Raw genomic sequence first — 230,686 nt, 5'->3', positions numbered from 1 at the left:
GCATGCGGGACGCGCCGCAACGGGAATACAAGCTCGAGCTCAATGTCTTCCTCAGGGGCGTTGGCGCTCCGTTGCGTTCAGCGGCGGCCCTGCGAGCCGGTGTGACAGATGCAGCGATGCTGGCGGAGCTCAATGCACTGCCCAGGCTGGAGTTCTACATGCCGGTGTCCGCTCACCGGAAGTCATGGGACGGTGACAAGGACGTCATCGTCGCGACGCAACTTGAGGACACGGACGCGCCCATCGCATGGGATGTGAACGGGCGACGTGTATCCCTTGACCTGTCGACACCCCCACAGACTCCCGTGATCGTCATTGTCCCAGTGGAAACAGACTTCACGCGCGCTCTCCCGCCTTCGATCCTTGCGGCGCGCGGCGACGCACAGCGACAGACCATTGAGGATCCAGCGATGCCTCCCGGGTTTTCTTCCTATGCACTGGAATGCGACACCCCTGAGTGCGGTGGTGGCGGTGGTGGGAGCGGCTCGTTCCCTGCGGGCCTCTATATCACGTTTCAAAGGCTGGTTGACCAAGGTGAGCCGTGGACTCTTGGAGCGCCGGAGATCGAAGTCCACATCCATGGGCCGCAATCGAGCAGCGCGCTGCAGTACGGAGCTGACCTGGCATGTTCAGGAGATCGCGTCGGGTTCCCACGTGGGTTCAACCAGGACGCTGCATTCTGGAGCGGCGAGTCCCTTCTGTTCGATCAGTCACAGATCAACGCATACAATGCCATTCAGGCAAACGGGTTCAACGTGTCGGTCTGGGAGGACGACAACACCGTCTGTCAGATCAAGAAGGAAGACTTCAACCTTGCCGCGCGCTTCGCGGCGGTAGCGTCGGCAGCCGGTGGCTATGCGGCGGTGAGTGCCGCGACAGGCGTTGGGCCGACGCTTCTTGCAGCCGCGACGTTCCTGGGGACAGCCTACTCAAGCCTGACGTTCCTGTGGTCCAACGATGACTTCCTCGGAACCTACGTAAACGCGTCCGCGGTTGGCGTGTCGTACTCGGACGCCAATCACGTTCTCTACATCAACGGAGGGCAGGTCAATGGCCGCGCAATGCTCGTCACGCAGGCCGCCCACTAGTGGCCTGCAACTGAGGTGGGTATCCCTGAGGTTCACATGCTTCACATCCGTGTTCCTGGCGGCGTTGCTCCTACCCAGCCATGCGATTCTCGCGCAGCAGGATTCGTTGCGCGCCCGGCGCGCCGGCATAGCGACTGGGCCCAGCTTCTTCTACGGTGCCGAAGGGAACACGATCGGGGTGCACCTCGAGGGCAGCCTGGCACTGCGCATCAATGGCTCCAGGACGTGGCTTCGCACGGACGTGTCGTCGCACGTGTTTGGCGCACAGCGGTTATATCCGTGCCTGCTCGTGGTTCAGGGCTCCTGCTACTCGACATCGCGTCGGGCGGTCTTCGGCACGAGCGTGGGGATCGAGCACGGATTCGGCGGTGGAAAGGCGAATGCCACCCACGGATACTACGGCACGCTTGGCCTCACGGCACTCGTATCGGCTCGCACCGCGGAGCGGTACGCCGAATGCAACCCGGGGAGCGTCTGCCCCGATGAACCAATGACGCATGAGATCAACAACGTGGATCTGGGCGCAGTCGTGGGCCTCGGGCAGTCCTGGGCAGCGGGTTCCAGAGTGTTCTTCATCGAGTCGAGGCTGTATCAGCCGTTTGCGCAGAGGGACGACGCGGACCCCTACACGCGATTTCGCGTGCTGCCACTGACATTCGGGATTCGCTTCTGACGTGATCCGTCCACATAGGTGTGCGGGCGACACAGCCGCGTCCGCGCACCTCTCTCGCTACCTTCGGGGCACACCTCAATGCGAGTCGCCTGCGACCGGAGCCGAACGCCTCAGTGCTTCCGCAGGAACGCGATCACCGTGCTGTTGAACAGCTCCGGCCGCTCCCAATACGTCGAATGCCCGACCTCCGGCACGATCAGCGACTCCGCGCCCCGAATCCGCTGCATGAACAGCCGTAGCAGCGCCGGCGGCGTGTAGAGGTCCGCGTCGCCCGTGATCAGCAACGTCGGCGGTACGAGCGACTCGAGCGCGGCGAAGGTCACGCGCGTCCTCGCCGGCTGGGCCGGTGGCCGCCTGCCGGGTGCACGACTGAAGTGCTCGAGGTCGAGCCAGCGTCTGGTGCCCTCCGCGTTGGCGGCCCGATAGGACGGCCCCAGCTCGCGAAGGTCGGGCGGCAGCGCGCTGAACGACGACGGCAGCATACGGTCGAGCGTTGCCCGATACGATGAATCGCTGACGTTGCCGACGCTGTTCGCCACCGTGAGGCTGCGAAGTCGATGCGGAAACGACAATGCATAGTCGAACGACACGCCACCGCCGGCCGCGGTGCCCACGAGGTGAAAGCGATCGATGCCCAGGTGCAGGATGAGCGCTTCGAGGTCGCCGGCCGCGGTGCCCACGGGCCCGCCGCTGTCCACCGCCGTCCGGCCGTATCCACGCCGATCGTACGCGATGAAACGAAAGCCGGCTGCCGCGAACGCCGCGACCTGGTGCTCCCACACGCGCACGCTCCCGGTGCCGGCGTGCATGAACACCACTGGAACTCCACTCCCGCCTCCATCGAGATAAAACAGCCGCGCCCCTGGCACATCCGCATACCGCTCGACGACGCCGGGCAGTGGCGGCGGCGTGGGAATCTCGCGCTGCGCCGGCGTCGTGGCCGACTGTCCCTCGATCGCGCGCGACGTCAAGACACAAACGGCGGCAAGCAACCCGCGCGCGAGCATGCACCGGCGGCGATGTCGCGAGAGTGTCAGGCTCATTGGGAGGCGGAGTGGAGTGGCCGAAGTCGAGGGCGCCAACGTTAACGTTCCGCCGAGGGCCCGTCGATGGCCGGCTCCGCGGGAGGGCGGCTCGCGCCCGGCGCCGGCCCGATCGCGCGATACTCACCGGTCATGGCCTCCACCAGCACCGTGCTCCCCTCCTTCCGTCGCTCGACCAGCACATAGAGCAGGGGCAACACGAGGAGCGTGAGGACGGTCGACGTCATGAGCCCGCCGATCACCACCGTGGCCAGCGGCCGCTGCACCTCGGCGCCCGCGCCGCGGGCCAGCGCCATGGGCACAAAGCCCAGGCTCGCCACAAGGGCGGTCATGAGCACAGGTCGCAGCCGCGTCAGGCCGCCCTCCCGCACCGCGCCGATCAGGCTCGCGCCTCGTCGCCGCAGTTCATTGATGTAGCTCACCATCACCACACCGTTCAGGACGGCTACACCGAACAGTGCAATGAACCCGACGCCGGCCGAGATGCTGAACGGCATGCCGCGCACGAGGAGCGCAACCACGCCGCCCACCGCGGCCAGTGGGATGCCGGTGAAGACGAGTGCCGCCTGCCGCACGGAGTTGAACGCGGCAAAGAGGAGCAGGAAGATCAGCAGCAGCGAAAGCGGTACCACGATCGCCAGCCGACGTGTCGCGCGCTCGAGGTTCTCGAACTGCCCGCCGAACTCCGCCCGATAGGCCGTCGGCAGGGTGATCACCCTGTCATCGAACAACTGGCGCGCCTCTCGCACAAAGGAGCCGATGTCCCGCCCACGCACATTCCCCTCGACGATGATCAGGCGTGATCCGTTCTCGTGGCTGATCTCGGCGGTTCCGGTCACCTCCTCCACGCGGGCAAGCGTGCCGAGCGGGACGCGCTCGCCGGTGGGTGCCGTGATCAGCAGCGACGCGATCGCTTCAGGGGTGCGACGCGCCGCGTCAGGCAGGCGCACGGTGAGCGCAAAGCGCCGCTGACCCTCGAGCACCCGCGAGACCTCGATCCCTCCCAGCGACGCGACCGCGGTCATCACGTCTCGCGCATTGATGCCGTATCGGGCGAGCTGCGCCGGGATCACCGCGATCTGGAGCTGCGGCAACCCCTCCAGTTGCTGCGCCTTGAAGCCGGTGGCGCCCTCGACGCGCGAGACCGCGGCCACCACCTGGTTCGCGGATCGCGTGAGTTGCTCCAGGTCATCGCCGTAGATCCGGATGGCAAGGTCGCTCCGCACGCCGGCGATGAGCTCGTTGACCCGCAGCTCGATGGGCTGGCTGAAGCTCACGACAACACCGGGAATGCGCGAGAGCGCGCGAGTCATCGCCTGTTCGAGCTCCGCCTTGGTGCGCGCCACCTTCCAGCGATCGGGAGGAGTGAGCATGACGAGGACGTCGCTCACGTTCACTCCCATGGGATCGGTCGCGATCTCGGGGCGGCCGGTCTTGGAGACGACGTGCGTCACCTCGTCGGGAAAGCTGGTGCGGAGCACCTGCTCGATGCGCGTGGTCTGCCGCACGGACTCCTCGAGTGAGACTGATGGCAGTCGCATGACCTGCAGGGCGAACGAGCCTTCATCGAGCCGCGGAATGAACTCCGATCCGAGCAGGGGGACGAGGGCGCCACCGGCAACCACGGCCGCCCCGGCGGCGAACAGTACGCGTCGACCGTTCCGCAGCGTCCAGCGCAGCGCGGGTTCATATGCGCGTCGGGCCACGCGCATGAACCAGACGTCTCTCTCCTCGACGTGCGCGCGCAAGCCGAGGGAGACGAGCACCGGCGTGAGCAGAAAGGTGAGGAGCAGGGACCCGATCAGCGCGTACACGACGGTGAGCGCCATGGGCCGGAACATCTTGCCCTCGACACCCTGCAGCGTGAGGATGGGCAGGTAGACGACGATGATGATGCCAACGCCAAAGAGGATGGGCCGTGCCACCTCGGCACATGCATCGCGCACGGTGGCGAGAAAGGACTCGTCCTTGCGGCGATGCCCGAGCCGGCGCAGCGAGTTCTCGACCATCACCACGGAACCGTCGACCACGAGCCCGAAGTCGATGGCGCCGAGGCTCATGAGACTCCCGGCGATGCCCGCCTTCACCATCATCGAAACAGCAAAGAGCATCGACAGCGGGATCGCCAGCGCCACGATGAGCGCACCGCGCAGGTTGCCCAACAGCAGGAACAGCACCGCGATCACGAGCACCGCTCCCTCGACGAGGTTCCGCTGCACGGTGGCAATGGTGCGGTCGACGAGGTCGGTGCGATCGTAGAAGGCCCGCAGCCTGACGCCGGCAGGCAGCGTGCGTTGCGCCTGCTCGAAGCGGGCACGCGTGGCCGCGACGACCGTACGCGCGTTCGTGCCCATGCGCATCATCACGATGCCGGTGACGACTTCGCCGCGGCCGTCCATCGTCACCGCGCCCTGGCGGATGGTGGAGCCGATCGCCACGTCGGAGATATCGCCCACGAGCACCGGGGTGCCGCCGCGACTCGTAACGACGATGCTCCGGATCTGCGCGAGGTCCTGCACCTGACCCACGCCGCGGATCACCATCTGCTCCGCCCCCCGGGTCACGTAGCCGCCGCCGACATTCTCGTTGTTGGCGGCGATCGCGTCGAGCACGTCCCGCAGCGTGAGTCCGAACTGCACCAGGGCCTCGGGTCGCACCAGCACCTGGTACTGCTTCTCGAACCCACCGAATGCGTTGACCTCGGCGACGCCGCGCACGGCGCGCAGTTGAGGTGCCACGACCCAGTCCTGCAGGGTCCGGAGCGCGGTCGGGTCATCGCCCGGCGTGTCGCGCTCGATGGCGTACTGAAAGACTTCGCCCAGCCCGGTCGAGATCGGCCCCATCTCCGGCGTACCGATGCCATCGGGGATCTGGTCGCGCGCCTGCTGCAGGCGCTCCTGCACCTGCTGCCGCGCAAAGTAGATGTCGGTACCTTCGTCGAACACGATGGTGACCTGCGACAGCCCGAACTTGGAGATCGACCGAACCTCCTCGAGGTTCGGGAGTCCGAACATCGCCAGCTCCACCGGGAGCGTGACCTGGCGCTCAACCTCCACCGCCGACAGCGCGCCGGCGTTGGTATTCACCTGCACCTGAACGTTGGTCACGTCGGGCACCGCATCGATCGGCAGCCGCACGGCCGACCACGTGCCGACGGCGATCAGAAGGCCGGTCAATCCGAGGATCAGAAGCCGCTGCTGCAGCACGAACTGAATGAGGCGCTGCATTCCTAGTGCTCCCCGGACTGAAGCTCTGCCCGGGCCAGCTCGGACCGGAGGACGAATGCGCCGCGCACCACGACGCGCGCGCCGGCGACGAGACCCGACCTCACCACGATCCGTCGATCCACCAGCCGGTCGCCGACTTCCACGGGGACGACGCGAAACTCGCCCGGCGTGTCGCCAGGAACGAACACCGAAGGCTGGCCCTCCACGTCCTGCACGGCGTCGTCAGGCACGACCACCACGGCATTCGCGCCGGCCGGCACGGCGATGGTCGCCGTTGCGAACATCCCCGGCTTGAGCGCACCGTCGCCGTTCGGTATCTCCACACGTGCGCGCGCGGTACGCTTGGCAGGGTCCAGGACGTCCGCCACATAGACGATGCGCCCGGGAAAGCGACGGTCGACATATGCGGCCGTCGTGACCGCCACCGCCTGGCCGGGCCGCACCCGCGCAAAGTCGCGTTCGAAAATGTCCAGCTCGATCCAGACACGCGATAGATCCGCGATCGTGACGAGCGTGTCGGTGGGACTGGCCATCTGACCCAGACTCATGTTGCGAGTCACGACGACGCCGTCGAAAGGCGCGAACAGGTCGAAGTGCCCGCCGTCCCCGTGCCCGGCCCCAAGCACTCGCAGCCGGTCGGTGGCGCTGCGCAAGGCAGCCTCCGCGCGCCGAAGGTCCGCCTCGGCCTCCAGCAACTCCTTGCGGCTCGTGATGCCCTGCTGCTCGAGCCGGCGCTCGCGCTCGAAGTTCTCCCGCGCGATGCGCACCAGCGCTTCGGCCTGCTGCTCATCGGCGCGGATCTGGCCGACCTCGGGGCTCTCGAGCTCCACCAGAACCTGGCCCCGCCTGACGCGCGAGCCAAGGTCCACGCCAAGCTCTACCACGCGCCCGTCGGTACGCGAGCCCACGTGGCTCACTCGGTTGGCGTCGTACGTGATGGCCCCCGTGACCGACAGTGCCAGAGTGGACGTCGTATCGGCCACGCCGACTTCGATGCCGCCGAGCCTGACCGCGGCCGTGTCGAGCACCACGACGTCGCGTGCTGTCGGCGTGCTGCCTTCGGTGTCACGGGTCGACGCGGACGGTCCGCAGCCGAGGAGCATGAAACTGGCGACCAACACCGGGCGCTTCATCGGTCCGTCTCCTGCTGGCCGCGGGCGAGCGGTGCAAGGTCGTCGGCGCCGGGCGTCAGCGCGCCCGTCGCGAGGTCGAGCCTTACCCCGGCCTCCTGTTCGGCCAGCCATGTATCCCAGTAGCCCAGCTCCGCCCCCAGCAACTGGTTGCGGAGCAGGAGCAGGGTGGGAAGGGTGATCTTCCCGGCGCGATGGGCGGTGTCCAGCAGCGCGCTGTTTGTGCGCGCCGGCGCGAGCGCGGCGCGCGCATACACACGCCGAGCCTCGCGCGCAAGCGTGAGCGCTCGCACGGCTTCGGTCACCTCGGCGCGCACGGCGACCTCCGTGGCCGCGCGACCGCGGCGCGCGCGCTCAGCATCTGCGTCAGACCGAGCGCGGTTGCCCTGCTGCCGATTGAACACCGGAAGGCCGATCCCGACGCTGAGCCCGACTCGCGGATCGCCGGTGCCACGGTTGCGCTCTGCCACGGCGCCCAGGCGCAGGTTCGGGAGCGCGTCGCGCGCGGCCAGCCGCGCCTGCGAGCCGGCCTGCGCGATCTCCTCGCGTGCCGCGCTCAGGTCCGGGCGATCCCTCAGTGCTGCCTCGATCAACCCGCGCTCATCGAGTGCATTCGACTCGCCAGGCAGGGAGTCGATCACCACTGCGAACGGCCGCGCTGGCGCTTCGCCGAGCGCGCGTGCGAGCGACGCGGCATGTGTGGTCACCTCGCGACGCGCCGAGAGCACCTGCGCATGTGATCGTCCGGCCTCTACGGTCGCGAGCGTGGCCTCGAGTGCGCTGATCTCGCCTTCTTCGAGCTGGGTACGAACCGCGGCCGCCAGTGCGTCGTTGAGCCGCAGCATGCGCTCGGCGACGTCGAGGCGGGCCTCGGCAGCCGCGAGGCGGAAGAAGGCCAGCAGCGCCTCACCGATCACGAGGCGCGCGCGATCCCGGACCTCGAACGAGGTACGTGCGAGCCCGCGCTGCGCGGCTTCGACGCGCAGGCCTCGCTGACCTCCGATTTCCAGCTCCTGAATGAGCGACAGCTCAATGGGGCTCCCCTGGCCGGCCGGAGCCGTGCCCGGTGAAACCATCTGGAGTTCGGGATTGAAGGACAGGAGATGCGCCTGTCGGAGATCGCCGCGGGCGGCAGCAATCGCCAGGACGGCAGCGCGGAGATCAGGCGATCGGCTCGCGGCCCGCTGACGGACGTCGCGCGCCGAGAGAACGAGTGTGTCGCTGTCGGACGCACCCTGCGCGGGTGCGCGCAGGGGCGCTGCGACGCAGCAGAGCAGCAACAAACGGAGGCCAACATGTGGCCGAGGGCAGACAGAGACTGGCACAACCGACTCCCATGGATCGGTGGCCGAGCGGGCAGCGCACGCTGCGGGCCGGCCGGAGCGGCGGCCGATGTGCCGCGCGCTCCCGGACCGGGGCTCGACTCGTGATGTTGTCTGGGGGTCGCCACGTTCGTGGCGACAACGCGGGGCCACCCGAAATCGGGCAGCGCTCCGCGGTCGGCTCAGGCGATCGGCGGGCGCAACGCCGGCTCGCCAATTCGGCTCGGTGGCCGATGCGCGACGTGGATGGCGGGCGCCACGTTCGGCAGGCGTGGGGCGGCCTCAGAGGACGCGTCGGGTAGTGTCACGCCGTGACCGTGTCCATCGTGACAGACGTGACGCGTGTGCCCGGTCGACGCCGGGAGACCATGCTCGGCGGCCTCGTGTGCAAGCGCGGTCTCGCGGTCCGAGACGTGTGGGAGGCGGTCGTCAGCGCAGCCGTGTGAACCGCTGACCGGCGCCACGGTGGCTGGCGTCGCCGAGCGACCCATGTCTCCATCGTGCACGTCAGCGATCGCGTGCTCGGGCACACCGAGCACGAGAGACGACAGGAGCGCCAGGCCCCACCACCGTCGCTGCGACCTGCACGAGCGGATCATGTCTGCACGATATGCGTGTCGACGTCGACGTGCCACTGGGAGGACCGGCCCTTTCGACCGGATGCCCCCTCTTGGTGCCGCCGTCGATTCGCAGTGCGGCGCGGTTCCAGCCGTGCGGCGCGAACCGTACGTTGCAGCGTCTGACTTCGGGAGCGGCTTCGTGATGCAGTGCGCGCGCATTCTGCTGGTGACGGCCGCGCCGGGCGTCGATGCGGCGACACTGCTGCGGACGGTCGAGGAGCGCGGCGTGCCCGGCGCATCGTTTCACGCATGCGAGGCCACCGGTGTCTCGTCGTCGCACCTCATGGCACGGGACTACGAGAGCGCAGCGGCGGGAATGGCGACGACGATCGACCGATGGGTCGCATGCCTCGCTCGGCGCGAAGGACTCTGTGTGCTCGAAGGTCACGTGCTGCCCTCGACCGCCCGGGACGCATTCGCGCGCCATCACGTGGATGGTCACATCCTCGTGGTCGACGGCGCGCACGCCGATAGCGACGCGCCACTGGCAATGGGCGAACTGCTGAGCCTGCCCTCGGCAGACCGGGCGCGCTGGGCAACGGACCTGCGGACGGAGGCGCGCGCGCTCGAGCTTCCCGTGCTGGACCTGTCGCCGCGCGACATCGGGGCTGCGGTGGACGCCCTTCATGCACACATTGCGACGCTGGCCGCGGTGTAACGGGACGGCGCGGGCGCGCGCCATGGAGGAGGGACGATGAGCGAATACCAGAAGAACGCGCGCAACGCGAAGGCGCTGTTCACCCTTCGGGTCCACCGCGGCGACGGGATGTGCCTGCTGGCCATGAATTGGAAGCGCACCAGGCCGCCGACCGATTTCGTGGGCTTTGCCATCGAATACAAGGAGCCCGATGGCGATCGGTTCTACGCCCTCAAGAACCGCATCGCGTTTCCCACGGCCGCGGGCGACACGAATCCCAACCGGCTGTCCACGCGCCTCTCGCCGATCCAGAAGTTCCGGTGGGTCCACTTTCCGCGGAACGCGGAGCTGCCCGGCGAGTTCACCTATCGCGTGACGCCGGTGTTCATGAACGACCTCGATGAGCTGAGCTACGGCGAGCCACAGGTCGTGGAGATCGCGCTGCGGCGTGAGACGTATCCAAACAAGCTCAACGTTACCTTCACGCGCGGGTTTGTCTCGTCGCAGGCCTTCGTCGACAAGTACGTACTCGAGGGGCAGACGCCGACCGAGGCGGTGCGCATGCTGCTCCCGGCAAAGGCCGACGCCGGTCTGGAGTTCGTCCCCACGCACCCCAGGGCCAGTGCAGCGCTCGAGTGGATGGGCTTCGAGGCGCGGAGCGCGATCCTCGAGGTGCTCGACGAGGCCATCGCCGACCCCACCGCACAGGTGCGCGCGGTGCTCTACGACCTCAACGAGCCAGACGTACTCTCGCGTCTGGAGCGGCTCGGCCAGCGCCTGCGCATCATCATCGACGACGACGGGGCGCATGGAGAGGAGACCTCGGCGGAATCACGGGCCGCGGCGCGACTCGCCGGTACGGCAGCCTTCGTCAAGCGACAGCACCTGGGCAAGCTTCAGCACAACAAGACGATCGTGGTCGACGGCAAGCGCGTGCAGCGCTGCGTCTGTGGTTCGACGAATCTCTCGTGGCGCGGATTCTTCGTGCAGAACAACAATGCGATCGTGCTGCGGGGCGCCAGAGCGGTGCAGCTCTTTCGTGCGGCGTACGATCACTACGAAGCCAATGACACGGCAAAGGCGTTTGGCGGAACGAGCTCGGCTATGTGGAGCGACCTGCAACTCCCGGGCATCGACGCGCAGGTGAGCTTCTCGCCGAAGGTCAGGGAGCATTCGGCACTCGAGGCCATCGGCAAGGACATCGCCGATCAGACCACTTCGAGCCTCTTCTTCTCGCTGGCCTTTCTGTACCAGACGCCGGGCGCCATCCAGGAGGCAATCGCCAAACTGCAGGCGGACGATCGCGTCTTCTGTTACGGCATCTCAGACCACGCCGTGAAGGGCCTCACGAAGGACGGCGACCCCAAGGGAGACGCACTCGGCGTCAAGCTGCAAAAACCCAGTGGCCGCGTGACGCTCATCCATCCCGAGGCGCTGTCGAAGCACCTCCCGCAGCCGTTCAAGGCGGAGCCGACCGGCGGGGGCGGCACGCGCCTGCACCACAAGTTCATCGTGATCGACTTCGACAAACCCACGGCGCGTGTGTACACCGGGTCGTACAACTTCTCGAAGGCCGCGGATGCGTCAAACGGGGAGAACCTGCTCCTGATCCGCGACCGTCGCGTCGCCGTGAGCTACGTGGTCGAGGCGCTCCGCATTTTCGATCACTATCACTTCCGGGTGGCGCAGGCGGACGCGAGCAAGGCGCGCACGCGCCTGCACCTGAAGAGGCCGCCGCGAAAGCCCGGGGAGCATCCATGGTGGAGCGCAGACTACTCCGACCCCCGAAAGGTGCTCGACCGCGAGCTGTTCGCCTGAGCCCGGCGCGAGCGGGCTCGGCGGCACCGGTTGGGCTGTGGTAGGGCGCGCGCTGACGCGGCGTACTCCCTCGCCCGACTGACACATTCGTGTCCCCGGGGCCACCTTGTGAATACGCGAGACTGATCGAGCGATGAAGAGGAGGGCAGATCATGAAACGCGTCGACATTGCCATCGAGCAGGTCATCTTCGAGCACTCGCCCATCGGATTGCGCCCGCAACTGAGCCGGGTGCGTGGCGTCTCGAAGGTCGAGGTGGATCCCGGTGCCTACGTCGCGCACATCACCTACGACGACGCACAGCTCACCGTCGATGACGTGCGCTCGCTGGTGGACGGCTGTGGCTACGGCTACGGCGCCTGCACGGACCCGGTCGACCTCGAACACGTCTGACGAGCGGTTCACGTGCGCGACGTCAAACGGGCGTCGCGCACGTGAACAGGCCGGTGACGGCTAGGGCACGTCCGGCTCCACGCGCACGTGGCCCCACATGAGCCGCCACGCGATGACCAGGCACGCGACGGCGCCGAGGGCCAGCAGCGACTTGCCAAGAAGCTGTTGGTCGCCGAGGAGGTAGTTGCTGCACAGACGCTCGGGGGCGATCAGGTAGAGCCAGCCGAGTCGGAACGCGCTGGCCACGGCTTCGAGCAGGACCACCCCGCGCACGACGAAACCGGCCCGTGGCCAGCTCAACGCGATCGGCACGCCGACCAGGAGCGGCACGCTCATGAACTTGAGCGCGGCCGTCGCTGGGTCATCCACGGCGGCGTCCAGCATCCGTGGCAGCATCCATACGGCGCTGGCCAGTGAGGCAAGCAGCAGCCCGGGGACACCGCCTCCGTCCCATTGTGCCAGCGCTCGCTCCACGGGGGCCGGCACGGCGCGCGCCACCATCCAGCCCGCGGCGCCAAGCAGCGGAAGTTGCACGAGCATCTGCGCGGTCATCGTCGCCTCCAGCGCCGCGCGGAGCGGCGGCGCGAGGAGCGAGAGCCAGAGCACGCCGCCCACCAGCGCGAGCGGTGGCCGATGCGTCATGATCCGAGACGATCGGTCACGTATCGCGCCGCAGCCGGCGCGTCGTTCCAGTCCACGATGGTCACCAGTCGCCCGGCAGGATCGACGACAGCGATCGCCGAGTTGTGGACGAACCCTCCAAGCCCATCAGGCACGGCGGTGACGCCGAAGGTGCGCATGAGCGCCTCGAGACCCGTCGCCTCCGTGGGCCGCGCGGCAATCCACCCGGCGCCGCGATCGCCGGAGTGGTGCAGGTAGTCGGCGAGCCGCGCGGGATCGTCGTGCGCCGGGTCGAAGCTGACGCTCACGAGCATCACCTGTCCGCGGTTGATCGGTGCGGCCAGGCTGTCCTGGAGCCTGGCGAATGCGCCACCCTGGGCCACGCACCACGTGGTGCAGCGCGTGTAGATGAAGTCCACCAGCAGCCAACGCCCGCGCAGAGCGGTGAAGGGCATGCGGCTGCCGTCGGCCGATTCCAGCGCCACAGCGGGAACGGGGCGCGGGCGCGCACGCACGTCGAGGCGGCGCGCGGTCTCCGTCGTGAACGCGCGGAACCCGTCGGTGGCGAACGCCAGGACCGCGACGCCGGCCGCCAGGATCAGCAGGCTAGCCGGAACCGCCCGCCGTGCCGACAACTTGTCCATCCCGCGTCGGCAACCGTCCGAGGAGTCCGGCCGTGATGCGCGCGGCAAAGAACACCATGCCGAGCACCACGAGGATCGCCCCGACGGATCCGAGCTTGTCCGTGCCTGTCCACGCGGGCAGGTGCGTCGCCATGCGGCGCGCGACGCTCTGGTGGCCCGCCTGGAGGAACGCGAACACAAAGATCAGTGCACCGCCAAGGTAGACCAGCAGGCCCGCCCGGTCGGAGGCCGCGTCTGGTGCGGCGCCCACTCGGCTCCCGATGACGTGGAACATGAGCGCGAGCGTCATCGAGAGCACGCCGAGGAGCAGGTAGAAGTGAAAGTGCCCTGGCACCCATTGCGTGTTGTGCATCACGAGGTTGTTGCGCACGGTTCCGTCGAGGATGGCCGGAATGATGCCGGCCGCCCACCCAAAGAGCGAAAGCACGAGCAGGCGCGACGGCATCATCCAGCGCATGCCGGAGCGGTACACGTTGGTGAGCGCGCCGTACGTGGTCACGAGGAAGACGGGAAAACCGGCCATCCACGAGATCACCTGGCCCATGATGGTGAGCCAGCGCGGCTGGGCGAAGTCCATCATGAGGTGGTGCGGATACACGATGATCACGAACAGTGTGCTCGCGGCCCAGGACCACAGGAACGGCCGCGAGATGGGGTACGGCTTGCCGGTGTAGCGCGGCAGCAGCTCGTACACTGCGATCACGCCCATGTAGATCGTCGCGTTGATGTACATGTGCCCGAACCAGTAGGTCAGGTTCTTGGCGAGCAACGCGTCCAGCGTGACGCTCGGGACGAAGACGTTGATGAGGCTCATCACGAGCACCACGGCGCCGGCGAGAATGCCGAGCGAGTTGGCGATGATGACCATCGTGCTGGCGACGACCGTTTTGGGGTGGTCTGGGTCGATCGTGCCACTAAACAGCCACTGCAGGCCGAGCGCGCGTGCAAGGTTGCCGTGGACCCTGATGATCGCCGCGGCGGCGTCGAGGTAGAACAGGAGGCTCCCGACGCCGATCAGCAGGTACCCGAGGAAGAACAGGGCGGCGGTCTGCGTGCTCCAGAGGCCCATGCCGCGCACCGGCAGCGGATACAGGAAGGTCCACAGGCCGCCGTAGCCGCCGATGAAGATCGCGGCGATGATGCACAGCGCCCCGAGCATGAAGAGCACGTAGTTGGCGACGAACGCCCATCGGTGCAGCGGCACGTACTTGCGCAGGAAGAACCACATCACCGCGGTCGTGATCAGCGAGGCTGTGCCGACCATGCCCGCCCCGTGCATCGACAGGAGCTTGTAGAAGAGATCCGGCGGCACCGTGAGCCAGGTGGCCTGCGACATGCGCATGGTGAGGCCGATGAGCATCATCACCACGAACAGGGCCAGTGCGGTGACGACGTAGAGGTTGAACGCCACGCGGTTCGCGCCGTCGAGCCGTTCGTCCTCGGGGTAGAGCGTGAGTGCGGCCATGATCAATTGCCTCGTCGGGTCCGACGTCGATGGATCAGCGGTGGCGCGCCAGTCATTGCAGCATGGGCGCCGCCACCTGGAGGGTGACCAGCATCGGCGCGTGTCCCAGACCGCAGAACTCCAGGCACTGCACCGTGTAGGTGCCGGGTTCCTCGAAGCGGTAGCGCAGGACGTTGGTGTACCCCGGCATGGCCTGCGTCTGCGTCGCGATGTGTCCGTCCGGTGCGTAGATCGCGAATCCGTGGTTCACGTCAGCGCTCGTCACCCGAAACTCCACCGGGCGCCCCACTTCCACCGTATCCGGGTCGATCTTCCAGTACCACTGCCCGGCCGTCACGTCCACCACCTGCTGCGCGTCGCTTGTCGACCGCTGAGACGCGATGGGGAACGGACGGAGCGTGGCCCAACTGCCGACAGCAAAGACGGTCAGGAGGGCCACGAAGAGCAGTGTGCGCAGGCGATGTGCCGTGTGCGCGGATCGCGAGGCGGCGTTGGCGTCTGCCGGCTTGCTCGCCTGGCTGATCACGTACAGGAAGGCCAGTGCGACCAGGCCGATTCCCACGAGGGCAACCGCCCAGATCCTGTCCTGGATGGTCATGTCGATCTCCACGCTCCGGTGTGAACTTCGACTACATACGACGGGGGCCAGGTCGCGTCAATGCTCGAACTCGCTCCCTCCCGTGGCGACGCACTGGCACGCACGTCCTGCTGCGAACCCCAAGGAGTCTCGCGGGTGAGCCCCGACCGGCAGGCGGAGAATCCCCTCTTGCGGGATCGTGCGTGCGGCCCACGGGCCTTGCTGTCGCAGGTGAACGGTCGTTCGTTACCGGCATGAACCCCATGCGAGCCACGAACCCCTGATGAGCGACCCCAAGGAGACCTGGACGCAGGTCGATCGCTGGTACGAGGACCGTCTGCAGCTCAACGACCCGGTGCTCGACGCGGCACTGGCCGCGAGCAACGCCGCCGGGCTTCCACCGATCAGCGTCACCGCGGCGCAGGGCAAGCTGCTGCAGATGCTGGTTGCTCTGCGGGGCGCAACGCGGATCCTGGAGATCGGAACCCTCGGCGGCTACAGCACCATCTGGATGGCGCGTGCACTGCCGCCGAGTGGTTGGCTGCTCTCGCTGGAGATCAATCCTGAGCACGCGGCCCTGGCGCGTGACAACATCGCGCGTGCGGGCCTTAGTGATCGGGTGGAGGTGCGGGTGGCGCCGGCCGCGGAGTCCCTGGCCGCGCTCGTGCAGGCCGGGGTGGAGCCGTTCGACCTGGTCTTCATCGACGCCGACAAGGCGAGCAGCGATGCGTACGTGGCCTTTGCTCTGAAGCTCTCGCGACCGGGCACAATCCTCGTCGTCGACAACGTGGTACGTGATGGGGCCATCACCCAGCCCGCGCCCGCCGACGCCGATATCCGCGGCCTCCAGCAGATGCTTCCGCGCTTCGCCGACCAGTCGCGGATCGCGACCACGGTGATCCAGACGGTGGGGAGCAAGGGGTATGACGGCCTCCTGATTGCGGTCGTTGGGGGTTGACGACCTGGCGAGCGCGACCCGGAGTCGACGCGCTGCCGACGTCGCTGTGCCGACGCCGGGGCCCGTGGGTGCGTGCGCGAGCGGCTTCTCAAGGCGCCGCCTCGTGCGCGTTGTTGTCGCTCACGTGCCCCGTTGCGATAGCATGGGAGTCATGCTATCGTGGGTAGGTGATACGATCGTTCCGGGGTGCCGGCACGGAGGATGTCTTCAACGGTGCCGACACGAAGTCTGCTCGTCGAACCTGTGCGTCGGCGATCTGGCGGGTGGCGCAGCGCAAGCTGGAAGCCCTCGACTCGGCGGAGGACCTCAGCGATCTGAGGATCCCTCCAGGCAACCGGCTGGAGGTTCTGCGGGGTGATCGCGTCGGCCAGCACAGCATTCGCATCAACGATCAGTACCGGATCTGTTTCGTCTGGACCGACGCCGGTCCAAGCGACGTCGAGATCGTCGACTACCACTGACTGACCGCATCATGGTTCGCATCCCCACGCACCGCGCGCCCATACACCCCGGAGAGATTCTCCAGGAGGAGTTCCTCATTCCGATGGGCGTCACCCAGCGAGAACTCGCCGACGCCATTCGGGTGCCTTACCAGCGCGTCAACGAGCTCGTCAACGGGCGACGCGGCATTACCCCGGAGACCGCCTTGCGTCTGGCCAGGTACTTCGGCACGACCGCGGGGTTCTGGATGAACCTGCAACAGCGCTGTGCTTTGTATGACGCGCAGCTCGCGGCATCTCGCGAGTTGGCTCAGATTCACCGTCGCCAGGCCACCACGCGCCGTGCGGCACGGAGAGCGGTATGACGCTGTGTGGCAGCAGCTGAGAGTGCTGCTGATGGCGATGCCGCCTTCCCCCTGGCGTTGTGCATGGCCGAGCGCAAGCGGCAAGCAGTGAATAGCAGGGCGAGGCTGGTACCCCGTCTCGCGTCTGAGTTGGCGGAGCGGACGCTAGGGGCAACGCCCGACTCCTCAGAGTACCTCGACTGACGTGACGCGCGCCGGCCGGCTGGCGGCGCTGACGCACCGCAGGGAGACGATCTCCCCTTGGCTGGCTGCGGACCCTCTGGAGAAGCTCAAGGTGCGGGCGAACGGACAGGACGTCCCGTACCACTCGCTCCTGAAGGTCCAGCTGCCGAGCGCGTGGCCTCGGACCGCTGCCTTCGCCGGAGCCGCCGAGCGATGCGTGCCCGGTTGGACAACCTCTGGCGGCTCATCCGGAGGGCGCCGCACCTCCGACCCGCGCCCTCCGCTCGAACCAGCGCTCCAGCCTCCCGAGGTGGTGCGGCAGTCGCAGCACGCGCCTGGGCGTTGGCGCATGCTCGGGTGCACGTCGGCATGATCGCTCCGGCCCGAGACTCAACCCGGTTGGTACCGAAAGCGCAGAGGTGGTTTGGAGCCGTACAGTCGCAACTCGACGCGGCGGCATCGGGTGTCAGGCCCTTGCGAGCGCTATATCCGCCCGTATATATCGCGTGACGCGGCCGTCACCGTCGCGGCGCGGGGGCGAGGTGACGCCGGAGGTACTGCACGTCGGCGGCAGGTGCGCGACGACCTTCGTGATCTCGCGCAGGCTTGGGGCCGCGCCGACCTCGATACGCGCCACCGCGTGGTGGGCATGTTCGAAGCGAAAGGGCCATTTGGCATCGCGCTGGCCGCACGATATGCGGCGTCGAGTGGGCGGCCGTTCTCCCTGGTCGTCGATGGCGACGTCAACGGTGATGAGGCCAACGGCAACGATCTCGCTTTTCTTTTCGATCCCGACGACCCGGCCACCGACCCTGCGGTGGCGGCTTCGATGCGGCGGTTGCTCGCCAACCGGAGCAATCGGGCGCGCGCATACATCGCCGCGAACCTCGGCCGCATCGCCGGCCGCAACGTCATTGCCACGCCCTGGAACCACCGCATCGATGTACGAGCGCGTCGCGATGTCGTCGTCCTTGGTGGCTCGCGCCTTGGTGTCACGCTCGATGTCTTCAACGCGGCGAACCTGATCAACCGTCGGTGGGGCGCCCAGTACGTGCTCCCCATGGGGATCTCGTCGCAGAATCCCGTGGTCAATCGCATCCCGCTCCTCCGTGTGACCGGATTCGACCCCGCGAGTTCGACATTCCGATACTCGGTGAACGAGCAGGCGGGTGTGCTCGCGAAGGGCGGGGAACCGTACCAGGTGCAGCTGGGTCTACGCCTGGCGTGGTGAGTGTCGCGATCCGCGGGGCTCGCGGTGCTACGCTCGTTAGGCCGCCGCGCGCCGCTGCGACGGCGCCACCACGCCGACAACCTCCGCAGCGACAGCGCGGTCCCCGCCCACGCCAGCACGCACCCAACGGTACTGAACAGGGTCGCGAGCACCTGACCCGTCAGTGCGAACACCTCGGCCGTGTGCCAAGCGCGTGGTGGAGCGAGTGCGATAGCCTCTTTTCCAAGGCCGACTCGATCGGCCTGCTTCCCTGGTCCACTTGGGCCCACCGAGCGGGGATTCCCGACTCGTCTGCGTTCATCGATTGTATGGTTGACGCCCGAACTATCGCTCGCATCGCGGCGGATGTCGCAGATGCGCGCCGCCTGGCCGTGACTGGAACGCCGACTATACTTGTCGCAACGACCAGGTTTGAATCGAACCCCGGCTTGGAGCGAATGTCGGCGGTAGTTTCGGCGAAGCTCAAAGAACTCTCCCGCCGCTGATCGGCATATCTCAGTCTCCGCATCATGTCCATTCGAGCCTGTGCGCCAGTTCTCCTCGGCTGCCTGACGTTGGCCTCGGTGTCGGCCGCGCAGGTGCGTGACTACGGCAACCGGCCGGCGCCGCGCACGTGGCACCTTGGACAGCAGCCCGCGCTGAGAATCGACCCAGACGCTGTGCTGGAGGATCGTGTGGTCGGAAGCGTCTCCGGGATTCACGTTCGTCCGAACGGCGACATTGTTGTCGCTAGCGAGGCAGCCGGTGCACTTCTGATGTTCAACCGCCAGGGGACCTACATTCGGACCTTCGGGCGCCCGGGACCCGGCCCCGGCGAATTCGACAGGGTGCCGTGGATGCTCTTTGCCTACCGGGACACTCTTGTCGCCATCGACAACAGCGGAAAGGGACAGGTCTTTTCAACGAGCGGGGAGTTCGCCAAGCAGATCCCTCGCCCGCTGTCAACATCAGAACTGTTCCCGGAGATTGTCGGGGTTTTCGAGGATGGCTCGGTGATCGTCTCCGCCTACTCTCCCTCGTCTGCCACGGACGCGGATTCTACCCTCGTGGAGCGCGTTGTGTGGAGACAGCGCCCACGAGCAGACACCCTTGAACGGCTGCTGGCGTTTCCTGGCTACTATCGCAAGCGGATCGGAGGAAAGCCCGTCTCCGTGCGTTTTGACCCCAGCGGAGTCCTAGCCGTGGGTGCGAGAGCGCTGTGCATCGGATACACATCCCGCTACGACATCGGCTGTTTCGACGACTCAGGCAAGCCGATAGCGCGCGTTCGCCGCTCCGTGCCTCGAAGGCCGATCACTGAGGCGGACAAGGACTATCTCCGACGAGATCATCTTGGCTCCAATCCTCGCGCGTCGCGGCAACGCTTGGAGGAAGAGGTGAGGAGGACTCGCGTCGCAGAGTGGGCGCCGCTCTTCGGGAGTGTGAGAGTCTCAACGTCCGGTGAGCTGTGGGTCAGCGAGTTCGACCCATCGACATCGCAGCGGGGCGCTGGGCAGCTGCTCGCGCCATCCAAGCCGGTCAGGTGGGACGTTTTCTCGTCGCTCGGAGACTGGCTCGCTCAGGTGTGGCTACCCGCCTTCTTCTACCCGTGGGAGTTCGGCAGCGACTACATCGCCGGTGTCGCCTTCGATCAAGACGAGGAGTACATCGAGATACATCGGTTGCTGCGAACCCCGGTGCGTCGTTGAAGGCGGCGCCAATCACAGCGTGGTCGAGATGCAGCACGCGACGCCGCGCGAGCTACGCCGCGACGCCTGTGCGACGTCGCCACCACGCCGAGAACCGGCGCAGTGAGAGCGCGATGCCCGTCCACACCAAAACGCACGCCACGGCGCTGAACAGGGTCGCGAGCACCTGGCCCGTCAGCCCGAACACCTCGCCCGTGTGCCCAAAGCGCGTCCAGGCGCGGATCTTCCGGCTCGTGCTGAGCGATGAATAGTCGCGCACCTGCAGCACGGCGCCGGTGCCAGCATCCAGCACCAAGGTGCTTCGGAGGTCCGGTCGATAGGTGTTGCCTTCGGCGACAGCAACGAGAGCGGCGGTGTCACGTGCGGCGGCCGCCGTGATCGAGATGGACCGCCACTCCGGAACCTGCGCCGCGGCCTGACGCGCAAGAACGTCGAACGAGGCGCGCGCTGGCGCCGGTTCGGTGTCGCCAGCGGGTTCGCCGCGCCCTTCACCAGCACGTGCGCCGGCACCGGCGGCCCCTGCGGCACCTCGCGCGCCACCTGTGGGGCCGGGCCGCGATGCGGCAATGGCCGCCTCTCGCTCTTCCGGGGTGCCGGCAACACGATCGAGCCAGCGCCCTGGCCACTGGTAGGAGATGAACACGCCGGTCGCCGCAATGAGGAACAGCGGGATCGCCGACCAGAAGCCGAGTGAGTTGTGCCAGTTGAAATCGCGCGGCTTGCCCTGAAGTGACCAGCTGAACACGGTGGTGGACTTCACGATGGCGCGGGTCCATCGGCGCGGCCACCACAGGTAGAGCCCCGACACCGCGAGGAGCGCAAAGAGCAGGTTGGCTGCACCAGTGTACTTGCGCGCGGTGGCGCGCGCTTCGTCCGACGTCACGCCCACCCAGCGATGCCATCGCCGCAGTCCGCTGAAGAACGCCTGACCGTCCCCGCCAGGAGGGACGCTGATGTCCTCGCCGGTGTACGGGTTCATGACGAGCGGCGTGCGTTCGCGATCGCGAAACCGCACGGTGACGTTGTCGAGCGGATCGGCGCGGAGCGACACACTCGCGACATCGCCGGGCGCAGCGTGGTGAAGAGCGAGCAGTGAATCAATAGAGAGCCGCGGAGACGCGGGCGCCTGGGTCAGCCTCGGCGCGCCGTCGAACCAAAGGATCATCTGGCGCTCGAAACCGAGCATTACTCCGGTCACGGACATGAGCAGGACGAGCACGGCCGTGGCCACGCCGATGGCCAGGTGCGACCAGAACAGGACGGTACGAAGGGCCGCCGCGCTGCTCGTGATGAGCGCGATCGGCCCGGAGCGGCTACCCGGCATATGTGTGTTTCATGGGACTTGGTCGGCCTTCCTGGGAGGGCGGGATGTCGTCGCGCCAAGGGCTCGACGGTTTGGACGCAACGGGCTTGGAGCCCGTTAGCCCGCCCTTACAAGATCCGCGCCCCCTGTTCATGCAAAGTTTAGGACGAGGAGCAAGCTAAACCCTGAATGAACTACGGCTAGCCCTCCGCTCCCGGAGCGCGTGGGAACGGTCGCAGGGGCGAGGTCGCGCGCGGGGGCGCCCAGCGACTCCCACTTGGACGAACCTCCCCGATGGGCGCCCTCCCCGACCAGCCGGACGGCTCTGCAAGCCAAGGCCCCTCGCGCGACGGGCGGGCGAGGAGCCTTGGGGACTGAATGATCTGTCTACTGCGCGGTGTTCACACAGGTCCCGCCGGTGCCCAGCCCGACGGCAAAGCGCAGGACGATGAGCGCGTCCGCGGCATCGAGGCCGCCGCTGCAGTTGGCGTCGCCGTGCGGCATGCTCGTGAACGTCGCGGGCAGCCGAATCTGCGCGAGGGCCTGCTGGATCAGCAACGCATCCGCCGCGTTGACGATGCCGTTGCGGTCCACGTCGCCGCGCAGCACCGGCGGCTCCGTGGTGAGCGGGAGCGACCAGATACCGCGCCCATACGTGCCGGCGACGATCCGATTGGACGCCGCGTGGTACACCAGGTCGGTGACCGGCACGCTGGGGAGGCCCTGGGTGAGGCTCCAGCTCTGGCCGCCATTCACCGTCTCCCAGACTCCGACGTCGCTGCCGATGAAGAAGCGGTCCCGAGTCGGCGTGAACACCACCGCGTTGACGGGAATGTCCGGCAGGTTTGCCGAGATGTTGGTGTAGTTCAGGCCACCGTTCACGCTCAGCGCGACCTTTGGAGCGCTGAAGCCGGACCAGGTGATCAGGAAACGCAGTGGATCGTTGGGGTCGTAGGCGACATCGGAGACGGCGCGAGAGACCAGGGTACCGATGGCCCACAGCACACCGCCATCGCGGCTCAGTCCCACCTGCCCGGTGGCGGTGCCGATGAGCATGGTCTGCGGCGAGCCACGGTTGATGGCCATCGCCGTCACGTTGCTCTGGAACTGGGGCGACATTTGCGCCCAGTTGGAGCCGAAGTCGGTCGATCGCTCGATGGCGAGCGTGCCGGCGTACACGGTACGCGGGTTCAGCGGGTCGATGATGAACGGCGTGATGAACGAAGGGCGGAAGCGATACTGCGGCTGCAGGGGCTGGAACGACCGCGTGCTCAGGTCGTGGCGCTGCAGGTTGCCGTTCTGCGAGGACGTCAGCAGCAGGTTGGGGTTGGTGTAGTCCATCATCGCCCATCCACCGTCGCCGTAGCTGATGCCGGCCCAGTGCAGGGCCCCGTTGGACATCATGCTGCCGTTGTCCTGCGTGCCGCCGACGACGATGCTGGGGTTGGTCGGGTGCACCTGAATGCCGGGATAGAACTGCGTCGCGGTGATGCCGTTGTTGAGGCTGCGCCAGGTGTCGCCGCCGTTGGTCGACGTGAAGATCCCGCCGTCACACCCGGTCACGAGTCGTCGCGGGTCGGTGGGGTCAAAGGCGAGCGCGTGCCAGTCACTGTGCACGTTGGCCGCGATCTGCTGGAAGTTCTGGCCGCCGTCGCGCGACCGGAACAGTCGCACGCCACCGATGATCACGCGGTTCTCATCGTCCGGATCGACGCCGATCACGAGGTTGTAGCTGCTCTGCGTCCCGAAATCGATGAAATCGGACTGAAACATCACGCCGTTGGCGGCGAGGTTGACCCAGCTCTGTGTCACATCGTCCCAGCGCGACAGGCTGCGGAACTTCTCGTTCTGCGGGTTGGCCACGAGAGTCCAGAGCGCCGTCGGCCGCGCCGGGCTCACGGCCAGGGTGGTGCGACCGAGTGACGTCGGAGTGCCCAGCGACCCGGAGATCCGCACCCAGGTGAACCCGCGGTCCGACGATCGATAGACGCCGTTTTCGGTGGCGCCGCGGAAGGAACCGATCGCGGCGTAGAACACGGCCGGGTTGGTGGGATGCTGCACGACGTCGGTGACCTCGCCGGTGAGCACGCGCGTCCAGCTCGCGCCGCCGTCGCTCGAGTGCAGCAGCCCCACACTGGTGGCGGCAAGCACGGTCGTCGCGTTTGCCGTGCCGGCGGTGGCGCGATCGACCGCCATGCGATACACCACCGATCCGAACTGCGCGCCGAGTGACAGCAGCTGCGTGCCGACGCGCGTCCAGCTGTCGCCACCGTTGGTGGACTTGAGAATGCCGCAGCCGTCGGTGAGGCCGAGCCCCGAGGGGTCGAAGATCTCGCCCGTGCCGGCGTAGATGATCCGCGGGTCGACGGGGTCGAACGTGATGGCCCCGATCGACGTGGCGCACTCATTGTCGCTCACCGCTTGCCACGACGCGCCACCATTGACGGTGCGCCACACGCCCGCGCTGCCCGACCCGGCGACAATGTTCCGAGGGTTCTGCGGGTTGATCGCCACCGAGGTGAAGCGACCCTCGTCGGTCATCGGACTCGACGAATACGGCGTGTTCATGCTGATGAACCCGGACGGCCCGATGGGTTGCCAGCGCTCGCCGATGCTGCCGGACGCATAAGCCCCGGCGCGGACGTTGCCGCGCAGCTCACGCATTGCCGCCACCTTGTCGGCTGGCATGCGTTTGAATGGATACGCGCGCATGTTGACGAACCATTCGAGGCGCTCGCGATGACTGCCTTCGCGCATGTCTTCGACGCTGGGGCGCTGAGCCTCGGCGCGAGAGCCCGCCACCGCGGCGAGGAGCAGGACGGCGAGGCGTCCCAGGGCTCGGATGAAGGGCGTGGAGGTCATCGGATCATCGTCAGGGTGAGCGGGTTGCTGGCGCCACGTGAGGTGACGACGATGACGTCGTACCGGCCGGGGAGAAACCCGGATGGGCGTCCGCGGGATGCTGTATCCGTGTAGGTGAGCGGCAGCACGACGCGCATCGTGGTGCCGCTGCTGTCCGCATCGACGCCGAGGACTTCGGCGGGGCCGACGCGAACCGTGTTCCCACCGGCGCCAGGGGCAAAGCCGCGGCCGGTGAGCGTGAGCGTCGGAATCGCCCCCTGACCGATTGCGATCGTGTCAGGCGCGATGCGTTCGAGACTGGGCGCGACCGTTGCCGTCGACTCGGCGCGCGAACGTGCGCAGCCGGCGGCGATCAGCAGGAGTCCCGCCAGCGCGTGACGGTGCGTCATCGGTTGGGCTCCTTCTGCTGTACGCGCATGCCCTTGATGCCGCTCAACAACTCGGCGCGGCCGTCACGGATGTCGAGCGAACGCGTGAGCTCGGCGAATCGCGTGCTGTGCAACTCGTCGATGGCGAGGGCGATGCGGCGGAGCCCGCGTGGATCCTTCACCCTGGCCTTGACGCGAAAGAGCAGTCCCTCGCGGAGGCCGCGATCGCTCGCGCCCGCAAGTCGCCAGGCGCCGGTCACCGGGTTCACCGCACGCAGTGCACCATCGCCGGGCTCCTCGGCTTCCATGACATCGAGCTGCAGCGAATCGTAGAGCATGCGGGCCGTGAAGCTGCCGATCGCGCCACCCTCGGGGAGCGCCGCGTAGGCGGTGACGGTCACCACGTCTCCCACGCGCGCGGTGGAATCGGAGAGCACGAGTCGCGCGTTGGCCGGCACCGGTGGCGCGAGCGGCTGCGGCGGGGCCACGGTCACGCGGTCGTCGCACGCAACGATCAGGGCGCACACCGCGAGCGGGAGCAGGAAGAAGCGGGTCATGGACGTCATGGCACGAGGGGGATGTTCACGCCGGTGGCGCGACCGGCAAGGTTGACGAGGTTCACGCTCACGACTTCCTGCGGCGTGATGACGATCTCGCGGTCGACGAAGAAGTCGGGCTGGCCCGTGTTGATGCGTATCTTCGCGAGCACGACCTGCCCGGTCGCGCCCGTCGCGTTCACATAGCTGATGCGCAGCGTGTTGAAGCCCGTGTCGAACCCGATCTGCGTACCGGGCGAGCCCTGCCACGCGATGCCGCTGTTCTTGACGAGTTCCTGCGGCACGCCCACCAGGATGGTCGCCGCGCCCACGGTCGTGCCGCGCGTGTCGAGGACCAGGTCGAAGTCGTGCGAGAGGCCGGGCCGCACGACGATCGGCACGAGTTGCGTCGTCATGACGACGGGGCCGGTCGCGTCGCGCGGGACCGTCACGTACACCGAATCGCGCACCGACGGGGAGCCGGCGCCAAAGGCGCGGACCCACGCGCTGCCGGGCGCCATGGCACGGAGCGTCCCGTTGCTCGCCACGTCCACCACGGCGGCGTTGGCCGAGGTGTAGACCATCGGCACTCCGGGCATGGGCGCGCCACCGGGCCCGAACGCCGCGGCCGTGAGCGGCAGCGATGTGCCGGCGTCCATCACGTAGAGCTTGCGCGTGCTCGCGCCGTACAGCACACCCGACACGCCGGTGGGAACGGGGAGCTGAACGCCGACACTCCCGGTGGTGAGCACGGCCTGCGTGCCGCTGCTGAAGCGCAGCCTGAAGGCCGGTGGCAGCGTACCGGGGGCGAGATAGGTGAGCTGCTGATACGTGGCCACGCCGGCGGCATCGGTGAGTGTCGACTCGTTCAGCAGCTCACCAGAGGCGTCAAGGAGCGTGGCCCGCACGAGGATCCCGCTGCGCTTGATCAGGTTCCCCGAGGTGTCGGCGGCCTGCAGCACGGGCTGCTGCGCAAAGGGCACGCCGTGCGCCACCACGGGCGAGGGCGGCTGCAGCATGACGAAGCCGCGCACCGGTCCAGGGTCGAGCTGGATAGGCGCCGTCAGGGCGCTCGTGAGCCCGGCGGCGGCGAAGGAGAGCGTGCGCGGGCCCGAGAGCCCAACGATCTTGAGCAGGCTGAACGTGGCAACGCCGGCCGCGTCGCTCCGCACCGTGTTGGCGACGATGGCGCCACCGCCGGAGGCGATGGCCGCGGTCACGTCGCGCACGTCGCCGACGGCATTGCCAAATCGATCAGCGACCTGCACGCGGATGGGCTGTGCGAACGGCGCCGCGTTATCTGTCCGGGCAGGCTGGAAGGCAATGGCGAGCGACGCGGCCGGCCCGGCGAAGAGCGGAATGATGCCCGTGGTCACGCTGGCCTGGTCGGCCGAGACTCGCAGTCGTTTGTCACCGATCAGACCTTCGACGGCGAGGGCTGGAAAGGTGGCCTTGCCGGTAGCGTCGGTCGTGGCCGTGCCTCCGGCCACGCTTCCGCCACCCTGGGCCATGCTGATCGTGACCGCTGTGGACGGTTTGGTAAGCGCGTTGCCGAACGCATCGCTCACCGTGGCCTCGACGGCTGGGACGACGACGATACCCGCACGAGCGGTGGCCGGGACGTTGGTGAGCGTGATGGCGGAGGCCAGGCCTGGGTCGACGGCGATGGCGCCGCTCGCCACCACCGGCAGTCCCTGGCTGGAGAAGGCGAGCACCCGCGTGCCAATCGTGCCGCCGATCGACAAGCCGGTGAAGGTGGCAACACCCGCAGCGTCGGCTGTGGCCGAGCCGCCGGAGATCGTGCCGCCTCCGGTCTGGATCGTGGCGCTGACCTGCACCCCGGTCGTTGCGTTGTTGAACTGGTCGACGGCCCGAAGCGAGGGCGCGGGGTTCATGGGAACTCCCGCGCGCACGGTGGCCGGTGCGGCGGTCACGAACTCAAGCCGAACGGCCGTGCCGGCGCGCGCGGTCACCACGAGCGCACCGCTGGCCGGACCCGCGGTGGCGGTCAGCGTTTGCGTGCCGGCTGTCGTGCCCAGCGTCCAGGCGCCTGACGAGGCTCGACCGGCGTCGTCGGTCTGGGCGCTCGTCGAGGCCAGGGAGCCGGCCGACACGGAGAAGCTGACGCTGGCCCGCGCCACCGGGAGTCCGTCTGCGGTGCGAACGAGGACCGTGACGGCTGGCAGCGCGACCCCGACTGTGCCGGTTGCGGTGCTGCCGCCTTCGAACGTGACCGACGCAGGAACGCGGACTGGGGGATTGGTGGGGCCTGGGCCGGTGTTCCCATCCCCCCCTCCACCGCAGGCCGCGAGGAGTAGGAACAGGAGTGCTGCTGCCGCCTGCACGACGGTCGGTGAGCCCGGTACGCGCATCGATTGTCTCCCAAAGCCCATCGCGCCGGAGGGGCGAACGGGTCAGTCTGGCCCATGGTGGGCGTGCATGGAGCGCGCGCCGCGACCGGGACGCCCTCCGAAGGGACAGGCGCATTGCGGCGATCGCGCGGCTCACGGCCTTGCGACCGAGCCGCGGTCGGGTGCCATGGTTCGAGCAGGTACGGCGATCCGTGATCGTGCCGCACGATGTCGGTGCCGCGCACCACGCGGCGGTCCCAGGAAAGAGGGCACTGGGTGAGCGTCAGTCCGGTCGGTGCGGCTACTATCCATAGATGCGCTCATTCGACCTGTCCCGCGCCGCCCGACTGTCGGCGGCCGTGTTCCTCGTTGGCTGCGCCTCCGGGCGAGCCAACGTCGCCACCCGCGATGTCCCGCCGCGGCTCGTGCACGCGGTGATTCCCGCACCACTGAACACGGAGCCGCGCGGCGGCGAGCCGTTCGTGGTGGATTCCATGACGCGAGTGGTGATCGAGACCGACGCGAGCGAGGAGGTCGCGCGGGTGGCCGACATGCTCGCGGGAATGTTGTACCTGCATCCGGCCGCGGCGACGCCAGGCAGCGCACGCGTGGTGGGGCCGCGCCGTCCGGAGGTGACGCGATCGATCGCTGGCGCTCCGCAGGCAGCGAACACGGTGGCGCTGAAGTTGGTGGCCGATCGGTCGTCGATGCCCGCGGAAGGCTACGAGCTCGACGTCGGTCCCGACCACGTGACGTTGGTGGCCGTCGATGTACGCGGTCTGTTCCATGGTGTGCAGACGATCCGTCAGTTGCTGCCTCCGGCGGTCGAGCATCGCGACGCCATCGGGCGGCGATTGTGGATGCCGCCGGTTCGCATCGTCGACGCGCCGCGGTTCTCATGGCGGGGATCGATGCTCGACGTGTCCCGCCACTTTCTCGGGCCCGACGACGTCAAGCGGCACGTCGACCTGATGGCGCTCTACAAGCTCAATCGCCTGCACCTGCATCTCTCCGACGACCAGGGATGGCGCATCGAGATCAGGTCGTGGCCAAACCTCGCGCAGATGGGTGGGCGCATGGAGGTGGGCGGCGGCGTTGGAGGGTTCTACACGCAGGAGCAGTTCGCCGACATCGTGGCCTACGCGCGTTCGCGTTTCATCGAGGTCATTCCGGAGATCGACATGCCGGCGCACGTGAATGCAGCGCTGTCGGCGTATCCGGAGCTCAGCTGCGATGGGGTCGCGCCGCCGCCCTACACGGGGATACGCGTGGGGTTCAGCGCACTGTGCAGCGACGGCGCGGCCACGTGGCGTTTCGTGGATGACGTGGTGCGCGAGATCGCGGCCCTCGTGCCGTCCCCGTGGTTCCACATCGGCGGCGACGAGGTGGAGAAGCTCACACACGAGCAGTACGTGCGATTCGTCGAGCGCGCGCAGGGGATCGTGCAGGCGCACGGCAAGCAGATGATCGGTTGGGGCGAGATCGCGACGGCGAACCTTGCTCCCTCCACCGTGGTGCAGCACTGGCGAGCGGACTCGGCGCACGTCCACGCGGCGCGCGGTGGCAAGGTCATCCTGTCGCCCGGCCCGCGGATGTATCTCGACATGAAGTACGACAGCGCGACGGTGCTCGGGCTGCGCTGGGCCGGGCTGATCGACGTCCGCCAGGCCTACGACTGGGAGCCAGCGACGTTCCGGCCCGGCGTGAACGAGACGGCGATCCTTGGCGTCGAGGCGCCGCTCTGGTCCGAGACACTGGAGACGCTGGCCGACTTCGAACTGATGGCGTTTCCGCGGCTGGCGGCCGTGGCCGAACTTGGGTGGTCATCGCCGGCGGTGCGTGGCTGGGAGCAGTTCCGATGGCGGCTCGCGGCCCACGGCCCACGGCTGCAGGCGCTCGGCGTGAACTTCTACCGGTCGCCGCAGGTTCCGTGGGCTCGTTAGGCGCGAACGCTGAGGCCGCCACGCCGAGCGCGCTGCACCTTCCCCGTGCCCGTGCTGCTACTCGAACTTCTCCGGGATCTGGTCCCATCTGTTCGGGGCTGGAGTCAACCCGATTCCCTGAGAGGAGGCGTCCATGCGATCGACCCTGCTCACCCTTGTGTTCCTCCTGCCAGCGGCCTGCAACTCATTCATTTCACCGACGCGTGAGTCTCTGCTTTCCGTGGTTGGCGAGCAGGTCACAATCTCCTCGTCGGCTGGGCATACGGTGCTGGTCGTACCTGCGGTCCTGGCAAACTCCCTCGAGGAACCGATCTCCTTCTCCTACTGCGCCATCGTTCTCGAGCGCGAGACCGGCGAGAGGTGGGAGCAGGTCTGGGCGCCGATCTGCTCGCTCGGGACCGATACCAATGTTCGCGTTGAGCCCGGTCGCCAACTCCAGTTCGTCGTGACTGCGAGTACCGCAACCGCGCCAGATCCAACCAGGTGGGGGCCTGCGACGGTGGACGGCACCTACAGGGTTCGCGCGTTCGTGGCACGCCCGGGGGGAAGTCCGCCGCTCCTCCCTTGGTACAGGACGGTTTCGCAGCCATTCCAGGTGACGCACTAGAGTGGACTGTGGCACCTGAATGCCAAATGCGTTCGATCGACCGGGGAGACCCGGAGGCTCCTCCTGTGAGACGGTATGGGAGTCAAGGTGAAGCGCACGTCGTAAACGCCGGAGTGGCCTGAGTGGGCAATCGGGCGGACCACGACCCAGAGGTGCGATTTGCAGTTTGGCTTCGGTCACGTCGCTTGCCAGCGGTGGCCGCCTGCGCCGTATCCGCTTGACGATCTTGCAGCAAACCATAGACTGGAGACGTCACCGGAGACGACCATGCGAGCACACGCGCTTCGCCTCGTTATGCTGACGCTCATGTCGATCGCGAGCCGAACCGCCCGAGCGCAGGCTCGACCGGACCTGAGCGGCACCTGGAGCGTGCCGACTGCCGCGGCGCCCCGGCCCACCGTGGCCTCCACGGGTGACGCGGCCTTCCGGACGGGAGACATGGGGAGCGGGTGGGGCACCCCGCTCACAATCCGGCAGCGAGGCGATTCCCTGGTGCTCGAGTACCCCTGGTTCTCCACCTACGACCTGCAGCCACCGGTGCGTATGGCGGTAGCGCTGGACGGGTCCGAGTCGCCCAATACCCTGATGATCGGCCACGCCGAGGTCATGCACCGTTCGCGCGCTTCGTGGCAGGGCGGGGCGCTGGTGATCACGACCAGCTGGCCGGCGCCGGCGCTGGGCCGCGATGCGCGCGTGGAGGTGCGGCAGTCACTGCGCCTGCCGGCGACCGATACGTTGATGGTGGAGACGATGCGTGACGCTGCGAGCGGAGCCGCCGCCACCGTCACCCGCACCACGCTCGTGCGAATGCGCCAGAACGTGCCACCCGCCTAACGTCGCGGGGGCACCCAGGGGTCACGGGCGTTGGGCGCCACGTTGGGGAAACGCTCGAGACTCGCGGTGTATTCGGCGACGATCCGGTCGAAGGTGCCGGGCGCCCACGGGTTGGCGTCCTTGATGTCGGTCTCCTCGCGCGGGTCGGAACGCAGGTTGAACAGCCGCACGAGCGGAGGCTCCGTCACGCGAGGCTCCGGCATGAACGCGTAGTGGAACTTCCAGTCCTTCCATTTGACGGCGCGCACCTGCGTCCCGGTGAAATAGAGCACGCTCTCGCGACCTGAGGTGGAGCGCTTGCCCTCGAGGAACGGAAGGATGTTGATGCCGTCGATGGCGCGGTCGGTGGGAAGGGTCGTGATGCCGGCGGCCGCGGCGAGCGTGGGAAACAGGTCCATCTCGTGGACGATCTCGCTGGAGGTGCGGCCGCGGGGAAAGTGACCCGTCCACTTCGCTACGCACGGCGTGCGGATGCCGCCTTCCATCACGGTGTTGTAGAAGCCACGCCATGGGCCGGAACTGCCGCGCCACGGGCGCCGTCCTTCCGCGCCGTTGTCGGTGCACCAGAGCACGATGGTGTCGTCATCGAGCCCGAGACGCCGGATGGCGGCCGTGATGAGTCCGACGTTGTAGTCGACATCGGCCATGGCGTCGCCGATGTCGCCCGCGCCGGTCTTCCCCGCAAAGTCCGGATGCGGGAGCGTGGGGAAGTGCACCTGCGTGAGTGGATAGAACAGGAAGAACGGCTTCTGCGCTCGCGCATTGCGCTCCATGAAGGCGATGCTCCTCATGGCGGCTTCGCGGTCGAGTGTGCGGCGTGTCGCGAGATCGAAGACCTTGGCCTTGGTAGGCGGCCCGCCGGCCTTCTGCTCCCATATGTAGGGCGCCTCGACCTTCGACGCATCGTAGCCCGGCAGCGTCGTCGTCTGCGCCTCGTTGCTCGTGTTGGGGATGCCGTACCACTCGTCAAAGCCCTGGTTGATGGGCGTGCGCCCCTCAATCCAGTTCGTGCCACCGAGATGCCATTTGCCGAACAGGGCGGTGGCGTAGCCTGCGGACTGGAGCAACTCCGCGATCGTGACTTCCCACTGCGTGATGCCGCTGGGCTGCGTCGCCGCCGAGCGGATGGCGTACCGGCCGGTGAGCAACGCGGCACGCGACACCGTGCAGGAGAACTCGACGTTGAAGTTGTCGAGGCGTATGCCCTGGGCGGCGATGCTGTCGATATTTGGAGTCGGCACGCCGCGTACGCCGCCGTAGGCCCCCACCTCCCCCCAGCCAAGATTGTCCGGGAACATCAACACGATGTTCGGACGGCGTGGGGCCTGCGCCGCCGCGGGATCGGGCGCGGCGAACATCGGCGACAGCGCGAGAAGGGCTGAGACAATCCGTGGCAGCCTGGCCATGCGCGGGTCCTTGCGGAAGGCGACAAGAAGTTAGGTCGGCGCCGCGACTTCCGCAGCAGCCACCGTGCATGCTCGGTGGCGCACCCTGCGAGGCTGTTGTCGCGACGCAGCAAGGGCGTCAGACGCAGGAGGCCGGTCCGCTCCGTGGTGCGACCGACAGCGAGTCGAAACCAGCGGCCCGGCGCCGGATATGCGAACCGCCCTTAGAGGCCGAGGCCGCCCCGCGCGGCACCACGCACGACCTGTTCACGTGCGGCGACCGTCGCGGATGCGCTGCGCGAGGTTGGCGGTCTCGCGTGAGGGAGCGCCCATGCCCTCGCGCCGGAGCGTCGCCTCGAGCCGACGATAGTCGGCGATGGCTCCAGCAGAATCGCCGAGCGTGGTGCGGGCCGACATCAGCGCGCGCCACGCGCTCTCGCGCAGGGGTTCGCGAGCCACCAGCCTCTCGAGCACGACGATGGCCTCCGCGGGATGCTGGCCGTCGTGCAGCGCCGAGCCCAGGCGCTCTGCGGCATCGGCAAAGAGGCGCGAGAGGCGGTCGCGAATCTCGAGCTGCCAGTCGCCCACGCTCTCACCCTCGAGAAACTCGCCGTGGTACCGCTCGACCACGGTCCGCAGCGCGTCGACGTCGCCCTTCCCGCGGCGCGCATCGCGCAGTGCGGCCTCGGCGGACTGCTCGAAGGTCGCCGCGTCGAACGTGACGGTTCCAGGCACGTCGAGCCGATACCGATCGCTGTCGAATCGCACCCACTCGGGATGACCGATGCTCCGGCGAAGGTGGTGCAGCGCGACGTGAAAGTTGTTGCGTAGCTGTGTCGGCGAGGCATCGGGCCAGAGCCACACGCCCACCTGCTCCCGGCTGAGTCCGTCGCGGCGGACGAGCAACGCCACCAGGAGTTCGCGCGCCTTTGAGTAGGCCCAATCCCGCCGCGCCATCGGTACGCCCTCAACTCGAACCTCGAGTGCGCCCAACGCGCGCACGTCGAGGGCATGCACCGGTGTCAGCGGTCGTTCCACCACGCTGGCGCGGTACTCTCCGGTCTGCAGCGTGGGTTCGGGCTCCGTGGGCCCGCCGAGTCGCTCGCCCACTTCCATGGACAGGTCGTGCGCCTGGACGGCCGTCAGCGTTCGGCCGATCCCGAAGATGCGATCGTGGGCGGCGCTCCCGAGTGCCTCGCGCACGCGCGCGACGATCGGTTCGTGTTGCTGTCGGTCGATGCCCCACATCTCCGCACCGATCGCGTCACGGATTCCGCGGGCAGCTCCATACAGGCGTGCCGCGTCCTCGCACGCGCCTTCGTGCGCGGCGCTGGCCGCCAGCAGCTCGATCGCGCGCGCGGTGAAGAGCAGCATCGGGTCGCGCCGCATGGCGTCGAGCGCCTCGCGCAGCAGGGATCTGGCTCGTGGCCAGTCGCCGGTGGCGGCAACTACGTTGGCGAGCTGCTGCAACGCGATGCCGAGTTCGCGCGCCTGGCCGAACACGCGCGCTACGCGTACGCCCTCTTCGGTGACGCGAACGGCCTCGGAGAGTTCGCCACGCGAGGCCAGCGACTGGCCCTGCAGCAGGAAGTTGAGGCGCAGCCCATACAGGTCATTCGCCTCACGCAGCCAGGGCCTGGCGCGGAGGATCACCGCCTCGGCGCCGGGATCGCCAACGTGGTTGAGCGCAATGCCCAGGTAGTTGCGCACATTGGCCAGGAGCTGCCGGTCGCCCTCGCGCTCGGCGATGACCTCGGCTTCTTCGAGGAATCGCCGCGCCTCCTCACCCCGCGCCTGCAAGGCGGCGATCGCCCCCGCGGAGAACAGCAACGCGGCACGGTCACGCGTCTCTCCAGCGGCCTCGGGAAGAGAAAGGGCACCATGCAGCCATCCGGTCGCCTCGGGCCACAGTCCCGTGCCGAACCAGAACCAGTAAAGCAGGCCGACGAGTCGCAGATGGAGCTGCACGTCGCCTTCGCGCGTCCACCGCACCGCATGGCGCAGGTTCTCGATCTCGGCGACGAGCTTATCCATGGCCGCCGGTCGCTCGGGTGTTCGCAGGCGCGGTTCGAGTTCGCGCACCAGATCGACGAAGTAGCTGGCATGCGCGTGCATCCGATGCGCGACGTCTCCCGCCGTCGTCAGGCACTGCTCGCCGTACTCACGCATCGTCTCCAGCAACCGGTAGCGCGTGCCGAGCGGTGTCTCCACCACCTCCACCAGCGATTGATCGATCAATGCGGCGAGGAGGTCGAGCACATCGTCGCCTGCCACGTCGCCCCCGGCGGTGACGGACTCCGCGGCCTCGAGGGTGAAGCTGCCGCGAAACACACTGAGACGCTGGAAGAGCCGCCGCTCGGGCACGGCGAGCAGGTCGTAGCTCCAGTCGATCGCGGCGCGCAACGTTTGCTGGCGGGGCAGCGCGGCGCGATTGCCCGTCGTCAGGAGCCGGAAGCGGTCGTCGAGCCGGTTCGCGATCTGCATCGGCGACAACGCGCGGAGGCGGGCCGCGGCGAGTTCCAGCGCGAGCGGAAGCCCATCGAGCCGAGCGCAGATTTGCCGCACGGCGTCACGGTTGGTAGTCGTCAGGCGGAACGCAGGAACGACGGCACGCCCGCGCTGCACAAAGAGCTGCACGGCTTCGCTTTCTTCGGCATCGGTGCCGGCGCCCAGGGACATGGGGGGGACGAGCCACGCCGTCTCTCCCGTGACGCCCAGCGGGGCCCGGCTCGTGACGAGAACACGCATGCGAGGCTGCGCGCGCAGCAGCCCATGCACGAGCGCAGCGGTCGCGTCGACCAGATGTTCGGCGTTGTCGAGCACTAGGAGGTAGGGACGCTCACCGATTGCGGCGCTAATGCGATCGACGGCCGGCGCATCGGATTCGTCGCGAACGCCCATCGCGGCGAGCACCGTGTCGCCCAGGCGTGCCGGATCCGACAGCGGCGCGAGTTCGACCCACGTGCCCTCGATGTCCGTCGCAGCGGTCTCTCGTTCGACGACTTCGAGTGCCAGGCGCGTCTTCCCGCTGCCGCCCGCACCTGTGAGCGTGAGCAACCGCGTGGCCGACAGTGCGTCACGGACCGCGGCAATTTCCCGATCGCGTCCGACGAAGCTGGTGACCTGGATTGGCGCGCCACGGAGGCGGAGCGAGCTGGACTGGTGGGTCGAAATGGGCCGTTGTCGCCGATGGGGTGCTGAGCTGGTCCTTCCCGCGGCGTCCGCGGATGACCGGATCAGTGCTGACCAAGCCTAGTGGCGAGCCAATCAAGGTCAATGATGCAACAGGGTTCGATGGCGATGACGGAGCCCACGCGACCGGGAGACACGGCGGCGTAGGTGGAAATGGCGGCAAGGAGGGGTGTCGTGGCGAGCACCGGCCCTTCGATGAATCCGAGCGCATCAAGCACGCCGTCGAGCCACGAGTGGTGGGCCGCACCCTCGTCGAGCGGACCAAGCATCGACCTCAGGAACTCGGCGGGAACGACCGGCGCGAACACGCGAGCCACGCGACCCACCTCGCTCACGAGGGCCTCGTCGAGGGGCGGCTCCGCCAGAAACAGGAGCGGCCGGCCCGCCCCGGAAACCAGGAACTCCGAGGGCCTCCCGTTGGCGATCACGATCGCTCGGCGCAGGGTCGTGGTGAGGTCATTCATGCTGGACAACGCTGGGGCCTGCCGCATACCGCCCGCGTAAGTGCCCGGCCGTGGGACCCGATTAGGCGCCCATTAAGCGCCCCGGGTCATCGTTGCGTGTGTCCCAAACCAACGACTCGCGAGGTTCCATGTCGACCTTCTTGAAAGACTTCAGGCACGGCCGTTCGGCGCGCCCAGCTCGCTGTGCAACCGCTGCACTCCTGCTCTCGGTCCTCGTCGCGGCCTGCGCGGGCGGTGAAGGCGCTGGCCCGAGCCCGGCCCCGACCGTTGCGCAGGTGCTGGTGCAGCCGGCCCAGCATGCCCTCGTCGCAGGACAAACCGCGACCTACATCGCGCGCGCTCTCGACGCCCAGGGCGTCGAGGTGTCGGGTCGCGCCGTGGAGTGGACGTCGACCGATCCGGCCATCGCGTCGGTGTCGGTCGTGGGTCTCGTCACGGCGCTTACGCCGGGCACGACGACGATTCGCGCCACCGTGGATGGCAAGACCGGAGCGGCGGCACTGGAAGTGACGCAGGTTCCCGTGGCCGCCGTCGTGTTGGATCTCGCGACCGTTCAGCTGGTCCCTGGCGATACGCGCACGCTCGTCGCGACGGCCACGAGTGCCACGGGGGCGGTGCTCCCCGGCCGCATCGTCACGTGGGCGACCGGCGACGCCGCCGTGGCCACGATCGATGGCGCCGGTCGTGTCACCGCCGTCGCCGTCGGCGAGACACAGGTGAGCGCCACGATCGAAGGTCGCATCGCGCACGCAGCGGTGAGTGTGCGGCCAGCCCCCGTCGCCACCGTCACGATTTCGCCGACGCCGCTCGTGCTCGAGGTGGGTGAGAGACAGCAACTGACGGCGGTGGCCAAGGACGCGCGCGGCACGATTCTCCAGGGCCGCGTGGCGCAGTGGTCGGTAGACAACGCGACGGCGGTCACGACGCCGACGGGGCTCGTGACGGGCATGCGCCACGGGTACGCAACGATCACGGCGACGGTCGAAGGGGTGTCGGTTTCGATCGGCGGAACCATCATCGAGCCCACGCCCACGGATCACGACCTCGTGTACTATCGACAGTCGGTGAACGGCAGCGCCGAGCTGTTCGTGCTGCCGCTCGATGGCATTGCCGATCCGGTGCGCATCAATGCGGGCACGGTGTCGCGCACGCCCACCGCGTCTCCCGACGGAAAGCGCATCGCGTTCGCGGTGGTGATGGAGGAACTCGGCACGGGCACACGGGTGGACGACATCTTTGCGGTCGACCGCACCGGTCTCCACATGAAGCGCCTGACGAGTCTCGACGGATTCGACGACCTTCCGGACTGGTCGCCGGTGGGGAACCGGATCGCCTGGCATCATTGGGAGCGGGGCGGCCGCTCGGACATCTGGGTGATGGCCGCGGACGGGAGCGCGCAGGTGAACCTCACGGGTGACATGTCGGCGAATGGCTTTCGGAGCGCGCCCTCGTGGTCGAGGGATGGTCAGCGCATCGCGTTCTCGCAGTCCGAGAGCGGACCGGGCGGCACGACGGCCAGCATCTGGACGATGCGCGCCGATGGGAGCGACAAGCGCCAGGTCACGAGCACGACGACGGGATTCGACAGCTCGCCAACCTGGTCGCCAGATGGCCAGCGGCTCGCGTTCCTGCGCTACTACGGCGCCGAGGCGGACATCACGATCATCGACGTCACCACGCTGGTGTCAACACGCCTGCCGGTCCTGGGGCTGGAGTCGGGCCCCTCGTGGTCGCCGGATGGCACGCTGATCGCCTTCTCTCTTGGTGGTCGTGGCGATCTCTATACCTTGCGGCCCGACGGAACGGGTCTGCGACTGCGAACGGTGAACGCCGCCTGGGGCGGAGGGCTCGCGCCGCAATGGATCAAGCGGTAGTTGGGTGGGGGCTTTAGATGAACGGGCGGCGCTCGACCCGTCCATCAGCCTGCCTTCGATCTGTCGCCCGCAGCCGCATCAGAATGGCCGTGCCATTCATAATCGGCGCGTTGGAGGATGCATCGCCCGGAGTCGTCGTGATCGACGATGAACCGCGCGTTGAACGGCGGCGGAAGCCTAACGCCCACAGCTCACGGATAGCCAGCTTCAATCCGGCGCGCGATCTCCGACCCGACGTCGGCCGTTGATCGTGCGGGACGCTCCGCTGACGCGACGTCCGGCGTCAGCCACCCATCATCGAGCGCCGCGGCCACGGCCGCCTCTACCAGGCGTGCTTCGGCGTCGAGCGCGAACGAGTGGCGCAGCATCATCGCGGTGCTCAGGATCATGCCGATCGGGTTCGCGATGCCGCGCCCCGCAATGTCTGGCGCAGAACCGTGGATCGGTTCGTACAATCCGGCCGGTGGCCGACCATCGACCGCCTCACCCAACGACGCCGACGGCAGCAGCCCGATGGACCCGGCGAGCACCGACGACTCGTCCGACAGGATATCGCCAAAGAGGTTCTCGGTCACGAGCACGTCGAATCGGGCCGGCTCGCGCACGAGGAACATGGCTGCTGCGTCCACGTAGAGGTGATCGAGGGTGACGTCGGGGAACTCGTCGCGCATCACGCGCTCCGTGACCTGGCGCCAGAGTCGAGAGGTCTCGAGCACGTTGGCCTTGTCGATCGACGTGAGCTTTCGGCGTCGCGTAATGGCGAGCCGCGCCGCAACGCGCACGACACGGGCGACCTCCAACTCCGAATACCGGCACGTCTCCCAGGCCACGTCGCCCCCGCGATGCCGGTCGCCATAGTAGAGCCCCCCGGTCAGCTCGCGAACGACCACGAGGTCCACGCCATCGAGCACCTCGGCACGCAGGGGCGACATGCGTCGACCGGCGTCGAACAGCGGAACGGGCCGCAGATTCGCATAGACGCCCATGAACGCGCGCAGCTCGAGCAGCCCGGATTCGGGTCGCACGGGCGCCGCGTTCCACCGGGGCCCACCCACTGCGCCGAGGAGCGTCGCGTCCGAGGCGGCGACCACGTCGCGCGTTGCGGCTGGCAGCGCGGATCCGGTCGCGTCGATCGCGGCGCCGCCGACGAGCGCGGGCGCAAACTCGAAGCGATGTCCCGCGACGCGGCCGACGGCCGTCAGGACTTTCACGGCTTCGGCGGCAACCTCGGGGCCCACGCCGTCGCCGGCGAGCAAGGCAATGCGTGCGTGCATCGGGTCAGCCGGTGGTGGCGATCGTGGCCGGATGTCGTGCCTCGAACGCCGCGATCTCGGGAGTGGCACCGAGGAGGAATCCGAGTTCATCGACTCCATCGAGGAGGCAGCGGCGCGCGAAGGCCGGAAGCGTGAAGTCCCAGGACATCGCGCCCGCTGACACGGTCATCGTGGCCAGATCGACGCGGATCTCGCATTCACCATTGAGTCCGATCGCGACGAGCAGGGAGGCATGATCCTCGTCCGTGAGCGCCACGGGGACGAGCCCGTTCTTGAGCGCGTTGCTCCTGAAGATGTCGGCGAACGATCGGGCGATCACCACACGGAAGCCGAAGCCGGCGATGGCCCACGCGGCGTGTTCGCGCGAGGAACCGCATCCGAAGTTGCGGCCCACGATGAGAATGCGCGCGCCGGAATGCGCCGGGTGATCGCGATCGAACGGCGCACCGGACGGTGGCGTCGTTCGCCAGTCGGCGAACAGGTGGCGACCGAGTCCTGCCCGGGAAGTCGTGGTGAGGAAACGGGCAGGAATGATCTGGTCGGTGTCGACATCGTCGCGCAACAGCACGACCGCGTGTGAGGTGAGTCGGGTGAAGGGTTGCATCAGCTGAGGGTCCTCACGTCGGTGATGCGGCCGACCACGGCCGACGCGGCGGCGGTGAGCGGGGATGCGAGAAAAGTTCTGCCGCCAGCGCCCTGTCGGCCCTCGAAGTTGCGGTTACTCGTGCTCACGGCGTATTGCCCGCGATCGAGCTGATCGCCGTTCATCGCGATGCACATCGAGCAACCGCTCTCCCGCCATTCGGCGCCCGCTGCCGCGAAGACCTCCGCCAGCCCTTCGTCCTCGGCCTGTCGCTTCACTGCCTGCGATCCCGGTACCACCAGCATGCGTACGTTGCTGGCCACGCGACGCCCGTGCAGGACAGACGCGGCCGCGCGCAGGTCGGAGATGCGGGCATTCGTGCAGCTGCCCACGAAGACGACGTCCACGCGCCGTCCCAGCATTGGCGTGCCTGGCTCGAGGGCCATGTACGCCAGGGCGCGTTCGAGTTGTGCGCGCTCGGTCTCGTCAGGCACGCCGCTCGGTTGCGGGATGCGTCCGTCGATGGGGATGGTCATGCCCGGGTTCGTGCCCCAGGAGATCATCGGTGCAAGCGCCGTCACGTCGATCGCGACCCGGGCATCGTACACAGCCCCGGGGTCTGTGCGCAGTTCTCGCCACGTGGCGACGGCTGTGTCCCACGCGGCACCACGAGGCGCATGCGGTCGTCCGGCCAGGTACGCAAACGTGGTGTCGTCGGGCGCAACGAGCCCGGCGCGCGCACCCGCCTCGATCGACATGTTGCACACCGTCATGCGGCCCTCCATGTCGAGCGCGCGAATGACGGAGCCAGTGTATTCGATCACGTGGCCCGTGCCGCCACCGACGCCCAGTCGCGCGATGATCGCGAGGACGAGATCCTTGGCCGTGACGCCGGGCCCCGGCGTGCCCTCCACGTGGACCTCCATCGTCCGGGGCCGCGCGAGGAGCAGGGACTGCGTGGCCAGTACGTTGGCCACCTCGGACGTGCCGATGCCAAAGGCGAGCGCTCCAAACGCGCCGTGCGTGCTGGTGTGGCTGTCGCCGCACACGATGGTCATGCCTGGGTGCGTGAGGCCGAGTTCGGGGCCGACGACGTGCACGATACCGCGACGCTGGTCCTGCATGTCGAGGAGCGGCACGCGATGCTGCCGAGCGTTTGAGGCGAGGCGCTCGATCTGCGCCAGTGCGGGCGGAGCTGGCTGCGCGAGCTGACCGGTCGCGGCGTCGCGGGCGGTCGGTGTAGCGTGGTCGAGCGTCGCCATGGTGCGCTCGGGCCGGCGTACTCCAAGGCCGCGCGCCTCGAGTTCGGCAAAGGCCTGCGCCGACGTCACCTCGTGTACGAGGTGCAGGTCGATGTAGAGGATATCCGGTGTGTCCGTGGTTGCGGCGCGGACGACGTGAGCGTCCCAGATCCGGTCCACGAGCGTGCGAGGCCCGTTCATGCGGCACCTTCCGCGGCCGGTGTGTCCGGGACCGGAGTCATCAGTCTTCGCCGGGTCCGACGCAGGGTATTCATGGCCGCGACGTACGCCTCGGCCGTGGCCACGAGAATGTCGGTGTGTGCGGCAAACCCGGTGGCCTGCAGCGGTTGACCTTTGTCCACTGGTTCGCTCTCCGTGGTTTGGCGCAGCTTCACCGTGACGCCACCGACCGCGTTGATCCCTTCGGTCACCGCATCGACGGAGAACTCCACGAGTTCGGCGCCATCGCCCATGACCAGGTTCACTGCGCGGCAGATGGCGTCGACCGGTCCATCGCCCTGGGACGAGGCGACCGACATCGCGCCGTCCGGCCCACGCAGGCGGACCGTCGCCGTCGGAATCGCGTGTGTCCCGCTCGCGATCTGCACCTGATCGAGGGTGTGTGCTGCGATCGGCCGGCGCGTCTCGGCGGCCACGAGCGCTTCGATGTCGCGATCGTCGACCGACTTCTTGCGGTCGGCAACGTCCTTGAATCGGGTGAAGACCCTGGCGAACTCGTATTCGTCCAGGTCATGACCTGTGGCCACGAGGTGCTGGCGCAACGCGTGCCGCCCCGAGTGTTTGCCCAGTACCAGGCGGCAGCCCTCCGCACCCACCAGGCGCGCGTCGATGATCTCGTACGTCAGGCGGTGCTTGAGCAATCCGTCCTGGTGAATGCCTGCTTCGTGCGCGAAGGCGTTGGCGCCGACGATGGCCTTGTTGGGCGCGACGCGCGTCCCGGTGCATTGTGCCACGAGCCGCGAGCTTCGGCCGATCTCGCGCGTGTCGATGCGTGTGCGAACGCCGAAGGCGGCCTGGCGCACGTTGAGCGCCATCACCACCTCTTCGAGCGCCGCGTTGCCCGCTCGCTCCCCGATGCCGTTGATGGTGCATTCCACCTGCCGCGCGCCGGCCCGAACGCCAGCGAGCGAGTTGGCCACGGCGAGGCCGAGGTCATCGTGGCAATGCGTGCTGAGCACGACGTCACGGGCACCCGGCACGTTGTCGCGGATCGCGGCGATCATCGCGCCGTATTCGTCAGGCGTGGCGTAACCGACCGTATCCGGGATGTTGAGGGTCGTCGCACCGGCCTCGATGGCGGCGGCGAGCACGTCGTGGAGGAAGGCGCGGTCGGAACGGGCCGCGTCCTCAGGCGAAAACTCCACATCGCGGCAGCGGCTGCGCGCATAGCGCACCATCCGCGACACGGTGTCGAGCGCCAGGGCGCGGCTCAGTCGAAGCTTGTGCTCGAGGTGGATGTCGGACGTAGCGAGGAACGTGTGGATGCGGCTCCGGCAGGCCGGCGCGAGGGCCGTGGCGCAGCGGTCGATGTCGGCCTCGGTGGCGCGGGCCAGGCCGCAGATGATGGTGCCGTGAGCGGGATCGCCCAGCTCCGAGGCGATGGCTCGTACCGCCTCCCAGTCGCCGATCGAGGCCGCGGGGAACCCGGCCTCGATGATGTCGACGCCGAGCCTGACGAGTTGTCGCGCCACGAGCAGCTTTTCGGTGCGCGTCATGGTGCACGAAGGCGCCTGTTCGCCGTCGCGCAGCGTCGTATCGAAGATGCGGACCGTCTCGTCGGTGTCGGTGGTCACGCGGCGCCCTCGCCCGGCCGGACCTCACGCGGCTGGATGAAGGGCATCATGCGGCGCAGCTCGCGACCCACCTGCTCGATCTGGTGTTCGACGTCGGCCCGCCGGGCCCGATCGAACATCGTGCGCCCGGTGCGGTTCTCGCGGATCCAGTCGCGCGCAAACGAACCGTCCTGGATGCGGTGCAGGAGCTGGCGCATGGTCTCGCGGGTCGCGTCGTTCACGATCTGTGGGCCGGCCACGTAGTCGCCCCATTCCGCCGTATCCGACACCGAGTGGCGCATGTAGTTGAGGCCACCCTGGTACATGAGGTCCACGATGAGCTTGAGTTCGTGGAGGCACTCGAAGTACGCGAGTTCAGGGCGATAGCCCGCCGTGGTGAGCGTCTCGAAGCCGGCCTTCACGAGCGCCGAGACGCCGCCGCACAGCACGGCCTGCTCGCCGAACAGATCGGTCTCGGTCTCCTCGCGGAACGTGGTCTCGAGCACCCCGGCCCGCGTGCAACCGAGCGCGCGCGCGTAGGCGAGCGCGTCGGCGGTCGCGTGTCCCGACGCGTCCTGATGGACGGCGAACAGGGCCGGCACGCCGCCGCCCTGGACATACAATTCGCGCACGCGGTGCCCCGGGGACTTGGGCGCCACCATGCTCACGTCCACGTGCGCTGGCGGCACGATCTCGCCGAAGTGGACGTTGAACCCGTGGGCGAACATGAGCGTCATGCCTGGGCGCACGTGCGGCGCGATGCAGTCCTCGTACACCGTGCGCTGCACGTGATCGGGCACGAGCAGCATGACGACATCAGCCTCGCGGGTCGCCTCGGCGACGCCCTGCGTGCGCAGGCCGGCTGTGCGCGCCCGTTCCCGGCTCCCGGAGTGTTCGCTCAGGCCCACGCGCACATCGACGCCGCTGTCGCGCAGGTTGAGGGCGTGGGCGTGGCCCTGGCTGCCGAAACCGATGATCGCCACGCGGCGAGCGGAGAGCCGATCGAGCGTCGCGTCGGCGTCGTAATAGAGTCGGGTCATGTGCGGCGTGCCCTGGGCATCGGGTGGAGGGTGAGGCGCGTGAACACCGGTCGCGAGGCTACGCGGCCTCGTGATCGAGCGCGCCGTCTGCTTGCCACGTGTAGGGTGCGTCGGTGGATGGTGCCGCCGATGGACGCCCGGGCGTGGGGATCCCGGCGACGGTCATGGCCACGCGTCCCGAGCGCGTCAGTTCGAGGATGCCGAAGCCCCGCAACCGCTCGATGCAGGTACTGACCGACTCCGGCGGCCCCATCACGGCGATGAGCATGGCCTGCGGCGCGGTCTCGACCACGCGCGCGTCGCACTCGTGAACAATGCGCAGCAGCGCGCCGAGCCGGCTGCCCGGCGGGGCGAGCCTGACGAGGCAGAGCTCGTGCGCCACCATCGGCTGGTGCGTGACATCGCGCACGGACACGACGTCGACCAGCCGCTCGAGCTGGCGCACGACCTGTGCGACGTCGTCACGCCGGACCACGAGGGTCATCCGCGACAAGCCGGACTGTTCCGTGGTGGCCACCGAAAGCGAGTCGATGTTGAAGGCTCGGCGTCGGAACAGGGAGACGGCGCGATTGAGCACGCCGGGACGATCATGCACGAGAGCGATGACGGTGTGTTGCATGGGAAGGTGTGGGTTCATGAAACGGGCCCGGTGAGCATCTCGCCGATCGAGCTGCCTGCCGGCACCATGGGGAACACGTTGGCTTCACGCTCAACGCGAAAATCGATGACGACGACGCCGTCGTGGCTCCACGCGTGCGTCAGAACGTCGGACACCTGCTCGACGCGATCCACGACGACGCCGTGGTGGCCGTAGGCCCGCGCGAGCATGGCGAAGTCCGGGGCGGAGAGCGGCGTGCCGCTGTAGCGCCGCTGCTCGAAGAGCTCCTGCCACTGCCGCACCATGCCGAGGTAGCCGTTGTTGATGATGGCGATCTTCACGTTGCGGATGCCCTCCTGCTGCAGCGTAGCCAGCTCCTGGTTGGTCATCTGGAAGCCGCCGTCGCCAACGACCACCCAGATGGTCTCGTCCGGTGCGGCGAGCGCCGCGCCAAGGGCGGCCGGGACGGCAAAGCCCATCGTGCCGGCACCGCCCGACGTGATGTGGGAGCGAGGGCGTCGCCAGTCGAGCAACTGCGCGGTCCACATCTGGTGCTGCCCCACGTCGCTGATCACGCGATACTGACCGTGTGACGCGAACGACGCATTCAGGGCGCGCAGCACATCGTAGGGCATGAGGCGCCGCTCTCCATCGCGCCGAGCGTAGGTCTGCCGCGGCTGGTGCGTGGCCTGCATCTCGCGCACCTCTGCCCGCCAGGCGTGGTGTGCGCGTGACTCGAGGCGGGGCAGCAACGCCTCGAGGACCTGCCGCGCGTCGCCGCGAATGCCGACGGTCACGGGGACCAGCTTGCCGATCTCCGACGCATCGACGTCCACGTGGATCACGCGCGCACGCGGCGCGAACGTGGCGACCTTGCCCGTCACACGATCGTCGAAGCGACTGCCCACGTTGAGCAGCACGTCGCACGACTGCAGCGCCCGGTTGACGTGGACCCAGCCGTGCATCCCCGGCATCCCCAGCGACAGCGGGTGGTCCTGCGGGAACGCGCCCAGCCCGTGCAACGTGGTGACGACGGGCACACCCGTGCGCTCGGCGACCGCCATGAGGACGTGGTGGGCCCCGGACTGGATCACGCCGTTGCCTGCCAGGATGAGCGGGCGTGCCGAGACGTTGAGCAGTCGGGCCGCGTGTCGCAGGAGACGGTCGGCCGGCGGGGTGCCGTCCATGCGACCCGCATCCGACGATGCCGGCCACTCGGGCACGAGGCGCGTCTGCTGGGCATCTTTGGTCACGTCAATGAGCACCGGGCCCGTCCGGCCGCTCGATGCCAGGTGGAACGCCTCACGAATCACCCGTGGCAACTCGTGGGCGTCGGTGACCAGGTACGAGTGCTTGGTGATCGGGATGGTGATGCCGGTGATGTCGGTCTCCTGGAAGGCATCCGTGCCGAGCAGCGCGCTGTGTACCTGGCCGGTGATCACCACCAGCGGCGTGGAGTCCATGAAGGCATCGGCAATCGGTGTCACGAGATTGGTCGCGCCCGGGCCCGACGTGCCGATGCACACGCCCACGCGCCCGGAGGCGCGCGCGTAGCCCTCGGCGGCGTGCCCTGCGCCCTGCTCGTGGCGGCACAACACGTGATGCAGGCGATCGCGGTACTCCCACAACGCGTGGTACAGGGGCATGATGGCGCCGCCCGGGATGCCGAAGAGCACCTCGACCCCTTCGCGCACGAGCGCTTCGCAGATGACCTGCGCGCCGGAGCGGGTCTGGCTTGACGAAACGGTCATGCGAGCACCGCGCCGTGACTGGCGTTGGTCACGAGCCGGGCATACCGACCCAGCCAGCCGCGTGTGACGCGTGGGGCGCGCGGCGTGACCTGCGTTCGTCGCTGCGCCAGCTCGTCGGGCGAAAGGCGCACCGACAGGCACCGGCCCTGGAGGTCGATGTCGATGATGTCGCCGGTGCGCAGGAGGCCGATGGCACCGCCCTCGGCAGCCTCGGGCGACACATGGCCGATGCAGAGTCCGCGTGTGCCGCCCGAGAACCGACCGTCCGTGACCAGCGCGACCGACGCGCCGAGCGGCATGCCCTTGAGCATGCTGGTGAGCGACAGCATCTCGCGCATGCCCGGTCCACCGCGCGGCCCTTCGTTGCGCACCACCACGACCTCACCCGGCTGGATCAGCTGGTCGACCACGCCGCGCGTGGCGTCTTCCTCGGACTCGAACACGCGCGCCGGGCCCGTGAACATCATCTCGCGCTGATCGACCGCGCCCACCTTCACCACGGCGCCATCGGGGGCCAGGTTGCCGAACAGCGCGCACAGCGCTCCGCGTTCGGCGTGTGGGTCGCGGGCCGCACGGATGCACTCGGTATTGCGGCTAGCGGCATCGCGGATGTTGTCGCCCACCGACCGCCCGGTGACGGTCGGCGCGTCGAGATGCAGCGTGCCGGGAACCCTTGCCAGTTCGGCGAGGATCGCCGACACCCCGCCTGCCTCGTGCACGTCCTCCACGTGCCACTGCCGGTTCCCGTCCCACGCCGGCGACACCTTGGCGAGGTGCGGCACCCGCTCGGCGACCGCATTGAGTCGGGCGAGCGAATAGTCCACGCCGGCCTCACGAGCCAGCGCGAGGACATGGAGCACCGTGTTCGTCGAGCCGCCCATCGCCACATCGAGCGCCACCGCATTGTCGATCGCTGCCGCCGTGACCACATCGCCAAAGCACAGGCCATCGCGAACGAGTCGTATCACTGTGCGGCCGGCCTCTTCGACCAGCGTGCGCCGCGCCGGATCCACCGCGAGCACGGTCCCGTTGCCCGGGAGCGCAATGCCAAGCGCCTCGCAGAGGCAGTTCATGGAGTTCGCGGTGAACATGCCGCTGCAGCTTCCGCACGTTGGGCAGCCGGTCTCTTCCAGCTCGAGCAGCCGTTCGTCGTCGATCGTGCCGGCCTCACGTGCGCCGACGCCCTCGAACACCGAGATCAGGTCGACCTTGCGTCCCGATCGATCGCGTCCTGCACGCATGGGGCCGCCGGAGACGAACACCGTCGGGAGGTTGGCGCGCGCGGCGCCCATCAGCATGCCCGGCACGATCTTGTCGCAGTTCGGGATGCAGACCATGCCATCGAAGCAGTGCGCGGTGGCCATCGTCTCCACGCAATCGGCGATCAGCTCGCGCGAGGGCAGGGAGTAGCGCATGCCTTCGTGACCCATGACGATGCCGTCGTCCACGCCGATGGTGTTGAACTCGAATGGCACGCCACCGGCGGCGCGGATCGCCTCTTTGACGATGCGGCCGAGCTCCTGCAGGTGCACGTGACCGGGCACGATCTCGACGAACGAGTTGCAGACCGCGATGAACGGCTTGTCGAAGTCGGCGGCCGAGCGCACCGCGCCCGTGGCCCGAAGGAGGGCCCGGTGCGGAGCACGGGTAAAGCCACGCTTGATCGTGTCGGAACGCATGAAGGGCGCGGTCGGTGGTGCGTTGCGTGAGGGGGGGAGATGCAGGGCGCGAAAAAAGGCCCCATCCGCGAGGGAGGGGGCCTTGGTCGACTCGAACCGCCGTCAGGGCGGGACTGCTGCTACGCGAAACCTATCGCTCGAGTTGTTCGACAAGACCTCTCCTCCCGTACTACCGCGCTAATAAGCGCGATAATAAGGCTGAGACCAAGAAGTCGAATCGAGACGAGCGCGAGGTGCGTCACGTGCGTTGGTTCGGTGCTGGTATCTTTTGGTAGTTTGGCCGACGTGGAGCCTGGTCAGGCAGCTTACCGATCCCTGGTGAATCACGCAAGGGCCAATCACGGATCCGGGTCGGCGTGTACTGACGAGGCGCGGTGGGCTGGCGCAACGGACGGCCCGCCGCGTGAGGCGCTCCGGTCGTAGGCAGCGATCAGGCCTGGTTGCTGGCCGTGCATGATGGGGTCGCTTGCCGGGAGTCGCCGTACTGGCCGTCGTCCACGAGGTACGCTGCACGTATCGCGCGGCCGACTCGCGCCGCATGCAACCGAGTCCTTTCCGCGCCCGGGCCTCCTCGGCAGATTGTGACACGGCGCAAGGGAGCGCCTCCGGTCCGCGGAAAGGGCAGCGCCCACCCCGACAGTCTCGTACAGCCGATACGCCCTCTTCGGGCCGATCGTGCGGACGCCGGCCGATACGAAGGAGGCGCCATGGCATCCCCGTACCACCGCACACTCCCCGCACGCCCGGACCTCGACCAGCAGAAGGCGCAGGCGAAGGAACTCCTGCAGGCCTTCGTTGGGGAGGATCCCGAGGCCATCGCCCGCGTTCGCACCGAACTGCCCGACAAGGCGTCCGTGGTCCTTGCGGACGCGCAGTTCGTTCTCGCGCGCGAATACGGGTTCGCGAACTGGGCGGCACTCAGGGCCCATATCGAGTCCGTTCGCGCGGACGATGAGTCCGTACGCAGGCAGTGGCACACGGCCGTCGGGCGGCGCGATGCGCGTGCGACACGTCGACTGCTCGAACAGCACGCGAGCGTTCGTGCCCACATCAACGACCCCGTCTTTGCCTTCGACGCACCGGCACTCGTCGCGACGTCGAGCGACGCGGCGATGGTCGAGGTGCTGCTGGAGTTCGGCGCTGACCCCAATCGCAGGAGCGAGTGGTGGGCGGGCGGCTTTCACGCCCTGTACGGCGCCACGAGCGCTTCGGCGGAACGCCTGGTTGCCGCCGGTGCCGTCATCGATGCGTGTGCCGCGGCACACCTCGATCGCGGCGACGTGCTGGCGCGTCTCATCGCGGAGAACCCGGCGTGCGTCCACGAGCGCGGTGGCGACGGGCAGACTCCGCTGCACTTCGCACGCTCCCGCGACATGGTCGACCGGCTACTCTCCAACGGCGCCGACATAGACGCGCGCGACGTGGACCATCGCGCGACGCCAGCCGAATGGATGCTCGATCGGTTCCGCGGGCGAGGACGATACGAACTGGCCCGCTACCTCGTGGAACGCGGCGCCTCCGTCGACATCTTCCTCGCCGCAGCACTCGGCCTCACCGAGCGCGCAACGGCGATCGTCGCTGACAACCCGGCCGCGCTCGATCTGCGCACCGGGCAGGGCCAGTACGCGGAGCAGCCGCCGAGCAGCTATCACATCTACTTCTGGACGATCGGCGGCGGCTGCTCGCCGATCGAGGTCGCGGTGCAGTTCGGGCACGAGGCGACGGCGCAAGCGATGCTGGCGTTTGCCTCGCCGTTGCAACGCCTGCAGGCCGCCTGCGCCCGAGGCGATGAGCAGGCCGCACACGCCATCGCGCGAGAGCATCCAGGTCTCGTCGCCTCCATGGCACCCACCGATCACCTCCCGCTTCCGAACGCGGCGTGGCATGGCAACGCGCACGCCGTGGCGCTGATGCTCGACCTCGGTTTCGATCCGCGCACACCGGGCCACGATTCCGGAACGGCGCTGCACTGCGCGGCCTGGGAAGGGTCGTCGGAGATCGTGGGTCTCCTGTTGCGCCACTCCGCGGCCGCCGAGCTCGTGACGATCCGCGACGCACACTATGGTGCGACCGCGCTTGGCTGGTGTTGCCATGGATCAGTCAATGGCAATCGATCACATGATCACGCGGGCGTGGCGCGTCTCCTGGTCGCAGCTGGTGCGCCACTCGGGCAGGATACGAGCGGAGGTTCGCCTCCGGTGGAGGCGGTGCTCGCAGCGGCGCGCCGGGCCGCCGGAGCATAGCAGGGCGCCCGCATGGCGGCGTGCTGGCGGCGGTCGGCTTTGGAGCGCCGATCGCTGCCAGCAGCCACGCCAGCGCTGCCTAACGCATCGCGCGTGACCGTCGGAGCATCCAGCCGTAGAGCCACACGATGGCGCCGACGAACGCGAGCACGCCCAGCCATGGCGCGGCCACGAACTCGTCAGGCACGAGGCGGACCGGTGCGTCGCTGCTGAGCGCCACGATGAGCCCGGCATTGAGCACACCCCAGAGGCTCTCGCCCACGATCAGCCCCGAGGCTACCAGCGTCCCCAGGCGCTCGGCGCGTTCGGGGTCGGCCATCGTCTTCGTGCGCCGGTCGTACCAGTGCGAGAGCACGGCGCCCACGACCACCGCGAACGTGGCCGACATCGGCAGGTAGATGCCGATGCCCACGGCGAGCGGTGGGATCCGCAGCTTGTTCATGGCGCCGAGCCCGAGGTCCATCAGGATCAGTCCGACGCCCACGAGCGCGCCGATGCCGATCATCTTCCATTCGAGGTTGCCGCCGATCACGCCCTGTGCGAGTGCCGAGATCAGCGTGGCCTGTGGCGCGGGCAGCGGGTTGGGCGCGAGCACGCCCACGTTGGCGGCCCCGGCAAACCCGTAGGCGCGCGCCAGCAGGTTGAGCACCGACGGAATCACCAGGGCGCCGGCACCCACGCCCACGATCAGCGCGATCTGCTGTCGCATGGGCGATGCGCCGACGAGCTGACCGGTCTTGAGGTCCTGCAGGTTGTCGTTGGAGATCGTCGCACAGGCAAACACGATCGCCGTCACGAAGAGCGCGAAGGCCACGAGCGCCGGGCGCGTCGCGTCGGTCGGATGGACGACCACGATGACCGCGGACGCGCAGATCACGATCGACAGGATGCCGACGCCCGAGATCGGGCTGTTCGACGCGCCGATGAGCCCCGCCATGTACCCACACACGCCCGCGATGAGGAATCCGACGAGCAACACGAACGGCACCGCGAGGAGCGTGAGTCCGGTGGCGTTCCCGGCGAGCACGGTCGATTTGGCGAACGACCACGCGAGCCACCCGGAGATCGCCATGCACACCGCGGTGAGTACGAGGATCCACGTGGCCGACAGGTCACGGTCCGTGTCGTCGACCGCGGTGGCGGCTGCTCGCGAAGCCTTGAGCGTGCTCGCGAGTCCGGCCAGCACCGGTCGCGCCAGCCGGGCCAGCGTGAAGATCGCCGCGACGCCGATCGCGCCCGCGCCAATGAAGCGCACCTGCGTCCGCCAGATCGCCGTCGTATGAGCGGCTAGCGAGACGCCCTCGGCGGCGGGCTGCATCGATGTGAGGATCGGGACGCCGATCACCCACGCGATGATCAGCCCCGTGAGCATCGCCATGCCGACCGAGAGTCCGACGAGGTGGCCCGCGCCCAGCAGCGCGAGGGACCAGGCGACGTTGTAACCGCTCGACGCCAGCGCGCCGAGCTTGAAGAACCCGGCCAGCTCGACGGCTGCGATGCGCGTGGCGCCAACGATCGCGAGCCCGGCCGACGCAACCGAGCCCAGGATGACTGCGACGAGCCCTTCGCGTGAGGCGCCGCTCTCGTCCTTCGTTTCGCCGCGTGTGCCCGAGCCAACCTTGAGCACCTCAGCCGCCGCGACGCCTTCGGGATACGGCAGGTCCGAGTTGGTGACGAGCGCGCGTCGAAGCGGAATGGTGAACAGCACGCCCAGCACGCCGCCGCTCACGCAGATGAGGAACGATTGCCAGAACGGGAACGTCGTCCACCAGCCGACGATGACGAGTCCGGGGAGGACGAAGATGATGGCGGACAGCGTGCCCGCCGCGGAGGCGACGGTCTGCACGATGTTGTTCTCGAGGATCGACGAGTCCTTTACCGCGCTCAGGATCGCCATCGAGATGACGGCGGCGGGGATCGAGGAGGCGAAGGTGAGGCCGACCTTGAGGCCGAGGTAGACGTTGGCGGCCGTGAAGACGGTCGTGATCAACGCGCCGAGGACGAGGCCGCGGATCGTGAGTTCCCGTGGTTTCATGGGGTCAAACCTGTCCCGCATTCCAAGCGGCGTCGAGTGTGTTCCGCTGGCCCGCCCCGGCAGCCTCAGGGGACGGGCCGCCGTCGCCCCGGTTACTCCGTCAACCATCGTGATCGATACGCACACGGTCGCTCATCGACGCCTCCAGTCGGCGTAGCCCGTGGGGGGCTTCTCTCTCGTCTCGAGTGGGGAGTGGTGGCTCGCCGAGCGTCGGAGAGTACAGGCGAACGTCTGTGACAATGACCGATCCTGGGCCCGGCGGAGTGACCAACGTGTACACGAGGCCCTGATGTCGTAGGTGACGTGCAGGGGCCCCACATGCGCCTGCCAACGAGGTTGAGAGTTGTCACGCACTGGGCGATCGGCGCCGCACCGTGGCCAGTCGTCTCACCCTCTGTAGACGCTCAGCGCAGTGAGGAGCCAGCCTGGCGACCTGCGCGCCACGCACCAATGCTCGCGGGGGTCAAGTTCGCCGTAGCGTATCTGCCTGGAGCGTCCCTCGATTCGGCCCGCTCACGATCGACGCCGCGGCGTAAGGCATGTGGCAGACGCGGCAAGAAGGCATCTCAGTCGCAACGGCGCTCTCGGAGCACTGAAAGGCGGAGCCGCCGTTGCACGGCTGGGCATACCTCAGAAGCGTTCAGGACGAATGTGACTGGCCTCCCGCGCCATCAAGAAGTAGTGCGCGCCACACGGATCCGACGATGGGATGCCATGAAGCCCTGCTTCGAGCCAGACCGGTCCGATCCCGAACCGGTGAACCCGTCAGACTCCGTCGGTCGGTGCCGTGGGCCGTGCGAAGGTGGCGTGCCTGACCTGTCAACTCGCTCGAACGCTAGATGGATGAGGGATTCAGTGTGGCACAGAGTGCCCTGGACACGCGTGAGGCGTCAGTTCGGTGCTCGTAGTACTCGATCGCGGGCATTCGGTTTACTTCAAGGGCCAGCCAGCGGTGCTGTTGCACATGCCACTTCAAATCCCAACCACTGAGCCACAATCCCAGTTCGGAGGCTGCCTCGATTACGCTGTCTCTCAAAGGTCGCGGGATGTCGCACAAGCGGTAGTCTGCGCCTCCAGGCACTTCACGGTAGTCGAGCGCGTTCGACCGGATCTCGATGGACTCCGCGTACTGGCGAACAACGTGGACACGACAGCTACTCCCACCCAGGAGCTCCTGCAGGATGACCGGGCAGTTCGCGAGAAGGTGCAGCCGAGAAACATCGCTCTCAGCAAGCGCTCGCACGATAGATCTCCTGCCGCTGACTGGCTTCACGACAACGGAGCCCACCTCTCCAAGGAAGTCACGGGCGGCGTGCGCGTCGTTTGTCAGTAGAGTCCGGGGTACGGCAATGCCTCTTCGGCTGAACCACATGAGCTGACTCGCCTTCGACAACGCGATAGCAGCTGCCGATGGGCTATTGATCGTGTTGGCCTCACGCCTTTCAAGCGCCCGGAGCACACCGCGATGTCTGGCCTTCAACAAGACCGGATCAGCACGAGGCGTGTGCAGCGCGATGCAGCGCGCGAAGGCGACTGGAGCTTCCTCGATTACCTCCAGCGCACCTTGATACGTCGCGTCGCTGGTCGAATTGTCTCCACACATGGCAAGGTCAACATGTCTTGACCGCACGCCTTCTTCTCTGAGAACGGATGCTACGTGGCGCATCGTAGTATCACCCGGGTGTCCCACGAGGACCACCTCTGGTCGCCTGCCTATCGCTGCCGCCTTCTTGGCCCACGAGTGCGCGCTCCCCGCCCGCGCCAAGAGTGCCTCCACCAGGCCCGGGTGACGCAAGCCCATGGAACTCACCCGCCCCGCAAAGGGCACTACCGACCGCTCGCGCGACTCGAAGTAGACCGAAGTCGGAAGAGTCGGTGACGGCTCAAGCAGGTGCTCGCGCACTTCAGGTGTTCCACTAGCACCGTGAAAGAAGCACTGTCGATCCGCAAACACGCAGTGCGCGATTCCCTCAGCCGCCAAGCCCGCGAACAACGCGGCGCCCTTGTGCCCTCCGTATTCGTTCCAGTCCAAGGCAACATCGGACAGGCCAGCGGCCAACGCGTGCCACCGCAAGACAAGATTGGGCTGCACGAGCTGCAACAGGGAAAAGAGCAATGCGTCGCATTCAGCTGCTTGAAACGCGAGGTCTTCCGCAGCCACAGCAGGCAACGTTGGGCTTGCAACAAGGATTGCGCCAGCGATGTCCTGTTCTCGCAGCTCCGCTTCCGCATCAAGCGCAAGACGTAGGCGGCCTGTGTCCGGGCGAATGGAGACACGGCATGCAGTCCACGCGTCGAGGTAGCGCGGTTGCCAGCCGCGCGCATGGCAGCTTGTTTCGAGTTGCGACGAGCGCCCAGCGCGCTCAGCTCCCACGACCAGTAGGACCTTTGACATCCGTGCTCCCAGGCTCGCCGCGCGCTCCAGCCTGCTCACTGCATTCAGGGCAGATCACCCACCGGGCCCGCGGGATGTCTTCCGGAATATGCGTAACCCCTTCCCGGAGAGCCCGCGAAATGAAGAGCTCTTCGGCCAACCGGGGCACGCCTTCCCGGGCTTGCGCTGCGCCTGTCAACGCACTAGTCGCCCGGAAGGATTCGCCCATGGCCGCATCTCGAGGTACTCCAGATCATCGCGATCGCGGACGGCAAGAAAAGCGTGACGAGGCCCAAACCCAATCAGCCGTTCTCCAGGGCCAACTACGAGCCGGCGGTGGTCCGAGTCTACTCCCACGAGCTCGTAGACCTCGGACGAATCGGCTGCAAGCCGGAGGCGTCGGATCGCAACCTCACCATCCGGAGTGACGAAGAGCGCATCATTGTGAAAAGGGGGAAGCTCAGTCGGCCACCCTGGGACCTGTTCCGAGGAAATGCCGGCACGCAGCGCTGAAGCTCGAAATCTCGCAAACAGCTGGGCGCGTGCAGAGCGCGTGAGAGGCTCGGCTTCCGGGGGCAGCAGGGTACTTCGCCGTAGGCGACCCGACGCGTCGTACCACTCTACGCGAAAGGGAGAAAGTCGTGCTACCGCGAATCCCCCATCCGGCAGGATGACGGCCTGTTCCTGCACATCGAGCGGATTGCCAACCTCCCACAGGACCTCTCCCCCCCCGGGCCCGCCACCCCGCTTGACGCGCCCAATGCCGCGAAATCTTCCACGTAGCGTCACCAAAGTGTCCGGGCGTCCCTCATTGCCACGCTGCCAGGCAACGACTGAGAGCGAGTCCGCGTTGTTGAGCGCGCGATATAGCCGCTCACGCTCGGCGCTCGCAAAGCTGACGGCGTGAGTCTCGAATATCCTGTTGCCATGCGCGCCGAGGAGGGACGGCGTTGCACCGGCCAACGTTCCTTCACGACGCCGATTGATGGACCCCACAACCTTGCCCCCGTGCAAGAGAAGCCACCTCCCGTTCCCGCGCGACTCCACCAGAGTCGAGTCGGCGGTCATCGGCACAAGCTTCCCGACTCCGCGGTAGTCGCCTGGTCCATCGCCCACCCGGCTGATGCTCACCACGCTCCCGTCCTGCAGGATGTGAAGCAGCCGGTCCTCCTTACTGTCCACAGCCAGGATCGATCGGTCTGACAGTTGGCGAACGCTCGCAAGTCGGCTGAATCCCTCTTGCGTCACTCTTCTGCCAGCCGTCAGAACCAGCGAAGGCCGCGCCTGAGCATGGCCCACCGCTGATATTGGTCCGACAAGGATGGCAGCGTGCAATACCCTCGAAGCCATCGCGCGCAGTCCCAGTACCTCTGAAGGTGCAGTCAAGGCTTATCCCTTCGCAAAGGCTGTAGCCCTGCGAGAATCGTCTCCACTGTCTGCGCGAGCAAGGAGTCGTCAGGCGCGCGACTAAAGCGCCAGCCGTTGACGATGACGGTTGGCGTTACTCGGACGGAATGTTGCTGAGCGGCGGCTACTCCGGCCTCAACAAGGGGCAACCTGACAGTGTCGGCGACGCAACGCCTGAAGGTCACGGTGTCACCGACCTTGGCGTCAATCGCGTAGTCCACCCACGACCGAAGCCCAAGGGAATCCTGCTTTGCGAAGACCGCCGAAACAAACTCGTAGAAACGGCCTTGGCCGCGTGCGCATTCAGCAGCTCTGGCAGCTGGCCGTGCAAAGCGATGCATGGGAAGAGGGAAGTATACATGCACAAATGCGAGCGAGTCGCCGTATCGAGTACGGGCAGCCGACAACGTCTCATGAAACTTCTTGCAGAACGGGCATTCCAAGTCACTGAACTCGACAACCGTGACGGGAGCTCCCGGGTTGCCGACAAACACGCCCTTCTCAACGAGCTCCTCCCAATCCGCCAACTGCGTGGGCGGCGCTGGTTCAGTGGACTCGCAAATGGGGCTGGGCGACGACCAGAACTCCCGCTTCACGATCGCGACAGCGATAGTAACAGCTGCGACGGTCAGGACGACTGATGCGGTGTTCTCCAAGCGTGTTGGCATTGAGCCAACCTCCGCAGTTAACCGTCAGCGGCTCGCTCCGCAACGTCCGGGCACGCCGTCGGCACTTTCAACTTGGGGTCGGTCTTCACAGCCTGGGGATCTCAGAGACGCGACGGAGAGCGCGCGGTGTCGTGACAAGAGGTTCGCGACGCCAGCTCCAGCCGAGTAGCCCAAGCGAGAGGCCGCCTGCGTCAAGGAATACCTGGCCAGGAGGAGGCGCGCATGTTCACACCTCCCGAGGGCGAGCATCTCTCGCACTGAAAGCCCCGTGTCCGCTCTCATCCAGTCGAACATCGTTCTGCGATCGCGACCGAAGCGCTCGGCAACTCTCGCGCAGACCAGGGCGAGGAAGCCGTTCCGGACGCACCAGAGAGAAGGAGCGAGCATCTTTCGTCGGTCCAGCAGCGCAGCAACCGCGGCCAGCGACACTTTCGGCGGCGGAGCCAACAGTCGACGCCGCACCAGCTCCGAGAGACCTGCCGTGCCCTCCCGAGTGCGGTACTCCCAGTCCACGCCGGCCCAGGCGCGGTCCGCCGCGCCTTTGCGACCCGTCGAATCGGAATGAAACAACACGACGGACAGATGCGGTAAGGTGCAACGAAAGTCGCCCAGCTCCGATAAGAGTCCGCGATCGGCGCTACCGGCCTCACCCAGAATGATAGCCCCGGCGCCTTCAGGTGTTCGCGGCTGGAGCTCCGTAGATCGGAGGTCGACTATCGCACACTTGTGCGCGGCGAGTGCACCTCGTACCAGACCGAGGTTGGAACCCAGGCTCGCATCGAGGAGCACATCGGCCGCGGCAGCCGCCGAATCGAGTATAGCGGAGTTTGACATACGTCAGCCGCCTCGCGGCCGGAAGACACGCTACCTACTTGTGCCATGCAGTCAAGCCGCCGCTAGGATGGAACGCACACACGCGCTGATCGGCGATGGTCGTCGCAGATTCCATCCGCCGACGTTCATGGTGTGGCCAGGACTCTGCGAACTGCAGGCTCCACCGTGGTCGTCGGGTTGTTCTTTATGGAACGATCGTCGGGCGGGATTCAGTGATCGGAAGCGAACGGGGGCGCATGAACACTCAACCGGGCTCGGTCACCGAGCCTCTTGTGGCCGATGACAGTCTGATTTGCGCGACACGCGCCGCCCGGCACTTGGCCGCAGTGCGCGTGGCTCCGGGGAGGTCGCCTGGTGAGGATGTGAGCAGTTGGCGACTGCGCCTACCCCGATCGGCACCAGCCGCCTGCGTCACGCGGGGTTCGCGGCCCCCTGCGCCATCAAGAAGCAATTGGCGCTTCACGGAACCCGACCATGGGATGCCATGACGCTGCTTCGCGCCTGACGGGTCCAGTCCCGAATCGGTGAACCCGTCAGATTCCGTCAATCAGTGCCGAGTGGCCGGCAGCGCCACAAACGCATCGCGGCGTCTGATCCCCGTGTACGCGTCCCGCAGGTCAGGTCGTTTGAGACCCGTCCACGCGCCGTCGCTACCGATTCGCCGTGTTGTCCAGCTGCGGCCGGTTCCCCGAGGTCGTCGACGTCACCGTCATGTCGCCACGCGCACCGATCGTGTACACCCGCCCCGCACTGAACGAGACGCCAGTCCGAACGATCGCATTGCTCGTCGAACCCGTGACACGCACCGCCAGATCGTACAGGCCGTTAGGCACGTTCACGAACGCCCCACCGGCCTTGTAGGCCACCGCCGCACCGATCGCGACCTCCTGCCCCGTGGTCTGATGACGCGCGTACAACGTCATGGCGCTGGAGTTCGAGATCGCGTTCACGAAACGAACCGTCGCCACACTGTAGTCGATCGTCGCCGGAACGGGATCCTCGACCACGAAGCCATCCACGCTCTTGGCGGTCGCGCTGTAGATCCCGCTCATGAAGAACGAGTACTGCTTGCCCGCCGCGAGGTTCGCGTTGAGCGTGGCGATGGCCAGGTCCTTGTCGGTCGTGGCGGCGATGCGACCGGTGATGGCGTAGGTCCCGGGCGCGATCGTCGCGTAGTAGCCGCCGGAGCCCACGCTGCCATAGGCGACCCCGTTGGTGGACTCGACACCGGTGGCCGACGAGATCGCGGTCATCTTGGTGGTGTTGGCATAGAAGTTCACCGCGGGCGCGCCAACGCCAAAGTTGAAAAACCGGATACTCGTCGCGAGGGGCGGTCCCGCGATGTCCTGCACCGCATTCTTGTCGCAGGCGCCCAGGAGCATGGCGCCGAACAGCGCCGCAAGCGCTCGATAGGAAGTCATGGTCGGGGCCATTACGGGGTGATGATCCACATCGGCTTGGTGTGATAATCGGGGGCGAGTCCGCCGATGGTCTCGAGCGCGGCCCGGTTCCAGACGTACTCCGAGTTGAAGCGCGGGCGGATGCGCTCCACCGCCTTGCCGCCGTTGTCGGGGTACAACGACGTGGGCAGGGCAAAACCGGGGTACACCTGCTGGCCGCTCGCCGGGTCGACGTCGGTGTAGTGATACCGGCGCATGTCCATCCAGATCTCGTTATGCCCCCAGCCCCAGAGCGCGATGTACTTCTGGGACATGATCTGCGTCAGCGTGAGCGCGGCGGCGCTGGTCGGCACGATGGCCGGGCTCGCGAGGAACGCGTTGCGCTCGGCGCTCGTGATCTGCGTCGGCGACTGACCGTTGTCGGAGTTGCGGGCGTTCACCCAGTCGAGGTGCGCGCCGACACCCGCGGTGTAGGCGCTCAACGCCAGGCCCTTGTTGCCCATCCGGTACGCCGCTTCAGCCTTGATGAACTGCAGCTCCGCGTAGGTGATCACGGGCAGCTTGGCCTTGTCGTCGAAGATGTACCGACCGGGCTGCTGGGTGCCGCCGGCGTCAGCGTATCCGTGGAAGTTGTTTGGCCGCTGCGCCGTGGTGAGTGCGCCAAAACTCGTGACATTGGGATCCAGGCCGCGATACTGTCCGTCAGGCGATGGCGACAGCATCCGCGAAAGACGCGGGTCGACCACACCACCAAACACAGTCCCGTTGAGCAGGCCGAGCACAAACCGGGTCTGTCGGTAGTTGGTGATGTTGCCGCGCGTGCGGCCCCAGAAGTTGATGTCGTCGTTTTGCGTGGCGGGGTAGGGCAGCAACAGCTCGTCGGCGTTGCTCGCGAACGACTTGTCCACCGCCGCGATCACGTCGGCCGGCTTGTAGGTGCCCTTGTTGGTGTAGTGATTCAGGTTCACGGCCATCATGGCCCAGGCCAGCTTGGTCCACCTGGCGCGGTCGCCGCCGTACAGCCGGTCGGTACGCGCGAGGTAGGTCTGGTCCACCGCGCCGTCGGTGCGGGCGAGCAGCGTGATGGCCTCGTTCAGGAGCTTCTGGATCTCCTGATAGGCGTACTCCTGCGTGTCATAGTTGAAGCTGAACTTCGACTGATCGATGGCTTCCTTGACGATGATCTCGCCGTGAAGGTCGGTGGTGACCTGCCAACCCCAGGCCTTGAGGATCTTGCCGACGCCCAGGAGATCCCAGCGCTGCTCCGCTTCGGCCTTGCCCATCATGTCGACGAGGTTCTGGCCGAGCGTCCAGTACACATCGCGCCACTGCTGCGCGCCGTTGTCGCTGCTCGGGTCGTACCCCATGCGATCCCAGGTGCTGACCACCGTCCCGGGCAGGGTCCACTGTTGCGTGTACCGTCCGACGAACCGGCCATCATACTGGGGCGCGGTCACCATCCAGTGGAGCATCGGCGCGAGGTACAGGTTTGCCGAGACCACCTGCGGAGCGTTGGGGTTGGTGTTGACGTCGAGGAAGTCCGTGCAGCCGCTGGTCGTCAGCGCAGCGGCGAGCGCGGCCACGCGCACGACGCGGGCGCGGGTCGACAGAAATCGCATGGGCGTCATGGTCAGAACCCCACCTTGAAGCCGAAGTTGAATCCGCGCGGCATGGGGAAGTTGCCGTAGTCGATGCCGGAGGCGCCCGAGCCGCCAACGGCGGCGGTATTGCCGTTCACGATGGGGTCGAGGCCGGAATAGTTGGTGATGAGGAAGAGGTCCGTGCCCGTGATGAACACGCGCGCGTCGCGCATCTTCGCAAAGCCCTTGGGCAGCGCATAGGAGAGCGTGACGTCGCGCAGCCGCATCCAGTTGATGTCCTGCTCGATGAACAGTTCCTCGCTGATGCCGGTGTAATACCCCAGCTGCGTCGCCGGAATCACCACGATGTTGTTGGGCGTCGGTGTCGCGCTGTTCTCCTTGCCGTCCCGCAGCACGCCCTTGATCACCCGGGGTTGCTCACGATCGAGTGTCCGCATGCTGAGGCCGCGCGCCGTGAGGTATTGCTCGGTGGCGTTGAACACGTCGCCGCCCCGCCGGAAGTCCAGCAGGAAGCTGAGCTGCATGTTGCGCCACGTGACCGTGTTGGTGACACCGAGGAGCCACTGCGGCTGTCGATCGTAGCCCGCGTCGATGAAGCTCGCCGAGCGGAGCGGCAGGCCGGTGGTCGGGTCGATCAGCAGCTCCCCGTTCTTGTTGCGCTGGTAGAAGAGGCCGGTGAGCGAGCGTGTGGACATACCCGGCGACGTGCCGTTGCGCACGTTGCCGAAGAGCCAGGTGTCCGACACGTAGGACTCCGGCAAGGCGTTGGGCAGGGCCAGCACGCGACCCTTCGCTCGCTCGAAGTTCGCCTGCACGTCCCAGTTGATGGCCGACGTCGCGACCGGCACCGCGTGCAGCGTGACCTCGGTGCCCTCGTTGCGCGTCACCGCACCGTTCAGGTTGAACAGGATGAAGCCGGTCGCGTAGCTGCCGCGGATGTCGTTGACGATCTGGTCCTTGGTCTGCTTGCGGTACCAGGTCACGTCGACGCCAAGGCGCTCGTCCAGGAACGTGAGCTCGGTGCCAAACTCGTAGGAGCGCGCGAACTCGGGCTTGAGCGCCAGATTCGGCCCGGTGAAGCCGTACCCGTAACCGCCGTACGACGTGGTCTTGAACTCGAGCGACGGTCGATAAGCGTACGGACGCGCGTCCTTGCCCACCTCGGCGTACGCAGCGCGCAGTTTGCCACTCATGAACTTCCCGATCGAGGGAAACGCATCCGAGAAGATGAAGCTGCCGGAGATCGACGGGTACACGAACGAGTTGCGGTCCGTGGGGATCGTCGAGGTCCAGTCGTTGCGCGCAGTGCCGGTGAGGTAGAGGTAGTCCCGGTAGCTCAGCGTGGCGCTGCCAAAGAGGCTCACCAGCCGGCGCTGCGAGGTGGTCGTGCGGTTGGTGCGCAGGTTGGTGTTGTTGACCGATACAAAGTTCGGATCGAGGAAGTCCTGGCCCTTGAGCGCCGAGGTCACCGACTTGAAGTCCGAGACCTGGTTGCCGAGGAGCCCGCTGATGCTGAACCCGCCACCCAGCGTGCGCTCGGTGATGTTGAGCACCGTCTGCGCATTGAGGTTGCGAACGACGTCGTTGGCCTCGTCGATGACACCGTTGTAGGTGAAGCCGAGCGCGCTCTCCGGATGGCGGAGGATCTGGTTCTCGTTGGTGTAGCCGTCGAGGCCGATGTTGGTGCGCAGGCTCCCCCAGGTGAACGGCGTCACCTGCAGACCGAGGTTGGTCACGATGCGCCCGTTGCGCGAGTTGACGCGGTTCTTCTCGAGGTTGAAGTAGGGGTTGTCGATTTCGCCCGCCTCGGCGAGCGACGTGATGCGCCGCCGACCGCCGGCGGGCGTGAGCCAGTCGCGGGCATCGTCGTTCTGCGGCCAGAGGAGAAGGCCCATCAAGGGGCCAAAGTTGCCCTTGTACGGCTGGTCGTTGTCAGCCACGGCGTAGGCCATGGAGAGGTCGGCGCGCAGCCAGCGGTTTACTTGCGCCTGCGATGCGCCGGTCAGGTTCACGCGGCGATAGTCGGAGTTGCGCACCACACCTTCCTGGCGGTTGCCGGCCAGGGCGAGCCGGTAGTTGATGCGGTTGTCGCCGGTGGCGCCGTTGAACGACAGGTTGTGCTGCTGCGAGAGCCCGGTGCGGAAGAAGCCGTCGACGTTGTCGTAGAACTTCGTGCCGGCGGCGTAGGGCGCTCCGAAGTACGAGAAGGAGTTGAGCAGCTCACCGGTGATGCCGGTAGGTCCGTACACGCGCTGCAGCTCGGGCTCGGCGCGTGTCTTCTCCATGCGGAAGCTCGTGCTGTATTCGAACCCGCTGCTGCCGGCGCGGCCGCGCTTGGTCGTGATCACGATGGCACCGTTGGCCGCGTCGATGCCGTAGAGCGCCGACGCCTCGGGGCCCTTGAGCACCACCAGCGTCTCGATGTCTTCCGGGTTGATGTCCGCCGCACGATTGGTGAAGTCCACGCCGCGGTTGCTGAACGCGGTCAGCGAGCCCGGTGCATCGGAGGCGAGCACGCCGGTGTTGAGCGTCTTGTTGTCGATTGGCAGGCCGTCGACGATCATCAGCGGCTGGTTGCTGCTCGAAATCGAGCTGACGCCGCGGATCGTGATCGACGATGACGCGCCGGGCACGCCGGAACTGCTCGTGACCTCGACGCCGGCCACTCGACCCTGCAATGCGTTGATGAAGTTCTCTCGCCGCGTGCCCGCGATGTCGGCGCCAGCCACCATCTGCTGCGAGGTGCCGAGCGCGCGTTGCATGGTCGATTGCCCAAGCGCGGAAATCACGACCGCGTCGAGCTGCGTCGTGACTTTGGCCAGTTGCACGTCGATCGCGCCGTCGGCTGCGATGGTACGCTCCGCAGGCGAATAGCCAAGGAAGCGATACACAAGCACCTGGCCCACATCGGCGCGCACGGAGTAGCTGCCGTCGGTGTTGGTCAGGGTGCCGCGATTCGTTCCCTTGATGATGACCTGGACTCCCGGCAGGCCGCCCGCTTGCGCGTCGGTCACCCGACCGGTGACCGTGCGCTGTTGGGCGAACGCCGTGGCGGCGAAGAGGAACGTGCCCAGGAGGGAGCCGACGAGACGTCGTTTCATGGGATGCTTCCGAGCGGGGAAGGTGGTGGCGCGCGACTCCGCGCTGCCGTCGGGCGAAATGACTGGATGACCAAGCACCGAGCTCGCAGGGCAATACTACGCACGGCGATCACGGGACACCAGATCACAAGGGGACGGTCAGCCTGTCAGGGATCCCCGGTGGAACCCACGCACCACTACTCGTGCCGGATCGCGTCGATCGGAGAGAGCCGCGCGGCACGCAGTGCCGGAAACGTGCCGAAGGCCACCCCGACCACGACGGCGGCAACCACTGCAGTCAGCAACGTCGGGACGGTCACGGTGGCGCGCAGCGGCGCGAGCGGGACCATCGCGCGCACGACCGCCGACAGCGAATACGCCGCTCCGAGGCCAAGCAGCGTGCCGCATGCACTTCCGAGCGCGGCGATCGCCACGGATTCGGCGAGGAACTGCAGCAGCACGTCGCGGTGGCGCGCGCCCAGCGCCTTGCGTACCCCGATCTCGCGCGTGCGCTCGGTCACGCTGGCCAGCAACACGTTCATGATGCCGACGCCGCCAACGAACAGCGCGATACCGGCCAGGCTGCCCATGACCAGCTTGAAGACGAGCATTGCCGTCTGCACTTCGGCAATCCGCGCGAGCTGCGTCGTCACGCGCACGCGCTGGCGCCAGTTGCGGTAGCGCGTGGCGAGCCACTCCTCGATCTCGGCCTTCACCGAGTTCACCGCCTCGAAGCGCGAGGCGCGCACGACGAGCGAAGGCTTGAGCGCGCGCCCGCCGCCGAACATGGACACGGCGCTGCGCACGGGGATGTAGACCTCATACCGCTGCTCTCCGGTAAACGGCGGCATGATCCCCACGGCCACGAGCGGGCGCCGGTGTACGCGAATCGTGCGTCCCAGCATCAGCGTCGGGTCGCCCGTTGGGGACAGTTCGCTGGCCAGCTTGTGCGAGAGTACGACGACCGACGCGCCGCGCGCCGCTTCGCCATCGGTGAAGTAGCGTCCGGCCTGAAGGCTCCGTCGGCCGAAGTCCAGAAAGTTCGCCAGCGTCGCGGTCACCTCCGCCGCGCGTGGCGCGGTAAAGGCGCCACTCACGATCGCGCGCGCGGTCGCCACCATGGTCACCTCGGCGCGTTCCATCATGGTTTCTCCCAGTTCAGCTGCGTCGTGGGTGTCAAAGACGACGTAGCCACCGAGCGGAAAATCAAAGCCGTCTCGGTTCTCCGTTGTCCGCGACGCCACCGTCACGGACTGGACATCGGTCCGAGCGGCGAGCTGTTCGCGCGCGTATTCCTCCAGCCCATCGGCGAGTGTGAGGGTGGCGATGACCGAAGCGACGCCGATGACGACACCGATCGTCGAGAGCGAGGTCCGGAGCGGGTTGACGAAGAGGCCGAGGAGCCCTTCGGTGATCGAAGCGACGGAGGGAGATGCCATGGGGCCAACCTTAGGCGCCTGGGAGTCTGTCGCGGCATTGGACGTTGGTTGCTGCCGACCTCCAACTTTCGAAGGATGCCGTCGTCGATCCGGCAGGCCGTAGCTTCCGTGGCCTGTGGTGCTCCGTCATCCCGAGCCTCTCGTCGTCCGCCATCTCCTTGCCGTCGCCAGTGCCTCCTGCCGCGCTCGAACCGCTTTTCGCCCACAACGCCCAGGCGTGGCTGAGGGCGTGGGTGGGCGCGCAGGGCGTGGCGTTGAGCATCGCCACGCTCGTGGCGCTCGACGGCAACGGCGTCGGTGCGCGCGGTACCACACCGGGCGCGATCGCGGCCTTTGCCGCGGTGGTCGCGGCCCTGCACGCCCTGGGGTACGCGCGGTACCGCGCGATCCTGCAGCGTCGGTGGCGCGTGATCGTCTATTGCGGGCTCTGCTGGAGCACGCTGCTGTTCGGGCTCCGGCTGCACGGTCTTTACAGCATCATGATCCCCGGGGCCGTGCTTCAGGGCTTTCTCTTTCTGCCGTTTGCCTGGGCGGCGGTGACGCTGACGCTCCTCGGCAGCGGCCTCGTGGCCCTGACCGTGCGTGCGGCGCGGGATCAGGGGCTGCCGGCCATGCTTACGCGGGTGGCAACGTCGCTGACCGCGACCCTGCTTCCCGGCGCGATCATGCTCTACATCCATCGCGCCAACCGCGAGGCCGCGCTTCGGCGCGACCTGCTGCAGCAACTGGAGGCCGCGCATCGCGATCTCGCGGCGCGTGCGCGCGAAGCGGGCGTGCTGGCGGAGCGTCAACGCCTGTCCCGCGACCTGCACGACACGCTGGCCCAGGGCTTTGCGTCGGTCGTGCGGCAGCTCGAGGCCGTGCAGCTCGCGCTGCCCGACGGTGCCGCCCTCGATGACGCGCACCGGACGCGCATTCTGACGCACCTGGGACACGCGCAGGAGGTGTCGCGCGCGAGCCTGACGGAAATCCGTCGGCTCGTGCTTTCGCTGCGGCCGACGGAACTCGCCAATGCGCCGATCGTCGAGGCCCTCGAGCGCGTGGTGGCGCAGTGGGGTTCGGCGCACGGCGTCGCAACGACGTTCACCGCCGACGAGATGCCGGCGCTGCAGGGCGACGCCGAGGTCACGCTGCTGCGCGTTACGCAGGAGGCGTTGAGCAACGTGGCGCGTCACGCCCGTGCCGCAGCGGTTCGCGTGGCGTTGAGCTGCGTCGACGAGCTGGTGATGCTGGCCATCGAAGACGACGGCCGGGGGTTTGTGCCATCCGACGACGGTGATGGCGAGCACCTCGGGCTGCGCGGGATGCGCGATCGCGCGCGCCGGCTTGGCGGCTACGTGCTCGTCGACAGCGCGCCGGGGGACGGGGTCAGCGTGACCCTGGCGCTGCCGCTGTCCGTCGTTGGTGAGAGCCCGCGGGTGGAACCCACATGACGACGCCGATCCGCGTCCTCGTGGCCGACGACCACCCGGTGGTGCGCAGCGGCATCGCGAGCGTGCTCGGGACGCAGCCTGACTTTTCCGTGGTCGGGGAATGCGCGGATGGCGAGCAGGCGGTGCAGGCGGCTGTCTCGCTTGCCCCCGACCTGGTGCTGATGGATCTGCGCATGCCGGTGCGCGGCGGCGTTTCGGCGATCGAAGAGATCGGCCGGCGTGCGCCCGCGATCCGGGTGGTGGTGCTTACCACATACGCCACCGACGGCGACGTGCTGCGTGCCATCGAGGCTGGTGCGGTGGGCTACTTGCTGAAGGACGTGCCGCACGAGGAACTGTTCCGTGCGCTTCGGGCCGTGGCACGCGGCGAGCGGTATCTCGCGCCGGGCGTCGCCGACCGCCTGGTATCCAGCTGGACCGCCCGACCCCGGAGCGCCCTGACCAAGCGGGAGGCCGCGATCCTCGCGCACGTCGCGCGCGGCGCGTCGAACAAGGAGGTGGCCGCCGCGCTCGGCATCACCGAGACCACGGTGAAGGCGCACCTCGTCCATGTCTTCGAGAAGCTCGGCGTCGACAACCGAACGGCAGCAGCCAGGGTGGCCCTTGAGCGCGGGCTGGTGGGTGGCTGACTGCCACTCGAGGGTGCACACTCCCTTCCATGGCGAGCAACGCAGGCATCAAATGGGGAGGATGACGTGGTGCGCCCTGGTGGCGCTCGCGTGTGCGCAGAAGCGCGAGGTGACGGCCGTCGCACCGGAGCAGGTGATCGAGGTCGTTGGCACCGAATACGCGTTCGTCACGCCGGACAGCGTGAATGCCGGGCGAACCGTGTTCCGGTTGCGCAACACCGGGAAGGTGCTGCACGAGATGATCATTCTCCGACTACGTCCCGGATCATCGGTGCAGGATCTGCTGCGGGCGCGCGAGGCCGGGCGCAGCACGCAGCCCTTTCTTGATGGCGGAAGTGCCGTGCTGTTTGCGCCGCCCGGTGAGCTTGGCGACCACGAGATCACGGTGGATCTCGAGCCAGGGAGAACGTACGCGCTGTGGTGTCAGTTCAGTGACAGCGCCGGGCGGCCCGAGCACTACACGTTAGGCATGTTCAAGCCACTGCACGTGCGCAACGGCGTCGCCGGAGCCGCGCCGCCGGACTCGGCGCGCGTGGTCCAGGTCGGGGCCACGGACTACGCCTTCGACGTCCCCGACACGATCGACGCCGGGCTTGTGCGACTCGCGCTGCAGAATCGCGGCAAGCAGCGCCACGAGCTCTCGTTCGGTCGCCTCACACCCGCGGTGCAGGGACACCAGGTACTCACGGACTACCTCGCAGGCAAGCCGATCGACTACGCCCTTGGCGACGACGGCGCGGTCCTCACGGCGCCTGGCGGCGATCCGAATCCCTTCTACATCCGTGTGCGACTCGCCAGCGGCGAGCGGTACATCATGCTCTGTGAGTTTGCCGACACGACCGGCGCGCCCGAGCATGTGAAGCTCGGGATGTTCAAGGAGCTCGTCGTCAGGTAACGCGTCAGCCCAACGGCGTGTCAGGGCACGCGATCGGTGTAGCCGTCGCCCAGGTACATCCGCACCACGCGGCCGTCGCGCTCCACGAACCGCACCACCTCGCCGACCGCACCACCGCCCGACGGGAACACCACGCGGAATCGGCCCTCGCCCAGTGGCTCCAACGTCGTCGGCGTGTCCACGTTGTCGGCGTTAGGCGTGATCAGCACGAGCTTGTCCTTGAGCGCGACGACCTGCTGGTCGCCCCAGTCGCCGCGATAGAGCCCGGCAAATCGCGCCCACGACGGATCCCACGCCACCGTGACTGACTTCGGCGTGGTGAGTCTTGCCACGGCCTCGCCCACGGTGTTCATGAGCTGGCGCGCAATGCCGCCGGGGTCGGAGTCATTCGTGTTGGTCAGCACGATCACGCCCACGCGGCTGTCGAGCTGGATGAGGGTGTTGGTGGTGTTGCCGAGATATCCGCCGCCGTGGCCGACGTAGACCTTGTCGCGATAGCGGTTCACGCCAAAGCCGATGCCCGTGCCGTTCGCCCAGGAGTTCTCCAGCGAGCGCACGCGGTGCATCTCGCGGAGGGAGCCCGACGAGAGGATGCGTGGCCCACCACGTGCGCCCTTGCGGAACTGCGCCGAGACGAACCGTGCCATGTCCTCGACGTTGGAGGTGAGCCCGGTGGCCGCGCCCATGCCGCGGGCGTCGATGAACGGAATGATCGCGCGCGAGCCGTCGGGCATGCGTCGCCCGTAGCCGACCGTCAGGCCGGGCACTTCACGGTCCACACTCGACGAGGACATGCCTAACGGGTCAAAGACGTTGGACTGAAGGTATCCCGCCCAGGTCTGACCGCTGGCCGCCTCCACCACCATGCCGGCGATGGTGTACGCCAGGTTCGAGTACTTCCAGCGCACCGATGGCGCGAAGGACGCCTGGCGGTCCCCGATCAGCTGCTTGACCTGCTCTCCGGTCGGGAAGTTGTTGCTCGACCAGTGGTCGCCGGCCTCGCGCGGAAGGCCCGAGCTGTGACTGAGCAACTGCTCCACGGTGATCGGGCCGTCGTCGTCGCCGGCCGGCTTCACGTGGAACCATGGCAGGTGCTTCGACACGGGATCGTCCAGCCGCACCTTGCCCTGTTCACGGAGCTGCATGATCGCCGTGGCCGTGAAGAGCTTGCTGTGCGACGCCATGCGGAACTTCGTGGCCGGTGTCATCGGCACCCGGTTCTTCACGTCGGCCCAGCCGAACCCCTTCGACCACACCAGGTCCTGGTCTGCCACCACGCCCACTGCGACGCCGGGCAACCCCTTGTATGCGATCTGTCCTTCGAGCCACGCCGAGAAGAGCCGGGCCGCGCCGAGGACGTCGGGGTCGCTGGCGATGGTCGAGCTGCTCTGGGCGCTGGCCGGCGTTGCCGCAACCATACCGCCGACGAGGACGACACCGAGCCGCGCACGGAGGGCTCGGGAGATCAGGGAACGTGGTGACATGGCGGCCTTCGCGATGGGGTCGGGCCCAAGGCTCGCCGCCGAATGCCGGGCCGTCAAGACGCCGACGCGGACCGCTCGTCTCCGCTCCTAACGACCCGCGGCCGAAGGCGGCGGCAGGGGCTTTGCTCCCTTTCGCGGCACCCGGACTCCTACGGGCCCCACATACTCGTCAAGCCGGCGCCGGTGCCATTGCAGGCCCGCGCTGTCCGCGCTGGCGAGGTTGTGCGCCTCGAAGGGGTCGGTCCCGAGGTCATACAGCGCCTCGCCCCCGCGCGCATCGATGATGTAGTGCTGCCGCGGGGAGATGACGGAATACATCGGCCCCCACGCCGTGGGCCAGTAATCGTTCTTCTCGCTCGCCCAGCGGTGCTTGTCCACGATCGCGGCGCGCGTGCTGTCGCCCATCGTCACCGAGTCGGGCAGCGTGGCCAGTTGGTTGAGCGAGGTTCCCTCGAAGCCGTGGGCAACACCGGGAAAGGCGAGATCGGCCACGGTGGCCGGAATGTCCCGGATCGACACGATGTCGCGGCGTCGACCCATGAGCCCCGGATTCCGCGGGTCGACGACCACCAGCGGCACCTGGAGCGACACGCGATACAGACTGCGGTTGTGCCCCAGGAACGTCGGGCCGCGCTCGCCGAACTCTTCCCCGTGGTCCGACGTGACCACGAGGACCGTGTTGTCGGCCAGGCCGCGCGCACGCAGCGCCGCGACCAGCTCGCCTAACGAATGGTCGTCGTAGGCAATGCCGCCGTCGTACATGTCGCGCAGCTGGTTCAGCACCGCGGACGGGGCCGAACGCAGGGTCTCGTCGGCCCAGTAGCGCGTGCCCCGTGGCGCAAACGCGGTGTCGAACGGTGCCGGCGCCGCATACGGCTCGTGCGCATCGAAGTAGTTGAGCACCGCAAAGAACGGTCGGTCGCCGCGCCGGTCGAGCCACGACAGGAACGAGGCGTTCACATGGGTGGCGCGCCGGCGGAGCAACGTATGGTGCCGGCCCAGCATCACGCCGACGTTGAACACGTTGCGGCCAAGCAGCTCCCACGTGTGCGCGATGACCGGGGCATGGATCGGTGGGCGCGCGTCGTACGTGGCGAAGCCGCGATCGATGCCATAATCCGGCGAACCGTAGAACAGGTTGGCCGTCATGCTCGCCGTGGCATACCCGCGCGCCGAAAAGAACTCGGCGATCGTCGGCGGCACGGTGTCCAGCGGGATCCCCGACCCGACGCTCAGGCGATCGGGATAGAGGCCGGTAAAGATGCTGGCGTGCGAAGGGAGCGACCACGGCGACGTGGCGAAGGCATGCTCGAAGACCAGGCCGCGCGCCCCAAGGCTGTCGAGCACCGGCGTCGTGCGCCGCGCGTAGCCGTAGAGCGACATATTCTGCGCGCGCGCCGTGTCCCAGATGAGCACGACGATGTTCGGCGACCCCGCAGGGGCCGGGGCGGTTGGCAGCGCTGCCGCCTCGCGTGCGTGTCGGCGCCACGGCACGACGATCGCCGTCAGCAGCGCCGTCGCGGCAAGCCCGAGACTCGTGGCGCGCGCGATGCGACCGATGACGGCGGGCCATCCATCAAAGAGCCGCTGCGCCGCGACCGCGACACCGGCCCCGAAGATCACCTTGGACCAGGTCCCCAGTCCGAGAGACATCGCGGTCACCAGTCCGTACGTGGCCACTCCGGCGGCCAGGGCCACCGCCCAGCGACGCAGGCCCCATTGCGTGGGCACGAGCGCGCTCACGCCGAGCCACAGCGCCACGACCAACCCCAGGGCAACGAGCGCGGCGAGTGGCGTCATCCAGAACACCTCGCCGGCCACGTATTGCCCGATGGGCAGGTGACGCACCCGGTTGCGATACACAGCCACCGTCGCTTCGGCGAAACCCGAGGTCAAGGCAATGGCCGCGCACGCCCAGAGCAGGTTCGAGAGCCGCGCCGTCGCCGGCAAAGGGGCCGATGCTGTCACGAGGGGGAGGTAGGAGTCACGTCGTGCGACCATATCGCGAGACGAGCGCGCGCGCCACTCGTCACCGCGACCCGGCGTCGGGTCGACCGCAGCGACCACGGCGGAAGTCCGTCGCCGTGCAGGTAAAGTACGGAGTCGCCCAGAGGCCGGCGGAAGCACGCCGCGCATCGTCCGCCGCGCCGCGCAGCACGGCGGCGTACTTCACGTTAGGCGGGAGAACGTACACCGCAGCCAGCCCGGCCCGGATCACGGCAACGTTTACCATGGTCGTGTCGTCGCGCCACACCCAGGCGAGCAGACGACCATACCGATCACGCTCCCGCACATCGAGTTCCAGACCCACCAGCGCCCCGACCGGCATCGTGCGCTCCACGAACTCGCGCGAGCGCTCGCCGTAGGGTCGTTGCGCCAGCTCCGGGGCGTCCACACCGAGCAGGCGCACGCGGTGGGCCGCACCTTCGCGCGTACACTCGAACGAATCGCCGTCCACCACCCGAGACACGCGACACTCGAGTCCGGGCACCTGGCGCTGCGCGGCTGCGCCGCACGCCCATGGCAGGGAGAGCGAGGCGGCGAGCAGGAGTGGGGAAGCGAACGCGCGAAGTCGCCGCATGAGAAGTCGGAGCCTACGCCCTCCCGCCAGCTGCCGTCAACCGCGAACATTCGTGGACCTGAACCGGAGACAACCATGGTCCTGCGGTCGCTCACGATCGCCACGCTGCTGGGCGCGTCTTCCCTGGCCGCGCAAGCTCCGTCCCGTGCGGCGCTGGTCCAGCGGCTGGATTCCATTGCGGGCGCACCTGTCGCGGCGGGCAGCGTGGCCGGCATGGCCGTCGCTGTGGTGCGCGGTCGCGACACGCTCCTGTTGAAGGGGTACGGCCTCGCCGACCTCGAGAACCAGGTTCCCGCCACCCCACAGTCGGTCTTCCGCATCGGTTCAGTCACCAAGCAGTTCACCGCCGCCGCCGTGATGCAGCTCGTCGAGCAGGGCAAGGTAAGCCTTGATGACGACATGGCGAAGTTTCTCCCCAGGTACCCGACGCGCGGCAAGCGCATCACGGTGCGTCACCTCCTCAATCACACGTCGGGCATCCCGAGCTACACCGATGTCGGCGCCACCTTCGGCGCCGTGATTCGCTCCGACCTCTCACACGATTCCCTCGTCGCGCTCATCGCGCCGAACGCGCTGATGTTCGAACCCGTGTCACATTTCTACTACAACAACACCGGGTACTACATGCTCGGCATGCTGATCGAACAAGTGACCGGCAAGTCCTACAGCGACTGGCTGGCCGCGCAGATGTTTGCGCCCCTCGGCCTGCCCGGGACCACCTACTGCGACACGCGCAAACTCATTCCCCGGCGAGCGCACGGCCATGATCGCGGAGCGCAGGGGCTTGTGAACACATCGTTCATCAGCATGGACCTGCCGTACGCCGCGGGTTCGCTGTGCTCCACGGTCGTGGACCTGGTGCGATGGACTGACCACCTCGCCTCGGGCCGTGTGGTGTCGTCGGCGTCGTATGGCGCGATGACCTCGCCGGTTCCGCTCACGAGCGGTCGCCCCATGACCTACGGGTTCGGCCTTACCGTCGATACGCTTGGCGCGCACCGCGTCGTTTCGCACGGCGGCGGCATCAACGGATTCATCTCATCGCTCGTGCACCTGCCGCAGGACTCGCTCATCATCGCGGTGCTCGCCAACACCAGTCCGGCGCCCGCGGATCAGGTGGCCATGGCCCTCGCGCGCGCGACGCTCGGCCTGCCCCCGGCCACGCCGCCAGGCCCGCCGAAGGACCTGGCGATCGCGGCCGCCGACCGAGCGAAGTTCGCGGGCTCGTACGACCTCACGCGACCCGATGGCACCCGGAATCCCGTGCGCATCTTCGAAGAGAATGGGCAGCTCATGATCCAGTCCGACGGGGAGCGCGCCGTGCGCCTGATGAGCCAGGGTGGCGATGTGTTCATCGCGCCCGGCGTCGGTCGTGTGGCCTTCGATGTTGCCGGGGCCCGCGTCACCGGCTTCGTACTCGGCGGCGGCGCCCGCAGGTTGGAAGCTGTCCGCCGCTAGGTCCTCTGCTCACCATCACCACTCAGAGTCACCGACCGTGATCACTCTCCTCGCCGAGTTCAGCGTCAAGCCGGGTCAGGCCGACCGGGCGCTGGCTCTTGTGAACGCCGTGGCCGCCGACGCGCAGGCCAACCAGCCCGGCACGCTGCTGTACTATGCGCACCGGGTGCTCAACGGCGCCGGCCAACCCACGAGTCGCCTGGCGTTCCACGAGTGTTACGCCGATCAGGCGGCGCTGCAGGCGCACCTCGCCTCGCCGTCCTGGCAGGCTCTGGTGGCGGTGTGGTCCGAATGCTTCGAGGGCATCCCGGCCGACGTGGCCGTGACGAGTCTCGATCGCCTGGCCGGCTTTACACGTTAGGCGCTGGCGGCCCCCGGTCAGGGGATCGCGGCAAGGCGCGGCTGCACCACCTCCCATGCCACACGCTGCAGCTCGCGGGCGAGTGACACGGGCAGGGCAAGGCGGGGTGCCCCGGCCGGTGGCCCCGGCCTGGGCTCGTCCAGGGTGCGCCGTGTGGTCGGGGGGAGTCCAATCGGCGAGGTCCGGAACAGTGTCGAGAAGAACACGACCGCGGCGAGGTAGGTGCCCGCCGGGCTCGGGTGCGAGCCGTCGGCGTCGAACAGCGACAGCTGTGCCTCGCGCAACGCCACGCCTACCGCCGGGTCAGCCCGCGCCCGGCGCCAGGCCTCGCCCACCGGAACGATCAGTGCGCCGGTCGCGGTCGCTGCGGACGTGTAGGTCATGGTGAGCGTGTCCTGCGACAGTGGCCGTGCCTCGCGCGCCCACGTGAGGTACAATGCCAGCCTCGCCCCGACCGCCCTGGTCTCGGCTGCCAACCTTGGCACGTCACGCAGGGTCGCCGAGGGCGCGTCGATCGGGCGCGTGCTTTGCTCCTGCAGGACGACCACGTTCCACCCGCCACGCCGGATCGCGGCGAGCGCATCTCCACGGGCGAGGTGCATTTCGAGCGTGTGGCCGCCGAACAGTACCTGCTCAGGAGCGACGCGTTGCGCTTCCCGCGACGCTCGCGACAGATCGGCGACGACGGAGGGCAGGTCGTTGTAGTACGTGTAGCTGTTGCCGACGAAAAGCACGTGAAGTGCCGTGGTGTCACGGGCCGTGGCTTGTGCGCCGGTGTAGCGCGGCAGCGCGCCGAGCCCGACTGCCAGGAGCGCGATGCGGGCGACGTGGCGGAGCGTGACGAGCGGTTTCATCGACGATGACTGGCCGAGGTAAGGTGCACCATCATAGCGCGCCAGGGACCACCGCGCACATGGACATCGGCTGCGCACCGATACAACGTCCGTCCAGGGCCGGCGCACGCACGTTCACCGTGGCACCGACCCCCATCGAGATGAATCGGGCCGACATCGTTACCGAACTCCGTCAGCTCGTGCTCCCGCGCATGCACTTCGTCGTCGTGGGTGGCGCGGCGATGACCCTGCGCGACTTGCGGGAAACCGACGACATCGATCTCGTCGTGAGTCGCGAGCTGTTCCAGTCTCTCGAGCGCGAAGGCTGGGCCCCGGGCGCGCGTCCCGACGGAAAGCCTGCGCTCGGTCGCGGCCACGTCGAGGCGTGTCTCGACCTGAGCTGTGGCGAGTTCGAACGCACCAGCGAGTGGCTGCGCACGCATGCCGACACGCTCCACGGGCTGCCGGTGGTCGACCTGCTGACCCTCGTCGCCTGCAAGTCGGCACGCGGCCAGCCGAAAGACGTGGCCGATGTCGCGCTCATCCGCGCCCGCCATCCCTCGCTCGTCGCAAAGCTCGACGCCAACCGCACGTGACGGGCGTCGCGGGGGCCGCGGCGCCCGGGTGATGGTTGCGCGGCCGACGCCTCCGGGCGGCCGCGCGCTCCTGGTGACGATCCCGACCGCCTAGCGCTTGCGGGCGCGCCCTCGTCGCAGCGACCGCGTCGAGTGCCCTGCGACGCGCTGCGCGGACTTCCGGGTGGCGGCCCTGGTCGTCGGGCGGGCGGGGCGCTTCGTCGTCCTGTGCAACGCCGGCTTCGTGGCCTTGCGGGCCGTAAGCTTCGTGCCCTTGCGGGCCGTCAGCTTCGCGGCCTTGCGAGCGGTCGGCTTCGCGCCCTTGCGAGCGGTCGGCTTCGCGGCCCTGCGGGCTGACGGCTTCGCGGCCTTCCTCGGCCGGTTCCTTGCCGCCGACTTCGCGGCCTTGCGACCCGCTGGACGCGATGATGCCGTGACCTTCTTCGCTGCCTTCTTCGCCTTCGTGGCGCCCGACCCAGTCGCGGCGCGCGCCTTGCCCTTTGGGGTCGCCTTTGCCCCCTTGCTGGCCGCCTTCAATCCGGTGGCCTTCTTCGCGGCCCGCGCGGGCGGCGTCGCGGAGGAGCGAATCGGGTTCAGGTGGTGCAGCGCGAACGCCGCGCCCTGAGGATCGTTGAGGACCGCGATCGATCCATCGGGGATGTCCATCTGCGGTCGCACCACGGTCGCACCAGCCCCGGTCGCTCGCTCAACACCTTCGCCAACGTCCTTCACGCACAGGTACACCAGCCAGCACGACGGCAACTGCTCCATGCCCGGAAGCTTGTCATACATGCCGCCGTACATCGCCGAGCCCTTGCCGAACATGGCGTACATCAAGCCATCCCCCATGTCACTCTCGGTGATCGCGTCCCATCCAAAGAGGTCACGATAGAACTCGAACGCCGCCCGGCGGTCAGTCGTCATGAGTTCGTGCCACGAGAACCGACCGACGGCCGCGGTGCCGTCCCACGCGCCCGATGCATGAGCGGACCTGTACACGCCGAAGACCGCGCCCTGGGGATCCTGCACCACGGCAAACCGTCCCGTGCCGGGAATCTCGGCGGGCCCATGAAGGGTCCTGGCGCCGAGTGACACCGCGCGTGCCACGGTGTCGTCGACGTTGCTGCTTTCGACGTATGGCATCCAGTTGGGTGGCACGCCGTGGCCCGCCATCTCGTCGCTCAGCCGAAAGATCCCGGCTACCGGCACGTCTCGGTTTGTGAACAGCATGTAGTCCCCATCGAACGTCTGAGTGCCCCAGCCGCTCAAGGTCGGGTAGAATCGCGTCGCCGCGCCCACGTCAGGTGTCGTGAGTTCGTACCAGGTGAATTGCCCGTGCATCGTGTACCGTCGTTGTGAGGGAGGGTGCCGCCCTGTAAACGGCAGACGTGAGGGAAGCCTGTCCAGACGCAGCGTGATTCGACGGCACCGCCTCGATGCAGAACGGGGGCGGCCGACATGCGTCGTCGGCCACCCCCGTCTTGGTCCTGCATCTCGCGGCCGGGCCATGGACCGCCTCCCCGTCGCCCGGCCCGCGATCCTCGCGGCCAACCACAACAATACGCTCGTCGGCACCCTCCTCGTGGCCGGCGTAGCGCCGGACGCGACCGTGTGTTCAGGCTCAGGGCCAGGGCAGCGGGATCACCGTGAACCGTGAGCGCCTGGCCGGATCGTCGTCGCCGTCGAAGTACGCCTCGATTTCCCGTCGCGCGGCAGCACGCAGGGCCTGGTCGGCCGCCGAGCCGCCCGTCATGGCCTCGAGTCGCTGATCCAGCTTCTGCAGTTGCCATTCCGCGCCCTGTCGGACCTCGGCCAGCGCCTGGCGATCCCCGGCCCGGTCGAGCAGGGTGTTGAGCACCACGCGCTGCACCGTGCGTCGCAGCGCCTGCGCATTCCCGTCAGTGGCGGGCGCGGCGCCCCAGGTGCGGTCGACGATGGTCGAGAGCACCTCGTCGAGTGTGGGGAGCGACGCGTCGCGCGCGCTGAACTGCACGACCCGCGCGGCCCGCTCACGGTGCAGGAGTCCCTCGATCACCTCGGTGGCGAGCCCACCGGCGAGCGAGATCTGGTCGAACGACGTGCCGCCCGCCGACCCGATCCATTCGATGGCGTCGTCGCCGCCGTATGGCACCGGCGGGATCAGGGCCATGACGCGCTCCGGCACGGCCAGCTGCGCGGGCTCGAGGGCGTCGAGCGCCATGCCTAACGCGCGCCGCTGCGACGCGGCCGGCAGGATCGTCGTCGGTACCTGCCCGTCGCCGCGCATCGCGTAGCGGAAGTCCATCCCGCCCACGTACTTCACCAGGCCTTCGAGCGAGTAGCGGTGGTGCAGGTACACGTGCGCGAAACGCATGTTGAGCAGGTACATCGGCTCGCCTGGCTTGATCGCCTGCTCGTTGAACCTGTCGATCGCCACGCGCCGCACCGCCGAGGTCCGCTCGACGGCATCGAACATCGTCTTGCCCTCGACCCAGCGCGTGACTTCGGGGATCGAGCCCGCGGCATCGGCGTGCTGGTCGGCGACAAAGCGCACGTCACGATCGAGGATCTCCTTCACGATCTTCGCGAGCCCGGCCTTTTCGCTCGCCGCGTCGGGATACCACGTGTGCCCGTACCGGATCGCCAGCGAATCCCATGCGCCGGCAAACGGGGCGTAGGCCTTCGTGAGGTCAAGCTTTCCCTGCGCATCGACCGTGATGAGCGGGAACGGATAGTCCATCACGCTCGTGCGACCCTGCGCGTGCGCGATGTAGTTGTGCGACATGCCGAGGGTGTGCCCGATCTCGTGGGCGACATGCTGGCGCCGCCGGCTCATCGCGAACTGCTCAGCGCTCACGCCCAGTCCGGCCGCACCGGCGGCCGGGAGGAGGCCTGCATAGATGTTGTAGTCGATGAGCGAGCGCCACGAGTCCATGCGCACGACCGTGCGCAGGATCTCGCCGGTGCGCGGGTCGGAGAGCGACGGGCCGACCGAGGGGCCCGGGCCGCTGCGGTGCACCCAATAGATCATGTTGTAGCGCGCGTCCATCGGATCGGCGCCGGCCGGCAGGTCGCGAACCTGGAACGCATTCCGCCATCCCGCACCCTCGAACACCTTGTTCCACCAGCCGCCGCCCTCGCGGAAGGCGGAGCGGTATGGCTCAGGGATCGCCGGGTCGAGGTAATACACGATCGGCGTCACCGGCTCGGTGAGCTGCCCGCGCTGGTAGGCGGCGGGATCCTTCGGCACGAGGCGCCAGCGCGCGGTGTTGCCGCCACGATACGTCCCGTCAAAGCCCTGTCCGAAGTCGCTGAACGATCCACCAAAGAGCCCAGTCCGCGAATCGGCCACCCGCGGTCTGAAGCCGGCGGAGTCGGGGAGCGCCACGAGTGAATGGTGTACCTCGAACGTCGGAGCGGAGGCGTCTGGCGCCGCGCGCCGAAGCGCGAAGCCGGGGTTGTCGACCGCGAAGGTCAGCACCGCGTGGATTTCGGTGTTGCGCGGGAACGCCTTCGTGCGCGCCGGATCGATCCAGCTGCGATTGGCGTCCACGCGCCCGGAACCCTGCTGGCCGCGCCGGATGCTTTCGGCGATGCCATACGTATCGGAAAGGAACAGCGTCGTCGCGTCAGCCACGATCGTTCCGTTCGTCTCGGATTCGATCGGGAACGACGCGACCACCGACGTGGCAAAGGCCTCGGACGCACCACGTTGAGCCGCGGCGTCGGCGCCGATCGCTCGAACGCTCCAGTTGTCCCGCACGAGCACGACTCGTTTGCCGCGCTTCTCCAGGCGGACGACGGCGCTGCCGCCGGTCTGTCCACGGTCGAGACCGAGGGATGGTACGCCGGCCCCGGTGGCCAGCACGCTCTGGTGCAGGAAATCCCGGTTGAGTCGGTCGGGCGCGATCTCGAGGAGCACCTTGTTGCGGTCCTGGTCGACGCGAACGCCCAGGAACGGCGTTTCGGCGCCCTGGGCCAGGGCTGGTCGGCTGGGCGTCGTGGCTGCGACCAGCACGGCAGCCAGGGCAAGATGAATTCGCATGTCGGGACGGGTGAGGTTGCTGCCCCGGCGCGGACGGCGCGTCGCGCTCGGCGGCGCGGGGAAGGTAGCCTCAGGTCAGGTCGACGCCAGCCGGAGGCCGTCACGAGGAACCTCCCGCCGGTCCCGGGACTTCTCGGGGCAGGCCACACCACCCGGAGGAGGGGTATGCAGAACTGGCACGACATCCTGGCGATCACCCGCGGCACCAACGCTGCTCCACCGCGCCGCGTGGAGCGTACCGAAGCCCAGTGGCGCTCGCAGCTGTCTCCGGAAGCGTTCCGCGTGACGCGCCAGCACGGCACGGAGCGCGCGTTCTCCTCGGACATGTGCAGCCTCTTCGAACCGGGACGCTACGCCTGCGTGTGCTGCGGCACGGTCCTGTTCGACTCAGCGGAGAAGTTCGAGTCCGGCACGGGATGGCCGTCGTTCACGCAGCCGGTGGCGACCGACGTGATTGCCTATCGCGCCGACACCTCGTACGGCATGCTGCGGGTCGAGACGCTGTGCAACGTGTGCGACGCGCACCTCGGGCACGTGTTTCCCGACGGGCCGGCGCCCAGCGGGCTGCGATACTGCATGAACGCGGTGGCGCTGGCGCGGCACTCGGCGGGCGCTGGCGCGGCCTGAGCACGTTTCACCGGCGGGCGCGCGTGGCCCGGCGGGCGCCTAACGATCCAGCCGATCCAGCATCGGCTGGGTGATCAGCACCACGCCGCGATCCGTCCGGCGGAAGCGTTGCGCATCGAACGCCGGATCTTCGCCCACGACGAGGCCGGGCGGAATCCGCACGTCGCGGTCGATCACCACGTTTCGGAGCCGCGCGCCGCGCCCGATGTCGGCGTAGGGCTGCACCACCGCCGCCTCGAGCTTCACGTAGGAGTGCACCTTCACGCCCGTGAAGAGCAGGCTGCGGTGCACGTGCGACCCCGAGACGATGCACCCGCCGGACACCAGGGAGTTGAGTGCGGTGCCCCGGCGGCCGTCCTCGTTATGCACGAACTTGGCCGGTGGCACGATCTCGGCGTAGCTCCAGATCGGCCACGTCTGGTCGTAGAGGTCGAGGGACGGGGTGACCGTGGTGAGGTCGATGTTCGCCTCCCAGTAGGCGTCGATCGTTCCGGCATCACGCCAGTAGGCCTCCTGCTCGGTCGCCGCCTTGACGCAGGACTGGTCGAAGCGGTGGGCGACGGCTTTGCCGTGCGTGACGACGTACGGGATGATGTCCTTCCCGAAATCGTGGCTCGAGTCCGGGTTGCCGGCGTCGCGGCGGAGCAGGTCGAACAGAAAGGGCGTCTTGAAGACGTAGATCCCCATGCTCGCCAGCGCGAAGTCCGGGTTGCCGGGGATGCCCGGTGGATCGGCAGGTTTCTCGACGAACGTCACGATCCGGTCGGATTCGTCCACGTGCATGACGCCGAACCCGGTGGCCTCGAGCCGCGGGACCACGAGGCAGCCGACGGTCACGTCGGCGTCCTGCTCGACGTGCTGCTCGAGCATCAGCTCGTAGTCCATCTTGTAGATGTGGTCGCCGGCGAGGACGACCATGAACTCCGGTGCGTAGGGCTCGATGATGTCGATGTTCTGGTAGACGGCGTCGGCCGTGCCGTCGTACCACTGCGTCTCGGAGACGCGTTGGCTGGCCGGCAGGATGTCGAAGCTCTCGTTGCGTTCGGGGCGCAGGAAGTTCCAGCCGCGCTGCAGGTGCCGGATCAGGCTGTGCGCCTTGTACTGCGTGGCCACGCCGATGCGACGGATGCCGGAGTTGAGCGCGTTGGAGAGCGCGAAGTCGATGATGCGCGACTTGCCGCCAAAGAACACCGCCGGCTTGGCGCGGCGATCGGTCAGCTCGTGCAGGCGGGCCCCGCGGCCCCCGGCCAGGACATAGGCCATCGCGCTCCGCGCGATGTTGGTGGAGCGTCGCGTGGACATCATGCGTGAATCGCCGGCGAGCGTGACATGCAGCCTCCGGGCAGGTGGGGCGGTCCGTCGGCCCAACCTGTGCCGGTGCCACGCGGCGCGTAAGAGCCCCGGGTGCGGTAGATTGGCCGGACCGTCAGGCATTCGCCTTGTCCCCGCCGCCATGAGAGTCCTCTTCGTTGCCGCGGAAGTGGCACCGTTCGTGAAAACCGGTGGTCTTGCCGACGTCGCCGGTGCCCTGCCGGCGGCCCTGCGCGAGCGCGGCCTCGACGTGCGTGTGGTCATGCCGCGCTACCGCACGATCCGCGAACAAGGCGTGCCCGCCGAAGGGCCGATCGCCGCGGCATTTCTCCCGCTCGGAGAGAAGACGGAGGAACTGCGTGTCTGGCGGGCGACCAGCACCGCGGTGCCTACGTGGTTCCTCGACGTGCCGGCCGCGTTCGAACGTGCCGCGATCTACGGCGAGCCTGATGATGCGCGTCGGTTCATCCTGTTCGCACGCGGCGTCGTCACGCTCATGCAACACCTGCGTGAGGTCGAGGGATGGCAGCCGGACGTGGTGCACTGTCACGACTGGCACTCCGCCCTCGTGCCTAACTACATCCGAACGGTGCTCGCGTACACGTTTGGCCACATCGCCACCGTCTTCACGATCCACAACCTTGCGTACCAGGGTCAGGTGACGCCGGCCACGGTGGGTCTGGCCGGGCTCGCCGAGGGCGGTATGGTGGAAGACAGTGTGGGTCCGGGCGTCGCCGGCACGTTCAACTTCATGGCGCGGGGTATCGGGTTCAGTGACGTGGTGAGCACCGTGAGTCCCACGTACGCCACCGAGATCCGGACGGGCGAATACGGCGAACGGCTCGATGGTCTGCTCCGGCGTCGCGCCGATCGACTCGTCGGCATCCTGAACGGCATCGACACCACGGTCAACGACCCGTCGACCGATCGACACATCGCCGCGCACTACAGCGCGGACGACCCCTCGGGCAAGGCAGCGTGCAAGGCGGCGCTGCAACGCGAGTGCGGATGGGCCGAGGACGCCGGCCGTCCGCTCCTCGGCATCGTGTCCCGACTCGTCGAACAGAAAGGGCTCGACCTGCTGGATCGGGTGGTCCCGTGGCTGGTGGGTCGGACCAATGCGCAGCTGGTGGTGCTTGGCTCGGGGCAGGCGCACCTGGAGGCGACCTTTCGACAGCACGCGAAGGCGTACCCGGCGCGCGTCGCGGCCCGCATCGGCTTTGACGCCGCGCTGGCGCAGCGCATTTACGCCGGTGCGGATGCGTTCCTCATGCCCTCACGTTTCGAGCCTTGCGGCCTGGGCCAGATGATCGCGATGCGCTACGGCACGATCCCGATCGTGCGCGCCACCGGTGGGTTGAGCGACACGGTACGCGAAGGATGGGACGGCAACGGCTTTCGCTTTCACCCGCCCAACGCCCAGCACCTGGCCGAAGCGATCGATCGCGCGCTGGCGGTGTGGCGCGACCCGAAGAGCTGGGCCATCCTGCGTGACCGAGGAATGCGCGAGGACCATTCCTGGGGATCGGCCGCGGGCCAATACGCAACGCTCTACGAACGGGCGATCCGGAGTCGGCGCGGGTAACCCATGATCGCTTGCGCGCACGTCGATCAACAGCTGAACGCACCAGCCCTCCCTGCCGCCACCGATGATCACCACGGCACCCATCACCCTCGAATCCAACGGCGTTCGGCTCGAACCGCTCGCCACGAGCCACCGCGAAGGTCTCGCCCTCGCGGCGCAGGACGGCGCGCTCTGGGAGCTGTGGTATACCTCGGTCCCCCGGCCGGAGGAGGTCGAGGCCTACATAGAGACAGCGCTCGCGGGCCAGGCGGCGGGACACATGTTGCCATGGGCAGTCGTCGACACCGCAAGCGGGCGCGTCATCGGAAGCACGCGATACCATGACATCGTCCCGGCGATCGACCGCGTCGAGATCGGCTGGACGTGGTACGGGCACAGCTGGCAGCGGAGCCACGTGAACACCACATGCAAGCTCCTCCTGCTGGGCCACGCCTTTGAACGCCTCGGGTGCGCCGTCGTGGGTCTGCGCACCGACAACTTCAACTTTGCGTCGCAGCAGGCCATCGCGCGGCTTGGGGCGCAGCGCGATGGCGTGCTCCGTCACCATCAGGCGCGACGCGACGGCACAGTGAGGGACTCGGTGATGTTCAGCATTCTGGCCGCGGAATGGCCAGACGTGAAGCGGCACCTGGAGCTGCGGTTGCAGCGCGGCAACCGCACGGCCATCGGATAGCCGGACGGCTCAGCCCGTCACCCGCCACGCCGCCCGCTGGTCTTGGACTTCGTTGGCGGCTTCTGCGGCTGGTTTGGATGCGGCACCGGCGCCTTGCCTCCGGCGGGGTTCGCCTTGGCGCCCGGCGCGGGGTGCTTTCGCGAGAAGTCCGGGATCGTGCTCTTTTTCATGAATCCTCCTTGAGCGACCGCAGCGAGTCGCCGGGCAAGCGGTGATCTGAGGCAGAAGATACGCCCGCCGCGCGGCGCGGACCACACGCGAGACCTCGGGCAAGTCCCAGTTGTACCGCCGGACCCTGCGCGATAACGTGGGGGTCGCGAGGACAGGAGGGTTGGCGTGGCGTTCGAGTTGCAATCGCAGGCGTGGCCGGAGCGGCGGGCGATCCTGCTGATTCACGGCATCGGAAACGCAACGCGGGGTGACTACGTCGAGCTGCTCGCCGAGATCCGCACGATGCTCGGCGCTGCCGCGGACACCACCGCCATCTATCAGCTCTGGTACGACCAGGTCAACGACTGGTTCCAGGGCAAGACCCAGCTCGGCGACCTGCTGTCGCGCGCCATGGGTGCGATCTCCGAGCGACTGGCCGATCCCCAGCTGGGGCCTGCAGTCAGCGAGTCCATCGGGGACATCCTGTGGCCGGTGCTCGTGGCCGATGCACGCACCGCGGCGCGGGAAGCGTGCATCGCCCAGCTCAAGCAGATCGTACAGGACGGCGTGGCGAGCGGCGTGCCGGCGCGGCGCCAGCACCTGACGATCATCTGCCACTCGCTGGGGTGTTTCCATACGTACGAGGTGCTGCACCACATCGCGAAGTTTCCCTCGCACGGCCTGCAGCCCGGCCGCCACGAGGTGCAGTTCGCCAACGTCGTCTTCATGGCCTCACCGGTGCAGATGATCCGCACCGTGGCCGACGCCATGGGGAGTCTCGTGCCCAACAAGCGCTGGCTCTACTGCGTCCAGGGCGACAGTCTCACAATTCCTTCGGAAACCACCGTGTCCGGCATGGTGGTGCCTTCGGTGAAGCGCTGGGTGTCCATCACCGGCAACCTCGACCCCGTGGGCGGGTTCTTCTTTCGCAATCGCGCACCGTGGGCCTACATGGATGTTGCGGGTCAGGTCTCACGCATCGACGACCAGCAGGCCCTGAACATCGGCAGCAAAGCGGAGTTGTCGCAGCGGCTCATGGCTTCGCTGCGGGAGCGCGAGCGCCCGCAGATCGGCCCATCCAATCCGCACAGCTGGGAGCAATACGTCATTCGCAACGCGCCCGAGTTGCGGGACTGGTGCACGACATGAAGCCCGATCGCCTGGTCGCCGTGATGGCGTGCGCGTGGGCCGCGGCCGCGCACGCGCAGCCCACGACTCGGGGCGTGCGCTTCGACACCGCCGTGGTGCGCACCCTCACGGTCGATGCCTTGCTCGCGGCCGCGCGGGCCGAGGTGGCGCTGTATCGTCAGGTGTCGCCCAACCCCGCGCTGGCGGCCGTCGTCGACACTCTGCTGATGCGGCTCGATCGACCCGCGGTCTCGCGATTGCCGCTCCGCGTGGTCGCCGAAACGTTCGCCGCGCCTGGCGCGCCGCCGCAGGCGAGCTTTGGCCGGATTGCACGGTTTCGTCGTCGGGCTCAGGCGCCTGGGCTCGGCGCCGGCGATGCCGGTGCGCTGGATTCGCTGACCGGTTTCATGCCTGACATTCGCCGGTTGGTCGAATCCGCGCGGCCCGGCGCGCTGGAGGACTCCCTGGACCGCATCCTCGTGCCGCTCGATGCCATGCATTTTGCACAGCGCGTGGTATCGATCGGGCACAGTCTCGAGAAGCTCAATCGGTTCGAGCGCAAGTACGGGCCCGCGTCGCCGCAGCTCAACGCCGTCGAGGTCGGGCTCAACTACCTGGCCCAGTGGGTGCCGATGTTTTCGCCCACCGGCGAGGGGTGGCCCTCGCGCCTGGAGATCGTGAGCGCGTACGTGCCCGCCTATTTCACTGCGGCCGAGTCCAGGGCGCGCGCCGTGACCATCGCCGAGATCGGGGTGCGCAGCTACATCTGGCGGACGGGGTGGGGCGGAGCGGAGGGCGGTGTGCTGCGTCCCGGGTATGTGTCATTTGGCGTTGCCGTGGCCGGGGAGCGGGATGGCGTGTTCACGTCGCCGTTGCAGGGCAAGTCGCGCGTGGGTGCGTTCTTTGGTTGGGGGCAGGCCAAGGTGGCGTTCATCGGGGGCAGAGATTCACGCGTACTGGTGACGCGCCAGTTCCAGGCGATACCCTGGGTGTTCTGACGTCGCGCTTCGATGTGGTCGTTGAAGTCGCTGGCGGGGGGGCGCGTGGAGGTTGGAGGGCGAGGGGAAGGCGGGAGTGGCGGATGAAGAATTCATGGGCGGAAGGAAACGTCGCAGGTGCCGCGCGAGTCGGGGGAAAGGTGAGCAGCCGCACAATGAGAGCGAAGCTGATGTGCAGTGTGCTCGTCGGGAGCACAACGTTGGCAGCATCCTGCACCTCCGGCGCAGTGGAGCCCGTACCTTTGCCTCTCTCGATTGGCATCGAAGTGCCGCAGATTGCCGTGGGTGACGCCGCGGTGATCCTGCGGCTCATCGTCATCAACGAGTCCCCCGACACTGTGCGCTTCGTGACGCAGACGGACAACGTTGCGTTTCGAGCCTTCGTGAGCGATGCCTCCGGGAGGCAGGTCTGGGACAGTCAGCTCCTCCAGGTTCGAACCGAACCTGCCAACGCTATTGCCATTCCAGGATACGGCCGCCGTTCGTTCCTGACGCCGTGGGATTTTCGGGACAATTCCGGGGCTCGGCTCCCGGCGGGCGAGTATCACCTGAGTGGCGAGGTGGCGGACGCGCTCGCGCCCGTGTCGGCAACCGGTCAGTCGGTTTCGTTGAGATTGCGCGCGGTCCCCGTCAGGCTGTTCCTGCCCGGCTAAGGTCGGGCAGGGCTTGAGCGGCATCACGAGGCACTCACCTGAGTATCAACTGATTTCCGGATGCCCCCACCAGGAACGTACGCTGCCGACTGAGGGAGACTCACCGGGATGAACACGCGTGAGCTGTTGATCGACACGCACTCGCACCTGGCGCCCGCCGCCGTGCTTGCAAACCTGACACCGGAACACGCCTGTCGTCGCCCGGCGCACGCACCGCATTCCATCGCGGAGATCGTAGCCCACATGGCGTACTGGCAGACGTGGTTCACCGCTCGCATCGATGGGCGGGCAGAACCGATAGCCCGGTCGGCGAGGATCGGTTGGCCTGCGGTTGGCGAGGACGACTGGCTGGCCACGCGGACCCAATTTCTTGCCGGCTCGGACGAACTGGTGAGGGCGGCGTCGCGTCACGACCTCAGCCTGCCCGTCGACCCCGTCATTGAAACACCAATGATGGCGGCCTACACCTATCGCCATGTGTGCGAGCACGTTGCCCTGCACAATGCCCATCACCTTGGCCAGGTCGTGCTCCTGCGGCAGTTGATGGGCCTGTGGCCACCCCCGGAAGGCGGCTACACATGGTGAGCGGGCGACCGGCCGGTGCCCGAGGACGAAAGTCACGTGCTGGCTCGGAACATGAGCCGGTGGTCTCCCACGATCCGGTGCCGGAGCGTTTCGGCCGCGTTAGGCGAACATCGGGCAGCCAATCCAGGGTGGCACGCGGTGGAGGAGCGACAGCATGAGTCTCAGGGGCCTGGTCATTGCCAGCGCAGCGGTGGTGCTCCTGTCGAGCGCGGAGGCCTGGCACGTGGTTAGAGCCCCGGGTGGCGGATGCTTGCCGCCGACGTGCCGAGAGGGGCAGTGGCCGATGGCGACGCCGGTGGTCGTCCACGGGGATCGCTTCGTCATGATCGGCGACGGCGCAGACCCTCTGCGGATCCATGAATCCACCGACGGAGCGCAATGGCGGACGATGCGCACCAACGCGGCGTGGGGAAGCCGCTACCAGTCCGCCGACGCGTCATTTGGCGGTGTCTTGTGGCGTACGGGAGGATTCGAGTCCCGTGGTCAGCAGCGGACCTATTTCAACGACGTGTGGAGCTCGACGGACGCCGTGAGCTGGCACAGGGTAATCGCCGAGGCGCCTTGGCCACCCACGGCTGGCGCACACTTGATCCCCTTTCGTGACTCCCTCTGGCTGATAGGTGGAGAACGAGGCGACGGCACCGTGTGGAGCACCCGCGATGGCGTGACCTGGGTTCCGCATCGCGCGACCGGCTTGCCCCCTGCGCCCCCGTCGCGGGTGATCGTCTTCCAGAATGCCCTGTGGATCCTTGGGCATGGTCGTTGGGAGCACGCGACGAATGACGTGTGGACCTCGCCGGATGGTGCCCATTGGCGACGGGTACAGGCGGCAGCGCCGTGGTCAGCGCGGACCTATCCGGGCGTCGGCGTTGCGAGAGGCCGCATGTGGGTGATCGCGGGCGTTGGACTACGCGACGTGTGGTCCTCGTCGGACGGAGTTCAGTGGAGCCGCTCGAACGCCGAGCTTCCCGGTCCTCCGCGTGCAGCGAATTTTGTCGTGTCCCATCGCAATGCCGTGTGGGTCTTCGGAGGGAAGACGGGCGGCTCTGGCGACACTGGCTTCTGGGACGGCATTTACGCGTTGCGTTGAAGGCGGGCGGAGTCCACGCGGGCAGTCCGGCAACGAGGGGGTGCCTTCCCGCTGAGCTGCCGCGCGATGGATCGCGCGGAGGCGGTGGCTGGCTAACCAATAGTTGCAGCCGGCGTCGGCTGGCGATATGGTTGGCGGCGCGGCGCCCGTGCAGCCAGTGTGCTCGCGGACGGCGCAGAAGGACCATCCTCGTCACGCCGCGACCCAACGCTGGCGCCATCCGCCGGGGACAATCGCATCGCCATCAGCCCGAGCGCTTCCAGGAGCCTACCATGATCCCTCTGGACGCAGTCATCGCGTACGAACGCATATGGTGCGAGGGTATCAATCGCGGCGATGCATCGGTCGCGGATGCAGCCTTCGAGGAGGATTGCATCGTTCATATCACCGGGGCTCCCGAACCGTTGCGTGGGGTCGGCTCGTGGAAGGAGTTCGTCACGGAATTCCTGCGTGCCTTTCCCGATCTGCACTTCACGATCGAAGATCAGGTGGTCCAGGGCAGCGTCGTGGCATTCCGTTGGCGAGCCACCGGAACCCACACCGGACCGCTCGGCCCGGCTCCTGCAACCGGCAAGCGAATCGCGATCGACGGGCTGATCGTCGACCACATCGTGGATGGCAAGGTGAAGGAGCGCTGGGAGCAGTTTGATCAGCTGCTCATGCTGCAGCAGCTTGGGCTGACCTGATTCGGCGCGCGGCCTGTGGCGTCAAAGCCTTCGCTGCCATCGACGATGCTCGAACACCGCGTTGACGGGCTGAGAGAGAGGAGCTGACATGGCAACGCTCGTGTTCGGAATGAATCAATCGCTGGACGGCTACGTTGACCACACGGCGTTTGCGCCCAGCCCCGCGCTCTTTCGCCACTTCATCGAGGAGGTGCGGAGACAGGCGGGGAGCCTCTACGGGCGGCAGATGTATGAGGTCATGCGCTATTGGGACGACGACCACCCCGAATGGGGTGCAGACGAGCACGCCTTCGCCGCGGCGTGGCGGAGTCAACCGAAATGGGTCGTCTCGCGCTCGCTGACGTCGGTCGGCCCAAACGCCACGCTCGTCGGGCACGACCTTGCAAGCGCGATCCGCAGGCTCAAGGCCGAGCGTGACGGGGAGATCGAAGTGGCGGGCCCGGACCTGGCACAGAGCGTCGCCGAGCTTGGCCTGATCGACGAGTATCGGATCTACCTGCACTCCGTCGTGCTTGGTCACGGCAAGCCTTACTTCGCCGGACCTCGGCCGCCACTCCGACTCGTGACCCATGATCGGGTGGACGAGAGTGTCGTCAGGCTGACCTACGTGCCGGCGTGACAGCGCTTCCGATCGCCAATTGCAACGCGCGCCAGTGGGGCGTCGCGACGGCGACTGATACGTGGGCGTTCACTGCCGACGGCTCGTGGACGTTTGAGGCCAGCGCGGCACGGCACTTCGGCACGACGCGGCGCGGACGATACCTGCTCGAGGCCGACGCTCAGGGCGCGGCTACCGACCCGCCTACGGCAGAGCATGTGGAGGCGCACCTGAGAACACGCGGGTCTGGGTGAACACCGGTTCTCGGGTCTACCACTGCGCCGGGACTCGCTTCTATGGAAACACCAAGCAGGGCCGCTCTATGACGGAGGCAGAGGCTCGGCGTGCCGGCAATCGATCAGCTGGAGGTCGGACGTGTTCGTGAGGAGGCGTTCAGGGGCCGGGCCGAGGCCTGACGAGAACGCCGCCCGGGGAGCCACTGAGCGGGAGTAGTGGACAAGCGTCGGCCCGCGCGTTGATTGCGGTCGCGACGCTGAACGGGAAACACCTGGTCGCGCGCGGTTCGAACAACCCGCGTAAGAGCGTCGGAGCCAGACCGGCTCGTCCACCCGAGCAGTGAGCCCGAAGAACCGCATGCAGGAGACATCAGACAGGCCGGCCGCCACCGCTCGCCAGGCCGAGGAGCTCGACACCGAGTTCCATCGGGGCCTAGGACTCTATGATTCGACGATGGTGGTCGTCGGGTCCATGATCGGTTCCGGCATCTTCATCGTGTCAGCCGACATGGGCCGCGTGCTCGGCGCGCCGGGCTGGTTGCTGGCAGCCTGGGTTCTGACCGGCGTGCTCACCGTGCTGGGTGCGCTGTCGTACGGCGAACTGGCGGCGATGATGCCGCGCGCCGGCGGCCAATACGTCTACCTGCGCGAAGCCTTCTCGCCGCTCTGGGGCTTCCTCTATGGATGGACGCTGTTCCTCGTCATCCAGACCGGGACCATCGCCGCGGTCTCCGTGGGCTTCGCGCGCTACCTCGGTGTGCTGGTGCCATGGGTCGACGACGCCAACTACCTCATCGCGCCCATCCATGTCAGCTCGGGCTACGCGATCTCGCTGTCGACGACGCAGCTCGTCGGCATCCTCATGATCGCGTTGCTGACCTGGACCAACACGCGCGGCCTCGAATACGGAAAGCTGATCCAGAACGTCTTCACGACGGCCAAAGCCGGCGCGCTGCTCGCGCTGATCGCCGTCGGCCTGCTGCTCGGGTGGAACGCGGTCGCGGTGGGCGACAACTTCGGCGAGTTCTGGACCGTGCGCGGCGCCACGGACATCGTGCCCGGAGTGTCGGCGCTCACCACGTTTGGCCTGATCGTGGCGCTGTGCGTGTCGCAGACCGGGTCGCTCTTTTCGTCGGAAGCGTGGAACAACATCACCTTCACGGCCGGCGAGGTGAAGGATCCACGCCGCAACATCCCGCTGTCGCTGGCCTTCGGCACGTCGATCGTCATCGGCCTGTATCTTCTGGCCAACGTCGCGTACCTGGTCACGCTCCCGTTCGACGCGATTCAGCACGCACCGTCAGACCGCGTCGCGACCGCGACGCTCGACGCGGTCTTTCCCGGGTTCGGCGCGACCATCATGGCGGTGGGCATCATCGTGTCGACCTTCGGCTGCAACAACGGCCTGATCCTGGCCGGGGCACGCGCGTTCTATGCGATGGCGCGTGACAGGCTCTTCTTCGAACGCGTGGCCACGCTCAACCGTGCAAAGGTGCCTGGCTGGGGCCTCGCGCTCGAAGGCATCTGGGCCGCGGCGCTGGTGCTGCCGCGCACCTACAACGCGACAACAGGCACGTACGGCAACCTCTACAGCAACCTGCTCGACTACGTGGTGTCGGCGGCGCTGATCTTCTATCTGTTGACCATCGCCGGGATCTTCCGATTGCGCCGCACGCGGCCAGACCTTCCGCGACCGTACCGCGCGTTCGGCTACCCCTGGCTGCCGGCGCTCTACATGATCGGCGTGGTCGCGGTGCTGGCGGTCCTCTTCGTGTATCGCACCGCGACCACGTGGCCGGGGCTCGTCATCGTGCTGCTGGGCGTCCCGGTGTACTTCGCCTGGAAGGCGAAGGCGGCCCGATGACACCAAATACGCTGTTTCCGACCGGTTGGCAAACGTTCCTCGCCGGCGGCCTGCTGATCGGAATTGGCGTGTCGCTCCTGTTCGCGATGACGGGCCTGATCGGCGGCATGAGCACGGTGTTCACGTCCACCTGGTCGTTCGTCTCACGTGCGGCGTACTTCCGGCAGGAGCGATTCGTGTCGAGTCGCAGGTGGCGCCTGGTGTACGCCGTGGGCCTGGTGCTGGGCGCGCTCGCGTGGCTCCTGCTGCTGGGTCCAGACGTCGACCTCACCACGACCGTGCCATGGTGGCGGTTGCTGATCGGTGGGCTCCTCGCCGGGTACGGCGCGCGTCTCTCGAATGGCTGCACCTCGGGTCATGGCATCTGCGGCCTGGCATCGTTGCAGCTGCCCTCGCTCCTGGCGGTGCTCACGTTCGTCGCCTCGGCCATGGTCACGGCGCAGCTAGTGGCGCGGGTGGTGGCGCGATGAAGCTGGCTTCGACGCTCACCGTGCTGTGTTGCGGAGCGCTCTTCGGATTCGGGCTTGCACTGTCGGCGATGATCAGGCCCGAGGTCGTTCTGTCGTTCCTGGAGTGGCAGGACTTCGGGCTCATGCTCGTCCTGGGCGGCGCGGCCGGAGTCGCGCTGGTGGCGTACCAGCTCCTGCCACGCCTCATGCGAAAGCCGGTGCTCGCCGAGCGATTCGGGGTGCATCCATCGGTGCTCGATCGCGATACCATCGTGGGCGCCGCGATCTTTGGTGCCGGCTGGGGACTGAGCGGTGTGTGTCCCGGCCCGGCGATTGCCTCGCTCGGCGCGGGCAACTGGCCCGTGCTCTGGGCGCTCGGCGGGATCGCGCTCGGCGCGTGGGTGCATGGCCTGCAGAAGTCGCGCTGACCACGCACTCGGAGCGCGGCAGGCAAGGCGTCGTCCTCGTCAGGCCCGATGTGGGTGGCGCGCCCGATCGCAATCCGGACGATAATCAGAGATCGCAGTGCCGCAGCTTCATGTCTATCGCGAGGGCCTTGGCGGCAAGTGGGCCGCACAGTGCCGCAGCACCTTCCGGGCATGGCCGACTTCGCTGCAGCGTTCAAGCCGTACCGCACGCTGCCGGTGGGTGGCGACGGACTCGCGCTGTGAGACTTCCTCTCCAAGCTCGTGTCCCACAGGGGTGGGCGCATGACGATCGCACTCAACGACGGCACAGGGAGTCTTCGACATGCTTGAGAACCTCCTCTCTTTCTGGTGGCTGGCTGGTGCGATACTCATCGGCCTGGCGGTTCCACTCGCGGCCGTGATGATCGTGATCGATCATCGACGTCATCGCTCCTGGCCGAACACGGGGCTTGCTGTGCTCTGGTGCGCTCTGACGCTCGCGATTGCGGGCATCGTGCGAGGCAACCTGTCGCCACCGCTTTTTGGCGTGCCGCTGGTGCTTCTCCTGAGCCTTGGCTGGTCGCGCCGGAAGTCCTGGTTCGTTGCGGGCGTGACGACTGGCTACTGCCTTGTCGCTGCCGTGGTGATCGTGGTCGCCTTTCGGCGACCGAACGATGTGAACGGCTGGCTGCTGCTTGCGGCGCCGACGTCTCTCATTGCGCTGACGCTGTGGCGAACGCGTCGCCAGCGGTAGCATTGTTGAATGTGTCGCGGCGCGGCGGACCGCTGCGTCCTGACGCCGGCCAGGTACAGCTCGGTGGGCTGTCGGATCGGGATCCCCGGAGCATAGCTCAATGGAGCAACAGCCTCGCGCGCACGAAGACAAGGTCAGTCTGGACACGGCGGTTGGCCTGTCGTTTGACTACCTCAAGCAGCTCGGAACGATCGCGATGACCACCGCGGGCGGGTTGATCGCGCTCGGCCAGTTCGTGGACGGCGATCGGAAGTTCTTCATCAAGATCATGATCGCGACTGGAATGCTGTTCCTGTCGGCGCTCCTGGCGTTCCTCGTGCAGTTCTCGCTCATCGATCGCGTGCGCCAGAGTCACGAGATCCTGCGTCACGGGGAGCAGCCAAGCCAGCCCGTATCATCCGCGAAGAGGCTGGAGAAGCGGTTCGAGGGACTGGCGCTCTGGCTTCTGGCGATCGGAATGGGTGTCGCGCTCCAGGCGCTCGCGGGCATTGGCGTGCCTCGCTGATGCATTGAATCGCGGCGCGCGTGTTACGCCGCTGCGAGCTCGGGGATCGCGAGCCCGTGCTTGATCAGCCCCGGCATTCATGGCAAACCACCTGCTGCGCCTGCTGGTTGCTGATCCGGCCGGCGCGGTGCGACGGGTAGCGGGGATGGGCCATCAGATCTCATCCCCGGCTCCGTGCCACCCTCGGGAGGCGTACCCCCAGGGTGCCTGAAGCGGCGGTGACGCCCCAGGTTAGCGTGTCGTGTCGACCGGCATCCCATGACAGCGCCTCAGGGCGGAGTCGCGCGGGAACTCGGGCTGGCGGACATCTCCGCCCCCGTTCCTCCCGCCGACGTTTGATAGGCGCACCTCGGCCACCAGATCGCGCGCGTCTTGCCCCACCCACTCCCAGGCGACCCCGTGCGCCGCGCGCACGCTCAGTCGCGCCGTGCGATCGTGCGTGCTGTGACGCGCAAAAAGGTGGAAACATCCTCGCGAGTCGCTGATGACGCGAGCGCCACCGCCGCGCGAGGGTTGAGGAAAGCTGATGGCCACGATAGCGCCGGCGAGTGGCGATCCGCCCGCCATCACGACGCCATCCACGTGCGTCACGTCGTGATAGGATCTGGGGAGGAGGACGATCAACACCAGCCCAATGGCGGCGAGAGCCCCGACGCCAGCCAGTACCCGCGAGGTCATGCGCTGCCTCCTCATGGTGCCGTCAATGGCTGGAGTGTAACGTGGCGACGATGATGGCCTCCGTCGAGGGCCGAAACCGTGCGACCTGGAGGAGGGCAACGCCATGGCGAGACGCGAAATCAAGACCAAGCCGACGGACGCCAGCGTCGGCGCTTACATCGCGGCTCGAGCCAGTGAACACCAACGCAAGGACTGCCGCACTCTGATGGCGATGCTCAGGAGGGTCACTCGCAAGACGCCACGGATGTGGGGGCCGAGTATCGTTGGGTATGGCTCGTATCGATACACCTATGAGACCGGTCGCACGGGCGAGGCGCCGCTCGCGAGCTTCGCCATTCGAGGGCGCGACCTGGTGGTGTACGTGATCGCCGACTCAGCCAGTCAGCGCGCCGCCCTGGCGTCACTCGGCAAGCACACCATGGGGAGATCCTGCCTCCACATCAGACAACTGGCCGACGTCGACCTGTCGGTGCTGGAGCAGCTCGTCGCTGGATCCATTGCCGAAGTGAAGCGACGCTACCCGTCGCCGCGGAACGCCTGACGAGTGAGGGCTCGGCAGTGATGAGGTGACGGCTGCGGCTGGCATGGTGGCGAGGGGAGTGCAGGCCCCCCGCTTCGGCAGGGCGCGCGTCAAGCCAACCGGCGGGTGCATCGCGCGGGTCGGCGCCGGTAGTCTCCCGGCGACCAATCACCCGTGAAGACATCCATGCGCACTCATACGGTTCTCCGCCTCGTCCCCGTGCTCCTCGTCGCGCTGGCGGGCGCGGCCTTTGTCGACGCTGCACCACGCGGCACGCATCCTCGCGACCTCGTCATCACCGCAACGGACTACGCCTTTCAGGCGCCCGACACCGTGCCGGCCGGGCTCACCCGCGTCCAGCTGGCGAGCAACGGCAAGGAGTTCCATCACGTGCAACTCGTGCGGATCCCAAGTGGTCGTGAGCTCCGCGATGTCATGCAGGTCATGAGCGCCAAGGGCGCCTTCCCGTCCTGGCTGACCTTCGTTGGCGGTCCCGAGGCAACGCTCGGTGGCAACGGTGACGTCACGATGCAGCTCGAGCCCGGCAAGTATGCCGTCATCTGCGTCATCAGTTCACCACACGACGGTGTGCGACACGTGGCCAAGGGCATGGCGCGTGAGATCACCGTCGTGCCGTCGTCGCGCCGAAGCGAGCCGGCGCCTCGTGCCGACACTCGGCTCACGCTCGACGACTACTCCTTCACGTTCGCTCCGTCGCTCACCGCCGGGCGACACACGATCGCCGTGGAGAACAAGGCCGCGCAGCCGCATCACGTGGAGATCATGAAGCTCGAGCCTGGCAAAACGGCGGACGACGCCATGGCGTGGTCGCGTACCCGGCAGGGGCCTCCGCCATTCCAGGTCTGGGGTGGGACGAGTGCGCTCTCACCGGGGAAGGCCGTCACCCTGACGGGCGACTTCACGCGCGGGATCTACCTGCTGGTGTGCTTCGTGCCCGATGCCACGGACGGTCGTTCGCACCTTGCCCACGGAATGCTCCAGGTACTCACCATCGAGTAGGGCGGGGGGCACGTGTCACGGCGTCGCAGTCGGGCCCGTGGCACGTTGCACCCGTATCTTCCACGGATGCGTCCCCTCCTCGCAGACGGCGCAAGCCGCGCCATTCGCTACCTCGAAGGGCTTCCCGACCGCCGCGTGGCTCCAGTGCCCGAGGCACTCGAACACCTCGGGCGGTTCGACGGCGAACTGCCCGATGCGTCGGACGATCCGCGCGCCGTGCTCGCCATGCTGGACGACGTGGGGTCACCGGCCTCCATGGCGATGGCGGGTCCCCGCTTCTTCGGGTTTGTCATCGGTGGTGCGCTCCCGATCACGGTCGCGGCGAACTGGCTCGCGACGGCGTGGGACCAGAATACCGGCATTCACCGGGTGACACCGTTCGTCGCGCAGCTGGAGCAGACCGCGTTGCGCTGGCTCGTGCAGCTCCTCGGACTGCCTCCGGGCACGGGCGGTGCGTTCGTCACCGGCGCGACGGTGGCGAACTTCACCGCGCTCGCCGCCGCCCGGCAGGTGGTGCTCGCGCGCGCCGGATGGGACGTCGAAGCCGATGGCCTCTTCGGCGCACCACCGATCACGGTGGTGGTGAGCGCCGAGCAGCATCCGAGCGTGCTCAAAGCGCTCGGCCTCCTGGGGCTCGGCAGATCCCGTGTGGTCACCGTGCCGGTGGATGGGCAGGGGCGCATGATCGCGACGGGTCTGCCGCGTGTTGATGGCCCAACGATCGTGTGCGTTCAGGTGGGCAACGTGAACACGGGGAGCTGCGACCCGGTTGCGGCCATCGCCGAGCAGACGCGCGCGACCGGCGCGTGGCTGCACGTGGACGGTGCCTTTGGCCTGTGGGCAAGCGCGGCGCCGGCGCGCGCGCACCTGACACAGGGGGCGGCGCTGGCCGATTCGTGGGCGACGGATGCGCACAAGTGGCTCAACGTGCCCTACGACTGCGGCATCGCGTTCGTGCGCAACCCCGCCGACCTGCAGCGAGCCATGTCGATCAGTGCGGCATACCTTCCGATGGAGACGGCGCATCGGAACCCGTCGGACTTCACCCCGGAGCTATCGCGGCGCGCGCGCGGCGTGGACGTGTGGGCCGCGCTCCGAACGCTGGGGCGCGCGGGCGTCGCCGACCTCGTCGAGCGCTGTTGTCGCCACGCCGAGCGTTTCGCCACGGGGCTCCGCGATGAGGGGTTCGAGATCCTGAACGACGTCGTGCTCAATCAGGTGCTCGTGGCGTTCGGCGATGCAGCAACGACGGACCGTGTGGTCGCGGCGATCCAGGAGGACGGGACCTGCTGGTGTGGCGGCACGGTGTGGCAGGGGCGTCCAGCGGTGCGCATCAGCGTTTCGTCGTGGGCCACGACCGAGCGCGACGTGGAGTTGAGCATCGCCGCGATCGCGCGCGGGGCGCGAAGCGTCGGTGTGGCCAACGCTGCCAGAGCTGACGTCTAGCAGACGCGAGGGCGAGACGGTCAGGCGAGGCCGAGGTGCTTCAATACCGCCGGTGGCGGACCATCAAAGCGGGGCAGGGCCACGTTGCCGACATACCCGATGTCCTTCATCCCTTCGTCGGTGGTGTAGAACCCCTCGGCCGTCAGGTCGCGCACGCGATCAAAGAAGCGCGCTGCGGCTCGGTGCTCTGGCCTCGCGTTGGGAAGAAAGCAGATGTCGTCACAGATCGCGGCCCGCTGCGTCGTACTCGCGCGCGCGAAGGTGCGGCCGAACCGACGACGACTCTCGGTGTTGAGCCAGGCAAGCCCACCGCGCAGCCGCACCAGCTCGCGCTGGTTGCCGTCGTATGGCGCGCTCACCCAGTGATTGATGTAGCCCGGCACACCCACGGCCGACGCGCTCGGTGAGCGGCTGTCGGCCGGAATGATCATGTCGCACAGCGCGGTGAGCGTCACCATCTCCGGCGCGGTGAGTTTGTTCGACCAGGTGATCCGCGGCCGCAGCAGGTCGGGATCGGAGGGTGTGCCTCGCGGTCCGGCCGCGGTCGCCTGCGACTCGTCAGGTTCGACCACCGCGGGATCGGGTGTGGCGGGCGCTCCGAAGCCGGGCGACGGCAGCGCCGGTGTGACCGCCGCAACGGCGAGGACTTGCAGCGCACGGCGCCTCGAGCGCCCGCGCCCATCGAGCGACTCGTCAGGCAGTGGCGACGTGCCCGGGGTCGGCGTGGTGTCACTCATCCGATGTTCCTCTTCGAAAGCTCGTCGATGATGTGGTCGCAGGTGCGCCACGCCAGGGCGAGGATGGAGAGTGTCGGGTTCTTGTCAGCGTTGGACACGAACGGTGCGCCGTCGGTGACGAAGAGGTTCTTCACGTCCCACGACTGGCACCACGCGTTGAGTACCGACGTCTTCGGGTCGGTCCCCATGCGACAGGTACCGACTTCGTGGATGATCTGGCCGCCGCGGGCAATCACCCTGGACCCATCCGTCTCCACGGCGCCATTCACCTTGCCACCCATCGCCGAGACGACTTCGGCGAACGTCTTCACCATGTGCGCGGCCTGACGCGTCTCGTGCTCCGACCACTTCCAATGGAAGCGGAGGACGGGGATGCCCCACTGGTCGGTGACCTCGGGGTCGAGTTCGCAGTAGCAGTCTTCGTTGGGGATCATCTCACCGCGGCCATCGAAGTACATGAACGAGCCGTAGTAGCGCCGCGCCTCTTCCTTCAAGCGGCGGCCGTAGGCGCCGTTGGTGTAGTTCTCCAGTCCGCCGAAGATCCCGGGGCCCGGCATGTCGCGCCCGCCGCCGAACTCCACGTGGTAGCCGCGTGCAAATCCGAGCTGACCGCCGATCTGCTCCTTGTAGAGCCACCACGGCATATACATGTGCATGCCGCTGGCGCCGTCCTGGTTGTGCGGTGGGCAGCGCTCCAGCGCCGGGATCTGCCCGCCGATGCCCGCGCCGACGGTGTCCATGAGATACTTGCCCACCAGGCCGCTGCCGTTCGAGAGCCCGTTGGGGAAGGGCGCGCTGCGCGAGTTCAGCAGGATGCGCGCCGTCTCGCATGCGCTCGCGGCCAGCACCACCACGCGCGCTCGCACTTCGCGGTCGGTGCGCGTGCGCTTGTCGATGTAGCGAACCCCGGTCGCGCGCCCCGCCGCATCGACCATGACCTCGCGTACCATGGCGTCGGACACGACGTCGCAGTTACCGGTGGCGATGGCCGGCGGAAGAAGCACCGTCGTGCTCTGGAAGTTGGCGCGGATGGAACACCCGTTGCCGCACGGCGTGGCCCAGAAGCACGCCATGCGCTGCCGCATGGACTCGGCCAGGACGCGCTGGGCCAGCCGGTTACCGGGGTGGATCTTCTGCGGGAGCGTCCGGTGATCCTGGCGCTGCGACATGATCGCGAGATGCGCCGGAATCACGGGGATGCCTAACGGCCCGCAGGCCTTCTTTGTCAGGAGTTCGGTCGCCCGCGGAGCGGGGGCGGGCATCAGCACGCCTGGCGAGGATCGTGGCGTGTTCTCGAGGTCGTCGTCCCCGCCGTACACGCCGATGAGCATCTCCGTGCGATCGTAGTACGGGGCGAGGTCCTCGTACGCGATGGGCCAGTCGGCGCCGAGCCCGTCGCGGGTCTTCGGTTTGAAATCGTAGGCCCCCATGCGGAGCGAGATACGACCCCAGTGGTTGGTGCGCCCGCCGGTCATGCGCGCACGCCACCACATGAACTCGCTGCCCGGCGCGGTGGTGTACGGCTCACCCGGCACGTTCCAGCCGCCGTCGACCGTGGCGTCGTAGAAGCCGAACGGCTTCTCGCGCGTCCCGGCGCCGCGCAACGGTGCCTGACGCGGGAGGTTGAACATCGGCGTTTCGGTGACCGGGTCGTAGCGCCGGCCCGCCTCGAGCACGAGCACCTTGAGCCCGGCCACGGCGAGCTGATACGCGGCCATGCCACCGCCAGCGCCGGACCCCACCACGATCGCGTCGTACGACGTCTGCGACTTGGGACTGCTGAGGAACACCGCGCACTCCGCTGGGTGATGCGGCGAATATACGCCCGGCTGGCCGAAGCCGCGATTCGACCGCGCTCCCCCTGCGCCCGCCCGCCGCACGACACGCGCTCGCGTTCGCGGCCGACGGCCGGCACGCCAGGGGGCGCGGCCCCTTGCACCACGTCGTAACGTTGCGTTCCTGCGTTCCTGCGTTCCCGCGTTCCCGCGTTCCCGCGTTCCAGCGTTCCGATCCAGGCTCATGAACGAGCCGCCGTCTCGGACGTGTGTTCCCGCGCCACCGCAATCACAGCCCGCCAGCCCATGCCCTCCACGTCGGTCGCCCCTCGCCCGCGCCAGGCCACCAGGTTCACCCGCGTCCTTGCCCTTGCTTCGTTAGGTGTGATCGCGGGCTGCACCGCGGCGCCCGAGAGCGACGCGGTCACCGCGGGCCGACGACCGATCACGCTCAGCACCACGGAACGCTTCAGCGCGACAACCATTCCCGCATATCAGGGCACGCACCCCGAAGCCTATGCCTGGATCGACGCGAACCTGCCGCGGCACCTCGCCAACCTCCAGCGCTGGGTCCGACAACGTTCGGTCTCCGCACAGAACGACGGCATCCAGGACATGGCGCGGTTGGTCCGGGACGACCTCAAAGCGCTCGGCTTTGCCGAAGCCGAGATCGTACCGACCAGCGGGCACCCGGGCGTCTGGGGCTACTACGACGCCGGGGCCGCACGAACACTCGTCGTCTACATGATGTACGACGTGCAGCCGGTGGAGCCCACCGGCTGGTCCGTCGACGCCTTTGCCGGCCAACTCGTCGATCGACCGATGGGCAAGGTGCTCATGGCGCGCGGCGTCACCAATCAAAAGGGTCCCGAGCGTGCCTTTCTCAATGCGCTCGAGGCGATCATCCGCTCAGGCCACAAGCTCCCGGTCAACCTCATGGTCGTCGCCGAGGGCGAGGAAGAACTCGGTTCGCCGCACATGGAGGAGGTCATCGCGAAGTACGCGGATCGCCTGCGCACGGCCAACGGGGTGTTCTTTCCCTTCAACGCCCAGGATCCGCAGGGCGACATCGGCATGTACCTCGGGGTGAAGGGCATCGTGTCGTTCGAGCTCGAGGCGAGGGGCGGGCCACACGGCGGTCCGTCACGCGCCGAGATCCACGGGTCGTACAAGGTCATCACCGACTCGCCCACGCTGCGACTGACCCAGGCGATCGCCAGCCTGACGACGCCCGATGGCAACACGATCGTCGTGCCCGGATACTACGATGCGATCCGCGCGCCATCCGACGAGGAGCAGCGGCTCGTGAACGGCATGCTCGACACGTGGACCGCCGGAGAGGCGGGGCAGCGCCAGGCCCTTGGCGTCGCGCGATGGATCGACAGCCTCAGTGGGCAGCAGTCGCTCGCGCGCTACCTGTTCGACACGCAGCTCAACGTCGACGGCATCTGGTCCGGCTACACCGGTCCGGGCATGAAGACGATTCTGCCTCACGTGGCCACAGCCAAGCTCGACTCGCGCCTTGTCCCCGACCAGCACCCCGACAGCGCCCTCGCGCTCATTCGACGGCATCTCGATCGCCAGGGCTTCACCGACGTCGTCCTGCGCAAACTGAGCGGATATCCGCCGGCTCAGACGTCGGTGGAGGCCGCGCTGGTGAAGGCCACGATCGCGACCTACAACAAGTATGGCTTCAAGGTCACCGTGGCGCCGCGCCTTGCCGGCAGCGCGCCGTACTACGTGTTCACCGACGTGCTCAAACTGCCGATGGTCATGGGCGGGCTCGGCTACGGCACCGGTCAGCACGCACCGGACGAGTTCATGCTGATGGAGCCCGCGCCGGGGTCAAAGGTTGCCGGACTCGCGCAGCTGGAGAAGTTCTACGTGGACCTCCTGCACGCCCTGGCGACCTCGTGACGCGGGAGGTCGGCGCTGGCGCACGTTACGTCACGCGCAACACGTCCGTCGGGTAGCCCCGTGCGCCCGGGACACGTGGCGTGCCGGCATACGGGTGACGGCGTTGGAGCCGGTCATGGTGCGTGATTCGGTGTTCCTTCGAAAACGACCCGCCGGCTCCGTCGTCCAGGGTTTGCGCGTGCTACGGCCTGATAGGCTTGAGCTGCGCGTCCCGGATGGCCTTGAACTCGTTGCCCTCCCGCCAGGCCGGGAACGTCGACGCCTGCGCCACGCGGAATCCGACGGTGAGCAGGAGCTGGAGGTCCTCCACGGCGCCGCTCAGGTCCCAGCCGGGCTTGATCTCGTCCTGAGGCTTGTGGTAGTCGTTGGCCGTGTATTCGTCCCGCTTCCGCATCCCGAAGTCGCTGGGTTTCCCGATGTAGTCGAGGCCGGCACCCGGGTTGAACGCCGGCACGCCCTGCTTGGCGAAGTTGAAGTGGTCGGAGCGGTAGTAGAACCCCTTCTCGGGCTCAGCGTCCGGCGTCAGCACGCGACCGCCCTGTTCCTGCGCGGCCTGGCGTGCATAGTCGTCAAGTTCGGACGCGCCGAGTCCGATCACGTTGATGTCCTTCGTCCGGCCCCAGGTGTTGAGCCCGTCCATGTTGATCGCCGCTACGGTGTTCACCAGGGGATACAGCGGTGTGACGGCGTAGTACTGCGAACCGAGTAGTCCCTGCTCTTCGGCGGTCACGGCGAGAAAAAGGATCGTGCGCTTCGGGGGAGCGGGCATCGCACGATACGCGCGTGCCATCGCCAGCAGGCCGGACGTCCCGGTCGCATTGTCCTCGGCGCCGTTGTAGATCGAATCGCCGTTTACCGGCTCGCCAACGCCGAAATGGTCCCAGTGCGCAGTGTACACGACCACCTCGTTCTTTCGCGTGGGGTCGCTGCCGTCGAGCTTCGCCACCACGTTGCGCGAGTTCACGGTGCGGAGCGCGTTGTCGAGCCGCACCGAGGCGGTGACGCCCAACGGTACCGGGCGAAAGTCCCGGGTCGCCGCGGCGCTCGACAGCGCGCCGAAGTCCTGCCCCGCCATCGCAAACAGCGCCTTCGCCTGGTCGAGCGTGATCCAACCCTCGACGGCGCTGCGGGTGCGGTTGCTGTCGGGCGTCACGAGGTCGAACTGTTCCGCGGTCTTCCCCTGCACGACGGCAAACGGGTACCCCGCGGCCTCGGTCTCATGCACCAACAGCACGCCTGCTGCCTTGTGCTTCATGCCCTGCTCGTACTTGTACGTCCAACGCCCGTAATACGTCATGCGCCTGCCGCCAAACTGCGAAGTGTCGGCGAGTGGCGGATCGTTCACCAGCATCACCAGCGTCTTGCCGGTCACGTCGACGCCCTTGAAGTCGTCCCACTGGAACTCCGGCGCCTCGGTGCCGTAGCCCACGAACACGAGCTCGGATTTGTTGAGCTGCGCACGTTCAGCGACATGCTTCGTCCACGCGACGTAATCGTCGCGCCAGGTGAGCGTCTGTTTCGTGGTTCCTTTGGCAAAGGTGAGCGCAGGCGCACCCCGCACCGTGATACCCACCAGTGGCACGTTCTGCAGATACGTGCCGTCCGGATTGCCTGGCGCGAGACCCATCGCGCGGAACTGCGCCTCGAGATATGCCACCGTCCTGTCTTCACCCACCGACCCGGGCGCGCGCCCCAGCAGCGAGTCATCCGCCAGCACGCGGATGTGGCCCATGAGGGTACCGGTGTCGATGGCCGACAACGCCACTGGCGGCACGGATGCCGGTGCGCCATCGGTCTCCGCCGTGGGTGAACACGCAACGAGCCAGGCAAGGATGGCGGCAGTGCAGAGGCGGGACGTCATGTGCGGACTCGGCGGGATGTGGGCGTAGTGATGCGTCGCGCGGCAATGGACGCGAACGGCTGGTAGCGCAGCGGAACCGTAGGGTGCGGCGCGCCGGCCGCCCATCCTACCGCCGTACCGCGGTCACGTCCAGCAACCGCTCACGCACCTGGCGGGCCTTGCCGGACCGCTCCAGGGCACGCCAGAGCCGATCGACCAGCTCGGCGTCCACCAGACCCGACGGCGAACCGGCCGCGGGCCCGGCGAGGCCCTCCGCCTGACGGAAGGCATCCACAGCGGCCACGGCATCGGCCGTGTAGGTCAAGGCCTCGGTGTCGCGTGGCAGCTCGGTCCGATCGCTCCGATACAGACCGAGGGCGTGCAGCATCACCTTGAGCTGCCATACGTCGTTGCCGCTGAACGCCTGCAGCGTGCGGAACCCGATCGTCTGCGACACCGCGTCATAGACGCGGCGGAGCTCGGCGACCGGCTCGGGATGCTCGCAGACCGAGATGTTTGCCGTGACGCCGTCGGGGCGACGGGAGCGGCCTGGCCGTGCATCGGCGACGATGACGGCTGCGGACTGCGCGCGCCCTTTGCGCGCGTCACCGCCGCGCGCGTGGCCCGCGGCCAGTGCCTCGATGAGTCGGTCAGCCAGGTGGCGCGGCTGCCCTTCGCTCGCCTCGAACGTGGTAGCGACCGCGTCGATGACCTCCTTGCCCACCAGCAGGTTGCCCTGCGTGACGTATGAGGGCCCGGTACGGTGGCCGGCCCAGGCGCGCGTGGCGGATCCGGTGTGCTGCGCCGCGGCACCGCTCGCGGAGATCACACCCACCTGCCGCGAGGTCGCGAGTGAATCACGCTGCAGCAGCCGCGACAGCGCCGCCTCCGGCGCCTCGCCCTGCGCGATCGCGTCGAGCAACTCCGTCCCGTATTCGGTTCTGGTATTGGCCTGCGTGGCCACCGCACCCACACCGGCGCGCACCCACGGCACGCCGTTGCCCACGCACGCGACGCGCGTGGTGACGGCCACGCCCACCTCACCCGTCCGCCGATCGATCGCGGCGATCGAGAATGTATGAAAGACCAGCGAGTCGCGCCCCCACCCGGTCGGCTCCTGTGACGCTGCCGTCGCGCAGGGGAGGAGCAACAAGCCAGTCACAATGAGAGAGCGCATGATCGGAGGGGCGAGGCGTCGCGACGATCAGGAGCGGGCTTTCACGTATCGATCCATGCCGAAGCCAAGCAGCAGGGTGGCCGCCACAAAGGCTGCGGAGAAGTAGTAGGGCGCCGAAACGCTGAGCGAGTCGAAGGCCCATCCGAAGAACAGCGGCGCCACGATGCGGGAAGCGCCACCAAATGTCTGCTGCAGGCCCATGTACAGGCCGCGCTCGTGGCTCGGGATCACGCGCGAGAGCAGCGCGGTCACGCACGGGAACGTGAAGGCCGTGCCGAGCGGCAGAAGCGCGACGGCTATCGCCAGGGTGCTGATGTGTCCGGAGAGCGGCATGCCGAGCAGTCCGAGCGCGAGCAACACGATGCCGAGCCGCGAGAGCCGCGCCTCGCCCAACCGGTCCACCGCGCGGCCCAGCAGCAGGACGCGGGTGAACACCGAGATCGCGCCGATATACATGAAGAAAAATCCGATCGTCTGCTCGGTCACCTGAAATCGCACGTTCAGGAAGAGCGCGAGCACGGTGTTCACACCCTGGAACGACCCGATGGCGATGGCGTAGATCCAGATGAGGCGCGACGACGGTTCGCCCGAGTGGCTGATGACGCGCCACGCCGCCTGCCTCGGCGATCGACGCGGGGCGTTTGACGTCACATGGTCGCGCGACTCCTTGAGGTACTTCCACGCGAACGCCATGGTGACCAGGCAGAGCATCGCGGCCACGAGGCCCGGCGCCGCCTGACCCATGCGGAGTTCGCCACCACCGGGCAGCAGGTCGCGTGTGCCAAGCAGCACCGCAAAGGACCCCATCACCGGTCCCAGTGCGACGCCGAGGTTGGTGGCAGCGGAGAGCCAACCCAGTGCCCGCGCCCGATCCTCGGGGGCCGTCGAGTCCGCGACGTACGCCTGGATCACGCCCACCGTGCCGCCGCCAGCGCCTTGCACCAGCCGCGACAGGAACAGCACGACCAGGGAGTTGGCAAAGCCGAAGATCAGGTACGAAACCGCCGACGCCGCGAGTGCAATGAGCAGCGCCGGCCGACGACCGTAGCGATCGCTGAAGCGCCCCCACATCGGTGCGCTCAGCAATTGCGCGGTGGTGAATGCCGCAACGATCACGCCGGAGATGAGTCCAATGCCGGCATGCATCCCGAGCAGTTGCACCCCCTCGCCTCCAAGCTTCTTCACGTAGAAGGGAAGCAACGGGATGATCATCAGCACGCCCACCATGTCGAGGAAGGCGGTGGCCATCAGCGCAAACAGCGTCGCCGGGATCTTCCGGACTTCCTGCGCCAGCACGTACAGCAGCGCTATGCCGATGAGACCGAGCAGGACGCGCACGACCGGAGACTGCAGCGACTCCGCGATGCCGAACTGCGCCATGGTCAGTCGCCGATCCGACCGAGCGCCGCCGGTTGGCGGGATCGGCCCATCATGCCCGCGACGGCAATGATCGTGAGGATGTAGGGGATCATGGCGACGAACTGCGAGGGAATGACCTGCAGGCCCTGGAGCTGGATCTGCAGCGTCTCGGCGGCCGCGAACACCAGGCAGGCCACGGCCGCGCGACCAGGCTCCCAACCCCCGAAGATCACCGCCGCCAGCGCAATGAAGCCGCGCCCCGCCGTCATGCTGTCGGTGAACTGGTGTTGCTCGATGGCCAGGTACGCACCACCGAGTCCTGCCAACGCGCCCGCCCCGAGCACAGCGATCCACCGGACGCGCGCCACCGAGACGCCCACCGATGCCGCGGCCTCCGGCTTCTCGCCAACGGCGCGCAGCCGCAGACCGTACGGCGTGCGATACAGGATCCACCACACCGTGGGGATGGAAGCGAGGCCAAGCAGGACGAGCGGACTCGCGAGCGATGCGAGCAGCGAACCGGCGCCGTCCCCGGTCGCCGCGAACCAGTCGAAGCCGGGCACGCGCGGCGAATTGGAACTCGAGTCGAACGCAAGCCGCAGAAAGAACCGGGTGATCCCGACCGCCAGCAGATTGATGGCAATGCCGAGGACCACCTGGTCGGCCCGATAGCGGATACTCGCCAGGGCGTGGATCGCCGCGGCGAGCACGCCGCCCGCCGCCCCGGCGAGGATGCCGATCCACGGCGAGCCGCTGTAATAGCTGCCTAACGCCGCCGAGAAGGCCCCCGTAAGCATCCACCCCTCGAGCGTCAGTGCGATGATGCCCGCGCGCTCAGACAACACGCCGCCGGACGCCGCAAACAGATACGGCGTGGCGATGCGCAGGGTCTGCACGAGGAACGCCAGCACGCTCATGCAGGCTTCCTCCCCGCCGCCGCGTGCAGCATCCGCTGCACTTCCGGCACCGCCGTCGCCACGGCGATGATCACGATCGCGGTGAGCACGTCCACCAGTTGCTTGGGCACCAGCGCGTTCACCGCCAACCCACCCTGCGACAGCGTGGCAAAGAGCAACGCGGCGAGGACGACGCCCACGGGATGGTTCCGCCCGACGAGCGCCACGGCGATGCCGAGGTAGCCCGATCCCGCACCGAAACCCTCTTCGTAGTACTGCTTGTAGCCCAGCACGTAGTTCACGCCCCCGAGGCCGGCCAGCGCGCCCGACAGCACCAGCGTGCGGAACCACACGCTCCCCACCTTCACACCACCGTACTCCGCCGCCTCGGGCTGCAACCCGACTGCGCGCAACTCATAGCCGGCGCGCGAACGGAACAGGTACCACCCCGTGGCGATCGCCGCGGCGATCGCGATGAGGATCGTGAAGTTCGCGGCTGACCCATGAAACGACGGAATCATCGCGGCCAGCCTCGGAACCGCACCAGCGCGGATCTCCCCCGTGTGCAACTGCTCGGCCACACTGAGGTGCGCGGCCACGATCCAGTTGAGGAAGGCCACGACGATGAAGTTCACCATGATCGTGACGATGACTTCACTTGCGCCGAACTTCGCCTTGAGTGCGCCGGGGACCACCGCCGCCGCCGCACCGCCGGCGAGGGAAGCGAACACGCAGAGGGGCACGGCAACCAGCGCCGGTGTACCGCCGGGCAGCCAGAGTCCAACGATCGCGGCGGCAAACCCGCCAAACGCGAGCTGTCCTTCGGCCCCGATGTTGAACAGGCCGGAACGAATACCCAGGGCAACGGCGAGCCCGGTGCACACCAGGGTGGTGGCCTTGTAGAGCACCTGGCCGAGCCCGTACGCGTTCCCCCACGTCCCGTCGATCAGCAGCGCGAACACCTCGCGCGGGGATTGGCCGAACGCGAGGATCAGCAGGTCGCCAATGACTGCGGCGATGAGCAGTGCCGTGAGCGGCGGAAGAAACGGCAGCAGCGCGCTCGGCACGCGGGTCTCGCGCGTGGGCGGTGCGCCGGGATCGGGCACGCGCGACTCGGCGGTCGACGCCAGGGGACGTGGCTCAGGCGACATGCGTCCCCCCGGCCGCGCCTGTCATCCACGCGCCGAGCACCTCGGCGCTCGCTGCCACGCGCGGCAGCGTCACTACGAGGCGACCCCCGTACATCACGCCGATGCGGTCGGAGAGCGCCATCACCTCCACGAGATCCGCCGAGACCAGCAGGACCGCTTTCCCTGCATCGCGCGCGGCCAGCAGTTGCTCGTGAATGAACTCGATCGCACCAACGTCGACGCCGCGCGTCGGCTGCACGGCGAGCAGTATGTAGAACTCGCGGCCTCGCATCTCGCGTGCGATCACCACCTTCTGCTGGTTGCCGCCCGACAGGGCCCGTGCGGGCAGCAGCGGGTCGGGCGGACGCACGTCGAACTGCGCGATGCGTTGCGTGGCGTTCTCGCGGATCGCCTCGCCGTCGAGGGCGAGGCCCGGGCTGAACCGGTGCTGAAGCCCGAGGATGAGGTTGTCGGCCACCGGGTAGTCGAGCACGAGGCCGCGACGATGTCGGTCCTCCGGGATGTGCGAGAGTCCGGCATCGGCTCGCGCACGCACGCTCCAGTGCGTGACATCGTTCGTCCCGAGTGCCACGCGGCCTGACGAGACCGCTCGCAGGCCGGCAATCGCCTCCACCAGTTCGGTCTGCCCGTTGCCCTCTACACCGGCAATGCCGAAGATCTCACCGGGTCGCACGTCGAACGTCACGTCGTCGACCTCGTTGGGCCGGCGCGCCGAGGCCACGACGAGTCGTGACACGCCGAGCGACGCGAACGCGCTGGTCGCGGCACGTCGCTCGGTGGCCTCGGCGGTCTGCGCGGGACGCTCGAGCGCCAGCCGCACGTCACGGCCCACCATGAGCCGCGCGATGGTAGCCGGCGTCGCACGCGAGGTGGGCAATCGGCCGACGGTCTCGCCCGCTCGCATCACGGTGATCGTCTGCGAAACCTCGACGACCTCGTCGAGCTTGTGCGTGATGAGCACCACCGTGCCGCCTCCCGCGACCAGCGTGCGCAGCACCTTCCACAGCTCCGTCACCTCAGGCGGCGAGAGCACGGCCGTGGGTTCGTCGAGGATCAGGATCTTCGCGCCGCGAAAGAGCACCTTGAGGATCTCGACCCGCTGCAACTCACCCACCGAGAGGTCCGCCACGCGCCGTGTCGGGTCAACCACCAGGCCGGTCCGCTCACACAGCGACCGCACAGCGCGCTCGGCGCCCTCACGATCGAGCTGCAATCCCCGACGCGGCTCCTCGCCAAGCACCAGGTTCTCGGCCACCGTGAGCGTCGGGACGAGCATGAAGTGCTGGTGCACCATGCCCACGCCCGCCGCGATCGCGTCGCGCGTCGTCCAGCCCGTGACGTTGCGGCCGTTCACCTCGACCGTCCCGGCCTCCGGGGCGTACATGCCGGCCAGCATGCGCATCAGCGTCGATTTGCCGGCGCCGTTTTCGCCCACCACGGCGTGGATCTCACCCGTCGCGACCTCGAGCGACGCCTGGCGGTTGGCCACGACACTGCCGAAGGTCTTGCGGACGCCGGTGGCGCGGAGCGCGACGGTCATCGCGTGGCGGGCACGGTGATCCGACCGGCAATGATCTCCTGCCGGAGCGCCTCGACCCGCGCGCGTGCCGAGTCGGGGATCAGCGCCCGGTTGTTGGCATCGTCGATGTAGTTCACGCCCTTCTCCTTCAGGCCCAACTCGAAAATGCCGCCACGAAACGTCCCTTCCTTCACCTGTCTGATGGCGCCGTACACCGCTTCGTCCACGCCCTTCACCATCGAGGTGAGGATGTAGCCCGGCGCTTCCGCGTACTGGTCGGCGTCGACACCGATCGCGAGCTTGCCCTGCTTGCGCGCCGCCTCGAATACGCCGAGCCCCGTGGAGCCCGAGGCGTGGAAGATGACGTTCACGCCCTGCTGGTACTGACTGAGCGCCAGTTCCTGCCCGCGGCCCGGGTTCTTGAACGCATCGGGCGTGACGCCGGCGTATTGCGCGATCACCGTGCAGTCGGGACACACGGCCTTCACGCCGGCGCGGTAGCCCATCTCGAACTTGTGGATCAGCGGGAAGTCCATTCCGCCGACGAATCCCAGCTTCTTGCTCCCGCCCACCAGCGCCGCGAGCGCGCCAACCAGGAACGACCCTTCTTCTTCGCGGAACTTGAGCGCCGCAAGATTCTCCGGGGGCTCCACCGGCTTGCCCGTGGAATCCATGGTGACCGCGTAGTCGACACCCGCGAACTTCACGTTCGGGTACTCGCGCGCGAGCAACGTGAGATCATCGGTAAAGATGAAGCCGACGCCGACCACCAGATCCATCCCCTCGGCGGCAAGGAGCCTGAGGCCTGCCTCGCGATCCGAGCCCTCACCAGGCTCGATGAAGCGCACTCGGGCGCCCAGATCACGCACCGCGCGCTCGGCGCCGGCGAAAGCGCCGTCGTTGAAGGACTTGTCGCCCCGGCCGCCTACGTCGAAGACGATGCCGACGTCAACGCCATCCGTGCCCGCGGCCATGCGGGTGGCACCGGCGGGCTGGACGAATTGCAGCGAAACATGCAGGGCGAGCAGCGCCCCGAGCACGACGAGGAGTTTGCGCATGAACCCGGGAAAGCTCGCGGGGGGCGACAGGGGTGGGAAGGGCTGCACACCTCGCTTGTCCACGGGGCTCCCAGGCGCTCCGGATTCGGCGGTGCCTGCCGTTGATGTCGACCACCGGGCATTGCATCACGTGTGCGGACCTCGGCGGACTCGCGTCCCCGGCTGGGCTTACCCCCCTGCCGCCTCAGGCAGCACGTGTTGCGGGGGGCGCCTGTTCGTCGATGCCCACGGTGCCGCCGGTGTTGGCCCGCCGCGGTCGATGGCCTGTCGAAGGGACCGCAACGTCTCGTGCGTGACCCGGAGTTGCTCCGTCGTGAGGTCCGAACTTGCGCGCGCCATGCGCACGAGCCCGGGTTGGTCCATCAGCATGAGCTGAAACTCGCCCGTGGTCGTCAGGCGAACCTGTGGCGTATCAACTTCTGCGTCACGGGACACCAGTTCGATCAGCCCGGCGTCGGCGAGCGCCGCGAGATGAAGCGCCGCCGGGTCGCTTCCACCGCGCCAGATGGTGTCGGTCGGGAGGGGCCGTCGTGCGGCGACCTGCCGCAGTGTCTCTGCCACCTGCGGCGTCAGGAGCTGCGTGGATGACTCGGCGCGCGCGTCCTCGAGCTGCGCGACCAGGCGGGCCAGTTCCTGCACGAGCACACGGAACGCCCTTAGGTGCTGGCGACCCTGGGCGGCGCGCCGGCGCGCGCCAGGGTCCCTTGGCGGGTCGGGGGGAGCAATCATGCTGGGGCTCTGAGAGAAGCGGTCACGACGGGGTGGAAAGTGTCACCTCCTGTTGCGTGATACCGGTTGATTTCCAGACACGGCCGGCAAGGCCGTGGCCGCCGCACTCTTGCGTCGCCGTTACTGCGCCATGGGCGCGGCTCAGAGATCACCCACTGAAAAGCACGAACGGCCGGAACGTGAGTCCCGGCCGTTCGGTCGTGCCGTGTTCTGCCTAGAAGTTCGGGTTCGTTTCGATCTCGGAGAGCGGCGTGGCGTAGCACAGATCGCGCCCGGCCATGGACTCGATCGCGCTCAGGGTGCCCGGGCGATTGAGGGCCGACCACCGCCTGAAGTCGCCAAGGCGACGCGCCTCCATCCACAGTTCGATTCCGCGCTCGCGCTTGAGGGCGATCCACGCGTCTTCGGCTGTGGTTGCCGTGATGGTTGGTACACCCACGTTGGTGCGTCGCGCATTGATGAGCGCCATCGCACCGGTGATGTCATTGGCGATGAGCTTGACCTCGGCTTCGATCAGTCGCATTTCCCAGCCGCTGACCAGGTTGATCGGGGACGTCTGTGCCGGGAACTTGGTCTGGAAGTACCACCGCACGCGGCCCAGGTTGCCCACGGCGGCGTCGCCCACGAGCTGCGTGGCGCTCGAGTCGAACGGAACGCGAGGATCGCGCGTGGTCTTGCGATACGTCTCCATCCAGGTGTTCCACACCGTGTGCGCCCGATACGGTTGGTTCGCCGTTGACCAGTAGATGCGGTTGTACTGGTCGAGGTCCGTGGTGTAGTAGGGCATGCGGTACACGAAGGCGTTGTTCGAGACCACCGCAGCGTCGGCCGCGGCGCCCGTCGTGTTGTTGCGGAGCAGTCGGACCGACGCGCGGCCGGCCGTGGCCGCAGTCACCAGGTTGGCGTTGTTGGCCGCGCCGGCCACGGCGATCGCATCGGTAAACGCGGCCTCGGCGCGGGCGAGGTACACGGTGCTTGCCTCCTTGGGGCCGCCGTTGATCACGCCGTCGCAGAAGTTCTCACCGAGAAGTCGGTTGCTGAAGCCGGTCCAGATGAGGGCCTGCGCGACGTTGACGTTGTTGGCCGCGCTCGTGCCAAGGATGCGCCGAGCCTCCGAAACGGCGTTTTCAGCCGTCCAGCGGGCGCGTTGTGAGAAGTTCCACCAGGTATCTCCATCGTCGGCGGCGAGCTTCCCTGCCTGCTTACGCACCGAAATACCGAACGCGTCGGTGGATCCGGCGGGATGGATCTCGCGCGCCACAGCCGCGGTTGTGTACGAGACCCAGTTCAGCGCTTCGGCCAGGTCACGTCCCGCACCGTTGACGAGCGCCGTGATGGCCGAGGGCGTGCCCAGCTCCGAAGCCTGGATGGGTCCGGGGTTGGTGACTTCGAGCTCGCAGCCGGCGAGGACGGCGAGTGAGAGCGCAGCGCCCGACGCGAGGACGCGCGCGATCGACCGGGGAATGATCGTGGTCATGGGCGGTATCCTCAGAAGGAGATGCGGAGGGACGACAGGAACACGGCGGGCGCGGGGATGTGCTCCGAGATGTAGCGCACCGTCGCATTGAAGCCGTCGTTGCCCGACATCTCGGGGTCGAAGATCGGCATGCCCTTGTTCTGCCTGAAGATATTCTGCGCCGAGAAGACGAGGGAGGAACTGCTGGTGCGCGGGATCAGTCGACCGAGTGGGACGGTGACGGTGATGTCACGCACCTTGAAGAAGTCACCCTTGAAGATGAACATGTCCGACCTGGCGTTGGCCGGGATGCACATCAGCGTCTCCTTGTTGGTCAGCGGCTGATTCGCCGCGCGCTTGGCGTAGGTGTCAAAGCACGTTGGCCACTCCACCGAGCGTGAGATGGCCTGGAAGGAGGCATCTTCGTTGATGTAGTGTCCTCCCTGGTACTCCGCGCGGGCGGCGATGCTGATGTTCTTCCAGGTGCGCACGTTGATCGATCCGCCGATGATGCGCGTCGGCTGGCTCGGCCCGAAGGCGTAGTTGGACGCCGTGTCGGTCGCGGCGACACCGGCACCGGCGGCGAGCACCTTGTCTGGATTGCGGATGACCTTTCCGCGCACCACCGGTGCCGGCTGACCCTCGATCACCCAGCCAAAGTTGCCGACGGAGAAGGACGGCGCGCCGCCGAGGCTGGTGACCTCGGACCGGTTGGTGCTGATGTTGAGTCCCGCGTTGATGCCAAGCATCGGGCGATCCCACAGCGTGGCGTTGATCGACGCCTCGATGCCCGACTTCTCCATTTCGCCCACGTTCTTGAGCGTGTTCTGCAGGAAGCCGTTCGAGGGGATCGAGCGGACGTTGAAGATCGCGTCGGTCGTGACGGCCTTGTAGTACGTGAAGTCGACGTTGAGCCGGCCATCGAGCACCGACTCGTCGAACCCGAGTTCGAGTTCGGTGGTGCGCTCCGGGCCCAGGTCGGGGTTGCCGAAGTTGGCGGGACGCACCGCGACCGCGCCGCCCCAGCCGACCTGGTTGAACGTGCGAACCGAGGCAAAGGCGCCCGGGGCCCGGCCCGCGGCGCCGTAGGCCGCCCGGAGCTTGAGGGTGCCTAACGCGGGCTTCCAGAACCCTTCTTCGGACACCACCCACGACGCTGAGGCCTTGGGGTAGACCTGGAACCCGAAGTCCTTGCCGAAGGCGCTGTTGCCATCGATGCGGGCGCCGACCGTCACGAAGTAGCGGTCGCTGATGCCGAAGAGGGACTGCCCGAACGCGCCACCGGTGATGACGCGCTGGCGGTTTTCGTCGGCGTTCTTGAGTCCGCCGCTCGCCACGGTGGGCGGCGATGGCGTGGCAAAGTTCTCGGAGAAGGGGACCGCGTCACTGACGATCGAGTTGACGTACTGCGTGCCGGCCGACGCCGTGACCTTGACCTTCGACGTGAGGTTGAAGTCGTAGCTGTTCACCCAATCGGTGCTCAGCGTGGTGTTGTTCCAGCGCTGGTCCTGGATCACGCCCAGCGGAACGCCCGGAAAACCGAACGGCCTCAGATTCCGGTTATCGAGCGCGGCGCGGTCGAATCCAACCGTGAAGCGACTCGAGAAGTTGGTGAACGGCGTCGCCGTCATCGTCGTCCCGAGAATCAGGCGATCGATGTTGCTCCGGAGGTCCTGCTCCAGCACGCGACGGATCGTGTCCGGGTTGGCATTGCCGAAGTAGTTGCGGTTCTGCCGGAACGCGTTGAGCGTGACGCCCTGCGCGTTGTTGCCGGCCGGCGTCTGCTGCACGAGGCTGTTGGTGTACGAGCTGTTCCAGCTCATCGACACCTTGCGGAACGGCAGGAGGTCGACGTTGGTGCGGATCTGGTACTTGCGGTCGCGGTCGTGCGGCAGCACGCCTTCGGTGTTGTCGGCTCCGCCGGAGACGAGATACCGGAGGTTGTCGCCTGGGCCGCCCGAGACCTGCGCGTTCATGCCGAAACGCTTGCCCTTGCGCAGGAACGGATCCATGAAGAGCAGCGGCACCGAGTCCGTGCCGAACTTCTGCAGCTCGCTGTAGCCGGTGTTGAACTGCGTCTGCCACTTGGCTGCCCCCTGCGTGCCGCGCTTGGTGAAGATCTGGATCACGCCGGCGGCGGCGTCGGTACCGAAGAGCGTGGCGGCCGCGGCCCCCTTCACGACCTCGATGCGTTCGATATCGTCCGGGTTGATGTCGTTGATCGGGCTGCCGTAGGCGTTGGCGCCGCGCTGCGTGGTGCCGGTGAAGATGCCGTTGCGCGGATATTCGTCGCTCCGGGTCCGCACGCCGTCGACGTAGATCAGCGGCTGGTTGGACAGCGCGACGCTCGTCGTTCCGCGAAGCCTGATCGAGGAGCCTGCGCCCGAGTTACCCGTGCCGCCGGAGATGCTCACTCCGGCCAGTCGGCCCGTGAGGAGCTGTGAGACGCTGCTCGGAACCTCGGGAGCGTCGGTCACCTTCACCTGACCGATGGAATTCCCTACCTCGCGCTTGCGTGCCGAGCCGGCGGTGCCGGTCACCACCACCTCGTCGAGCGAGACGGGGGCCGTGTTGAGCACGAAGTCCACCGTGACCGAGGCGCCCGCGGCGACCGTGACACTCTTCTCGGTCGGCTGGTAGCCCAGTGCGCGGACACGCACGACGTGTGTGCCCGCGGGAACCCCCGAGAACGTGTAGCGGCCGTCGGTGCCGGACGCCGAGCCGAGCCGCGTGCCGACGATGAAGACCTGGGCCGCGGCCACGGGAGCGCTCGCCGTGCTGCTCGTGACCGAGCCGCGGACCGTGGCGGTACCCTGGGCCTGGAGTGGTGGGGATGCTCCGGCCATCGCGAGGACGGCGAAGCTGCTCAGAAGCAGACGATGCGTTGGCGACATCACGTTCTCCGGTGAGGAAGGGAGGGTCGCGGACCGGTAGGGGATAGCCCGGCCAACAAAGCACCAGACCGGCCGCATCGTCAAGCGCCGAGGGGCGGACGGTTCGCCCTGCTCACCGGCCATATACCGCGAGGTCGACTCGCCCCCTGCGCGCGTATCCACGCGACCGCTCTCGCCGCGTGCAAGCGCCCTCGTTCAGCGCGCGACGCCCGTGACCCAGGCCTTCCGCACCAACCGGCCACGCAGCGCCCAGCGTGGCCACGCGGTCGCCTCGCCGACCGCGCACGTTCTCCGCTCAGCGCGGGACGCCCGTGATCCAGGCCTTCCGGATCAACCGGCCACACAGCGCCGACGTGGCTCCCTCCGCGAGATCGTCATCTTCATCTGTGCCGCCAGGCAGGATCTGACGGCGCGCCACGATGCCGTACCTTGGAGTACCAAAGCCAGCGTCGCGCGTCCGAGCATCAGCGGTCCGCCGGGTGCCCCGAATGCTCCGGTTCCGCGCGCACGAACTGCAAGGCGCCCGACGGGCACCGGCGCACCTGGGCCTCGATCGCCTCCGCCGAGGCTGCGCTCACGTCGATCCAGCGCTTCCGCTTCACGTCGAACACCGCCGGCAGGCCGCGCACACAGCGTCCCGAGTGCGTGCAGATGTTCGGGTCGAACGTGACCGCGAAGCCTTGTGCTTCGTAGGTCTGCAGGCGGCGTGTCATCGATGCCCTCCGTCTCGCGGAACGTCATGGTCGCCTCGGCTCCGGTTGATCAAGGCGACCCGCACGCATCTCCCCCTGACTACCGTGCCACCTCGCGGTGCCAGGTTTCGTTCAGCGCCAGAAAGGCGCCCGGGCCGAACCCGCCGCCCGTTGGGAACCACGCTCCGGGTGCGGCCTTTCCATTCACCGTGACCTCGGCGCCCCGAGCGATCACCATCACGAAGGTCTGGACGATGTCGGTCGTGCCGGGCGGGCGAAAGCCGGACACGTAAGTCGGCGTGGCCAGATCCTTCCAACGGATCATCACCGCGTGCTCGGCCGATGTGCAGGTCTCGGTGCGCTCCGCGGCAGAGGCGTGCTGCACGATCGTGCCTCGGTGGACCGCGTAGGGCGGGTTACTCAGATAGCCACCGATCGGACCCATGAGGTCGTTCACGATGTACGCGGTCAGCGCCTCGTTGTCGGTAATGGCCACGCGCATGTTCATGCCCGGCGTGTCGCGCACTGTAATGAAGCAGACAGAGCCCGGCCCCACCGGGCTCCATGACACGCGCCAGAAGTTGATGTCGGTCAGAGCCTTGCCGTTGGCCTTGTCGAGCAGGCGAAGCGCCGGGTTCTCCGTGACGACCATGACCGTGGAGTTGGACGCGAGCGGTCGCTGCTGCGGCGTGGCCTGTGCGCCGACGTTTCCGGCAACCAACAACAGCCATGAAGCCGTGGCTCGGGCGATCGAGTGCCTGTCTGTTCTGACGATCATGTGATTGAGGGGCATGGCGGGGACGTCCAGGAATCAGCGTAAGCTGTCGCCGAATGTGAGATCGACGCGAGTCCGTGGACGACGATCAGGGACGCTCAGCGCTGCCCAGGGCAAACGTGCCCAGCACGTGCCACGCGGAGTTTCCGGTTTGCTCGACCAGGGAAGCGTGCGCAAACGTGATGGCGAGTTGCGGCGGGAGAGCACGCGCAGTTGCCATGTCATTCCCCATCGCCTTTGGATTGCGGGGGTGCGCAAGCGTGATGTGCGCGGAGGATCGTCGAATGGCCCGTGACCCAAGGACATGCTCCCTGAGGGCCTGAAACCCGGGCTCGCCATCGATGCACGGCAGGAGGATTCCATGTTCGCTGACGGGCTCGGCCTGGCCGAAGCGCAGCGTGAGCGCGCGGACGGGGCTGCCCGCAAGTCGCGCCGCGATGGCGTCGCGCGTCAGGTGGGCGATTTCGTCCTCGCGGCACAGCGTCACGTGCGCGCGAATGAGCCCGAGTTGCACCGGGTCGAGCACTCGGCGCACCCTGTCGAGGGTGCTTGCTGTCGGCTCCGGGACGAACAGGGTCAATTGCGTACGTGTGTTCAGGTCGGCCTCCATGTTCAGAAGGGCAGCACACGGCTATCACCGTGCCGCGGTTCGGTCACCTCGTCAGGTAGTCTCGGAATCGGGCGCTGTGCGTCGAGAGGGCGAGGAGACGTGGGGCGCCTCCGCTCGCACACAACGTCGTTTGGCGCCTGCCGAAGACATCAGCATCCCTCAACCGTGAGGGAGGGCCATCCTCCGTTCAGGCACGTACTCAGGTCGCGACATTCTGCAGGTACCCGGTGGCTGCCGCCTGTCGAGCGCAGCCGCGTGCGCTGCTCTGATCGTCGGTCATCGATCGATCACACCGTTCAAGCAGAGGCACATGATCATCGTAGCTGAAGCTCTGGCGCGGGATGCGCAGTGCCGGTGATGTACTTCTGTGTTGACCGCAGCCCGTCCTTGAGGCCGCGATAGTGGACCCGCGCCAGCGCCGCATCATAAGGCAGCCACTCGTACGCCGCGTGCTCCTCCGGGTTGAGCGTGATCGGATCCAACGCCGGGCCGACGTCGACGGCGAACACACTGATCACCTGAATCTCGTCGAACCGCCGGTTGTAGATCGTGTACGTATGCTCCGCAGCCCATACACCGCGTGCCCGCAGCGAGTACGGCGCGAGTTCCCGATCCACGGCCGAGAGGACGGGCTCGTCCGCATTGAACACCCCGCTCGGGATCTGCCAGAAGCGCCCTCCATTGAAATACCGCTCAGCCTTCAGCGGGGAGGTATGCAGGACGAGGAACTCGACGCTGCCGCTCATGGTGCGTCGAAATGCCCAGAGATCGAATACGCCGGGATTGATCCGCATTATTCACCTGAGTCAGGTTTGATGTCGCGGGTTGCGCGACGATCGACGATTGCTGTCCACCATTGCGGGGTAAGGCACCACTTCGCCCGCCGACCGATGACACGCGTCCACCGGGCTTCCGATTCTGAACGGCGAACCATGAGGGAGAGTGCGCATGGCAAAGTACGTGATCAGCCTGGACGTTGCGTTGACCCTTGCCGCCCAGGGCGCCGCGGTACCGGCCAGACACAGTTTGCTGGCCCCTACGCTCCTGAGATCACAGGTCCTCGCGCATCTCTATGGAGAGGTACGACGTGGGAGCCTGACGCGAAAGGAAGCAGACCGGCGGCTCGACTACCTGCGCGCTCTTCGCATCCGCCTGCTTGGTGACCGCGTGCTGCAACGCGTGGCTTGGGATATCGCGGACGGCCTGGGTTGGTCAGATACGCTCGCCGCCGAGTACATCGCGTTGACCAGGTTACAGGCGGACGCCCTGGTGACGAAGGACGCTTCGCTGGCGCGTGCCGCGCGCAAGGTGGTTGCCGTGGCACCCATGAAGGACCTGCTGTCGTAGGGCACTGCCCGACGCCGACCTCGGCTCCCGGGGCGAGCCCTATCGTCCCTCGGGCGGCTGCCAGAGTTCGACCTTGTTGCCATCGGGGTCGATCACCCAGCCAAACCGGCCGAACTCGGAGGTCTCCGTCTTGTCGATGACGTTGCAGCCTTCAGCGCGCAGCAACTTCAGCAGCGCATCCAGGTCGGTCACGCGGAAGTTGAGCATGAAGCTGGCCGAGCTCGGCGCCATGTAGGTCGTGTCCTGCGCGAACGGGCTCCAGATGGTGGTGCCGGGTGCGCTATCCGGACCGCCCCACTGGAAGATCACGCCGCCCCAGTCAGTCACGTCGAGGCCGAGGTGGTCGCGGTACCAGGCGCCAAGCGCTTTGGGGTCGGGGGACTTGAAGAAGATGCCGCCAATGCCGGTGACGCGTTTCATGTCAACCTCCGGAACTGAGGGTGTTCCCGCGGATTCAGCGCGCGGCCCCAAAATGCTAACACCCCGGACTCCAGTACGCCGGCAGCCGCAGCCCGCGACGGTCCGTGTACCCACTCGCCAATCCGCACGAGCTCACGCTCGATCCACACGTCATCGTCCACGGGGTGTACGGAATCGGCAAGATGGTCACCGCGCGTTGATCCCGCCCTTGTTCAGGCGAACGGTTCACGTCCCTCAATGAAACAGCAGATGCAACCCACCGTCTTCGTCCGTGCGGACGGTCGGCGTGATCCCGAACGCCTCGCCCACCAACTCGGCGCGCAGCACGTCCCGTGGGGTGCCGGCTGCGAGCACGCGACCGTGCGACAGCAGCACGATGTGATCGGCAAACCTGGCCGCAAGGTTCAGGTCGTGCACCACGCCCACCACGACCAGGTCACCGCCCGCGAGCAGCGTGCGCACGCGTCGCAGAAAGTCGAACTGGTACCGGATGTCGAGAAACGTGAGCGGTTCGTCGAGCAGCAGCCAGCGGTGCGCGCCGTCTCTGGCGTACCAGATCTGCGCCATCACGCGTGCAAACTGCACGCGCTGCCGCTCTCCGCCGCTCAGGGTCAGATAATTGCGGTCCGCCCAGTCCAGGACATCGAAGTAGCGCATCGCATCTTCGCACGCGCGCTCATCCACCGCGCCCGGCGCGCCGGTGAAGTGCGGGTACCGCCCCATGAGCACCACCTCCCACACGCGAAGGGGAAAGGCAAGCTCAACGTTCTGCGACAGCACCGCACGCACACGCGCCAGGTCACGCTCGGCCCACTGCGACAGCGGGCGGTCCGCGTAGCGCACCTCGCCACGCTGCGGCGCGAGCTGCCCGCTCAGCACCTTCACCAGCGTCGACTTGCCCGCGCCGTTGGGGCCGAGTACGAGGCTGAGCTTCCCCGGCTCGAATGTGACGCCAACGTCGGAAAGCAGGCGCGCGCCGTCGATCGTGAACGACAGGTCGGTGGCCTTCAGCACGATGCACGCATCACACGTAGTAGCACCGCTGGCGCAGCAGCACGAGGAACACGGGCACTCCGACCACCGAGGTCACGATGCCGATCGGGAGTTCAGCCGGCGACAGCAGCAGACGCGCGGCGAGATCGGCGAGTCCGAGCAGGATCCCGCCCATGAGCGAGCCGCCGAGCACCAGGAACCGGTTGTCGGCGCCTCTCAGCAGACGCAGCAGGTGCGGCACCACCAGCCCGACAAACGCGATCACGCCGGTGAACGCGGTCGCCACGGCCACCATGACCACGTTCACCAGCAGCACGATCGCCTTGAGGCGTCGCACGTTCACGCCCAGGTATTCGGCTTCCTCCTCACCCAGCATGAGCGCGTTGAGCGGCTGTGCGTAGCGCAACGACGCCACGATGCACAACACCGTCGAGGCGCCGACGACGAATACCGCGTTCCAGCTGGCGCCGGACAACGTACCGAGCTGCCAGAAGGTGATTGAACGCGCCTGTGGATCGCGCGCGATGTAGGAGAGGAAGCCGACGCCGCTCAGGAACAAGGCGTTGATCGCGATGCCGGTGAGCAGGAGCGACACCACCGAAGTACGGCCCACCACGTGCGCACCGGAAAGCCGGAAGACGAGCCAGGTGGCCAGCATGCCGCCGGCGCACGCCGCAAGCGGCAGCGTCCACGCGCCCAGATGAACCTTGAGCGCGGCGCCGAGCACAAAGTAGAGCGCCGCACCGAACGCAGCGCCTGACGAGGTGCCCACGAGCCCCGGCTCGACGATCGGGTTGCGGAACAACGCCTGCATGAGCGCCCCGCCCACCGCGAGGCTCGCGCCCACGAGCACGGTCAGGATCGCGCGCGGCAGGCGGATCTCCAGGAAGATCCGCTCGTCCAGCGACAGTGTGCCGGCGCCGCCCAGCGCCTTGCGGAGCGCGGTGCCCATGTCGTGCAGCGAGATCGAGACCGCGCCCCAGCGAATGGAGGCGAGCGTGACCAACAGCAGGAGAACGCCGAGCACCGGAAGCACGCCGCGATATTGGCGCCCGAGTGTGCTCACTCGGGTGTGCCGGGCTGGTGAAGCAGCGTGCGGATCAGGTCAACGTTCTTTCCGGTGCGTGGACCGTAGTAGATGATGTCGTGCTCCTCGATCCTGAAGATCCGGCCGTCACGCGCGGCCTTCGTTGCGGCAACGCCTGGCAGCGCCAGGATGTCTCTGCGGCCCGAGAGGCGATCGTAGCCGAAGTCGGTCATCAGGATGACGTCGGGGTTCGCCTTTGCCAGTACCTCCGGCGACGACATCCGCGTGAAGCCCGCCGTGTCGATGGCCATGCGACCGCCGGCCCACCGCACCATCTGGCCGGCGGTGCCCTGTGAGATCAGGAAGTAGAGGTTCATCGCCTGGCCGTAGTGGATGATCGCCACGCTCGGCGTATCGGTCGGCGCCTTCGCCGGGTCGAGCACCCGCGCCATGTCGGACTCGAGACCGGCAACGAGTGAATCGGCCCTGGCCTCCTTGTGAAACTCCTTGCCCATGTCGCGAATGAGTGTCTTCGCACCGTCCAGATCACCCGGCACGTCCCAGTACTTCATCGGGATCTTCAGGGCGTTGAGCTGGTCCACCACGTGTTCCGGTCCGATGTTCGACGGCCCGCCGGACAGAATCAGCGTCGGTTTGGCGGCCAGCATGCCCTCCACGCTCAGCGCGCGGTGATACCCAACCGTCGGCAGCTTCTTCGCCTCGGGCGGGTACGTGCTCGATACGTCGACCGCCACGAGGTCGTCGGTCGCACTGAGTGCATAGAGGATCTCGGTGTACTGCTTGGACACGGAGACGATGCGTTGCGCGTGATCGCCCCTGGTGTCGTCGCTGGCGAACCGTCCGCACGCGCTCAGGGAGAGCGCGGCCACAATCATCGAAAGAAGGCGGGTGCGGGTCATGGGCGCACGCTCAGCCGGAGTCCCATGAACGTCTTCGCCGAATACGGACCTGGCAGATAGATGGCCGGGGGCGCGGGGCGCGAGTAGTTCCCGTTGAGGAAGACCATCGTGTAGTACAACTCGCCGGTCAGGTTCTGCACGCCGAGGTAGGCGTCGATCCCGACGCGAGGCGTAACGTCTCGGCGGAGACCGGCCCTGGCGTTGACCACGGTGTATCCCGGCGTCCAGTGGACGTTGTCGTAGGTGAGAGGCATGTCTCCGCGGTGTTCGGCCGTCGTGGTCAGATATCCGCCGCCGGCGAGCATCGCGTCGGCGCCCAGGGTCCACACCGTCTTTGGCACACCCACGACCTGCTTGCCGTCATAGGAGACCGTGCCGGCATTGTTGTTGTTGTTGCTCTGGAAGTGCGTGTACTCGAAGTCCGAAGAGGCCCACGAGAACCACGGACGGAACTGACGCAACACCCCCGTCGTGCGCGAAAGCACGGCGTAGGACGCCGCCAGCTCCAGGCCAGTGTTGCGCTGGTCGCCGGCGTTGACCGTGTACGCGTACAACTGCGTGCCCTGGTCGTTGAAGACCGACTGGCTGGTGAGCTTGTCGGTGATGCCCAGCCTGAAGAGCGCGAGCTGGTACGACAGCCGGTCACCCAGCAGGCTGCCCTTGGTGCCAAGCTCGAGCTGCGTCGCGCGCTCGGGCTTGAGCCCCGTGTTCGGTTCGCCGGTGAACGCGATCACGGCATCGCTGGCGGTCGACGGTGTGAAGCCTTTGCTCCAGCTCACGTACACGGACTGCCTTTCGCCAAACATGCGGTGCAGAGCGAGACGCGGCATCATGACCGGGTCGTAGGTCTGGCGCCCGCTCACGTCACGATGGGTGGGGTTGGCGCTGTTCGTGAGGCGATCGTTGAGCGCGTACTCGACGAAGTTGAGGCTCGCGCCGCCGGTCACGGTAAACGCGGCGGGCAGCGACACCTGCCACTGGCTGAAGAGACTGTATTGTTGCGAATGGGTCTCGAGATCCGTCGTGATGCCGCCGAGCACCTTGTTGCTGTAGGGATAGCCCTTCGCGAACTGGTCCGTCTTCTGGTACTCGACGCCCGTCACGCCAACGACGGGGTGGAGCCCGTTCACGAAGCGCGTGTTGAGTACGGCGCGCGCTCCAAAGGTCTGGTTGGAGCGAGGATTAAGGCCAACAGCAAACACGTCCTCGCGATTGACGCCGGAGAAGTACGCGGTGACGACAGGCTCCAGCCGATCCGACACGCGGTAGGCGTGCGTCACGCCCGCGCGAACCGACTCCATGTCCACGTGGCCGTCGTTGTTGAGGTACGGCGCCTCACCCACGTTCTGTCGATTGAAGAACGCCGCGCTGTCCATCTGGCCCGCGCGCTGGTCATACGAGTGCGCATAGGTGAGAAACACCGACACGTCGCGGCGCTCCGAAGGGCGGAAGTCGCCGAGGAACGTCAGGTGATCCTTCTTTGACCGGCTCTGGATCCGGTAGCTGTCGTAGGTTTGATGGCCATAGTTCATCAGGTACGTCGACGTGCTGGTCACGTTGCCGAGTCGCGTGTCGGACCGAAGCAGGCCATCGGCGCCGGCCATCGTTTCCTGCTCGATGGTCGTGCCCGGACGCTCCGGGCGCAGCGTGTACAGGTTCACCACGCCCGCGATCCCCGCGCCGTACAGGCTCGACGCCGGCCCGCGAATCACATCCACCTTTCCGAGCGTCGCAAAGTCCACGTCGTCCAGCATCGTGACGCCCTCGGCGTCAGTCACCGGGATGCCGTTGAGGTAGGCCTTGTAGCCCGTGCCGTCAAAGTTCGTGCGGTTCCCGTAGCCGCGAATCGTGATGCGCTGGCCGCCAGACATGGTCCGCCGCTCCATGCGGACGCCGGGCACGGTGTTCAGGACGTCGTCGAGAAAGAGGCCCATGCCGCGGGTGAGCTCCGGGCGCGACAGGCTCGTGACCGAGATCGGTTGACGAACGCTGGGCGCGTCCCGAGTGGCGGTGATGCTCACGGCGTTCAGGTTCTGCGTACCAGGCGTGAGGCCGACTAGGAGCTGGCTACCACAGCCCGCGACCTTGGTGGTGTACCGGTCGTAGCCCAGGAGCCTGAAGTCGACGGTCATGTCTGGCACGCAGGGCAGGGAGAACGCCCCATCGCGACCTGAAGTCGTTGAAGCACCAGCACTTGTGGTAATCTGGGCGGTACCGAGCGGTGCCTTGGTGTATGTGTCGAAGACCTTGCCGGGCAGGGATCCCTGCGCGGCCAGCGTGGTCGCGAGGAGGGCCACGAGTCCAAGGGACGCGGCGAATCGGATGTACACGGGACGGGCTCCATGGGTGAACGCGCCGCGATATTAACGAATTGTTCATTACTTCGCATCAGGGACTTCAGGAAATCCCGGACGGGCGTGTGGTGGCCCTCTCGACCCCGCTCCCCGCCATGATTGCTAGCGTTCGGAACCATCCGCCGCGCAAGTTCTTCCCTGATGCGACTTCGTCGTCTCGCCGCCATCGCGATTGCCCTCTGCACCGTTGCTGGTGTGGCGAGCGAGGCGCATGCGTCGTGCAGCACGCCTGGTTCGGCCATGGCGTCGATGCCGGGGATGTCACACGACCAGGGGACGGACGCGACGCCCGCCCCGCAGCCCGCAAACGGCAGGCACGGCGCCGATCACTGCCAGCACCCCGCTGACAACTCGCGCGGCAACGGAAGCGGCGGTTGCCAGCTCATGGCACACTGCACGACGGTCGCCACCAGCGTTGTCGCCCACTCCGACGCGGTCGCGCCGCTGCGACATCCGGTACCTGCCGGACCGCTGACACGGCCGCTCGAATCCACACACTCGCCGGACCCGCACCCTCCGAGAGCCTGACCTCCGAGGTTCGGCCGCGCCTTGCGCGCGACCGGAAACCTCGACGCGAGATCCAGACGGCCCCGCACGTGCGCGCCGTTCCTGTTTCCCCGGAGGTCCGAGTGTTTGTCGACGTTTCACCGCACGCGCGTGCGCCCCACGCGCGACGTACCTGGCCGATCGCTGCGCTGATCGCAGCCAGCCTGTCATCCCCCGCGCTCCTGCGCGCACAACCACCCGCGCCGGACGTACCACGACAGGCGTTCCCTGCGGTTGATCGAGATTCCCTCTCGCTCGATTCGGTCTACGCACTCGTCGCCGGGAGAAACCAGCGAGTGCTCGCGGCGCGGTCTCTTGCCCGCGCGAGTGCCGCCCGTGTGGCCACCGCGGCGCGACCGGCGGATCCGCAGCTACAGCTCGGGTTCATGAACTACGCCGTGCCGAGCGTCAGGCCGGACCCGGCCCTGGGCATGACGCAGTTGCAGCTCACCTGGATGCTGCCCACGCGTGGCAAACTCGCGGCTGCAACCGCGGCGGCCACGGCACGCTCGGACGCGGCGCGCGCGCGCGCCGATGGCGTCTGGTGGACGATGCGGCTCGAAGCGGCGATGGCGTTCTACGAACGGTTCGAGGCGGCCGGCGCGCTCGCGGTGACACGCGACACTCGGCGATTGCTCGACGACGTGGCCGCAACGGCGAGTGCGATGTACCGGGTGGGCGACGGTCGCCAGACCGACGTGTTGCGAGCCCGGGTCGAGATCGCACGCATGGACGATGAGCTCCTGCGACTCTCAAGCTCCCTCGAAGGCGCCACCGCCCGGCTCGCCGCCACCGCCGACATCGAGATCGCCGCGGTCGCGGGCATGCCGTCGCTGCCGCAGTTCCGGGACTCGCTCCCCGCACTCGAAGCCCTCGTGCAGGCCGCGCTGACCGGTCAGCCCATGCTTGACGCCGGCCAGGCCGACCTGCGTGCTGCCGACGCCGATGCGCGTCTCGCTCGCCGCGAGTTCTGGCCCGACGTGGAGGTCGGCGTGCAGTACGGCCAGCGTCGGATGGATATGGGCATCGATCGCATGGGCAGCGTGATGGTTGGCGCCTCGCTCCCGATCTTTGCGCGCTCGCGCCAGCTGCGGATGCGCGACGAAACGGAGGCGATGCAGGCCATGGCGCGCGCCGAGCTGTCGGCGATGCGCACGGAGACGCGCGGGAAGGTCACGCAGGCGCATACAGCGCTCACGAGCGCGCGGCGGCTCGGAGCGCTCTATCGCACCACGGTCCTCCCGCAGGCCGAAGCCACCGCGACATCAGCGCTGGCCGCATACCGGGCCGGCACCGTCGACTTCATGACGGTGATCGAGAGTCGCATGGCCATCAATCGATATCGGCAGGAACTGGTGGCTCTCGCCGCGTCCGAAGGGCGCGCGTGGGCAGAACTGGAGATGCTCGTGGGGCAGTCGCTGCTCGCCACGGGTCAGGACGTCGCGCCTCGGCGCGACGACTCACGGCATGGAGGCACACGCTGATGCACACCCCACACGAAGAACGATCGCCGCGTACGACTGATGACCTCGGCGATGCCAAACTGAACCAGGCATCTACCGCCAGCGGCGCCCGGTTTGGCGCGCGCGCGGCACTCCTGCTCATGCTGCCGGCCGCTGCCGGCCTCGCTGCGTGGTGGTTCACGCGGGATCACGCGCCGCAGGCCACCGCGGCGTCCGCCGACGCGCACGCGGCCATGGGGCACGGTGCCGCTCCGTCCAGCGACAGCGCGCGCCACGTGTCCCTCACCGCCGACGAGGCGCGTCGCATCGGCGTGACGTTTGCGCCGGTCACGAGGGCAGTCCTGCGCCACGAGGTGCGCACCGTCGGGCAGGTCACGGTCGACGAAACGCGCGTGCAGACGATGACGACCAGGATCGATGGGTTCGTGGAGGAGCTTTTCGTCGACTACACAGGGCGATCGGTCCACCGTGGCGAGCCGCTGCTGCGACTCTATTCACCCATGCTCGTGACGGCGCAGGAAGAGTTGCTGCTTGCCCACAAGCTGTCGGCGGACGTCACGGGCGCTTCGAAGGACGTGACAACCGGCGCGGCCGACCTGGCGGCGTCGGCGCGTCGACGGCTCGAGTACTGGGACGTTCCTGCGGCGGACATCGCGGCCATCGAGCGCAGCGGGCAGGTGCAGCGCGCGATGACCATGCGCGCGACGGCGAGTGGCGTGGTGCTCGAGAAGTCGGTGTTCGCCGGTCAGCGCATCATGGCGGGCGACGCCCTGTTCCGCGTGGCCGATCTGGCCGAGGTGTGGGTGGAGGGCGACGTCTACGAGCAGGATCTTCGAACGATCCGCACCGGACAGGCGGCCACCGCGGAGTTCGAGGCATGGCCTGGCGAAACGTGGCGCGGACGCATCGCGTGGCTTTCCCCGACGCTCTCACCGGAGACGCGAACCGCCCGCGTGCGCGTGGCGTTCGCCAATCCGGGCCTTCGCCTCAAGCCGGGCATGTACGCCACGCTGCACATCGCGGCGCGTGAAGGAGCATCCGTGGTGTCGGTGCCGCGGGGCGCGGTGCTCATCACGGGGGAGCGTCGCCTCGTGTTCGTCAAGCTGGCCGATGGCCGTCTCGAGCCCCGCACGGTGGAGTTGGGGAGCGTGACGGACGATCGCATCGAAGTGCTGCGCGGCGTGGTGCCGGGCGACACGGTCGTGGCGTCCGCGACGTTCCTCGTCGACGCGGAGTCGAGCCTGGGCACCGCGCTGGGCGGGATGGGCGACATGCCGGGCATGGAGATCACGGTGCCGCCAAAGCCAACGCCCACGCCGCCGACGCCCCCGATCACCCCGCGCGGCAAGAGCGATCACGATCACGAACCGGCGAGGTGAGACGATGCTGGCTCGCGTGATCGAATGGGCCGTGGGGCACCGCCTGGCGGTCGCCCTGCTCACGGCCGGACTCGTGGGTGCGGGGATCTTTTCGATTCGCCGCACACCACTCGAGGCACTGCCCGACCTGAGTGACGTGCAGGTCATCGTGCAGGCCGACTACAACGAGCAGGCGCCACGGATCGTGGAGGATCAGGTCACGTATCCCATTGCTGCCGAGATGCTCAAGGTTCCCGGTGCGCGCTCGGTGCGGGGGTACTCGTTCTTCGGTGTCTCGTTCGTCTACGTCATCTTTGACGACGGCACCGACCTGTACTGGGCGCGCACGCGCGTGCTGGAGTATCTCACCGGGATACGAGCGCGACTGCCAGCCACCGTCACTCCGACGCTTGGTCCGGACGCGACCGGCCTCGGTTGGGTCTACCAGTACGCGCTGGAAGACACGACCGGCCGCCTCGACCTGTCGCAACTGCGCGCCGTGCAGGACTGGTACCTGCGCTATGCGCTCACGGCGGTCTCGGGCGTCGCCGAAGTGGCCACGGTAGGCGGGTTCGAGAAGCAGTATCAGGTGGACCTGGACCCGGCGCGACTGCTCGCCTACGGCATCCCGGTCACGCGCGTGATGAGCGCCATCCAGTCCGCCAACAACGACGTGGGTGCGATGGTGATGGAGCTCTCCGAGCGCGAGTACATGGTGCGCGGACTCGGATACCTGCGGAACATCGGTGACATCGAGAACGTGGTGGTCGGCGCTACGTCGAGCGGCACGCCGATCCGGGTGCGCGAGCTTGGGCGTGTCACGATCGGGCCCGCGGTGCGGCGCGGCGTGACCGACCTCGATGGGCGCGGCGATGCGGTGGGTGGGATCGTCGTGATGCGGTACGGCGAAAACGCCCTCGCCACGATCGAACGGGTCAAGGCGCGGCTTGCCGAGGTGCAGGGTGGGCTGCCGCCGGGCGTGGTGGTGCGGCCGGTCTACGATCGCAGCCAGCTCATCCTGGAGTCGATCGACACCGTGCGCGAGACGCTGGTCGAAGAGGCGATCATCGTGGCGCTCGTGTGCATCGTCTTTCTCCTGCACGTGCGATCGGCGCTCGTCGCGATCATCACGCTGCCGATCAGCGTCGTGATCGCCTTCATCGGTCTGAGGGCCTTCGGGATCGGGGCCGACATCATGTCACTCGGCGGCATCGCGATTGCCATCGGAGAAATGATCGACGCGGCGATCGTGATGGTCGAGAACGTGCACAAACACCTCGAACGCCGCGCGCCTCCGGGTCAGCCGCATGTCGATACCGCGTCCCTCAGCACGAAAGAGCGCCTGGCGCTCGTGCTGACCGCCGCGCGCGAAGTAGGGCCGTCGCTCTTCTCGTCGCTGCTCATCATCACGGTCTCGTTCATCCCCGTCTTTGCGCTTGAAGGGCAGGAAGGCAGGCTCTTCAAGCCGCTCGCCCTGACCAAGACGCTGGCGATGGCCGCGGCCAGTCTGCTCAGCATTACGCTCGTGCCCGTGCTCATGGGCCTGTTCATCCGGGGTCGCATCTACCGCGAGGAGCGCAACCCCCTGAGTCGTGTGCTGATCCGATGGTATCGCCCGGTGCTGGCGTGGGTGCTGCGCCATCGGTGGCCCGCGATCGGCGTCGCGGTGGCGGCACTGATCCTCACGTGGATTCCGTTCCAGCGCAGCGGCAGCGAGTTCATGCCACCGCTGGAGGAGGGGACGATCCTCTTCATGCCGACCACGCTGCCCGGAATCTCGGTCGCGCGGGCGCGTGAGCTGCTCCGTCAGCAGGACGCCATTCTCAGGCGCTTTCCCGAGGTGGCCAGCGTGTGGGGCAAGGCGGGACGTGCGAACACGGCCACGGATCCCGCGGGTCTCGATATGGCCGAGACGACCATCACGCTCAAGCCTCGCTCGGAGTGGCGCGAGGGCATGACGTACGACGCGCTGATCGCCGCGATGGACTCGGCGGTGCGGTTGCCGGGGGTGACCAATGCGTGGACGATGCCGATCAAGGGGCGCATCGACATGCTGGCCACGGGGATTCGCACGCCGGTCGGGGTAAAGATCTATGGACCGGACCTCGGCGTCCTCGAGCGACTCGGCCGCGAGATCGAGGGGCACCTCAAGATGGTTCCGGGCACGCGCAGTGTGTTCGCCGAGCGCGCCCAGAGCGGCTACTACCTCGACATCGACATCGATCGAGAGGCCGCCGCCCGGCACGGGCTCAACGTGGGCGACGTGCAGACGGTGATCGCGACCGCCATCGGCGGCATGACGATCACACAAACGGTGGAAGGCCGAGAGCGCTACGGCGTGCGCATTCGCTATCCGCAGGAGTTGCGCGACACGCCGGAGCGACTGGCGTCGGTGCTCGTTCCGGTCAATCACGATGTCACGACAGCGAGCAGCGGGGCGCCGGTCATGCCGGCCACGATGGGCGGTGCGCCCCCGGTTCGGGGCACGGCCCAGGTTCCGCTGGGGCAGGTGGCGCGCATTCGTCCTGTGTCAGGCCCGATGGTGGTGCGCACCGAAGACGCGCGTCCGACGGCGTGGGTGTACGTGGACGTCGGCGAACGCGACGTGGGGGGCTACGTGGACGAGGCGCGCCAGATGATCGCGGGCACGGTGACGCTGCCGCAGGGATATACGCTGGCGTGGAGTGGGCAGTTCGAGGCGATGGAACGCGCCAGGGCCCGCCTGCAGGTCATCGTGCCGGTCACGCTCGCCATCGTGTTCGCTCTGCTCTACTTCACGTTCGGCCGGATGAGCGACACGCTGATCGTCATGCTGTCGGTGCCGTTCACGCTGGTCGGAGGCGTGTGGCTCATGTGGGCGCTCGACTACAACTGGTCCGTGGCGGTGACGATCGGCTTTCTTGCCCTGGCCGGCGTTGCGGTCGAAACGGCGGTGATCATGCTGGTGTACCTCGAGCAGGCGTGGCGGGAGCGCGTGGTGGCCGGCCGAGCGCCCGATCGGGCGCAGGTGCACGAGGCGGCCATGGTCGGGGCGGTGGAGCGGGTGCGACCCAAGATGATGACGGTGGCGTCGACCATGCTCGGCCTGCTGCCAATAGTTTGGGCGAGCGGCGCCGGCGCCGGCGTCATGAAGCGCATCGCGGCGCCGATGATCGGCGGCATGGCATCGAGCACGATTCTGACGCTGCTGGTGATCCCTGCGATCTGGACGCTCGTTCGAGAGCGCGAGGCTGGCCGTGAGGTCGCGCGGTGATGCGGCGAGGTGGTGGGTCTGGCGAGTTAAGCGTGTGGCGTTTGTGCTACAACAAGGGATGCCGAGCGAGGCGCCGTAGGGTTTCAACCCCTCCCGGCACCGAAGCATGCCCGGTATTCTGCCGCCGCGACAGTCCACGGCCGTCTTTCGCGCAATGAGAGACAAGCCGGCGCCCTTGCACGTTACACCTGTACCAATCGACCTTGTCGCGACTACCCCTTCTATCGGAGACCCACATGTTCCGTCCGACCGTGCGTCACTTCGCGTTCGCCGCGCTCGCGCTGGCGATCACCACGACCGCCTCCGCGCAAGCGACCGGCGGGCCCAACTTCAAACCCGGATACATGGACATCGGGCCGACGGTGGGTTTCGGTGGCATTGGTGGCGCCGGCCTCGCGTTCGGCGGCCGCTTCGAGCGGGCGATCAAGGCGCTGCCTGACCTGGGCGACGGCGTGCTCGGCATCGAGGCCAGCATCGATTACTGGAGCTACGAAGATCGTTTTGCGTCGCTCGACTACGACTTCCGCTACATCTCGATCGGCGTGACGGCCAATTACCACTTCCAGGTGAAGAGCAATCCGAAGGTCGATCCGTTCCTCGGCGTGGGTCTCGGCAACAGCAGCGTGAGCACGGACTACACCGGGAGCTACGGCAGCGGCATCTACTTCATTGGGCGTGCGGGCGTGCGGTACTTCCTGCAGCCGCGCCTCGCACTCTACGCCGACGCCGGCGCCGGCGCGTCGACCCTCAACGTCGGTGCGACATTCGGCATCGGGAAGTAGCACCGCAGACGGAGAGGGGGGCTCCCGGGTATCAGGGAGCAGGGGGGCAGGGTCCACGGAACGAGCTCGAGGCGGTCGGCAGAATCGCGCCGGCCGCCTCGCTTTTTTCGCCCCCGTGAATGCGCCACGTTCCTCTTCCTCGGCTCTCGATAGGAAACGCCGCTCTCGATGGTCTGAGCCTGAAGTTCGCGGTCCACGATCCGTGGTTTCGAGCAGGCGGTTCACCGAGCTCCGGGGCCGTGCCCGCTCTGTGCCGCTGCCCGCCCCCGATGACTCCGACGAGGCTCACGGAGCGATCCGGGTTCGCCCGCTCCCCCACACCGTCTAGCTTATCCAGGTGCTGACGGTCGACATCACTGCTGCCGAACCACTCGTGACCGCGCTGGCCGCTGCGCTCGGCGCGGCCGCGGCCGGGCCGCTGCTCATGCGCGCGGTTCCCGTGTACCGCACGCAACTGCTCGGTGCGAGCGGCGCGGTGGCGTCGGGAGTGATGTTTGGCGCTGCGTACCTGATCATGGCGAGCAGCATGCGGTCATGGCCGGGGATCACGCCATTGGCCGCTGTGGTCACGGTACCCGTGATCTTCGCGGCGCACCGCGCCATGCGGCGCAGCAGCCCGTTGGGCGCGGTCTCGCGGCGGATGGCGCTGCTGCACGGTATTCCCGAAGGCATTGCGCTCGGCACGGCGCTCGCCGCGCAGTTCCCGCTCGGGCTGTGGGTCGCGGTCACCATCGCCGCACACAACGTCGCAGAGGGGGCGCTGTTTGCCGCGCGCACGCGCGACACGGGGGTCAGCATGTCGCTCGGACGTGCGATGCTCCTGGCGTTCGTCGACAAGCTGCCGCAGGCCGCTGCGGCCGCCAGCTCGTGGCTCCTCGTCGTGGCCAGCCCGCTCGCGGCGGCACCGCTCTTTGCCAGTGCGTTTGCGGGGCTCGTCTACCTGGTGATCGCTGAGCTGCTGATGGAGGCGTACGCGCGCATCGGCCGCGTCGGCGTTGCGCTGACCGTCATGGCCGCCGGTGCGGTGGTCGCCGCCCTGGGAGGACGCTGAGTGGCGACGATCATCCAGCAGTGGTTTGGCGTCGACTCGATGGACACCTTCCACGGCGCACTCACCGTGTTCCTGGCGGCGCTGTGGACGGCGGTGGCGACGGGGTTTGGCGCGATCCCGTTCGCGTTCGTGCGCAACATGTCGTCGCGCACGATGGGGCTGGCGAACGCGCTCGCGGCCGGCCTCATGCTCGGCGCGAGCTTCGGGCTGGTGGCCGAGGGAGCGCAACACGGAGTCTGGCAAACGGTGACCGGCGCGGCGACCGGGCTCGCGTTCATCCTCATGACGCAGCGCTACCTCGCCGGGCACGAGGTGTCGTTCGGCGACATTCAGGGTGCGGGCGCGCGGAAGATGATCCTCATCGTCGTGGTGATGACGGTCCACTCGTTCGCCGAAGGGGTCGCGGTGGGGGTGTCGTTTGGTGGTGGGGCCTCACTGGCGACGGCGATCACGGTGGCGATCGCGGTGCACAACATCCCGGAAGGGCTCGCGATCTCCGCGGTGCTGCGCCCGCGCGGGGCGAGCCTGTGGTCCTGCGCCTGGTGGAGCGTATTCTCGTCGCTCCCGCAGCCCATCATGGCGGTGCCATCGTGGCTCTTCGTCGAGCACTTTCAGCGCGCGTTACCGTTCGGGCTCGGCTTTGCCGCCGGTGCCATGATCTACGTCGTGCTCGTCGAGCTGCTCCCGGAGGCGTACGAGGCGGAGGCGGAGGGAGCGAACGAGGCGTCAGAGCCCGCGTGGGCGCCGATGAGCAGCATCGCCGCCACGGTGACGCTCAGCCTCGTCGGCATGCTGCTGTTCCAGCGCGCGCTGGCCTAACGCGTCGCCGGGGCGAGGCGCCAGAAGCCGTTGATCATGTCGCTGGCGAAGAGCGACCTGTTGGCGAGGTGCACGCCCCAGACGAACACGGGGATGCCCTGGTCGAGGAGCCCGATGGACTTCGTTCGGCCCATCAGGCCGAGGTTGCACCGGCCATCGGCGGCCTTCTGCGCCGCGGTACAGGTCGCGAGGTCGCCACGGACATCCAGCACTTGCACACCGCCGTTGTAGTACGCCGCGTACAGGAAGCCGTTGGCTTCGTCGAGCGCGAAGTTGTGGGTCCCTGCTCCGGGCACGGTGTAGAACGCGACTTCACGTGGGGCGGCGGGTGACGAGATGTCGACCACGTGGATGTCGCCCGATGAGGCCGTGAAGAGCGACGCCGGACCTTCCTCGCCCACGAACGCGTAGGTCTTGCGGCCGCTCGACGGGTCGTGGAACCACCAGATGTTGTGGACCTTGCCGCCGTTGGTGCGCAACCGACCGAGTTCCACCGGTGCGGCGAGCGTTCCGCTCCGCCCACCGCCGCCGATGTCGTGGATCACCAGGCCGTTGTTCCATTGCGCGGAAAACAGGAGACCGTCGCGCACGAACACGTCGTGGACAAACGACGACGTGATATCAAGCGTGAACACCTCCGTCGGGGCCGCCGGATCGCCGAGGTCGACGATCATGAGGCGCGCCGGGTGATTCGTCCCCGGATTCACCGACAGGAAGGCGGTGAGCCGGCCGTTGATCGTCTGGATTTCGCAGGTGTGGACACCACGCGTGATCTTTGGCGACGTGAACGTCGACACCAGTCGCGGACGCACGGGGTCCGCCAGGTCGTACACGACGATCGACCCCGGAGACTGTTCGGTTGGCGCCACGAGGTAGCGGCCGTCGCTCGACACCTGGACGTCGCCGACCGTGGTCGCATTGGCCACGCGTACCGAATCGAGCAGGACGGGCACGGCGGCGCGCACATCCCACACGTGGATCGTGTTCCCGGCCGCGCTGGCGCCGCTGGAGACACGCGACCCCCAGGTCGCCGTGTAGCCGTAGTTCCCGTGAACCCAAAGCTCCGAGGTATATCGGTTGTCGACCACGCCGCGCCCGGCCACGGTCAGCCGCGTGGGCGTGGGAGGAGGGTTCTGCGCCGGTGGCGCGGTTGGCGAGCCGTCGTCGCGCTGGTCGCCCCCACAGGCCAGGGCCGCAAGCAGGACGACGGACAGCATCGGGTGCACCGAACGCATGGCGAGCATATCAGGCAGGAATCAGGGACGGCGTGACGACGACGCGATGCCATAGCGGCCAACACGGGAGCGCATGCGACCGGCGTGCAACCTGATCCCGGCCGAAAAGCTCCACAGGGCATCCGCGCCAAACCATTCCACCGGATCGAGCGGTGTTGGTCGCCGGGTCGCCCGCGGAACATGATAACCTGCTTCGACAAAAGGACGACCCATCAGGAGCGCTGAACCCCATAGGTCGGTACTCAGCGCCACCGTCACGTTGGTCCACTGCGTGCGACCGAGGATGTTGAAGTCCAGCAGCGGACGTGTTGTCCGGTACGGCGAGCCCGCGCGCTCCTCCTCGGGTCGCGTCGTACGCTCCATGCGCGCCGCCAGCACCAGTCGGCCGGCCCTTCCCTCCGCTTCAGCGAGCAGCGATGAGAATTCGAACACGCGGCGATCGCCGCTGTATTCCCGCGTACGCGCTCCCTCGATCAGGGCATACCGCACGAAGCCTCCGGTGGGCGTGAGGCGCACCGAGGCGGCCGCCTTGCGCTGATCCAGGCCGTCGCCATTGGCAAACTCGGGAGAGTGTACCGAGGCCGCGCTTGCCGACAGCTCCACCGAGCCTCGTGCCAGCCAGGTGGCCCGTACGGCCCACGAGTCGAGGCCGCGATCGCGGTTGGGCCAGTCGCTCGGTGACTCCGGTTCGTCGCCGTTGAACCGGGCCACCTCGACCGACGCCGGACCAGCGGAGGCTGCGGCGGTGAGCATCGCGCGCTCCAGCAGCTGCGCATGATGGTGGTTCACCGGGAACTTCACGAACGGGCGCACCATCGGGTCGTCGGTGCCATAGGGGACGAACCCTTTCCCCGCAAAGAGCGCGACCGTCGCCATGCCTAACGGCTGTTGCACGCCGACCATCACCTCATGCAGCCAGGTGTGCGGGTGCCGGCGGTCGATGTAGCCCTCGCCGTAGATCCCCGGGCCGATCTCGCCACGATCGAGTGTGGCGCCTTCCGCGTTGAGCATCAGCAACGCCTGGAGGCGCCCGCCAGTCGAGCGTGCCCCGGCCATGAGCATCGGCTGTGTGAGGTAGCCCTCGGTGACATTCCGGGCCAGGGCCCCGGGGCGCACGTGCGTGAACACCGCGACGCCCATGGCTCCGATCGTGAACCGCCCGGCGCTGTCGCCCTCGGCGTGCACGTGCTGCGCGCCGAGCGTCGAGCCGGTGAAGAGCGCGAGGAACGCTGACAGCGCGCGCGCGCTGCCCCGATGCATCATTTGGTGGTCGCGGGCGCCGGCGCGACGGCCGAGTCCGCGACCAGGCGCACCGAGCGAATGAAGTCGAGCCTGGGGAAGAAGCGCTCCAGGTACGCGTTCCCCTCGTCCATCAGGCGCATCTGGTCAGGCCCGAAGCCCGCAGGCGGCCCGTCGCCGTAGTTCGCGTACAGCGAGTCGACCACCGGCATGCCGTCGATCACGCGACCGAAGGGCGCAAACCCCATCCCGTCCAGGTTGTGGTTGTCGACCAGGTTGATGAAGACCTGCGTGTTGCGGGTGTTGGGTGCCGAGGCCATCGCAAAGGTGACCATGCCGCGCGTGTTGCTCTGCGTCACGGAGTCGTCGGCGATCGAGAGATCCTTCCACGCCTCGTTCACCTGCGGATCGCCGTGCACGCCAAACTGCACCATGAATCCCGTGACCACGCGGAAGAAGCGGGTGTTGTCGAAGAAGCCGCTCCTGACGAGCTGGTAGAACCGGTCGGCGCCCACAGGGGCCCAGGTGCGATGCACCTCGACCACGAACGGTCCCTTGCTGGTTTCGAACCTCGCCGCAAAGACATTTGGTGCGCGCTCCGCCGTGGCGGGCGGTGCGGGCATCGCGCCGCGGCCACTCGTGTCGGCGGCGTCACAGGCCAGCAGGGTAGTGGTGCAAACCGCGGTAGCGATGAGGGAACGACAGCGCATGGCAACGCAGGGGTGGAAGCGGAGATCAGATGCGCGAAACCTATCGCATCCCCCAGGCGCCAGACCGCCCCCCATCGCATGTTTCAGCCCGGCGCACGTCTCGGACTCCGCGCTCGCCGCATCCTCCACCGTTCGTCCCTCCTCCCGTGTCTTCGCTCCTGCGCACTCGATTCCTCGTGGTCGGCAGCGGTGTGGCCGGGTTGCACACGGCGTGGCGCGCGTCACAGCACGGCGACGTTCTCGTGATGACCAAGCGCACGCTCTTCGACTCGGCGACGGCCTACGCACAGGGTGGTATTGCGGCGGCGCTTGGAGCGGGCGACACCCCGGAGCTGCACCGCAAGGACACGCTCGCCGCGGGTGCGGCGCTCTGCGACACCGGGGCCGTGGAGGTGCTGGTGGAGGAGGGCCCCGCGCGCGTGCGCGAGCTGCAGCTCGCCGGTGCCGCGTTCGACCTTGGCAGCGACGGCAACCTGAAGTTGGGGCGCGAGGCCGCACATTCTCGGCGTCGTATCGTGCACGCCCACGGCGATCGCACCGGCGCTGAAGTGGCGCGCACGCTCGTCGACAGGGTGCGCTCCGGGCGTCGGACGTCGGTGCTGGAGCATGCCCGCGTGCTCGAACTCATCATGGAGCGCGGACGCTGCGCCGGCGTACGCGCGAGCGTGCTCGGCCAGCCGGTGGAGATCCGTGCCGACGCCACCGTGCTCGCCACCGGTGGCTGCGGACAGGTCTACCGCTACACCACCAACCCGGTCGTCGCCACCGGTGACGGATACGCCCTCGCGCGACGCGCCGGCGTCCGACTCGCGGACCTGGAGTTCGTGCAGTTCCATCCCACCGCACTCGACACGCCGGAGAATCCGCTCGCGCTCGTCTCCGAAGCGGTGCGCGGTGAGGGCGCGATCCTCCGCAACGCCGAGGGCCGGCGCTTCATGGTGGGTCGTCACCGGGCCGCCGAGCTGGCGCCGCGCGACGTGGTGGCGCGCGAGATCTTCCGCGAGCAACGCGAGACCGGGCGTGTCACCCTCGACGCCACCGCGTTAGGCGCGGCCTTCGCGACACGTTTCCCCGGCATTCTGGCCCTCTGTGTGGCGCGCGGCATCGACCCGCGGAAGCAACCGATCCCCATCACGCCGGCCGCGCACTACATGATGGGTGGCATCGTCACCGATCTTGCTGGACGCAGTTCGGTCGCCGACCTCTACGCGTGTGGCGAGGTTGCCTGCACCGGCGTTCATGGCGCCAATCGCCTGGCGTCGAACTCGCTGCTCGAAGGCCTCGTCTTTGCCGAGCGCGTGGCGCGCGAGCTGGCTGCGACGGAGCGACACAGTGCGCCGCGACGCGCGTCGACGTTTGACGTGCCGCCGCTTGCTGATCGCGGGGCCGCGCAGGTGGCCGCCGACGAGATTCGCGCGCTCATGTGGGACCACGCGGCCATCGATCGCCACGAGGACGGGCTCCGTCATTGCCTCGGCGAACTCGAACGCATCGCCTCGCGCCTCAGCCCGGGCATGACCGAAGAGCGCAACATGTGCGACGTCGCCACCCTCATCGCCGCCGCCGCGCTCCAGCGACGCGAGTCGCGCGGAGGTCACTACCGACGCGACTTTCCGCGCGCCAGCCGAACCTGGAAGGGTCGCCACATCGAGTGGTAGCCGTCGCCGCCATAGATTCCGGCATGACCTCCACCACCACCGACACTGGCCTCGCGAGTCGCATCCGTGCGCTCGCCTCGCAGCGACGCGCCATCATCCTCGCCCACAACTACGAGCGGCCCGAAGTGCAGGATGTGGCCCACTTCGTTGGCGACTCGCTCGGCCTGAGCCGCGAGGCAGCGCGCACCGATGCCGAGGTCATCGTCTTCTGCGGCGTCCACTTCATGGCCGAGACCGCGGCGATCCTGTCGCCCGGCAAGACGGTCCTGCTGCCCGATCTCGCCGCGGGATGCTCGCTCGCCGACACCATCACCGCGGACCAGCTCCGCGACTGGAAGGCGCAATACCCCGGTGCCGTCGTCGTGTCGTACGTCAACACGTCTGCCGCGGTCAAGGCCGAAAGCGACTACTGCTGCACCTCCGGGAACGCTGTCGAAGTCATCCAGGCGATTCCCGCCGATCGCGAGATCCTCTTCCTCCCGGACTTCTTTCTCGGCGCGCACGTGCGGCGCGTGAGCGGCCGCGAAAACATCCACGTCTGGCAGGGCGAGTGCCACGTACACGCGGGCATCACGCCACAGAGTCTCGCGCGTCAGCGCAACGAACATCCGGGCGCCGAAGTGCTCGTGCACCCCGAATGCGGATGCGCCACCAACGTTGTCGAGGCGCTCTCGGCAGGCGCAATTCCCGAGGAGGGCGTTCACGTGTTGTCGACCGAGGGCATGATCAAGCGACCCGGAGCGTCAGGCGCCAACGCATTCATCGTGGCAACGGAAACGGGCATCCTGCATCGCCTCCGGCGCGCCAACCCTGACCGAACGTTCATCGCGGCCAGCGATCGCGCCGAATGCCAGTACATGAAGCTCACGACGCTACCCAAGGTGCTTCGTGCCCTCGAGCATGATCAGCACCGGATCATGGTCCCGGACGCGGTGGCGCAGCGAGCTCGCCTTGCCCTCGAGCGGATGGTGGCCATCGGCGGTTCGGCGCCGGCTCGCGCTGCCGAGACCGATCCCGGCGAGTAGGGCAGCACCGGCGCCGCCCGGCTCATCACGCGGGCACCAGTGTGGATGACGGGAACGAGGGGGAGGAGCTCCCCGCACGGCGACCATCCTGGATGGCGGGAACGCTGGGGAGGTGCGGGGGCATCGCGCTGGTGAGCTGTTGCGCTTCGGCGCGAGGCAGCCCACCCTCAGGAAGGCGTTACTTCGGGCCGCGTGACGCGGCCGATTCCTGACTTGCTCCCTTGTTTTCCCGACCATGGAACACCGCTGCCGCAGCTGCCCGCCGTCTGCGCCGGCCGGCGCGTCGACCTACACCAGCTTCAGGTTCCCGCTCGATGCCCATGAGCTGACGCGACGCGTGCAGGCGGCCCTCGACGAGGACCGCGCGTTCGACGACGTGACCACGATTGCCACCGTGCAGAGCGATCGACGCGCGCGCGCGCGACTCGTCGCGCGACAGCCCGGTGTGGTGTGCGGCGTTCCCTTCGCCATCGCCGCGTTCCAGGCCATGGATGACAAATGTTCGATCCGCGTCGACGCCGAAGACGGCGCGACGGTGAAGAAGGGCGACACGGTGCTCTTCATGTCCGGGCACGCCCGCAGCTTGCTGTCCGCCGAGCGCGTGGCGCTGAATTTCCTGCAGCGCATGTCAGGGATCGCCACACTCACCAGTCGCTACGTGCTCGCGGTGCAGGGGACTCGGGCGCGCATCCTCGACACCCGCAAGACCACGCCCGGCTGGCGCTCACTGGAGAAGTACAGTGTGCGTTGCGGTGGCGGCTCGAACCACCGACTCGATCTCGCCGCCGCGGTGCTCATCAAGGACAACCACCTGATGGCGGTGAACGGCGATGTCGGGTTGGCGATCCGTCGATGCCGCGACCTCGCTGAGCCCGGCGCACTGGTCGAGGTCGAGTGCGATCGGCTCGAGCAGGTGGCGCAGGCCGCGGAGCACGGCGCCGACATCATCCTGCTCGACAACATGCCGCCCGTCGCGCTGCGCGAATGCGTCGACCTCGTGGCCGGGCGCGCAAAGACCGAAGCGTCCGGTGGTGTGTCGCTCGACACGGTGCGCGCCATCGCTGGCGCGGGCGTGGACTACATCTCGGTCGGCGCGCTGACCCACTCTCCACCCGCGCTCAATCTCGCCCTCGACTTCGAGTAGTCCTACCCGCCCGTCGGCGCGCTGACCGCCTCCCTCCAGCGCCAAATCTCGCCCTCGACTTCGGGCAGTCCTACCCACCCGTCGCTGACCACCTCCCCTCCCGCACTCAACCTCGCCCTCGACTCCGAGTAGTCCTGCCCGCGTCCAGACGCGGGCCGCCGCGCCCTAGTGGTGTGCTGCTGACGCTTCCTGCACGCGCTGCTCCACCCAACGCGCGAGCCCGCGATGCGGGAGGAGTGGATCGCCGCTGTAGATGACCGGTAATCCCGACAGGTCGGCCATGAACGTCTCGCGACTCACACGCCCGCGTGACAGGAGCACCGGCACGACCACGACCGAGTCCCCGGTGAGTCGATGCTGCAGATCGATCAACTCGCGCACGCGTCGGACGGCCTCGGCGCGAACGTGCTTTGGAGCATCGTCGCGGACCAGGTCGACCCGGACGTCGGCGAACGGGGCCCGCGTTCGCACGCTGTCCACGATCGTCCGAAGGTTCTCCATCCAGTGCGCATAGTCTTCGGCCGTGTTGGGCCCGTGCCCGACCAGAAACAGCGCGCGCTTCGCGGGAGCCGTGGTGAGCGCCAGCGCGCGTTCGGCGAGGATCTGCGCAGCGACCGGCGAGTCGTCGATGGCGCGCGAGATCTTCATGGGCACCGATACCTTCACCGGCTCGAGTCCGCTGTGCCCCATGAGCGCATGCAGCGCGTGGTTGATCGAATCCGTGGCGCCAGCCAGGTAGCGGACCTGCTCGTAGTGCTCACTGTACGAGGAAACCAGCATCGGCACGACGACGATGGACGCCACGCCGGAGCGCTCCATGGTGGTGGCGACGTCCTGGAATCGCGTGGTCGCGGCTTCGGGACCCATGAGGAACGAGACCGCGACCGGGCCACCGGTCTTGACCAGCCCCGCCACCTCCTTCACGTGGCCGTTCCACTCGGCGCTCCCTCCGTGGGCAACGATGATCGTGCCAATACGTGTCGGCGTCTGCGCGGGGGCGGCAAGCGGAAGGAAGGACGCGGCCAGGGCGAGCGGTGCAACGCGAAGCTTCATGAAAGGGGAGTAGGTTCAGGGGAGTTCTGTCCGCGTGCCGCGCGGGGGTGCGAGCGACACCGGGCCTTGCGAATGCCGATAGAATCTATCGGCATTCATCATGGATTTAAGGTCATGATGTCGGTCGAACTACGCAAGCCCCGACGCGGCCGCATTTGGCCTGGCGGCCGCCCCCCGCGTCGTCGTCAACTGGACCTGAGGCCGGCCGTATGCCTCGTCGTTGACCGTCGAGCGTAGTGCCAGGGTCAGCCGGTGGGGCCGCTGGAGCGCTCGATCGCTGGGGCCAGGTCGAGAATGGCATCGGCCACGCCGTAGCCGTCACGTGCGCGGACGACACCAGCAATCGCACGGCGTTGGTCGTCAACCTGCTGATCGGGTGCGTCCAGCTGGAGCCGCGCTTCGCGAAAGCGCCGGCCTGCCTCGACGCAGAACAGGTCGCAGAGCGCGAGTTCGTGCGCCGAACCCTCCACCCCCTCGCGCTCGATGCACTGCTGTGTCCGCGACAGCACGCACGCGGTGGCGTACAGCTCGATGGCCATGTTGGCGAGGCGTTCCAGCACGAACTGCCGTTCGACGATGTCGGCGCGGTACTGCAGAATCGCCTTCTCGGTGCGGTCGCGAAGCTCCGCAACGTGTTTCTCGAAAAACGTCCGATGCTTTGTGAGCCGTTCGTGCAGCGTGGTGTCGAGCGTGTCGGTCGCTCCCATCACGGACCGAATCCGGGACGCCGCGTAGCCAGAGAGCAGTCCCAGGTTCCTGAGGGGCTGTCGCAGCGCGGATCCGATTTCCCTGAGCCGCTCGGCTGGCCCCTGCACGCCGTTGAGCGCGATGAACAGTCGCAGGATCTCGTTGGTTCCCTCGAAGATCCGGTTGATGCGTGCATCGCGCAGGAAGCGCTCGTACGGATACGGCTTCACGAAGCCGCGACCGCCGGCGACCTGCACCGTCTCATCGGCGGCGCGCCAGATGAGGTCCGAGGCGAAGACCTTCGCACACGCGGCCTCGAGGGAGTGGTCGGCGACGCCGCGGTCGACGAGCGAGGCGAGCACGCCGAGCATCGCATCCGATGCGTAGGCTTCGGAGGCAAGCGTGGCAAGCTTGCGCTGCGTGATCTCGAAGTCGGCAATCGGGCGCCCGAACTGCACGCGATGCTCGGCGTATTCCGTCATGTGGCCGAGCAGGGCCTTGGCTCCGGCCGTGCAGCCGGCTGCGAGGGTGAGCCGACCGCCATTGAGCACGTGCACAGCGACGCCGAATCCCTTGCCGACGGTTCCAAGCACGTGGTCGCCCGGGACGCTGAGCTGCTCGAACGCAAGCTCGGCCTGGGTCGACCCCCTGATACCGAGCTTCTGCACCGTACCTACCACGCGAAAGCCCGGCATGTCCGGCCGGATGATGAACGCGGTCGGGCGCTGCACCACTTCGCCTTTGCGCTCCACCGCGGCCTGCGCAAAGGTGGCGATCACGCCGGCCCGGTGGCCGTTGCCGATCCAGATCTTTCGACCAGTCAGGGTCCACGATCCGTCGGCGTGCTGCACCGCCCTCGTCGTGATGTTCTGGGCATCCGAACCGGTGTCGGGCTCGGTGAGCGCGTAGGCCGCAAGGGTTTCGCCACGCGCCAGCATGGGCAGGTAGCGGGCCTTCTGTTCCGAACTCCCGAACAGCACGATGGCTTTGGCTCCGAGCCCGCAGTGGACGCCGACGAGCACGGCGAGCGACGCGTCGATCCGCGAGATCTCGCCAAACACGCGGGCATACGCCGACGCCGACAGTTCGAGGCCACCGTAGGCACGAGGGATGGTCAGGCCCAGGAGGCCGATCTGCGCGAACGCATGGATCACCGGCTCGGGGACGGTCGCCTGTTCGTCGATCGCCGCTGGATCGATGACGTCACCGACGAGCGCGTGGAGATCGGTTACCAGTCGCCTGACGAGTCTCGCTTCATCCGGCCGCACCTGTTCGAGCGACACGGGGAACGGAAAGACCAGGTCGTCGTGGATCGCGCCGGCAAAGAGCCCGCGCGTGAAAGACGGACGTTGGTCGTTCATCGGTCGGCCTCATCGGAGCAGGGGAGCGAAAACGGGGTCGGGCGTGATGGCCCGACCCCGCTCGTGGACTGTCACCGCCCCAATCTCACACCATCAGGGGTTGACCGTTACCGGTACGACGGTGGCCACGCCGATCACGCCGCTCACGGTGACCGTCACCTGCGACGTGCCGGCCGTCACGCCGGTGATCACCCCCGCGGGGGATGCCGTGATGTTGCCGGCGTTGGGTCCCGTGGGGGTGAAGTTGATGGTGCGGGACGTGTTGAGCGTGTTACCCTGGGCGTCTTTGAGCGTGACGGCCAGGGTGACGGTCTTGGTCACCTGCACCGTAGCGGGGTTCGGTGACACCTGGATGGTCGCCACCTGTGCGACGCGCACGGTCAGCGTGTTGCTGGTTACTCCGTCGATGGTGACGGTGATCTGTGCGATGCCGGTTTGTGCGTTGGAGGCCGTGACGATGCCTTGCGGTGACGCGACGCCGGCAACGGGAATGTTGTTGCTGGTCCAGACCACGGATCGACCGAGCAGCGACGTCACCGGCCGACCGGCCGAGTCGGTGACGACCGGGTTGTACTGTTTCTGGTCGCCGTTGATCAGCGTGTCCTGGCTCGGCACGATGGTCACGGTGCCGATCGGCACGAGCGTCACCTGAATGTTGAGCGACGCCGTCCGATTCTCGGTTTCGGCGGTGATGGTGACGGAGCCCACCGCGTTGGCCGTCACGAGGCCGCTGCTGGAGACCGTCGCCACCGAGGGATTGCTCGACGTCCACGTAAACGTCTTGCCCGGCAGCGGCTGGTTCTGGTTGTTGAGCGCTTGCGCGGTCACCTGCAACGTGTTCCCCACGCGCATGGGCGGCGTCTGTGCCGGCGTCAGGCGGATCGAGTTCACCTGATCGGTGACGACGAAGACCACGTCGTTGGACCGAACGTTGTCGACGGTGACGTTCACACGAGCCGTGCCGGCGGTCAGCGCCGACACGACGCCGGTATTGCTCACGGTGGCCACGGCCGGGTTGCTCGACGTCCACAGCACCGAGCGCGTGGCCAGCGAATTCACGACGCGGTTGAGGGAGTCGATCACGGTCGGCGTGAGCTGACGCGTCGTGCCGGTGCCGAGCGACACGGTATCCGGCGTGAGGGTGACGGACTTCGGGGGAACCTCGGTGACGGTGACCGGCATGGACGCGGTCCGTCCCTCCGACTCCGCGGTAATCGTCGTCGAGCCGAGGGCAATCGCAGTGATCAGCCCGGACTGCGTGACGGTCGCGACGGCGGGGTTCGACGCCGTCCACGTGACCGTGCGGCCCTGCAGCACGTTGTTGCTCGCGTCTCGTGTGGTGGCCGTCGCCTGGAGGAAGTTTCCAAGCCGCATGATCTGTGCGCCAACCGGCGCAATGGTCACCGAACTCACGGGCACGTCGATGACCGTGATCGTGGCGGTGCCGTTCACCTGGTCGAGCTCGGCGTCAGCCAGGATCGTGGTGGTGCCCTTGGATACGCCGGACACGACGCCCTGCGCGGACACGATGGCCACCGATGGATTGCTGGACTGATAGCGCACCACGCGGCCGGAGATCGAGGCACCGTTAGCGCCGGTCACGGTCACGGTGAGCTGTCGCGTCTGACCAATGGCCACGTTGTCGTTCTGGGGCGTGATGACGACGCGCGTGACTTTCTCGAGCACCTTGATGTTGACTGCCGCTGTGCGCCCCTCGACGGTCGCGCGGATCTGGGTCACGCCGGTCGCCACGGGAGTGACGAGGCCGGTCGCTGAGACGGTCGCGATGTTCGGGAAGGCGCTCTCCCACGTAGCCTTTCGCCCGCTGAGCTCGATCCCGCTCGCGTCTTTCACCAAAACCGACGCCTGCAGCGTGCGGCCGGGCAGGATCGAATCGCTGGCGATGTTGATGGCAACGGAGGCAATGGCGACCGGGGCGACGTCCGTGGTGCAGGCCGCGGCCCAGAGGAACCCAACGGCGGCGACGAGCTGGAACGGACGGCGGGCAACGGCAGCACCGATCATGATGGCTCCCAATTCCTTGCGAATGAATGACATGGATCTGGTACGACGGAGGCGACGTCGAGTCCGCGACGAGTCCGGGCCGGCCACTCAGCTCGACACCGGGCCCTGCGCCAAGCCCCGACCGCTCAGGAAGCTAGCGGACGCGAGTCATTTTGACCGGGGACTGACTCCGTGAATGGACGACCGACCGCAGGGCCGGAAACGGCAGGTGCAAGGGATGTGCCCTGCGTGGCCCGGCGACCCTACACTCGCCGGGACGCGGCCTCGACCTGCTCCACCAGGACCTTCGGATCCCCGGTCGGGGCTGCGCAAGCATACCGCCGGCAGACGTAACCAACGGCACCATCACCCCCGGCTTTGTCACGCGTCAGCACCGAGTGGTCCCGGTCGCCGGGCGCTTTCCACGCCCACACCAGCGACGGCGCAAAGGTGGCGCCTAACGCGGCCTCGATCGGGCGGCGTGTCTCGGCGTTCCCCACGATCGCCACCTCGAGTGCCCCATGCACGACAAGGTCCGCCGCGCCCAGCAGGTGCCCGAAGCCCATGGGGTATTCGCCCATCGCATTCGCGAGACCGTTCACGAGCGCGGCCCCCATGGCACGGTAGTCCTCTCGATCGTCGAGCACTGCGAGGCGCAGCAGCAATTCGGCCATCAGCGACGACCCCGCGGGCAGTGCGTTGTCGGTCACGTCGCGTGGTCGTGTGATCAGCGATTCGTGGTCATACGGCGTGTCAAAGAAGACCCCGGCCGCATCCCTGAAATCCGCCACGGCGCGCGCGGTGATGCGCCGTCCAAGATCCAGCCAGTTCGCGTCCCCGGTGAGGGCGGCGACGTCGATGAATGCGAGCGCCACCGCGGCCTGGTCTTCGAGAAAGCCAACCTCCTGCACGCGCCCGGCCCGCCATGAACGCAACACGCGCCCGTCGCGCACCAGCACGTCACGCAGGAACACCGCATTGCGCCGAGCGAGTCGCAGCGCCTCCTCACTGCCAAAGGCCCGCGCCACCTCGATGAGCGCGCGCAACATGAGCCCGTTCCAGCCACCGAGGACCTTGTCGTCGAGCGCCGGCCAGATGCGCTGCGATCGCGCGGCGTAGAGCGCGCTGCGCGCACGCTCCAACGTCGCCTCCACCATCGACACGTCGCACCCGAGTCGCGCCGCCACCACGCGCGACTCGGCGGCCACGTGCAGGATGTTCGCGCCCTCGAAGTTTCCCTCATGGCTCACGCCCCACGCCGCGCGAACCACCTGGGCGTCCGCGCCAAGCACCGCATCAAAGTCCGCCGCCGACCAGACGTAGAAGCGACCCTCGTGGCCCTCACTGTCGGCGTCGAGCGAAGAGTAGAACCCACCATCGGGCGACGTCATCTCGCGCCCGAGCCACGCCACGGTCTGCTCGACCACGCGACGTACCTCGTCGTCGTGCGTCTGCTGCCACAGGTGAACGCCGGCACGCACGAAGAGCGCGTTGTCGTACAGCATCTTTTCGAAGTGCGGCACGAGCCACGCGGCATCGACGCTGTAGCGATGGAGTCCCCCACCGACCTGGTCGTAGATGCCGCCGCGCGCCATGGCCAGGAAGGTGCGATGCGCCACGTCGAGCGCGCGCGCCGAGCCGGTGCGCGCGCCGTGCGTGAGCACGAACTCGAGCGCCATGCTCGGCGGAAACTTTGGCGCACCGCCGAAACCGGCGTGGCGCTCGTCGAACTGCGCATCGAGCGCACGAAAAGCCCGCTCGAAGGTGGCTGCCGTTACCGCACCTTCGCTCGGCAGGGCGCGCGTGCCCGCCGAGTACATCTCGCGCAGTCGCGCGCCAACCTCGACCGCACGCGCACGATCCGTTCGCCACGACGTCGCGACTGCCTCCAGCACCCGGGGAAAGCCCGGAATGCCGTGCCGATCAGTCGGCGGGAAGTAGGTGCCGCCGTAGAACGGCTCGCCCTCTGGCGTGAGAAACACCGTCATCGGCCAGCCACCCTGGCCGGTCATCGCCTGCACGGCCTGCATGTAGATCGCGTCGAGGTCAGGCCGCTCCTCGCGATCGACCTTGATGTTCACGAACTGCGCGTTCATGAGCTGTGCGATGGCGGCGTTCTCGAACGACTCGTGCTCCATCACGTGACACCAGTGGCACGCCGCGTAGCCGATGGAAAGCAGGATAGGACGATCTTCGCGCTTCGCACGCTCCAGCGCCTCGGGCCCCCACGGGTACCAGTCGACCGGATTGTTCGCGTGCTGCAGAAGGTAGGGCGAGGTTTCGGTCGCCAGGCGGTTGGGCATCAGGTGGTTGCCGGGGAACAAGGTGACTTGAAACATCGCGACCGCGAGCTGCGCGATGGAGGGCGCGTATCGGGCGTCGCAGGGGCCGACGATAACGTCTCCATCAAGGTCCCCGTCGTCACCCAGGACGCCGAAGAGAGGGCCGCGGAGGTGCGTCGACTCTGCGCACCGTGAAACGTCTCAGCGTGTTGGTCGAGGTGCCTGACTACGGCCGGCCAGCGATCTTTGCACCGAGCGTGGCTGCGAGCAGGCCAGTGGTGATACTCAGCATCACGTAGCTTGCCGCTCGCCAGGGGGTGCCATTCTGAAGCAAGTCGAGGGTCTCGACGCTGAAGGTAGAGAACGTCGTGAAGCCGCCGCAGAATCCGGCGCCGAGGAGCACGCGCAATTCAGGGGAGAGCTGCGGGTTGGTTGCGGCATGTTTCCAGAGCGCGCCGAGAATCAGCGAGCCGACGATGTTCACCACCAGCGTGCCCGAGGGGAACGCGGCGGTCTGTCGGGACTGGATCGCACCGCTCAGGACGTAGCGGGCGACTCCACCGGTGGCACTGCCGATGGCAACGGCAAGCAGAATCGACATTTGCGAATTGGAGGTGTCGACTGGAGAATAGCTGCGCGGTCGACGTCGGGAACCCGAGCCCGCATCTTATGGAACGACGTATCGGCGTTCCTCCTGTCCCGTTGGACCGCACGCCGATGCATGATCGCCGCACCTCGCGCATCACCGAGCGACGCGCGCTGCACACCTTACGCCTCCCGTTGCCCACACCATGACTTCGCCCTACGACTATCTCGCGTCCAACGTGCGCCGGGCCCACGATGAGCTGTTTGCGTTCCTGCGCATTCCGAGCGTGAGTGCACGCAGCGAACACTCCGCCGACGTGGCCCGCGCGGCCGAGTGGTTGCGTGCGAACATGGAACGCGCTGGTCTGTCGACGAGCCTTCACCCCACCGAAGGGCATCCCGTGGTGCTGGGTGAGTGGCGCAAGGCGCCGCCGGGTTCGCCGACGATCCTCGTCTACGGCCACTACGACGTGCAGCCCGCGGAGCCGTTGGAGCTGTGGGACAGTCCGCCCTTCGAGCCGGTGATCCGCGACGGGCGCATCTATGCGCGCGGCTCCGTCGACGACAAGGGCCAGCTCTTCCTGCACGTGAAGGCGATCGAAGCGCACCTCGCGACCCGCGGCGTGCTGCCGTGCAACGTCATTGTGCTGGCCGAGGGCGAGGAGGAGGTGGGCAGCGAGCACCTGACGACTTTCGTCGAGGCGCATCGGGAACGACTGGCCTGCGATGGCGTCGTGATCTCGGATTCGGCGATGTTCGCGCCGGGTCTGCCGTCCATTCTCTCGTCGCTGCGTGGCCTTGCCTACCTGCAGATCGAGGTCGAAGGCCCAACATCGGATCTCCACTCGGGCAGCTACGGTGGCGCGGTGATCAACCCGGCGATGGCGCTGGCACGCATCCTTGCGAGCTTTCACGACGCAGACGGCCGCGTCGCGATCCCCGGGTTCTACGATGCGGTGCGGGCGTGGGATCCCGCCGTGCGCGCGCAGGTGCAGCGCTTGCCGTTCAACGAGGAACATTTCCGCGCCGAAACCGGGGCGGAATCGTTAGGTGGCGAAGCAGGCTACTCGACGCTCGAGCGCATCTGGAGCCGGCCGACGTGCGAGGTGAACGGGCTCCTCAGCGGGTACACGGGTGAGGGCGCGAAGACAGTCCTCCCCTCCAGGGCGATGGCCAAGGTGAGCTGCCGACTCGTGCCCGACCAAACGCCCGCCGCGATCGAGTCGTTACTGACCGCTCACGTCCAGCGTGTGGCGCCCTCCGGCGTTCGCGTGAGCGTTCGCGCGCTGCACGGCGGCATGCCATGGCGCGGCGAACTGTCCGGTCCGCTCTTCGAGGCAGGGCGACGGGCGCTCGAATTCGCGTTTGGCACGGCACCGGTGATCACCGGTGAGGGCGGCTCCATTCCGGTGGTTCATGACTTTGCCCGCGTCCTCAGCGCGCCGGTCCTGCTGATGGGGTTTGGGCTGCCCGGCGAAAATGCCCACGCACCCAACGAATGGATCAGCGACGACAACTTCGTCAGAGGTATGACCGCCGCGGCGCGACTATGGGACGAACTGGGAACCGAAGCGACCGGAAGGCGCGACCGGCCGAGCGACGCGACAGGAGAAGCGTAGGTTCAGGGACGCTCGCGTGTCCTGACACGAGGACATTCGAGAACCGACGTCTGACGCAAGACGTGAGCAGTCAACGACATACGGGCCTGGATGGACCTGGCACCGCTCCTGCCCTTCCTGTGTGATGCAATCCGTCGCATTCACCAGGAGACTTCCATGACTGCTCGTCTTGTCAGCATTGCCACGCTTGCCTTCGTCGTCTGTGCATCGAGCGCCGAGGCGCAGCGCAGAACCTCGCCGTCGATTGCGCGCGTCACGCCGTACGCGGGGTACATGCAGTTCGGCAGCTACGTCGACGGCCCGCTGGGAACGAGCGTGCGCAACGCCGGCGCGCCCGTCTACGGCGCGCAGCTCGGCATCGACCTGCTCCCGAATCTCGCCTTTGTCGGCAACGTGGCGTATTCCGCTTCGAACCTCGAAGTCGGTGTGCCGATCATCGGTGGCTTCGATGTGGGTGCCGACACCCGGGTCCTCATGTACGACGCCGGGCTGCAGTACCGCCTCCCGATTGGCGAGACGCTTGGCCGCACCAGCGCAGTGCCGTTCGTGGAGGCCGGGGCAGGCGCGATGCGCACCGAAGTCGGCGTCGGTTCGTTCGACGTTCGCTCCACGAACCTTGCCTGGAACTTTGGCGGTGGGGTCGACCTGAGTCTGGGCAGATCGCTCGGCGTCCGCGCGATGGCCAAGGACTACGTCGGCAAGGTCGACCTGAAGGACGTGGCGAACCTCAACATCAGCAGCAAGCGCACGCACAACGTGGCGTTTACGGTTGGCCTGAACGTCGGGTTCTAGATGGGGGGTGGGACGGAGCGTATGGCGGGTCGGCGGACGGTCGCCGGCCCGCCCTGTCGTTTATCTGGGCTTCCCGGTGACGATGGGCAGCTCTCTTCGCTTGGCCCAGTCACGTCGTAGATGCGGGCGGGAACCCCGAGGAGTCGCGCGGAGACTGGCCCTCGCGTGGCGAGGCCATGTACGGCAGCGGCGAACACACCAGGACGCATTGGCCTCACGACGCGTGTCCTGTCAGATTGTGTATTGACGCAGATAGTGGGTGATCACTCCCGTCACCGTCCAGTCTCGTGAAGAACCGACCTCACCTGTCGTCTCGACCCGTCGCCCTGGTGGCCGTGCTCGCTTTGCTGGCCGCGTGCAAGGTCGAGCCGCGCGCCTTGGCGGAAACCACCACGGCGGACACCGCCAGCCTTCCCGATCCCTCGCCGACGCGGCGCGTGGCGTTCCGCATTCCGCAGGAGTCCGAGGTCAGGGACACCGTGGTGTTGCGCTCGGTGCGTCGTGGTCGCGCGATGATGCTGTTCACGAAAGATTCGCTGCCGCGCCATGTGGGCAACAAGCTGGCGTGTACGTCGTGTCACCAGCAGGCCGGCACAGTGAAGGGCGCATTGCCGTGGGTCGGGGTGTACGCGCGGTTCCCGCAGTATCGCTCGCGCGCCGGCACCACAATGATCATCGAAGATCGCATCAACGACTGCTTCAAGCGGTCGCTGAACGGCACGCCGCTTGTGGCGGAGAGTCGCGACATGCGCGACATCGTCGCGTACATGGCGTTCCTCTCGAACGGGTATCCGGTTGGGGCCGAGGTGGACGGCCAGGCCTCGCCCGCGCTCACGCCGCTCGAGGCGGATTCGACACGTGGACGCCTGGTGTTCCAGGGGCGGTGTGTGCGATGCCACGGCGGTCGCGGCGAGGGGACGGTGCTCGCGCCACCGGTCTGGGGTGCTCAGTCCTACAACATCGGTGCCGGGATGGCGCGCCTGCGGACGGCGGCTGCCTTCATCAAGGCTCGCATGCCGCAGGATTCGGCGGGGGTACTCACGGAGCAGGAGGCGTTTGATGTGGCGCGGTTCGTCAACTCGCACTCGCGTCCGGACTTTCGCGGCAAAGAGCGGGACTGGCCCCGGGGGGATCCGCCTCCCGACGTGGCGTACCAGACGGACGCGGCGCGTCGCAAGGCACGGAAGAGTTAGTCGGAGCCTGCGCCTGCGCGACCTCGCAGGTCAGCCGCCCGTCGCGTGGTATGCCGTGCGGTCCTGCTCGGCCAGCCCGCGGACGTGGGCCATCACCTCGTCGACGATCGCCTTGTAGGTGCTGCCCTTTCCCGGCAGGGCATGGTGCGCGTCGAGGTCCACCGGGGCCCCGAACCACACGCGGACATCCTCGCCGCCACGCCAGTTTCCGCGCACCTGCTCGCCGAGGTGCGTGCTCAGTCCCGCGATGAACACGGGCACCACGATCGGCCGCGCCGCATGGATGATGCGCCCCGTACCCGGCTGGAATCGCATGAACGAGTACCGGTCGGGGTTCAGGTTACGGCCGCCTTCGGGGTGGATGCCGAGCACCGTGCCCGGGCCGCGTGCGCAGAGGTCGCAGAGGAGGTCGAGGGCATACCGGTCGCTCGCCCCGTGTGTGGGCAGCGCAAAGAGTGGCGGGAACATCGACCACGACGCCGCCACCTGATTCAGCACCATGCCGACGACCGACTGGTAGTAGTACTGCCCAACCACGGGAAAGTAGAGCCGAAGACGGCGGCGCAACCGGCGGTGGAGCAGCGACGACACGATGAACATGTCGAAGTAGGTCCGGTGATTCGCCACGAGGAGCACAGGTCCGCGTTCGATCGCGGCTTCCACGTGGGCAAAGCCGTGCTCCCGGACCAGATTGCGCGTGAGGAATCGGACGGCGAGTGCGCCGAACCAACGCTGCACCTGTGTCCAGAAGCCCTTGATCGGCTCGCGGTTCATGCGCAGCGCGATCTCGAAATGCAGGCGCTCGAGCGGTGCGAGCGTGGCCCGCACGTCAGGCGGCAGCGGATCGCCGAGTCGGTCGCGCAGAAGAACGCTCACGCGGCGAGCGATGCGTCGCCTCTGGCCATCGTCAGGCGCTCACGGCAGGTTGGGGAAGATGTGGGACACCAGTGCGGTGACACGGAGCGACGGACGGAAAGATATGCACTCATCCTGTCAGGCAGGGCACGGCGGTCGGCTCGCGAGGTGCATCGCGCTCGTCGCGGCCCTGGCGACCGCGCCGTCGGCTGCGGCCCAGAGCGACGTCGCCTTTCCGCTCGACGCCTACACCGCGCGCCGCGCCGCGCTCTCGGCACGCGTCGGAAATGCGGTCGTGGTGGCTGCGGGAGAATACCTGATCAACCCGGGCGACGGACTGGTGAAGCAGGACCCGACGTTCTGGTACCTCACCGGCGTCGAGTCACCGTACGCGATCCTGCTCATGGTGCCCCGGGGCGAGGGGCACGACACCTTCCTCTTCGTGCCCGACTCCATGCAGTTCGCGGGTGGACAGTTCCCGATGGACGACCCCGCGTTCAGGAACGCGGTGTGGAACCGACCACGTCGTCGTCTTGCGCCGGGTCCCGGAGCACGCCTCGCCACCGGCGCTCGCGAGGTGTTGCCGCTCTCGGCGTTTGCGGATCGCTTTCGCGCGGCCGCGTCGGAGACTCGCGCGATCGTCGTCCCGTTCGGGGACTCGCTCTACGCGCCCCCGGGCCTTCCATCGCCGGGCTCGTTTCATCGACAGTTCCGTGAGTCGCTGCGCGCGCTCGCTCCGGGCGCCGAGTGGCGCGACCTGTCGCCGCTGACCGAACGCCTGCGCCTCGTGAAGGATCGCCACGAGATCGACGCCCTGCGTCGTGCCGCGGCGATCTCGGGACGGGGCATGCTGACCGGCCTGCGCGCCCTGCGTCCGGGGATGAACGATCGCGAGCTGGCGGGACTCATGGAGTACGAGTGGAAGCGCCAGGGGTCGCCGCGTGCTTCGTTCCCGCCGATTGTCTCGTCAGGAGAGAACTCACTGACGTTCTTTTCGCTGCTGCGCGAGAACTACAACGCCGTCGATCGTGTGATGCGGAACGGGGATCTCGTCTTCGTGGACTACGGTGCCGCGGAATACATGACGTACACCACCGACATCTGCCGCACGTGGCCGGTCTCGGGGCGCTTCACAGCAGAGCAGCGCAAGTATTACGACATCGTCCTCGAGGCCCAGGAGGCCGCCATCGCCGCCATCCGACCGGGCGTGATGATGATCGACGTGATCAAGGCGTCGGCGCGCGTGTTCGAGAAGCACGGGCTGGCGCAGTACGAAGACGTGCAGCGCATGGGAGTGGACAAGGTCTGGGGCATCATGCCGTCGCCCACGCACTATCTCACACGCAACGCCGGCATCGTGCGCTACAACTCGTTCGGGCGCGGGGTGCGCGACCTCGGTCATCACATCGGGCTCGAGGTCCAGGATTCGCGGGACTACAGCATGCCGCTCGAGCCCGGCATGGTCATCACCATCGAGCCAAAGATCTATATCCCCGAGAAGCACATCGCGATCATGATCGAGGACATGATCCTCGTCACTCCGCAGGGCTCCGAGAACCTGTCGGCCGCGGTCCCGAAGAAGGCGAGTGAGATCGAGCGGCTGATGCGCTGACGGCGCTACTCGCGCGCGAGCACCTCCCCGAGTTTGCCGCTCTCGCGGTCGTAGACCACAATGTGGCTCCACTCGCTGGCGTCCGAGCGCGCGACGACGGCCATGACCGGTTCCGTGTCGCTCTCGTTGAACACCTCGTGCGGCACGCCCGGCTCGATGTAGATGAAGTCGCCGGCCGTGTTCACGATGCGCTGACGCAGGTGTTCGCCGTATTCATGACGCACGGTACCCTGCAGGATGTAGAGCATCACCTCGAAGCCGACGTGCACGTGGGCGTATGCCACGCCGCCGGGTGGAATGCGCGCGACGTTCATCGAGAGCTGCTTCGCGGGGACGTTTTTCGCCGAGAGCCCGGCGGCGTAGCGGATACCGTTCCAGGCCCGGATGTCCGGGCTGCCGCGGATCACGTGGATTCCATCGCCGCCCTCGACGAGGGCCTTCAGGTTGACGTCGTCCATGGGGCCTGATGTGAGGGAGCGGAGAAGCTGGCGCCGGGATGGCCGGTCAGCAAATTCCGCGAGGTCGCGGCGCGTGTCCGTCGCGTTTCGCCGAGGTCTTCGTGAACACACGTCATCGATCTCTTGTCGTCCTCGTGACCGGGACCATTCTCGCGGCCCACGACGCGTCAGCCCAGGCGCCGGGCCTCCCGGTGCGCGATATCGCGTTCGCGCGTGACGGTCGGCTCGCGGCCTCGATCGAAGGGGACATCTGGGTTCGGCAGTCGAACGGCCGAAGTTGGGTCCAGGTCACACGCGGTGCCGCATGGGACCGCCAGCCGGCGTGGGCGACGGACGGGGCGTATCTCGTGTTCGTGTCCGATCGTGAGGGTCAGGACGACCTCTATCGCGTGGCTCCCGCGCGCGAGGCGGCTGTGCAGCGCGTGACCACGAGCCCCTTGCCGGACCTCGAGCCCGCGGTCGCGCGCGATGGGACCATCTTCTTTGTGCGTGAGCGCGGCAACGACGCGCGGCTCTGGCAGCGGTCGGCCAGTGGCGAGGAGAAGCGCCTGACGAGTGGTACCACACAGGAACGCTCGCCGGTGCTCTCGCCGGCCGGTGACCGCCTGGCGTACATCCAGCATTTTGACGGAGGCCGTCGCGTGCGAGTGCGCGTCGTCGGTGGCTCCGCCGATTCGATCGTGACGGCGGAACGCAGCGCGGACGACATTGCGTGGTCGCCGGGCGGCGACCGTATCGCGCTCACGACGGGGACGCCGCGGCCGGCGCTCTACGTGACGCCCGCCGACGGTCGCTACGTGAACTTTGTTGCGTCGGCGCGCGGTGACGTGGCGTGGTCACCCGATGGGGCCACGATCCTCGTGGCGCAGCGGACGCCTGACGAGGCGGGGTACAACGGTGATCCGGACCGCGTGGGCGACCGACGGGCGTCGGAAGCCCTGCGCGGTGACGATCGCCTGCTGACGATCCCGGCGCCCGTGGCGCCCGCGGGCACGCCGACGGCGGTGGTCGTCGACGTGCGCGGTGATCGCGCGTCGCGCAATCGCGACGCCTTTGCGCGCTTCGCGACGCGCATGGAGCGGACGTACTTTGCCGCACCCGAGGCCGCTAACCGGGCCCGGGCCTGGCGCGCCGTGATCGATCGGCTGGCGCCGCGCGCGGCGGCCGCGGTGAGCGACAGCGCGCTCGAGGAAACCATGCAACAGGCGATCGCCGAGCGTCCCGAGCTGCGCGAACCGGCCACCGGGCGCGCGGCCGTGTCGAGCGCACATCCGGTGGCCACCGCCGCCGGGGTCGAGATCCTCGCCAAGGGAGGCAACGTGGTCGACGCCGCCGTGGCCGTGTCGTTCGCGTTAGGCGTGGTGGAGCCTGACGCCAGCGGCGTCGGTGGCTACGGCGAGATGCTGGTGCAGCTCAAGGGGATGGCGAAGCCGGCGCTGCTCGAGTTCATGGCCCGCGTGCCGGAGGAGGCCGGGCTCTCCAACGCGACCCTCATGACCGACGGCCGGTATCCCTCGGACGGGCCGATGCTGGCGATGGTGCCGGGGACGGTCGCGGCCATGCACACGGCGTGGAAGCGACACGGCAGCGGCAAGGTTCCGTGGGCCGATCTCGTGGCTCCGGCGATCCGCGCGGCGCGTGATGGCTACGTGGTGAGTGACGGGCTCGCCACCACGCTTCGTCTCGAACGCGAGCGCTTCGCGAAGTACGAATCGAGCCGGGCGCTCTTCTTTCGCAACGGCAAGCCGCTCCAGGCCGGCGACACGCTGCGCAACGCGGACCTCGCCTGGACCCTCGATCAGATCGCGAAAGCCGGCGCCGACGGGTTCTATCGCGGCGAGGTGGCCCGCCGGCTGGTGAACGATCTGCGTGGCAAGGGCAACGCCATCAGGCTGACCGACCTCGCGAGGTATTTTGCCGCCGATCGTGAACCCGTGGCCACGACCTACCGCGGGTACACCGTCTACGGGAGCGCGCCGCCGGTGAGCGGTGGCGCCACGCTGGCCGCCCAGCTCAATCATCTCGAGCAGGTCGCCACGCTCCGCCCCTACACGTCGGATGCGGCCACGCTGCACGCGATGATCACGGCGTGGCAGCTCGTGCCGACGTCGCGCAACCGCATCGCCGACCCCTCGCTCTGGCCGACCGACATCTCGCCCTTCACCAGCAAGGACACCGCCCGCACCCGCTGGCGGTGCTTCGATCCGGCCCACGCGCTCGCGCCGTCCGTGTTCAGAGGCGACACCCTCACCTGCGCCGGGCCGGCGGCCACGCCGCAGGGCAACGCGCACGAAGACATCGGGCCCGCCGACCTCGCTGAGGTGTCGACCACCGAACCCTGCAACCTGCAGGATCACGCGCGGGCCGCGGAGTGCCGTGCCCAGGGCACCACCTCCTTCACCGTGGCTGACGCAGATGGCAACGCGGTCGCGGTCACGCAGACGCTCGGCACATGGGGCGGGAACTTCTACGTGACCCCGGGGCTCGGCTTCCTCTACAACGACAAGCTCACATCCTACGGCACAGATCCCAACGCGTACGGAGCACGGCTGCCATACGCGCGCCACGGCTCGACGATTTCGCCGACCATCGTGCTGCGCGGTGATGGCGACCAGAGGCGCGCCGTCCTCACGTTGGGCGCTGCGGGGAACGCGTGGATCAACGCCGCCGTGTACCAGACACTGGTGGGAGTCCTCGACCTTGGGCTGTCACCGCAACGGGCGCTCGAACTCCCGCGCTTTCTCCCTTCGCAGCGCGGGGCGTTCGGTGGCGGCGCAACGCGCGAGTTCATGATCGACATCGAAGACGGGATCGCTCCGGCCGTCACCGCACAACTCCGCGCCATGGGCCACCGCTTCAACGTGATCTCGCTCAAGGGCGAGCTGCGCATGGGCTACGGCGCCGCGATCTCGATCGGGCGTGACGCAGTCACCGCGGGCGCCGATCCCCGGCGATCCGGCGCCGCTGGGGCTGTGCCGTGATGGAGACAAGCGCGACCGAACCAGGTGCGACCTCGCCGAGCGTCTCCGGCGCGCCCGTCCGGCCCGCGCTCACGGCTTCGTATCGATTCACCCGAACGCCTTCCCCGAGAGGCAGCGAGCTGGTCCTTCAGCACTGTGCGCGGTGCCGCCGCCCCTTTGCGAACGACGAGGCGTCGATCATTGTGATGCGGCAGGCCGCCGCCGTGGCGGCCTTTCACGAACGGTGTCGGCCGGATCGCCGTCGCCAGGGATGCAGCGGCTGCTGAGCCGCTCGACGCAAGGGTGACCATGACAGTCAGACCGGCACGGATTCCGAGCACCACGCCACTCGGTGTGGTCCTCGCGCTCATCATCGCCATGGCACCAGCCATTGGCGCGGCCCAGCGCGTGCCCACGAGGACGCTTGGCAAGCCACTCGCCGAGCTCGAGGAGCCGTTCAGTGGCGCCTTCGATGCGCGCGAGCTCAGGGACGGGCGGCTGGTGGTCCTGGACGTGAAGGACAACACGCTGAGTCTCCTCGCATCGGATCTCTCGAGCGTCACACCCATCTCACGCGAGGGGTCCGGACCGACCGAGTTCCGCCGGCTCACGCAGCTCGTCCCGCGAAAGGGCGACAGCACACTCGCGTACGACGTGATGAACGCCCGATTCCTCGTCGTTGATGGTCGAGGCTCAGCGGTTTCGACCATCTCGCTCCGGGAGGCGTCCGGTGGACTACCCGTCGGGCCGATGGCTGTGAAGGGATATGACGCCAGTGGCCGACTGTACTTCCAGGGCATGAAGATGCGCATGGGCCCCAACGGACCGGCGTTGTCCGACACATCGTCGGTGCTGCGCCTGGACCCTGCGAAGAAGGTCGTGGACACGCTCTCGTGGGTGCGCATCGGATCGCCGGGGATGAAGATGTCGGGCGACGTGAGCAAGGGGACGGGGGCGATGCGCCTCACGGTGCCCGCGTTCCCCGTCGTGGACGAGTGGGGCCTGCTTCCTGATGGCCGGATCGTCGTGGTGCGCAGTGACACGTACTCCATGGAGTTCATCACCGGGCCCGGCGCGACGACGACGCGGGTCACCGTGCCGTACGAGCGCGTCAAGGTCACGAACCAGGACCACGCCAGGCTCAGAAAGCAGCGCGAGGACATGCAGAAGGAGATCCGCAAGGTCGTCGCCGGCGCGAGCGCCTCGATGCCACAGGCGCGCGGCAAGATGCCGTCGATGGCCGTTGATGAGCCTACCGAGTGGCCGGCCGTCAAGCCAGCCTTCGGTCAGGCCGCGCTCAAGGTCGCGCCTGACGGAGAGATCTGGATCTCACGTCTCAGGGACGCGGCGTTCGAGGGTCAATCCTGGGACGTGTTCACCCCGGCCGGCGTCCGTCGCATGCAATTCGATCTCCCGGCCAAACACGCGCTCGTGGGTATTGGCACGAAGCACGTGTACGTCACGCGCAGCGACGCCGACGACCTGCAGTACCTGGGCAGGTACGCCAGGCCCTGATTCATCCGCCGCGCTGACCATGCTGCCACCCGGCACCCGGGAGGTCCGGCGCGCCGACCGCGCCAAAGGACGGGCCAGTGCCCCGATCGCCATGGCGGCGAGCGCGCTCGCAGGTATCACGCCCGCCCGCGCCGGGCAGGCGTTCGTCAGCCCATCCTCGCGCCCTTAGAGTCCGGACAGGAAGGCGTCGTTGTTGGGCGTTGCCGCGATGCGCTTGATCATCCATTCCATGGCGGCCTGCGGCGGCATCTGCTGCAGCCCGCGACGCAGCGTGTAGATCGCGTCGAGCTGATCTGTCTTGTAGAGCTTCTCTTCGCGCCGCGTTCCGCTGGCCGCGATGTCGAACGCCGGGAAGATGCGCTTCTCCGACAGCGACCGATCGAGCTTGATCTCGCAGTTGCCCGTGCCTTTGAACTCCTCGAAGATCACGTCGTCCATGCGCGAGCCGGTTTCGACGAGGGCCGTCGCGATGATCGTGAGGCTGCCGCCGCCGTCCTTGGGTGCGACGCAGCGCGCCGAACCAAAGAAGGCCTTGGGCTTGGCCATGGCCGTCGTGTCGAGTCCGCCCGACATCGTGCGGCCGGAGCCACGCTCCGCGGTGTTGTGCGCTCGTGCCATGCGCGTGAGCGAGTCGAGCACGATCACCACGTCCTTGCCCATCTCCACCTGGCGACGCGCGTGTTCGAGTACGATCTCGCAGACCTCGACGTGGCGCTGTGCCGGCTGGTCGAAGCTCGAGGACACGACTTCGCCCACGCCCCAGGAGATCGCTTCGCTCACTTCCTCTGGCCGCTCATCCACGAGCAGGATCAACAGGACGGCCTCGGGGTGATTGAGTGCGATGCCCTCGGTGATCGCGTGCAGCAACATCGTCTTGCCGGCGCGAGCCGGCGCGACGATCAGGGCGCGCTGTCCGAAGCCGATCGGCGACATGAGGTCGATCGCGCGGCGAGTGAGCTCGGGACCGGCCTTGGCCGGGCGCCCCGTCTCCAGCGTGATGCGCCGGTCGGGATACGTGGCGGTGAGTGCGGAGAAGTCCGGGCGGCGGGCAAAGTTCGCGACCTCCACGCCGTTGATCGTCAGCACGTCCACGCACACCACGCGGCCGCGATGGTCGCGCCCGGTGGAGCAGGTGACCGTGTCGCCACGTCGCAACCCGGCCTGCCGCATGAGGTGCGGCGGCACCCAGGCGTCGCCGTTCTCGTTGAGGTAACTGTTGTTGGCTCGGCGGACGAAGCCGCCCTCGCGATTCGTATCGAACCAGCCGGTGGTCTCGCCGTCGGCGACGACAGGAACCTGCGGTGTCTGCTGGTTGTCGCGGCCGCGGCGACCGCGGTGCCGCCGATTGCGCCGACCGTTGCGTTGCTGGTAGTCGCCGTCGTTTCGCGGGAAGTCCTGACGCTGGTGGTGGTTCGGTGGGGAACCGCCCTGCGGTCCCGCGGGCGCGACATTTCCCGGTTGGATCTCGGCGGGCGGCGGCGCTTCCGCTACGACCTCGCCCCCGCCACCGTCGCCTCCGGTCTCACCAATCGCGTCGCTCACGGCCTCCGCGGTGGTGGTGTTCTCCGCCGTCTCGTCGGTCTCGCCGTCGCGATACGGGTTGGGCTCGCTGTTCGGATCGGCGTTCGGCGGGCGCTTGTACGACCGTCGGCTGCGACGGTGCGGACGTCGGCGTTCAGGCATGCAATGGACTTGTGGTGGTGGTCGATCGGGCTGGTCACGACATGGCGCCCAGCGCCGCTGCGTGACGAATCGGACAACGTGTCCAGACGGGTTCACAGCGTCTTCCACGCGCGCGGCGCGGGAACGGCTGTGCAGTATCAGGGAACGAACTGAGCGGGACGAGGGTGCGTTATTCGCACAGGGTACAGGCTTCCGGACGGCGCGGACGCCTCACGCGTAACCGACAACCCTTGCCAGGCGAATCTCCGGGGATTCCAACCGGTACCTGCGACGATCGCACGCGTCAGACCGTGAATCCCGGGAATCCGGGCGACCGTGGTGCGCGCCGCGGATGCCGTGAGTATCGCACAGGCGGCGCGTTCGCGCAATACGTCCGCGCCGCCGGGCCCGCCGGCCGGCCGTCACCGACCGGGGACACCGTCCGCGTTCGCGAGCCCCTCGATCGACTTCGTTTCCTCGATCACGCGACGGCACAGCTCGATGATCCGATGCACCGAGACGGCGTGATCCGGCGCCATCGATTCGAGCTCGAGCAACTGTGCCTCGGCCAGCAGTGCCGCCAGTGGATTGTTCAGCCGATGCTGCAACCTCGTCGCGAGTTGACCGGCGGCGAGTAACATCTGCAGTCGGCGCACCGACTCGAGCAGGCGCCGCCCACCCTCGGTCGCCAGTGTGTGCTCCTGCCACTGCAACAGCGCGTTCAGCTCGGTGGGGAGCGACACGCCAAATGCCGCAGTTGCAATCGTTCGTTGGACACCGAGCGTCGCCAGGCCCGCCGTCGGGAGCATCTCGGGCGTGTCGGCGATCACGAGAATCGCATGGCGATAGCCGCGCGCACGCAGGTCGCGGACGATTGACTCCGACGCCGCCGCCAGCGCACCCACCGCCACGATCACGACCTCCGAACGCGGCGGGTCCCGCAACAGGCCGAGATCCACCGATTCGACCAGGGCAACGGGCAGCAGCGCCTGGACCGACGCACGCAGCACGTCAGCGGCGTCGGCGTCGGTCGACAGGCAGGTGATTCTCGGAACCGCGGCGCTCTCGGGCGCTCCAGTGGGGGCGTGGCTCATGCAGTGCGAGGGCGCAACGGGTTACCTTGCCAGCATGTCAACGGGACAACGGCAACTTGCCGACCAGATTGGCACGCTGGTGCATCAGTATCGCGAAGCGGGCCAGTTCGCTCAACTCCGCACGGCGCTTCAGGCGGTCGCGCGCAGCGCGACACCGGACGCGCTCGTGATCGCCGCCGAGTCATTCCGCGACGATCCCGCGACCGCGGCGCCCATCTACGAAGTGATCGTCGAAACGCAGCCGGCCAATGCGCGTGCACTCGTGGTACTCGCCAACGCGTACTGGCTCCTTGGCACAGGAACCGAAGTCGTCGAGGATCTGGCAAACCGGGCCATCGGTATCGACCCCGCCAATCGCGGTGCGTGGCACCTGTGGGCGCTTTCGGAGTCCGATCCGCGACAGCGCACCACGCGCTGGCGTCAGGTCACTGAACGCTTCAGCGGCGACGATCTCGCGCTTGCCAACCTGGCCGACAACGCGGCCGCCGTGGCCGGCGCGGAACACGACTACGAAATGCTCGACCTCTCCGTCGCGGCCTACGAGCAGTTGCTGGCGCGGGCCGACGAACCCGCCCAGCGTACCGCCGTGGAAACCGCGCTGCAGGCCCTGCGCGGCTGGAAGTTCTGACGCGGTGCGCTCGATCGCGCCCGCCGCGATCGCCGAGGCGATCGGCGTCATCGACCCGGTGTTTCTCGCCACGCCGCAGTTCGAGGTGGAGTCGTTAGGTGGGGCGATGGGATGTTCGCTCACCGTGAAGGTCGAGACGGTGAACCCGATTCGATCATTCAAGGGTCGAGGTGCGGAGTGCTTTGCTGCCACCTTGCCCACCGACGGCCCGGGCCTCGTGTGCGCGTCGGCCGGGAACTTCGGACAGGGTCTCGCGTGGGCGGCCCGCCGCCGCGGGCTGGTGCTCGACGTGTTTGCGTCCACGCGAGCCAACCCGCTCAAGATCGCACGTATGCGCGCACTCGGCGCGACCGTGCACCAGGCCGGCGATGATTTCGATGCCTCCAAGGATGCCGCACGCGCCTGGGCCGAAGCCAACGGCCGCCGCTACGTGGAGGACGGCCGCGAGCCCGCGATCGCGGCCGGCGCCGGCACCATCGCCCTCGAGCTCACCAGGGGCGGAGGCACCTTCGACGCGTGGCTCATCCCGCTCGGCAATGGCGCCATGCTCGGCGGTATGGCGGCGTGGATCCGTGCACACGATCCGCGCGCCGAGGTGATTGGTGTGTGCGCGGCAGGCGCCCCGTCCATGCAACGATCGTGGGCCCGCGGCGCCGCCGTTCCCACCGAACGCGCGGACACCATTGCCGACGGCATCGCAGTGCGCGTGCCGATCCCCGAGGCGGTGGAGAGCCTGATGGGCGTGGTCGACGACGTCGTGCTCGTGGATGACGAGACCACGCTCGCCGCCATGCGCGATCTTCGGCGTGCGCTTGGGCTCCTGGTGGAGCCCGCCGGCGCCGTGGGTGTGGCGGCGCTGGCTGCCGATCGCCCGCGATTCGCCGGGCGCCGCGTCGTGACCGTGCTGTGCGGCAGCAATGTCACCGACGAGCAGGTCCGCTCCTGGGACCTGCACGCCTGAGACGCGTCACGCCGGCTGCTGGAGCGCGCGCCAGGGCAGTCGCACGAATCGGCGTAGCCCCGTGGCCATCACGCTCGGCACGCGGCTCGCTTCTGCCCGATACGTCGCGATGCGCGGCGACGCGTGGGCGATCACGGCCGTCACTTCGTCCGGCGTGAACGGCGCAAACGGCGCAAAGCGGAACGGGTGCGCACGGGCCGCCTCACGCGTCTCGGCGATCCGGGGCCATTCGGCCAGGAGCCGCGGCACCAATCGCAGGAACGCCGACAGCAGCGACTGAGGGGAGACGTCGGGCCCGAACGAATATGCCAGGTAGCGCTCGGCGACGAGTCGCCAGAAGCTCTCCGTCTCCTCGGTGATGTCCACGGCGTCGTACTCGAGGGCGGTGCACATCAGTCCCCACAACACGTCCACCTCGCGTCCGGACCGATTCCGCGTGGGTGATTCGGGCGCGTCGTGCCAATGGCGCAGGTACGCACCGTCCATCACGTAGCCCGTCGGGAATCCCGAGCGCCACAGGCGCAGGTTCAGTTCGGTCCACTCGCCCCAGTACCGACGACGCTGGTTGAAACCACCGACGTCGATGAAGAGTCTCCGGTAGCCGCCCACGAGCATGCCCTGCACGGACTGGAAGCGCACGCCATCGTGGTTCACGTAGGGCGTGCTCTCCCTCGGCTTGAACAGCTCGGGCGTTCCCTCGACGTAGGACGGCACGCCCACGATCCCCAGGGGCTGCGCCTGGAGCCCGCGCTCCATCGTGGCGACGAGGTCACCGTGCACGGTGACGTCGTCGTCGATGAAGCAGATGAGCGGCGTCTTGCAGGCGTTCAGCTGCTGCTGCCGGCCAGCGGCAATCGTCGGTTTGGTGGTGTTGAACGAGACCTCGATCGGCACCCCGCGGCAGGCGCGGCGCAGCCGCTGCTCGATTGTCGACGGGGGTTCCGGCGAGTCCCAGTTGTAGACGATACTCACATCCGCGTGGCGCGTCACCCGCGCGGCGGCGAGTGACTCCACCAGCGCCTGCACGTACGTCTCGCGGCTCGGGATCGTGAGGACGGAAATGGTCCAGCGTCGCTCAGGCATCGGCGGCGCCCTCCAGGGTTGCAGGGTGCATCAGGTCGACGATCTCGCTCCAGGCTTCGATGCCGGAAGTTTCCGGAACGTGGGCGCCCGGCACATCGGCCAGCGCCGCGTCGACGGTTCCGTCGGGACCACGCATCACAAAGCGATGATCCACGGCTTCGAGCAGCGAGCGGTCGTTCTGCGCATCGCCGACGCCGATCACGCACAGCTCGTGCGAGGCGCGCCGACGGATGAGCTGCAGCAGGGTGCGCACGGCGATGCCCTTGCTCGATCCGCCTTGCACGACGTGCCAGCGTCCACCGTGCGAGACCGTCAGGCCGGTGCGGGCGAGCGTAGAGAAGAAGCGCAGGCGCTGCTCCGTCGTCCCGCTGATCCGCAGGAGGATGGAGTGGGCCCGCGCGAGCGCGTGGCTGGTGACCGAGGGCGCCCGGCCGACCGACGTGGGCGGCAGGTCTGCCGTCGTGATGCCACGCTGCACGTCAATGGTCACACCACAGGTCGAGGCCGCTCCGCGCACGATCGCCGAGAGTTGCGTGCTGGGGGTTCCGATGGGCACGAGCCGGAGCAATCGTTCTCCAACGGTCACCACGGTGCCAAGGGGCTGGTCCAGCCACTCGTGCGTCAGCACCAACATCGCGCCGTTCTCCGCAATGAACGGCCCGGCGATGCCCAGGGCCTGCTGCACATCGAGCAGCTCCTCCACGGTCCGGCTCGACGTCAGCACGAACATGGCATCGCCCAACGATTGCCGGACGGACGGCCAGCAGGCGGGATAGTGCCCAGCACGATCCAGAAGGGTACCGTCCACATCGGAGAACACGACGCGCTGACAGGCGCTCGGAAACAGGGACTCGGTCATCATCTCGGGAGCGGGAGGTCGGTCGGACGAACGGAAGATCGGCGTGGGGTATCAGGCAGGAATCAGGCGATCATCAGGCGGTGCAAATGATTTCTGTATCGGTATTTGGCGGATTCTCGACAGACGCGGCCGGTTCACCGGCTGGTGCCGCTCTGCCGCGCCGGCTGGCCGCGATCCTGGCCGTGCTCGCCGTGCAAGGCCAGCGCGGCATCGCGCGGGAGCGTCTGCTCCACTTGCTCTGGTCCGATGCCGATCCCGAGCGTAGCCGACATGCGCTCACCCAGTCGCTCTACGCGATACGGCGACTTCTTGCGTTCGACGACGCCATTGTCGGGACCGCTCATCTCGCTCTGAATCCCGAGCGGTTCGCGACGGATGTGTCCGCGGTCGAACAGGCAGTTGCTGCCGGCGACGCCGACACGGCGTTGGCCCGCTATCGGGGTCCCCTGCTCGATGGCTTCATGGTGCCCGGCGCGCCGGAGCTGGAGCGCTGGATCGAGGAGCAGCGTTCGCTCTGGTCGCAGCGCATGGCGGCCTTCCTTGATGCGCAGGCACGCGCGCGCCATGGCGCCGAGGATCATGTTGGCGCCGTCCACGTCCTGCGGCGGCGTGCGGCGCTCGACCCGCTCGATGCCACGGCGGCGATTGCACTGATGCGCGCGCTCGCGCTTGCGGGCGACGCCCCGGCCGGCGTGCAGCACGCACGCGTTTATGGAGAGTTGGTCAGGCAGGAGCTCGATCTCGATCCGGATCCGCGGGTGGAACTGGTCGCGCACGAGCTGCTCGCCGAATCCCGCCGTCGGCCCGTGGTGATCAGCGATGCGGGCTCGGCGGAGGAGGCGAGTGCCAGTGCGGTGTTCCGCCTCCGCGCCGGCGCAGCGCGTGCGTTCGGACAGGCGGTCGCGTGGACGCGCGGAGTGGTGCCGTGGTGGCGTCGTCGCTCACGCCGCTGGCGACTGCTCGTGAGGCAGGGCGCGCTGACGTCGGCGGCGGTGGTGGTGGCGCTCCTCGCCATCGCCCAGCTGGGCCGTGCGCGTCGGGAGGCGGCGCCGCTCCCGGCGGCAACGGCCATCCTGCCGTTCCGCGCGACGAGTCTGTCCGGGGACCTGTCGTTCCTCCCTGGAGGTATGGTCGACCTGCTGAGCGTGGCGCTGGCGGCGCGCGACACGGTCGCGCTCGTGGACCCCGAGACGGTGCACGCGTGGTGGGACGCCGCGTTCGGTGGTCGTCAGGCCCCGGCGGCCGACACGGTGCTGGAACGCGCCGAGTCGTTAGGCGCGCGCCAGGTGGTCACGGGCACGCTGGTCGGGAACGCGCGGCAGGTGGTGATTCGCGCCGCGCTCATCGAGGTTCCCACTCGGCGACCGATCGCGGCGGTCACGGCGAGTGGTGCGCTCGACTCGCTGCCCCGTCTCGTGGATCGTCTCGCCACGCTCCTCGTGGCCACGGCCGCGGGCGCAGGCGAAGCCGTGCAGGATGCGCCCGATGTCGACCCGCGGGCGCTGCGTGCGTTCCTGCAGGGGCGTTCCGCCTACCTGCGCGCCGACTTCCGGCAGGCGCAGGCCGCGTACGCACGCGCGCTCGCCCTGGACTCCGCGCTCACGGCATCGGCCGTCGGGCTCGCGCTCGCATCGGACTGGCTCGAGGACCTTCCGCAGCGCGCGCGGGGGCTCGAGGTGGCCGAGCGCTGGCGGGACCGGCTTCCCGTGATCGAGCAGCAGCAGCTCGTGGCGTTGCAGGGTCAGCATTCGCCGCGGCCTTCGACGAGCGAGGAGCACTTTGCGGCGTGGGAGCGCGTCGCGCGCACCGGAGATCGCCCCGAACTCTGGGCGGACCTCGGCCGGCGCCTGCTGGTCGACGGGCGGCTCGCGGGCCTTCGCGATGCCGAGGCCGGCGCCGCCGAGGCGTTCACGCGGGCCCTCGCGCTCGACTCGACGCACGTCGCTGCACGGATCGCGCTGGCAGGCCTGGTGCAGGGTCGAGCCGGCGCGGTGCGCGTGGTCGACGAACAGGCGGGGGGTGAGTTCGCGCCGTGGTTGCGGTGGCGGCGCGCGGTTCGGGCGCGCGATGGTGAGGCCCTTCGGGCGGCGCGCGCGGGCTTTGGAGAGGCTTCGGACGACGCCCTGCGACGCATCGCGATGTCGGCGCTGGCCGAGGGCGAATACCTCGACGACGGAGTCGAGGCGCTGCGCACGCGCGGCCTGCGGACGCAGAACACCGGCGCGCGGATCGACGTCGTGCTCGCCGAACATGCCTACGCATTGAATGCCGGCAGTCCGTCGCGGGCGCTGCTTGCCACACGACGGCTTGCGGACCTGGAGAGCAGCGGCGCACACCTGCGGCTCCGCATACTGGACGCGCTGTATGGGAGCGGGGACAGCTCGGCGGCGGTGGACGCCGTCGAACGGCTAACGGCACGCGTTGGCCCACGCGGCGAATCCACCGTTGCGCGCTCGAGCGCGATGGCCGACCTGTGCGTGCTCGAGCAGTGGCGGGTGTGGCACGGTGACTACTCGACCGTTGCGGCGACGGTGCGCGTGTTGTCCGCGGACGGGGTCGCCCCACCCGACGAGGCGGTGGCTCCGGGCGGCGTGGCCTGCGGTCTGGTCCTCGATGCCCTGGCCACCGCGTTGCAGGGGCGGGCGGGCGCGTCGGACGTGTTGGCACGCGCCGAACAGCTCGTGTTGTCGGGACCGACGGCGGGTGACCTGCGGCAATACGGAACGCTGGCGCTGGCGCTGGTGCGCGAGCAGCGTGGTGAGCTGACGCGAGCGCATGCGCTCGTGCGGCGCCGTTCGGTTGCGCGCGGTTGGCCGCGCTACCTCAGTACGTACCTTCGTACAGAAGCGCGCATCGCCGAGCGGCTGGAAGATTCAGCTGGTGCGGCGAATGCGCTGCGCCAGTACCTCGCGCTGCGCGTCGCGCCGGACTCTGCAGGCATGGTGGATCGCGCCGAGGTGCTGTCGACGCTGCAGCGCATCGAGGGTCGAGGGCCCGGTTAACCCGAGAGCACGCCGCGCCAGTCGCGCTGGTTCCCGGGGTATCCCGGGAACACCCGGTCGAGCGCCGTGGCGCCGAGGTGCCGGCCAAGCACTTCGGAGAAGACGGCGCGGAAGTCGGTGGTGAGGGCGAGGTCGCGTCCTTCGTAGAGTTGTTCGCGAGCGAGTCCCGGCCACGTGCCATGCACCCGGCCACCGTTGATCCTGGCCCCAATGACGAACATCGCGCCGGCGTGGCCATGGTCGGTGCCACCGCTGCCGTTCTGCGACGCCATGCGCCCGAACTCCGACATCGTCAGGATGACGACGTCATCCATGCGTGGGCCGAGGTCGGTGACGAATGCGGCGATCGACGTGGCAAAGTCTCGCAGTCGCGTCGCGAGCTGGCCGGTCCCCGCCCCCTGGTTGACGTGCGTGTCCCATCCGCCGACGTCGGCGAATGCGACCTCGAGACCGACGCCAGCCTTGATGAGCTGGGCGATCTCCAGCAGGCGCTGGCCGAACGGCGATCGCGGATACTCCGCGCCGTTGCCCGGTTGGTAGCGCTGCGGGTCCGCGCTGCGCAGGAGTTTCACGGCCTCGAACATCTCGGTGCCCGAGGCGTGCACGAGGTCGGCCGTGCCGGTGCGATAGAGGGCCTCGAGACGATCGGCGGATGTCGAGCTGGCGCGCACGGTGAAGTCGCCTAACGAGGCCATGGCCACCGCCGGCGCCCCGCCGTCGAGGATGCGCGGGGTCTGTGCGGTCATCGACACGGCGCGGAACGGCGTCGGCTCGGGGGTGCAGGCTTCACACGTGCCGCTCACCGCGAGGTAGCGGTTGAGCCAGCCGTCCCGCGTAGCCTTGAGGTCAGGCGTGCCGCTCTCCATGTAGTCCTGCGCGTCGAAGTGCGAGCGCGTCGCGCTCGGACTGCCGACCGCGTGGATGGGCGCGAGCATCCCGTCCTGGTAGAGGGGTCGGAACGGCGCGAGTGCCGGGTGCAGGCCAAAGAACCCATCGAGGTCGATGGCGGAGGCCGCGTCGCCGGCGCGCGGACGCGGAATGGCGATGGCCGGTCGAAGCGTGTAGTACGAGGACTCGCCGTGCGGGACGACCATGCTGAGCGCATCCGCCGCCCCGCGCTGGAACAGGCACACGAGCACCTTGCCCCTGGTGGTGCGGGGGAGCTCGAGGGCAAAGGCGCTGCGACGGAGGAACGACGGGCTCAGCCCCATGGTGACGAGGGCGAGGGCTCCGGATTTCACAAAGACTCGGCGCTGCATATGACGGTCGGGGTCGAAGTCGGGAGTGCCTAACGGCGCTGGAACTCGGGCGCACCGAGCGCGAGGCCGATGAGCTGGTCGAGCCCGGAGAGGGCGCGGGGCGGACCCAGCGGATTTCCACGCAATGGATTGGTACGACCGGAGACATCCGGGTTGCGGGGTTCGCGATCGTTCATGTTACCTTGACCATCGGGGGGGGGCCCCAGCGCCCCTGCTCGGCGGCGCCTCGCGACTCCGCGCTCGCTCATCGCGATTTCCCCATCCACATCCACCGCGAATGAATCGCGAACGGATGCGCCAAGCATCGGGTTCGCCCCGTTCACCAGGATCGCGCGCGTCTCCGTCGACGTCTGCCCGCCAAGGAACGCGGCGATCACCGCGTCCACCTGTGCCGCACGGTCCGCCTCGCGCAACGCGGCATACGGCGGCCACGCGTCGAGCCGCGCGCCCGGAACACGATTGGCCGCCACGGCCATACCGAAGTTGATGCGGTTGAGGATCGCCCCCGTGTTCATCCACTCCTCACCCGTCTCCGGCCAACCGTCCGGCGCCTGGTGTCCGTAGATGGGCTGACCCAGCCGCGCGACGAGTGCTGCGCTGAATGCCGTCGTGTCCGCTGTGCCGCCAAGGGCGCGCGCGGCGCTCACGACCACCTCGAACGGTGACTTCACCTTGGCCCGCCAGGCGGCCTTCGAGAAGAACTCGGGCGAGGTCACGATGGCGCGGACCACCTCGCGAATGTCGCCGTCCGTGTGGAGAAACACCTCGGTGGCGCGATCGATCAGATCGTCCGGCGGATCGTCGGACACCAGGCGCACGGCAAGCTTTGTCGCAATATGCCGCGCGGTCGACGGATGGCGGGCGAGCAGGTCCAGCACCGCATCGCCCTCGTCTTCGCCGCGACCGGCGCGGAACACGCGCCCGAGGATGCGCTTCTCCCCGGCATCGTGCGCCGCGGGGTTGAACTGAAAGCCGCCGTCGTCGCGCGCGCCCAGGCGCACCGTCCAGCCGGTGAGCACGCGGGCGACGTTGATCACATCGTCCTGGGTGTAGCCGCCGTCCACGCCCAGCGTGTGCAGTTCGAGCAGTTCGCGCGCGTAGTTCTCGTTGAGGCCACGTGGCCGTCGCTGCACCAGCTGTTCGAGCCGCGCTGAATCGGCGCGTGCGTTGGGCCGGCGGTTGAGCGCCGCACGCGCACGGCGGAGGCGACGTTCACCGACTTCGCGGTCCACCAGCGTGGGCCGCGTACTGTCCGCCACCGAGATGGCATTGTCGAGGTAGACCAGCATCGCCGGGCTCCTTGCCACGGCGCCAAGCAGGTCGCGGAACTTCCCGAGCACGTGCGGCCGAATCGTTTCCCGCTCGTACGTGGGGAGGTAGTAGCGCATCCGGGCGTTCTTCCCGACAAAGACACTGAAATGGTTGAGCCAGAAGTCGGTCATCACTTCCGCCAGTTGTCGCTCCGACACCACGGCTCGCGCCACGCGGGCCGAGGTGAGCTCGGCGACGAATCGGCGACCTTCCTGTGCCTGACGTCGCAGGGCCTGGCTGTCGGCCGCCGTCATGCGACCCTCGGCGGCCCGGCGCAGCGCGGCAGCCGGCGGAAACTCCGCGCGTAGCTCACCCGCATCCTTTGCCAGGTGTGGATATGCCGATAGCACAGCATCCACGCTCCTGTCGCGAATGCGCTCGGGCGCGAGTTGCTGTTCAATCCACCGATCCACGCCCAGGCGAAGCACCGCGTCCACATCGCCCGGGCGCGGCCCGAAAGCCAGCCTGTTGAGGACGTGAAGGGCCTGGTCACGTGGTGCCAATTCTCGCTCCGCGGTCGCGCCCGGGACTGCTGTCGGTCGCCAGGCACGCTCGGCGCGCGCGTCGGTCCCGGCGCTCACAAGCGCGCCCGTGGCGCCAACGCCCAGGAGCAGGGGAAACGAGAGCAACAACACATGGCGTGACGTCATGGGGCACCGGAGGCTGAACGCGGTGGATTGGACGTGGCTCAGGCGCGGCCCGTTAACGCCCGCCCCCATTCAAGCCTGACCCCAGGGCAACCGAAACTGTGTACGGTCACCCTTCACTCGCTCGTCCCCGCGGTCGTCATGCGCGTCCAGTCCGTCCCAGCACTGCAGGAGTTCCACGAGGCCTTCTTTGAGGAGGCGACGGAACATGTCGCCGCAGTGGAGGCCGGCCTCAGGCACGTCGAAGCAGGCGCGACCGATGCGGAAACGCTCAACGCCGTCTTCAGGGCCGTTCATTCGGTGAAAGGTCTCGCCGCCACGCTGGGGTTTGGTGAAATCGCGACGTTCACGCACGAGTTCGAGAGCGTGCTCGATCGGGTGCGAAGCGGTGCGGTACAACCGACGTCCGAAGTGACGCAAATGCTCCACCGCGCCAACGGCACGCTCCGCGACCTGCTCTCGGCGAGCCGAACCGAAGGGGCGACGCCGCAGGAGTCTGCGACGATCCGCGTATCGACCGAGAAGCTCGACGAGATCGTCGCGCTCGTCGGCGACGTGACGATCACGCAGGCGCTGGTCAGTCGGCTGGTTGGTGGCGGTGACAGCGCGCGCTCGTCGGAGCTTCGCGATGCACTGACTTCGCTCGATCGATGCACGCGCGAGCTTCAGGACCGCGTGAGGTCGGTGCGCCTGCTGCCGGTGGCCGCGGTGTTCCATCGCTTTCCGCGCCTGGTGCGCGACGCGGCCACAAAGCTCGGAAAGCAGGTGCGCCTCGAACTGATCGGCGAAGAGACGGAACTCGACGCGGGAACGATCGAACGCATTGGCGACCCGCTCACGCACCTGGTGCGAAACGCCGTGGACCATGGTCTCGAGACGCCGGCCGAGCGGCTCTCCGCCGGCAAGGACGCCACCGGCACCGTGACACTCCGGGTGTTCCACGAAGGCGACGGCGTCGTCATCCAGATCGACGACGACGGCCGCGGCCTCAACACGGCGCGCATTCGCGAGCGGGCGATCGAGCGGAACCTGATCGGCGGGAACGACGCGCTCGATGACGACGCGATTCACCAGATCATTTTTGCTCCGGGGTTCTCGACCGTGACCGAAGTGAGCGACCTGAGCGGACGCGGCGTCGGCATGGATGTGGTCAAACGGTCCATCGAAGCCCTCAATGGCACCGTGTCCCTCGCATCCGCGCCGGGCCGGGGAAGCCGGGTGCGGCTGCGGCTGCCTTTGACCCAGCGAACCGCCCTGGTCACCGAGCTGTGACGTATCACGCCCGTCGAACGGGTTGCCGGGGCACGTAGGCCAGGAGCACGCCGTGCCGCGCCGGTACCTGTGAGCGATCGCTAACGTGGTCGACCCTGCCTGCCGATACTCCGAAATGCCGAGCGCTCCCCACGACCGCAACACGCCCGTTCCGATGAAGATCCTGATCGCCGAGGATGACCTGGTCACCCGCGACCTCCTCAAGCGTATCCTCAGGCACCTGGCGGACGAGATCATCGAGGCCAACGACGGCATCGAGGCGTTGAGTCTCATCGAGTCGGAGGATCCCGACTTCCTGTTCACGGACATCCAGATGCCGGGGCTCGACGGCCGCGCCGTCGTGGAGGCCCTGCGGGCATCGGCGGCACATCGCGGCCTGCCGATCGTCTGCATGTCGGCCGTCCGGGCAAAGGAAGAGGTCATCTCTCTTGTCGCGTTAGGCATCCAGGACTTCGTGGCCAAGCCCATCCGGGCCACGGAGGCGCAGGAACGCTTTCGCCGGGTCATCAGTCAACACGGCGGCTGGCGCCGGCGGCAGGCAGCCGCAGGCCGTCCGATCGTCCTCCTGGTCGACCCGGACGCCGACTTCCGGGACCGCGTGCGTCCCCTGCTCGAAGCCACCTGCACGGTCATCGACGCGCCGTCGGCGGCCACAGCCCTCAAGCTCTACAAGGAAACCGATCCGCGCCCCGTCGTGGTCGCCGTCGCGCGCGGGCTTCCGTTGATCGGGGAGGTCCAGCTCGCCGGCCTGATCGGCAAGCTGGCCGCGACACTTCAGGCCCCGCCGCCTCGCCTCTGGCTGATGAGCGACGACGAGGTTCCGACAGATGTCGCGAGCCACTTCCAGGGTTCGATGCGCCGGCATCAGGATCCCGGCCAGCTGGCCGAGGAGCTCGAGCGCACCCTGTTGCAGGTTGCCGAAGGCGATTCGGCGCGGGCGCAGGCCGGGTAGCGGTCACCACTCGCAGGGGCCTGAGCCAACTGTCAGCTTGCGGACCTCTCGGCCGCCCAGGTACGCCCCGGCCTGGGTCACCACTCGGGGTGGCCTGAGCCAACGTTCGCTCCCGTCCCGGACCGCGCCTGGGCAAGCTCTGGAGGTCGCTCCATTGGTCGGCGACCACCCGGCGCCTGCAGCAGGCCTGGCCTCCCTGATGCATTTCACGCGTGATGCGAGTACACGCGCCCGCGCGATCTGCGTGCGGTTTCGTCGACGGCGGTGAAACAGACGAGCGCGCGCTCCGGCTGCGTGACCTCGAGCAGCTCGCGTGCGCGCAGCCCGTCCATCGACTTGCCGGTGTACAGGTGCGAGAACTGCGTCAGGCCGACGGGACGCGCCAGAAGCCCGTCGAATGGCCGGGCTCGATCGGCGGTTCAGGCGTCCTGTTTGGTCGTTCAGGCGTCCGGTTTGATCATGTACCCGACCCCACGCACTGTTTGGACCAGGGCTGGTTCTGATTCCTGGTCCACCTTCTTGCGCAGGTAGTTGATGTAGACGTCGACGATGTTGGTGGTCGGGTCGAGGTCCTGTTTCCAGACATTCTTCGAGATCTGCTCTCGTGACATCGCGCGGCCGGCGTGACGCACGAGGTACTCGAGCAGCGCGTATTCCTTTTGCGTGAGTGAAATGACGCGTTCGCCGCGTTTCACCTCGCGGCTCAGCGGATTCACGGAGAGGTTCGCCACGCGAAGCAGAGCAGCCTCGGCCTTGAGGGCCGCACGGCGGAGGAGCGCCCGCACACGCGCGAGGAGTTCCTCGAAGTCGAAGGGCTTGGCGATGTAGTCGTCGGCGCCCGCGTCCAGCCCCGACACCTTGTCGGTGATGGTGTCGAGCGCAGTCAACATCAGGACGGGGGCGTAGAAGCCACGTGCGCGCAGCTCGCGCGCAACCTCAAGTCCGCTCTTCCTGGGTAGCCCGACGTCGAGAATGAGAAGGTCAGGGCTGAGGTCGAGCGCCACGACCATGGCCGTTTCGCCATCCGTCGCGGTGACCACGTCGTAACCCTGGTCCGTGAGCGTCCGCTCAAGGACGTCAAGTACCTCACGCCGGTCTTCCACGACGAGGATGCGGCTCTGGCGATCTGTCTCCATTCACAAGCAGTCAAAGGGGGGAAGGCGACGCCGCTCTGAATATTGGCGCGCGCAACCCTGTGGCAAGCGTAGCAACGCAATGCGATTGAAACGGTGCCGTGCGCTCACCACCGCGCCCCGATCCGATCGCGACGGCCCGCGCGTCGGCGCGCGGTGGTCGGACCTGCGCTACGGGCCGAAGGCCGCCGACCGCGCATTGGGCGCAGCGCCGCCAGCTACCGGCTTGGCCATCAGCGGCTGGAGCACCAAGCCCCTCCTGACGCGCGACGGCAGATGGCCGGCAGCTCCCACGTCGGTCGTGGTGCCGCGGGACACTTTGTCCCGCGTCCGGGGATCACGGGTGGCGTCGTGTCGTTGCTGAAGGAGCCGCATGAAGAGTTGGTGAGGTTGTCGTGGGCGGCGGAACGACGCTTGCTGGTGAAGTGTCCGAATGGCAACTGGCGGGGTCTTGCCAGTAAGTACACCCGGTGAAGGCGGCGCACAGGGCGGCGCCAGGCCGGCTTTCCGAGAGGAGGGGTGATGGACGTTCTCGTGATGCTCGAGGAACGCCCCGAACACTCGACGGTGCTCGCGCACGTGAACTCCGTGCCGTCGCCGCTGAACTCCGAGCGCCCGTCGCGCGACGTGGTGACGCTGTATGGCGATCCCACGGCTGAGCTGCTGGCCCTCGCGTTGGCGGCTGCGGTGGAGGCTCGGCGTGAGCCGTCGGAACGTTCGGAGACGATCCGACACGTCGCGCTCTGGCCGGAGCGCGGTGCGGTGGGCGACGCGGCCTGGCGTGATGAAACGACGGGGGGGCTCGTCACGCGCGATCTGGTCATTCCCTCCGAAGTGCTGACCGAGACGGCGGCGCACCTCCTCACGGAGTGTGGGCCTTCGATTCGCCGCCTGGTGGCGGGACTGTCCATGCCGGACTGGCCGGAAGGGACGCGCCGCGCCATCAGCTTCACCCTCACCTCCAGCGCCGTGCTGGTCGCCGGGGGGGCGTCCTACGACGCGCTCCTCGACAGCTATCGGTCGGCCGATGGCATCGGTGTCGACACCGAAGGAGACTGATTCCGATTCTGACTTGTCAGATCAATCGTCAAGCGCTGAGGGCACTCCGAAAGGGGTGCCCTCAGTGTTTCGGGAGGCGGCGTGGGTTGGCCTCGTCAGGGAGAATGCCCACGCGACGCACCCTCGTGGGCACCCCGGCTTCGGATGCCAACGCGATGCGCGGTCGATCGGATGCCTGGTGGACGCGCGGCCCGATGGACTGGCCGTCGGATGGAGTGGTGGCTGGAGGGTTGGCGGTCGATCGCCAACCGGCACCGCGTGACCATGGCGGTTCTCCGCGACCCGTCCTCGGCCACCTGTTCCCCTTGCTTCCTTGGCGATCGCCGCACAGCGTCACGAGGGAAGGACGCCCAACACGGAGACTCGACGCATGCGGGAGTATCACGCGAATGACATTCGAAACGTGGCGGTGGTCGGACACGGCGCGAGCGGCAAGACCACGCTGGTCGATGCCCTCGCGTTCGTGTCCGGCTCAAGCAAGCGCCACGGCCACATCAAGGACGGAACTACGCTGACCGATCACACGCCCGAGGAAATCGAACGCGGGTACTCCATCGAACTGGGCTGCGCGTTCGCCGAGTGGATGGACACGAAGGTCAACCTGATCGACGTCCCGGGGTATCTCGACTTCCAGGGCGATGCGATCGCCGGGGTCGCGGCGGCCGATGGCGTGGTCTGCGTCGTGAGCGCGGCCTCCGGCGTAGAAGTCGGCACGATCAAGATGTTCCGTGAGGCCAGCGCCAGACAGGATCCAGTGCTGTTCGTCGTCTCGATGATGGACAAGGAGCACGCGGATTTCGATCGCGTCTACCAGCAGATCAAGGAGAAGCTGACCGGCAAGGTCGTTCCCGTGGAGATTCCCATCGGGGCTGGACCCACGTTCCGCGGTGTGATGAACCTCTTCTCCCGCCGGGCCTATCTCTACAAGTCCGGGTCAAAGACCGGCGACTACACCGAGTCCGACATTCCCGCCGAAGAGCAGGCGACGTTCGACCGGTACTACCAGGAGATGATCGAAGCGATCTCGGCCACCGACGACACCATGCTCGAGCGCTACCTCGAGGGCGCGGAGATTGGGCGAGACGAGGCGATCCACGGAATGAAGGAGGCCATGAAGCGCATGGACCTCTACCCGCTCTTCGCCGTCTCCGCCGAGCACGTGATCGGCGTGCACGCCCTCCTCACCGAGCTGGTGCAGCTGATGCCCTCGGCGTACGACATGGAGGAGATCCATGCGTTCAAGGGCGCAGAGGGTGATCATACGGTCGAGATCCACGCGATCGATACCAACCCGTTTGCGGCGCTGGTGTTCAAGACGCACTCGGAGCCCCACGTGGGCGAGGTCTCGTACTTCCGCATCTTCTCAGGGAGTGTGACCAACGGGCAGGAGTTCTTCAACGCGACGCGCGACGTCGTCGAGAAGATGGGACACCTTTGCGTCGCGCAGGGCAAGGATCGCCACGAGGTGCCGGTGCTCCGGGCCGGCGACATCGGGTGCGTCGCCAAGCTCAAGAACACGCACACCAACGACACGCTCTCCACGAAAGAGCACCCGGTGCGATTGCCGCAGATTCCGTTTCCGGAGCCAGTGGTCGCGTTCGCGGTGCACGCCTCGTCGCGCAATGACGAGGAGAAGCTCCAGCCCGGACTCCATCGGCTGCACGACGAGGATCCCACCTTCGAGACGCACTACAACGCCGAAACGCACGAGACGATCATCTCGGGCATCGGCGAACGACATCTCGAAGTCACCATGGCCAAGCTCAAGCGGAAGTACAACGTCACGGGCGAGCTGACCAAGCCACGCATTCCCTACCGCGAGACCCTCGTGGGCAAGGGTGAGGGGCAGGGGCGGCACAAGAAGCAGTCGGGCGGCCGAGGGCAGTTTGGCGACTGCTGGATCCGCATGGCGCCGCGGCCACGAGGAGCCGGCTACCACTTTGTCGACCGGATCGTGGGCGGCGTGATTCCCTCCAACTTCCGCCCGGCCGTGGACAAGGGAATCCAGGAAGCCTCGGCGCGCGGCATTCTCGCCGGCTATCCGCTGGTGGACTTCGAGGTCGAGCTGTTCGATGGGTCGTACCACTCCGTCGATTCGAACGAAATGTCGTTCAAGATGGCCGGAATCCTCGCGTTTCGGACGGTGTCACCGAAATGCAAGCCCGTGTTGCTCGAACCGCTCGACGAAGTCGAGATCCGCGTACCGGATGCGTACATGGGCGACGTGATGGGGGACCTCAACCAGCGCCGTGGCCGGATCATGGGCACGGACTCCCAGGGCGACGGCACCGGAGCGGTCGTGAAGGCGATCGTTCCACAGGCCGAGCTGCATCTGTACGCCACCGAGCTGAACTCGATTACACACGGCTACGGGAGCTATGCCCGGAAGTTCCACGCGTATGAACAGATGCCAGGCGACGCCGCCCAGCGCGTCATCGCGGACGCCGCCAGGAACAAGAAGGACGAGGAACTGGCGGAGTGACCTCGCACGGATGGTCGGGAACGCGGCGAGAACCGGGCGACTGATGCCTGCCTGAGTCGGATGCTCCCAGGATCGGGTGGTCGGACCAACGGATGCGCGGAGGATGCGGTTTGTGCAGACGCAGGAGCGGTCGGACTGTTGGATGACCTGAGGGGCCTCGCCGAGTACGCCGCGAGGCCCCTCTTCATGCGCCATCCGTCCACCTCTTCCCCGGCTATTGTCGTTCCCCACGTACCACGGTCGTCACCGTTCCCACGCTGAAGAGGCGGCCCTCGCCGGGCTCCCCCCATGCCTGGATCAGGAGGGACTGGGTCGACGATTGTCGCGGACTCCAGGCCGCGCCGTTGAATTGGAGCACGGTGCCCGAGTCGCCCACGGCGTAGACGTCGACGGGGCTCGACCCCCACACGGAGCGCAACGCTCTCGCGGTGCCGGTCGCCATGGCGTACCAGCGTTTGCCGTCCCAGCGCAGGACGGTGCCCTTCTCCCCGACGACGAAGATGTCGGAGGGGCCGGTCCCCCAAACGCCGCGCAGCAGTTCCCTGGTTGGCGTGGGCATCGGTCGCCACTGGGCGCCGTCGTATCGCAGAACCAGGCCCGAGTCGCCGACCGCATAGACGTCGGTCGTTGAGGTGCCCCAGACGTGTCGCAGGAAGGCCTGGGTGCCGGAGTTCATGGCGACCCAGCTCGTTCCCTGCTGCTGCAGAATGGTCCCTCGATCGCCCACGATGAACCCGGTGCCGGGCGCCGGTAGCCAGACCGAACGCAGCAGGACGATGCGAGGGCTTGTCTCCCCGCTCCATGCTGTGCCGTTGTAGCGCCAGATGGTGCCGGTGTCACCGACGGCGACCACGTTCGACGGGCCCGTGCCGTGGATGCCGTAGATGGGCTGCGATGGCGGCAAGCCTGCGTTGGACCACACCGCGCCAGGCGCTCGCCTGAGCAGCGTTCCGCCGCCGCCACCGGCATACAGCGTCCCATCGCCCGGGCCCCAGACCGAAGTGAACGTCGGCGAGGAGATCTCCGTGTTCCATCGCGCGGGCGACGCATCCCCGCTGATCACCGTGCCGTCCCAGCCGGCGGCAACGAGCCGGCCCGCATTGTCGCCCCACACGCCTCGCAGGTTCTGGCCGCTCGCCGTGGTCGAGAGGACACGCCATGTTGCGCCGTTGTAGTGCACCACGGCTCCGGTGTTGCCAACCGCGTACAGGTCGTTGCGACGGCCCCAGATGGCAAAGAGGTTGCGATTGGTCGGTGGAGGACGCAGCTGCCAGCGTGATCCGTCATAGTGCATGATCAGGCCGTTCACTCCCACCGCCCAGATGTCATTCGCCGCCGTGCCCCACAGACCGAACAGTGCGCCACCAGTCGGCGTGGGCTGCTCCGACCAGCTCGCGCCGTCGAAATGCACGATCACGCCGTTCTGGCCGACCGCCCAGACGTCAGTACTCGAGGCGCCCCAAACGCTCCACAGCTCCCATGCATTGCCGGTGGTGAGCAGGGACCAGCGCGTGCCGTCCCAACGGGCCACCGTGCCCTGTACGCCGACGGCGTACACCTCGTTCGGCCCGAGCCCGAAAACGTCGAGGAGCGTGAGCTGTGTCGGCGAGTCCGCCGCGCGCCACGACGCGCCGTCGTAGTGGAAGATCACCCCGCCCGAACCGACGGCCCACACATCGTTCGCCGCCGACCCCCAGATTCCCACCAGGGTCTCCGCGGTCGGGAGTTGCTCGAGTTGCCATGCACTGCCACGGCGGTGCAGGACCACGCCGGCCTGACCCGCGGCGAAAGCTTCGCCGGAGTTTGCGTCGGCCCACGCACCAAGGAGCGAGACATCGGAGACGCCGCGCAATTCGGTGCCAAACTGCAGACCCCGCGCCGCCGGCAGCACGACCACGTCAGTGGATGCGGAGAGCGATCCGAGCGATGCGGTGATGCGCGTGCTGCCATTCGCTACGCCCTGCAGGACGCCGATCGCCGACGTCGTGGCCACCGTGCTGGCCGCGCTGCGCCAGCTGAACGTGACGCCACTGACCGGCGCGCCAGCGGAGTCCCTGGCGCTCGCCACGAGCGGGAGCGAGAGCCCCGGTGAGAGCCACACCGTTGCGGGAACAACGTCCATGGACGCTGCGCCACCCGGATTGCGAACGGGACCCGAGGGATCGTCCGAACATGCGGCGGCGAACAGGATCCCAAGCATCGCTCCCAGGGGTCCGAGGCCAACAGAGAGAAGCCCGCGACGGATCGTCACGGGCTGGATGTGTCCTGCGGTTACCGACACGATGTTGATCAGCGAGGGGTCCGTTGCGCGCTTCCGGTGCGTACCAGTATCGCGCCGGCTGAGTTCCCCGCACCCCAACGCATTTGCGCCTGGGCCGGGCCGAAGAACCGCACCTCAACCACCTGGTTGGCCGGAATGTCGCGGAGCGAAGCGACACCCCCGATCAACCGGTCATCCACGTAAACCATGGGCTCGGTGTTCTCCGTTCGGAGGATGGAGGTGCGCCCGCGCGATTGCAGGAAGGCCGGGCGCAACATACGCACGGCGGTAAAGGCGTCCGTAGCGCCGGAGCGCGTGATCTCGTCGGCTCGCAGGATGTCGGTGCTGCTGGTGGCGACCGCCGCGCCGGACTGGCGCCCGGCGCAGCCCGAAAGGAGCAAGGCGGCTGCGGCGATCGTCAGAGCGGACCTGGCCAGCGGCGAGACCACGAGAACCTCCCCGAAGGGGCGTGCAGCAACGATCAACGGTCCCGGCGTCCCCGGCAAGGGGCCCGTGACGAGTGGATTCGTTAGGCGTGGCGGGCGCGTATGCGCAACCCGCGCGGCGGAGTCCGGTAGCGCAGGTCGTCGAACATCGGTGACGATGGCAGGGCGACGCCCGACCGCTTTGCCGCGGCGTGCAGAACGCGCTGGATGAGTTCCACCTGGTCCAGGCCCGTACCCTCCGCCGCCAGCAGCACCGGATTCGTCGCGCCCCCGGTGGGATCGGGGATCGCATCCACCGAGATCACGTGCGGGACGCCCCGCTCACTGAGGGCAAGGTCCACGCGCGCGAAGTCGCGCAGATCGAGCGCTCGGCAGGTCTCGAGCACCACGCGCTCCACGCCCTCGCGCAGCCCCTCGGGCACGTGCGAGACGCGGGTCGACTCCCCGGGGTCAACCTCGGTCGCGAGTGACACTGGCGGCAGCACCACGCGATCCGCTCCGTTGCCAAGCACCGTGCACGCGAAGACCGCGCCAGGGAGATAGCGCTCCACAAAGACGGCCTCCGATGACGCCGCGAGCCGATTCTCGATCTCCCGGTTCAGCTCGGCGACGCTCTCCACCACCACGCAATCGGTGGCCTCGAACACGTCCGTCGCGCGGAATACGACCAGCGGAAAGCCGCGGCGCGTCAGGGGCTCGAGGTGCGAGACATCGCGCACCACCGTGAACGCCGCGCTCGGAATGAGTCGTGCCCCGAGCGCTTCCTTCATGTGTTCGCGCGAGGCCGCATGGGCGTGGGCCGCTGCCGAACAGCCGGTGAACGGGGTGCGGCCAGCTTCGAGGTTGGCGGCGAGTTGCTCCCGCTCGCGTGCTCCGCGGGCCGCATGGTACACGATGTCGGGCGCAAGCGACTCCAACGCGGCCATGCCGGCCTCGACCGGTAGCACCTCCACCTCCCCAAACACCCGCAGCGCGCGCGGGATCACCGCACGCTGTGCCACCAGCGAGTCCGACAATTGTCCCTGCGCAACGCCGAGCCTGGTCATGACCTGGGGGAGTCTGGGGGCGAGCTACCATGCGATGCCCCAAGACGTTATCTGCAGTCCCCATGCCACCGGAAGAGATCGGTGCGGGTTAGGTGGGTCCAACCAAAACACCGCAGAACCAACGACTTGGCTTGCGTTGCAGCAGGGTCCGGGCGAGCGAGACGCCGGGCGCTGGCGACTCCGGTCCGTCGGCGAGGCTCCGTGACGCGGCGCCGCCTCAGACCTTGTGGTGCCCGACCCTCGCTGCCTCGCGCCGATCCGAGGCCTGGTACACCTCGAAGTCCCCAAACAGCCCGGCGGCCTCAGCCTGGAGGACCCGAAGGAGCGCGACCGCCAGGCGCCGGATCTCCATCTCGGCGCCCTCGCCCGAGCGCAGCTCGAGCATCGTCCGCCACGCGCGAGCGTTACCGGTCACGACGATCTTGGTCTCGGTGGAGTTGGGGAGCACACCGCGCGCCGCCTCGCGGGCCATCTTCCGGCGGTGGACCTTGTCGTCGACCCAGGCGTAGCGCGCCATCAGCTCCTCCACCAGCGCGATGTACGCCGCCTGCGCCGACTCAACCTGCTCCTTCCAGCGTGCCTCCAGTGCGGCATCGCCGATGATCGCCGGCGGCACCACAAACGCCGCATGCGACTCGTCGACATAGCGCTGGCTGAGCTGCGAATAGGCAAACCCGGCGCGATGGCGCACCAGCTCGTGGGTCAGCGATCGCGAAACTCCCTCGATGAGCAAGGACCATGTGGCGTGTTCGAGCACGCTCCCATGGCCCTGTTTCAGGATGTTCGACAGGTATTCGCGCGTCGAGCGTCCGGCAGGATTTCGCTGACTCATGTAGCACAGTCGACCAGCAAACTCTGCGAGCTGCTCGCCCGAGGTCGAGTCGCCCTTCCATTCGACCGGGAGGTGCTCAGGCTCGGTGAAGGCCGGGCGAGCAATGACGGTGATGCGAGGCTCGTAGAAGAGCATGACGTGGTCGAGGGAGGGCGTGGAGCACGCGAACGCCGGAGCGCCGGCGGGCAAAACCTAGCCGGATCGATCGAGCAACTCTAGCCGGAGCGTGTCGTAGGCCCGCGTGGCCTCGACCTCCTCGAGAACGCGGTGCGCGGGCGGCGACTCGATGGCGTCCGAGGGGTCGTACTTCACGCGCTGGAAGGGGTCAGTGGTCGCACCCACCTTCACTCCGGGATTCAGTATCCCGACCGGGTCGAACAGCGCCTTGAGCTCGGCAAAGATGGCCATCGCGTCCGCGGACCAGAACTGCGACATCAGTGGGGACCGCAGCCGGCCGTCCCCGTGTTCGCCTGCCATCGTGCCACCGAGTCGCGCCGTCAGTTCAGCGACGCGATCATACAGCGCGCGCACGCTGACCTTCCAGGTGGGGGAGCGGACGTCGACGAGGGCGTTGACATGCACGTGCGCGTCGCCAGCATGCCCGAACAGGACGCCTTCGAGCGCGCACGCCTGCAGAGCCGCCCGCACGCCCCGTACGTAGTCGGCGAGTCGCTCCGGTGGTACGCAGCCATCCTCGACGACCTGCATGGAGCGAATGTGCGGATCGAGGCGGGACAGAATGGGGCTCGCGGCGTGCCGCAGCGCCCAGAGGGCCTCCTCCGACTCGGGGTCGAGGCCCAGCAGTGTGGTGGACGCGCCGGCCTGGCGACACGCTGCGGCCAGCGCTTCGGCCCGTGAAGTCGCGAAGCCCGGCTCGGCGTCCTCGAACTCGATGATGAGGACGGCCTCGGACGACGAAGGGACCGGCAGTGCGCGCGCGCGTGCGGCGACCGCGAGGAACGACGCATCGAGCAGTTCGCACGCGACCGCGCCCGCTTCACGAGCCAGCGCCGCACCGCGTACGGCGAGGTCCAGATCAGGCCACGAACACAGGAGCGACGCGCTCGCGACGGGCAGCGGGAGCACGTCCAATTCGACGGCGGTGAAAAGCGCGAGCGTCCCTTCGCTGCCGACGAGCAGGTCGATCAGATCCCCTGAGACCGCGAAGTCGTGAACGCCGTACCCGGAGGAATCCTTGCGCACGTGTCGCGCTTCGAGCCGCGCGCACCGTGCGCGAAGATCAGGTGCTGCCGCGGCCCAGCGCGCGAGGGTAGCTCCACCAACGGGGGGACGGTCTCGCGAAACCCTGGCGGCCGATCCATCGGCAAAGACGCAGTCGATCGCGTGGACCCAGCGGCGCATCGCGCCAAATCGCATGGTGCGTGGGCCGGCGGCGTTGGTGGCGGCCATGCCGCCAATGGTTGCGAACGCTCCGCTCGACGGGTCAACGGGAACGCGCAGGCCGTGGTGTCGTGCGGCGTCGTCGGCACGCGATCTCGTGACCGCAGCTCCAACGCGTAGCCGGTTCCACGCGGGATCGACCGCATCGATGGCGCGCAGCCGGTGCGTATCCACGATGACGCCGGGTCCCACCGCGGCGCCGCTCATGCTGCTGCCGCTGCCGCGCGCGATCAGGGGCACCCGCTCCCGAGACGCCCAGCGGGCCAGCGCCTGGACGTCGGTCGGCGTGTCGGGCACCGCGACCGCAAGCGGCATCGCACGGAGGATCCCTGCACTTTCGCTGTAGGCACCACGAGCGTCGACGTCGGTTCGAAACGTGCCGTGGAACCCCGGGGGCGGCGAGTGCATGCGCGAAACCAACGGACGCGCCGGCGCGCGTGCCAGTGGGTCGTTCGTGCGGGATACGCTGACGGCTGCCCTTCCATGCCGCGCGCGATCATCTTGCCCTGGTGCGCCACCGTCACGCCGTCCATGCTGCCGCCGCCATGCTGGTGCTGGCGGCCTCACCCGTGCTCGCGCAGTCCGGCGCGACGAGGGTCGACACGTCTTTTGCCGGGCTCGTCGCGGCGCTGTCGGAGCCCGGGGGCTACTTCGACTCCGACAACCTGATTTCGAACGAGACGTCATACCTGCACGTGATGACTCGGCTCGACCAGTTGGGGGTGAAGGGCGGGGCGTACGTTGGCGTCGGGCCTGACCAGAACTATTCGTACCTCGCGGCAATTCGCCCGCAGGTGGCGTACATGATGGACATCCGGCGCGACAACGCACTGCAGCATCTGTTGTTCCGCGCGCTCTTCGCTCGTTCGCGCACGCGGGTGGAGTATCTGGCGCGCTGGCTCGGGCGCCGGGTCCCCGCCGACCTCGAGGCCTGGCGCCAGCGGCCGATCCTCGACCTCCTCGCCTGGGTGGACAGCACCGCCATCGACGCTTCCTCGGCCGAGCGCGAGCGCCGCGAGACGCTGCGCGTCGTCGAATCCTTCGGCGTTCCACTCGACGCGCGCGATCGCGAGACCATCCTTCGGTTCCACCAGCAGTTCATGCGCGAGGGGCTGGAACTTCGGTTCAGCTCGTTCAATCGATCCGGCGCCGGCTATCCCACACTGCGCCGATTGATCCTCGAGCGCGACCTCGCGGGGGCGATGCGTTCGTACCTCGTTCGGGAGGCGGACTGGCAGTTCGTCCGTGACCTGCACGCGGCGGGCCGGATCGTGCCCGTGGTGGGTGACCTCGCGGGCACACACGCGCTCGCCGCCATTGGTCGGGATGTGCGCGCGCGCGGGCTGGCCATTTCGGCGCTCTACACGTCGAATGCGGAAATGTACGTCTGGCGCGGCGGCGGCTTTCCGGCGTTTGCCGCGACCGTCATGCGCCTCCCGACGAACCCGGACGGGGTGATCATCCGGAGTTTCTTCGACCGATCCGGCGTCGGACACCGGCTCGGCGTGCGCGGGCACGTCTCCGTGCAGTTGCTCCAGCGGTTCACCGACTTCGCCGCGCTCCAGCGCCGCGGCGCGTTCCGCACCTACGAGGACCTCATCACACTCGGGGCGCGGTGATCAGGCCCTGAGCGATGGGGTGTTGCCCATGCGCGACGTCAGGGCCGGCGGCGGGCCTGCTGTGACAGCACGGTCGTGTCGATCCTGAACGAAAACAACTGCTGCACGAGCTGACGCACCTTCTGCGCGTTCATGATCGCCGGACGGAACCGCATGAACGGCAGCGACGACCGCACGGACTTCGCAAAGTCCTGGTGCGTGGTGGAAAGCACCGTGAAGCTCGTCGTGTCTGCGTGTCCGGTGGTATCCACGATGTACTGGACCGCGACCGAGCCCTCGATCCGCTTTTCGAGCATCGACGACGGGTAGGGCGGCGCCGCACTGTCCTCCACGCGGACGGCGGCCGTGTCGACGTCGAGGACGGTCAGCACCTCGCCACCAGGTACCTCGCTCTGCGGTGGCGGTGGCGCGGCGATATCGGCGAGGTGGTCCAGCGCGCCCCCGGGCGGGAGCTCGAGTTCGAGGCGCTCCGGTTCCTTCACATCATCGAGCAGCGTGCCGCGGCCGCCGACCGCAGGCGTGTTCATGAAGGTCAGGTGCTCCCGAACCTCGGAGCTCCGCGGCGCACGATCCTTGGGCAGGAGAAACTTTGCCCACTGGAATGACTCCGGGATCTCGGCGTCGGGCACCGCGACCGTCCGGGGCGCAAAGAACACACCCAGGATGATCGCATGGGTGACCAGACTCACGACGTAGCCTTCAACCGCGGTGAGGAGGGACCCGCTCGTGTATTGCGAAAGGCGTCGAAACAGCATGAGTTGGTGCGGCAGACGCGCCGCCCTCCGTCATCGAGTATCGCGCTTTCCCCCGCGCCGGACAAGCCAAACGAGGACGAACCGTGGTCTCGCGACGGTCATCGGTGCCTTCCGCCGCTCAGTCGAGTGCGGCAGGGACGAGTCGCTACCCGATGATGACGGCGGCCGCCGGCCGCCGCGACGTCGCGGAGGAGCCCCAGCGCGATGCGCGGAACCCGGCCCGCGCCAGCCACGCCGACGCGATCACGAAGAGCAGATGCTTGAGGGCGGCCTTCCACGCGGCCCCCTCGAACGACGCCTTGGCTTCGGGCTGCACCACGCTCCGCAGCTGCACGATGTCGAGCAGGAAGAACACGAGCACGACCGCGGAGGCGGCGGCCACGACGGCGTTCAGGATCGCGAAGACGCGTTGCACCCGCGATTGCCCCGCGAGCGCCGCGGTGACCATGGCCAGCACGATGCCAAGGAGCGGCGTGAGCTGGAAGCCGGACAACAGTCCGACGGTCGCGAACCGCCACTCGATGTTCGAAGGCCGGAGCGGAAGGACGCTGGTGACGAAGTCCAGCGCCGGAGTCGCGATCAAAAGAATCGCGATGAAGTACATCGGGCCGACGAGGGACTCGGCGTCGTCAAAGCGAGGGGCAGTCATGGGCGGGTGCGCGAGGAGAACCTGCTGATGGAATACGAAACTGTGCTCGCCCCGTCACTGAAAAAAGAGAGCGGGAGGCCGAGTCACGACTCTCGGCCCCCCGCTCGGGGATCGCGCGAAGGGGGTGCGCGATCAGACCATGCGACCGCGCTTGACCGCGAAGCCCACGATCAGCATGAGGCCCGTTCCCATCAGCATCCACGTCTCCGGCTCCGGCGCGATGCCAGTGGTGAGGAACTCCTGCACACCCTGACCGGACACGTTGCCCGCCGCGTTCACGTCGGTGACGATGGTCCAGCGCGAGAAGTCGAAGCTCGCCACCGCCGCCGAGTTGCTGTACCAGCTGTTCGCCTGCGCCAGCCAGTAGGCCTCAGTCGTGTTCACGCCGGGGTTGGTGCCGCCGTTCGGGTTCCCGGGATTGAGCAAGTTCCAGATCGCCGCCTGGATGCCGCCCCACTGGCCGGTCGCGATGCCCGGCGTGGTGAACTGTGACGCGAGGAAGGCCGCCTTTTGGTAGCTGCCCAGCTTGGCGTTGCCGTGGCGCGTGTTGCCGAGGTTTCCGGAGGCCAGGTTGGTCAGGTTGGCGGTCCAGTTGGCTCCCCAAGTTATGCGGTTGAGCACGTCGACGCAGTACAGGTCGATCTTGGGCTTCGTCGGGTCGGACGTGACGGTGCCCCAGAACGGCCCGACGTAGTAGCCGTACGCCGTCACCGCTGGACTCGGCGGGCCCGGCTGGAACTTGAGCTTCGCGGTCTGCGCCGTCGCCTCGAGGGAGGTCAGCGTCAGGGCGGCGGCGGCAAGGATTCGGACGAAGCGCATGGCTGGTTGAGTGAAAGCGTTGGCGATCGAGTCCCCTGACTCGGTAGCGCGCATCGACTCGGCCCCCGCGACGAGAAGGACACCCGCCGATGGAGGCCGGGCCGATGTGCGCTGACTCACATAGCAGGGCCCGTGCCGTGACGAACTCGTGCGTAGCTGAAACGGCAAGCGCGACCGTCAATATCGGCCAAGTCATTGTCGTTGCTCCCGTTACGCCATGATTGGTCTTTCGCGAGATTCGGCAGTCGCGTGTCCCGAGGGCAGAAGGTCCGAATCCAAGGAGTTCATGTGTCGTTCAAGTGGCGATGCGCAGCGACAGCCGATGCACGCTCGCACCGCTCGCCTCCGTCAATCCGACCGGAACGAAAAAGCACCGCCGGTGGCGGTGCTCTTCCAATGGACCCGTCGCGCGACCGCAGGCGGACGCGCCAAATCAAGCTGCGGCGCCGTAGCCCCCGACGCGGAGGGCCTCAAACACCCCTTCATTGGCGGTCTGCGCCATCCTGATGGCCGCCGTGAACATTCGCTTCGCCACCATCATCTCGACGGTCCCGTCGAGCAACTGGCCTTCCTGCGTCTGCGCCACCTCGGCATTCCCGGCGCTCGTCGCGGCTCGCTCGGGCGTGGTGGCGCGCGCGATCTTCTCCGCGGCGCGATCCATCGCTGCCGTCTGCCGGTTGATGGCAGCAAGTCCTGACGACACTCCGTTCACCGTCATGCGCTTCTCCTGGTGGGGAGGCATCGCGAGCACGGATGCGACGTGCATCACACGACCTGCGCCCGCGTACTCCTCCGAATCCCAGTCTCGGCCGCTCGTGACGGGACTTGAGCGCTTTACGCTCGAAAGGACGAATTGTCCGGCGACTCCTCCACAAAACGGGCGATGCGATCCCACTGCGCGTCGGCATCGGCCTCGCCCAGCTCGATCAGGCGGCGCAGGTAGTCCTCCTGGAACATGACGAGGGACAGGATGTCCGGGCTCTGCGTGCGGCGCGTCCCGAGTCCGCGCGTGAGGAATCGGAACACGCGCGGGAGACGCGGCTCGTACTGTCGTGCAAGGCGCCCCAGGTCGATCGAGGGGCGCAGGACGAGCATGTCGACGAGTCGCAGGCCGTCGCGACGATCGCGCGGCACCCGCTCAATCAATTCGTTGATCCGCTCCAGTCGCTGCACGTCCTGGTCGATGACGTCGAGAAAGATCGAGTTGTACAAGACGCCGAGCACCTGAGCGGGCGGCGGGTACCCGGCGACCTGCGGCTCGCTGGCCTCGGCGCGCGTGCGATCGTAGCGCGTGGAGATGGTGATAACGCGTGAGGCGCCAAGGTGCAGGGCAGGCGAGAGTGGAGCGGTGAGGCGAATGCCGCCGTCTCCATACCACTCGGTGCCAACCTGCGCGGCCGGAAAGAGCAGGGGCAGCGCCGTGGACGCCATCACATGTTCGACCGTCAGCCGGGCATGTTCGCTGCGGCGCTGTGGGCGTTCCCACAAGGAGATCTCCCGGCCCTGCACCCAGGTCACGCTCTGCCCTGTGGTGTAGCTCGTGGCGGTCAGCGCGATGGCCTGCAGCGTCCCGCGCTCGAGGTTGAAGTCGATGCCGGGGAAGGTGCCGTCGCTGGCTCGCTCGAGGACGCGCTCGAGAAACGCGCGCAGCGGTGCGGTGTCCACCATGCCGCGGAACTGGTCCGGATGTGCCGACCCGCCCGAGACGAGCCTGAAGCCGGTGCGCAGCACGTTCGACGCGAGGGATGTTGCGTCCACGTGGAAGACTTGTTCCGGCGTCATCGACAGCCAGAGGGCGACGAGATCCTCCATCGATTCCGCGAAGGTGCCGCGGTGTGCGGCGAGGTGCGTGGTGTTGACTGCACCCGCGGACACGCCAACCAGTGTGGGGATCTTGAGGTGGGGATAGCGGCGCGCGATCGCCCGCAGCAATCCGGCCTGATAGGCGCCACGGGCGCCGCCACCGCCGAGGACCATGGCGAGGTCGCTCGTGATCGGAGTCGGGCGGAGAGGCATGGGCGTCAACGTATTCACCATGCCGCCCATTCGTCCATCCGGGCTATACCGTCCGCGTCTTCCAGGCTCCCCGGCGGAAGAGCATTACACTGACCACTGCCACCGTGGCGTACGCGATGGCGATGGCGAGGTACGCGCCATGCGCGCCCATTCCCGTGCGAAGGGCGAGGAACCACGCCAGCGGAATCTCCCAGCACCAGAAACACGCGAGGTTGATCCACGTGGGGGTCCACGTGTCGCCAGCGCCGTTGAACGACTGGGTCACCACCATGCCGTAGGCGTAGAAGACGAAGCCCGCCGCGATCACGCGGAGCGCGTCGATGCCCGATGCCGCGATGGCCGGCTCGCGACTGAAGACGTGGACGATGAACGGCGCAAAGACCACGAACACCACGCCGAGCGTGCCGAGGAAGAACAGATTGTACCGGGCCGCGAGCCACACCGATGCCTCGGCGCGGTCCGGCTTTCCGGCGCCCAGCGCCTGGCCGACCATCGTGGCCGCGGCATTGCTCAGTCCCCATGCCGGCAGGATCGCAAAGATGACGATGCGGATGGCGATGCCGTAGCCGGCGATGACGTCACTGCCAAAGCCGGACACGATGCGGATGAGCAGGATCCAGCTTGCGGTGCCGATGAAGATCTGGAAGGTGCCGGACCCCGAGAGCTTCACGAGGCGCCACATGATGTCGCCCTGCAATCGAAGGTCGCGTGTGGCGAGGTGAATGCGTGCGCCGGGCCGAAGCAGCCTGGTGAGCGCGTACAGCGCACCGGTCGCCCTGCCGATCGTGGTCGCGACCGCGGCACCAGTGACGCCGAGTTCCGGGAACGGCCCGACGCCAAAGATGAGGCAGGGGCCCAGCGTCATGTTGATCAGGTTGGCGAGCCAAAGCGTACGCATGGCGATCGCCGCGTCGCCGGCGCCGCGGAAGATCGCGTTGATCAGGAAGAGCATGAGCACGCTGACGTTGCCGCCCAGCATCACGCGCATGTAGGTGGTGCCGGTCGCGAGCACGGCGTCGGAGGCGCCCATGAGGCGCAACAGCTGCGGCGCCATGGTGACGCCGAGAACACCCAGCACGGCAGCGACGATGAGTCCGAGCCAGATCGCCTGCATCGCCGACGCGGCTGCGCCCTCGGCGTCCCGCTCGCCAATGCGGCGCGCGACCATCGCGGTTGCGCCGATGCCGAGCCCCATGGCGAGGGTGTAGACCATCGTGAGCATCGACTCGGTGAGCACGACGGTCGCGACGGCATCCGCGCCGAGGCGTGAGACGAAGAAGACATCGACGACGGCGAAAACGCTCTCCATCGCCATTTCGAGGACCATCGGAATCGCGAGCAGGATCACCGAGCGCCCGATGGCACCCTGGGTGTAGTCGTGGGCATGTGCACCACGCACGGCTTCCTTCACGGCCGACCACAACGGGGCATCCGGGCCCGAGGACGCGACCGCGGCCTCGGGATTCGGGGACTCCGCCGCTGGCACGCTCATCCCTGGGGCACGATCGCCATCGCCTCGATCTCGACCTTGGCGCGCGGTTCGAGCAGGCCGGCCACGACGACGACCGCCATCACCGGGTAGTGGCGGCCCAGGACTTCACGATAGGCGAGGCCGATCGCCGGACGCGCGGCGATGTATTCGTCGCGGTTTGTCACGTACCAGGTAAGTCGGACGAGGTGGGTTGGCGCGGCGCCCGCGGCGGCGAGGATCGCCACGATGTTGCGCAGGCACTGGGCGACCTGGGACCCGAAGTTGTCGGTTTCGATCTCCTGCGTCTCGGGATTCCATCCGATCACGCCGGCGGTGACCACGATACGACCGGTGCCCTGCATGCCGTCCGCATAGCCATGGGGCCGCGCCCAGCCGGGCACGGCAACCGGGAGGTTGTCTTGTCGCGTCATTCGGATTGTTCGGGTTGGCGCAACCGGAAGCGCTGGAGCTTGCCCGTGCTGGTGCGCGGGAGTGCGTCGAAGAACTCGACGGCCCGCGGGTACTTGTAGGGGGCGAGCTGCTGCTTGACCCAGTCCTGCAGCAGCTTCACCGTCGCCGGCCCGGGCGCGTGGCTGTCGCGCAGCACGACGCACGCCTTCACGAGCTGGCCCCGCTCCTCGTCAGGCACGCCGATCACGCCGCATTCGGCCACCGCGGGGTGCTCGAGCAGTACGGACTCGACCTCGGGCCCGGAGATGTTGTAGCCCGAGGAGATGATCATGTCGTCGGTGCGCGCCTGATACCAGAAGTAGCCGTCTGCATCGCGCGTGTAGGAATCTCCGGTCAGGTTCCACCCGTCGCGCACGTAGGCGCGCTGTCGCTCGAGGTTGTCGAGGTAGCGACAGCCGGTAGGTCCGCGCACGGCGAGGCGACCGATGTCCCCGTCCGGCACATCGCGCATGTCGTCGTCCACCACCCGTGCCTCGTAGCCGGGAACGACCTTGCCGGTGGATCCGGGCCGGACCTCGTCGTCGCGCGCACTGATGAAGATGTGGAGCATCTCGGTCGCGCCGATGCCATCGATGATCGTGAGGCCGGTCGCGGCCTTCCACGCATCGAATGTGGGGTGGGGCAGCGCCTCGCCCGCCGAGACGCATTTGCGGAGCGAGCGCAGGTCGAGCGTGGGGAGCAGCGGCAACATCGCGCGATAGGCGGTGGGTGCGGTGAACACCACGGTCGCGCGGAAGTCGTGGATCGCCTGAGCGAGCAGCGGCGGCGCCGCCTGCTCGAGAAGGATCGCACTCGCGCCGATGCGCATGGGAAAGAGCACGAGGCCGCCGAGCCCGAAGGTGAAGGCCAGCGGCGGAGAACCGATGAATACGTCGTTCGGCGTGGCGCGCAGGACGTGCGGCGGAAAGCAGTCGCAGATCGCCAGCACGTCGCGATGGAAATGCATCGTGCCTTTGCCCTCACCCGTCGTACCCGAGGTGAAGGCGATCAGCGCAACGTCGTCCGCCGACGTCGACACGTTGCTGAACGTGCTGTCGCGTGAGGCCATCCGCGCCTCGAGAGAGTCGGCCGCGCCGTCTCCATACCGGAACACCACGGCGCCCGCACGCTCGCGACCGTCGGCATGGGCGCGCATGGCCTGCTCGCACTCCTCGGCGAGCCGGGCGTCAGTGACGGCGAGCCGGATCCTGGCCTTGTCCGCCGTGAAGACCAGTTCGCGCGCGCGCAGGAGCGGCATGGTGCACACCACGACTCCACCGGCCTTGAGCACTGCAAACCAGAGCGCCACCATCATCGGTGAGTTGGCGCCACGAAGCAGCACGCGCTCGCCAGGCACGAGCCCGCCGTCTTCCACGAGAACGCGCGCGATGCGATTGGCCTGGTCGAGGAGCTCGGTGTAGGTGATCGTGGCCGTGGGCGTGCGGAAGGCCACGCGGTCTCCCCAACCGCGCGCGATCGCACCGTCAAGCAGCTCGACGGCACAGTTCACTCGATCAGGGTACGACAGCCCAGGCAGGCTGCTGAAGTCGAGGCGCGGCCAGGTCTCGGGAGGCGGGAGCCGATCGCGGACGAAGGTGTCGACGTGCGCGCTCTCGCCGCCCGGTGCCGTGTCGGACGCGGGACTCATGTGCGGCCCTGCCCGGCAGGAGACGGCAGGATCTGGCCCGCGATCACGAGCTGCTGCACTTCACTTGTCCCCTCGTAGATGCGGAGTGAACGGATCTCCCGGTACAGGCGCTCCACTGCGGAGCCTGACTGCACGCCGCGGCCACCGAACAGCTGCACGGCGGCGTCGATCGTACGCTGGGCGGCCTCGGTGGCATGCCATTTGGCCATCGCCGCTTCGCGCGTCACCCGCGGGCTCTTCGTATCGCGCGTCCACGCCGCGCGGTAGACCAGCAACGCGCTGGTGTCGATGTCGGTCGCCATCGCGGCCAGCCGCGCCTGCGTCAACTGAAAGTCCGCGAGTCGCTGGCCGAACATGCGACGCTCGGTCACGTGCGTCACCGCTTCATCCAGCGCCCGACGCGCCATGCCGAGCGCGGCCGCGCCAACCGTGGACCGGAACACGTCGAGCGTGCCAAGTGCGACGCGCATGCCCTTGCCGACCTCACCCACGATCGCGTCGGCTCCTACGCGGCAGCCGTCGAAGACGAGACGGGCCAGCGGGTGCGGCGCGAGCACGTCGAGACGCTCGGCGACGCGCAGGCCGGGGTTCTCCCGGTCGACGACAAAGGCGGCGAACGCGCGCTCGCCGCCTGACGGGATCCGCGCGAACACCACGTAGAAGTCGGCGATGCCGCCGTTCGAGATCCACGTCTTCTCGCCGTCGAGTCGCCACCCATCGCCGTCCTGCGTCGCGGTGGTCGCCATGCGCATCACGTCAGACCCGGCATCCGGTTCGGAGAGGGCGAACGCGGCAATCAATTCACCGCTGGCCACGCGCGGCAGGTAGCGCGCGCGAAGCGTATTGGAGCCGAAGAGCGAGACGGGACCGGCGCCGAGCCCCTGCATGGCGAACGCGAAATCCGCGAGAGGGTCGTGACGGGCCAGGACGTCGCGCGCGAGGCAGAGCGTGCGCACGTCGAGACGGGGTGCGTCTGTCGGTGAGGAGCGCGGCACCGTGTGGGCAAGCCAACCGCCCGCGCCAAGCGCGCGGACCAGGCGCCGGCAGGAGGCGTCGACGTCGTGATGGTCGACACGCGCGGCGCCGAGACCGTTTGCGCACCATGCGTCGAGATCACGCGCGAACTTCCGATGCGCGTCGTCGAGGAACGGCCAGTCCAGATACGTGGTGTCGGCCATGGCGTGCTCAGTTGCCCTCGAAGCGCGGTGGTGCCTTGGCGACGAACGCTTCGTAGGCGCGCTCGAAATCGCGGCTCATCATGCACACCGCCTGCGCCTCGGCTTCGTGCGTGATGGCGTCATCGACGGCCATGCTCCACTCGGCGTGGAGGCACGCCTTGGTGACGGCGTGGGCGAACGAGGGACCCTGCGCCAGCGCGGCCGCCGTGGCCATCGCCTCGCGCATCAGTGCGTCGCGGGTGACGACACGATTGTAGAACCCCCAGCGTTCCGCCTCCTCGGCGGTCATGAAGCGGCCCGTGTACAGCAGCTCCGAAGCGCGGCCGTGTCCGATGAGGCGCGGGAGCATCGCGCACGCGCCCATGTCCGCGCCGCTCAGACCAACACGTGTGAACAGGAAGGCGACGCGGCTTTCGGTGGTGCCGAGGCGCAGGTCGCTCGCCATCGCGAGAATGGCACCCGCGCCTGCGCAGATCCCGTCGATGGCGGCAACGATCGGTTGGGGCGCGGCGCGCATCGCCTTCACGAGGTCGCCCGTCATGCGTGTGAAGCGGAGCAGATCGTCCACGCGACCCGCGCGCCTGGCCTCCACGAGCGGGCCGATGATTTCGTGCACATCACCGCCGCTGCAGAAGTTGTCTCCGCTGCCGGTCAACACGACGACCTTCACCTCCGGCACATGCACGAGCGTGCGGAAGACCTCGGTCAGCTCGTGATATGACTCGAAGGTGAGCGGGTTCTTGCGCTCGGGTCGGTCGAGCGTGACGGTGGCGACTCCACCGTCAACCGACCAGCGGAAATGCCGCGGCTGGATGGACGACGCAGGGAGACGCGGAGACGTGGGCATGGAGGCGTAAGTTGCGGATGTGCGACGATGGCGGAAGTGGGCCGCTCAGCGCGCCCGCTCGAGCAGTCGCTCCATCTGCTCCTTTCCGCTGCGGTACTGCCACGGCCACACCTGGTCGCGGTGCCCCTGCTGGGCCGCGGCGTGCAGCGTCCAGTACGGGTCGGACAGGTGTGGGCGCGCGAGGGCGCAGAGATCGGCGCGACCGGCGGCGAGAATCGAGTTGACCTGGTCGGGATCGGTGATCGCACCGACGGCAATGGTTCGGATGCCGAGTTCGTTTCGAATACGATCCGAAAACGGCGTCTGCCACATGCGTCCGTAGACCGGCTTCGCGTCGGGTGAGGTCTGGCCAGTGGAGACGTGCAGGATGTCCGCGCCGGCGGTGCTGAACGCGCGGGCGATCTCGACCGACTCTGCGGCGTCGACGCCGCCCGCTACCCAGTCCGTCGCCGAAATGCGGACGCTCATCGGGCGATCCGCCGGCCACGCGTCGCGCACCGCCGCCATCACTTCCAGCGGAAAGCGCAACCGGTTCTGCAGTGTGCCGCCATACGCATCGGAGCGTCGGTTGGAGAGCGGAGTCAGAAAGCCCGACAGCAGGTAGCCGTGAGCGCAATGCAACTCGATCATGTCGAACTCGGCCTCGATGGCGAGCTCGGTCGCCCGCCGAAAGTCGCGCACGACCTTGTCCATGTCGTCGCGCGTCATCTCGCGGGGCACCGGCATGAAGGGGCGGTGCGGGAGTGGCGACGCGGCGATGAGCGGCCAGTTACCCTCATCGAGCGGAATGTCCGAGCCCTCGAGGCTCGGTTTCGTCGACCCCTTCCGACCCGAATGCCCAAGCTGGAGGCAGAACTTTGCCGGAGACCAGCGATGCACGTAGCGTGTGATGCGCCGCCAGGCGTCGACGTGCGCGCGCTCGTACATCCCGGTGCACCCGGGGCTGATGCGGCCCTCGGGCGAGACGCAGGTCATCTCGGTCACCACGAGGCCGGCGCCGCCCACGGCTCGCGATCCGTAATGCACGAGATGGAAGTCGTCAGGCGTGCCGTCGGCCGCGCTGTACATGTCCATCGGTGACACGACGATGCGGTTGGCCACGGTGAGGCCGCGCAGCGTGAGCGGCGCGAACATTGGCGGCGGCGCCTTACCCGCGGCGGGAGCGGCCACGTTCATGGCTGGCGCGGCTGCGGCCGAGGCGGCGAACCATCGCTCAACGCCGGCGAGATAGGCGCCGTCGCGCAGCCGCAGGTTCTCGTGGCTCACCCGCTGCGAACGGGTCAGCAACGCGTAGGCGAACTGCTCGGGCTCCAGTCGGACATAGCGCCGCACGTTCTCGAACCACTCCATCGAATTGCGGGCGGCGTTCTGCAGCCGCAGCACCTCCACCCGGCGCTCAGCCTCGTACCTGTCGCAGGCCGCCGCCAATGCGTTAGGCATGGTTGGCGTCAGCCGACGCGGACCTGTGGTCGCCGGCACCGACGAGACCGTCGCCACCTCGCGCGCGAGCACGATGGCGTCTTCCATCGCCAGCTTGGTGCCTGAGCCGATGGAGAAGTGCGCCGTGTGCGCCGCATCGCCGAGCAGCACCATGTGACCGTGACGCCACCGCTCGCAGTGCACCCTCAGGAACGTCTGCCAGGGTTCACGCAGCCGATGCGGCGTCGCGTTGAACCGGAGGCGGTGCCCCTCGAGCCAGGGCGCAAACATCGACTCGCACACCGCGATCGTGGCCGCGGCGTCCATCGTGTCGAATCCGGCGTTGCGCCACGACGCTTCGTCACACTCCACGATGAAGGCGCCCTGATGCTCGTCGAAACGGTAGGCGTGTACCTGAAACACGCCCCACGCGTTCTCGACGACGATGAAGGTGAAGGCGTCGAATCGGCGCGTCGTTCCAAGCCAGATGTAGCGTGCGGTGCGCTGATCGACGGCGGCGCCGAACTCTCCGGCGTGTGCGCGGCGCACCATCGAGTTCACGCCATCGGCAGCAACGAGCAGGTCGACCGGGCCTCCCGGCAGCGAGTCGGCGTCCGGAACCTCGGTGCCAAAATGAAGGGACACGCCCAGTTCCTTCGCCCGCGCCTGCAGCAGTTGCAGGAGCACGCGTCGGGCGATCCCGCTGAACCCGTGGCCACTCGAGGTGATCGTGCGGCCGCGGACGTGGACGTCGATGTCGTCCCAGTGCGCGAACTGTTCGGTGATCGCGCGGAAAGTGGGCTCATCGGCCTGGCGGAAGTTCTCCAGGGTCTGGTCGGAGAACACCACGCCCCAGCCGAACGTGTCGTCAGGCGCGTTCCGCTCGTAGAGCGTGACGGTGAAGTCCGGTCGTGCCTTCCTGAGCAGCAGAGAAAAGTAGAGCCCGGCCGGTCCTCCGCCGAGTACGGCGACGTTCACGCATCCGCTCCAGGTACAGGGTAGCGGAACCTACGAGGTGACGGCGCAGCGAGACAGGGCGTTCAGCGCGGCCACGAGGTGCGAGGTGCGACGGCCGCGCCAGACGACGACTGACCCGCATCCGTTCATCGTCAGTCTTTCCGCCGGTGCTCGCGACGCGCGCGGCATGCACGTCCGAATCCATGCGCGGCATCGTCGGAGGCGAACGGCGTGCGGCCTAACTGGGGGACGATTCACGCTGGGAAAGCCCCTCGACCAATCGTGCGAGCGTGATGGTCGCTGCCGCGAGGCGCGACGCCTGCGTCGTCAGCGGCGCAAGCGAGGCCCCGTCCACAGGGCGAGAATCCCGCACTCGGCGAACGACGCGAACTCCGCCGGCGGGGTCGTCCCCCTGAGGTACACCTCCACCCGCCGGATCGTCGTCGGATCCACCAGCTGGTCCACGTCGGTGATGCCCTGGACGAGTCGGATCCCGTCCACGTAGATCATGGGCTGGCACGGCTCGGATCGTCCGCCGCCACTGAAAAACATCTGCCGCTCGAAGGCGTCGTTCATGCCGCGACCTTCGCGGAAGATGATGCCTGTCACGTGTCGCGCGATGTCCGAAAACGTGTTCGCGCGCAGGGTGTCGAGCAGTCGCTCGTCGAGGAACGTGCCGGTGCCGGACTTGCGCCGCCGCTCGAATCCGGCGCGCATCACCTCCGTCATGCGCCGCGCGGCGCGGACGCGAACGGTATCGAGCAGTACGGATTCGACGTCGAGCATCGTGATCGACACCGGCGTGTCCTCGAAGCCGACGACGTCGACGAGCGTCTCCGATGGCATGAAGCCGAGCGCCCGCACCTCCACCATGCGCGAGCCTTCGGGGAGCGCACGCAGGACGAAGCGCCCGCCGCTGTCGGTGCGCGCCTCGGCGCGGGTCCCGGCCAGGCCGACTCTGGCGTCAGGGAGCGGGCGTCCGTCGAGGCGGCGCACCAACCCGCGGATCACGCCCTTGCCGCTCGCCACGATGCGATCGCCGGCGTTCACGGCGCCGCTGGTACGCACCGAGTCGTCCGCCGTGACGATCGCGACGGTGGCCCGCCCGATGTAGAGGTCGCGCCGCTGGACGGTGTGCAGGGACACGCGCAACTCCACGTCCCCGGAACGGCTCGCGTCGAGTTCCGCATGGATCGTGACCGGCACGCTCGACGGCACGCACGCCACGTACCACCCATCGTCGCGCGACCGCAGGTCGTGGCGCGGCGTCTCCCGCACGATGCCGGCACGCGTGAGAAAGACTTCGGACCAGCGGACGGATACGAACGCATCGCGCACCGCGCCGCCGGCCTCTGCGTCCCGCACGCTTCCGACGAGGAGCGCCACCGAATCGCGACGCGTCTGTTCGCCGCACACGCTGGCAACGACCGACTGCATGGTGGGTGCGGCGAGCGCCACGCGGACCGTTCCCGCGCGGCGCACGTCAACGCGGTGCACCGGTGTGCGCAGGCCGAGCGTGTCGAGCGCCAGGTGCTGGAAGCCGAGCAGGTACGAACCGAGCGGTATCGTCTCGAACGCATAGCGACCCGCGGAATCGGTCGCGGTGCTTCGTGTGTCCTCGACACGACCGCCTCCACCGAGCCGGGCCAGTTGCACCACCGCTCCCGCCATCGGTCGGAGCGACAGGCTATCGAAGACCGAACCGGCAATGGTCGCGAGCGGGCCGGTGGGCCCCTGCGCCCAGAGCGCGGGCACGGCAGCACACACCGCGCACAGCGCCAGCACGATCGCGAGCCGCCTCACGGCCGGCGCCCCGCGGCGCGCAACCCTCGCGCCAGCCACCCGCGGACCCCCGTCCATACCACGACGCTCCCGCACTCGGGAGTTTGGTACTCCGGCGGCGCCTGGATGCGGCGCGGGTATACCTCGACGGCCTTCACGAGGTCGGCCGGAATCACATCATCGACGCTCATGTCGAGCACGGGGACCCGCACGCCGTCGACCACGAGCGCCGGAACGCAGACCTCCCCGGACGCGCCACGCATCTCGACCTGTCGCGTCATCTGATCCACGCTGCGCACCTGGACGCCGGGGAGTCCGCGCACGAGGTCCGTGAACACGAGCGGGCGGCGTTGCTCCACCTGGTCGGGATCAAGGAACGTCCCGTGCCCCAGGCGTCGGCGCCGCTCGAAGCCGGCGAGGAGATCCGTGCGTCGCGCGAAAGCGGTCATGACGCGCACGGTGTCGATCTCCGTCGGAAAGTCGGCCATGGTGAGGTCCACGCGCGCGCCGGTCACCGGCGACACGTCCACCACGCGACGGGCAGGAACGAATCCGATGAGCCGTGCATCGAGGAGCTGCGTCCCCGCGGCGGTCGCGCCGAGTCGAAACTCGCCGGTCGCACTCGTTCGCGTCTCCGCGTCGTGTCCATACAGGCGCACGCGCACACCGGGCAACCCCTGCCCCGACCGGTCGCGCACGATGCCGCTCACGATGGTGGACGGCGCATCGGCACTCGATGCCCGGCGATGGATCATGATGTCGCGCAGGAGCAACCCGTGCGCGGGCACGTCGAGCTCGAGGAGTGCGCTCGAATCGACATCGCTCACCGCGTGGAGGAGCAGGATACCGCCACGCGGGACGCCGCAGAGCCGGAACCACCCCGTCCCGCTGGTCGGTGCGGCCGCTTCCTGCACGCCGGCCCGGGCGCCACCCGGGCCAATACTGATCGCACTCCATTGCGCCGCCACCGTCGCTCCCGCGAGCAACTCTGCGCTGGCGACGTCGCGCACGAATCCGAGGATCGCCCCCGCGTCCGGTCGCGCACCGGCCGCGCCGCACCAGCCGGCGATCACCGTGCCGGCCGATGGCGTCGCGAGGTCAACGACCTGTTCGGCCGCCAGGCGCACGTCGATCCGGCGCACCGGGAGGTCGATGCCTAACGAATCGAGCTTGGCGTGGAAGAATCCGATCAGGTACCGCCCGGCCGGTACGTCGACGAGCGTGTACCGGCCCGCGCTGTCGCTTTCGGTCGTCCGACGCCCCTCCGCCTGGCGCGAGGGTTCCAGCGGTAGCAGCTGAACGCTCGCACCCCGGAGCACCGTGCCGGCAATGCTGTCGTAGACCACGCCAGTGATCCGCGGCGCCTGCCAGCGTGCCGGGGCCTCGCGACCCAGCAGGGTGAGCAACGCGCTCCCGACGAGTGCGGCGCGCGCGATCATCCGGCGAGCGCCGTCGGCGTCGGCGGGTCCGTGGTGTAGTCGTAGAAGCCGCACCCGCTCTTCCGGCCGAGTTTCCCGCCCTGCACCAGGCGGTGCAACAACGCCGGCGGCGCGTGGCGCGGTTCACCCGAGGCCCGATGCATCACGTCGGCCACGCGCTCCAGGGTGTCGAGCCCCACGGTGTCGCACAGCGCAAGCGGCCCGCTCGGCATCGCCGCGCCGAGCTGCATGCCGCGGTCGATGTCCCCGATCGACGCCACGCCGCCCTCGAACGCCCGGATGGCATCCAGCATGTAGGGCACGAGCAGGAGGTTCACCACAAAACCCGGAGTGTCGCGCGCGACGATCGGTTCCTTGCCGAGCCGACGCACCCATGCCGTCGCCGTGGCCAGCGTCGCTTCACTCGTTGCCACGCTACGCACGACCTCCACGAGGCGCAACACGGGAACGGGATTGAAGAAGTGGAGTCCGACGAAGCGATCAGCTCGCCGCGTGACGGCCGCTTGTTCCGCGACCGACAGGCTCGAGGTGTTGGTGGCGAAGATGGCGCCCGCGCCGACCATCGGGTCGAGCGCACGCCAGAGCGCCTGCTTGGCATCGAGCGACTCTACGATCGCCTCTAACACGAGATCGCGGTCGGCCAGTACCTCGAGGTCGCTCGCCACGCGGAGGCGACCCATCGCTGCCTGCGCGTCGGTCGCGTCGACCTTGCCCTTCTCCACACCCTTGGCGAGGGAGCGCTCGATGGCCGACCGCGTGCGTTCAGTCGCCCGATCGTCGATCTCCCTCACGACGGTGTCGAAACCCGCCAGCGCGCTGACCTGTGCGATCCCGGAGCCCATGAGGCCGCCCCCGACGATCCCGACGCGTACGATCTCGACCATCCCGGAACTTGGGTCCGTCTGACGGGACGGTCGAGAGGGCGTGTGACGAACGGCGCTCAGCGCGTGATCGTCGAGAGCAGGTCGACCAGCGGATTGGAGGCGGGACGTTTGATCTCTCCGTGCTCCAGCCGGTCCAGCACCTGCTCGAGGGCAAGCTGCGCCCGCCTGACCTTGCGCTTGTGCGCCTCACCCGTCGCGCCGACGATGGCTCCGCTGACGCCCACCGCCAGCGTGGCCACGATGCCCGCGATCAGCATCGAGCCGCCCTGGCTCATGGCCGCCAGTCCCACCACGGCCGCCCCACCTCCCGAAAGCAGGGAGGCGCCCACGGCGCTGCCCGCCACCGATGCGCCGCGCGAGTCGGTGAAGTCTGCGTCGAGCGTGACGAGACACCGCTGGGCGTCCACCGCCACCACCGTCGCTCCGACTTCAGTGGCCGACTTGAGGGCATACGCGCGTCCCGAAAAGTTGAAGCCCGCCTGGAGGTTGCCCACGAGGTCGCGCCGAGCCTCCCAGGTGAGGCGATCCGCAAGCCGTCGTTTGGGCCTCAGGATCTCCTCACGTTGCATCCACTGGTCGAGCGCGGCCAGCACGCTCGCTGGCGTTCCCTGCACGATGCGGGCGGCCATCACCGCGCTGGCGCCGTAGATCGCCCCGACCATGCCCGTCGCCCTGGGTGCCGCGATCCGCGTGCGTTCCTCGGCGATGGCCTGTCGGATGTGCTCGGCGCCGATCCCCACTTCCTTCCCGAGTTCGACCAACTGTGCCTCGGTCATGCCCTCGGCGGGCTCGAGAATGCCCGCGTTGAGCTCGGCGGCTCGCGCGAGCACACGATCGAGCGCGCCGCGATCGAGGGCGGCGGGCGAAAGCACCGTGGGTGGCGGGCCACTTTCCCGTGGACGGTCGTCAGGCATCGGGCGTCAGATTCCGTTCAGGACGAGGTCGATCTGCTGTTCCAGAGCCTTGCGCAAGGCGTCGGGCATCGCGAACACCGTGTCGAACTGACGCGGGACATCGCTCCCGGGTACCTGGCGGGCGATACCCAGATAGTAACGACGGTAGCCGATCGCGAGGTCGGGGGCCACCCGGTCCAGCATGATTGCTCCGCCGCGTACTGCCGCCAGCGTGGACAGTCGGCCGGACTCGCCGCTCTGCTGCTCACGCGGCGTGGTATGATCGCGCACGACGGCGTTCGATACCGTCCCCACCAGCTCGTGCGCCATCACGAAGAGCGCCGTGCTCGCGTCGTCCTCCGGGTTCGGAAAGCCGACCGCCACAAAGTTGTCGCGGCGACCAACGTCGAGCGTCCGGCCTTCGCCGCCCAGCGGAAGCGAGAGCAGGACCGTGCCCTGTCGCTGGTTGGTTCCGCCGAGGAAACGGCCGAAGGCGGAGGCGTAGGTCGTGCGCCAGGAAAGTTCGAGTGCGCCGCGCATGGATGCCCGCGCGGATTGCTGCGTCGACCACCACGTCCGGTAGAATCGAACCCGTTCGTCAGCAAGCGCCTCCACGAACATCCGCACCCACTCGCGGTCGGCGGCGGTGGGGAAGTACGTGTCGAGCGTGGCATACATGCGGAGCGTTTCCTGGTCTCCGGCGGCGCGGACGTTGCCGTTGGCGCGCAGGAAGCGTTCGATGCCGCGTTGCATGTCGTCCCACGACGCGAAGTACAGCGCGACGAACTGCGCGGCGCCCAGAGCTGGCTGCTCGCGCAAACGTTGCTGCAGAACGCGACGGTCGCTATCGAGGCGCGTCGTCACCGCTGCGGCACGGCGAGCCTCGTCGACGGCGTCGCGATAGCCGAGCCGGAACGTCGGCACGAGCGATGAGTCGGCCTGCAGCATCGCGAAGCCATGCAACCACAGATCGACATGCTCGCGGGCGTCGAAGCGCCAACCGTTCACGGCCACTGATGGCGCGCCGGCCCCGGGAGGCGAGGACGTCAACGGCGTCGGTCCGGCACTCGGCGTGCTCGTCACGACGACGGGGCCGCTGTGGCAAGCGGCAAGCGTGCCTAACGCGATCGTGGCCAGATGGCGGCCCAGGGTGCCGGAGGTGTCGCGCATGTCGTGCACTACGCAGGTAACGGTCGTCGGGTGTCGTCGAGGAACGTGTCGACCGCCCGGTACGTCGTGGTGACTACCCTCAGGGCACAACGGCGATCCCATGGACGCTGGCCACCGGACGTGGCGGTGGACACGGTCAATCGCGCCATCTGTCCGACCACGACCCTTGCCCCCCGCGCTCCAGTTGAACGGAATGCTCAGCGCGCGGCTGTCCTGCCGCGAGCCGCACACAGAATACGGCACCTGCGCCGTGGTGATTCCGGGATACCAAGGCGCCGTGGGGAAGTCCTGGTCCGACCATCGTTGCCGGTGGCACGTGGTCTGGTGGGTCTCGCGAGAGGGCAACGAGCCAGCGAGACCGCACCGCGTGCCCGCCCTCCTGGCGCAGGCTTCACACCTGACGTCCGCAGGTGACGCAGAACTTCCAGCCGACTTCCAGCTCGGTGTTGCACGCGGGGCAGTGCTGGATGGTCAGGTTGTGTCCGCACCCCGGGCAGAACGTGATGCTACGGCCCTCGGGGAGCCCCGTGCCGCAGTAGTGACAGGCTTCTCCGGAGCGGGGGCGGATCGGGTTCGGACGAGACACGGGCATTGCGGGATCCTGTGGTGCAGCTGGGGCACGTCGCTGTTCAGCGGGACTGAGCGTCGGTGCCGGTGGCGGCTCGGGCGGCAAGGCCGGCGGGCGTGCCGTGTCGCGGTGACGATCGGGTGGTGGACTGGCGGGCGGCGTCTCGACCTTCTCCGTGGGTCGACCGGCGAGCGTGGCGTGTTCGATCGGCGACGCGGCGGCCGCGCCCGCGGCCCTGGCCTCATCGGGCGTTGGCCGCAGCATCGCCTCGCGCAGCGGCGCTTCCACGAATCGCACCGTCGCGGTCGCGAACGCGCGGTACGCGGAGAGGTCGGGGTTGGGTGACTCGAGTTCCCGGCGCAGCGCGGCCTGCATCTCCGCGTCGCCGTCCAGCAGTCCGCGCGAACCCGCCAGGAGCTGGCAGAGCGCGAGTTCGTATTCGTCGACCGCTGTGAATCCGAGCTCGCGACGACTCGTGCGGTACGGCACGAGTTCCTGGTACAGCTGCGCGACCTCGAACGACGCGCCGAGGAATTGCGGTGCGCTGGCGCGCACGTTGAGCACGAGCCGGCGGTAGAGGCGGTCGAGATCGTCCATCGAGCGGCCTGGCGTGAGCGGGATCGTGGAGCTTAACGCGTCACTCCGGTGCGCGCAGCCCTAACGCGATTCGAGGCGTTCCATCTGCGCGTCGACGTCGTTGCCGTACTTGCCTTTCGTGGTGCCCTGAACCTGGGCAATCACGCGTCGCACGACGGATTCAGTGTGCGTCTGCGCGTCCTGCCAGCCGATCTGGTATCCGGCGGCGACGCCCAGCACGAGGAGAAAGAGCGACTTCTTCACCGGAAACTCCGTGAGGATACCTGAGAACTGACGGGCGCTCCTGGCTCATGGTAACGCGGGGGCCGCGCGAAACCGGGCGCCGTCCGGGAAGGCTTCGAGCGCGCCGGCCATTCCGGCCCCCCGAGTGCTGGCCAGCCAGGCATCGAACCCGCTCTCCACGAGTCCGTCCGACGAGGTGAGGGATCGGGCCGCTCGCACCGCGAGATCGTTGGCGTATTCGTTCTGTGCATGGCCGTTGTGACCGCGAACCCAGGTCCATGCCACCTGGTGGTCGCGCGCGGCGCGCACCGCTTCGCGCCAGAGTTCGAGGTTCTCGATGGGGCCGGACTTCCGGCGCCAGTCACGTCGGGCCCAGTCGTGCACCCACCGGGTCATGCCGTCGACGATGTAGCGCGAATCGGTCACGAACGTCACGCGGAACCGCGAACCCTTGCGCCCGATGGCGGTGAAGGACTCGATGACCGATCGCAGGGCCATCCGGTTGTTGGTCGTCGCCGGCTCGGCGATCCACAGGTCGCGGCGCACCTGCATACCGTCACTGGTGCGGTACTCGATCAGCGCGCCGGCCCCGCCGGGGTTTTCGCCCTCGCGACCGTTCCCGAGGCAGGACTCGTCGGCGTAGATGGCCAGCAAAGGCAGCTCGGCGCTCACCAGATGCCCTCGATGCGCTCGATATCATCGACGAGGAAGCGCATCGCCTCCCCGGTCGAGGGATGCCGGGCCAGCAACGCCTCGCGGCCGCGCTCGACCACGAGTTGCCGCGCCACCACGATCCACTGTGAACCGTTGCGGGTGATCGCGAGGCGTCCGCCGCGCGCCACCGCGCCCTCCAGCACGTCGTAGTCCTTCGGAGACAACGCCACCTAACGAACCTCCCGGAACCAGTCCACGGCCAGTCGGGCGAGCACCCGCGTCGCCCGTTCCACCTGCGCCACTTCGATGTACTCCTCGTCCGCGTGCGCCAGCCCCATGTCACCGGGACCGAAGCACACAGCCGGCACCCCCGCAGCATTGAGTAGCGCGGCATCGGTCCACGCGGTCACGCCGGCGACGCACGGCTCCATTCCTTCGGCGCCGAGTGCGGACGCGAGGGCGCGCACGACCGGCGCGGTGACCGGCACGTCGCTCGGATCCTGCGTCAGGACCTCACGCACCGCGACGTCGAGTTCGGGAAACCGAACCCGCGCGCGCACACACGCGGCGTCGAACTCGCCCAGCACCGCCTCGGCCGTTTCCCCGGGCAAGGTACGACGCTCCACGCGCAACACACAGCGGTCAGGGTAGGTCGACCAGCCGGCGCCGCCTTCGATGGTCGAGGCGTGGAGCGACGCGTGGCCAAGCAGGGCGTGCGTGCGGCGGTCGAGCACGTCGCGCTGGAGCGTCTCGAGTTCGTGGAGCACCGCGCCTGCGTGGGCGATGGCATCGGCGCCGAGGTCGTATCGACTGCCATGGGCGGCGCGGCCGCGGAACGTCAGCTCGATCCACGTGAAGCCGCGGTGCGCCGGGCCGATGCAGAGGAGTGTTGGTTCGGTCACGATGGCCGCATCGGCATCGACGCCGGACGCCAGGAGGGCGCGCGTGCCTTCACTGGCGAACTCCTCGTCCACGACCGCGGCCACGACGACTTCGCCCTCGAGCCGGTCGGCAGCGCGCGCCGCCGCGGCGCACATCGAGGCTACGCCACCCTTCATGTCGCTGGCGCCGCGGCCGTACAGCCGCCCTGCGCGCAGCTCGGCATCGAAGGGTGCGTGGATCATGCCTGACGAGTCCACGACGTCGATGTGCCCGTTGAACATCAGCCGACGCCCGCCCGAGGGACCGATCCGGGCGATCACGTTCGGCCGACCCGGGGCCACCAGCTGAAGCTCCACGCGAAAGCCCCACGCCGTGAGGACCTCCGCCAGGAGATTGGCGACGGCGCCCTCACCCGCCGCGCCAGGGACCAGGCGCGGATTGCGTGAGTCGGTGCGCACCAGCGCCCGAAGCAGGCCGAGCGCGTCGCCGCGCGGGATTTCGGGGGGTGCGGTCACGCCTCGGCGTCGTCGATGTGAAGGACGTGGACACCCGCGGTGTCGATCGCGAACCGGAGTGGTTGCGCAGCGTCGGTCCCCGCGGCCCGCACCTCGTCTTCGCGGCCGTCGTCGGCCACCACCAGCACGCAGCCTCCACCGCTGGCGCCTAACGCCTTGCCTCCCCGGGCCCCCGCACGCCGGGTGCCGGCGAGCAGCGCATCGATCCGCGGAGTGGTGATGGCCGGGTGCAGTGCGCGCTGGAACGCCCAGTGTTCGTCGAGCAGGTCGCCCAGGGCGTCGAGGTCTCCCGAAGTCATCGCGTCGGCCATGTCGCCGGCCAGGCGCTTCATGCCGGCGAGGCATCGCAACACGCCGGGCTCCCTCGCGCGATAGGCGTCGAGTACGGCGGTGATCGTGTCGCCGGAGAGTCGAGACTGCCCGGTATAGAACACGAGGCAGCGCCGTTCGATCGCGGTGCGGAGTGCCGGCGGCAGCGGCAGGGGGCGCACGACATTGGTCGCCGCGAACGTGAGGTCGAGCATCCCGCCGAATGCGGCGGCGTAGTGATCCTGCCAGCCTCCCGCGATCCCCGCGTCTTCGACCTCGGCGGCCCGGCTCTCCTGCACCAGGTGCTCGCGGTCCCCAATGTCCTGCTGGCTCCACGTGCGCAGCGCCGCTGCCAGCGCGACGCTGACTGCCGAAGAACCGCCCAGGCCAGCGCCGGTGGGGAAATCGCTGCGCACCGAGCTTCGGACGCCGCGCACGCCGGCTCGGCGCATTGCGGCTGCCGCCAGGTTGGTGTCCGCGGTGATGGTGAGGTCGGCGTCGCCGGACCTCGAGTGGGCGTCAAGTCGGACTTCGGCGTAGCGGTCGATGGCCAGGTTGCAGACGCGACCACCGACCTCGGTGGTGTAGGGCGGCACGTCGGTCCAGCCGCCGCCCAGGTCGAGTCGAGTGGGCGCCCGCACCACGACGGATTTCATGGGCTAGAAAAGAAACAGGTGGCGTGTGGTCTGGCGACCGCACGCCACCTGAAGGCCGGGAGCCCTACTTCTTCTTGGTGGCCGGCTTCTTGGCGGCTGGCTTTGCCACGGCCTTGGCAGGAGCCGCCTTGGCCGGCGCGGACTTGGCGGGTGCGGCCTTGGCGGCCGGCTTGGCTTTTTCGGGCTTGGCCGCGGGCTTGGAGGGAGCAGCGGGCTTGGCGGCCGCCTTTGGGGTCGGCCGCTCAGCGGAGGCGCTGGCGCGCGACGGCAGAGCAGAGCGTTCGGGCTTGGCCGGCGGCGGATCCTTCAGCATGCGGATCTCGGAGCGCGCGGGTGGCTCCACCTTGCGCACGGGGATGTCGATCTTGGGGCGCTTGGCGTGCGCTTCCTCGACTTCCTTGAGCAGCTTGGTGGCTTCTTCCTGCGACATCTGTCCGCGACGGACCATGTAGTTCACGAGGTCGCGGGCGCTTTCGATGGCAAAGGCGGAGATCCCGGCGGCCGCGCCGACGACGTCGCGCATGGCGGACGCCATCTTGCTGCCGGCTTCGAGGCTGATCTCATGGGCCTTGGCGGCCATCTCCGCCATGGTGTCGCGGATGTCCTGGCCGCGGTGACCGGGGCCGCGCTTTGGTGGAGCGGCGGCCGGTGGGGCGTCGATGGGGTCGCCGGCGGACACGTCGGGCGTCACGTTTTCAGACATCCAGATAGACTCCCGATCGCCGACTGGCGAACCGAGGTTGGCGGTAGCTGAGGGGGCGTAGGTGCCGAGAGCAGGCGGGACGGTGCCATGATTTTCCTGGGCCCTGCGGCGGGGCCAAGTATATGATTTTTGGGCGCATACGCAAGGCGTTGGGGGTGTTTTTCGGTTAGGTTCAGGTCAGTCGTCACCTATGAACTAGGCCACATGAACACGCCATATGAAGAACAGTAACAAGCCAGCAATGCTACAAGGAGTGCGTGTTTTGGACTTGAGCAGAGTTCTTGCTGGTCCGATATGCGCGATGACGCTGGGCGACCTTGGCGCGGACGTCATCAAGGTCGAACGACCCGGGTCCGGGGACGAGTCGAGGGGCTGGGGGCCACCCTTCGACGAGCGTGGCGAAAGTGCCTACTATCTCTGTTGCAACCGCAACAAACTCGGCGTCGCGCTGAGCTTGGATCAACCGGATGACCTCGCCACTCTGCGCCGGCTCATCGAGGGAGCCGACGTCGTCCTCGACAACTTCAAGCGCGGGACACTGGAGCGCCGCGGTCTGGATCCGGAGACCTGTCTGGCCGCCAGTCCGCGACTCATCTGGTGTACGCTGACCGGATTCGGTCCGGACTCCGGGCGTCTCGGGTACGACTACGTCGTACAGGCCGAATCGGGTTGGATGGCGATCACCGGCGAACCGGATGGCGACCCGATGAAAACGGGGGTGGCGCTGGCCGACGTCCTGGCGGGTAAAGACGCCGCCATCGCGATCCTCGGCGCGCTCGCGGCACGCGGTGCTGGTTCCGCTGGCGGCCCGGAAGCGCGTCGTCTGTTCATCTCGCTGGCGCACTCGGCCACCGCCGCCCTGGTGAACGTGGCGCAGAACGCCCTGGTCTCTGGCGCCGAGGCCAGGCGCTGGGGCAACGCGCACCCCAATCTGGTTCCGTACCAGCTCTTCCGGGCCGCGGATCGGGGGCTGGTGCTTGCCGTGGGGAACGATGCCCAGTGGCAGGCCTGCTGTCGCACGCTCGAGTTGCCGGAGCTGGCATCCGACGCGCGCCTGGCGACCAACGCCGGCCGATTGGCTCACCGCGAGGCCGTGGTCGCGGCCCTGGCTACGCGACTCCGTACGCTTTCGGCCGCCGACTGGCAGTCGCGGCTCGACGCGAACGGGGTTCCATGCGGCGTCATCCGGACCGTGCTGGAAGCCCTGCAGGAGGTCACCAGCTCGCCGCTGACCGGGGTGACCCCGTCGGTACCCGGGACGGTGCGGCGTCCGCCACCGCGACTCGATGAGCACGGTACGCGCGTGCGTGCAGAGGGCTGGGGCGTGTTCGCCTAACGACGGCCATGGTGCGGTCGCGCCCGGCAGCGTCGCATCAGTGGCGAACGGTGCCGAGACAGTTCGACCGGCACGTGACGTTCAGTCGGGTCGCGCGTCCTTTGATCGTGACGACAATCGCCCTCCCGGTTGCGGGACTGTCGAGACCGCGAAAAAGCGGTTATGCTAGCGCCGTGAAGAACACGGTGCCCGCCCCCCTGGTCGAGTCGATCGAGGCCGACCAGGAGATCATCACGAAGGTGCTATCGGGCAATCGAGACGCCTTCGGGGTATTGATCCAGCGATACAGCGACCCGCTCTACCGGCATGCCCTGGGCATGACGGGGAGTCCTGATGTCGCGGAGGACATCCTCCAGATGTCCTTCATCAAGGCGTACCATCACCTCGCCGAGGTGCGTGGGCGCTTCGATGCCTGGGTATTCCGCATCGTGGCCAACGGGTGCAAGGACTGGCTGAAGAACATTCGCCGGACGCACCTGAGCTACGAGGAGGACGACCAGCCGACGTCGTATGCGACGCCGGAAGAGGAGCTGGATCGGACAGAACTTCGGGGCGACCTGGATTCGGCGTTGTCGGCACTGCCGGCATCCCTGCGCGAGGCCTTCATCATGAAGCACGTCGAAGGCCGTTCGTACGAGGAGATGGCAGACCTGTTGGCGACCACAGTTGGAGCGCTCAAGATGCGCGTACATCGCGCGCGTGAGGCGCTCCAGGCACTCTTGGAGGAGAAGTACGCCTGATGCCCGACTTCAACCTTGACCGTGATGGCCGCTCGGACCGCGAGCGCCCACTCCGGCCCGCAGACGACCTCGGCGCACTGGGCGATCGGGAAGTTCCGCTCGCTTCGGTGGCGACGAGTGACGTGATCAACAAGTGGCTCGATGGCGAGGCTCCCGAGCCCACCGGTCTTCGCGGCGACGCCGCGCGTTCGGTGGAGTTCTGGCGCCGGCTCGGTGAGGAGACCGACCGCCGCCGCCACATGGTGACGCCGGCGCACCTGCCCGAGCGCATCATGGCGTCGCTGCCGCCCGTGGCTCCGCACGGCGCCACCACGCCCTGGCACCGGAAGGAAGTGAAGCTGTCCGGCATGGTGCTGCTTGGCGGCGCCATCGGACTGCTGGCGATCGGCGCCATCGTCGCGAGACTGGTCGCGTAGCCTGGCCGGGTGACACGTTCGGGGCCGGCTCCCTTCTCGGGAGCCGGCCCCGCGCGTTTTCAGGACGGACACCGCCGCCGCTGGCGGAATCACGAGTCGACGGTGCGAACGCCGCTCCGTTCGAAGACATGCGGCGTCCGCAGCGGAACGGTCGGAAATCACGCGCACCGGTGGACGTGTGCGAGGGCTCGTACTAAGGTGACAGGCGACTCCACGATCGCGCCCACGACCCGTGCCCCCCATCGCCGAGCTCGATGCTGCCATCCTGCAGGCGGCGGTGACCGTTGGGCTCACCGTCGTGGCGGGCGCGCTCTACCGCCGCTATCGACGCGCCTACCTCGCTTGGTTCACCGTGGCGTTCGCGCTCTACGTGCTGCGCCTCGGCGTGATCGTGGGCGCGGTGCTCACCGGGGGACTGGCGTGGCTCTACTGGCACCAGGTCGCGACGGGGTGGACTGCCATCGCCCTGCTCTGGGGTGCGCTGCACTTTGCGCGGCCGTTCGTGATCCGGCCGGTGTGGGCGGTGGCCCTGCTGTTCCCGGTGGCGTGGTCCTACCTGGCGATCTATCAGCTCGAAAACTTCCTCTGGGCGGCTCTCCCGGCCGTCGGCTTTCTCTCGTTGGTCACCGCATGGAGCGGTGTGATCTTCCTCCGCCACTGGCGCCGCACAGGCCTGGCGCCGGCAGCGTTTCTTGGCGCGTCGCTGCTCCTGTGGGCGGCGCATCACCTGGACTATCCGTTTCTCCGCGCGCAGGGTGCGTGGGTGCCGTGGGGCTACTACCTCGACATTGCCTTCCTGCTGCTCGTCGGGGGTGGTCTGGTCTTTCTGGTCCTCGATGACGTGCGCGGCGGGCTGCACGCGATGATGGCGCTCGTCGAGCCCACGGGTGGATCGGGCCTGCGCACGGTCGGCGACCTCCTGGCGAGCGCGGCGACGCTGCCGGCGGCAACGGGGGCCGCCATCATTTCGGCAAACGGCACGGTGCAGGGCGTCGGCTCCTGCTCCTCATGGGCGCCGGGCGCGCTTCCCTCCGGCGTAGCCGAGCTGGCCCGGGAGGTCGCCGAAGGCGACCGTCCTCGGGTCGATGCGGCCGGTGACGCGACGCCGGCGGGCGGCGCGTATCGCGCGGCGCTCCCCATCCCCCGGCAAGGAGGCGCCCCAGAGGTCCTCGTCGTTGCCGGCGAGGCGCGGCACCCCTTTGCCGCCCTCGATGACGACTTTCTCGTCGCGCTCGGTCGCCAGATCGGCGCGCGTCTCGACGCCGCCGAGTTGACCGATCGCCTCAGCGCGCGCACGGACGAACTGTCGCGGCTTTCGGTCCGCATGATCCAGCAGCACGAAGAGGAGCGCCGCCGGCTCTCGCTCGAGCTGCACGACGAGACCGCACAGGTCTTCAGCGCGGTGAAGCTTCAGCTGGGCGTGCTGCGCGAGCAGTCGACCGGGTCGATTGCCCAGGGCATCGGCTCGGCCCTCGGGCTCGTCGACCAGGGGATGCGCTCGATTCGGAACGTCACCGAGGTGTTGCGGCCTGCCGTGCTCGATGACCTCGGGCTCGTGGCCGCGCTGCGCTCCCTGGCGCTGGAGTTCGAGGAGTCCACGGGTATCGAGGTCCGGTTGCGCGCCGACGACGATCCGGGCGAGCTGGCGCCCGACGCCGAGCTTGCCGTGTTCCGTGCCATGCAGGAGGGACTCTCCAATGTGGTGCGCCACAGCGGCGCGCGCGTGGTCGACGCCGCACTCGTCAGGCGGGGACGTCACGTCGAGCTCACCGTCGCCGACGACGGTACCGGCGCGCAGCGGGTGCCCAACATCGACCAGTCGCAGCGTGAAGGTCACCTTGGACTGGCCGGCATGCGCGAGCGGCTTGCCGCGGTCGGCGGTGTGCTGGCCGTGGGGCCCGCACGGAGCGGGGGGCTCGAGCTTCGCGTGACCGTGCCGGCGGGGGAGACCTCCGTGACATGACGATCCGCCTCGTCATCGTCGACGACCACACGATCGTGCGCGAAGGGATCCGCCAGGCGGTGGTCGCGTCGACGGATATCGCGGTGATCGGCGAAGCCTCGGACGGTACGAGCGCGCTGGCACTCGTCGACACGTTGCGGCCGGACGTCGTGCTGCTCGACATCACGATGCCGGGCATGTCGGGCCTCGACGTGGTGCGCACGCTGCGCGAGCGTGGCGATGCCACGCGCGTACTCATGCTGAGCGTACACGACGACGCGGGGTACGTGCTCGCCAGCCTCCGCAACGGTGCACAGGGCTACGTGCGCAAGGACACCACCCCGGCCGACCTGCGGGCCGCGATCATCGCCGTCCACGCTGGGGATGGATACTTCAGCCCGGCAATCGCGCAGCGCCTGGCCACCTCCGTACGCGAAGGCCAGGGCGCGGCGGCCCGGCCACCCCTTGCCGCGTCGATCGACGCGCTCACCAACCGCGAGCGCGAGGTCCTTGGACTGCTCGGCCGAGGACTTCTGAACAAAGAGGTCGCGGCCTCGCTTGGCATCAGCGTGCGTACGGTGGAGGCCCACCGGGAGTCGATCATGCGCAAGCTGGACGTCCGCAGCGTGGCAGGGCTCACGCGCGTGGCGATTGCCGCCGGGCTCACCGGGGACTGACGAGCGCGACGGCTGCCGCTGGGTCCGTAGTCTTCCGTACGTAGTATCCCGCATGGGGCCTCGCGGGCGTGGCGAAGACCTTGTCTGGCGTCCCCTCGCCCAACGCCATGTCTCGCTTCTCTTCCGTCCTGCTCGCCGTTGCCGCCGCGCTCGCTCCTGCTGCCTGTGGCACTGACGATGCCATTGCGCCGATCGTCCCCACCACCGCGTCGATCACGGTCGATGCTTCGCAGGGCTACGCCTATGTCAAGCTGGGTGAGGCGCCGCAGCAGGTCACAGTGAGCGACGCCGCGGCGAGTTCCGCGTGGGACCTGGGCTTCTTTGGGTCCACGGTGACCACGAACGGTGGCACGGCGGGGCCGGGTGGCGTGACGGTGCATTGCCTCTGCACCAACGAGCAGGCGACGACGGCGCAGGTGCAGGGCTTCACCGCGGGCAACCAACTGGCGGGTTTCGAGGCGGTGACCGCGGCGCAGGTACCGGCCGAGGCGCAATTCAAGGGAGATTCGCTCGCGCCGGCGATCAGTGGCTGGTTCAACGGACAGGGAGCGGCGGCGACGGCGAACGCCACACGGTCGTGGATAGTGCGTCGCGGCTCGACGGCGATCACGCTGGGCAAGCTGCGCGTGACGGGCCTGTCGAATGCGAGCGTACAGAACGCCGGAGTCGTGGCCTTCGAATTCGCCGTGCAACCGTCGGCCGGAGCGCCGTTTGGCGCGGTGGTACAGGCCACGGTCGACGTGCGAACGGGTCCGGTCTACTACGACCTGACCAATCGTACGACCACGACGGTCACCGGCACGTGGGACCTGCGCTTCGCCGGGTTCGAGATCCGCAGCAACGGCGGCGTGAGCGGGACTGGCACGGTGATGGCCGTGCCGGATAACACGACGCCGTTTGCCGCGATCGATGCGGTCTATGCCGCCACCGCTCCCGCCGTCGCCTACAAGCGCGATGCCAACGCCGGCGTGTTTGTCGCCAAGCCCTGGTACCGCTACAACATCACGGGCACAGACAACCAGATCTGGCCGCTGTTCAACGTATACCTCGTGAAACGCGGCACCGAGGTCTACAAGGTCCAGCTCACGTCGTACTACGGTCCCAGCGGCGCGTCGCGCCAGGTGACCATGCGTTCGGCGCGACTTCGTTAGGCGACGTCGATGCGCCCATGGATTCGCTGGGGGCTCGCGGGGTTCACCCTGATCGCCCCCGCGCTCGTTGCCGCTCAGGCCTCCGGGCGCGTCAGCGGCCGCGTCGTGGATGGTGCCACGGGTCGTCCGCTGGCCGGCGCCGAGGTCCTGGAGCTGGGCACCACGCGGGCGACGCGCGCCGACTCGGCGGGCGCGTGGACGATGGAGATATCAAACGATGGCGCCGCGCGCCTCCGCGTGCGCCATCCCGGTCACGCGTACCGCGATCTCACGCTCGCCGCCGGTGACTCGATCCAGGTGGCGCTGGCGCCGGTGGCTCGTTCGCTCGACGCGATCATCGTCACCGCCTCGCGGCGCGAGCAGCGGCTTGCCGAGAGCGCGGTCGAGACGGCGCTGATCGACCGGACCGCGCTGCGACGGTCCGGAGCGGCCGACCTTGGTGCGGTGCTGGCCGAGCAGTCGGGCCTGAACGTCGATGGCGGGATCCCGGCCGGTGCCGGGGTGCAGATGCGGGGCTTCGACTCGCGTCGCGTGCTGATTCTGCTCGATGGCCAGCCGCTGGTCGGTCGCGTCGCAGGGAACTTCGATCTTTCGCGGCTTCCGGTGTCGCTCGTGGAGCGGGTCGAGGTGGTGAAGGGACCGCAGTCCACGCTGTACGGGAGCGATGCGCTGGGCGGTGTGGTGAACATCATCACGCGACGCGCCGAGGCCGTGGGCTGGTCGGCGGGGCTCTCGTCAGGCGCGGGGACCCAGGGACGACTGGAGGGTGCCGGCGACCTGCGCTGGCGCCGCGGCGACGTCGGGCTGTCGGTCGACGGTGGGGCTCGCACGATCGATCTCGTGCCCGGCCTCACCGGGGAGAACGGCACATACGCGAGGCGCGTGAATGGGATGACCTCGCTCGTATGGGACGTCACGTCCTCCACCCGACTGACCGGGAGCATGCTCGGCATAGGTGAGTCGCAGCGGTACCGCACAGGCCAGCTCTATCGGTTCGCCGACAATCAGCAGTGGGCCGGCCGCGTGATGGGGGAGCGGACCATGGCACGTGGACGCCTCTCGGCGACGCTGCACGGTGCGTCGTTCACGCACCTGTCGCGGGCCAGCACGACCGGTGCGCCGGTGAGCCGTGACGGCGAGGACGATCGACAGGAACTGTGGCAGGGCGAGGTCCTGTGGAATGCGGCGCTCGAAGGGGTGGCCGTGGATGCGGGGGTCCAGGCGCGCCACGAACGCATCACGGCCGACCGGGTGCTGGATCGACGGCGCGACGTGTCGAGCGCGGAGCCGTTTGCGCAGGCGACGTGGTCGCGTGGAGCCTTCACGCTCGTGCCGGGAGCGCGCCTGACGCTGAGTGACCAGTGGGGCCGATTCGTCGCGCCGCGCCTGGCGATGATGTGGCGTCCGCGGTCCGAGGTCGCCGTGCGACTCTCGGGCGGCCGCGGCTTTCGCGCTCCCGACTTCAAGGAGTTGTACCTCGACTTCGTCAACACGGCGGCGGGATACGCGGTCACCGGCAACCCCGACCTGCGCCCCGAGCGTTCGGCGTCGGCGTCGTTAGGCGCCGAATGGACCGGCCGCCGCCTCTGGGCCAGGGCCACCGGGTGGGCGACCACCTACCGCGACTTCATCGAGACGAGCGAGCCCGACGCGGCCGGCACGTTTGTCTATCGCAACCTCGATCGCGGCAGCATGCAGGGCATCGAGTTCGAGGCCGGGGTGGCGTCAGGTGCCTGGCAGCTCGACGGCGGCGTCGACGTGCTTCGCTCGCGTGATCGTGCCACGGGAACGCCACTGCTCGGGCGTTCGCGCTTCGTCGCGCGGAGCACACTCGGCGGGCCCGTGCTTGGTCGCCTCCGCGGCGGCGCCTCGCTCGTCTACACCGGCCGCACGCCGATCGAGCGTGAGGCGTCGGGTGCGGTGGTGGAGCGTGGTGGCTGGGCACGGGTCGACGCGCGCCTCACGCAGCCGTTACCGACCGGCCTCACCTGGTCGGTTGGTGTCACCAACCTGCTGGACCGCTCCATGGGCACCGCGTGGCCCGGCTTCACAGGCCGGCAGTTCGTGACGGGGCTGGAGTGGCGGCGCGAGTAATGGCCTGAGGCCCGCGCGCGGGCGGACGCGCAGACGTCGATCGCGGGCGTGACGTCATTCTCCGCCTGAGGCCCGCGCGCGGGTGGGCGAGCACGGGAGCGCGAGGAGTCTCGCTGCCTCGCGCCCTTCCCAGGGATGTGGATCTCCTTTCCATTCCTGAGGGTCCGGACCACGACCTGAGCCCTCGACCTCGCGTTCACATGCGCCAGAGCCTTCGCGTCGCCGCCCTTGTCACCGCGTGCCTGGCCTGGAGCGAACCCGCGAGGGCGCAGGGCCCCTCGCCCACGATCGCCTGGTTCGACCTGGGACGATCGCCACTCGAGCTGCGGGGCGACGCGCGACCCAACACGTACCTCGCGACGGTGGGTCGGCGCAGCATCGCGATGGGCACCGAAGACGGGCGCCTCGAGCTGTGGTCGTGGCCGATCAAGTGGTTCCACGACTTCCAGCTCGACTTCAAGGTTCCCAGGTACACGGACCCCATTCGTGGACGCGACGTGGCGCGTTCCGTCGTGGTGCGACCAGAAGGGGTGACGATCGAATACGCCTACGAAACATTCACCGTCAGGCAAGTCGTGTTTGCCGCGCTGGACCTGCCCGCGGTGATCATGCTGCTCGAGGTGGACGCCATCCGCCCGATGGAGATTCTCGCCTCGTTCAGGCCCGACATCCATTTCGCCTGGCCGGCATCGCTGGGCGGCCAGTACGTGGCCTGGAACGCGCCGGCCCGGGCCTTCGTGTTCAGCGAGAGTCGGCGGCAGATCAATGCCTTCCTCGGCTCGCCCGGCGTCACGCGTGCTTCGGATGTCCCCGCGCACATGCTCGCCGCGGCGGCGCCGCAGTTTGCGATCGGCGTGGGGAATGAACGCGAACGCTACACGGAGCCGCGGCTGGGCGAGCCTCCGGGCGGCAACGTCAACATCCATCAGGCGTTCATCCCGATCGTGCTTGCGGGTGGCGAGATGCCCCGTGACTCGGCGCGCGCACTGTATGAGCGCCTCCTGCGCCCGGGCGCGGCGCAGGCGGAGTGGGCGAAGCGCGTGGAGCACTACCGCGCGCTGTCAGCGAATACGCTGCGGGTGCAGACGCCGAACGCCGCGCTTGATCGCGCTTTCGAGTGGGCCAAGGTCAACCTCGACGAGTCGATGGTCTGCAATCCGGACCTTGGCTGCGGTCTCGTTGCGGGGTACGGCCTCTCCGGTGCGGCGAGCGATCGTCCCGGCTTTGGCTGGTTCTTTGGTGGCGACGCGTCCATCAACGCCTTCGCGATGACCGCCACCGCGCAGCGCGACCTGGTGCGCGAGGGCGTGTTCAGGTTCTTTGCGAAGTATCAGCGCGCCGATGGCAAGATCACGCACGAGATCTCGCAGGGCGCGGCAAAGATCGACTGGTTCGGCGCCTACCCGTACGCGTACTATCATGGCGACACGACGCCGTTCTGGGTGCTGGCGCTCGGGGAGTACTGGAAGCAGACGGCGGACACGGCGCTGGTCCGCTCGCTGTGGCCCAACATCAGGAAAGCCTACCAGTGGTCGCGGAGCGCCGACTCGGACGGAGACGGACTGATGGAGAACCCGATCGCCGGCGCGGGGGCGCTGGAGGTCGGCGACCTGCAGCAGGGCATCGTGTCCGATGTGTACCTGAGCGGTGTGTGGGTCGCGGCGCTGGAGCGGTTTGCGCGCATGGCCGAGGTGATGTCGGAGCCGGCGCTGGCGCGCGAGGCGCGCGACACCAGGCGTCGCGCTCTGGTGACGCTCGAACAGAAGCTGTGGATGCCGTCACAGGGGCAGTACGCGTTCGCCATCCTCGAAGGTGGCAAGGTCAACGAGAACCTCACGTCGTGGCCCGCGACGGCGATGGCGTTCGATGTGTTTGACGCCGAGCGGGGCGCCGAGATGGCCGCTCGTCTCGCCAGCGCCGAGATCATGACGGACTGGGGCGCACGCCCGCTGTCAGCCCGTAGCCCGTTGTTCGACCCGCTGCACTACAACAACGGGGCGGTGTGGCCCTTCGTGACCGGATGGGTGGCCCTGGCGCAGTATCGCTACCACAACGCACATGCGGGCCAATTTGCGCTCGAGGCTATCGCGCGCACGGGGTTCGATGAGGCGCTCGGCCGAAATCCGGAAGTGATCAGCGGGCGTGTCTACAAGCCGCTGGATACCGCCGTGCCGCATCAGTTCTTTGCGACGTCGATGGTGATCACGCCGTTGGTGCGTGGGCTGCTGGGCATCGAGGTCGACGCGCCGGCCGGCCGCCTCACCCTGGCGCCGCACCTGCCCGCCGAATGGGATTCGGTGCGCGTCGATCAGCTGGCGATCGGAGCCGACCGTGTGTCGTTCACGATCCGGCGCAACGGTCGTGCGCTGGTGGCCGAGGTGTGGCGCACGGCGGGCGACGCGGGGCGCGCGCTCGAGGTGACGTTCCAGCCGGCGCTCCCGTTAGGCGCGAGCGACGTGACGACGATGGCGCCGGGAGCGCCGGTGGTGGCCCGGCTTCCCGGCGCGGTGATCGCGTCCTCCACGGCCAGACTGCGTGAGCGGCTGCGACTGGGCGCCTCATGGAGCAGGGGATGGGAGGTGTCGACCGAGCCCGCGGCGCCACGCATTGGCGATCGTTCGGCGGCGCTGCGTGTGGTGCGCGAGCGCTTTGCCGAGGGCCGGTACACCGTGACGCTGCAGGGTCGGGCGGGTCAGTCGTATGCGCTGCGCGTGCGCGGGCCTTCGCCCGGGGTCACTGCCAGGATCGACGGCCGCGGTGAGGTCGCGTCCACCGGAGGAATCGGTGAGTGGACCGCGCTCGACGTGCGACTTCCGGCAGAGGGTGCCGACGATGACGACTTTGTGACCGTGACCGTGGTCATGGAGGAACGTCGTCAGCCGTAGTGTCAGGGCGCCTCAGGGGTCGCGGTGTCGGATCACACGGATCGAGGCTCAACGCCCGCCTCGACGCGGTTCCACGTCCATGCGAGCCATGGCTCGCCAGCCACCCTTCACGTTGTCGCGGCGCACCCCCGGCGACCGTCACCGAGACCGGAGAGACCAGCATATGAGACGCACCACGTGGCTCTGCGCCGCCGTCCTTGTCGCTGCCGCTGCCTGCTCGACCGAACCCACGAGTCCGCCGCCGACCCGGCAGGACAGTGAGGGGATCGACCTGGTGCAGGATCTCGGAACGTCGACCGCGGCGGTGACCGATCGCGGTGGCATCGGCGGATCGGAGCTGCCGGACAGCCTCAAGCTCACCGCGGACCAGAAGGCACAGATTGCCGCGCTGCACGAAGCCTACAAGGCCGCAACCAAAGCGGACGTGCAGCTGCTGATGCAGATCGAGGCCGAGGCCAGGGCGGCCCGCGAGGCCGGCAAGTCGCGCGAGGAAGTGCGAAAGATCCTGGCGCGGGCCGCGGAGCCGCTGGCACGCGTGCGCGCCGCCTTCGTGAAGTTGCAGGCCGACATCTGGGCGGTGTACACGCCCGCGCAGCGCGCCTGGATCGCCTCGCGCCGACCGACCGTCTGCCGGGACAGCGTGAGGCTGACCGAGGCACAGGTGAAGGCCATCCGCGAACTCAAGGTCGCGTTCGAGGCGTCGATCAAGGAGCACATCGCGACGATCAAGGCGGTGCACGAAGAAGCCCGTGCCGCGCGTGCGGCGGGGAAGAGCGCCGAAGAAATCCGACGGATCCTGGCGCGAGCCGAACCGGCGATGCAGGCGATCCGCGCCGCCGAGCTTCGACTCAAGCAGGCGATCAACGACATCCTCACCCCCGAGCAACGGAACAATCCCTGCACGCTGCGCGGCCTCAACGGCTGAGCGCGCAGTCACCGACTGGCGGCGTCTCTGGGGGGAGCGCCGTCCGGATGCCCTCGGGAGCTTCGGCTTCCGGGGGCAGCTTCTTTTCACCGCCGATCATCGCGCCTGGGCACTCGTGTGTCGCCGCCGGCCCGACCCTGGCACGCGGTCCTGTCCTCCGCCGTTCCAGGGCTGCGCTGCCGGGGCGTGTCGTCGTCTGCGAGCGGGCGCCATCCACGCCGGCAACGCGCTGGTAGTTGCCCCAGCGGAGTTCCCCGAGTTTTCAGGCCGGCGCGACGCACGCACCGTACAGTCACGGACCACTGTCACGCGCTCCCACCGCCGACTCTCCATGCAGGGACCATCCCTGCGCGCCGCAGCCGAGCGCCTCAACCCCGCGACGGACCGTCCGATCCACTGCACCACGGGGCCAGGAGGGTCCAATGACTCGCGCCATGCTTCTCGCCTGTGCCGTACTGACGGCCTGCACCACGTCTTCAGTCACCACGTCCGGCACATTGACAACACCGCGTCCCAGGTCGGGCGCCACCTCGACGTTCGTCCCGATCGACGAGATCCAGCGCTTTCCCGACGCGAGCTCGCTGTTCGACGTGCTGCAGCGCACGCGTCCCGCCATGGTGCGCGCGCGCCTGGGGAGCCACGTATTGCGCGGCATTCAGCCGGAGATCGACGTCTTCATCAACGGCCAGTACGCCGGGGCCACGGACGTGCTGCGCACCCTCCAACCGCGCTATGTCTCGAGTGTCCGCATGGTGCAGCGCGTGCAGGCCTACACCGAATACGGCGCGTGGCTCCGCGGCGAACACGTCCTGTTCGTGACACTGGTTCGGTAGGGTTTCTCGGCGGGAGGTTGGGCGCCAGCGTCTGTGTGGCGCCGGAAGCAATCGTCACCGTTAGTGCGGCCCGTCATGCCTTCATGCCCTCCACGGCGGATGTTTCGCATGCACGCCCCGAGAGGCGTTGAAGCGGGGTCGCGCAGAAGAGGGGCACGGGCGGAGTCCGCGCCGTGCCCCTCTCACTCCCTCCGAGTGTCCGACTGTGCGTGTCCTCTCGCCCGGCGCTTCCGTGCCTAACGCCGGATCCGCGCCGCGTTGACGGCGTTCGTCAGGTCCCCGTCGCTCAGGCAGTTGCGCACCGCTTCAGCGATCTCGATGGCGACGTTCTGCTGGGCTTCGGCGGTCGACGCTCCCAGGTGCGGCGTCATCACGACGTTGGGCAATGCGCGGAGCGGGCTGTCCTTCGGCAAGGGCTCGGCCTCATACACGTCGAGGGCAGCACCGCCGAGGTGACCGGACGTGAGGGCGGCGAGGAGGGCCTTCTCGTCCACCACGCCGCCGCGGGCGACGTTGAGGAGGAGGCCGCCGGCCTTCATCATCGCGAACTGCGCCGGGCCGATCAGGCCGGCGGTCACGTCGGTCAGCGGGACGTGAACAGAAATGACATCGGCGGACTTGAGCACGACGTCCAGCGTGCCGAGTTGCACGTCGAGTTCGCGGGCGCGCTCCTGCCCGAGCCACGGATCGTACACGACTACCTGCATGCCGAAGGCGCGGGCGCGCTTGGCCACCTGTCCACCGATCCGTCCGGCGCCAACGAGGCCCAGCGTCTTGCCGTAGAGCTCGAATCCGTTGAACGACTTGCGGTCCCACTCGCCGGCCTTCATCGAGCGATCGGCGGCCGGCACCTTGCGCGCGAGCGCGAGCAGGAGGGCCATCGTCAGTTCGGCGGCCGAGATGGTGTTGCCTGCCGGCGCAGTGAGCACCGGGATGTTGCGCTCGGAGGCTGCGTCGACGTCGATCGTGTCCACGCCGACGCCCGCACGACCGATGGCCTTGAGGCGCTCGGCTTTCGAGAGCGAGGCGCGCGTGATCTTCGTGGCGCTGCGCACGAGCACCGCGTCGGCGTCCGCGATGGCCGAGGCGAGGTCGTCGCCGGCGAGTCCCGGGCGAACGACGAGGGCGAAGCGCGGATCGGAAGCAAGCGGTGCCAGGCCGTCGATGGCGATGCTGTCCGCCACGAGGACCGTCCAGGTGGCCGTCATGCGGTCATGACCTCCTGCAACGCGCCGAGCAGCGTCTCGAGTTCTTCCATCGTGTGGTCGCCCATGTGTCCCACGCGCACCATGTCATCCTTGAGTTTGCCGTAGCCGGTGGCGATGACGAAGCCTTTCGCCTTCATCGCGCTCGCCACGCCTGATCCCGTCTTGCCGGCGGGCACGGTGATGCATGTAACGCCCGGGGCACGGTAGCCGGCCGGTGCGTACAGCCGAATGCCGATGCGCGCGCCGAGCGCCTCGGCCCACGCCCATGTGCGCTCGGCCATCGCGGCGTGGCGCGCCCAGCGTGCTTCCATGCCCTCTGCTTCGAGGTGCGCGAGCTGGACGTCGGCGGCATAGAGCAGCGAAACCGCCGGCGTGTTGGGTGACTGGTTCTTGCGATGGTATTCGTCGAACTCGAGCAGGTCGAAGTAGAGTCCGCGGCGCCGGCTCTCCTTTGCTCGCGCCAGCACGCGATCGTTGGCCGCGCAGAACGCGAGGCCAGCGGGGAGCGCGAGCGCCTTTTGTGAGCCGGTGAGCACGTAGTCGAGGCCCCACGCGTCGGACTCGACCGGTGCGGCCGCCATCGACGACACCGTGTCGACGACGAGCACCACGTCGCCCGCGTCGTGCACGACCTTCGCGATGTCCGCAATCGGGTTGAGCACGCCCGTCGACGTCTCGGAGTGCACGACCGTGACGACGTCGTAGCCGCCTTTCCGGAGCGCGTCGGCGACCATTTCGGGCGCGTGGTACTGGCCGTAGGGTACCTCGAGTTTGTCCGCCGCGATGCCGGAGTTGACGGCGGCCTTGTGAAAGCGTTCCGAGAACGAGCCGTTCACGAGGCAGAGCACGCGTTCGCGCACCGCGTTGCGCACGCCGGCCTCCATGAGACCGGTCGCCGACGACGTGGACGTGTACACGGGCCGCGTGGTGCGAAAGACCTGCTGCAGACGCGGCGCCAGGCGGGCCATCAGATCCTCGATGCCTTTCCCGCGATGCGCGATCATCTGCTGGGTCATCGCATGGAGGACCTCGTGTCGCACTTCCGTGGGCCCCGGCAGGAAGAACCGGCCAAAGGGTGGCGCCTTGACGTTCGATGCAGCGTCTGTTGGAGCGAGTGTGGAAGACATCGGGCGAATGGGCAGAGTGGGCGAATGGCAACGAGAGTCGTGGCCGCGGCCGGCCTTCAAGCTGCGTTCGGGACCGGAGGAGGCAAGGTACAGGGACGGGTTCACATGTCAGTCGGGCGGTCGTGTCTACCGCCCGTTGCTGCACCAGTCCGTCTTTTCACTACAGCATCAGTTGGTATCTGTCACTCGCCAGTCGATGCGAGCCTCGGTCTCGTGTCTGAGGCCCAAGGGACAGGGGTCGTCAGGCCGGACGTGGATCGTCCGGCCCAGCACCGCGAGTGCGGCTTCCTCATGCTCCACCCGGCAGTCGAAGCGAATCCGGGCTCGTGTTGGATGCAGTGAACAGGGTTGTCGGGTCAGAAGTGGATCGCGCGTCCCAGCACCGCGAGCGCCGCTTCCTTGGTCGCCTCGGAGAGCGTGGGGTGCGAGTGCACGGTCACGCCGATGTCCTCGGAGGAGCCGCGATATTCGAAGGCAAGCACGACCTCCGGGATCAGCTCGGACACGTTAGGCCCGATCATGTGGCACCCGAGCAGTTCGTCGGTCGTCGCGTCGGCGATGAACTTCACGAAGCCCGACGTTTCGCCCATGGTGCGGGCGCGCCCGTTGGCACTGAACGGGAACTTGCCCGTGCGATAAGCACGTCCCGAGGCTTTCACTTCAGCCTCGGTCAGTCCCACCGTGGCGATCTCGGGCCAGGTGTACACGATCGACGGCATCGAGCGGTAGTGCATGTGCACCGGCTTGCCGGCAATCACCTCGGCGGCAATCACGCCCTCCTCCTCGGCCTTGTGCGCGAGCAGCTTGCCACCGACCACGTCGCCGATGGCAAAAACGTTCGGGACGTTCGTCCGCATCTGGTCGTCGACGATGACCTCGCCGCGCTTGCCCGTCGCGAGTCCCAACGCCTGTGCATCGATGCCCTGGAGCGCCGGGCGGCGTCCAACGGAGACGAGCACGTAGTCCGCGTCGAGCGTTTCGGTCGTTCCGTCCTTCTCGACCAGCACGTCGACCCCATCTGCCCGACGCGTCGCGCCGGTCACCTTGGTGCCCGTTCGCAGCTCGAGTCCCTGCCGGCGCAGGATGCGGTCCGCCTCCTTGATGACTTCATCGTCGTTGCCGGGGAGGATCGTGGGCATGAGTTCGACGACCGTCACTCTTGCACCGAGCCGTCGCCACACGGATCCGAGTTCGAGCCCGATGACACCGCCCCCGATCACCACGAGGTGTCTGGGCACCGCGGGGATCGACAGCGCACCGACGTTGGACAGGACGCGCTGCTCGTCGAACCGCAGGAACGGCAGCTCGATCGGCACCGATCCCGTGGCGAGGATCACGTGGCGTGCCTGATACGTGGCGACCGAGCCGTCGGGGCCACTGACCTCGACGATGTTGCCGGTCTTGAGGGTGCCGCGGCCCCTGGCCCAGGTGACCTTGTTCTTCTTGAACAGGAACTCCACGCCGCGCGTGTTGGCGCCGACGACCTCGTCCTTGCGCTTCATCATCGCGCCGAGGTCGAACCGCAGCGCATCGAAGGTCAGGCCGTGTTCGTGCGCGTGCAGGCGCGCGAACTCGTAGTGCTCCGAGGACTGCAGGAGCGCTTTCGACGGAATGCAGCCGACGTTGACGCACGTGCCACCGAGGGTCTTGTCCATCTCCACGCAGACCGTGGAGAGTCCGAGCTGCGCGGCGCGGATGGCGGCGACGTAGCCACCGGGGCCACCGCCGATGACGACGACATCGGCGGAGAGTGGGGAGTCAGGCATGAGAGGGCGGGTGCGTGGCGGCGCGCGGGAGCGAACCGCGCTGGGGGGGCTGCCGGAACATAAAAAGCGGGTGCGGCCGCGCGAAGCGACCGCACCCGCCCCCCACACCGCGATGCTCCGCGGTGCCCCATTGTCAGGGACCGATCACCCGGCCCCACGCGTGTCTGACACCAGAAGCGACCGAAGGGTTCACGCGGCCCGATGCGTCGAGCCGGAGCGAGAGGCGGAGAACGTCCCTTCGCGCAACGTATCTCGGCAGCCGTGCAGTCGTGTGTAGAACGTGCCTTCGATACGGTCTCCGGTCCGATGGCCCTCGAGCACGGTGACCACGTCGCCGGACTCACGCGGATCGAAGTACGGCCCGATCATGGCGACGAACGATGTGTTCGACGCTTCGAGGAGCCTGACGCCGGTCGGTGCGACGTCGCGCGTCACGAAGAAGAGGAAGCGCCCCGCAACGGCCGCGTCGCTCGTCGTGTCGCGGATGAGCGTCATGCTTTCGCGGTGTCCTGCCTGATCCACCATGTTCCCGCGCCAGGTGCCGGCGAGCGCGGCAAGCGCCGAAGGCCGGCGGGCGTCGGAGCGGGAGGGCGGGAGCGGCGTGAATGCGAATCGGGGACTCATTGCGTTGACCTCGGGACTCTCGCACTACGCAGAGGGAGCGCTGCCGGATTCACCCGGCTCGGCCGTTGTGCGCGTCGGCATGGTTGACGCTCTCTTGGAAACCGGCCAACCTCGAAGGGTTTCCTGCGCGAAGAACGTGTGGTCGCCGACGCACGTCAGTACCGAAAAAAAGCGGAGCGCGCCGACTCGGTCAGCGCGCCCCGCCGTCTGCCTGGCGAAGGATCACCCGATCGCGAGCAACGCCGGATCCTCCATCAGCTCCTTGATCCTCACAAGGAACAGCACGGCCTGCTGGCCATCGATGATGCGGTGGTCGTAGGAGAGCGCGATGTACATCATCGGTCGGACGACGATGGCGCCGTTCACCACCATTGGACGCTCCTGCACCTTGTGCAGTCCGAGGATGCCGACCTGGGGGTAGTTGATGATCGGCGTCGACACGAGCGAACCGAACACCCCGCCGTTGGTGATGGTGAACGTGCCGCCCGTGAGGTCGTCCATCGTGAGCTTGCCGTCGCGTGCCTTCTTCGCCACGGCGCCGATGCTCTTTGCGATGTCGATCATGCCCAGGCGATCCGCGTCCTTGAGGTTGGGGACCACCAGCCCCGCATCGGACGCCACCGCGATGCCCATGTTCACGTAGTGGTGATACAGGATCGCATCGCCGTCGATCTTTGCGTTCACCACCGGGTACTGCCTGAGCGCAAGGCAGGCCGCGCGCACGAAGAACGGCATCATCGACAGCTTGATGCCCTGCTCCTTTTCCAGCTTTGGATTGATGCGGCCGCGCAGCGCCTCCACGGCCGTCATGTCCACTTCATTGAACGTCGTGAGGTGCGCCGTCTGGTGTTGCGACTCGAGCAGGTGTTCGGCGATGCGCTTGCGACGCGTCGTCATCTTCTCGCGCGTTTCGCGCGCGCCGTTGCTCGCTGGCGGCGCAACTGCAGCAACCACCGGCGCGGGGGCGGCGGGGAGCGCAGGGGCCGCGGGAGCGGCAGGCGCCGCCGCCGCGACGCGCGTCGCAGCAACCTTGCCACCTTGCTCGATCACGTCGGGCTTGCTGACGACTCCGCCTCGACCGGTCCCCGCGATTCCCGCGAGGTCAACACCACCCTCGGCCGCCACGCGAACCGCGGCCGGAGACGCGCGCACTTCTGGCGCAGTCGCCACCGGGGCGCTTGGCGCGGCGGGCGGTGCGCTCGGTGCTGCAACGATCGGGGGGGGCGCCGAGGGTGCCGCAGCTGCGCTTGCGGTGGTCCGCTCGACGCTGGCGGCGGCGCCCGTTTCATCGAGTTCGCCGAGCACCTCGCCAACCGTCACCACGTCGCCCTCGGCCTTGCTGCGACGCGCGAGCACACCCGCTTTCAGCGCCGGAACTTCGACCGTTACCTTGTCCGTTTCGAGTTCGACCAGGGTCTCCCCGGCGGCGACGGCGTCCCCTTCCTTCTTCGTCCAGCGGGAGATGGTGGCTTCGACGATCGACTCGCCAAGCGGGGGGACAGTGATCGAGAGCATTCGGCGGATCCGGACCCGGAAGATGGGGTGCAACTCCCGTCCAGATCGGCAGTTGCATGGCATCGCAATATAACCGCACGGCATGGGCATGCGAGCACTCACGCTCTCGGCGCACGGTGGCGTCGAGCAACTCGAATATCGAGAGGATCTTGCGACTCCCACGATCGCGTCGCCGACCGACGCGCTCGTGCGAATTCATGCGGCCGCGCTGAACCGCCTGGACCTGTGGGTGCTCGGCGGACTGCCCAACGTCTCCATCACCCCGCCCTGGATCGTGGGGTCGGACGCGGCGGGCGTCGTGGAGGCCGTGGGCAGCGCGGTTACCGGCGTCAGGCCGGGAGCTCGCGTCCTGATCAACCCCGGCATCAACTGCGGCACGTGCGAGTACTGCCGGGACGGCGACGACCCCCTGTGCTTGACCTACCGGATCCTGGGAGAACACGTCCCCGGGACCATGGCCGAGCGTGTCGTCGTGCCCGCGGCCAACCTTCGGCCCGTGCCCGACGGTGTTTCGTTCGTCCAGGCGGCGGCGTTTCCACTCGCGACGCTCACCGCGTGGCGCATGGTGGTCACGCGCGCCAACGTGCAGGCGGGTGAAGATGTGCTGATCTGGGGCATTGGGGGCGGCGTGGCGCAGCAGGCGTTGCAGATCTGTCGATTCCTCGGAGCGCGGACGTGGGTCACGTCCGGGAGCGCGGAGAAACTGGAGCGCGCTCGCGTCCTGGGTGCCGACGTGTACCTCGATCACTCGACGATGGACGTGGGGCGCGAGGTGCGGCAGCGCACGGGAAAGCGCGGCGTCAACGTCGTGGTGGACAGCGTGGGGGAGCGTACCTGGAAGCAGTCGTTAGGTGCCCTGGGCAAGCGCGGACGGCTGGTGACATGCGGCGGCACGTCCGGGCCCAACGTGGAGACCGATATCCGGCGTCTGTTCTGGAACCAATGGACCATCATG

Annotated in this window: 187 protein-coding genes (1 of these 187 cut by a window edge); 75 read left to right on the top strand and 112 right to left on the bottom strand. The window is 68.0% G+C overall.

The features are described from left to right. Positions 1-2: 2 nt before the first annotated feature. Together IT361_02885 and IT361_02880 are read left to right on the top strand one after the other, a co-directional pair. A complete protein-coding gene (locus IT361_02885) occupies positions 3-1,088 on the top strand; it encodes a hypothetical protein (protein MCC6316612.1) in 1,086 nt (361 codons plus the stop codon). Positions 1,089-1,152: 64 nt separating this feature from the next. After that, positions 1,153-1,761 (top strand): hypothetical protein, encoded by a 609-nt coding sequence (locus IT361_02880; protein ID MCC6316611.1) that lies wholly within the window; start codon positions 1,153-1,155, stop codon positions 1,759-1,761. 110 nt (positions 1,762-1,871) lie between these two features. Here the strand turns inward: IT361_02880 and IT361_02875 are convergent, their stop codons facing one another. The 5 genes from IT361_02875 to IT361_02855 form a co-directional block, all read right to left on the bottom strand. Then, a complete protein-coding gene (locus IT361_02875; GenBank protein ID MCC6316610.1) occupies positions 1,872-2,804 on the bottom strand; it encodes an alpha/beta hydrolase in 933 nt (310 codons plus the stop codon). 41 nt (positions 2,805-2,845) lie between these two features. Continuing rightward, on the bottom strand, positions 2,846-6,031 hold the full coding sequence (locus tag IT361_02870; GenBank protein MCC6316609.1) for an efflux RND transporter permease subunit: 3,186 nt from the start codon (positions 6,029-6,031) through the stop codon (positions 2,846-2,848). Positions 6,032-6,033: 2 nt separating this feature from the next. Continuing rightward, a complete protein-coding gene (locus IT361_02865; GenBank protein MCC6316608.1) occupies positions 6,034-7,164 on the bottom strand; it encodes an efflux RND transporter periplasmic adaptor subunit in 1,131 nt (376 codons plus the stop codon). Continuing rightward, the gene (locus IT361_02860) at positions 7,161-8,444 is read right to left on the bottom strand and encodes a TolC family protein (protein ID MCC6316607.1); all 1,284 of its coding nucleotides are present in this window, start codon (positions 8,442-8,444) and stop codon (positions 7,161-7,163) included. Before IT361_02860 ends, IT361_02865 begins: the two co-directional genes overlap by 4 nt. Before the next feature lie 221 nt (positions 8,445-8,665). Beyond that, positions 8,666-9,082 carry a hypothetical protein gene (locus IT361_02855; GenBank protein MCC6316606.1) on the bottom strand — a complete coding sequence of 139 codons (417 nt, stop codon included), beginning with the start codon at positions 9,080-9,082 and terminating at the stop codon, positions 8,666-8,668. Positions 9,083-9,143: 61 nt separating this feature from the next. Between IT361_02855 and IT361_02850 the strand changes: the two genes are divergently transcribed. The 3 genes from IT361_02850 (at position 9,144) to IT361_02840 (ending at position 11,950) form a co-directional block, all read left to right on the top strand. Next, the gene (locus tag IT361_02850; protein MCC6316605.1) at positions 9,144-9,761 is read left to right on the top strand and encodes a hypothetical protein; all 618 of its coding nucleotides are present in this window, start codon (positions 9,144-9,146) and stop codon (positions 9,759-9,761) included. Between the two features lie 36 nt (positions 9,762-9,797). Beyond that, entirely contained in the window at positions 9,798-11,558 is a 1,761-nt protein-coding gene (locus tag IT361_02845) for a phospholipase (protein ID MCC6316604.1), read from the top strand. A 152-nt stretch (positions 11,559-11,710) separates the two neighbouring features. After that, entirely contained in the window at positions 11,711-11,950 is a 240-nt protein-coding gene (locus IT361_02840; GenBank protein MCC6316603.1) for a hypothetical protein, read from the top strand. A gap of 60 nt (positions 11,951-12,010) precedes the next feature. On the opposite strand, the gene IT361_02835 is transcribed toward IT361_02840, so the two are convergent. Genes IT361_02835 through IT361_02820 form a run of 4 tightly spaced genes read right to left on the bottom strand, consistent with a single transcriptional unit; the run spans position 12,011 to position 15,278 of the window. Further along, complete coding sequence (locus tag IT361_02835) at positions 12,011-12,592, bottom strand: hypothetical protein (GenBank protein ID MCC6316602.1); 582 nt, start codon at positions 12,590-12,592, stop codon at positions 12,011-12,013. Next, positions 12,589-13,206 (bottom strand): SCO family protein, encoded by a 618-nt coding sequence (locus tag IT361_02830; GenBank protein MCC6316601.1) that lies wholly within the window; start codon positions 13,204-13,206, stop codon positions 12,589-12,591. Before IT361_02830 ends, IT361_02835 begins: the two co-directional genes overlap by 4 nt. After that, positions 13,178-14,680: a cbb3-type cytochrome c oxidase subunit I gene (locus tag IT361_02825; protein ID MCC6316600.1), complete on the bottom strand. Its 1,503-nt coding sequence runs from the start codon at positions 14,678-14,680 to the stop codon at positions 13,178-13,180. The genes IT361_02830 and IT361_02825 overlap by 29 nt, the downstream gene beginning before the upstream one ends. Before the next feature lie 52 nt (positions 14,681-14,732). Then, positions 14,733-15,278, bottom strand: coding sequence for a cytochrome oxidase (locus tag IT361_02820; GenBank protein MCC6316599.1), 546 nt, complete (start codon positions 15,276-15,278; stop codon positions 14,733-14,735). 262 nt (positions 15,279-15,540) lie between these two features. Between IT361_02820 and IT361_02815 the strand changes: the two genes are divergently transcribed. From IT361_02815 to IT361_02795, 5 genes are all read left to right on the top strand, one after another. Beyond that, positions 15,541-16,215 (top strand): O-methyltransferase, encoded by a 675-nt coding sequence (locus IT361_02815; GenBank protein MCC6316598.1) that lies wholly within the window; start codon positions 15,541-15,543, stop codon positions 16,213-16,215. Between the two features lie 167 nt (positions 16,216-16,382). Next, positions 16,383-16,676, top strand: a complete 294-nt coding sequence (locus IT361_02810; GenBank protein ID MCC6316597.1) for a type II toxin-antitoxin system RelE/ParE family toxin — start codon at positions 16,383-16,385, stop codon at positions 16,674-16,676. An 11-nt stretch (positions 16,677-16,687) separates the two neighbouring features. Beyond that, positions 16,688-17,020: a HigA family addiction module antidote protein gene (locus tag IT361_02805; protein ID MCC6316596.1), complete on the top strand. Its 333-nt coding sequence runs from the start codon at positions 16,688-16,690 to the stop codon at positions 17,018-17,020. A gap of 736 nt (positions 17,021-17,756) precedes the next feature. Further along, positions 17,757-18,413, top strand: coding sequence for a hypothetical protein (locus IT361_02800; protein ID MCC6316595.1), 657 nt, complete (start codon positions 17,757-17,759; stop codon positions 18,411-18,413). 509 nt (positions 18,414-18,922) lie between these two features. Next, positions 18,923-20,101: a hypothetical protein gene (locus tag IT361_02795; protein ID MCC6316594.1), complete on the top strand. Its 1,179-nt coding sequence runs from the start codon at positions 18,923-18,925 to the stop codon at positions 20,099-20,101. Positions 20,102-20,153: 52 nt separating this feature from the next. On the opposite strand, the gene IT361_02790 is transcribed toward IT361_02795, so the two are convergent. The 5 genes from IT361_02790 to IT361_02770 all read right to left on the bottom strand — a co-directional run bounded on the left by IT361_02790 (position 20,154) and on the right by IT361_02770 (position 27,311). Further along, positions 20,154-21,425, bottom strand: coding sequence for a PepSY domain-containing protein (locus tag IT361_02790; GenBank protein MCC6316593.1), 1,272 nt, complete (start codon positions 21,423-21,425; stop codon positions 20,154-20,156). A gap of 366 nt (positions 21,426-21,791) precedes the next feature. Beyond that, the gene (locus tag IT361_02785) at positions 21,792-24,266 is read right to left on the bottom strand and encodes a hypothetical protein (GenBank protein MCC6316592.1); all 2,475 of its coding nucleotides are present in this window, start codon (positions 24,264-24,266) and stop codon (positions 21,792-21,794) included. Continuing rightward, a complete protein-coding gene (locus IT361_02780; GenBank protein ID MCC6316591.1) occupies positions 24,263-24,655 on the bottom strand; it encodes a hypothetical protein in 393 nt (130 codons plus the stop codon). The genes IT361_02785 and IT361_02780 overlap by 4 nt, the downstream gene beginning before the upstream one ends. Then, the gene (locus tag IT361_02775) at positions 24,652-25,200 is read right to left on the bottom strand and encodes a hypothetical protein (protein ID MCC6316590.1); all 549 of its coding nucleotides are present in this window, start codon (positions 25,198-25,200) and stop codon (positions 24,652-24,654) included. The genes IT361_02780 and IT361_02775 overlap by 4 nt, the downstream gene beginning before the upstream one ends. Further along, the gene (locus tag IT361_02770; protein ID MCC6316589.1) at positions 25,197-27,311 is read right to left on the bottom strand and encodes a hypothetical protein; all 2,115 of its coding nucleotides are present in this window, start codon (positions 27,309-27,311) and stop codon (positions 25,197-25,199) included. The genes IT361_02775 and IT361_02770 overlap by 4 nt, the downstream gene beginning before the upstream one ends. Before the next feature lie 524 nt (positions 27,312-27,835). Between IT361_02770 and IT361_02765 the strand changes: the two genes are divergently transcribed. The 3 genes from IT361_02765 to IT361_02755 all read left to right on the top strand — a co-directional run bounded on the left by IT361_02765 (position 27,836) and on the right by IT361_02755 (position 30,905). Continuing rightward, the gene (locus tag IT361_02765) at positions 27,836-29,464 is read left to right on the top strand and encodes a beta-N-acetylhexosaminidase (protein MCC6316588.1); all 1,629 of its coding nucleotides are present in this window, start codon (positions 27,836-27,838) and stop codon (positions 29,462-29,464) included. A gap of 133 nt (positions 29,465-29,597) precedes the next feature. Then, complete coding sequence (locus IT361_02760; GenBank protein MCC6316587.1) at positions 29,598-30,071, top strand: hypothetical protein; 474 nt, start codon at positions 29,598-29,600, stop codon at positions 30,069-30,071. A 267-nt stretch (positions 30,072-30,338) separates the two neighbouring features. Beyond that, the gene (locus IT361_02755; protein ID MCC6316586.1) at positions 30,339-30,905 is read left to right on the top strand and encodes a hypothetical protein; all 567 of its coding nucleotides are present in this window, start codon (positions 30,339-30,341) and stop codon (positions 30,903-30,905) included. Here the strand turns inward: IT361_02755 and IT361_02750 are convergent. The 3 genes from IT361_02750 to IT361_02740 all read right to left on the bottom strand — a co-directional run bounded on the left by IT361_02750 (position 30,902) and on the right by IT361_02740 (position 35,946). Continuing rightward, entirely contained in the window at positions 30,902-32,311 is a 1,410-nt protein-coding gene (locus IT361_02750) for a sulfatase-like hydrolase/transferase (protein MCC6316585.1), read from the bottom strand. The two genes, IT361_02755 and IT361_02750, sit on opposite strands and share 4 nt — an antisense overlap. A 246-nt stretch (positions 32,312-32,557) precedes the next feature. Continuing rightward, on the bottom strand, positions 32,558-35,347 hold the full coding sequence (locus IT361_02745; GenBank protein ID MCC6316584.1) for a hypothetical protein: 2,790 nt from the start codon (positions 35,345-35,347) through the stop codon (positions 32,558-32,560). A 179-nt stretch (positions 35,348-35,526) separates the two neighbouring features. Then, positions 35,527-35,946: a hypothetical protein gene (locus IT361_02740; protein ID MCC6316583.1), complete on the bottom strand. Its 420-nt coding sequence runs from the start codon at positions 35,944-35,946 to the stop codon at positions 35,527-35,529. Positions 35,947-36,074: 128 nt separating this feature from the next. On the opposite strand from IT361_02740, the gene IT361_02735 reads away from it, so the two are divergent. Next, positions 36,075-37,820, top strand: a complete 1,746-nt coding sequence (locus tag IT361_02735; protein ID MCC6316582.1) for a PD40 domain-containing protein — start codon at positions 36,075-36,077, stop codon at positions 37,818-37,820. Positions 37,821-38,011: 191 nt separating this feature from the next. On the opposite strand, the gene leuB is transcribed toward IT361_02735, so the two are convergent. Genes leuB through ilvD form a run of 8 tightly spaced genes read right to left on the bottom strand, consistent with a single transcriptional unit; the run spans position 38,012 to position 47,779 of the window. Then, the gene (gene leuB / locus IT361_02730; protein MCC6316581.1) at positions 38,012-39,094 is read right to left on the bottom strand and encodes a 3-isopropylmalate dehydrogenase; all 1,083 of its coding nucleotides are present in this window, start codon (positions 39,092-39,094) and stop codon (positions 38,012-38,014) included. A 4-nt stretch (positions 39,095-39,098) separates the two neighbouring features. Continuing rightward, complete coding sequence (leuD, locus tag IT361_02725; protein MCC6316580.1) at positions 39,099-39,698, bottom strand: 3-isopropylmalate dehydratase small subunit; 600 nt, start codon at positions 39,696-39,698, stop codon at positions 39,099-39,101. After that, positions 39,698-41,119: a 3-isopropylmalate dehydratase large subunit gene (gene leuC / locus IT361_02720; protein ID MCC6316579.1), complete on the bottom strand. Its 1,422-nt coding sequence runs from the start codon at positions 41,117-41,119 to the stop codon at positions 39,698-39,700. The genes leuD and leuC overlap by 1 nt, the downstream gene beginning before the upstream one ends. Then, on the bottom strand, positions 41,116-42,732 hold the full coding sequence (locus IT361_02715) for a 2-isopropylmalate synthase (protein ID MCC6316578.1): 1,617 nt from the start codon (positions 42,730-42,732) through the stop codon (positions 41,116-41,118). Before IT361_02715 ends, leuC begins: the two co-directional genes overlap by 4 nt. Next, positions 42,729-43,751, bottom strand: coding sequence for a ketol-acid reductoisomerase (gene ilvC / locus IT361_02710; protein ID MCC6316577.1), 1,023 nt, complete (start codon positions 43,749-43,751; stop codon positions 42,729-42,731). The genes IT361_02715 and ilvC overlap by 4 nt, the downstream gene beginning before the upstream one ends. 58 nt (positions 43,752-43,809) lie before the next feature. Further along, entirely contained in the window at positions 43,810-44,370 is a 561-nt protein-coding gene (gene ilvN, locus IT361_02705) for an acetolactate synthase small subunit (GenBank protein ID MCC6316576.1), read from the bottom strand. A gap of 14 nt (positions 44,371-44,384) precedes the next feature. After that, positions 44,385-46,100: a biosynthetic-type acetolactate synthase large subunit gene (ilvB, locus tag IT361_02700; GenBank protein MCC6316575.1), complete on the bottom strand. Its 1,716-nt coding sequence runs from the start codon at positions 46,098-46,100 to the stop codon at positions 44,385-44,387. Beyond that, positions 46,097-47,779: a dihydroxy-acid dehydratase gene (gene ilvD / locus IT361_02695; protein MCC6316574.1), complete on the bottom strand. Its 1,683-nt coding sequence runs from the start codon at positions 47,777-47,779 to the stop codon at positions 46,097-46,099. Before ilvD ends, ilvB begins: the two co-directional genes overlap by 4 nt. Before the next feature lie 707 nt (positions 47,780-48,486). Between ilvD and IT361_02690 the strand changes: the two genes are divergently transcribed. After that, positions 48,487-50,022, top strand: a complete 1,536-nt coding sequence (locus IT361_02690; protein MCC6316573.1) for an ankyrin repeat domain-containing protein — start codon at positions 48,487-48,489, stop codon at positions 50,020-50,022. 79 nt (positions 50,023-50,101) lie between these two features. On the opposite strand, the gene IT361_02685 is transcribed toward IT361_02690, so the two are convergent. Both IT361_02685 and IT361_02680 read right to left on the bottom strand, forming a co-directional pair. Then, positions 50,102-52,078 (bottom strand): oligopeptide transporter, OPT family, encoded by a 1,977-nt coding sequence (locus tag IT361_02685; GenBank protein ID MCC6316572.1) that lies wholly within the window; start codon positions 52,076-52,078, stop codon positions 50,102-50,104. 814 nt (positions 52,079-52,892) lie between these two features. After that, positions 52,893-53,723 (bottom strand): hypothetical protein, encoded by an 831-nt coding sequence (locus IT361_02680; GenBank protein ID MCC6316571.1) that lies wholly within the window; start codon positions 53,721-53,723, stop codon positions 52,893-52,895. A gap of 258 nt (positions 53,724-53,981) precedes the next feature. Here IT361_02680 and IT361_02675 point away from each other — a divergent pair, with 258 nt between their 5' ends. Both IT361_02675 and IT361_02670 read left to right on the top strand, forming a co-directional pair. Next, the gene (locus IT361_02675; protein ID MCC6316570.1) at positions 53,982-54,305 is read left to right on the top strand and encodes a hypothetical protein; all 324 of its coding nucleotides are present in this window, start codon (positions 53,982-53,984) and stop codon (positions 54,303-54,305) included. 408 nt (positions 54,306-54,713) lie between these two features. Next, positions 54,714-54,944 carry a hypothetical protein gene (locus tag IT361_02670; protein MCC6316569.1) on the top strand — a complete coding sequence of 77 codons (231 nt, stop codon included), beginning with the start codon at positions 54,714-54,716 and terminating at the stop codon, positions 54,942-54,944. Between the two features lie 869 nt (positions 54,945-55,813). Here the strand turns inward: IT361_02670 and IT361_02665 are convergent. The 5 genes from IT361_02665 to IT361_02645 form a co-directional block, all read right to left on the bottom strand. Further along, a complete protein-coding gene (locus IT361_02665) occupies positions 55,814-56,506 on the bottom strand; it encodes a thioredoxin domain-containing protein (protein MCC6316568.1) in 693 nt (230 codons plus the stop codon). A 1,484-nt stretch (positions 56,507-57,990) separates the two neighbouring features. Continuing rightward, positions 57,991-58,761, bottom strand: coding sequence for a DUF4397 domain-containing protein (locus IT361_02660; GenBank protein ID MCC6316567.1), 771 nt, complete (start codon positions 58,759-58,761; stop codon positions 57,991-57,993). An 11-nt stretch (positions 58,762-58,772) separates the two neighbouring features. Further along, positions 58,773-60,359, bottom strand: coding sequence for a RagB/SusD family nutrient uptake outer membrane protein (locus tag IT361_02655; protein ID MCC6316566.1), 1,587 nt, complete (start codon positions 60,357-60,359; stop codon positions 58,773-58,775). 11 nt (positions 60,360-60,370) lie between these two features. Then, on the bottom strand, positions 60,371-63,442 hold the full coding sequence (locus IT361_02650; GenBank protein MCC6316565.1) for a SusC/RagA family TonB-linked outer membrane protein: 3,072 nt from the start codon (positions 63,440-63,442) through the stop codon (positions 60,371-60,373). Positions 63,443-63,618: 176 nt separating this feature from the next. Beyond that, positions 63,619-64,860, bottom strand: a complete 1,242-nt coding sequence (locus tag IT361_02645; protein MCC6316564.1) for an ABC transporter permease — start codon at positions 64,858-64,860, stop codon at positions 63,619-63,621. 170 nt (positions 64,861-65,030) lie between these two features. Between IT361_02645 and IT361_02640 the strand changes: the two genes are divergently transcribed. From IT361_02640 to IT361_02630, 3 genes are all read left to right on the top strand, one after another. Next, positions 65,031-66,293, top strand: coding sequence for a sensor histidine kinase (locus IT361_02640; GenBank protein MCC6316563.1), 1,263 nt, complete (start codon positions 65,031-65,033; stop codon positions 66,291-66,293). Further along, the gene (locus IT361_02635; protein MCC6316562.1) at positions 66,290-66,922 is read left to right on the top strand and encodes a response regulator transcription factor; all 633 of its coding nucleotides are present in this window, start codon (positions 66,290-66,292) and stop codon (positions 66,920-66,922) included. Before IT361_02640 ends, IT361_02635 begins: the two co-directional genes overlap by 4 nt. Before the next feature lie 61 nt (positions 66,923-66,983). After that, positions 66,984-67,817 carry a hypothetical protein gene (locus IT361_02630; GenBank protein MCC6316561.1) on the top strand — a complete coding sequence of 278 codons (834 nt, stop codon included), beginning with the start codon at positions 66,984-66,986 and terminating at the stop codon, positions 67,815-67,817. A gap of 20 nt (positions 67,818-67,837) precedes the next feature. Here IT361_02630 and IT361_02625 read toward each other — a convergent pair whose 3' ends face one another. The 3 genes from IT361_02625 to IT361_02615 form a co-directional block, all read right to left on the bottom strand. After that, positions 67,838-69,301, bottom strand: coding sequence for a beta-lactamase family protein (locus tag IT361_02625; GenBank protein ID MCC6316560.1), 1,464 nt, complete (start codon positions 69,299-69,301; stop codon positions 67,838-67,840). Between the two features lie 87 nt (positions 69,302-69,388). After that, positions 69,389-71,269: a sulfatase-like hydrolase/transferase gene (locus IT361_02620; GenBank protein MCC6316559.1), complete on the bottom strand. Its 1,881-nt coding sequence runs from the start codon at positions 71,267-71,269 to the stop codon at positions 69,389-69,391. A gap of 61 nt (positions 71,270-71,330) precedes the next feature. Next, on the bottom strand, positions 71,331-71,882 hold the full coding sequence (locus IT361_02615) for a thermonuclease family protein (protein MCC6316558.1): 552 nt from the start codon (positions 71,880-71,882) through the stop codon (positions 71,331-71,333). Between the two features lie 75 nt (positions 71,883-71,957). On the opposite strand from IT361_02615, the gene IT361_02610 reads away from it, so the two are divergent. Both IT361_02610 and IT361_02605 read left to right on the top strand, forming a co-directional pair. Next, positions 71,958-73,340, top strand: a complete 1,383-nt coding sequence (locus IT361_02610) for a beta-lactamase family protein (protein MCC6316557.1) — start codon at positions 71,958-71,960, stop codon at positions 73,338-73,340. A 37-nt stretch (positions 73,341-73,377) separates the two neighbouring features. After that, the gene (locus tag IT361_02605; GenBank protein ID MCC6316556.1) at positions 73,378-73,701 is read left to right on the top strand and encodes an antibiotic biosynthesis monooxygenase; all 324 of its coding nucleotides are present in this window, start codon (positions 73,378-73,380) and stop codon (positions 73,699-73,701) included. Positions 73,702-73,718: 17 nt separating this feature from the next. Here the strand turns inward: IT361_02605 and IT361_02600 are convergent, their stop codons facing one another. Continuing rightward, positions 73,719-74,555 carry a hypothetical protein gene (locus tag IT361_02600; protein ID MCC6316555.1) on the bottom strand — a complete coding sequence of 279 codons (837 nt, stop codon included), beginning with the start codon at positions 74,553-74,555 and terminating at the stop codon, positions 73,719-73,721. A 119-nt stretch (positions 74,556-74,674) separates the two neighbouring features. On the opposite strand from IT361_02600, the gene IT361_02595 reads away from it, so the two are divergent. Then, positions 74,675-75,130, top strand: a complete 456-nt coding sequence (locus IT361_02595; protein MCC6316554.1) for a hypothetical protein — start codon at positions 74,675-74,677, stop codon at positions 75,128-75,130. 90 nt (positions 75,131-75,220) lie between these two features. Here the strand turns inward: IT361_02595 and IT361_02590 are convergent, their stop codons facing one another. Then, entirely contained in the window at positions 75,221-76,450 is a 1,230-nt protein-coding gene (locus IT361_02590) for a VOC family protein (protein ID MCC6316553.1), read from the bottom strand. 280 nt (positions 76,451-76,730) lie between these two features. After that, the gene (locus IT361_02585) at positions 76,731-79,133 is read right to left on the bottom strand and encodes a zinc-dependent metalloprotease (GenBank protein ID MCC6316552.1); all 2,403 of its coding nucleotides are present in this window, start codon (positions 79,131-79,133) and stop codon (positions 76,731-76,733) included. Between the two features lie 165 nt (positions 79,134-79,298). Here IT361_02585 and msrB point away from each other — a divergent pair, with 165 nt between their 5' ends. Next, positions 79,299-79,760, top strand: a complete 462-nt coding sequence (msrB, locus tag IT361_02580; protein MCC6316551.1) for a peptide-methionine (R)-S-oxide reductase MsrB — start codon at positions 79,299-79,301, stop codon at positions 79,758-79,760. 39 nt (positions 79,761-79,799) lie between these two features. On the opposite strand, the gene glgC is transcribed toward msrB, so the two are convergent. Beyond that, entirely contained in the window at positions 79,800-81,065 is a 1,266-nt protein-coding gene (gene glgC, locus IT361_02575; GenBank protein MCC6316550.1) for a glucose-1-phosphate adenylyltransferase, read from the bottom strand. Between the two features lie 148 nt (positions 81,066-81,213). Between glgC and glgA the strand changes: the two genes are divergently transcribed. Beyond that, the gene (glgA, locus tag IT361_02570; GenBank protein ID MCC6316549.1) at positions 81,214-82,656 is read left to right on the top strand and encodes a glycogen synthase GlgA; all 1,443 of its coding nucleotides are present in this window, start codon (positions 81,214-81,216) and stop codon (positions 82,654-82,656) included. 64 nt (positions 82,657-82,720) lie between these two features. Then, positions 82,721-83,329 (top strand): GNAT family N-acetyltransferase, encoded by a 609-nt coding sequence (locus IT361_02565; protein ID MCC6316548.1) that lies wholly within the window; start codon positions 82,721-82,723, stop codon positions 83,327-83,329. Positions 83,330-83,346: 17 nt separating this feature from the next. Here the strand turns inward: IT361_02565 and IT361_02560 are convergent, their stop codons facing one another. After that, on the bottom strand, positions 83,347-83,499 hold the full coding sequence (locus IT361_02560) for a hypothetical protein (protein ID MCC6316547.1): 153 nt from the start codon (positions 83,497-83,499) through the stop codon (positions 83,347-83,349). 166 nt (positions 83,500-83,665) lie between these two features. Between IT361_02560 and IT361_02555 the strand changes: the two genes are divergently transcribed. The 11 genes from IT361_02555 (at position 83,666) to IT361_02505 (ending at position 93,432) form a co-directional block, all read left to right on the top strand. Continuing rightward, a complete protein-coding gene (locus tag IT361_02555) occupies positions 83,666-84,628 on the top strand; it encodes a hypothetical protein (protein ID MCC6316546.1) in 963 nt (320 codons plus the stop codon). Further along, positions 84,625-85,605, top strand: coding sequence for a hypothetical protein (locus IT361_02550; GenBank protein ID MCC6316545.1), 981 nt, complete (start codon positions 84,625-84,627; stop codon positions 85,603-85,605). Before IT361_02555 ends, IT361_02550 begins: the two co-directional genes overlap by 4 nt. A gap of 242 nt (positions 85,606-85,847) precedes the next feature. Beyond that, positions 85,848-86,258 carry a hypothetical protein gene (locus IT361_02545; GenBank protein MCC6316544.1) on the top strand — a complete coding sequence of 137 codons (411 nt, stop codon included), beginning with the start codon at positions 85,848-85,850 and terminating at the stop codon, positions 86,256-86,258. A 108-nt stretch (positions 86,259-86,366) separates the two neighbouring features. Then, positions 86,367-86,843, top strand: a complete 477-nt coding sequence (locus IT361_02540) for a DinB family protein (protein ID MCC6316543.1) — start codon at positions 86,367-86,369, stop codon at positions 86,841-86,843. Positions 86,844-88,205: 1,362 nt separating this feature from the next. Beyond that, positions 88,206-88,619, top strand: coding sequence for an ester cyclase (locus IT361_02535; GenBank protein MCC6316542.1), 414 nt, complete (start codon positions 88,206-88,208; stop codon positions 88,617-88,619). A gap of 88 nt (positions 88,620-88,707) precedes the next feature. Then, complete coding sequence (locus tag IT361_02530) at positions 88,708-89,238, top strand: dihydrofolate reductase family protein (GenBank protein MCC6316541.1); 531 nt, start codon at positions 88,708-88,710, stop codon at positions 89,236-89,238. Positions 89,239-89,811: 573 nt separating this feature from the next. Further along, positions 89,812-91,317: an amino acid permease gene (locus IT361_02525; protein ID MCC6316540.1), complete on the top strand. Its 1,506-nt coding sequence runs from the start codon at positions 89,812-89,814 to the stop codon at positions 91,315-91,317. Then, positions 91,314-91,787 carry a YeeE/YedE family protein gene (locus IT361_02520; protein ID MCC6316539.1) on the top strand — a complete coding sequence of 158 codons (474 nt, stop codon included), beginning with the start codon at positions 91,314-91,316 and terminating at the stop codon, positions 91,785-91,787. The genes IT361_02525 and IT361_02520 overlap by 4 nt, the downstream gene beginning before the upstream one ends. Next, complete coding sequence (locus IT361_02515) at positions 91,784-92,194, top strand: YeeE/YedE family protein (protein MCC6316538.1); 411 nt, start codon at positions 91,784-91,786, stop codon at positions 92,192-92,194. The genes IT361_02520 and IT361_02515 overlap by 4 nt, the downstream gene beginning before the upstream one ends. Before the next feature lie 322 nt (positions 92,195-92,516). Next, positions 92,517-92,927: a hypothetical protein gene (locus tag IT361_02510; protein MCC6316537.1), complete on the top strand. Its 411-nt coding sequence runs from the start codon at positions 92,517-92,519 to the stop codon at positions 92,925-92,927. Positions 92,928-93,027: 100 nt separating this feature from the next. Then, entirely contained in the window at positions 93,028-93,432 is a 405-nt protein-coding gene (locus IT361_02505; GenBank protein ID MCC6316536.1) for a hypothetical protein, read from the top strand. Positions 93,433-93,663: 231 nt separating this feature from the next. On the opposite strand, the gene IT361_02500 is transcribed toward IT361_02505, so the two are convergent. Then, positions 93,664-94,110, bottom strand: a complete 447-nt coding sequence (locus IT361_02500) for a hypothetical protein (protein MCC6316535.1) — start codon at positions 94,108-94,110, stop codon at positions 93,664-93,666. Between the two features lie 103 nt (positions 94,111-94,213). Between IT361_02500 and IT361_02495 the strand changes: the two genes are divergently transcribed. The 3 genes from IT361_02495 to IT361_02485 all read left to right on the top strand — a co-directional run bounded on the left by IT361_02495 (position 94,214) and on the right by IT361_02485 (position 97,096). Beyond that, the gene (locus IT361_02495) at positions 94,214-94,651 is read left to right on the top strand and encodes a DUF1801 domain-containing protein (GenBank protein ID MCC6316534.1); all 438 of its coding nucleotides are present in this window, start codon (positions 94,214-94,216) and stop codon (positions 94,649-94,651) included. 165 nt (positions 94,652-94,816) lie between these two features. Then, the gene (locus IT361_02490) at positions 94,817-95,650 is read left to right on the top strand and encodes a hypothetical protein (protein MCC6316533.1); all 834 of its coding nucleotides are present in this window, start codon (positions 94,817-94,819) and stop codon (positions 95,648-95,650) included. Positions 95,651-95,716: 66 nt separating this feature from the next. Continuing rightward, a complete protein-coding gene (locus tag IT361_02485; protein ID MCC6316532.1) occupies positions 95,717-97,096 on the top strand; it encodes an aspartate aminotransferase family protein in 1,380 nt (459 codons plus the stop codon). A 20-nt stretch (positions 97,097-97,116) separates the two neighbouring features. On the opposite strand, the gene IT361_02480 is transcribed toward IT361_02485, so the two are convergent. Further along, complete coding sequence (locus tag IT361_02480; GenBank protein ID MCC6316531.1) at positions 97,117-97,833, bottom strand: gluconate 2-dehydrogenase subunit 3 family protein; 717 nt, start codon at positions 97,831-97,833, stop codon at positions 97,117-97,119. Then, entirely contained in the window at positions 97,830-99,854 is a 2,025-nt protein-coding gene (locus IT361_02475) for a GMC family oxidoreductase (protein ID MCC6316530.1), read from the bottom strand. The genes IT361_02480 and IT361_02475 overlap by 4 nt, the downstream gene beginning before the upstream one ends. A 60-nt stretch (positions 99,855-99,914) precedes the next feature. On the opposite strand from IT361_02475, the gene IT361_02470 reads away from it, so the two are divergent. Continuing rightward, complete coding sequence (locus IT361_02470) at positions 99,915-101,525, top strand: M20/M25/M40 family metallo-hydrolase (GenBank protein MCC6316529.1); 1,611 nt, start codon at positions 99,915-99,917, stop codon at positions 101,523-101,525. A gap of 181 nt (positions 101,526-101,706) precedes the next feature. On the opposite strand, the gene IT361_02465 is transcribed toward IT361_02470, so the two are convergent. The 14 genes from IT361_02465 to IT361_02400 form a co-directional block, all read right to left on the bottom strand. Continuing rightward, positions 101,707-103,386, bottom strand: coding sequence for a M28 family peptidase (locus IT361_02465; GenBank protein ID MCC6316528.1), 1,680 nt, complete (start codon positions 103,384-103,386; stop codon positions 101,707-101,709). A gap of 106 nt (positions 103,387-103,492) precedes the next feature. Further along, a complete protein-coding gene (locus IT361_02460; GenBank protein ID MCC6316527.1) occupies positions 103,493-104,542 on the bottom strand; it encodes a DUF1028 domain-containing protein in 1,050 nt (349 codons plus the stop codon). Between the two features lie 27 nt (positions 104,543-104,569). Further along, positions 104,570-105,922, bottom strand: coding sequence for an MFS transporter (locus IT361_02455; protein ID MCC6316526.1), 1,353 nt, complete (start codon positions 105,920-105,922; stop codon positions 104,570-104,572). A 2-nt stretch (positions 105,923-105,924) separates the two neighbouring features. Then, positions 105,925-106,818 (bottom strand): ABC transporter permease, encoded by an 894-nt coding sequence (locus IT361_02450; protein MCC6316525.1) that lies wholly within the window; start codon positions 106,816-106,818, stop codon positions 105,925-105,927. After that, a complete protein-coding gene (locus IT361_02445) occupies positions 106,815-107,948 on the bottom strand; it encodes an ABC transporter permease (GenBank protein MCC6316524.1) in 1,134 nt (377 codons plus the stop codon). Before IT361_02445 ends, IT361_02450 begins: the two co-directional genes overlap by 4 nt. Beyond that, positions 107,938-109,488: an ABC transporter ATP-binding protein gene (locus tag IT361_02440; GenBank protein ID MCC6316523.1), complete on the bottom strand. Its 1,551-nt coding sequence runs from the start codon at positions 109,486-109,488 to the stop codon at positions 107,938-107,940. Before IT361_02440 ends, IT361_02445 begins: the two co-directional genes overlap by 11 nt. Further along, entirely contained in the window at positions 109,485-110,525 is a 1,041-nt protein-coding gene (locus IT361_02435) for a BMP family ABC transporter substrate-binding protein (protein ID MCC6316522.1), read from the bottom strand. The genes IT361_02440 and IT361_02435 overlap by 4 nt, the downstream gene beginning before the upstream one ends. A gap of 168 nt (positions 110,526-110,693) precedes the next feature. Then, complete coding sequence (locus IT361_02430; GenBank protein ID MCC6316521.1) at positions 110,694-111,254, bottom strand: hypothetical protein; 561 nt, start codon at positions 111,252-111,254, stop codon at positions 110,694-110,696. A gap of 214 nt (positions 111,255-111,468) precedes the next feature. Next, complete coding sequence (locus tag IT361_02425; protein ID MCC6316520.1) at positions 111,469-112,731, bottom strand: RagB/SusD family nutrient uptake outer membrane protein; 1,263 nt, start codon at positions 112,729-112,731, stop codon at positions 111,469-111,471. 11 nt (positions 112,732-112,742) lie between these two features. Next, positions 112,743-115,604 carry a TonB-dependent receptor gene (locus tag IT361_02420; GenBank protein ID MCC6316519.1) on the bottom strand — a complete coding sequence of 954 codons (2,862 nt, stop codon included), beginning with the start codon at positions 115,602-115,604 and terminating at the stop codon, positions 112,743-112,745. Between the two features lie 464 nt (positions 115,605-116,068). After that, positions 116,069-116,317: a (4Fe-4S)-binding protein gene (locus IT361_02415; protein ID MCC6316518.1), complete on the bottom strand. Its 249-nt coding sequence runs from the start codon at positions 116,315-116,317 to the stop codon at positions 116,069-116,071. 79 nt (positions 116,318-116,396) lie between these two features. Further along, the gene (locus tag IT361_02410) at positions 116,397-117,089 is read right to left on the bottom strand and encodes a hypothetical protein (GenBank protein MCC6316517.1); all 693 of its coding nucleotides are present in this window, start codon (positions 117,087-117,089) and stop codon (positions 116,397-116,399) included. A 70-nt stretch (positions 117,090-117,159) separates the two neighbouring features. After that, positions 117,160-117,681 carry a hypothetical protein gene (locus IT361_02405; protein ID MCC6316516.1) on the bottom strand — a complete coding sequence of 174 codons (522 nt, stop codon included), beginning with the start codon at positions 117,679-117,681 and terminating at the stop codon, positions 117,160-117,162. Positions 117,682-117,995: 314 nt separating this feature from the next. Beyond that, a complete protein-coding gene (locus IT361_02400) occupies positions 117,996-118,475 on the bottom strand; it encodes an NUDIX domain-containing protein (GenBank protein ID MCC6316515.1) in 480 nt (159 codons plus the stop codon). Positions 118,476-118,629: 154 nt separating this feature from the next. Between IT361_02400 and IT361_02395 the strand changes: the two genes are divergently transcribed. Further along, positions 118,630-119,028 carry a hypothetical protein gene (locus tag IT361_02395; protein MCC6316514.1) on the top strand — a complete coding sequence of 133 codons (399 nt, stop codon included), beginning with the start codon at positions 118,630-118,632 and terminating at the stop codon, positions 119,026-119,028. Positions 119,029-119,067: 39 nt separating this feature from the next. Here the strand turns inward: IT361_02395 and IT361_02390 are convergent, their stop codons facing one another. The 5 genes from IT361_02390 to IT361_02370 form a co-directional block, all read right to left on the bottom strand. Further along, positions 119,068-119,448: a VOC family protein gene (locus IT361_02390; GenBank protein ID MCC6316513.1), complete on the bottom strand. Its 381-nt coding sequence runs from the start codon at positions 119,446-119,448 to the stop codon at positions 119,068-119,070. Positions 119,449-119,682: 234 nt separating this feature from the next. Beyond that, positions 119,683-120,462, bottom strand: coding sequence for a heme ABC transporter ATP-binding protein (locus tag IT361_02385; protein ID MCC6316512.1), 780 nt, complete (start codon positions 120,460-120,462; stop codon positions 119,683-119,685). Between the two features lie 10 nt (positions 120,463-120,472). After that, positions 120,473-121,507: an iron ABC transporter permease gene (locus IT361_02380; protein ID MCC6316511.1), complete on the bottom strand. Its 1,035-nt coding sequence runs from the start codon at positions 121,505-121,507 to the stop codon at positions 120,473-120,475. After that, the gene (locus tag IT361_02375; GenBank protein MCC6316510.1) at positions 121,504-122,388 is read right to left on the bottom strand and encodes an ABC transporter substrate-binding protein; all 885 of its coding nucleotides are present in this window, start codon (positions 122,386-122,388) and stop codon (positions 121,504-121,506) included. The genes IT361_02380 and IT361_02375 overlap by 4 nt, the downstream gene beginning before the upstream one ends. Continuing rightward, positions 122,385-124,718, bottom strand: coding sequence for a TonB-dependent receptor (locus tag IT361_02370; GenBank protein ID MCC6316509.1), 2,334 nt, complete (start codon positions 124,716-124,718; stop codon positions 122,385-122,387). The genes IT361_02375 and IT361_02370 overlap by 4 nt, the downstream gene beginning before the upstream one ends. 653 nt (positions 124,719-125,371) lie before the next feature. Here IT361_02370 and IT361_02365 point away from each other — a divergent pair. From IT361_02365 to IT361_02340, 6 genes are all read left to right on the top strand, one after another. Next, the gene (locus IT361_02365; GenBank protein MCC6316508.1) at positions 125,372-126,772 is read left to right on the top strand and encodes a TolC family protein; all 1,401 of its coding nucleotides are present in this window, start codon (positions 125,372-125,374) and stop codon (positions 126,770-126,772) included. Further along, positions 126,772-128,130 (top strand): efflux RND transporter periplasmic adaptor subunit, encoded by a 1,359-nt coding sequence (locus IT361_02360; protein ID MCC6316507.1) that lies wholly within the window; start codon positions 126,772-126,774, stop codon positions 128,128-128,130. The genes IT361_02365 and IT361_02360 overlap by 1 nt, the downstream gene beginning before the upstream one ends. 4 nt (positions 128,131-128,134) lie before the next feature. Continuing rightward, positions 128,135-131,362 carry an efflux RND transporter permease subunit gene (locus IT361_02355; GenBank protein MCC6316506.1) on the top strand — a complete coding sequence of 1,076 codons (3,228 nt, stop codon included), beginning with the start codon at positions 128,135-128,137 and terminating at the stop codon, positions 131,360-131,362. Positions 131,363-131,598: 236 nt separating this feature from the next. After that, positions 131,599-132,144 carry an outer membrane beta-barrel protein gene (locus IT361_02350; GenBank protein ID MCC6316505.1) on the top strand — a complete coding sequence of 182 codons (546 nt, stop codon included), beginning with the start codon at positions 131,599-131,601 and terminating at the stop codon, positions 132,142-132,144. 337 nt (positions 132,145-132,481) lie between these two features. Further along, positions 132,482-133,195, top strand: a complete 714-nt coding sequence (locus tag IT361_02345; GenBank protein ID MCC6316504.1) for a hypothetical protein — start codon at positions 132,482-132,484, stop codon at positions 133,193-133,195. A gap of 39 nt (positions 133,196-133,234) precedes the next feature. Beyond that, positions 133,235-134,014, top strand: a complete 780-nt coding sequence (locus IT361_02340; protein ID MCC6316503.1) for a ZIP family metal transporter — start codon at positions 133,235-133,237, stop codon at positions 134,012-134,014. Here IT361_02340 and IT361_02335 read toward each other — a convergent pair. Genes IT361_02335 through IT361_02325 form a run of 3 tightly spaced genes read right to left on the bottom strand, consistent with a single transcriptional unit; the run spans position 134,011 to position 137,111 of the window. Next, entirely contained in the window at positions 134,011-135,258 is a 1,248-nt protein-coding gene (locus IT361_02335) for a hypothetical protein (GenBank protein MCC6316502.1), read from the bottom strand. The genes IT361_02340 and IT361_02335 overlap by 4 nt on opposite strands. A gap of 12 nt (positions 135,259-135,270) precedes the next feature. After that, positions 135,271-136,512 carry a hypothetical protein gene (locus IT361_02330; GenBank protein ID MCC6316501.1) on the bottom strand — a complete coding sequence of 414 codons (1,242 nt, stop codon included), beginning with the start codon at positions 136,510-136,512 and terminating at the stop codon, positions 135,271-135,273. Continuing rightward, entirely contained in the window at positions 136,509-137,111 is a 603-nt protein-coding gene (locus tag IT361_02325) for a peptidylprolyl isomerase (GenBank protein ID MCC6316500.1), read from the bottom strand. The genes IT361_02330 and IT361_02325 overlap by 4 nt, the downstream gene beginning before the upstream one ends. A gap of 233 nt (positions 137,112-137,344) precedes the next feature. Here IT361_02325 and IT361_02320 point away from each other — a divergent pair, with 233 nt between their 5' ends. The 3 genes from IT361_02320 to nadC all read left to right on the top strand — a co-directional run bounded on the left by IT361_02320 (position 137,345) and on the right by nadC (position 141,025). Continuing rightward, a complete protein-coding gene (locus IT361_02320; protein MCC6316499.1) occupies positions 137,345-138,856 on the top strand; it encodes an L-aspartate oxidase in 1,512 nt (503 codons plus the stop codon). 23 nt (positions 138,857-138,879) lie between these two features. After that, positions 138,880-139,881, top strand: a complete 1,002-nt coding sequence (gene nadA, locus IT361_02315; GenBank protein ID MCC6316498.1) for a quinolinate synthase NadA — start codon at positions 138,880-138,882, stop codon at positions 139,879-139,881. 235 nt (positions 139,882-140,116) lie between these two features. Next, positions 140,117-141,025: a carboxylating nicotinate-nucleotide diphosphorylase gene (nadC, locus tag IT361_02310; protein MCC6316497.1), complete on the top strand. Its 909-nt coding sequence runs from the start codon at positions 140,117-140,119 to the stop codon at positions 141,023-141,025. Between the two features lie 165 nt (positions 141,026-141,190). Here nadC and IT361_02305 read toward each other — a convergent pair whose 3' ends face one another. The 5 genes from IT361_02305 to crcB all read right to left on the bottom strand — a co-directional run bounded on the left by IT361_02305 (position 141,191) and on the right by crcB (position 149,013). Continuing rightward, complete coding sequence (locus IT361_02305) at positions 141,191-142,078, bottom strand: hypothetical protein (GenBank protein ID MCC6316496.1); 888 nt, start codon at positions 142,076-142,078, stop codon at positions 141,191-141,193. A 245-nt stretch (positions 142,079-142,323) separates the two neighbouring features. Beyond that, the gene (locus IT361_02300; GenBank protein ID MCC6316495.1) at positions 142,324-144,126 is read right to left on the bottom strand and encodes an acyl-CoA dehydrogenase family protein; all 1,803 of its coding nucleotides are present in this window, start codon (positions 144,124-144,126) and stop codon (positions 142,324-142,326) included. 93 nt (positions 144,127-144,219) lie between these two features. Continuing rightward, a complete protein-coding gene (locus IT361_02295) occupies positions 144,220-146,184 on the bottom strand; it encodes an Ig domain-containing protein (protein ID MCC6316494.1) in 1,965 nt (654 codons plus the stop codon). A 209-nt stretch (positions 146,185-146,393) separates the two neighbouring features. Continuing rightward, positions 146,394-148,433 carry a thioredoxin domain-containing protein gene (locus IT361_02290; GenBank protein MCC6316493.1) on the bottom strand — a complete coding sequence of 680 codons (2,040 nt, stop codon included), beginning with the start codon at positions 148,431-148,433 and terminating at the stop codon, positions 146,394-146,396. Positions 148,434-148,638: 205 nt separating this feature from the next. Next, on the bottom strand, positions 148,639-149,013 hold the full coding sequence (crcB, locus tag IT361_02285) for a fluoride efflux transporter CrcB (GenBank protein MCC6316492.1): 375 nt from the start codon (positions 149,011-149,013) through the stop codon (positions 148,639-148,641). A 190-nt stretch (positions 149,014-149,203) separates the two neighbouring features. On the opposite strand from crcB, the gene IT361_02280 reads away from it, so the two are divergent. The 3 genes from IT361_02280 to IT361_02270 all read left to right on the top strand — a co-directional run bounded on the left by IT361_02280 (position 149,204) and on the right by IT361_02270 (position 152,601). Then, a complete protein-coding gene (locus IT361_02280) occupies positions 149,204-150,616 on the top strand; it encodes a dipeptidase (GenBank protein MCC6316491.1) in 1,413 nt (470 codons plus the stop codon). A gap of 156 nt (positions 150,617-150,772) precedes the next feature. Beyond that, complete coding sequence (locus IT361_02275) at positions 150,773-151,408, top strand: outer membrane beta-barrel protein (protein MCC6316490.1); 636 nt, start codon at positions 150,773-150,775, stop codon at positions 151,406-151,408. A gap of 287 nt (positions 151,409-151,695) precedes the next feature. Continuing rightward, a complete protein-coding gene (locus IT361_02270) occupies positions 151,696-152,601 on the top strand; it encodes a c-type cytochrome (protein MCC6316489.1) in 906 nt (301 codons plus the stop codon). 30 nt (positions 152,602-152,631) lie between these two features. Here the strand turns inward: IT361_02270 and IT361_02265 are convergent, their stop codons facing one another. Further along, a complete protein-coding gene (locus IT361_02265; protein MCC6316488.1) occupies positions 152,632-153,477 on the bottom strand; it encodes a 1-acyl-sn-glycerol-3-phosphate acyltransferase in 846 nt (281 codons plus the stop codon). Positions 153,478-153,580: 103 nt separating this feature from the next. On the opposite strand from IT361_02265, the gene IT361_02260 reads away from it, so the two are divergent. Next, positions 153,581-155,068, top strand: coding sequence for an aminopeptidase P family protein (locus tag IT361_02260; protein ID MCC6316487.1), 1,488 nt, complete (start codon positions 153,581-153,583; stop codon positions 155,066-155,068). A gap of 5 nt (positions 155,069-155,073) precedes the next feature. Here IT361_02260 and IT361_02255 read toward each other — a convergent pair whose 3' ends face one another. After that, positions 155,074-155,526, bottom strand: coding sequence for a cupin domain-containing protein (locus IT361_02255; GenBank protein MCC6316486.1), 453 nt, complete (start codon positions 155,524-155,526; stop codon positions 155,074-155,076). Between the two features lie 101 nt (positions 155,527-155,627). On the opposite strand from IT361_02255, the gene IT361_02250 reads away from it, so the two are divergent. Continuing rightward, complete coding sequence (locus tag IT361_02250; GenBank protein MCC6316485.1) at positions 155,628-158,507, top strand: gamma-glutamyltransferase; 2,880 nt, start codon at positions 155,628-155,630, stop codon at positions 158,505-158,507. 288 nt (positions 158,508-158,795) lie between these two features. Further along, entirely contained in the window at positions 158,796-160,001 is a 1,206-nt protein-coding gene (locus IT361_02245; protein ID MCC6316484.1) for a hypothetical protein, read from the top strand. Positions 160,002-160,166: 165 nt separating this feature from the next. Here IT361_02245 and rho read toward each other — a convergent pair whose 3' ends face one another. Beyond that, a complete protein-coding gene (gene rho, locus IT361_02240) occupies positions 160,167-161,684 on the bottom strand; it encodes a transcription termination factor Rho (protein ID MCC6316483.1) in 1,518 nt (505 codons plus the stop codon). A gap of 401 nt (positions 161,685-162,085) precedes the next feature. After that, the gene (locus tag IT361_02235; protein MCC6316482.1) at positions 162,086-162,757 is read right to left on the bottom strand and encodes a hypothetical protein; all 672 of its coding nucleotides are present in this window, start codon (positions 162,755-162,757) and stop codon (positions 162,086-162,088) included. Positions 162,758-163,005: 248 nt separating this feature from the next. On the opposite strand from IT361_02235, the gene IT361_02230 reads away from it, so the two are divergent. Continuing rightward, the gene (locus IT361_02230) at positions 163,006-164,346 is read left to right on the top strand and encodes a pyridoxal-phosphate dependent enzyme (protein ID MCC6316481.1); all 1,341 of its coding nucleotides are present in this window, start codon (positions 163,006-163,008) and stop codon (positions 164,344-164,346) included. A 6-nt stretch (positions 164,347-164,352) separates the two neighbouring features. Here IT361_02230 and IT361_02225 read toward each other — a convergent pair whose 3' ends face one another. Continuing rightward, the gene (locus IT361_02225) at positions 164,353-165,429 is read right to left on the bottom strand and encodes a glycosyltransferase (GenBank protein MCC6316480.1); all 1,077 of its coding nucleotides are present in this window, start codon (positions 165,427-165,429) and stop codon (positions 164,353-164,355) included. Then, entirely contained in the window at positions 165,422-166,291 is an 870-nt protein-coding gene (locus tag IT361_02220; protein MCC6316479.1) for an HAD-IIB family hydrolase, read from the bottom strand. The genes IT361_02225 and IT361_02220 overlap by 8 nt, the downstream gene beginning before the upstream one ends. An 83-nt stretch (positions 166,292-166,374) precedes the next feature. On the opposite strand from IT361_02220, the gene IT361_02215 reads away from it, so the two are divergent. Beyond that, the gene (locus tag IT361_02215) at positions 166,375-169,290 is read left to right on the top strand and encodes a hypothetical protein (GenBank protein ID MCC6316478.1); all 2,916 of its coding nucleotides are present in this window, start codon (positions 166,375-166,377) and stop codon (positions 169,288-169,290) included. Here the strand turns inward: IT361_02215 and IT361_02210 are convergent. Together IT361_02210 and IT361_02205 are read right to left on the bottom strand one after the other, a co-directional pair. Next, positions 169,287-170,549 carry a DUF1501 domain-containing protein gene (locus IT361_02210; protein ID MCC6316477.1) on the bottom strand — a complete coding sequence of 421 codons (1,263 nt, stop codon included), beginning with the start codon at positions 170,547-170,549 and terminating at the stop codon, positions 169,287-169,289. The two genes, IT361_02215 and IT361_02210, sit on opposite strands and share 4 nt — an antisense overlap. 29 nt (positions 170,550-170,578) lie before the next feature. Continuing rightward, positions 170,579-172,510, bottom strand: coding sequence for a DUF1800 domain-containing protein (locus tag IT361_02205; protein MCC6316476.1), 1,932 nt, complete (start codon positions 172,508-172,510; stop codon positions 170,579-170,581). A gap of 138 nt (positions 172,511-172,648) precedes the next feature. Between IT361_02205 and IT361_02200 the strand changes: the two genes are divergently transcribed. Beyond that, positions 172,649-173,779: an Hpt domain-containing protein gene (locus IT361_02200; protein MCC6316475.1), complete on the top strand. Its 1,131-nt coding sequence runs from the start codon at positions 172,649-172,651 to the stop codon at positions 173,777-173,779. A 154-nt stretch (positions 173,780-173,933) separates the two neighbouring features. Next, positions 173,934-174,731: a response regulator gene (locus IT361_02195; GenBank protein MCC6316474.1), complete on the top strand. Its 798-nt coding sequence runs from the start codon at positions 173,934-173,936 to the stop codon at positions 174,729-174,731. 440 nt (positions 174,732-175,171) lie between these two features. Here the strand turns inward: IT361_02195 and IT361_02190 are convergent, their stop codons facing one another. Further along, a complete protein-coding gene (locus IT361_02190) occupies positions 175,172-175,867 on the bottom strand; it encodes a response regulator transcription factor (protein ID MCC6316473.1) in 696 nt (231 codons plus the stop codon). A gap of 519 nt (positions 175,868-176,386) precedes the next feature. On the opposite strand from IT361_02190, the gene IT361_02185 reads away from it, so the two are divergent. Next, positions 176,387-176,923 carry a hypothetical protein gene (locus IT361_02185; protein ID MCC6316472.1) on the top strand — a complete coding sequence of 179 codons (537 nt, stop codon included), beginning with the start codon at positions 176,387-176,389 and terminating at the stop codon, positions 176,921-176,923. A 370-nt stretch (positions 176,924-177,293) separates the two neighbouring features. After that, the gene (locus IT361_02180) at positions 177,294-179,405 is read left to right on the top strand and encodes an elongation factor G (protein ID MCC6316471.1); all 2,112 of its coding nucleotides are present in this window, start codon (positions 177,294-177,296) and stop codon (positions 179,403-179,405) included. Between the two features lie 214 nt (positions 179,406-179,619). Here the strand turns inward: IT361_02180 and IT361_02175 are convergent, their stop codons facing one another. The 5 genes from IT361_02175 to IT361_02155 form a co-directional block, all read right to left on the bottom strand. Further along, positions 179,620-181,527: an Ig-like domain-containing protein gene (locus tag IT361_02175; GenBank protein ID MCC6316470.1), complete on the bottom strand. Its 1,908-nt coding sequence runs from the start codon at positions 181,525-181,527 to the stop codon at positions 179,620-179,622. A 167-nt stretch (positions 181,528-181,694) separates the two neighbouring features. Continuing rightward, positions 181,695-182,114 (bottom strand): hypothetical protein, encoded by a 420-nt coding sequence (locus IT361_02170; GenBank protein MCC6316469.1) that lies wholly within the window; start codon positions 182,112-182,114, stop codon positions 181,695-181,697. Between the two features lie 80 nt (positions 182,115-182,194). After that, positions 182,195-183,157, bottom strand: a complete 963-nt coding sequence (locus IT361_02165; GenBank protein MCC6316468.1) for a hypothetical protein — start codon at positions 183,155-183,157, stop codon at positions 182,195-182,197. A 217-nt stretch (positions 183,158-183,374) separates the two neighbouring features. Continuing rightward, a complete protein-coding gene (gene thyX, locus IT361_02160) occupies positions 183,375-184,124 on the bottom strand; it encodes an FAD-dependent thymidylate synthase (protein MCC6316467.1) in 750 nt (249 codons plus the stop codon). A gap of 57 nt (positions 184,125-184,181) precedes the next feature. Beyond that, positions 184,182-185,798 carry an FAD-binding oxidoreductase gene (locus tag IT361_02155; GenBank protein MCC6316466.1) on the bottom strand — a complete coding sequence of 539 codons (1,617 nt, stop codon included), beginning with the start codon at positions 185,796-185,798 and terminating at the stop codon, positions 184,182-184,184. Positions 185,799-185,899: 101 nt separating this feature from the next. Here IT361_02155 and IT361_02150 point away from each other — a divergent pair, with 101 nt between their 5' ends. Next, entirely contained in the window at positions 185,900-187,009 is a 1,110-nt protein-coding gene (locus IT361_02150) for a hypothetical protein (protein ID MCC6316465.1), read from the top strand. Positions 187,010-187,047: 38 nt separating this feature from the next. On the opposite strand, the gene IT361_02145 is transcribed toward IT361_02150, so the two are convergent. From IT361_02145 to IT361_02035, 23 genes are all read right to left on the bottom strand, one after another. Next, entirely contained in the window at positions 187,048-187,764 is a 717-nt protein-coding gene (locus tag IT361_02145) for an energy transducer TonB (protein ID MCC6316464.1), read from the bottom strand. 145 nt (positions 187,765-187,909) lie between these two features. Continuing rightward, entirely contained in the window at positions 187,910-188,413 is a 504-nt protein-coding gene (locus IT361_02140) for a hypothetical protein (GenBank protein ID MCC6316463.1), read from the bottom strand. Positions 188,414-188,545: 132 nt separating this feature from the next. Next, positions 188,546-189,232, bottom strand: a complete 687-nt coding sequence (locus IT361_02135; GenBank protein ID MCC6316462.1) for a hypothetical protein — start codon at positions 189,230-189,232, stop codon at positions 188,546-188,548. A gap of 433 nt (positions 189,233-189,665) precedes the next feature. Continuing rightward, on the bottom strand, positions 189,666-189,998 hold the full coding sequence (locus tag IT361_02130) for a hypothetical protein (GenBank protein MCC6316461.1): 333 nt from the start codon (positions 189,996-189,998) through the stop codon (positions 189,666-189,668). Positions 189,999-190,066: 68 nt separating this feature from the next. Then, on the bottom strand, positions 190,067-191,248 hold the full coding sequence (locus tag IT361_02125; protein MCC6316460.1) for a patatin-like phospholipase family protein: 1,182 nt from the start codon (positions 191,246-191,248) through the stop codon (positions 190,067-190,069). Positions 191,249-191,291: 43 nt separating this feature from the next. Beyond that, on the bottom strand, positions 191,292-192,740 hold the full coding sequence (locus IT361_02120; GenBank protein ID MCC6316459.1) for an MATE family efflux transporter: 1,449 nt from the start codon (positions 192,738-192,740) through the stop codon (positions 191,292-191,294). Continuing rightward, on the bottom strand, positions 192,737-193,150 hold the full coding sequence (locus IT361_02115) for a RidA family protein (GenBank protein ID MCC6316458.1): 414 nt from the start codon (positions 193,148-193,150) through the stop codon (positions 192,737-192,739). The genes IT361_02120 and IT361_02115 overlap by 4 nt, the downstream gene beginning before the upstream one ends. Continuing rightward, positions 193,147-194,817, bottom strand: coding sequence for an AMP-binding protein (locus tag IT361_02110; protein MCC6316457.1), 1,671 nt, complete (start codon positions 194,815-194,817; stop codon positions 193,147-193,149). The genes IT361_02115 and IT361_02110 overlap by 4 nt, the downstream gene beginning before the upstream one ends. Further along, the gene (locus IT361_02105; GenBank protein MCC6316456.1) at positions 194,814-195,995 is read right to left on the bottom strand and encodes an acyl-CoA dehydrogenase family protein; all 1,182 of its coding nucleotides are present in this window, start codon (positions 195,993-195,995) and stop codon (positions 194,814-194,816) included. The genes IT361_02110 and IT361_02105 overlap by 4 nt, the downstream gene beginning before the upstream one ends. Before the next feature lie 7 nt (positions 195,996-196,002). Further along, a complete protein-coding gene (locus tag IT361_02100; GenBank protein ID MCC6316455.1) occupies positions 196,003-196,842 on the bottom strand; it encodes an enoyl-CoA hydratase family protein in 840 nt (279 codons plus the stop codon). A 45-nt stretch (positions 196,843-196,887) separates the two neighbouring features. Next, the gene (locus IT361_02095; protein ID MCC6316454.1) at positions 196,888-199,239 is read right to left on the bottom strand and encodes a bifunctional salicylyl-CoA 5-hydroxylase/oxidoreductase; all 2,352 of its coding nucleotides are present in this window, start codon (positions 199,237-199,239) and stop codon (positions 196,888-196,890) included. A gap of 306 nt (positions 199,240-199,545) precedes the next feature. Beyond that, positions 199,546-201,021 (bottom strand): carboxypeptidase regulatory-like domain-containing protein, encoded by a 1,476-nt coding sequence (locus IT361_02090; protein ID MCC6316453.1) that lies wholly within the window; start codon positions 201,019-201,021, stop codon positions 199,546-199,548. Continuing rightward, positions 201,018-202,439, bottom strand: coding sequence for a carboxypeptidase regulatory-like domain-containing protein (locus IT361_02085; protein ID MCC6316452.1), 1,422 nt, complete (start codon positions 202,437-202,439; stop codon positions 201,018-201,020). The genes IT361_02090 and IT361_02085 overlap by 4 nt, the downstream gene beginning before the upstream one ends. After that, complete coding sequence (locus IT361_02080; GenBank protein MCC6316451.1) at positions 202,436-203,323, bottom strand: 3-hydroxybutyryl-CoA dehydrogenase; 888 nt, start codon at positions 203,321-203,323, stop codon at positions 202,436-202,438. Before IT361_02080 ends, IT361_02085 begins: the two co-directional genes overlap by 4 nt. Before the next feature lie 56 nt (positions 203,324-203,379). Then, positions 203,380-204,237, bottom strand: coding sequence for a hypothetical protein (locus tag IT361_02075; GenBank protein MCC6316450.1), 858 nt, complete (start codon positions 204,235-204,237; stop codon positions 203,380-203,382). Between the two features lie 6 nt (positions 204,238-204,243). Continuing rightward, positions 204,244-205,386: a hypothetical protein gene (locus IT361_02070; protein MCC6316449.1), complete on the bottom strand. Its 1,143-nt coding sequence runs from the start codon at positions 205,384-205,386 to the stop codon at positions 204,244-204,246. 391 nt (positions 205,387-205,777) lie between these two features. Next, complete coding sequence (locus tag IT361_02065) at positions 205,778-206,551, bottom strand: zinc ribbon domain-containing protein (protein MCC6316448.1); 774 nt, start codon at positions 206,549-206,551, stop codon at positions 205,778-205,780. Between the two features lie 60 nt (positions 206,552-206,611). Further along, positions 206,612-206,794 (bottom strand): hypothetical protein, encoded by a 183-nt coding sequence (locus tag IT361_02060; protein MCC6316447.1) that lies wholly within the window; start codon positions 206,792-206,794, stop codon positions 206,612-206,614. A 45-nt stretch (positions 206,795-206,839) separates the two neighbouring features. After that, on the bottom strand, positions 206,840-207,445 hold the full coding sequence (locus IT361_02055) for a ribonuclease HI (protein ID MCC6316446.1): 606 nt from the start codon (positions 207,443-207,445) through the stop codon (positions 206,840-206,842). Further along, complete coding sequence (locus IT361_02050; protein ID MCC6316445.1) at positions 207,442-207,657, bottom strand: hypothetical protein; 216 nt, start codon at positions 207,655-207,657, stop codon at positions 207,442-207,444. Before IT361_02050 ends, IT361_02055 begins: the two co-directional genes overlap by 4 nt. Continuing rightward, the gene (locus IT361_02045) at positions 207,658-208,782 is read right to left on the bottom strand and encodes an ArgE/DapE family deacylase (protein ID MCC6316444.1); all 1,125 of its coding nucleotides are present in this window, start codon (positions 208,780-208,782) and stop codon (positions 207,658-207,660) included. A 38-nt stretch (positions 208,783-208,820) separates the two neighbouring features. Next, positions 208,821-209,789, bottom strand: coding sequence for a hypothetical protein (locus IT361_02040; protein ID MCC6316443.1), 969 nt, complete (start codon positions 209,787-209,789; stop codon positions 208,821-208,823). A 64-nt stretch (positions 209,790-209,853) separates the two neighbouring features. Next, a complete protein-coding gene (locus tag IT361_02035; protein MCC6316442.1) occupies positions 209,854-210,492 on the bottom strand; it encodes a hypothetical protein in 639 nt (212 codons plus the stop codon). 268 nt (positions 210,493-210,760) lie between these two features. On the opposite strand from IT361_02035, the gene IT361_02030 reads away from it, so the two are divergent. From IT361_02030 to IT361_01985, 10 genes are all read left to right on the top strand, one after another. Further along, entirely contained in the window at positions 210,761-211,828 is a 1,068-nt protein-coding gene (locus IT361_02030; GenBank protein MCC6316441.1) for a CoA transferase, read from the top strand. 173 nt (positions 211,829-212,001) lie between these two features. Further along, positions 212,002-212,568, top strand: a complete 567-nt coding sequence (locus IT361_02025) for an RNA polymerase sigma factor (GenBank protein ID MCC6316440.1) — start codon at positions 212,002-212,004, stop codon at positions 212,566-212,568. After that, positions 212,568-212,984, top strand: a complete 417-nt coding sequence (locus tag IT361_02020) for a hypothetical protein (GenBank protein ID MCC6316439.1) — start codon at positions 212,568-212,570, stop codon at positions 212,982-212,984. The genes IT361_02025 and IT361_02020 overlap by 1 nt, the downstream gene beginning before the upstream one ends. A 232-nt stretch (positions 212,985-213,216) precedes the next feature. Further along, complete coding sequence (locus IT361_02015; protein MCC6316438.1) at positions 213,217-214,947, top strand: hypothetical protein; 1,731 nt, start codon at positions 213,217-213,219, stop codon at positions 214,945-214,947. After that, positions 214,944-215,603 carry a response regulator transcription factor gene (locus tag IT361_02010; GenBank protein MCC6316437.1) on the top strand — a complete coding sequence of 220 codons (660 nt, stop codon included), beginning with the start codon at positions 214,944-214,946 and terminating at the stop codon, positions 215,601-215,603. Before IT361_02015 ends, IT361_02010 begins: the two co-directional genes overlap by 4 nt. Positions 215,604-215,710: 107 nt before the next feature. Beyond that, a complete protein-coding gene (locus tag IT361_02005; protein ID MCC6316436.1) occupies positions 215,711-216,754 on the top strand; it encodes a hypothetical protein in 1,044 nt (347 codons plus the stop codon). Between the two features lie 9 nt (positions 216,755-216,763). Further along, entirely contained in the window at positions 216,764-218,848 is a 2,085-nt protein-coding gene (locus IT361_02000; protein ID MCC6316435.1) for a TonB-dependent receptor, read from the top strand. A gap of 200 nt (positions 218,849-219,048) precedes the next feature. Further along, a complete protein-coding gene (locus tag IT361_01995) occupies positions 219,049-221,733 on the top strand; it encodes a hypothetical protein (protein MCC6316434.1) in 2,685 nt (894 codons plus the stop codon). A 163-nt stretch (positions 221,734-221,896) separates the two neighbouring features. Then, positions 221,897-222,658 carry a Spy/CpxP family protein refolding chaperone gene (locus IT361_01990; protein ID MCC6316433.1) on the top strand — a complete coding sequence of 254 codons (762 nt, stop codon included), beginning with the start codon at positions 221,897-221,899 and terminating at the stop codon, positions 222,656-222,658. 422 nt (positions 222,659-223,080) lie between these two features. Continuing rightward, positions 223,081-223,491, top strand: coding sequence for a hypothetical protein (locus tag IT361_01985; GenBank protein ID MCC6316432.1), 411 nt, complete (start codon positions 223,081-223,083; stop codon positions 223,489-223,491). Between the two features lie 236 nt (positions 223,492-223,727). Here the strand turns inward: IT361_01985 and IT361_01980 are convergent, their stop codons facing one another. From IT361_01980 to odhB, 5 genes are all read right to left on the bottom strand, one after another. After that, on the bottom strand, positions 223,728-224,699 hold the full coding sequence (locus IT361_01980) for a hypothetical protein (GenBank protein ID MCC6316431.1): 972 nt from the start codon (positions 224,697-224,699) through the stop codon (positions 223,728-223,730). Next, on the bottom strand, positions 224,696-225,826 hold the full coding sequence (locus IT361_01975) for an alanine--glyoxylate aminotransferase family protein (protein ID MCC6316430.1): 1,131 nt from the start codon (positions 225,824-225,826) through the stop codon (positions 224,696-224,698). Before IT361_01975 ends, IT361_01980 begins: the two co-directional genes overlap by 4 nt. Positions 225,827-226,182: 356 nt before the next feature. Then, the gene (gene lpdA, locus IT361_01970; GenBank protein ID MCC6316429.1) at positions 226,183-227,592 is read right to left on the bottom strand and encodes a dihydrolipoyl dehydrogenase; all 1,410 of its coding nucleotides are present in this window, start codon (positions 227,590-227,592) and stop codon (positions 226,183-226,185) included. A gap of 189 nt (positions 227,593-227,781) precedes the next feature. Next, on the bottom strand, positions 227,782-228,216 hold the full coding sequence (locus tag IT361_01965; GenBank protein ID MCC6316428.1) for a hypothetical protein: 435 nt from the start codon (positions 228,214-228,216) through the stop codon (positions 227,782-227,784). 222 nt (positions 228,217-228,438) lie between these two features. Beyond that, positions 228,439-229,731, bottom strand: coding sequence for a 2-oxoglutarate dehydrogenase complex dihydrolipoyllysine-residue succinyltransferase (gene odhB, locus IT361_01960; GenBank protein ID MCC6316427.1), 1,293 nt, complete (start codon positions 229,729-229,731; stop codon positions 228,439-228,441). Between the two features lie 88 nt (positions 229,732-229,819). On the opposite strand from odhB, the gene IT361_01955 reads away from it, so the two are divergent. Then, positions 229,820-230,686, top strand: partial view of a zinc-binding dehydrogenase gene (locus IT361_01955; protein MCC6316426.1) — the 5' portion only. Its footprint extends 171 nt past the window's final position; 867 of the gene's 1,038 nt are visible here — the first part of the coding sequence; the start codon lies at positions 229,820-229,822; its stop codon lies beyond the right edge, outside the window.

The sequence above is a fragment of the Gemmatimonadaceae bacterium genome (genome assembly GCA_020846935.1).
In the GTDB taxonomy this organism is placed as follows: Bacteria; Gemmatimonadota; Gemmatimonadetes; order Gemmatimonadales; family Gemmatimonadaceae; genus RBC101.
This window is presented reverse-complemented; position numbering and strand designations above follow the sequence as displayed.

What these genes read in the sequence shown, in the direction of transcription:
- IT361_02885 (MCC6316612.1), top strand. Translation starts at nt 3, where the DNA reads ATGCGGGACGCGCCGCAACGGGAATACAAGCTCGAGCTCAATGTCTTC.
- IT361_02875 (MCC6316610.1), bottom strand. Translation starts at nt 2,804, where the DNA reads ATGAGCCTGACACTCTCGCGACATCGCCGCCGGTGCATGCTCGCGCGC.
- IT361_02870 (MCC6316609.1), bottom strand. Translation starts at nt 6,031, where the DNA reads ATGCAGCGCCTCATTCAGTTCGTGCTGCAGCAGCGGCTTCTGATCCTC.
- IT361_02865 (MCC6316608.1), bottom strand. Translation starts at nt 7,164, where the DNA reads ATGAAGCGCCCGGTGTTGGTCGCCAGTTTCATGCTCCTCGGCTGCGGA.
- IT361_02855 (MCC6316606.1), bottom strand. Translation starts at nt 9,082, where the DNA reads ATGATCCGCTCGTGCAGGTCGCAGCGACGGTGGTGGGGCCTGGCGCTC.
- IT361_02850 (MCC6316605.1), top strand. Translation starts at nt 9,144, where the DNA reads ATGCCCCCTCTTGGTGCCGCCGTCGATTCGCAGTGCGGCGCGGTTCCA.
- IT361_02845 (MCC6316604.1), top strand. Translation starts at nt 9,798, where the DNA reads ATGAGCGAATACCAGAAGAACGCGCGCAACGCGAAGGCGCTGTTCACC.
- IT361_02840 (MCC6316603.1), top strand. Translation starts at nt 11,711, where the DNA reads ATGAAACGCGTCGACATTGCCATCGAGCAGGTCATCTTCGAGCACTCG.
- IT361_02835 (MCC6316602.1), bottom strand. Translation starts at nt 12,592, where the DNA reads ATGACGCATCGGCCACCGCTCGCGCTGGTGGGCGGCGTGCTCTGGCTC.
- IT361_02825 (MCC6316600.1), bottom strand. Translation starts at nt 14,680, where the DNA reads ATGGCCGCACTCACGCTCTACCCCGAGGACGAACGGCTCGACGGCGCG.
- IT361_02820 (MCC6316599.1), bottom strand. Translation starts at nt 15,278, where the DNA reads ATGACCATCCAGGACAGGATCTGGGCGGTTGCCCTCGTGGGAATCGGC.
- IT361_02815 (MCC6316598.1), top strand. Translation starts at nt 15,541, where the DNA reads ATGAGCGACCCCAAGGAGACCTGGACGCAGGTCGATCGCTGGTACGAG.
- IT361_02805 (MCC6316596.1), top strand. Translation starts at nt 16,688, where the DNA reads ATGGTTCGCATCCCCACGCACCGCGCGCCCATACACCCCGGAGAGATT.
- IT361_02795 (MCC6316594.1), top strand. Translation starts at nt 18,923, where the DNA reads ATGTCCATTCGAGCCTGTGCGCCAGTTCTCCTCGGCTGCCTGACGTTG.
- IT361_02790 (MCC6316593.1), bottom strand. Translation starts at nt 21,425, where the DNA reads ATGCCGGGTAGCCGCTCCGGGCCGATCGCGCTCATCACGAGCAGCGCG.
- IT361_02785 (MCC6316592.1), bottom strand. Translation starts at nt 24,266, where the DNA reads ATGACCTCCACGCCCTTCATCCGAGCCCTGGGACGCCTCGCCGTCCTG.
- IT361_02780 (MCC6316591.1), bottom strand. Translation starts at nt 24,655, where the DNA reads ATGACGCACCGTCACGCGCTGGCGGGACTCCTGCTGATCGCCGCCGGC.
- IT361_02775 (MCC6316590.1), bottom strand. Translation starts at nt 25,200, where the DNA reads ATGACGTCCATGACCCGCTTCTTCCTGCTCCCGCTCGCGGTGTGCGCC.
- IT361_02765 (MCC6316588.1), top strand. Translation starts at nt 27,836, where the DNA reads ATGCGCTCATTCGACCTGTCCCGCGCCGCCCGACTGTCGGCGGCCGTG.
- IT361_02760 (MCC6316587.1), top strand. Translation starts at nt 29,598, where the DNA reads ATGCGATCGACCCTGCTCACCCTTGTGTTCCTCCTGCCAGCGGCCTGC.
- IT361_02755 (MCC6316586.1), top strand. Translation starts at nt 30,339, where the DNA reads ATGCGAGCACACGCGCTTCGCCTCGTTATGCTGACGCTCATGTCGATC.
- IT361_02750 (MCC6316585.1), bottom strand. Translation starts at nt 32,311, where the DNA reads ATGGCCAGGCTGCCACGGATTGTCTCAGCCCTTCTCGCGCTGTCGCCG.
- IT361_02740 (MCC6316583.1), bottom strand. Translation starts at nt 35,946, where the DNA reads ATGAATGACCTCACCACGACCCTGCGCCGAGCGATCGTGATCGCCAAC.
- IT361_02735 (MCC6316582.1), top strand. Translation starts at nt 36,075, where the DNA reads ATGTCGACCTTCTTGAAAGACTTCAGGCACGGCCGTTCGGCGCGCCCA.
- leuB (MCC6316581.1), bottom strand. Translation starts at nt 39,094, where the DNA reads ATGCACGCACGCATTGCCTTGCTCGCCGGCGACGGCGTGGGCCCCGAG.
- leuD (MCC6316580.1), bottom strand. Translation starts at nt 39,698, where the DNA reads ATGCAACCCTTCACCCGACTCACCTCACACGCGGTCGTGCTGTTGCGC.
- leuC (MCC6316579.1), bottom strand. Translation starts at nt 41,119, where the DNA reads ATGAACGGGCCTCGCACGCTCGTGGACCGGATCTGGGACGCTCACGTC.
- ilvC (MCC6316577.1), bottom strand. Translation starts at nt 43,751, where the DNA reads ATGACCCGACTCTATTACGACGCCGACGCGACGCTCGATCGGCTCTCC.
- ilvN (MCC6316576.1), bottom strand. Translation starts at nt 44,370, where the DNA reads ATGCAACACACCGTCATCGCTCTCGTGCATGATCGTCCCGGCGTGCTC.
- ilvB (MCC6316575.1), bottom strand. Translation starts at nt 46,100, where the DNA reads ATGACCGTTTCGTCAAGCCAGACCCGCTCCGGCGCGCAGGTCATCTGC.
- ilvD (MCC6316574.1), bottom strand. Translation starts at nt 47,779, where the DNA reads ATGCGTTCCGACACGATCAAGCGTGGCTTTACCCGTGCTCCGCACCGG.
- IT361_02690 (MCC6316573.1), top strand. Translation starts at nt 48,487, where the DNA reads ATGGCATCCCCGTACCACCGCACACTCCCCGCACGCCCGGACCTCGAC.
- IT361_02685 (MCC6316572.1), bottom strand. Translation starts at nt 52,078, where the DNA reads ATGCGGGACAGGTTTGACCCCATGAAACCACGGGAACTCACGATCCGC.
- IT361_02680 (MCC6316571.1), bottom strand. Translation starts at nt 53,723, where the DNA reads ATGCGCCACGTAGCATCCGTTCTCAGAGAAGAAGGCGTGCGGTCAAGA.
- IT361_02665 (MCC6316568.1), bottom strand. Translation starts at nt 56,506, where the DNA reads ATGCCAACACGCTTGGAGAACACCGCATCAGTCGTCCTGACCGTCGCA.
- IT361_02660 (MCC6316567.1), bottom strand. Translation starts at nt 58,761, where the DNA reads ATGACTTCCTATCGAGCGCTTGCGGCGCTGTTCGGCGCCATGCTCCTG.
- IT361_02655 (MCC6316566.1), bottom strand. Translation starts at nt 60,359, where the DNA reads ATGCGATTTCTGTCGACCCGCGCCCGCGTCGTGCGCGTGGCCGCGCTC.
- IT361_02650 (MCC6316565.1), bottom strand. Translation starts at nt 63,442, where the DNA reads ATGAAACGACGTCTCGTCGGCTCCCTCCTGGGCACGTTCCTCTTCGCC.
- IT361_02645 (MCC6316564.1), bottom strand. Translation starts at nt 64,860, where the DNA reads ATGGCATCTCCCTCCGTCGCTTCGATCACCGAAGGGCTCCTCGGCCTC.
- IT361_02635 (MCC6316562.1), top strand. Translation starts at nt 66,290, where the DNA reads ATGACGACGCCGATCCGCGTCCTCGTGGCCGACGACCACCCGGTGGTG.
- IT361_02630 (MCC6316561.1), top strand. Translation starts at nt 66,984, where the DNA reads ATGACGTGGTGCGCCCTGGTGGCGCTCGCGTGTGCGCAGAAGCGCGAG.
- IT361_02625 (MCC6316560.1), bottom strand. Translation starts at nt 69,301, where the DNA reads ATGTCACCACGTTCCCTGATCTCCCGAGCCCTCCGTGCGCGGCTCGGT.
- IT361_02615 (MCC6316558.1), bottom strand. Translation starts at nt 71,882, where the DNA reads ATGCGGCGACTTCGCGCGTTCGCTTCCCCACTCCTGCTCGCCGCCTCG.
- IT361_02610 (MCC6316557.1), top strand. Translation starts at nt 71,958, where the DNA reads ATGGTCCTGCGGTCGCTCACGATCGCCACGCTGCTGGGCGCGTCTTCC.
- IT361_02600 (MCC6316555.1), bottom strand. Translation starts at nt 74,555, where the DNA reads ATGAAACCGCTCGTCACGCTCCGCCACGTCGCCCGCATCGCGCTCCTG.
- IT361_02590 (MCC6316553.1), bottom strand. Translation starts at nt 76,450, where the DNA reads ATGCACGGGCAATTCACCTGGTACGAACTCACGACACCTGACGTGGGC.
- IT361_02585 (MCC6316552.1), bottom strand. Translation starts at nt 79,133, where the DNA reads ATGCGAATTCATCTTGCCCTGGCTGCCGTGCTGGTCGCAGCCACGACG.
- msrB (MCC6316551.1), top strand. Translation starts at nt 79,299, where the DNA reads ATGCAGAACTGGCACGACATCCTGGCGATCACCCGCGGCACCAACGCT.
- glgC (MCC6316550.1), bottom strand. Translation starts at nt 81,065, where the DNA reads ATGATGTCCACGCGACGCTCCACCAACATCGCGCGGAGCGCGATGGCC.
- glgA (MCC6316549.1), top strand. Translation starts at nt 81,214, where the DNA reads ATGAGAGTCCTCTTCGTTGCCGCGGAAGTGGCACCGTTCGTGAAAACC.
- IT361_02565 (MCC6316548.1), top strand. Translation starts at nt 82,721, where the DNA reads ATGATCACCACGGCACCCATCACCCTCGAATCCAACGGCGTTCGGCTC.
- IT361_02560 (MCC6316547.1), bottom strand. Translation starts at nt 83,499, where the DNA reads ATGAAAAAGAGCACGATCCCGGACTTCTCGCGAAAGCACCCCGCGCCG.
- IT361_02550 (MCC6316545.1), top strand. Translation starts at nt 84,625, where the DNA reads ATGAAGCCCGATCGCCTGGTCGCCGTGATGGCGTGCGCGTGGGCCGCG.
- IT361_02540 (MCC6316543.1), top strand. Translation starts at nt 86,367, where the DNA reads ATGAACACGCGTGAGCTGTTGATCGACACGCACTCGCACCTGGCGCCC.
- IT361_02535 (MCC6316542.1), top strand. Translation starts at nt 88,206, where the DNA reads ATGATCCCTCTGGACGCAGTCATCGCGTACGAACGCATATGGTGCGAG.
- IT361_02530 (MCC6316541.1), top strand. Translation starts at nt 88,708, where the DNA reads ATGGCAACGCTCGTGTTCGGAATGAATCAATCGCTGGACGGCTACGTT.
- IT361_02525 (MCC6316540.1), top strand. Translation starts at nt 89,812, where the DNA reads ATGCAGGAGACATCAGACAGGCCGGCCGCCACCGCTCGCCAGGCCGAG.
- IT361_02520 (MCC6316539.1), top strand. Translation starts at nt 91,314, where the DNA reads ATGACACCAAATACGCTGTTTCCGACCGGTTGGCAAACGTTCCTCGCC.
- IT361_02515 (MCC6316538.1), top strand. Translation starts at nt 91,784, where the DNA reads ATGAAGCTGGCTTCGACGCTCACCGTGCTGTGTTGCGGAGCGCTCTTC.
- IT361_02510 (MCC6316537.1), top strand. Translation starts at nt 92,517, where the DNA reads ATGCTTGAGAACCTCCTCTCTTTCTGGTGGCTGGCTGGTGCGATACTC.
- IT361_02505 (MCC6316536.1), top strand. Translation starts at nt 93,028, where the DNA reads ATGGAGCAACAGCCTCGCGCGCACGAAGACAAGGTCAGTCTGGACACG.
- IT361_02500 (MCC6316535.1), bottom strand. Translation starts at nt 94,110, where the DNA reads ATGACCTCGCGGGTACTGGCTGGCGTCGGGGCTCTCGCCGCCATTGGG.
- IT361_02495 (MCC6316534.1), top strand. Translation starts at nt 94,214, where the DNA reads ATGGCGAGACGCGAAATCAAGACCAAGCCGACGGACGCCAGCGTCGGC.
- IT361_02490 (MCC6316533.1), top strand. Translation starts at nt 94,817, where the DNA reads ATGCGCACTCATACGGTTCTCCGCCTCGTCCCCGTGCTCCTCGTCGCG.
- IT361_02485 (MCC6316532.1), top strand. Translation starts at nt 95,717, where the DNA reads ATGCGTCCCCTCCTCGCAGACGGCGCAAGCCGCGCCATTCGCTACCTC.
- IT361_02480 (MCC6316531.1), bottom strand. Translation starts at nt 97,833, where the DNA reads ATGAGTGACACCACGCCGACCCCGGGCACGTCGCCACTGCCTGACGAG.
- IT361_02475 (MCC6316530.1), bottom strand. Translation starts at nt 99,854, where the DNA reads ATGAGCCTGGATCGGAACGCTGGAACGCGGGAACGCGGGAACGCGGGA.
- IT361_02470 (MCC6316529.1), top strand. Translation starts at nt 99,915, where the DNA reads ATGCCCTCCACGTCGGTCGCCCCTCGCCCGCGCCAGGCCACCAGGTTC.
- IT361_02465 (MCC6316528.1), bottom strand. Translation starts at nt 103,386, where the DNA reads ATGACGTCCCGCCTCTGCACTGCCGCCATCCTTGCCTGGCTCGTTGCG.
- IT361_02460 (MCC6316527.1), bottom strand. Translation starts at nt 104,542, where the DNA reads ATGCGCTCTCTCATTGTGACTGGCTTGTTGCTCCTCCCCTGCGCGACG.
- IT361_02455 (MCC6316526.1), bottom strand. Translation starts at nt 105,922, where the DNA reads ATGGCGCAGTTCGGCATCGCGGAGTCGCTGCAGTCTCCGGTCGTGCGC.
- IT361_02450 (MCC6316525.1), bottom strand. Translation starts at nt 106,818, where the DNA reads ATGAGCGTGCTGGCGTTCCTCGTGCAGACCCTGCGCATCGCCACGCCG.
- IT361_02445 (MCC6316524.1), bottom strand. Translation starts at nt 107,948, where the DNA reads ATGTCGCCTGAGCCACGTCCCCTGGCGTCGACCGCCGAGTCGCGCGTG.
- IT361_02440 (MCC6316523.1), bottom strand. Translation starts at nt 109,488, where the DNA reads ATGACCGTCGCGCTCCGCGCCACCGGCGTCCGCAAGACCTTCGGCAGT.
- IT361_02435 (MCC6316522.1), bottom strand. Translation starts at nt 110,525, where the DNA reads ATGCGCAAACTCCTCGTCGTGCTCGGGGCGCTGCTCGCCCTGCATGTT.
- IT361_02430 (MCC6316521.1), bottom strand. Translation starts at nt 111,254, where the DNA reads ATGATTGCTCCCCCCGACCCGCCAAGGGACCCTGGCGCGCGCCGGCGC.
- IT361_02425 (MCC6316520.1), bottom strand. Translation starts at nt 112,731, where the DNA reads ATGACCACGATCATTCCCCGGTCGATCGCGCGCGTCCTCGCGTCGGGC.
- IT361_02420 (MCC6316519.1), bottom strand. Translation starts at nt 115,604, where the DNA reads ATGTCGCCAACGCATCGTCTGCTTCTGAGCAGCTTCGCCGTCCTCGCG.
- IT361_02415 (MCC6316518.1), bottom strand. Translation starts at nt 116,317, where the DNA reads ATGACACGCCGCCTGCAGACCTACGAAGCACAAGGCTTCGCGGTCACG.
- IT361_02410 (MCC6316517.1), bottom strand. Translation starts at nt 117,089, where the DNA reads ATGCCCCTCAATCACATGATCGTCAGAACAGACAGGCACTCGATCGCC.
- IT361_02405 (MCC6316516.1), bottom strand. Translation starts at nt 117,681, where the DNA reads ATGGAGGCCGACCTGAACACACGTACGCAATTGACCCTGTTCGTCCCG.
- IT361_02400 (MCC6316515.1), bottom strand. Translation starts at nt 118,475, where the DNA reads ATGCGGATCAATCCCGGCGTATTCGATCTCTGGGCATTTCGACGCACC.
- IT361_02395 (MCC6316514.1), top strand. Translation starts at nt 118,630, where the DNA reads ATGGCAAAGTACGTGATCAGCCTGGACGTTGCGTTGACCCTTGCCGCC.
- IT361_02390 (MCC6316513.1), bottom strand. Translation starts at nt 119,448, where the DNA reads ATGAAACGCGTCACCGGCATTGGCGGCATCTTCTTCAAGTCCCCCGAC.
- IT361_02375 (MCC6316510.1), bottom strand. Translation starts at nt 122,388, where the DNA reads ATGACCCGCACCCGCCTTCTTTCGATGATTGTGGCCGCGCTCTCCCTG.
- IT361_02360 (MCC6316507.1), top strand. Translation starts at nt 126,772, where the DNA reads ATGCACACCCCACACGAAGAACGATCGCCGCGTACGACTGATGACCTC.
- IT361_02355 (MCC6316506.1), top strand. Translation starts at nt 128,135, where the DNA reads ATGCTGGCTCGCGTGATCGAATGGGCCGTGGGGCACCGCCTGGCGGTC.
- IT361_02350 (MCC6316505.1), top strand. Translation starts at nt 131,599, where the DNA reads ATGTTCCGTCCGACCGTGCGTCACTTCGCGTTCGCCGCGCTCGCGCTG.
- IT361_02340 (MCC6316503.1), top strand. Translation starts at nt 133,235, where the DNA reads ATGGACACCTTCCACGGCGCACTCACCGTGTTCCTGGCGGCGCTGTGG.
- IT361_02335 (MCC6316502.1), bottom strand. Translation starts at nt 135,258, where the DNA reads ATGCTCGCCATGCGTTCGGTGCACCCGATGCTGTCCGTCGTCCTGCTT.
- IT361_02330 (MCC6316501.1), bottom strand. Translation starts at nt 136,512, where the DNA reads ATGATGCATCGGGGCAGCGCGCGCGCGCTGTCAGCGTTCCTCGCGCTC.
- IT361_02325 (MCC6316500.1), bottom strand. Translation starts at nt 137,111, where the DNA reads ATGCCCGCACCGCCCGCCACGGCGGAGCGCGCACCAAATGTCTTTGCG.
- nadA (MCC6316498.1), top strand. Translation starts at nt 138,880, where the DNA reads ATGACCTCCACCACCACCGACACTGGCCTCGCGAGTCGCATCCGTGCG.
- nadC (MCC6316497.1), top strand. Translation starts at nt 140,117, where the DNA reads ATGGAACACCGCTGCCGCAGCTGCCCGCCGTCTGCGCCGGCCGGCGCG.
- IT361_02305 (MCC6316496.1), bottom strand. Translation starts at nt 142,078, where the DNA reads ATGAAGCTTCGCGTTGCACCGCTCGCCCTGGCCGCGTCCTTCCTTCCG.
- IT361_02300 (MCC6316495.1), bottom strand. Translation starts at nt 144,126, where the DNA reads ATGAACGACCAACGTCCGTCTTTCACGCGCGGGCTCTTTGCCGGCGCG.
- IT361_02295 (MCC6316494.1), bottom strand. Translation starts at nt 146,184, where the DNA reads ATGTCATTCATTCGCAAGGAATTGGGAGCCATCATGATCGGTGCTGCC.
- IT361_02290 (MCC6316493.1), bottom strand. Translation starts at nt 148,433, where the DNA reads ATGCCCAACCGCCTGGCGACCGAAACCTCGCCCTACCTTCTGCAGCAC.
- crcB (MCC6316492.1), bottom strand. Translation starts at nt 149,013, where the DNA reads ATGTCGATTCTGCTTGCCGTTGCCATCGGCAGTGCCACCGGTGGAGTC.
- IT361_02280 (MCC6316491.1), top strand. Translation starts at nt 149,204, where the DNA reads ATGACTTCGCCCTACGACTATCTCGCGTCCAACGTGCGCCGGGCCCAC.
- IT361_02275 (MCC6316490.1), top strand. Translation starts at nt 150,773, where the DNA reads ATGACTGCTCGTCTTGTCAGCATTGCCACGCTTGCCTTCGTCGTCTGT.
- IT361_02260 (MCC6316487.1), top strand. Translation starts at nt 153,581, where the DNA reads ATGCACTCATCCTGTCAGGCAGGGCACGGCGGTCGGCTCGCGAGGTGC.
- IT361_02255 (MCC6316486.1), bottom strand. Translation starts at nt 155,526, where the DNA reads ATGGACGACGTCAACCTGAAGGCCCTCGTCGAGGGCGGCGATGGAATC.
- IT361_02245 (MCC6316484.1), top strand. Translation starts at nt 158,796, where the DNA reads ATGACAGTCAGACCGGCACGGATTCCGAGCACCACGCCACTCGGTGTG.
- rho (MCC6316483.1), bottom strand. Translation starts at nt 161,684, where the DNA reads ATGCCTGAACGCCGACGTCCGCACCGTCGCAGCCGACGGTCGTACAAG.
- IT361_02235 (MCC6316482.1), bottom strand. Translation starts at nt 162,757, where the DNA reads ATGAGCCACGCCCCCACTGGAGCGCCCGAGAGCGCCGCGGTTCCGAGA.
- IT361_02230 (MCC6316481.1), top strand. Translation starts at nt 163,006, where the DNA reads ATGCGCGTGCACTCGTGGTACTCGCCAACGCGTACTGGCTCCTTGGCA.
- IT361_02225 (MCC6316480.1), bottom strand. Translation starts at nt 165,429, where the DNA reads ATGCCTGAGCGACGCTGGACCATTTCCGTCCTCACGATCCCGAGCCGC.
- IT361_02220 (MCC6316479.1), bottom strand. Translation starts at nt 166,291, where the DNA reads ATGATGACCGAGTCCCTGTTTCCGAGCGCCTGTCAGCGCGTCGTGTTC.
- IT361_02215 (MCC6316478.1), top strand. Translation starts at nt 166,375, where the DNA reads ATGATTTCTGTATCGGTATTTGGCGGATTCTCGACAGACGCGGCCGGT.
- IT361_02210 (MCC6316477.1), bottom strand. Translation starts at nt 170,549, where the DNA reads ATGCAGCGCCGAGTCTTTGTGAAATCCGGAGCCCTCGCCCTCGTCACC.
- IT361_02205 (MCC6316476.1), bottom strand. Translation starts at nt 172,510, where the DNA reads ATGACGTCACGCCATGTGTTGTTGCTCTCGTTTCCCCTGCTCCTGGGC.
- IT361_02200 (MCC6316475.1), top strand. Translation starts at nt 172,649, where the DNA reads ATGCGCGTCCAGTCCGTCCCAGCACTGCAGGAGTTCCACGAGGCCTTC.
- IT361_02195 (MCC6316474.1), top strand. Translation starts at nt 173,934, where the DNA reads ATGAAGATCCTGATCGCCGAGGATGACCTGGTCACCCGCGACCTCCTC.
- IT361_02190 (MCC6316473.1), bottom strand. Translation starts at nt 175,867, where the DNA reads ATGGAGACAGATCGCCAGAGCCGCATCCTCGTCGTGGAAGACCGGCGT.
- IT361_02185 (MCC6316472.1), top strand. Translation starts at nt 176,387, where the DNA reads ATGGACGTTCTCGTGATGCTCGAGGAACGCCCCGAACACTCGACGGTG.
- IT361_02180 (MCC6316471.1), top strand. Translation starts at nt 177,294, where the DNA reads ATGCGGGAGTATCACGCGAATGACATTCGAAACGTGGCGGTGGTCGGA.
- IT361_02175 (MCC6316470.1), bottom strand. Translation starts at nt 181,527, where the DNA reads ATGGACGTTGTTCCCGCAACGGTGTGGCTCTCACCGGGGCTCTCGCTC.
- IT361_02165 (MCC6316468.1), bottom strand. Translation starts at nt 183,157, where the DNA reads ATGACCAGGCTCGGCGTTGCGCAGGGACAATTGTCGGACTCGCTGGTG.
- thyX (MCC6316467.1), bottom strand. Translation starts at nt 184,124, where the DNA reads ATGCTCTTCTACGAGCCTCGCATCACCGTCATTGCTCGCCCGGCCTTC.
- IT361_02155 (MCC6316466.1), bottom strand. Translation starts at nt 185,798, where the DNA reads ATGCACTCGCCGCCCCCGGGGTTCCACGGCACGTTTCGAACCGACGTC.
- IT361_02145 (MCC6316464.1), bottom strand. Translation starts at nt 187,764, where the DNA reads ATGCTGTTTCGACGCCTTTCGCAATACACGAGCGGGTCCCTCCTCACC.
- IT361_02140 (MCC6316463.1), bottom strand. Translation starts at nt 188,413, where the DNA reads ATGACTGCCCCTCGCTTTGACGACGCCGAGTCCCTCGTCGGCCCGATG.
- IT361_02135 (MCC6316462.1), bottom strand. Translation starts at nt 189,232, where the DNA reads ATGCGCTTCGTCCGAATCCTTGCCGCCGCCGCCCTGACGCTGACCTCC.
- IT361_02130 (MCC6316461.1), bottom strand. Translation starts at nt 189,998, where the DNA reads ATGCACGTCGCATCCGTGCTCGCGATGCCTCCCCACCAGGAGAAGCGC.
- IT361_02125 (MCC6316460.1), bottom strand. Translation starts at nt 191,248, where the DNA reads ATGCCTCTCCGCCCGACTCCGATCACGAGCGACCTCGCCATGGTCCTC.
- IT361_02120 (MCC6316459.1), bottom strand. Translation starts at nt 192,740, where the DNA reads ATGAGCGTGCCAGCGGCGGAGTCCCCGAATCCCGAGGCCGCGGTCGCG.
- IT361_02115 (MCC6316458.1), bottom strand. Translation starts at nt 193,150, where the DNA reads ATGACGCGACAAGACAACCTCCCGGTTGCCGTGCCCGGCTGGGCGCGG.
- IT361_02110 (MCC6316457.1), bottom strand. Translation starts at nt 194,817, where the DNA reads ATGAGTCCCGCGTCCGACACGGCACCGGGCGGCGAGAGCGCGCACGTC.
- IT361_02105 (MCC6316456.1), bottom strand. Translation starts at nt 195,995, where the DNA reads ATGGCCGACACCACGTATCTGGACTGGCCGTTCCTCGACGACGCGCAT.
- IT361_02100 (MCC6316455.1), bottom strand. Translation starts at nt 196,842, where the DNA reads ATGCCCACGTCTCCGCGTCTCCCTGCGTCGTCCATCCAGCCGCGGCAT.
- IT361_02085 (MCC6316452.1), bottom strand. Translation starts at nt 202,439, where the DNA reads ATGATCGCGCGCGCCGCACTCGTCGGGAGCGCGTTGCTCACCCTGCTG.
- IT361_02080 (MCC6316451.1), bottom strand. Translation starts at nt 203,323, where the DNA reads ATGGTCGAGATCGTACGCGTCGGGATCGTCGGGGGCGGCCTCATGGGC.
- IT361_02075 (MCC6316450.1), bottom strand. Translation starts at nt 204,237, where the DNA reads ATGCCTGACGACCGTCCACGGGAAAGTGGCCCGCCACCCACGGTGCTT.
- IT361_02070 (MCC6316449.1), bottom strand. Translation starts at nt 205,386, where the DNA reads ATGCGCGACACCTCCGGCACCCTGGGCCGCCATCTGGCCACGATCGCG.
- IT361_02065 (MCC6316448.1), bottom strand. Translation starts at nt 206,551, where the DNA reads ATGGACGATCTCGACCGCCTCTACCGCCGGCTCGTGCTCAACGTGCGC.
- IT361_02040 (MCC6316443.1), bottom strand. Translation starts at nt 209,789, where the DNA reads ATGAAATCCGTCGTGGTGCGGGCGCCCACTCGACTCGACCTGGGCGGC.
- IT361_02035 (MCC6316442.1), bottom strand. Translation starts at nt 210,492, where the DNA reads ATGTCTGAAAACGTGACGCCCGACGTGTCCGCCGGCGACCCCATCGAC.
- IT361_02020 (MCC6316439.1), top strand. Translation starts at nt 212,568, where the DNA reads ATGCCCGACTTCAACCTTGACCGTGATGGCCGCTCGGACCGCGAGCGC.
- IT361_02010 (MCC6316437.1), top strand. Translation starts at nt 214,944, where the DNA reads ATGACGATCCGCCTCGTCATCGTCGACGACCACACGATCGTGCGCGAA.
- IT361_02005 (MCC6316436.1), top strand. Translation starts at nt 215,711, where the DNA reads ATGTCTCGCTTCTCTTCCGTCCTGCTCGCCGTTGCCGCCGCGCTCGCT.
- IT361_02000 (MCC6316435.1), top strand. Translation starts at nt 216,764, where the DNA reads ATGCGCCCATGGATTCGCTGGGGGCTCGCGGGGTTCACCCTGATCGCC.
- IT361_01995 (MCC6316434.1), top strand. Translation starts at nt 219,049, where the DNA reads ATGCGCCAGAGCCTTCGCGTCGCCGCCCTTGTCACCGCGTGCCTGGCC.
- IT361_01990 (MCC6316433.1), top strand. Translation starts at nt 221,897, where the DNA reads ATGAGACGCACCACGTGGCTCTGCGCCGCCGTCCTTGTCGCTGCCGCT.
- IT361_01985 (MCC6316432.1), top strand. Translation starts at nt 223,081, where the DNA reads ATGACTCGCGCCATGCTTCTCGCCTGTGCCGTACTGACGGCCTGCACC.
- IT361_01980 (MCC6316431.1), bottom strand. Translation starts at nt 224,699, where the DNA reads ATGACGGCCACCTGGACGGTCCTCGTGGCGGACAGCATCGCCATCGAC.
- IT361_01975 (MCC6316430.1), bottom strand. Translation starts at nt 225,826, where the DNA reads ATGTCTTCCACACTCGCTCCAACAGACGCTGCATCGAACGTCAAGGCG.
- lpdA (MCC6316429.1), bottom strand. Translation starts at nt 227,592, where the DNA reads ATGCCTGACTCCCCACTCTCCGCCGATGTCGTCGTCATCGGCGGTGGC.
- IT361_01965 (MCC6316428.1), bottom strand. Translation starts at nt 228,216, where the DNA reads ATGAGTCCCCGATTCGCATTCACGCCGCTCCCGCCCTCCCGCTCCGAC.
- odhB (MCC6316427.1), bottom strand. Translation starts at nt 229,731, where the DNA reads ATGCTCTCGATCACTGTCCCCCCGCTTGGCGAGTCGATCGTCGAAGCC.